195 protein-coding genes, 1 tRNA gene and 2 pseudogenes are annotated in these 226,290 nt (G+C 71.6%); 117 read left to right on the top strand and 81 right to left on the bottom strand.

Annotation, left to right across the window (positions count from 1 at the left end; translation table 11 throughout):
- Positions 1–6: 6 nt before the first annotated feature.
- From CLV70_RS20985 to CLV70_RS20965, 5 genes are all read left to right on the top strand, one after another.
- Entirely contained in the window at positions 7–951 is a 945-nt protein-coding gene (locus CLV70_RS20985; RefSeq protein ID WP_281260480.1) for a peptide ABC transporter substrate-binding protein, read from the top strand.
- A 139-nt stretch (positions 952–1,090) separates the two neighbouring features.
- On the top strand, positions 1,091–2,017 hold the full coding sequence (locus CLV70_RS20980; protein WP_106128214.1) for an ABC transporter permease: 927 nt from the start codon (positions 1,091–1,093) through the stop codon (positions 2,015–2,017).
- Positions 2,010–2,984 carry an ABC transporter permease gene (locus CLV70_RS20975; RefSeq protein ID WP_106128213.1) on the top strand — a complete coding sequence of 325 codons (975 nt, stop codon included), beginning with the start codon at positions 2,010–2,012 and terminating at the stop codon, positions 2,982–2,984. Before CLV70_RS20980 ends, CLV70_RS20975 begins: the two co-directional genes overlap by 8 nt.
- Positions 2,985–2,993: 9 nt before the next feature.
- Entirely contained in the window at positions 2,994–4,031 is a 1,038-nt protein-coding gene (locus CLV70_RS20970) for an ABC transporter ATP-binding protein (protein ID WP_211303825.1), read from the top strand.
- Positions 4,024–5,046, top strand: coding sequence for an ABC transporter ATP-binding protein (locus CLV70_RS20965; protein WP_106128212.1), 1,023 nt, complete (start codon positions 4,024–4,026; stop codon positions 5,044–5,046). The genes CLV70_RS20970 and CLV70_RS20965 overlap by 8 nt, the downstream gene beginning before the upstream one ends.
- Positions 5,047–5,196: 150 nt before the next feature.
- Here CLV70_RS20965 and CLV70_RS20960 read toward each other — a convergent pair whose 3' ends face one another.
- Positions 5,197–5,487, bottom strand: coding sequence for a chorismate mutase (locus tag CLV70_RS20960; RefSeq protein WP_106128211.1), 291 nt, complete (start codon positions 5,485–5,487; stop codon positions 5,197–5,199).
- Positions 5,488–5,722: 235 nt separating this feature from the next.
- A complete protein-coding gene (locus CLV70_RS20955) occupies positions 5,723–7,573 on the bottom strand; it encodes a bifunctional metallophosphatase/5'-nucleotidase (RefSeq protein ID WP_106128210.1) in 1,851 nt (616 codons plus the stop codon).
- 194 nt (positions 7,574–7,767) lie between these two features.
- Between CLV70_RS20955 and pcrA the strand changes: the two genes are divergently transcribed.
- Positions 7,768–10,191 (top strand): DNA helicase PcrA, encoded by a 2,424-nt coding sequence (pcrA, locus tag CLV70_RS20950; RefSeq protein ID WP_245908358.1) that lies wholly within the window; start codon positions 7,768–7,770, stop codon positions 10,189–10,191.
- Here the strand turns inward: pcrA and CLV70_RS41160 are convergent.
- The gene (locus CLV70_RS41160) at positions 10,188–11,066 is read right to left on the bottom strand and encodes a M23 family metallopeptidase (RefSeq protein ID WP_245908357.1); all 879 of its coding nucleotides are present in this window, start codon (positions 11,064–11,066) and stop codon (positions 10,188–10,190) included. The two genes, pcrA and CLV70_RS41160, sit on opposite strands and share 4 nt — an antisense overlap.
- A 504-nt stretch (positions 11,067–11,570) precedes the next feature.
- Positions 11,571–12,308 carry a M23 family metallopeptidase gene (locus CLV70_RS20940; RefSeq protein WP_106128252.1) on the bottom strand — a complete coding sequence of 246 codons (738 nt, stop codon included), beginning with the start codon at positions 12,306–12,308 and terminating at the stop codon, positions 11,571–11,573.
- Between the two features lie 414 nt (positions 12,309–12,722).
- Between CLV70_RS20940 and icmB the strand changes: the two genes are divergently transcribed.
- The 4 genes from icmB to CLV70_RS20920 all read left to right on the top strand — a co-directional run bounded on the left by icmB (position 12,723) and on the right by CLV70_RS20920 (position 18,375).
- Positions 12,723–13,127, top strand: coding sequence for a coenzyme B12-dependent isobutyryl CoA mutase small subunit (gene icmB / locus CLV70_RS20935; RefSeq protein ID WP_106128208.1), 405 nt, complete (start codon positions 12,723–12,725; stop codon positions 13,125–13,127).
- A gap of 937 nt (positions 13,128–14,064) precedes the next feature.
- Positions 14,065–15,243, top strand: coding sequence for an ADP-forming succinate--CoA ligase subunit beta (sucC, locus tag CLV70_RS20930; RefSeq protein WP_106128207.1), 1,179 nt, complete (start codon positions 14,065–14,067; stop codon positions 15,241–15,243).
- A gap of 4 nt (positions 15,244–15,247) precedes the next feature.
- Positions 15,248–16,129, top strand: coding sequence for a succinate--CoA ligase subunit alpha (gene sucD / locus CLV70_RS20925; RefSeq protein WP_106128251.1), 882 nt, complete (start codon positions 15,248–15,250; stop codon positions 16,127–16,129).
- A 959-nt stretch (positions 16,130–17,088) separates the two neighbouring features.
- Positions 17,089–18,375: a cell division protein PerM gene (locus tag CLV70_RS20920; RefSeq protein WP_245908356.1), complete on the top strand. Its 1,287-nt coding sequence runs from the start codon at positions 17,089–17,091 to the stop codon at positions 18,373–18,375.
- A 136-nt stretch (positions 18,376–18,511) separates the two neighbouring features.
- Here the strand turns inward: CLV70_RS20920 and CLV70_RS20915 are convergent, their stop codons facing one another.
- On the bottom strand, positions 18,512–18,805 hold the full coding sequence (locus tag CLV70_RS20915; RefSeq protein WP_106128206.1) for a hypothetical protein: 294 nt from the start codon (positions 18,803–18,805) through the stop codon (positions 18,512–18,514).
- A gap of 125 nt (positions 18,806–18,930) precedes the next feature.
- On the opposite strand from CLV70_RS20915, the gene purN reads away from it, so the two are divergent.
- The 4 genes from purN (at position 18,931) to mdh (ending at position 22,865) form a co-directional block, all read left to right on the top strand.
- A complete protein-coding gene (gene purN / locus CLV70_RS20910) occupies positions 18,931–19,548 on the top strand; it encodes a phosphoribosylglycinamide formyltransferase (protein ID WP_106128205.1) in 618 nt (205 codons plus the stop codon).
- A complete protein-coding gene (gene purH, locus CLV70_RS20905) occupies positions 19,545–21,101 on the top strand; it encodes a bifunctional phosphoribosylaminoimidazolecarboxamide formyltransferase/IMP cyclohydrolase (protein WP_106128204.1) in 1,557 nt (518 codons plus the stop codon). The genes purN and purH overlap by 4 nt, the downstream gene beginning before the upstream one ends.
- A gap of 1 nt (position 21,102) precedes the next feature.
- Positions 21,103–21,702 carry a pentapeptide repeat-containing protein gene (locus CLV70_RS20900; protein ID WP_106128203.1) on the top strand — a complete coding sequence of 200 codons (600 nt, stop codon included), beginning with the start codon at positions 21,103–21,105 and terminating at the stop codon, positions 21,700–21,702.
- Between the two features lie 212 nt (positions 21,703–21,914).
- Positions 21,915–22,865 carry a malate dehydrogenase gene (gene mdh / locus CLV70_RS20895; protein WP_106128202.1) on the top strand — a complete coding sequence of 317 codons (951 nt, stop codon included), beginning with the start codon at positions 21,915–21,917 and terminating at the stop codon, positions 22,863–22,865.
- 38 nt (positions 22,866–22,903) lie between these two features.
- On the opposite strand, the gene CLV70_RS20890 is transcribed toward mdh, so the two are convergent.
- Both CLV70_RS20890 and CLV70_RS20885 read right to left on the bottom strand, forming a co-directional pair.
- Entirely contained in the window at positions 22,904–23,758 is an 855-nt protein-coding gene (locus tag CLV70_RS20890; protein ID WP_106128201.1) for an MBL fold metallo-hydrolase, read from the bottom strand.
- Between the two features lie 281 nt (positions 23,759–24,039).
- Complete coding sequence (locus CLV70_RS20885) at positions 24,040–24,294, bottom strand: hypothetical protein (protein WP_106128200.1); 255 nt, start codon at positions 24,292–24,294, stop codon at positions 24,040–24,042.
- Between the two features lie 111 nt (positions 24,295–24,405).
- Here CLV70_RS20885 and CLV70_RS20880 point away from each other — a divergent pair, with 111 nt between their 5' ends.
- The gene (locus CLV70_RS20880) at positions 24,406–25,620 is read left to right on the top strand and encodes an NADP-dependent isocitrate dehydrogenase (RefSeq protein ID WP_106128199.1); all 1,215 of its coding nucleotides are present in this window, start codon (positions 24,406–24,408) and stop codon (positions 25,618–25,620) included.
- A 497-nt stretch (positions 25,621–26,117) separates the two neighbouring features.
- Entirely contained in the window at positions 26,118–29,048 is a 2,931-nt protein-coding gene (gene adhE, locus CLV70_RS20875; protein WP_281260478.1) for a bifunctional acetaldehyde-CoA/alcohol dehydrogenase, read from the top strand.
- Positions 29,049–29,415: 367 nt separating this feature from the next.
- Here the strand turns inward: adhE and galT are convergent, their stop codons facing one another.
- From galT to CLV70_RS20855, 4 genes are all read right to left on the bottom strand, one after another.
- Positions 29,416–30,507, bottom strand: a complete 1,092-nt coding sequence (galT, locus tag CLV70_RS20870) for a galactose-1-phosphate uridylyltransferase (RefSeq protein WP_106128198.1) — start codon at positions 30,505–30,507, stop codon at positions 29,416–29,418.
- Positions 30,504–31,280 (bottom strand): DeoR/GlpR family DNA-binding transcription regulator, encoded by a 777-nt coding sequence (locus CLV70_RS20865; protein WP_106128197.1) that lies wholly within the window; start codon positions 31,278–31,280, stop codon positions 30,504–30,506. Before CLV70_RS20865 ends, galT begins: the two co-directional genes overlap by 4 nt.
- A gap of 81 nt (positions 31,281–31,361) precedes the next feature.
- The gene (locus CLV70_RS20860; RefSeq protein WP_106128196.1) at positions 31,362–32,276 is read right to left on the bottom strand and encodes a glycosyltransferase family 2 protein; all 915 of its coding nucleotides are present in this window, start codon (positions 32,274–32,276) and stop codon (positions 31,362–31,364) included.
- Complete coding sequence (locus CLV70_RS20855; RefSeq protein WP_106128195.1) at positions 32,276–33,223, bottom strand: sulfotransferase family protein; 948 nt, start codon at positions 33,221–33,223, stop codon at positions 32,276–32,278. Before CLV70_RS20855 ends, CLV70_RS20860 begins: the two co-directional genes overlap by 1 nt.
- Positions 33,224–33,286: 63 nt before the next feature.
- On the opposite strand from CLV70_RS20855, the gene CLV70_RS20850 reads away from it, so the two are divergent.
- Entirely contained in the window at positions 33,287–34,066 is a 780-nt protein-coding gene (locus tag CLV70_RS20850; protein ID WP_106128248.1) for a WecB/TagA/CpsF family glycosyltransferase, read from the top strand.
- Here CLV70_RS20850 and CLV70_RS20845 read toward each other — a convergent pair.
- From CLV70_RS20845 to cysC, 8 genes are all read right to left on the bottom strand, one after another.
- Complete coding sequence (locus tag CLV70_RS20845) at positions 34,035–35,051, bottom strand: glycoside hydrolase family 26 protein (protein WP_245908355.1); 1,017 nt, start codon at positions 35,049–35,051, stop codon at positions 34,035–34,037. The two genes, CLV70_RS20850 and CLV70_RS20845, sit on opposite strands and share 32 nt — an antisense overlap.
- 5 nt (positions 35,052–35,056) lie before the next feature.
- Positions 35,057–35,788, bottom strand: a complete 732-nt coding sequence (locus tag CLV70_RS20840; RefSeq protein ID WP_106128194.1) for a class I SAM-dependent methyltransferase — start codon at positions 35,786–35,788, stop codon at positions 35,057–35,059.
- The gene (locus CLV70_RS20835; RefSeq protein ID WP_245908354.1) at positions 35,785–37,344 is read right to left on the bottom strand and encodes an MATE family efflux transporter; all 1,560 of its coding nucleotides are present in this window, start codon (positions 37,342–37,344) and stop codon (positions 35,785–35,787) included. Before CLV70_RS20835 ends, CLV70_RS20840 begins: the two co-directional genes overlap by 4 nt.
- Positions 37,341–38,219, bottom strand: a complete 879-nt coding sequence (locus CLV70_RS20830) for a sulfotransferase family protein (protein WP_106128193.1) — start codon at positions 38,217–38,219, stop codon at positions 37,341–37,343. Before CLV70_RS20830 ends, CLV70_RS20835 begins: the two co-directional genes overlap by 4 nt.
- Positions 38,219–39,445 carry a hypothetical protein gene (locus CLV70_RS20825; protein WP_106128192.1) on the bottom strand — a complete coding sequence of 409 codons (1,227 nt, stop codon included), beginning with the start codon at positions 39,443–39,445 and terminating at the stop codon, positions 38,219–38,221. The genes CLV70_RS20830 and CLV70_RS20825 overlap by 1 nt, the downstream gene beginning before the upstream one ends.
- A complete protein-coding gene (locus tag CLV70_RS20820) occupies positions 39,435–40,811 on the bottom strand; it encodes an O-antigen ligase family protein (protein WP_106128191.1) in 1,377 nt (458 codons plus the stop codon). The genes CLV70_RS20825 and CLV70_RS20820 overlap by 11 nt, the downstream gene beginning before the upstream one ends.
- On the bottom strand, positions 40,808–42,550 hold the full coding sequence (locus CLV70_RS20815; protein WP_106128190.1) for a tyrosine-protein kinase domain-containing protein: 1,743 nt from the start codon (positions 42,548–42,550) through the stop codon (positions 40,808–40,810). Before CLV70_RS20815 ends, CLV70_RS20820 begins: the two co-directional genes overlap by 4 nt.
- Positions 42,551–42,661: 111 nt before the next feature.
- The gene (cysC, locus tag CLV70_RS20810) at positions 42,662–44,185 is read right to left on the bottom strand and encodes an adenylyl-sulfate kinase (RefSeq protein ID WP_106128189.1); all 1,524 of its coding nucleotides are present in this window, start codon (positions 44,183–44,185) and stop codon (positions 42,662–42,664) included.
- Positions 44,186–44,342: 157 nt separating this feature from the next.
- Between cysC and CLV70_RS20805 the strand changes: the two genes are divergently transcribed.
- The 3 genes from CLV70_RS20805 (at position 44,343) to CLV70_RS41755 (ending at position 49,331) form a co-directional block, all read left to right on the top strand.
- On the top strand, positions 44,343–45,629 hold the full coding sequence (locus CLV70_RS20805; RefSeq protein WP_245908353.1) for a glycoside hydrolase family 26 protein: 1,287 nt from the start codon (positions 44,343–44,345) through the stop codon (positions 45,627–45,629).
- A gap of 76 nt (positions 45,630–45,705) precedes the next feature.
- Entirely contained in the window at positions 45,706–49,083 is a 3,378-nt protein-coding gene (locus CLV70_RS20800) for a tetratricopeptide repeat protein (RefSeq protein ID WP_106128188.1), read from the top strand.
- A 113-nt stretch (positions 49,084–49,196) separates the two neighbouring features.
- Positions 49,197–49,331, top strand: coding sequence for a hypothetical protein (locus CLV70_RS41755; RefSeq protein WP_281260477.1), 135 nt, complete (start codon positions 49,197–49,199; stop codon positions 49,329–49,331).
- 43 nt (positions 49,332–49,374) lie between these two features.
- On the opposite strand, the gene CLV70_RS20795 is transcribed toward CLV70_RS41755, so the two are convergent.
- The 6 genes from CLV70_RS20795 to CLV70_RS20770 form a co-directional block, all read right to left on the bottom strand.
- Positions 49,375–50,085, bottom strand: coding sequence for an ABC transporter permease (locus tag CLV70_RS20795; RefSeq protein WP_106128187.1), 711 nt, complete (start codon positions 50,083–50,085; stop codon positions 49,375–49,377).
- 1 nt (position 50,086) lies between these two features.
- Positions 50,087–50,998 (bottom strand): ABC transporter ATP-binding protein, encoded by a 912-nt coding sequence (locus CLV70_RS20790; RefSeq protein WP_211303824.1) that lies wholly within the window; start codon positions 50,996–50,998, stop codon positions 50,087–50,089.
- Positions 50,995–51,858 carry an ABC transporter permease gene (locus CLV70_RS20785; RefSeq protein ID WP_106128186.1) on the bottom strand — a complete coding sequence of 288 codons (864 nt, stop codon included), beginning with the start codon at positions 51,856–51,858 and terminating at the stop codon, positions 50,995–50,997. The genes CLV70_RS20790 and CLV70_RS20785 overlap by 4 nt, the downstream gene beginning before the upstream one ends.
- Positions 51,851–52,765 (bottom strand): ABC transporter ATP-binding protein, encoded by a 915-nt coding sequence (locus tag CLV70_RS20780; protein WP_106128185.1) that lies wholly within the window; start codon positions 52,763–52,765, stop codon positions 51,851–51,853. Before CLV70_RS20780 ends, CLV70_RS20785 begins: the two co-directional genes overlap by 8 nt.
- 90 nt (positions 52,766–52,855) lie before the next feature.
- Positions 52,856–53,263: a RidA family protein gene (locus CLV70_RS20775; protein WP_106128184.1), complete on the bottom strand. Its 408-nt coding sequence runs from the start codon at positions 53,261–53,263 to the stop codon at positions 52,856–52,858.
- Between the two features lie 111 nt (positions 53,264–53,374).
- Entirely contained in the window at positions 53,375–54,520 is a 1,146-nt protein-coding gene (locus CLV70_RS20770; RefSeq protein ID WP_106128183.1) for a hypothetical protein, read from the bottom strand.
- Positions 54,521–54,599: 79 nt separating this feature from the next.
- Here CLV70_RS20770 and CLV70_RS20765 point away from each other — a divergent pair, with 79 nt between their 5' ends.
- On the top strand, positions 54,600–55,172 hold the full coding sequence (locus CLV70_RS20765; protein ID WP_245908352.1) for an RNA polymerase sigma factor: 573 nt from the start codon (positions 54,600–54,602) through the stop codon (positions 55,170–55,172).
- Positions 55,165–55,890 (top strand): hypothetical protein, encoded by a 726-nt coding sequence (locus CLV70_RS20760; RefSeq protein ID WP_106128182.1) that lies wholly within the window; start codon positions 55,165–55,167, stop codon positions 55,888–55,890. The genes CLV70_RS20765 and CLV70_RS20760 overlap by 8 nt, the downstream gene beginning before the upstream one ends.
- 48 nt (positions 55,891–55,938) lie before the next feature.
- Here the strand turns inward: CLV70_RS20760 and ppc are convergent, their stop codons facing one another.
- Complete coding sequence (ppc, locus tag CLV70_RS20755; protein ID WP_106128181.1) at positions 55,939–58,734, bottom strand: phosphoenolpyruvate carboxylase; 2,796 nt, start codon at positions 58,732–58,734, stop codon at positions 55,939–55,941.
- A gap of 249 nt (positions 58,735–58,983) precedes the next feature.
- Between ppc and CLV70_RS20750 the strand changes: the two genes are divergently transcribed.
- Positions 58,984–60,483 (top strand): lysyl oxidase family protein, encoded by a 1,500-nt coding sequence (locus tag CLV70_RS20750; RefSeq protein WP_106128180.1) that lies wholly within the window; start codon positions 58,984–58,986, stop codon positions 60,481–60,483.
- Between the two features lie 4 nt (positions 60,484–60,487).
- Here the strand turns inward: CLV70_RS20750 and CLV70_RS20745 are convergent, their stop codons facing one another.
- The 4 genes from CLV70_RS20745 to CLV70_RS20730 form a co-directional block, all read right to left on the bottom strand.
- Positions 60,488–61,528, bottom strand: a complete 1,041-nt coding sequence (locus CLV70_RS20745) for a glycoside hydrolase family 6 protein (RefSeq protein ID WP_106128179.1) — start codon at positions 61,526–61,528, stop codon at positions 60,488–60,490.
- A complete protein-coding gene (gene glxA, locus CLV70_RS20740; RefSeq protein WP_106128178.1) occupies positions 61,528–63,477 on the bottom strand; it encodes a radical copper oxidase GlxA in 1,950 nt (649 codons plus the stop codon). The genes CLV70_RS20745 and glxA overlap by 1 nt, the downstream gene beginning before the upstream one ends.
- Positions 63,474–65,291, bottom strand: a complete 1,818-nt coding sequence (locus CLV70_RS20735) for a glycosyltransferase family 2 protein (protein ID WP_245908351.1) — start codon at positions 65,289–65,291, stop codon at positions 63,474–63,476. The genes glxA and CLV70_RS20735 overlap by 4 nt, the downstream gene beginning before the upstream one ends.
- A gap of 99 nt (positions 65,292–65,390) precedes the next feature.
- Positions 65,391–67,175 (bottom strand): hydrogenase maturation protein, encoded by a 1,785-nt coding sequence (locus tag CLV70_RS20730; RefSeq protein WP_106128177.1) that lies wholly within the window; start codon positions 67,173–67,175, stop codon positions 65,391–65,393.
- A 192-nt stretch (positions 67,176–67,367) separates the two neighbouring features.
- On the opposite strand from CLV70_RS20730, the gene mfd reads away from it, so the two are divergent.
- The 6 genes from mfd to CLV70_RS20700 are packed head-to-tail and all read left to right on the top strand — an operon-like array spanning position 67,368 to position 75,536.
- Positions 67,368–71,006, top strand: coding sequence for a transcription-repair coupling factor (gene mfd / locus CLV70_RS20725; RefSeq protein ID WP_106128176.1), 3,639 nt, complete (start codon positions 67,368–67,370; stop codon positions 71,004–71,006).
- Between the two features lie 13 nt (positions 71,007–71,019).
- The gene (locus tag CLV70_RS20720; RefSeq protein WP_106128175.1) at positions 71,020–71,811 is read left to right on the top strand and encodes a hypothetical protein; all 792 of its coding nucleotides are present in this window, start codon (positions 71,020–71,022) and stop codon (positions 71,809–71,811) included.
- Complete coding sequence (locus tag CLV70_RS20715; RefSeq protein ID WP_106128174.1) at positions 71,811–72,770, top strand: nucleoside triphosphate pyrophosphohydrolase; 960 nt, start codon at positions 71,811–71,813, stop codon at positions 72,768–72,770. Before CLV70_RS20720 ends, CLV70_RS20715 begins: the two co-directional genes overlap by 1 nt.
- A gap of 10 nt (positions 72,771–72,780) precedes the next feature.
- Positions 72,781–74,397 carry a DUF885 domain-containing protein gene (locus CLV70_RS20710; RefSeq protein WP_106128173.1) on the top strand — a complete coding sequence of 539 codons (1,617 nt, stop codon included), beginning with the start codon at positions 72,781–72,783 and terminating at the stop codon, positions 74,395–74,397.
- A gap of 51 nt (positions 74,398–74,448) precedes the next feature.
- Positions 74,449–75,291: a RelA/SpoT domain-containing protein gene (locus tag CLV70_RS20705; protein WP_106128172.1), complete on the top strand. Its 843-nt coding sequence runs from the start codon at positions 74,449–74,451 to the stop codon at positions 75,289–75,291.
- On the top strand, positions 75,288–75,536 hold the full coding sequence (locus tag CLV70_RS20700) for a hypothetical protein (RefSeq protein ID WP_106128171.1): 249 nt from the start codon (positions 75,288–75,290) through the stop codon (positions 75,534–75,536). The genes CLV70_RS20705 and CLV70_RS20700 overlap by 4 nt, the downstream gene beginning before the upstream one ends.
- Positions 75,537–75,647: 111 nt before the next feature.
- Here CLV70_RS20700 and CLV70_RS20695 read toward each other — a convergent pair whose 3' ends face one another.
- A complete protein-coding gene (locus CLV70_RS20695) occupies positions 75,648–76,349 on the bottom strand; it encodes a hypothetical protein (protein ID WP_106128170.1) in 702 nt (233 codons plus the stop codon).
- A 69-nt stretch (positions 76,350–76,418) separates the two neighbouring features.
- On the bottom strand, positions 76,419–77,036 hold the full coding sequence (locus tag CLV70_RS20690) for a hypothetical protein (RefSeq protein ID WP_106128242.1): 618 nt from the start codon (positions 77,034–77,036) through the stop codon (positions 76,419–76,421).
- Positions 77,037–77,208: 172 nt separating this feature from the next.
- On the opposite strand from CLV70_RS20690, the gene eno reads away from it, so the two are divergent.
- The 5 genes from eno to CLV70_RS20665 all read left to right on the top strand — a co-directional run bounded on the left by eno (position 77,209) and on the right by CLV70_RS20665 (position 81,149).
- On the top strand, positions 77,209–78,492 hold the full coding sequence (gene eno, locus CLV70_RS20685) for a phosphopyruvate hydratase (RefSeq protein WP_106128169.1): 1,284 nt from the start codon (positions 77,209–77,211) through the stop codon (positions 78,490–78,492).
- 109 nt (positions 78,493–78,601) lie between these two features.
- Positions 78,602–79,225 carry an FtsB family cell division protein gene (locus CLV70_RS20680; RefSeq protein ID WP_106128168.1) on the top strand — a complete coding sequence of 208 codons (624 nt, stop codon included), beginning with the start codon at positions 78,602–78,604 and terminating at the stop codon, positions 79,223–79,225.
- Positions 79,226–79,726 (top strand): DUF501 domain-containing protein, encoded by a 501-nt coding sequence (locus CLV70_RS20675; RefSeq protein ID WP_106128167.1) that lies wholly within the window; start codon positions 79,226–79,228, stop codon positions 79,724–79,726.
- 4 nt (positions 79,727–79,730) lie between these two features.
- Positions 79,731–80,234, top strand: coding sequence for an amino-acid N-acetyltransferase (locus CLV70_RS20670; RefSeq protein ID WP_106128166.1), 504 nt, complete (start codon positions 79,731–79,733; stop codon positions 80,232–80,234).
- A gap of 9 nt (positions 80,235–80,243) precedes the next feature.
- Complete coding sequence (locus CLV70_RS20665; RefSeq protein WP_106128165.1) at positions 80,244–81,149, top strand: Ppx/GppA phosphatase family protein; 906 nt, start codon at positions 80,244–80,246, stop codon at positions 81,147–81,149.
- On the opposite strand, the gene CLV70_RS20660 is transcribed toward CLV70_RS20665, so the two are convergent.
- A complete protein-coding gene (locus tag CLV70_RS20660; protein WP_245908350.1) occupies positions 81,146–81,562 on the bottom strand; it encodes a MarR family winged helix-turn-helix transcriptional regulator in 417 nt (138 codons plus the stop codon). The genes CLV70_RS20665 and CLV70_RS20660 overlap by 4 nt on opposite strands.
- A 54-nt stretch (positions 81,563–81,616) precedes the next feature.
- Here CLV70_RS20660 and CLV70_RS20655 point away from each other — a divergent pair, with 54 nt between their 5' ends.
- The 17 genes from CLV70_RS20655 to CLV70_RS20575 all read left to right on the top strand — a co-directional run bounded on the left by CLV70_RS20655 (position 81,617) and on the right by CLV70_RS20575 (position 102,925).
- Positions 81,617–82,357, top strand: coding sequence for an alpha/beta fold hydrolase (locus CLV70_RS20655; protein ID WP_106128164.1), 741 nt, complete (start codon positions 81,617–81,619; stop codon positions 82,355–82,357).
- A gap of 82 nt (positions 82,358–82,439) precedes the next feature.
- On the top strand, positions 82,440–85,352 hold the full coding sequence (locus CLV70_RS20650) for a LamG-like jellyroll fold domain-containing protein (protein ID WP_106128163.1): 2,913 nt from the start codon (positions 82,440–82,442) through the stop codon (positions 85,350–85,352).
- Between the two features lie 31 nt (positions 85,353–85,383).
- The gene (locus CLV70_RS20645; protein WP_106128162.1) at positions 85,384–92,079 is read left to right on the top strand and encodes an RHS repeat-associated core domain-containing protein; all 6,696 of its coding nucleotides are present in this window, start codon (positions 85,384–85,386) and stop codon (positions 92,077–92,079) included.
- Complete coding sequence (locus tag CLV70_RS20640; protein ID WP_106128161.1) at positions 92,076–92,432, top strand: hypothetical protein; 357 nt, start codon at positions 92,076–92,078, stop codon at positions 92,430–92,432. The genes CLV70_RS20645 and CLV70_RS20640 overlap by 4 nt, the downstream gene beginning before the upstream one ends.
- 820 nt (positions 92,433–93,252) lie before the next feature.
- Entirely contained in the window at positions 93,253–93,717 is a 465-nt protein-coding gene (locus tag CLV70_RS39180; protein WP_146164111.1) for a hypothetical protein, read from the top strand.
- Between the two features lie 237 nt (positions 93,718–93,954).
- A complete protein-coding gene (locus tag CLV70_RS20630) occupies positions 93,955–94,338 on the top strand; it encodes a hypothetical protein (protein WP_106128159.1) in 384 nt (127 codons plus the stop codon).
- A 46-nt stretch (positions 94,339–94,384) separates the two neighbouring features.
- Positions 94,385–94,714 carry a PadR family transcriptional regulator gene (locus tag CLV70_RS20625; protein WP_106128240.1) on the top strand — a complete coding sequence of 110 codons (330 nt, stop codon included), beginning with the start codon at positions 94,385–94,387 and terminating at the stop codon, positions 94,712–94,714.
- Complete coding sequence (locus tag CLV70_RS20620) at positions 94,711–95,697, top strand: HAAS signaling domain-containing protein (RefSeq protein ID WP_106128158.1); 987 nt, start codon at positions 94,711–94,713, stop codon at positions 95,695–95,697. The genes CLV70_RS20625 and CLV70_RS20620 overlap by 4 nt, the downstream gene beginning before the upstream one ends.
- A gap of 32 nt (positions 95,698–95,729) precedes the next feature.
- Positions 95,730–96,068 (top strand): LppU/SCO3897 family protein, encoded by a 339-nt coding sequence (locus tag CLV70_RS20615; protein WP_106128157.1) that lies wholly within the window; start codon positions 95,730–95,732, stop codon positions 96,066–96,068.
- A gap of 14 nt (positions 96,069–96,082) precedes the next feature.
- Positions 96,083–96,820 (top strand): uracil-DNA glycosylase, encoded by a 738-nt coding sequence (locus tag CLV70_RS20610; protein WP_106128156.1) that lies wholly within the window; start codon positions 96,083–96,085, stop codon positions 96,818–96,820.
- 48 nt (positions 96,821–96,868) lie between these two features.
- Positions 96,869–97,573: a DUF4129 domain-containing protein gene (locus CLV70_RS20605; protein ID WP_106128155.1), complete on the top strand. Its 705-nt coding sequence runs from the start codon at positions 96,869–96,871 to the stop codon at positions 97,571–97,573.
- Positions 97,570–98,175, top strand: coding sequence for a hypothetical protein (locus CLV70_RS20600; RefSeq protein ID WP_106128154.1), 606 nt, complete (start codon positions 97,570–97,572; stop codon positions 98,173–98,175). The genes CLV70_RS20605 and CLV70_RS20600 overlap by 4 nt, the downstream gene beginning before the upstream one ends.
- Before the next feature lie 37 nt (positions 98,176–98,212).
- Complete coding sequence (locus tag CLV70_RS20595) at positions 98,213–99,199, top strand: AAA family ATPase (RefSeq protein WP_106128239.1); 987 nt, start codon at positions 98,213–98,215, stop codon at positions 99,197–99,199.
- 20 nt (positions 99,200–99,219) lie between these two features.
- Positions 99,220–100,563, top strand: coding sequence for a DUF58 domain-containing protein (locus CLV70_RS20590; RefSeq protein WP_425440191.1), 1,344 nt, complete (start codon positions 99,220–99,222; stop codon positions 100,561–100,563).
- Between the two features lies 1 nt (position 100,564).
- Entirely contained in the window at positions 100,565–101,128 is a 564-nt protein-coding gene (locus CLV70_RS20585; RefSeq protein WP_106128153.1) for a hypothetical protein, read from the top strand.
- Positions 101,129–101,238: 110 nt separating this feature from the next.
- Positions 101,239–102,594: an NAD(P)/FAD-dependent oxidoreductase gene (locus CLV70_RS20580; RefSeq protein WP_106128152.1), complete on the top strand. Its 1,356-nt coding sequence runs from the start codon at positions 101,239–101,241 to the stop codon at positions 102,592–102,594.
- A 249-nt stretch (positions 102,595–102,843) separates the two neighbouring features.
- Positions 102,844–102,925 (top strand) — tRNA-Leu (locus tag CLV70_RS20575).
- 207 nt (positions 102,926–103,132) lie between these two features.
- Here CLV70_RS20575 and CLV70_RS20570 read toward each other — a convergent pair.
- The 3 genes from CLV70_RS20570 to CLV70_RS20560 form a co-directional block, all read right to left on the bottom strand.
- Positions 103,133–103,459 (bottom strand): MmpS family transport accessory protein, encoded by a 327-nt coding sequence (locus tag CLV70_RS20570; RefSeq protein WP_106128151.1) that lies wholly within the window; start codon positions 103,457–103,459, stop codon positions 103,133–103,135.
- 378 nt (positions 103,460–103,837) lie between these two features.
- Complete coding sequence (locus tag CLV70_RS20565; protein ID WP_106128150.1) at positions 103,838–104,404, bottom strand: hypothetical protein; 567 nt, start codon at positions 104,402–104,404, stop codon at positions 103,838–103,840.
- Positions 104,405–104,535: 131 nt separating this feature from the next.
- Positions 104,536–105,015: a MarR family winged helix-turn-helix transcriptional regulator gene (locus tag CLV70_RS20560; RefSeq protein WP_106128149.1), complete on the bottom strand. Its 480-nt coding sequence runs from the start codon at positions 105,013–105,015 to the stop codon at positions 104,536–104,538.
- Positions 105,016–105,112: 97 nt separating this feature from the next.
- Between CLV70_RS20560 and CLV70_RS20555 the strand changes: the two genes are divergently transcribed.
- The 8 genes from CLV70_RS20555 (at position 105,113) to CLV70_RS39745 (ending at position 113,665) form a co-directional block, all read left to right on the top strand.
- Positions 105,113–106,117, top strand: coding sequence for a quinone oxidoreductase family protein (locus CLV70_RS20555; RefSeq protein ID WP_106128148.1), 1,005 nt, complete (start codon positions 105,113–105,115; stop codon positions 106,115–106,117).
- Between the two features lie 158 nt (positions 106,118–106,275).
- Positions 106,276–107,094 carry a hypothetical protein gene (locus tag CLV70_RS20550; RefSeq protein ID WP_106128147.1) on the top strand — a complete coding sequence of 273 codons (819 nt, stop codon included), beginning with the start codon at positions 106,276–106,278 and terminating at the stop codon, positions 107,092–107,094.
- A gap of 94 nt (positions 107,095–107,188) precedes the next feature.
- Positions 107,189–108,334, top strand: coding sequence for a PucR family transcriptional regulator (locus CLV70_RS20545; RefSeq protein ID WP_106128146.1), 1,146 nt, complete (start codon positions 107,189–107,191; stop codon positions 108,332–108,334).
- 70 nt (positions 108,335–108,404) lie between these two features.
- Positions 108,405–109,175, top strand: a complete 771-nt coding sequence (locus CLV70_RS20540; protein WP_146164110.1) for a hypothetical protein — start codon at positions 108,405–108,407, stop codon at positions 109,173–109,175.
- A 61-nt stretch (positions 109,176–109,236) separates the two neighbouring features.
- A complete protein-coding gene (locus CLV70_RS20535) occupies positions 109,237–111,504 on the top strand; it encodes a sensor histidine kinase (protein WP_146164109.1) in 2,268 nt (755 codons plus the stop codon).
- Positions 111,501–112,142 (top strand): DNA-binding response regulator, encoded by a 642-nt coding sequence (locus CLV70_RS20530; RefSeq protein WP_211303823.1) that lies wholly within the window; start codon positions 111,501–111,503, stop codon positions 112,140–112,142. The genes CLV70_RS20535 and CLV70_RS20530 overlap by 4 nt, the downstream gene beginning before the upstream one ends.
- 77 nt (positions 112,143–112,219) lie before the next feature.
- Entirely contained in the window at positions 112,220–113,053 is an 834-nt protein-coding gene (locus tag CLV70_RS20525; protein WP_158277790.1) for a S1C family serine protease, read from the top strand.
- A 9-nt stretch (positions 113,054–113,062) separates the two neighbouring features.
- Positions 113,063–113,665, top strand: a complete 603-nt coding sequence (locus CLV70_RS39745) for a hypothetical protein (protein ID WP_158277789.1) — start codon at positions 113,063–113,065, stop codon at positions 113,663–113,665.
- An 808-nt stretch (positions 113,666–114,473) separates the two neighbouring features.
- Here CLV70_RS39745 and CLV70_RS20515 read toward each other — a convergent pair.
- The gene (locus tag CLV70_RS20515) at positions 114,474–115,109 is read right to left on the bottom strand and encodes a TetR/AcrR family transcriptional regulator (RefSeq protein WP_106128142.1); all 636 of its coding nucleotides are present in this window, start codon (positions 115,107–115,109) and stop codon (positions 114,474–114,476) included.
- 55 nt (positions 115,110–115,164) lie between these two features.
- On the opposite strand from CLV70_RS20515, the gene CLV70_RS20510 reads away from it, so the two are divergent.
- The 3 genes from CLV70_RS20510 to CLV70_RS20500 all read left to right on the top strand — a co-directional run bounded on the left by CLV70_RS20510 (position 115,165) and on the right by CLV70_RS20500 (position 117,667).
- Entirely contained in the window at positions 115,165–116,124 is a 960-nt protein-coding gene (locus tag CLV70_RS20510; RefSeq protein ID WP_106128141.1) for an NADP-dependent oxidoreductase, read from the top strand.
- A gap of 136 nt (positions 116,125–116,260) precedes the next feature.
- Positions 116,261–117,085, top strand: coding sequence for a Bax inhibitor-1/YccA family protein (locus CLV70_RS20505; protein WP_106128140.1), 825 nt, complete (start codon positions 116,261–116,263; stop codon positions 117,083–117,085).
- A 264-nt stretch (positions 117,086–117,349) separates the two neighbouring features.
- Positions 117,350–117,667 carry a hypothetical protein gene (locus CLV70_RS20500; protein WP_106128139.1) on the top strand — a complete coding sequence of 106 codons (318 nt, stop codon included), beginning with the start codon at positions 117,350–117,352 and terminating at the stop codon, positions 117,665–117,667.
- A 469-nt stretch (positions 117,668–118,136) separates the two neighbouring features.
- Here the strand turns inward: CLV70_RS20500 and CLV70_RS20495 are convergent, their stop codons facing one another.
- The 3 genes from CLV70_RS20495 to CLV70_RS20485 all read right to left on the bottom strand — a co-directional run bounded on the left by CLV70_RS20495 (position 118,137) and on the right by CLV70_RS20485 (position 121,439).
- On the bottom strand, positions 118,137–119,381 hold the full coding sequence (locus CLV70_RS20495) for an acetyl-CoA C-acetyltransferase (RefSeq protein WP_106128138.1): 1,245 nt from the start codon (positions 119,379–119,381) through the stop codon (positions 118,137–118,139).
- Positions 119,382–119,450: 69 nt separating this feature from the next.
- The gene (locus tag CLV70_RS20490) at positions 119,451–120,257 is read right to left on the bottom strand and encodes an SGNH/GDSL hydrolase family protein (RefSeq protein WP_106128137.1); all 807 of its coding nucleotides are present in this window, start codon (positions 120,255–120,257) and stop codon (positions 119,451–119,453) included.
- Positions 120,258–120,293: 36 nt separating this feature from the next.
- Positions 120,294–121,439 (bottom strand): SGNH/GDSL hydrolase family protein, encoded by a 1,146-nt coding sequence (locus CLV70_RS20485; protein ID WP_425440190.1) that lies wholly within the window; start codon positions 121,437–121,439, stop codon positions 120,294–120,296.
- Positions 121,440–121,625: 186 nt separating this feature from the next.
- Between CLV70_RS20485 and CLV70_RS20480 the strand changes: the two genes are divergently transcribed.
- Together CLV70_RS20480 and CLV70_RS20475 are read left to right on the top strand one after the other, a co-directional pair.
- Positions 121,626–121,982 carry a YkvA family protein gene (locus CLV70_RS20480; protein WP_106128135.1) on the top strand — a complete coding sequence of 119 codons (357 nt, stop codon included), beginning with the start codon at positions 121,626–121,628 and terminating at the stop codon, positions 121,980–121,982.
- A gap of 53 nt (positions 121,983–122,035) precedes the next feature.
- A complete protein-coding gene (locus CLV70_RS20475; protein ID WP_106128134.1) occupies positions 122,036–123,394 on the top strand; it encodes a cystathionine beta-synthase in 1,359 nt (452 codons plus the stop codon).
- Between the two features lie 209 nt (positions 123,395–123,603).
- Here the strand turns inward: CLV70_RS20475 and CLV70_RS20470 are convergent, their stop codons facing one another.
- Positions 123,604–124,491 (bottom strand): S1C family serine protease, encoded by an 888-nt coding sequence (locus tag CLV70_RS20470; protein ID WP_245908349.1) that lies wholly within the window; start codon positions 124,489–124,491, stop codon positions 123,604–123,606.
- Positions 124,492–124,679: 188 nt separating this feature from the next.
- Between CLV70_RS20470 and CLV70_RS20465 the strand changes: the two genes are divergently transcribed.
- Complete coding sequence (locus CLV70_RS20465) at positions 124,680–125,039, top strand: hypothetical protein (RefSeq protein ID WP_245908348.1); 360 nt, start codon at positions 124,680–124,682, stop codon at positions 125,037–125,039.
- Positions 125,040–125,464: 425 nt separating this feature from the next.
- On the opposite strand, the gene CLV70_RS41150 is transcribed toward CLV70_RS20465, so the two are convergent.
- The 7 genes from CLV70_RS41150 to CLV70_RS20425 form a co-directional block, all read right to left on the bottom strand.
- A complete protein-coding gene (locus CLV70_RS41150) occupies positions 125,465–126,145 on the bottom strand; it encodes a GNAT family N-acetyltransferase (protein WP_245908347.1) in 681 nt (226 codons plus the stop codon).
- Entirely contained in the window at positions 126,117–127,046 is a 930-nt protein-coding gene (locus tag CLV70_RS20450) for a ribonuclease Z (protein ID WP_106128132.1), read from the bottom strand. The genes CLV70_RS41150 and CLV70_RS20450 overlap by 29 nt, the downstream gene beginning before the upstream one ends.
- 290 nt (positions 127,047–127,336) lie before the next feature.
- The gene (gene ppk2 / locus CLV70_RS20445) at positions 127,337–128,329 is read right to left on the bottom strand and encodes a polyphosphate kinase 2 (protein WP_245908365.1); all 993 of its coding nucleotides are present in this window, start codon (positions 128,327–128,329) and stop codon (positions 127,337–127,339) included.
- A gap of 51 nt (positions 128,330–128,380) precedes the next feature.
- Positions 128,381–129,808: a CYTH and CHAD domain-containing protein gene (locus tag CLV70_RS20440; RefSeq protein ID WP_106128131.1), complete on the bottom strand. Its 1,428-nt coding sequence runs from the start codon at positions 129,806–129,808 to the stop codon at positions 128,381–128,383.
- A gap of 203 nt (positions 129,809–130,011) precedes the next feature.
- A complete protein-coding gene (locus CLV70_RS20435) occupies positions 130,012–130,335 on the bottom strand; it encodes a hypothetical protein (RefSeq protein ID WP_106128130.1) in 324 nt (107 codons plus the stop codon).
- 227 nt (positions 130,336–130,562) lie between these two features.
- Positions 130,563–131,300, bottom strand: a complete 738-nt coding sequence (locus CLV70_RS20430; protein ID WP_106128129.1) for an NYN domain-containing protein — start codon at positions 131,298–131,300, stop codon at positions 130,563–130,565.
- 211 nt (positions 131,301–131,511) lie between these two features.
- Positions 131,512–132,081 carry a DUF2510 domain-containing protein gene (locus tag CLV70_RS20425; RefSeq protein ID WP_106128128.1) on the bottom strand — a complete coding sequence of 190 codons (570 nt, stop codon included), beginning with the start codon at positions 132,079–132,081 and terminating at the stop codon, positions 131,512–131,514.
- 389 nt (positions 132,082–132,470) lie between these two features.
- On the opposite strand from CLV70_RS20425, the gene CLV70_RS20420 reads away from it, so the two are divergent.
- Entirely contained in the window at positions 132,471–133,424 is a 954-nt protein-coding gene (locus CLV70_RS20420) for a toll/interleukin-1 receptor domain-containing protein (protein WP_106128127.1), read from the top strand.
- A 28-nt stretch (positions 133,425–133,452) separates the two neighbouring features.
- On the opposite strand, the gene CLV70_RS39175 is transcribed toward CLV70_RS20420, so the two are convergent.
- The gene (locus CLV70_RS39175; RefSeq protein ID WP_146164108.1) at positions 133,453–133,908 is read right to left on the bottom strand and encodes a hypothetical protein; all 456 of its coding nucleotides are present in this window, start codon (positions 133,906–133,908) and stop codon (positions 133,453–133,455) included.
- Between the two features lie 217 nt (positions 133,909–134,125).
- Here CLV70_RS39175 and CLV70_RS20415 point away from each other — a divergent pair, with 217 nt between their 5' ends.
- Positions 134,126–135,541 (top strand): recombinase family protein, encoded by a 1,416-nt coding sequence (locus tag CLV70_RS20415; RefSeq protein ID WP_106128126.1) that lies wholly within the window; start codon positions 134,126–134,128, stop codon positions 135,539–135,541.
- Positions 135,542–135,642: 101 nt separating this feature from the next.
- On the opposite strand, the gene CLV70_RS20410 is transcribed toward CLV70_RS20415, so the two are convergent.
- Positions 135,643–136,191 carry a cysteine hydrolase family protein gene (locus CLV70_RS20410; protein ID WP_106128125.1) on the bottom strand — a complete coding sequence of 183 codons (549 nt, stop codon included), beginning with the start codon at positions 136,189–136,191 and terminating at the stop codon, positions 135,643–135,645.
- A 3-nt stretch (positions 136,192–136,194) separates the two neighbouring features.
- Positions 136,195–137,169: a hypothetical protein gene (locus tag CLV70_RS20405; protein ID WP_245908346.1), complete on the bottom strand. Its 975-nt coding sequence runs from the start codon at positions 137,167–137,169 to the stop codon at positions 136,195–136,197.
- A gap of 638 nt (positions 137,170–137,807) precedes the next feature.
- Between CLV70_RS20405 and CLV70_RS20400 the strand changes: the two genes are divergently transcribed.
- The 9 genes from CLV70_RS20400 (at position 137,808) to CLV70_RS20360 (ending at position 145,290) form a co-directional block, all read left to right on the top strand.
- Positions 137,808–138,053: a DUF6284 family protein gene (locus CLV70_RS20400; RefSeq protein ID WP_106128123.1), complete on the top strand. Its 246-nt coding sequence runs from the start codon at positions 137,808–137,810 to the stop codon at positions 138,051–138,053.
- The gene (locus tag CLV70_RS20395) at positions 138,053–138,784 is read left to right on the top strand and encodes a hypothetical protein (protein WP_106128122.1); all 732 of its coding nucleotides are present in this window, start codon (positions 138,053–138,055) and stop codon (positions 138,782–138,784) included. The genes CLV70_RS20400 and CLV70_RS20395 overlap by 1 nt, the downstream gene beginning before the upstream one ends.
- Before the next feature lie 90 nt (positions 138,785–138,874).
- Positions 138,875–139,318: a DUF3307 domain-containing protein gene (locus tag CLV70_RS20390; protein ID WP_106128121.1), complete on the top strand. Its 444-nt coding sequence runs from the start codon at positions 138,875–138,877 to the stop codon at positions 139,316–139,318.
- Between the two features lie 22 nt (positions 139,319–139,340).
- A complete protein-coding gene (locus tag CLV70_RS20385) occupies positions 139,341–141,476 on the top strand; it encodes a cell division protein FtsK (RefSeq protein ID WP_106128120.1) in 2,136 nt (711 codons plus the stop codon).
- 173 nt (positions 141,477–141,649) lie between these two features.
- Complete coding sequence (locus CLV70_RS20380) at positions 141,650–141,883, top strand: hypothetical protein (RefSeq protein ID WP_245908345.1); 234 nt, start codon at positions 141,650–141,652, stop codon at positions 141,881–141,883.
- A 137-nt stretch (positions 141,884–142,020) separates the two neighbouring features.
- Positions 142,021–142,221, top strand: a complete 201-nt coding sequence (locus tag CLV70_RS41145; protein ID WP_245908344.1) for a hypothetical protein — start codon at positions 142,021–142,023, stop codon at positions 142,219–142,221.
- Positions 142,221–142,925 (top strand): DNA methylase, encoded by a 705-nt coding sequence (locus CLV70_RS20370; RefSeq protein ID WP_106128117.1) that lies wholly within the window; start codon positions 142,221–142,223, stop codon positions 142,923–142,925. The genes CLV70_RS41145 and CLV70_RS20370 overlap by 1 nt, the downstream gene beginning before the upstream one ends.
- Positions 142,925–144,181, top strand: a complete 1,257-nt coding sequence (locus tag CLV70_RS20365; RefSeq protein ID WP_106128116.1) for a bifunctional DNA primase/polymerase — start codon at positions 142,925–142,927, stop codon at positions 144,179–144,181. The genes CLV70_RS20370 and CLV70_RS20365 overlap by 1 nt, the downstream gene beginning before the upstream one ends.
- Complete coding sequence (locus tag CLV70_RS20360) at positions 144,178–145,290, top strand: AAA family ATPase (protein ID WP_425440189.1); 1,113 nt, start codon at positions 144,178–144,180, stop codon at positions 145,288–145,290. The genes CLV70_RS20365 and CLV70_RS20360 overlap by 4 nt, the downstream gene beginning before the upstream one ends.
- A 517-nt stretch (positions 145,291–145,807) precedes the next feature.
- Here the strand turns inward: CLV70_RS20360 and msrA are convergent.
- Both msrA and CLV70_RS20350 read right to left on the bottom strand, forming a co-directional pair.
- Positions 145,808–146,476, bottom strand: a complete 669-nt coding sequence (msrA, locus tag CLV70_RS20355) for a peptide-methionine (S)-S-oxide reductase MsrA (RefSeq protein WP_106128232.1) — start codon at positions 146,474–146,476, stop codon at positions 145,808–145,810.
- Between the two features lie 48 nt (positions 146,477–146,524).
- Entirely contained in the window at positions 146,525–146,938 is a 414-nt protein-coding gene (locus CLV70_RS20350) for an HIT family protein (RefSeq protein WP_106128115.1), read from the bottom strand.
- A 39-nt stretch (positions 146,939–146,977) separates the two neighbouring features.
- On the opposite strand from CLV70_RS20350, the gene CLV70_RS20345 reads away from it, so the two are divergent.
- From CLV70_RS20345 to ilvA, 3 genes are read left to right on the top strand one after another with little or no spacing between them, the layout of a single operon-like run.
- Complete coding sequence (locus tag CLV70_RS20345) at positions 146,978–148,129, top strand: cystathionine gamma-synthase (RefSeq protein WP_106128231.1); 1,152 nt, start codon at positions 146,978–146,980, stop codon at positions 148,127–148,129.
- Between the two features lie 27 nt (positions 148,130–148,156).
- Complete coding sequence (locus CLV70_RS20340; protein WP_106128114.1) at positions 148,157–149,524, top strand: amidase; 1,368 nt, start codon at positions 148,157–148,159, stop codon at positions 149,522–149,524.
- Positions 149,525–149,553: 29 nt separating this feature from the next.
- Positions 149,554–150,777: a threonine ammonia-lyase gene (gene ilvA / locus CLV70_RS20335; protein ID WP_106128113.1), complete on the top strand. Its 1,224-nt coding sequence runs from the start codon at positions 149,554–149,556 to the stop codon at positions 150,775–150,777.
- Positions 150,778–151,103: 326 nt separating this feature from the next.
- Here ilvA and greA read toward each other — a convergent pair whose 3' ends face one another.
- Both greA and CLV70_RS20325 read right to left on the bottom strand, forming a co-directional pair.
- The gene (gene greA, locus CLV70_RS20330; RefSeq protein ID WP_106128112.1) at positions 151,104–151,598 is read right to left on the bottom strand and encodes a transcription elongation factor GreA; all 495 of its coding nucleotides are present in this window, start codon (positions 151,596–151,598) and stop codon (positions 151,104–151,106) included.
- A gap of 198 nt (positions 151,599–151,796) precedes the next feature.
- Entirely contained in the window at positions 151,797–152,216 is a 420-nt protein-coding gene (locus CLV70_RS20325; protein WP_106128111.1) for a DUF4307 domain-containing protein, read from the bottom strand.
- A gap of 110 nt (positions 152,217–152,326) precedes the next feature.
- On the opposite strand from CLV70_RS20325, the gene mca reads away from it, so the two are divergent.
- The 4 genes from mca (at position 152,327) to CLV70_RS20305 (ending at position 158,740) form a co-directional block, all read left to right on the top strand.
- Entirely contained in the window at positions 152,327–153,208 is an 882-nt protein-coding gene (gene mca / locus CLV70_RS20320; RefSeq protein ID WP_106128110.1) for a mycothiol conjugate amidase Mca, read from the top strand.
- A 609-nt stretch (positions 153,209–153,817) separates the two neighbouring features.
- Positions 153,818–154,105, top strand: a complete 288-nt coding sequence (locus CLV70_RS20315; protein WP_245908364.1) for a hypothetical protein — start codon at positions 153,818–153,820, stop codon at positions 154,103–154,105.
- Positions 154,106–154,991: 886 nt separating this feature from the next.
- Positions 154,992–157,565, top strand: coding sequence for a bifunctional diguanylate cyclase/phosphodiesterase (locus CLV70_RS20310; RefSeq protein WP_170148642.1), 2,574 nt, complete (start codon positions 154,992–154,994; stop codon positions 157,563–157,565).
- 35 nt (positions 157,566–157,600) lie between these two features.
- Positions 157,601–158,740 (top strand): Fic family protein, encoded by a 1,140-nt coding sequence (locus CLV70_RS20305; protein ID WP_106128108.1) that lies wholly within the window; start codon positions 157,601–157,603, stop codon positions 158,738–158,740.
- Positions 158,741–158,787: 47 nt separating this feature from the next.
- Here the strand turns inward: CLV70_RS20305 and CLV70_RS20300 are convergent, their stop codons facing one another.
- Both CLV70_RS20300 and CLV70_RS20295 read right to left on the bottom strand, forming a co-directional pair.
- On the bottom strand, positions 158,788–159,465 hold the full coding sequence (locus CLV70_RS20300) for an Abi family protein (protein WP_211303821.1): 678 nt from the start codon (positions 159,463–159,465) through the stop codon (positions 158,788–158,790).
- Between the two features lie 219 nt (positions 159,466–159,684).
- Positions 159,685–160,119 carry a restriction system modified-DNA reader domain-containing protein gene (locus CLV70_RS20295; RefSeq protein ID WP_106128107.1) on the bottom strand — a complete coding sequence of 145 codons (435 nt, stop codon included), beginning with the start codon at positions 160,117–160,119 and terminating at the stop codon, positions 159,685–159,687.
- A gap of 112 nt (positions 160,120–160,231) precedes the next feature.
- Here CLV70_RS20295 and CLV70_RS20290 point away from each other — a divergent pair, with 112 nt between their 5' ends.
- The 3 genes from CLV70_RS20290 (at position 160,232) to purE (ending at position 163,988) form a co-directional block, all read left to right on the top strand.
- Positions 160,232–162,223, top strand: a complete 1,992-nt coding sequence (locus CLV70_RS20290) for a thioredoxin domain-containing protein (protein WP_106128106.1) — start codon at positions 160,232–160,234, stop codon at positions 162,221–162,223.
- A gap of 119 nt (positions 162,224–162,342) precedes the next feature.
- Entirely contained in the window at positions 162,343–163,491 is a 1,149-nt protein-coding gene (locus CLV70_RS20285) for a 5-(carboxyamino)imidazole ribonucleotide synthase (RefSeq protein ID WP_106128105.1), read from the top strand.
- The gene (purE, locus tag CLV70_RS20280; protein ID WP_106128104.1) at positions 163,491–163,988 is read left to right on the top strand and encodes a 5-(carboxyamino)imidazole ribonucleotide mutase; all 498 of its coding nucleotides are present in this window, start codon (positions 163,491–163,493) and stop codon (positions 163,986–163,988) included. The genes CLV70_RS20285 and purE overlap by 1 nt, the downstream gene beginning before the upstream one ends.
- A 16-nt stretch (positions 163,989–164,004) precedes the next feature.
- Here purE and CLV70_RS20275 read toward each other — a convergent pair whose 3' ends face one another.
- The 3 genes from CLV70_RS20275 to CLV70_RS20265 all read right to left on the bottom strand — a co-directional run bounded on the left by CLV70_RS20275 (position 164,005) and on the right by CLV70_RS20265 (position 171,309).
- Positions 164,005–164,559: a DUF6082 family protein gene (locus CLV70_RS20275; RefSeq protein WP_106128103.1), complete on the bottom strand. Its 555-nt coding sequence runs from the start codon at positions 164,557–164,559 to the stop codon at positions 164,005–164,007.
- A 34-nt stretch (positions 164,560–164,593) separates the two neighbouring features.
- A complete protein-coding gene (locus tag CLV70_RS20270; protein WP_106128102.1) occupies positions 164,594–169,735 on the bottom strand; it encodes an SCO7613 C-terminal domain-containing membrane protein in 5,142 nt (1,713 codons plus the stop codon).
- A gap of 134 nt (positions 169,736–169,869) precedes the next feature.
- Positions 169,870–171,309 (bottom strand): UDP-glucose dehydrogenase family protein, encoded by a 1,440-nt coding sequence (locus CLV70_RS20265; protein WP_106128101.1) that lies wholly within the window; start codon positions 171,307–171,309, stop codon positions 169,870–169,872.
- Between the two features lie 177 nt (positions 171,310–171,486).
- On the opposite strand from CLV70_RS20265, the gene CLV70_RS20260 reads away from it, so the two are divergent.
- Positions 171,487–172,641, top strand: a complete 1,155-nt coding sequence (locus CLV70_RS20260) for an acyl-CoA dehydrogenase family protein (protein WP_106128100.1) — start codon at positions 171,487–171,489, stop codon at positions 172,639–172,641.
- Between the two features lie 10 nt (positions 172,642–172,651).
- A complete protein-coding gene (locus tag CLV70_RS20255) occupies positions 172,652–172,843 on the top strand; it encodes a hypothetical protein (protein ID WP_245908342.1) in 192 nt (63 codons plus the stop codon).
- Positions 172,844–172,888: 45 nt separating this feature from the next.
- On the opposite strand, the pseudogene CLV70_RS42125 reads toward CLV70_RS20255, so the two are convergent.
- The 5 genes and pseudogenes from CLV70_RS42125 to CLV70_RS20230 form a co-directional block, all read right to left on the bottom strand.
- Positions 172,889–173,095, bottom strand: a pseudogene (locus CLV70_RS42125) (ATP-binding protein); the annotation flags it as partial.
- A 55-nt stretch (positions 173,096–173,150) separates the two neighbouring features.
- Positions 173,151–174,122 (bottom strand): nucleotidyl transferase AbiEii/AbiGii toxin family protein, encoded by a 972-nt coding sequence (locus CLV70_RS20245; protein WP_158277788.1) that lies wholly within the window; start codon positions 174,120–174,122, stop codon positions 173,151–173,153.
- Complete coding sequence (locus CLV70_RS20240; protein WP_106128097.1) at positions 174,119–174,916, bottom strand: type IV toxin-antitoxin system AbiEi family antitoxin; 798 nt, start codon at positions 174,914–174,916, stop codon at positions 174,119–174,121. Before CLV70_RS20240 ends, CLV70_RS20245 begins: the two co-directional genes overlap by 4 nt.
- Before the next feature lie 124 nt (positions 174,917–175,040).
- Positions 175,041–175,490, bottom strand: coding sequence for a SitI3 family protein (locus CLV70_RS20235; protein WP_106128096.1), 450 nt, complete (start codon positions 175,488–175,490; stop codon positions 175,041–175,043).
- 4 nt (positions 175,491–175,494) lie between these two features.
- Entirely contained in the window at positions 175,495–175,869 is a 375-nt protein-coding gene (locus CLV70_RS20230; protein ID WP_245908341.1) for a CdiA C-terminal domain-containing protein, read from the bottom strand.
- Positions 175,870–176,255: 386 nt separating this feature from the next.
- On the opposite strand from CLV70_RS20230, the gene CLV70_RS20220 reads away from it, so the two are divergent.
- Complete coding sequence (locus CLV70_RS20220) at positions 176,256–176,816, top strand: Uma2 family endonuclease (RefSeq protein WP_106128093.1); 561 nt, start codon at positions 176,256–176,258, stop codon at positions 176,814–176,816.
- 143 nt (positions 176,817–176,959) lie between these two features.
- Here CLV70_RS20220 and CLV70_RS20215 read toward each other — a convergent pair whose 3' ends face one another.
- The 4 genes from CLV70_RS20215 to CLV70_RS20200 form a co-directional block, all read right to left on the bottom strand.
- Positions 176,960–178,720, bottom strand: coding sequence for an ATP-binding protein (locus CLV70_RS20215; RefSeq protein ID WP_106128092.1), 1,761 nt, complete (start codon positions 178,718–178,720; stop codon positions 176,960–176,962).
- 157 nt (positions 178,721–178,877) lie between these two features.
- The gene (locus CLV70_RS20210; protein WP_106128091.1) at positions 178,878–179,327 is read right to left on the bottom strand and encodes a SitI3 family protein; all 450 of its coding nucleotides are present in this window, start codon (positions 179,325–179,327) and stop codon (positions 178,878–178,880) included.
- A 9-nt stretch (positions 179,328–179,336) separates the two neighbouring features.
- Entirely contained in the window at positions 179,337–179,768 is a 432-nt protein-coding gene (locus CLV70_RS20205) for a CdiA C-terminal domain-containing protein (protein WP_106128228.1), read from the bottom strand.
- A 264-nt stretch (positions 179,769–180,032) separates the two neighbouring features.
- Positions 180,033–181,061 carry a hypothetical protein gene (locus CLV70_RS20200; RefSeq protein ID WP_106128090.1) on the bottom strand — a complete coding sequence of 343 codons (1,029 nt, stop codon included), beginning with the start codon at positions 181,059–181,061 and terminating at the stop codon, positions 180,033–180,035.
- Positions 181,062–181,111: 50 nt separating this feature from the next.
- Between CLV70_RS20200 and CLV70_RS20195 the strand changes: the two genes are divergently transcribed.
- The 3 genes from CLV70_RS20195 to CLV70_RS20185 all read left to right on the top strand — a co-directional run bounded on the left by CLV70_RS20195 (position 181,112) and on the right by CLV70_RS20185 (position 183,939).
- Positions 181,112–181,624, top strand: coding sequence for an acyl-CoA thioesterase (locus CLV70_RS20195; protein WP_106128089.1), 513 nt, complete (start codon positions 181,112–181,114; stop codon positions 181,622–181,624).
- A 9-nt stretch (positions 181,625–181,633) separates the two neighbouring features.
- Positions 181,634–183,550, top strand: a complete 1,917-nt coding sequence (locus CLV70_RS20190) for an acetoacetate--CoA ligase (protein WP_106128088.1) — start codon at positions 181,634–181,636, stop codon at positions 183,548–183,550.
- Between the two features lie 62 nt (positions 183,551–183,612).
- Positions 183,613–183,939, top strand: a complete 327-nt coding sequence (locus CLV70_RS20185) for a hypothetical protein (RefSeq protein ID WP_106128087.1) — start codon at positions 183,613–183,615, stop codon at positions 183,937–183,939.
- A 6-nt stretch (positions 183,940–183,945) separates the two neighbouring features.
- Here the strand turns inward: CLV70_RS20185 and CLV70_RS20180 are convergent, their stop codons facing one another.
- On the bottom strand, positions 183,946–184,665 hold the full coding sequence (locus CLV70_RS20180) for a TIGR03089 family protein (RefSeq protein ID WP_106128086.1): 720 nt from the start codon (positions 184,663–184,665) through the stop codon (positions 183,946–183,948).
- A 170-nt stretch (positions 184,666–184,835) separates the two neighbouring features.
- On the opposite strand from CLV70_RS20180, the gene CLV70_RS20175 reads away from it, so the two are divergent.
- The gene (locus CLV70_RS20175) at positions 184,836–185,981 is read left to right on the top strand and encodes a glycosyltransferase family 4 protein (protein WP_106128085.1); all 1,146 of its coding nucleotides are present in this window, start codon (positions 184,836–184,838) and stop codon (positions 185,979–185,981) included.
- Positions 185,982–186,002: 21 nt separating this feature from the next.
- A complete protein-coding gene (locus CLV70_RS20170) occupies positions 186,003–187,118 on the top strand; it encodes a mannose-1-phosphate guanylyltransferase (protein WP_106128084.1) in 1,116 nt (371 codons plus the stop codon).
- Here the strand turns inward: CLV70_RS20170 and CLV70_RS20165 are convergent.
- The 3 genes from CLV70_RS20165 to cofD are packed head-to-tail and all read right to left on the bottom strand — an operon-like array spanning position 187,109 to position 189,638.
- Positions 187,109–187,669, bottom strand: coding sequence for an NUDIX hydrolase (locus CLV70_RS20165; protein WP_106128083.1), 561 nt, complete (start codon positions 187,667–187,669; stop codon positions 187,109–187,111). The two genes, CLV70_RS20170 and CLV70_RS20165, sit on opposite strands and share 10 nt — an antisense overlap.
- On the bottom strand, positions 187,666–188,682 hold the full coding sequence (locus CLV70_RS20160) for a coenzyme F420-0:L-glutamate ligase (protein ID WP_106128082.1): 1,017 nt from the start codon (positions 188,680–188,682) through the stop codon (positions 187,666–187,668). Before CLV70_RS20160 ends, CLV70_RS20165 begins: the two co-directional genes overlap by 4 nt.
- Positions 188,682–189,638 (bottom strand): 2-phospho-L-lactate transferase, encoded by a 957-nt coding sequence (gene cofD / locus CLV70_RS20155; protein ID WP_106128081.1) that lies wholly within the window; start codon positions 189,636–189,638, stop codon positions 188,682–188,684. Before cofD ends, CLV70_RS20160 begins: the two co-directional genes overlap by 1 nt.
- A gap of 131 nt (positions 189,639–189,769) precedes the next feature.
- Between cofD and CLV70_RS40445 the strand changes: the two genes are divergently transcribed.
- From CLV70_RS40445 to CLV70_RS20140, 3 genes are all read left to right on the top strand, one after another.
- Positions 189,770–190,816 carry a hypothetical protein gene (locus CLV70_RS40445; RefSeq protein ID WP_245908340.1) on the top strand — a complete coding sequence of 349 codons (1,047 nt, stop codon included), beginning with the start codon at positions 189,770–189,772 and terminating at the stop codon, positions 190,814–190,816.
- Positions 190,817–190,896: 80 nt separating this feature from the next.
- The gene (locus CLV70_RS20145) at positions 190,897–193,395 is read left to right on the top strand and encodes a bifunctional FO biosynthesis protein CofGH (protein WP_106128080.1); all 2,499 of its coding nucleotides are present in this window, start codon (positions 190,897–190,899) and stop codon (positions 193,393–193,395) included.
- Between the two features lie 514 nt (positions 193,396–193,909).
- Positions 193,910–194,167, top strand: a complete 258-nt coding sequence (locus CLV70_RS20140; protein ID WP_043522029.1) for a WhiB family transcriptional regulator — start codon at positions 193,910–193,912, stop codon at positions 194,165–194,167.
- Between the two features lie 33 nt (positions 194,168–194,200).
- On the opposite strand, the gene CLV70_RS20135 is transcribed toward CLV70_RS20140, so the two are convergent.
- Positions 194,201–194,686 carry a metallopeptidase family protein gene (locus CLV70_RS20135; protein WP_106128079.1) on the bottom strand — a complete coding sequence of 162 codons (486 nt, stop codon included), beginning with the start codon at positions 194,684–194,686 and terminating at the stop codon, positions 194,201–194,203.
- Between the two features lie 186 nt (positions 194,687–194,872).
- Between CLV70_RS20135 and CLV70_RS20130 the strand changes: the two genes are divergently transcribed.
- Complete coding sequence (locus CLV70_RS20130) at positions 194,873–195,238, top strand: DUF3499 domain-containing protein (RefSeq protein ID WP_023358955.1); 366 nt, start codon at positions 194,873–194,875, stop codon at positions 195,236–195,238.
- Between the two features lie 163 nt (positions 195,239–195,401).
- Here the strand turns inward: CLV70_RS20130 and CLV70_RS20125 are convergent, their stop codons facing one another.
- Positions 195,402–196,265: a polysaccharide deacetylase family protein gene (locus tag CLV70_RS20125; RefSeq protein ID WP_106128078.1), complete on the bottom strand. Its 864-nt coding sequence runs from the start codon at positions 196,263–196,265 to the stop codon at positions 195,402–195,404.
- A 160-nt stretch (positions 196,266–196,425) separates the two neighbouring features.
- Between CLV70_RS20125 and CLV70_RS20120 the strand changes: the two genes are divergently transcribed.
- Positions 196,426–196,941 (top strand): GNAT family N-acetyltransferase, encoded by a 516-nt coding sequence (locus CLV70_RS20120; RefSeq protein ID WP_106128077.1) that lies wholly within the window; start codon positions 196,426–196,428, stop codon positions 196,939–196,941.
- Positions 196,935–197,684 carry a class I SAM-dependent methyltransferase gene (locus CLV70_RS20115; protein ID WP_106128076.1) on the top strand — a complete coding sequence of 250 codons (750 nt, stop codon included), beginning with the start codon at positions 196,935–196,937 and terminating at the stop codon, positions 197,682–197,684. The genes CLV70_RS20120 and CLV70_RS20115 overlap by 7 nt, the downstream gene beginning before the upstream one ends.
- Here the strand turns inward: CLV70_RS20115 and CLV70_RS20110 are convergent.
- The 3 genes from CLV70_RS20110 to CLV70_RS20100 are packed head-to-tail and all read right to left on the bottom strand — an operon-like array spanning position 197,653 to position 200,866.
- On the bottom strand, positions 197,653–198,024 hold the full coding sequence (locus CLV70_RS20110; RefSeq protein ID WP_106128075.1) for a DUF779 domain-containing protein: 372 nt from the start codon (positions 198,022–198,024) through the stop codon (positions 197,653–197,655). The two genes, CLV70_RS20115 and CLV70_RS20110, sit on opposite strands and share 32 nt — an antisense overlap.
- The gene (adh, locus tag CLV70_RS20105) at positions 198,024–199,547 is read right to left on the bottom strand and encodes an aldehyde dehydrogenase (RefSeq protein ID WP_106128074.1); all 1,524 of its coding nucleotides are present in this window, start codon (positions 199,545–199,547) and stop codon (positions 198,024–198,026) included. Before adh ends, CLV70_RS20110 begins: the two co-directional genes overlap by 1 nt.
- Before the next feature lie 38 nt (positions 199,548–199,585).
- Positions 199,586–200,866 carry a GAF domain-containing protein gene (locus CLV70_RS20100; RefSeq protein ID WP_106128073.1) on the bottom strand — a complete coding sequence of 427 codons (1,281 nt, stop codon included), beginning with the start codon at positions 200,864–200,866 and terminating at the stop codon, positions 199,586–199,588.
- 107 nt (positions 200,867–200,973) lie between these two features.
- On the opposite strand from CLV70_RS20100, the gene nfi reads away from it, so the two are divergent.
- The 16 genes and pseudogenes from nfi (at position 200,974) to hpf (ending at position 219,388) form a co-directional block, all read left to right on the top strand.
- Positions 200,974–201,630 (top strand): deoxyribonuclease V, encoded by a 657-nt coding sequence (gene nfi, locus CLV70_RS20095; RefSeq protein WP_106128072.1) that lies wholly within the window; start codon positions 200,974–200,976, stop codon positions 201,628–201,630.
- Between the two features lie 95 nt (positions 201,631–201,725).
- Positions 201,726–203,105, top strand: coding sequence for a phosphomannomutase/phosphoglucomutase (locus CLV70_RS20090; RefSeq protein WP_106128071.1), 1,380 nt, complete (start codon positions 201,726–201,728; stop codon positions 203,103–203,105).
- Between the two features lie 49 nt (positions 203,106–203,154).
- Positions 203,155–203,337, top strand: coding sequence for a Trm112 family protein (locus CLV70_RS20085; protein WP_106128070.1), 183 nt, complete (start codon positions 203,155–203,157; stop codon positions 203,335–203,337).
- 187 nt (positions 203,338–203,524) lie between these two features.
- On the top strand, positions 203,525–204,751 hold the full coding sequence (locus tag CLV70_RS20080) for an SIS domain-containing protein (protein WP_106128069.1): 1,227 nt from the start codon (positions 203,525–203,527) through the stop codon (positions 204,749–204,751).
- Entirely contained in the window at positions 204,748–205,707 is a 960-nt protein-coding gene (locus tag CLV70_RS20075) for a cation diffusion facilitator family transporter (protein WP_106128068.1), read from the top strand. Before CLV70_RS20080 ends, CLV70_RS20075 begins: the two co-directional genes overlap by 4 nt.
- A gap of 40 nt (positions 205,708–205,747) precedes the next feature.
- A complete protein-coding gene (gene manA, locus CLV70_RS20070) occupies positions 205,748–206,911 on the top strand; it encodes a mannose-6-phosphate isomerase, class I (protein WP_106128067.1) in 1,164 nt (387 codons plus the stop codon).
- A 1,066-nt stretch (positions 206,912–207,977) separates the two neighbouring features.
- Positions 207,978–208,823 carry a helix-turn-helix domain-containing protein gene (locus CLV70_RS20065; RefSeq protein WP_245908339.1) on the top strand — a complete coding sequence of 282 codons (846 nt, stop codon included), beginning with the start codon at positions 207,978–207,980 and terminating at the stop codon, positions 208,821–208,823.
- A 44-nt stretch (positions 208,824–208,867) separates the two neighbouring features.
- A complete protein-coding gene (locus CLV70_RS20060; RefSeq protein ID WP_106128065.1) occupies positions 208,868–209,068 on the top strand; it encodes a DUF397 domain-containing protein in 201 nt (66 codons plus the stop codon).
- A gap of 148 nt (positions 209,069–209,216) precedes the next feature.
- A complete protein-coding gene (gene efeU, locus CLV70_RS20055) occupies positions 209,217–210,077 on the top strand; it encodes an iron uptake transporter permease EfeU (RefSeq protein ID WP_106128064.1) in 861 nt (286 codons plus the stop codon).
- A 12-nt stretch (positions 210,078–210,089) separates the two neighbouring features.
- Positions 210,090–211,232, top strand: coding sequence for an iron uptake system protein EfeO (efeO, locus tag CLV70_RS20050; RefSeq protein WP_106128063.1), 1,143 nt, complete (start codon positions 210,090–210,092; stop codon positions 211,230–211,232).
- Between the two features lie 9 nt (positions 211,233–211,241).
- Positions 211,242–212,492 (top strand): iron uptake transporter deferrochelatase/peroxidase subunit, encoded by a 1,251-nt coding sequence (efeB, locus tag CLV70_RS20045; RefSeq protein ID WP_106128062.1) that lies wholly within the window; start codon positions 211,242–211,244, stop codon positions 212,490–212,492.
- 75 nt (positions 212,493–212,567) lie between these two features.
- Positions 212,568–213,257, top strand: a complete 690-nt coding sequence (mtrA, locus tag CLV70_RS20040; protein ID WP_071802806.1) for an MtrAB system response regulator MtrA — start codon at positions 212,568–212,570, stop codon at positions 213,255–213,257.
- Positions 213,258–213,426: 169 nt separating this feature from the next.
- Positions 213,427–215,142 (top strand): annotated as a pseudogene (mtrB, locus tag CLV70_RS20035) (MtrAB system histidine kinase MtrB); the annotation flags it as partial.
- Between the two features lie 419 nt (positions 215,143–215,561).
- Positions 215,562–217,418, top strand: coding sequence for an LpqB family beta-propeller domain-containing protein (locus CLV70_RS20030; protein ID WP_106128061.1), 1,857 nt, complete (start codon positions 215,562–215,564; stop codon positions 217,416–217,418).
- Between the two features lie 368 nt (positions 217,419–217,786).
- A complete protein-coding gene (locus tag CLV70_RS20025) occupies positions 217,787–218,584 on the top strand; it encodes a ComF family protein (RefSeq protein WP_146164107.1) in 798 nt (265 codons plus the stop codon).
- 192 nt (positions 218,585–218,776) lie between these two features.
- Positions 218,777–219,388, top strand: coding sequence for a ribosome hibernation-promoting factor, HPF/YfiA family (gene hpf, locus CLV70_RS20020; RefSeq protein WP_106128060.1), 612 nt, complete (start codon positions 218,777–218,779; stop codon positions 219,386–219,388).
- 164 nt (positions 219,389–219,552) lie between these two features.
- Here hpf and CLV70_RS20015 read toward each other — a convergent pair whose 3' ends face one another.
- Both CLV70_RS20015 and CLV70_RS20010 read right to left on the bottom strand, forming a co-directional pair.
- Positions 219,553–220,686 carry a GNAT family N-acetyltransferase gene (locus CLV70_RS20015; RefSeq protein ID WP_106128059.1) on the bottom strand — a complete coding sequence of 378 codons (1,134 nt, stop codon included), beginning with the start codon at positions 220,684–220,686 and terminating at the stop codon, positions 219,553–219,555.
- Positions 220,683–221,789 (bottom strand): GNAT family N-acetyltransferase, encoded by a 1,107-nt coding sequence (locus CLV70_RS20010; protein WP_106128058.1) that lies wholly within the window; start codon positions 221,787–221,789, stop codon positions 220,683–220,685. The genes CLV70_RS20015 and CLV70_RS20010 overlap by 4 nt, the downstream gene beginning before the upstream one ends.
- Before the next feature lie 180 nt (positions 221,790–221,969).
- Between CLV70_RS20010 and secA the strand changes: the two genes are divergently transcribed.
- The gene (secA, locus tag CLV70_RS20005; RefSeq protein ID WP_106128057.1) at positions 221,970–224,864 is read left to right on the top strand and encodes a preprotein translocase subunit SecA; all 2,895 of its coding nucleotides are present in this window, start codon (positions 221,970–221,972) and stop codon (positions 224,862–224,864) included.
- A gap of 358 nt (positions 224,865–225,222) precedes the next feature.
- Here secA and CLV70_RS41140 read toward each other — a convergent pair whose 3' ends face one another.
- Positions 225,223–225,894, bottom strand: a complete 672-nt coding sequence (locus CLV70_RS41140; protein WP_245908362.1) for an Rv3235 family protein — start codon at positions 225,892–225,894, stop codon at positions 225,223–225,225.
- Between the last annotated feature and the right edge of the window lie 396 nt (positions 225,895–226,290).

Below are 226,290 nucleotides of genomic sequence, written 5' to 3'. Positions count from 1 at the left end.
GCCGTGATGCGGGGAAAGCTCGCACGTCCGGTTCGGGGAGGAGTCGCGCGGAAACGGCCCCCACAAGGGGCACCGCGCCGCGCGGCTTACTCCACGGAGGACACCGCGGCGTACAACGACCTGGTGTCCGGCACGCTGGACTTCCAGCAGCAGGTCCCGGTCTCCTCGCTGGCCGGCGACAAGTGGAAGGCCGACCTGGGCGACCGCGCCATCGAGGCGCAGATCCCGGTGATGCAGATCCTCGGCATCCCCTTCTACGACAAGCGCTTCACCAACGTGAACCTGCGCAAGGCCATCTCGCTGTCGATCAACCGCGCCGAGATCGCCGAGAAGATCTTCTTCAACACGCGTAAGCCGGCCACCAGCTGGTCGAGCCCGCTCGCGCCGGGTCACACCGACAACGACTGCACGGTCTGCAAGTTCGACCCGGCCGCCGCCAAGGCCGCGCTGCAGGAGGCCGGTGGCTTCACCGGCGAGCTGGTGCTCTACTACAACGCCGACGCCAGCCACAAGGAGTGGATGGAGGCGACCGCGCAGAGCATCAAGACCAACCTGGGCATCAACGCCCGGGCCGAGGGCATGCCCACCTTCGCGGTCTTCCGCCAGCAGATCAACGACCACAGGATGACCGGCATCTACCGTGCCGGTTGGCAGCAGGACTACCCGGACGTCGAGAACTGGATCGGCCCGCTGTACGTGACCGGCGGTTCCTCGAACGACGGCCTGTTCACCAACGCGGACGTCGACAAGAACTACAAGGACGGCACCGCGGCGCCTTCCGTCGAGGCGGCGCACGCCAAGTTCGCCGAGGCCACCAAGGTCATCGACCAGCAGGTTCCGGCGATCCCGATGTTCGAGGTCACCCAGCAGTCGGGTGTCTCGGACCGCGTGACCGGCGTGAAGACGACCAACGTCGGTGAGATCGACCTCTCCTCGGTCCAGCTCAAGTAAGGCGAGATACTCAGGTCCGGTCTACCCTGCATGGGGTGGGCCGGACCTGAGTTCTACCCCCCGCCGGAGTCGCGCCGACCCCGTGCGACTCCGGACTCGTCATGGGCGTCACCCACGCCCTTTCTAGGAGAAACATCCCATGGGCCGATACGTGCTGAGGCGGCTGCTCCAGCTGATCCCCGTCTTCTTCGGGACCACGTTCCTCATTTATTACCTGGTCTGGGCCGTCCCCGGTGACCCCTTCGCCGGCAAGTGCGGCGAGCGCCCGTGCCCCCAGTCGTACGTCGACTTCATGACCGAGAAGTTCAACCTCGACAAGCCGGTCATCGTGCAGTACGGCACGTACATGAAGAACCTGCTCCAGGGCGACTTCGGGCAGACCTTCGGCGGCCGGCAGATCGGTGACCTGATCTCGGCCGCGTACCCGAACACCATCAAGCTCGCGGTCGTCGCGCTGATCATCGAGGCCGTCATCGGCCTGTCCGCGGGCGTGCTCACCGGCCTGCGCCGCAACGGCTTCCTGGACAACCTGGTCCTGGTCTCGACGCTGTTCATGATCGCGCTGCCGATCTTCGTCCTCGGCTTCCTGCTGCAGAAGTGGCTCGGCGTCGACCTCGGCATCGTCAAGCCCACGGTGTCCAATCCGCCCAGCTTCACCGAACTGATCATGCCCGGCTTCGTCCTCGGCAGCGCGTCCATGGCGTACATCGCCCGACTGGCGCGCACGAGCATCGCGGAGAACAGGCGGTCCGACTACGTTCGTACGGCCATCGCCAAGGGCCTGCCGATGAAGCGCGTGGTGGGTGTTCACCTGCTGCGCAACTCCCTCATCCCGGTCGTCACGTACCTGGGAACCGACCTGGGCGCCCTGATGGGCGGCGCCATCGTGACCGAGGGCATCTTCAACATCAACGGCATTGGCCGCGAGGTCTATCGTGCGATCGTGACGAAGGAGGGCGCGACCGTCGTGTCGATCGTCGTCATCCTCGTTCTGGTCTACCTGATCTCGAACCTGGTCGTCGACCTCCTGTACGCCGCGCTCGACCCGAGGATCCGCTATGAATGAGCCGCTGCCCAGCTCGCTGGTCACCTCGCCGCCGTCCGCCGACCCGACCGTCGGCAACACGATCGAGCCCGGTGCCGATGCGAAGCAGAAGAAGGACAGGCCCCGCGGTCTGCTCAGCGACGCCTGGCGCGACCTGCGCCGCAAGCCGCTGTTCTGGATCTCCGCCGGGCTGATCCTGCTCTTCCTGGTGATGGCCGCCGCGCCGTCGCTCTTCACGTCCGCCAGCGCCACCGAGGGCGTGCTCGCCCGGAGCCGGGTCGGGCCGTCGGCCGACGCCTGGTTCGGGTACGACGTGCAGGGCCGTGACGTCTTCGCGCGGGCCATCTACGGCGCCCGGGCCTCGATCGTCGTCTCGCTGGCCTCCACGCTCGGCACGGTGCTGTTCGGCGGCATGATGGGCGTCATCGCGGGCTACCGCGGCGGCTGGCTCGACGGGCTGGTGTCCCGCCTCGGCGAGGTCTTCTCCGGCATCCCGTTCGTGCTCGGCGCCATCGTCATCCTGTTCACCTTCAACGGCCCGGGCTCCAACCGCGGACCGTGGGCGATCATGGGCATCGTCGTGGTGTCGCTGGTGGTGCTGACCTGGCCGGTGTCGATGCGCATCATGCGCTCGTCGGTGCTGGCGGTGCGCGACGCCGACTACATCGTGGCGGCGCGGGCGATGGGTGCCGGCCCCGGCCGGATCATCTTCAAGCACCTCATCCCCAACTGCCTGGCCCCCCTGCTGGTGTACTCGACGATCCTCATCGGCTCGTTCGTCGGCGCGGAAGCCACCCTCTCCTTCCTCGGTGTCGGCCTGCGGACCCCGGTGGTGTCCTGGGGCATCATGATCAACGAGGCGCAGAACTACATCCGGGTGTCGCCGTACCTTCTCTTCTTCCCGTCGGCCTTCCTGGTCACGGCGGTTCTGGCCTTCGTGATGCTGGGCGAGGCCGTCCGCGAGGCCCTCGACCCGAAACTCCGGTAGGAGCACCCCTTGTCCGAAGTTGTCATCACCGACCCCCAGTACGCCAAGGCGGGCAAACCTTCCGGCCGGCTGCTCGAGGTCGAGGACCTGCGCGTCGAGTTCCGCACCCGGGACGGCGTCGCGAAGGTCATCAACGGCGTCACCTACCACGTCAACGCCGGGGAGACGCTCGCGGTCCTCGGCGAGTCGGGCTCCGGCAAGAGCGTGACCGCCCAGACCATCATGGGCATCCTCGACACACCGCCCGGCTTCGTCACCGGCGGCAAGATCCGGTTCCACGGCGACGACATGCTCGCGATGACCTCCGAGCAGCGCCGCCGGATCCGGGGCAACGGCATCGCGATGGTGTTCCAGGACGCGCTGTCCGCGCTCAACCCGGTCTTCACCGTGGGCTTCCAGATCGCCGAGCAGTTCCGCATCCGCCAGGGGCTGAGCCGCAAGGACGCCAAGAAGCGCGCGATCGAGATGCTCGACCAGGTCAAGATTCCGTACGCGAAGCAGCGGGTCAACGAGTACCCGCACCAGTTCTCCGGCGGTATGCGCCAGCGCGTGATGATCGCGATGTCGCTGGCGCTCGACCCGGAGGTGCTGATCGCCGACGAGCCCACCACGGCGCTCGACGTGACGGTGCAGGCCCAGATCATGGACCTGCTCAGCGAGCTGCAGCGCGAACGGCAGATGGGCCTGATCCTCATCACCCACGACCTCGGTGTCGTGGCCGACGTCGCGGACCGCATCGCGGTGATGTACGCCGGCCGCATCGTCGAGGAGGCGACGGTCTACGAGCTGTACGCCAAGCCGGCTCACCCGTACACGATCGGGCTGCTGCAGTCGATTCCCCGGCTCGACGAGAAGGGCCAGGAGCTGCGCACCATCAAGGGGCTGCCGCCGAACCTCATGGCGATCCCGTCCGGGTGCCCGTTCCACCCCCGCTGCCCCATGCGGGTGGACGACATCTGCATCCCGAACGTGCCGCCGCTCCTCAAGGTCGGTGCCACCCGGGCCAGCGCCTGCCACTTCGCCGAGGAACTGGTGAACCGTGACTGAGACCATCCTGAAAGTCGACAACCTGGTCAAGTACTACCCGGTGACCCGGGGTGTGGTGTTCCGCCGCACCATCGGCCAGGTCCGGGCGGTGGACGGGGTGTCCTTCGACCTGAAGGCCGGCGAGACCCTGGGCGTGGTCGGCGAGTCGGGCTGCGGCAAGTCGACCCTGTCGCGGGTGCTGATGAACCTCGAGAAGCCCACGAGCGGCTCGGTGGAGTACCGCGGCGAGAAGGTGTCCGGCCTCAAGGGCCCGGCGCTGAAGCGGATGCGCCGCCAGATCCAGCTGGTGATGCAGGACCCGTACACGTCGCTCGACCCGCGCATGACCGTCGGCGACCTGATCGGCGAGCCGTTCGAGATCCACCCTGAGGTCGCGCCCAAGGGCAGCCGGCGGCGCAAGGTGCAGGAGCTGCTCGAGGTGGTCGGGCTCAACCCCGAGCACATCAACCGCTACCCGCACCAGTTCTCCGGCGGCCAGCGGCAGCGCATCGGCATCGCCCGCGCGCTCGCCCTGCGGCCGGAGATCATCGTCTGCGACGAGCCGGTCAGCGCGCTCGACGTGTCCATCCAGGCCCAGGTGATGAACCTGCTGGACCAGCTGCAGAGCGAGTTCGGGCTGGCGTACGTGTTCATCGCGCACGACCTGTCGGTGGTCCGGCACCTGTCGGACCGGGTGGCGGTCATGTACCTCGGCAAGATCGTCGAGATCGGCTCCGAGGACGAGATCTACGAGCGTCCGACCCACCCGTACACCCAGGCCCTGCTCTCGGCGGTGCCGGTGCCGGACCCGACGGTCCGGCACACCAAGCAGATCATCCGCCTGACCGGCGACGTCCCCAGCCCGGTCAACCCGCCGTCCGGCTGTCGATTCCGTACGCGGTGCTGGAAGGCCCAGGACATCTGCGCGACCGAGGTGCCGGAGCTGACCGAACGGCGCGGCAGCGACCACCCGAGCGCCTGCCACTTCGCGGAGAAGCGCGAGATCGTGGTGACCCACGAGGCCGGCTCGATCTGACCGTCTCGTCCCACCGGCCCGCCCGCCCCTGGGGGTGCGCGGGCCGGTTCCGTCTCCGGCGCCGCCCGCGGCGGACGCGTGGGCCCGGGCCGTGCCGGCTACAGCGGGCGGCGTCCGGCGCGGCGAGTGTCGTGGCCCGGGTCGGGCGGGCTACAGGGGGCCGCGGCCGGCGCGGAGGATCATGAGGGCGACCTGGGTGCCGTCGGCGCCGAGGGCCTCGCGGAAGCGTTCCACGATCTCGCGTTCGCGGGACAGCACCAGGCGGGTGCCGCCCGAGGCCATCCGGGTCTTGCCGACCTGCTGGGAGAGCCGGGCGCGTTCCAGCCACAGGTCGATGATGGCCTGATCGATCTCGTCGATCCGCTCGCGCATCGCCTTGATCTCGTCGGCGGCCAGGGTCTCGCCGGCGCCGGTCGGCTGGTCGATCACATCGGCGGTCATGGTGTGCTCCTCGGGTGCTGGCGCCTCGGTCGGTCCGGCCCGGGCAGCATCAAGCCCCGGGCTCGGAAGCCCGGGGCTTGGTGTAGGCCTGTCGTTCAGACGCTTCCTACGGCCGGGTTTCCGGTGCCGTAGAAGTAAAATCGCGCGTCCTGAATCACGAAGCGAGTATGCCCCCGCTCCGGGCCGCCCCGCAAGGAAACGGCCCGAACCGTGGGACGGCGCGTGTCGCGCCTGCTCAGCCCGCCTTGGTGATGCGGTCCGCCGGGCCCGGTGCGACCGGCGTGCCGGCGCCCAGGTAGCCGACCAGGGCGTCGACGTCGAAGCCCGGGGCGGTCGTACGGTTGGTGCCCGCCGTCAGGTTGGTGAAGCCGTCGCCGCCGTTGGCCAGGAAGTCGTTCGTGGTCACCCGGTAGCTGGCCGCCGGGTCGATCGGGGTGCCGTTGAGGGCCAGGGCGGACACCTTCGAGCCGGGCGCCGCCGTGCTGGTCCAGGTGTACGTCAGACCCTTCGACACCTGCAGGATGCGCTGGGTGGTCTGCCCGCCGAAGCCGACGAACTGCTGCTCCAGCACGTTCTTGAGCTGCGCGCCGGTGAAGGTCTGCGTCACCACGAGGTTGTTGAACGGCTGAACGGTGAACGCCTCGCCGTACGTGACCTTGCCGTCGGGCTCGCCGCCCGCGGACGCCTCGGCGTCGAAGTCGGCCCGGATGCCACCCGGGTTCATCAGGGCGAGCTGGGCGTTGTCGGTCCTGGTCCAGGCCAGCTGGGCGTCCGCGATGACGTCGCCGAGCGGGGACTCGCCGTTGCTGCCCGCCGTACGGACGATGTCGCCCGTGATGGTGCCGACCACGCGGTTGGCGATCGGCGCTACCGCCGTACGGTATTTGTCGGCGACCTTCTTGGCCCTGGGGTCCACGGTGTCGGGGTTCTTCAGGAAGACGCCGGCGGCGTCCTTCTTCCAGCCGCCGTTGCCGTCCGGCACGCCGTTCTCGACCACCACGTTCTTCGCCGAGATCGCGGCGAACCGGCCGGTGCGCCGGTCGACGCTGTAGTCGATGTCCGTGATCAGCTGGCCGTTCGTGCCGGCGCTGGTGACCACCGAGGTGCCCTTCGAGTTGGGCAGCGAGCAGGAGTAGAACCGGTGCGTGTGACCCGAGACGACCAGGCCGAACTCCGGGTTGAGCCCCTTGACGATGTCCACGATCGGGCCGCTGAACGCGTTGCAGTCCGAGACGCCGGGCACCGGCACCTGCTCGGAGACGTTCTGCTGGCCGCCCTGGTGCACGAGCAGCACCTGCGCCTTGACGCCGAACAGCTTGAGCACGCTGCCCCACTTGTTCGCCGTCTCGACCTCGTCGGCGAACCGTACCTCCTTGATGCCGGCCGGGTTGACGATCCCGGCGGTGCCCTCCAGGGTCAGGCCGACGAAGCCCACCGGCTGGCCGTTGACGAACTTGATGTCGATCGGCGGCAGGATCGGCAGCCCGGTCTTCTTGTTGATCGTGTTGGCGGCGAGGTAGGTGAACTTCGCGCCCTTGAAGCCGTCGCCGTCCTGGCAGCCGTCGACCGGGTGACAGCCGCCGCGCTGCATGCGGAGCAGCTCGGTGACGCCCTCGTCGAACTCGTGGTTGCCGACCGAGGAGACCTGGAGGCCGACCTCGTTCATCAGCTCGATCGTCGGCTCGTCGTGGAAGGCGGCGCTGACCAGCGGGGTCGCGCCGATCAGGTCGCCGGCGCCGACGGTCAGGGTCTTGCGGCCCTCCGCGGCCGCGTCGGCGCGCAGCTTCCGCAGGTACGTGGCCAGATATTCGACGCCGCCCGCGGGCGTGCCGTTGACGGTGGCACCGGAACCGCCGGGCGGGTCGATGGCACCGTGGAAGTCGTTGTAGCTGAGGAACTGGCCCTTCACGGCCGGCCCGGACAGCCCGTAGGAGACGCTGACCGGCGCCATCCCGGGCTGGTGGGCGGGGGCGGCCTGGGCCTGCGGTGAACGTGTCATCGGCAGGGTGGCGACGACGGCCAGTGCGAGGGCGGGTACGGCGAGCTGACGCAGTACGGCCCGGCCGCGACGGCGGGGGTGGTCCATAGTCTTCGGTCTCCCGGTCGGGTAACGGTGCAACCAACCCCGACAGCCTGGTGTATCGATGCTGGTCAGCGCTACTGGTTCCGGATGACAGCTTGGTTGCGCGCGACCGTTCGGCGGTGGAATGCCGGGGTTTTCCACCGGGGCGCGGAGCCCGGAGAACATTGTCGGACCCCAGGCATAGACTTGTCCGCGCGATGCGAGCCCTTCCAGAAAACTCCCAGCCCCTGTTCGCCGTGCCTCCGGTCCAGCAGGATGCCGCGCGGCGGCCGGCGCCGCGCCGTCCCGACCCCGAGGCGCTGCTGACCGGCCTCAACGGGCCGCAGCGCGACGCCGTCACCCACTCCGGTTCCCCGCTGCTGATCGTCGCCGGCGCCGGCTCCGGCAAGACCCGCGTGCTGACCCACCGGATCGCGTACCTGCTGGCCGAGCGCGACGTGCACCCCGGGCAGATCATCGCCATCACCTTCACCAACAAGGCGGCGGGGGAGATGAAGGAGCGCGTCGCGGCGATCGTCGGCGGGCGTGCCCGGCTGATGTGGGTCTCGACGTTCCACTCGGCGTGCGTGCGCATCCTGCGCGCCGAGCACGAGCACGCCGGCCTGAAGAGCACCTTCTCCATCTACGACGCGGACGACTCGCGGCGGCTGATGCAGCTCGTCGCCCGGGAGCTCGACCTCGACCCCAAGCGCTACACCGCGCGGGGCCTCGCCGCCCAGGTCTCCAACCTGAAGAACGAACTGGTCGACCCCGCGGAGTTCAAGGAGAAGGCCAAGGGGCCCAACGAGCGGGCCGTGGCGGAGGCGTACGAGCTGTATCAGCGCCGCCTGCTCGAGGCGCACGCGCTCGACTTCGACGACATCATCATGGCGACCGTGCACCTGTTCCAGTCGCACCCGCACGTCGCGGAGGCGTACCGGCGGCGCTTCCGGCACGTGCTCGTCGACGAATACCAGGACACCAACCACGCGCAGTACATGCTGGTCAAGGAGCTGGTCGGGACGGCCGGCGGCGAGGTCTCCCCGGCCGAGCTGTGCGTGGTGGGCGATGCCGACCAGTCCATCTACGCGTTCCGGGGCGCGACGATCCGCAACATCCTCGAGTTCGAGCGCGACTACCCCGACGCCCGGACCATCCTGCTGGAACAGAACTACCGTTCCACCCAGACCATCCTCTCCGCGGCCAACGCGGTCATCGACCGCAACACCAGCCGCAAGCCCAAGCGGCTCTGGAGCGACCAGGGCGCCGGCGAGCAGATCGTCGGCTACGTCGCCGACACCGAGCACGCCGAGGCCGACTGGGTCGCCCGCGAGATCGACCGGCTGGGGGACAACCACGAGGTCCGGCCGGGGGACGTCGCGGTCTTTTACCGTACGAACGCGCAGTCCCGGGTTTTCGAAGAGGTCTTCATCCGCGTCGGCCTGCCCTACAAGGTCGTCGGCGGCGTGCGCTTCTACGAGCGCAAGGAGGTCCGCGACGCGCTGGCCTACCTGCGCGCGGTGGTCAACGACGACGACACGGTGAGCATCCGGCGGGTGCTCAACACGCCGAAGCGCGGCATCGGCGACCGCGCGGAAGCGTGCATCGAGGCACTGTCCACGCGCGACCGCATCTCGTTCGGCCAGGCCCTGCGCCACGCGAAGGACGCGCCGGGCATCTCCACCCGCGCGGTCAACAGCATCGGCGACTTCGTGCAGCTCCTCGACGACCTGCGCGACCTGTCCCGCACCGCCCCGCCCGAGGAGGTGCTGGAGGCGGTGCTCCAGCGGTCCGGCCTGCTGTCCGAGTTGGAGGAGAGCCTCGACCCGCAGGACCAGGGCCGCGTCGAGAACCTCCAGGAGCTCGTCAGCGTCGCCCGCGAATACACCGAACGCGTCGAGGCGCAGGCGGAGGAGGACGACGACGCCCAGGCCGCGACCCTCGCCGGCTTCCTCGAGCAGGTGGCCCTCGTCGCCGACGCCGACCAGATCCCCAGCGACGACCCCGACCACCAGGGCGTCGTCACCCTGATGACGCTGCACACCGCGAAGGGCCTCGAGTTCCCGGTCGTCTTCCTGACCGGTCTCGAGGACGGCGTCTTCCCGCACATGCGCGCCCTCGGCGACAACACCGAGCTGGAGGAGGAGCGCCGCCTCGCGTATGTGGGCATCACGCGCGCCCGCCAGCGGCTCTACCTGTCCCGCGCCGTGACGCGTTCGGCGTGGGGGCAGCCGCAGTACAACCCGCCGTCCCGGTTCACCGACGAGCTGCCGGGAGAGCTGGTGCGCTGGGAGCGTACGGCCGGGTCGTACACGTCCTGGTCCGGCACGGGCGGCGGCGTGGGCGGCCGGGGCGGCACGGGTGGCCGCGACTACGGGCGCGGCGGCGGCTTCGCCGGCGGCACACCGAAGGCGCAACGGCTCGCGGAACGCCTCGGCGTGGACGCCAGCAAGCTGACCACGGCCAGCGAGATGAAACAGCCGCCCAAGGTCTCCGCCGGCGACCGGGTCAACCACCAGCGGTACGGCCTCGGCCGCGTGGTCACGGTCGACGGCCAGGGCCCGGGCGCGCGGGCCCAGATCGACTTCGGCGACCAGGTGATGTGGCTGGTCCTGCGGCACGCCCCGATCGAGAAGATCTAGGCGGTGCAGCCGGGGATGTCGACGCCGCGGTCGCGCATCCACCGGGTCGGCTCGATCGGGTTCTGGTACGAGCCCTTGTGCACCTCGAAGTGCAGGTGCGGCCCGGTCGAGTGGCCGGTCGAGCCCTCCTCGCCGATCTGGTCGCCGGCCCGCACGCGCTGACCGAGCTTGGCCGTGATCACCGACATGTGCCCGTAGTGGGTGAGGTACCCGTTGCCGTGGTCGATGAGCACCGCGTTGCCGTAGCCCTCGGCCGGCCCGGCCGCCACGACGATGCCCTTGCCGGCCGCGACGATCGGGGTGCCGGAGGCGGCGGCGAGATCCACGCCGGCGTGCAGGCGACCCCAGCGCTGACCGAAGCACGAGGTGACGGAGCCCTGCGGCATGGGGTTCACCCAGAGCGGCAGGGGCTTGACCTTGCGGCGCTGAGCCACTGAGGAGATGTCGGCCGGGTCCGCCGTGCCGGTGCCCTGGGTGTTCGCCTCGCCTGCGGCGGTCGCTGTGGCGCCTGCCTCGGCCGGCTGGCTTGCGGTGGGGTCGGCGCCCGTCCGGTCCGCGGGACCGGTCGTGACCGCCGGCGTGCCGGGTCCGGTGGTCGTGGGGGTGCCCGCGAGGGCTTCCGAGGGTGCCGGGGCGGCCGCGGTCGCCGGGAGGGCCTGGGCGGCGATCTGCGTGCGGGGCGTCGACACGCCGCCGGCCTGGGCGGTGCCGTCACTCGCGGCGGTGACGCCGGTGACACCCACGCCGGCCACGAGGGCCGCGGCCACGGCGTAGCGGCCCTTCTCGGCGATCGGCTCACGCGGGGCACGGTGGCTGTGCAGCGGTTCCGTCCTGCGGTGCCGGCCGGGCGTGTTCCGGGGGGCGCGATGCTGCACGGTGGGTTGACCCTCCTGGTCCCGACGTCGGTCCGACCTCTGCTTGTCGGCACCGCCCGGGTGACCTTGAGGTGAGGCGACGACGTGCTACCTCCCCGGTTGCCGGCCGGTTGCGGCGGCGGCCGGGGTGGGGCCGCTGAGCCGGGAGGGACGGGGCAGGCCCGGCGGACGGTCAGGTGAGCCGGAAGGGAAGGGCAGGCCCGGCGGACGGTCAGGTGAGCCGGGAGGGGAAGGGTAGGCCCGGCGGACGGTCAGGGATGGCAGCGGGTGGCCGTGACCGGTCGGGCGGCGAGCGAGAGGGCACGAGAGCCGCCGGGCGCGGCGGTGGAGAAGGCCTGGCGCAGGTGGCACGAACCGCTCGGCTCGCAAAGGAAGCCGGGCGCGCAGCAAGTGAGGAGAGGCGGGCAGCAAGGAAGGAGAGGCGGGCGCCGGAAGCGGTGCGGGCGCCGGAAGCGGTGCGGGCGCCGGACAACAGCGGCCGGGCCGGGGGCGGCTTGGGGGCCGTCAGGAAGCGGCGAGGGCTCCGAGGACGGACTCGATCTTCAGCTTGATGTCGACGCCGTGGGCGCGGAGGAAGACGATCGGGTCGGTGGGGGAGCCGTTGACGTGGACCTCGACGTGGAGGTGGGTGCCGTACGAGTAGCCGGTGTTGCCGACCTCGCCGAGCAGCTGGCCCGCCTTCACCTTGTCGCCGGCCTGCACGAGGAGGCGGCGGGAGTGGGCGTAGATGATCTCGGTGCCGTCGTCCTGCTTGACGGTGACCGCGTAGCCGTAGCCACCCATGTAGCCGGCCGAGGTGACCGTGCCCGCGTGGATGGACTTGTACGGGGTGCCCTCCGGGGCGGCGAGGTCGATGCCGGCGTGGAGCTTGCCGAAGCGGACGCCGTAGGCCGACGTGAACTCGTAGTCGTCGAGCGGCAGCAGCCAGGCCTCGGCGGCGGCCTGTTCCTCGCTGAGCTTGGTGGTGGCGGCGCCACGCTCTTCGCCGCGGGAGGCGCGATCGCCGTCGTCGGCGGAGCGGTCGGCGAGCGCGTCCTGGGCGGCCGACACCTCGCCGAGGTTCTGCAGGACCGTCGGGTTGACGGCCTTGGCGTCGGGGAGCTGCGAGGCCGCCCCGATGGCCACCACGCCGGCGCCGACGAAGGCGGACGTGACGACCGCGGCATAACGGCTGCGCGGAGGGGTAGGAACACGGCGACGGCCGCGATAGCGGTCGGGCTCAGACGACAAGCGCTGACGCACGAACAACCCTCCGTCGGTGACAAAGAACGGCAGCCACCGGTGGGGGAACACGTGCTGAACGGTGGTTTGCCGGGCCGCCGGTCCGGCGTTAACCGGTTGACAGCCGGGAGCCACGGTAACGAAACGCAACGCCGGTCACAAGTCGCACCGCCAATTCCCTGACAGTTCCCTCTGGGCATTCGGGGGCGAATGTCCGACTTGGTCATCTTTTCGGAGGAGCCGCAGGGTTGCCTCTCTGTAATTGCGTTACTAACGCAACGTCATGTGACGTGGAATACGGTAAACGGTGCTTGCACTTGCCCGCCGGGACGCTCCCGTGCCCGCCGGTAGTACGGGGCGTCGGCTACCAAGGTTCAACCGGGGCGGGTTACCGTTCGTTAAGGTCTGACTCGACGCGCGCCGAAGGGGTCGCACATGGAAGCACGGATCAGGGTCGTCGTGGCCAAACCCGGGCTCGACGGGCACGACAGGGGCGCCAAGGTGGTCGCCCGCGCCCTGCGCGACGCCGGCATGGAGGTCGTCTACACCGGGCTGCACCAGACGCCCGAGCAGATCGTCGAGACGGCCATCCAGGAGGACGCCGACGCGATCGGCCTGTCCGTGCTCTCCGGCGCCCACATGACGCTCTTCCGCCGGGTCCTGGAACTGCTCGCCGAGCGTGACGCGGCCGACATCGTGGTATTCGGCGGTGGCATCATTCCGGCCGACGACATCGCCGAACTGGAGAAACTCGGCGTCGCCCACATATTCACCCCGGGCGCGACCACCGCATCCATCATCGAATGGGTACGCGCCAATGTGGCAACGCCCGTTTCCTAACGGATAAGTCACCAAAGAACTGCGAAGAGTTAAGGGGAGAGGCCGGACGCACCCCTCACACGTCCGGCCTCTCATGCACGATGCCCCGCCGCCACCCCTCGACCGACAGGGCATCGGCCGCTTTCGTCGTCGCTCAGCGCTCCGACATCACACTCAACGACGCCCTCAGTGGGGGGTTACGCGGCGCCCGCCGAAAAATCAAAGGCGGTTTCTCCGGTACGCGGACACGGCCCGGACAGACGCAACACCCCCCGGCCCCGCCTCCGGCGGCTCCCGCAGCAAGCCCGCGACCACTCCCGGCCGTCCACCCCTTCCGGCCGGGCGTGCCTCCGGCCGCGGGGGTGGTCCAGGGATGCCTGGGGCCGGGTGCCGGGTGGAGGCGGGCTGGGGCGGGGTGGCCGTGTCTGGGGCCGGGTGCGGGTGGAGGCGGGCTGGGGCAGGGTGGCCGTGCCTGGGGCCGGGCGCCGGTGGAGGCGGGCTGGGGCGGGGTGGCCGTGCCTCGGGCCGCGCGGAGTGAGGCGGGCTGGCGGGTGAGGGCGGAGACGCCTGTGCGGCTGGGGCTGGTCGCTGTGCGGGCGTGTTCGGCCCGGGTGTGCGGGTCGTGGGCGGCTGCCCCACCCGGCCGGGGTGGGGGACGGCCTGGAGTGGCTGCGGGCCGGGCGCGGTAGCCGCCGGAGGCGGGGTCGGCCGGTGATGCTCTTGGCGGCTCCGTCCGGCGTACTGAAGAAAGGTCTGCCGGGGTGTGCAAGACGGCACAGCGTGCAACCCAGCGGCCCCCTCGCCGGGCCCGTGTGGCTAGGCTGCGAATCGAGGTCTCACTACCACCGGGGCCGACATTTCTCTCACGCTGGCGGCGACGCAACGACGCGCCGCGCACACAGGTCGGGACGCAGGTACGCGGCTTGCCGGGGCAAGCGTCGCGAGCGAAAGGAGACACGTGGACCTGTTCGAGTATCAGGGGCGCGACCTGTTCGAACGGCACGGGCTGCCCGTGCTGGGCGGCGGCGTCGCCGAGACCCCGCAGGAGGCGCGCGCGATCGCCGAGCGTCTCGGCGGCAAGGTCGTCGTCAAGGCGCAGGTCAAGGTCGGCGGCCGGGGCAAGGCCGGCGGCGTCAAGCTGGCCGATGGCGCCGACGAGGCCGAGGCCCGGGCGACCGACATCCTGGGCATGGACATCAAGGGTCACACGGTTCACAAGGTGATGCTGGCCGAGACCGCCGACATCAAGGAGGAGTACTACTTCTCCTACCTGCTCGACCGGGCCAACCGCACGTTCCTCTGCATCGCCAGCGTCGCCGGCGGCATGGAGATCGAGACGGTCGCCGAGGAGCAGCCGGACAAGGTCGCCAAGATCGCGATCGACGCCGTGAAGGGCGTGGACGAGGCGGTCGCGCGCGAGATCGTCACCGCGGCGCAGTTCCCGGCCGAGGTGTCCGAGCAGATCGTCGAGATCGCGCAGAAGCTCTGGCAGGCCTTCGTGGCCGAGGACGCCACCCTCGTCGAGGTCAACCCGTTGGCCAAGGTCGGCGACGGCCGGGTACTGCTGCTCGACGCCAAGATCACGCTGGACGAGAACGCCGGGTTCCGCCACCCCGACCACGAGGCGCTGGTGGACCAGTCCGCCGTCGACCCGCTGGAGCAGGCGGCCAAGGAGAAGAACCTCAACTACGTCAAGCTCGACGGCGAGGTCGGCATCATCGGTAACGGCGCCGGCCTGGTCATGTCGACGCTGGACGTCGTCGCGTACGCCGGCGAGGCGCACGGCGGCGTCAAGCCGGCCAACTTCCTCGACATCGGCGGTGGCGCCAGCGCCCAGGTGATGGCGAACGGCCTCGAGATCGTGCTCGGCGATCCGTCGGTGAAGTCGGTGTTCGTCAACGTCTTCGGCGGCATCACCGCGTGCGACGAGGTCGCCAACGGCATCATCCAGGCACTCGCCCTGCTCGGTGAGCGCGGCGAGACCGTCAGCAAGCCGCTCGTGGTCCGCCTCGACGGCAACAACGCCGAAGCCGGGCGCGCGATCCTGGACTCGGCGAACAACCCGCTCGTCGAGCGGGTGGACACGATGGACGGTGCGGCCGAGCGTGCCGCCGAGCTCGCGGCTGCGGGGAAGTGACGACATGGCTATCTGGCTCACCAAGGACTCCAAGGTCATCGTCCAGGGCATGACCGGCTCGGAGGGTTCGAAGCACACCCGCCGCATGCTGGCCGCGGGCACGAACGTGGTCGGCGGCGTGAACCCGCGCAAGGCCGGCACGACCGTGGACTTCGACGGCACGGCGCTGCCCGTGTTCGCCTCCGTCGCCGAGGCCATCAAGGAGACCGGCGCCGACGTGTCGGTCATCTTCGTGCCGCCGGCGTTCACCAAGGCCGCCGTGCTCGAGGCCATCGACGCCGAGATCCCGCTGGCCGTGGTCATCACCGAGGGCGTACCGGTGCAGGACTCGGCCGCCTTCTGGGCGCACAACATCGCCCAGGGCGAGAAGACCCGGATCATCGGCCCGAACTGCCCCGGCATCGCGTCCCCGGGCGCGTCGAACGCGGGCATCATCCCGGCCGACATCACCCCGGCCGGCCGCATCGGCCTGGTCTCCAAGAGCGGCACGCTGACCTACCAGCTCATGTACGAGCTGCGCGACTTCGGCTTCTCGACGTGCGTGGGCATCGGCGGCGACCCGATCATCGGCACCACCCACATCGACGCCCTCAAGGCGTTCCAGGACGACCCGGACACCGACGCGATCGTCATGATCGGCGAGATCGGTGGCGACGCCGAGGAGCGGGCGGCCGAGTTCATCAAGGCCAACGTGACCAAGCCGGTCGTCGGCTACATCGCGGGCTTCACCGCGCCCCCCGGCAAGACCATGGGCCACGCGGGCGCGATCATCTCGGGCTCGGCGGGCACCGCGGACGCGAAGAAGGAAGCGCTCGAGGCCGCCGGCGTCAAGGTCGGCAAGACCCCGAGCGAGACCGCGCGGCTCATGCGCGAGGTCATGAGCTGACTTTGGTACGGCCACAGGCGCGCCGTCGTACGGACCACACCGGCCCGTACGGCGGCGCGCTTTCCCGTTCCGGGCCTCGGGGTTCCGGCGCTGGACAGGCCGGGCGGCCTCGGGGTTTCGGTGGGGGACAGTCCGCTCGGCCTCTGGGGTTCGGCGGGGGCCGGGTCGGGCGGCCTGGGGGGTTCGGTGGAGGCTGGGTCGGGCGGCCTCGGGGTTTCGGTGGGGGCTGGTTCGGTTCCTGGCTTTTCGGCGGCGGCGGATTCGCGTTTTGGCTGGGTGGATGCGGCGAGTCGCCGTTTTCGCGTCGCCGCGTGCCGCGCGGCGTGCCAAAGTAGGCGACGATGCCGATCACACCCGACCGTCCCGACGGTCGAGCCGCCGGCTCGGGGGACCCGCTCGAGGCCACCGAGGCCACCGACGATGCTGCCCGCAGCACGCCCGGCCGCTCGGCCTCCGCGCCCGCCCCCGCGCAGGGCCGGGGTTCCTCGTCCGACTCGCTGGACGACGCGTTCGACATCATCCGCGACACGATCTCCGCCGGGGTGCGGCCGGCGGCGCCCGACCACAGCACCGTCCGGGTCGGCCCCGCCCCGTCCTCCCGGCCCGCCGCGGACCCCGAGGGCGGCGGCTCGCATCCCGAGCGCGGTGCGGGCTCCGAGGGCGACGCAGGCTCTGAGCGTGGCGCTGGCTCTGAGTGTGGCGCTGGCTCTGAGTGTGGCGCTGGCTCTGAGTGTGGCGCTGGCTCTGAGCGTGGTGCTGGCTCTGAGCGTGGTGCTGGCTCTGAGCGTGGTGCTGGCTCTGAGCGTGGTGCTGGCTCTGAGCGCGGTGCGGGCTCTGAGCGTGGCGGCGCTGGCTCCGAGCGCGGCCGTGCGGGTTCGGGGCGTGGCGTGGGTTCGGGGCGTGGCGGCGCCGGCCGTGATCGGGACACCGTCACGGTCGATCCGCGGAACCACCCGACCGTGCCCGTCGACACCGGCCGGCACCCCACCGTCAAGCTTCCCGGTCAGCGCCGGCCCGGCGGGTCACGTCGCCGCGCGCCGCTGCCGGTGGCCGCCGCCTTCGCGACCCTGTGGGCGGCGCTGCTCTCGTACCTGCCGGTCACCGCGGTCATCGGGCTCGCCCGCACGCTCGAGGGCCAGGGCGGGCTGGGCGGGGCCGCGCATGCCGGGCTCGCCGGGTGGCTGCTCGGGCACGGCGTACCCATCGGCACCTCGATCGGCCCGCTCGGGCTGGCTCCGCTGCTGCTGACGCTGCTCGCCGGGTGGCGGCTCAACCGGGCCGGGCTGCACGTCACCCGCGCCATCGGGGCCCGGCGCAGCGCCTCGCCGCGGGCCGCGCTGCTGGTGGCGGCCACGATCGGGGTCGCGTACGGAATGCTCGGTCTGCTCGCGGCCCTCGTGGTCGACGGCCGCGGCACGGACGTCTCGCCCGCGCGGGCCGCGTTCCACCTGTTCCTGGCCGGGCTGGCGTTCTCGCTGATCGGATCGCTGCGCGGCACCGACGCGCTGGTCGTGGTCGCCCGCAAGATCCCGCCGCCGCTGCGCCACGGCCTGCGCGCCGGGGTGGTGGCGGCGCTGCTCATCCTCGCCGCGGGCGCCGCTTTCGCCGGACTCTCGGTCGCGGTGGGCGGTGGGCAGGCCGCCGACATGATCGCGGCCTACCGGACCGGGGTGGCCGGCCAGGCGGGCATCACCCTGGTGAGTCTCGCGTACGGGGCCAACGGCGCGGTGTGGGCCGCCGCCTACCTGCTCGGCCCCGGCTTCCTGCTGGGCACGGACTCGGCCGTACGCCTGACCGAACTGACCGTGGGTCCGCTGCCCACCCTGCCGCTGCTGGCCGGCCTGCCCAACGGCCCGATGGGCGCGAGCGGCGCGGCGCTGCTGGCGGTGCCGGTGCTCGCGGCGATGGCCGCGGGCTGGCTGCTGACCCGGCGGCTGATGGGCGTGCACCACGTCGTCGAGGGCCACCTGCGGGACAACCGCCACACCGTACGCCCGGGAGACCCGGTGCCCGCGGAGCCGGCGTGGTCGCTGGTGCTCGGCTCGGGGCTGCTGGCGGGCCCGGTGGCGGGCCTGGTGCTGGGGCTGCTGTCCTGGCTGTCGGGCGGGCCGCTGGGCGACGGGCGGCTGGCGGAGATCGGCCCGGTGCCGTGGCACGTCGCGTTGATCGCGACGGTGGTGGTCGGCGTGTCGTGCTGCATCGGGGCGGCGGCGGGGCGGGCGTTCCGCGCCCCGGTGCACAAGTAGGCCCGCGGTTGCTGGTAGGCCCGCTGTTACTGGTAGGCCCGCGGTTGCCGGTAGACCTGCGCGGGCGGGGTTTTGGGTGGGGAGCGGCGACGGGCGCCCCGGCCGAAGCCGGAGCGCCCGTCGCGGATGCGGGGCGTCAGCGCGAGAAGCCGCCGGACGCGAAGTAGATGATGTTGCCGATCAGGCCCAGCGCCGCGACGCCGAAGGCGACGTAGGCCAGGATCGGCTGCTTGCCGACCTTGCGGGCCTCGAGCAGGCTGAGGATCGCGAACACGATCGCGAGCGGCGTGCAGCAGAGAGCGAAGACGATGCCGAGGACCCCCCAGAGCGTCGTCTTGTCGTTGCCCGCGGCAGCCGGGGGCTGCTGTCCGTAGTAAGGCGGTGGCGTCACGGTCGAATCCTCCAGATAACTCCGCACTGCGGCGGTCATGTGCAGATCGTGCGCACGCGGACCATCGCGTGAGCGGCCCGCAGCCTAACCGATGATCAGCGGTTTCGCTGTCCATCGAGCCACCCGTCTGCGGTGTCGGACGGGCCCGGCGATAGGGTGCTCGCGTGACAGACCCCGCGCCCGCCCGCCTGGTCGTCCTCGTCTCCGGCTCCGGCAGCAACCTGCAGGCCCTTCTGGACGCCGCTGCGGATCCCGCGTACGGCGCCACGGTGGTCGCCGTGGGCGCGGACCGGGACGGCATCGCCGGCCTGGATCGTGCCGCCGCCGCGGGAGTTCCCACGTTCGTGGACTCCGTGAAGGCCTATCCGACCCGGGACGACTGGGACGCCGCCCTCACCGCGCACGTCGCCGAGCACAAGCCGGACCTGATCATCTCGGCCGGCTTCCTCAAGCTCGTCGGGAAACGGTTCCTGACCTCGTTCGGCGACCGCTACGTCAACACCCACAACGCGCTGCTGCCGGCGTTCCCGGGCATCCACGGCCCGCGCGACGCCCTGGCGTACGGCGTGAAGATCGCCGGCGCGACCCTCTTCTTCGTCGACGCCGGAGTCGACACCGGACCCATCATCGCCCAGGTCAGCGTGCCCGTGCTCGACGACGACACGGAGGAGACGCTGACCGAGCGGATCAAGGAAGCCGAGCGCCGGCAGCTCGTCGAGTACGTCGGCAGGCTGGTCCGCGACGGCTGGACCATCACGGACAGGAAGGTCTCCATCCCATGAGTTCCGACGGCCGCCGCCCGATCAAGCGGGCGCTGCTGAGCGTGTACGACAAGAGCGGCCTCGTCGAGCTCGCCCGGGCCCTCCACGCCGCCGGGGTGCAGATCGTCTCCACCGGCTCGACCGCCTCGACGGTCGAGGGTGCCGGCGTGCCGGTGACCCGCGTCGAGGAGCTGACCGGCTTCCCGGAGTGCCTCGACGGCCGGGTCAAGACGCTGCACCCGCGGGTGCACGCGGGCCTGCTCGCCGACCTGCGTCTGCCGGCTCACGAGCAGCAGCTCGCCGAGCTCGAGGTGCAGCCCTTCGACCTGCTGGTCAGCAACCTGTACCCGTTCACCGAGACGGTGGCCTCGGGCGCGACCGTGGACGAGTGCGTCGAGCAGATCGACATCGGCGGTCCGGCCATGGTGCGGGCGGCGGCGAAGAACCACCCGTCGGTCGCGGTGGTGACGGCGGTGGCGGCGTACCCGCTGATCCTCGACGCCCTGCGCGACGGCGGTTTCACGCTGACGCAGCGCAAACTGCTCGCCGCTCGCGCGTTCGCCGACATCGCCGAGTACGACGTCGCGGTCGCCAACTGGTGCGCGACCACGCTGGCGCCCGCCGAGTGGCCGGAGTTCGCCGGGCTCGCCCTCAAGCGCGACAACGCCCTGCGCTACGGCGAGAACCCGCACCAGCAGGCGGCCCTGTACACCGACCCGAACGCGCCCGCCGGCCTCGCCCAGGCGCAGCAGTTGCACGGCAAGGAGATGTCGTACAACAACTACGTCGACGCGGACGCGGCCTGGCGCAGCGCCAACGACTTCGCCGACCCGTGCGTGGCGATCATCAAGCACGCCAACCCGTGCGGCATCGCGATCGGCGCGGACGTGGCCGAGGCGCACCGCAAGGCCCACGCCTGCGACCCGGTGTCGGCGTTCGGCGGCGTCATCGCCGTCAACCGCGAGGTGACCGTGGAGCTGGCGAAGCAGCTCGACGGCATCTTCACCGAGGTCATCGTCGCGCCGTCGTTCGCACCCGACGCGCTGGCCGTCTTCCAGGAGAAGAAGAACCTGCGCGTGCTGGCCGCCCCGGCCTGGAACCCCCCGCCGGCGGAGATCAAGCAGATCGGCGGCGGCGTGCTCGTGCAGCTCGCCGACCGCATCGACGCCGAGGGCGACGACCCGGCCAACTGGACGCTGGCGACGGGCGAGGCGGCCTCCCCGGAGGACCTGCGCGACCTCGCCTTCGCCTGGCGCGCCATCCGCTCGGTGAAGAGCAACGCCATCCTGCTCGCCCACGACGGCGCCACGGTCGGCGTCGGCATGGGCCAGGTCAACCGGGTCGACTCGGCCCACCTCGCGGTCAACCGGGCCGGCGCCGACCGCGCCAAGGGCAGCGTGGCCGCGTCGGACGCGTTCTTCCCGTTCCCCGACGGCCTCGAGGTCCTGATCGCGGCGGGCGTCAAGGCCGTGGTCCAGCCCGGCGGCTCGATCCGCGACAACCTCGTGATCGAGGCGGCCGAGAAGGCGGGCCTCACCGTCTACCTGACCGGCACGCGGCACTTCTACCACTGACGTGGCGGAGCCCGAGGTCGTCCGCAACCAGACCTTCTCCGGCAAGGACTGGGCACTGGCGGAGCTGGAACGCGCGGTCTACGAGGACTGCGCGTTCCACGACGTCGACTGGTCGGAGGCGCGGCTGACCGGCTGCACCTTCGCCCACTGCGAGTTCGGCAACGTCCGCTTCAACGCGGCCGAACTCGCCACCTGCGCGATCCTCCAATCAACCCTGCGCAAGTGCAACTTCTTCGACGCGACGCTGACCGACTGCAAACTCACCGGCACCCAGTTCCTCGACTGTGGACTGCGCCCCCTGACGATCGACGGCGGCGATTGGGGCTTCGTGTCGCTGCGAGGCCAGAACCTGACGGCCGCGAAGCTCGGCGGACTCCGGCTGCGCGAGGCGGACCTGGAGGGCGCCGACCTGACCCGGGCAGACCTGCGGGGGGCCGATCTCTCGTACGCCCGGCTGAAGGACACGGTGCTGAAGGGCGCGGACCTGCGCGGAGCGGAGCTGGACGGGGTGGCGCTGCGAGGGGTCGACCTGAGCGGAGCCAAGATCGATATCGCGCAGGCCGGGCTGTTCGCGCGGGCCCATGGCGCGATCATTGGCTGAGCCCGGCCCGGCCCGCCTGGCCTGGCCCGCCTGGCCTGGCCCGGCTGGCCTGGCTCGGCTGGCCTGGCCCGGCTCGGGCTTGGGTTCGGGTGCGGTTGGCGGGGTGGAGGTCGGCTGAGTGGTTTAGCTCGCCCGATCAGGCCCGCCCGGTAATGCGCCGTTAACCGACTGATACGGTCCGGAAAACCGTCCCGCGGACTGGGAGTGAGAGCATGGGCAAGAAGGTCACCGTCGTAGGCGCCGGTTTCTACGGGTCCACGACCGCACTGCGTCTGGCCGAGTACGACATCTTCGAGACCGTGGTGCTCACCGACATCGTCGAGGGCAAGCCGGAGGGCCTCGCGCTCGACCTCAACCAGTCGCGCCCGGTCGAGGGCTTCGAGACCAAGGTCATCGGCGCCACCACCGGCCCGAACGGCGAGGGCTACGAGGCCATCGAGGGCTCCGACGTCGTCGTGATCACCGCCGGCCTGCCCCGCAAGCCCGGCATGAGCCGCATGGACCTGCTCGGCGTCAACGCCAAGATCGTCCGCCAGGTGGCCGAGAACGTCGCGAAGTACGCCCCGAACGCCGTCGTGATCGTCGTCTCGAACCCGCTCGACGAGATGACCGCGCTCGCCCAGATCGCCACCCAGTTCCCGAAGAACCGGGTCCTCGGCCAGGCCGGGATGCTCGACTCGGCGCGCTTCACCAACTTCGTGGCCGAGGAGCTCAAGGTCCCGGTCGCCAGCGTCAAGACCCTCACGCTCGGCTCGCACGGCGACACGATGGTGCCCGTACCGTCGAAGTCCACGGTCAACGGCAAGCCGCTGGCCGAGCTGCTGCCCGCCGACAAGGTCGAGGAGCTGGTCACCCGCACCCGCAACGGCGGCGCGGAGGTCGTGGCCCTGCTCAAGACCGGCTCGGCGTACTACGCGCCGTCGGCCGCCGCGGCCCGCATGGCGAAGGCCGTCGCCGAGGACTCCGGCGCGGTCATGCCGGTCTGCGCCTGGGTCGACGGCGAGTACGGCATCTCGGGCGTCTACCTGGGCGTCGAGGCCGAGATCGGCGCCACCGGCGTCAAGCGGGTCGTCGAGACCGACCTCACCGAGGCCGAGCTCGCGGGCCTCAAGGAGGCCGCCGAGGCCGTCCGCGCCAAGCAGGCGGACGTCGCGGATCTCTGAACCCCGTCGTGGAAGGCCGGGCCGTCGCGGTCCGGCCTTCACCCTTTTCTCCGGTCCGGGTCCGCGGCACCCCAGCTGCGGCCCGCGCTCGTACGGCTCCACGCCGTCCCCAGATGCGACACCCCCAGCAACGAGCCACGGGAAGCAGCACCCTCCAGCGCGGCCATCCGTGACCGGCGCGCCAGCTCCGCATCCATGTCATGGCCATACGCCAGCTCGGGCCGCACCAACTGCACCGCGTGCACCAGGAGATCCCCGGTGACGAGCAGCGAGTCGTCCCCCGACTCGACGAGCACCGACTGGTGGCCGGGCGTGTGCCCCGGAGTGGAGACGATCCGCACCTCCGGAGACAGCCGCACGTCGCCCTCGACCACTTCCAGCCGGCCCTGCTCCCTGAGCGGCTTGAGCAGCACCTCGTCCTGCACAGCGGAGGGCGCCGCCCGCTCGTACGCCGTCACGTCCGCCCGCTGCACCACCACCCGCGCGTTGCGCAGCGGCGAGTCGCCGGGCACCGCCCAGCCGATGTGATCGGTGTGCAGGTGCGTCAGCACGATGGTCGACACCTCCTCGGCGCCGATCCCGGCCTCGGCGAGCGCCTCGGGCAGCCGCCCCGGCACCGGTGCCCAGTCCGCGGCGGGTGACCCGGCCGGCCCGATCCCGGCGTCGACGAGCACGACCGGCCCGCCGTCGCCGTGCCGCACGGCGAAGCTCCGGAACCGCAGCCACCACCTGCCATCGGCGGTGAGCGAGCCGGGGTCGAGCGCGTCGGCGGCGGCCCAGTCCTCGGGCGTCGCATCCGGGAACGCGTCCTCCCGCAGGTCGAAGTGCGGGCCCTCGGCGTCGTCGAGGGCGATGACGGTGACGGGCCCGAACCGGGTGGTGGCAGCAGTCATGGGCGGAACCCTATCGACGCGGGAGGGCGGTCCGAGGGTTATCCACAACGCGTGGTTGTCCACAGGCCCGGAGCGCCGGCGGGCCGTTCCGCCGATACTCGAAGGGGTCCAAGGCGGGCCGTTCCGCCGATCTTCGAAGAGGTCCAAGGCGGGCCGCAGCGCCGGTGCGGCCACGCCGGTGACCGCGGAGAGACAGGGAGGCTCGGCCGTGGTGGCCGGGTGCGATTCGCGAGAGGAGGTTGGTGAGCGGGCCGCGGAGCAGCGGCCGGATACCGGGCGGATCAGGAGTGCGCCACGCCCAGGCCGATTAGGATCAGGCTCGCGGCGGCGGCCAGGATCGCGGCCGTGGAGGTGGCGGCGAGTTCCGGGGACTGCTCGCGGAGGACGTAGGCCGCGACCGGGATCACCGACGCGCCGACCAGCCAGAGGCTGTTCATCGTGACGGCGAGCAGCAGTGCGGCCAGGGCGGTCACGATCAGGATCATCCTGGTCCGGGGCCGATCGGGCCGTTCGTCACGGTGCTCGGTGCGGTTCATCGCAAGAAAGCGTAGAACCCTCGCGCCAGGCCGGGCCCGGCGGCGGTCGTCAACCAGAAGGCAGTACGCTCGTACTGCTAAGCATGTGTCCCGGGAGAGGAGCGCCGGCCGATGGCGAAAATCAAGGTCAACAACCCGGTCGTGGAGCTCGACGGCGACGAGATGACCCGGATCATCTGGAAGCAGATCCGTGAGCAGCTGATCCTGCCCTACCTCGACGTCAACCTCGAGTACTACGACCTGTCGATCCAGTACCGCGACGAGACCGACGACCAGGTGACCATCGACGCGGCCAACGCCATCAAGCGGCACGGCGTCGGCGTGAAGTGCGCGACGATCACGCCGGACGAGGCTCGCGTCGAGGAGTTCGGCCTGAAGAAGATGTGGCGGTCGCCGAACGGCACGATCCGCAACATCCTCGGCGGCGTCGTCTTCCGCGAGCCCATCATCATGTCGAACGTGCCCCGGCTCGTGCCCGGCTGGACCAAGCCGATCATCATCGGCCGCCACGCCCACGGCGACCAGTACAAGGCGACCGACTTCGTGGCGCCCGGCCCCGGCAAGCTGACGCTGACCTTCACGCCGGAGGACGGCTCGCAGCCGATGGAGTTCCTGGTCACCGACTTCCCGGCCGGCGGCGTCGCCATGGGCATGTACAACTACGACGAGTCGATCCGCGACTTCGCCCGGGCGTCGTTCCGCTACGGCCTGGCGCGTAACTACCCGGTCTACCTGTCGACCAAGAACACGATCCTGAAGGCGTACGACGGACGGTTCAAGGACCTGTTCGCGGAGATCTTCGAGACCGAGTTCGCGGAGGACTTCCGCAAGGCCGGGCTGACGTACGAGCACCGCCTCATCGACGACATGGTCGCCGCCGCGCTCAAGTGGGAGGGCGGCTACGTCTGGGCGTGCAAGAACTACGACGGTGACGTGCAGTCCGACACCGTGGCGCAGGGCTTCGGCTCGCTCGGCCTGATGACCTCCGTGCTGATGACGCCGGACGGCCGCACCGTCGAGGCGGAGGCCGCCCACGGCACGGTCACCCGCCACTACCGCCAGTGGCAGAAGGGCGAGAAGACGTCGACGAACCCGATCGCGTCGATCTTCGCCTGGACCGGCGGCCTCAAGCACCGCGGCCTGCTCGACGAGACCCCGGCGGTCACCCAGTTCGCCGAGACGCTGGAGAAGGTCTGCGTCGAGACGGTCGAGGGTGGCCAGATGACCAAGGACCTGGCGCTGCTCATCGGCCGGGACGCCCCGTGGCTGACCACCGACGAGTTCATGAACGCCCTCGACGAGAACCTGGCCCGCAAGCTGGCCTGACGCCCGCGACGCCCGCGACGCCCACGACGCCATGGCGGGCCCGCAGGCGCCGCGCCCGCGACGCCGTGAGGGGCCCGCCGGCGCCGGGCCCGCGACGCACCGGGAGGGCCCCGCCGGCGGCACGTCCGCGACGCACCGGGAGGGGCCCGTCGGTGCCGCGCGCCCCGACGCCCTGAGGGTTCGGCGGTGCCGCGCGCCCCGACGCCCTGAGGGTCCGCCGGTGCCGGGCCCGCGACGCACCGGGAGGGCCCGCCGGCGGCACGTCCGCGACGCATACGAAGGCCCGCCGGCGGATGCCGGCGGGCCTTCGTGCGTGCGGGGAGGTGCGGGTGGGAGCGACGGAGGTCAACAGGACCTTCGGCCCGGGGCGCCGTTACTTTGTCCCGCAGTCCGGGTGGGTGGCCGCGGGCAAGGATGAAACCGGCGGGGGACACCGCCGGTGCGGGCCGGGGCCGAGCTTTCGGCGTCCGCACCTTGGGAGCGGCCGAGGGGCGAAGATGACGCAGACGCAGGCGACGCAGGCAGGAGTTCCGCGGGAGGTGACGGCGGAGACGCCGGTCACCGGTGCGCGGGCCGAGGCGCCGGTGGAGACGTCGGCGGGGAAGCGGGCCAAGAAGCCGGCCGAGAAGCCGCCCGCCAAGAAGACCGAGACGCAGGAAGCCAAGGCCGCCGAGAAGCCGGCCGCCGAGAAGCCGGCCGCCGAGAAGCCGGCCGGCAAGAAGGCCGAGAAGCCGGTCGCTGAGAAGCCGGCCGGGAAGAAGGCCGAGGCGCCGGAAGCCGAGCCGGCCGGGAAGACCGCCGGGCAGGTGGACGGGAAGCCGGCCGGCACGGCCGTGGATGCGGCCGTGGACGCTCTGGTCGTCGCCGCCGAGAAGGCTCTGGTGGATTTCGGGGCGTACACGCAGGAGCAGGTCGACCACATCGTCGCGAAGGCGTCGGTTGCCGCTCTCAACCGGCACGGTGCTCTCGCTCAGCTTGCCGTCGACGAGACCGGGCGCGGGGTGTTCGAGGACAAAGCGGTCAAGAACATGTTTGCCGCGGAGCATGTCACGCACCACATGACCGGGCTCAAGACGGTCGGGGTCATCGGGCGGGACGAGGTCGAGGGGATCGTGGAGATCGCCGACCCGGTCGGGGTGCTGTGCGGGCTGACGCCGGTCACGAACCCTACGTCGACGGTGATCTTCAAGGCGTTGCTGGCGCTGAAGACTCGTAATCCGATTATTTTCGCCTTCCACCCGAACGCCCAGCGGTGCAGTGCCGAGGCGGCGCGGGTCGTCCGGGACGCCGCGGTGACGGCCGGGGCGCCCGAGAACTGCGTGCAGTGGGTCGAGCAGCCGTCGCTCGAGGCGACGCGGGCGCTCATGCACCACGACGGGGTCTCGGTCATCCTCGCTACCGGCGGCAACGCCATGGTCCGGGCCGCCTACTCCGCCGGGAAGCCCGCGCTGGGCGTTGGAGCCGGCAACGTTCCCGCGTACGTGCACGCCACCGCGGACGTCGGGCGGGCCGTCCACGACATCGTGCTCTCCAAGACGTTCGACAACGGCATGATCTGCGCCTCCGAGCAGGCCGTCATCCTCGACGAGAGCATCGCCGACGAGGCGCTCGGCGGGTTCCGGCGGCTGCACGCGTACCTGGCCACGCCGGAGGAGAAGGAGCTGCTCGAGCGGTTCATCTTCCCGCCGGACGGCGCCGGCAAGGACTGCGTGGGCGCCAAGCTGAACAGCTCCGTCGTGGGCCGGTCGGCGGAGTGGATCGCCGCGCAGGCCGGCTTCACCGTCCCGCCCGACACGTCGGTCCTGCTCGCCGAGATCGGCTCCGTCGGCCCGGCCGAGCCGCTGAGCCGGGAAAAGCTCTGCCCGGTCCTGGCCGTCCTGCGCGCCGGCACCGAAGAGCAGGGATTCCGGTACGCCGAACAGATGGTCGAGTTCCACGGCCTCGGCCACAGCGCCGTCATCCACGCCCGGGACGCCGCCGTGTCGGAGGAGTACGGGCTGCGCGTCAAGGCCGTACGCGTCATCTGGAACGCACCGGCCTCACAGGGCGGCATCGGCAACATCTACAACGCGTATCTGCCGTCCCTGACCCTCGGTTGCGGAAGCTACGGCCGTACGTCCGTCTCGAACAATGTCTCGGCGGTGAACCTCCTGAACATCAAGCGCATCGCGCGCCGGACGAACAACCTGCAGTGGTTCAAGGTGCCGTCGAAGACGTTCTTCGAGCCGCACGCCATCCGCTACCTGCGGGACATGCCGGACGTGCAGCGGGTGACCATCGTGGCCGACCCGACGATGACCCGCCTCGGCTACGTCGACCGGGTCAGCCGCGTCCTCCGCGAGCGCCCCGGCCCGGTGACGATCCAGGTCATCGACGATGTCGAACCCGAACCGAGCATCGGTACGGTGCAGCGCGGCGCCGCCGTCATGCGGAGCTTCCGGCCGGACACCATCATCGCCCTCGGCGGCGGCTCGCCCATCGACGCGGCGAAGGTGATGTGGCTGCTGTACGAGCACCCGGACGTCGACTTCGCGGACATGCGCGAGAAGTTCTTCGACGTACGGAAGCGGGCGTTCCGGTTCCCCACCCTCGGCAAGCTCGCCCACCTGGTCTGCATCCCGACCACCTCCGGTACGGGCGCCGAGGTGACCCCGTTCGCGGTCATCACCGACACCGCGACCGGCCAGAAGTACCCGCTCGCCGACTACGCGCTGACGCCCAGCGTCGCCATCGTCGACCCGGAGCTGACCGCCGACCTGCCGCCGGCCGTGACCGCGGACAGCGGCTTCGACGCGCTCACCCACGCCACCGAGGCGTACGTGTCGGTCTACGCCAACGACTACACCGACGGCCTGGCGCTGCACGCCATCAGGCTGATCTTCGGCAACCTGGAGAACGCCGTACGCAACGGTGCGGCCGACCCGGTCGCGCGGGAGAAGATGCACAACGCCGGCACCATCGCCGGCATGGCCTTCGGCAACGCGTTCCTCGGCATCGTCCACGCCATGGCGCACACCCTCGGGGCGACGTTCCACATCGCGCACGGCCGGACCAACGCGATCCTGCTGCCGCACGTCATCCGCCACAACGGTACGGTGCCGGCGAAGCTGACCGCCTGGCCCAAGTACGAACGGTACGTGGCCCCGGAACGGTTCCAGGACATCGCCCGGATGCTCGGCCTCCCCGCGGACACCCCGCAGCAGGGCGTCGAATCGTACGCGGCGGCCGTCGAACGCCTCCGGACGGCGGTAGGCATCGAGCCCTCGTTCGAGGCGCTGGGCATCGAACGCGACACGTTCCTCAGCGCGGTGCCGCAGCAGGCGATGAACGCCTACCTCGACCAGTGCGCGCCGGCAAACCCCCGCATGCCGATGCTCACCGACCTGGAGCGGCTGATGAAGGCGGCGTATTTCGGCGAAAGCCGCTGATCACTCAAATGTGATGTTTAGGATGCGTAACCAAGGGGTACGCGGCTCGTTTTCTCTAACAGAACGGATGACGGTCGCGTCGCACGAGGAGTCGCCCGCCGGTCCGGCATGCCTTGTCCCGGGCGCCGACCGGTTTCCTCGGGCGGAGAGCGGCTGGTAGGTGATCGCCTGCCGTCCCTTCCCTGCGGGGGGCCTTGTCCCGGGCCCCCCGCTGTTACATGGCCTCGCTTCGCTCGGCGGGCACTGCGCCCCTGGGAGCCTGTGTCGAGGACGCCAAAACACACCACGGCAGAGGGCGCCTTGTGTGTTTTGGCGCCCTCGACACAGGCGGGCGCAGTGCGGCTTTGGGGGCGGTTAGGGCTTAGGGCTAGAGGGCTTCGCGGAGTTGTTGGGCGGCTTTTTCGGGGATTATGTCGTTGATGAAGGCGCCCATGGCTGATTCGGAGCCGGCCAGGAACTTCAGTTTGTCTGCGGCTCGGCGGATGCTGAAGAGCTGGAGGTGGAGGTAGCCGAGGTGGCGGTCGGCGCCGGTCACGGCCTGGTGCCAGGCGGCTATGTAGGGCATCGGCTTGGCGAAGAGGGCGTCGAAGCGGCGCAGGATGTCCAGGTACAGCGGTGCGAAGGCGTCGCGTTCCGCGGGGGTCAGGGCCGGGATGTCGAGGACGTGGCGGTTCGGGGCCAGTTGCACCTCGAAGGGCCAGCGGGCCGCTGCCGGGACGTACGCGGTCCAGTGGTCGTTGGCGCCGACGATGCGGACCTCCGCCTTCTGCTCCGCGGCCAGGATGTCCGCGTAGAGGTTGCGGCCGCCGGTGGAGTCGGCGTGGCGGCGGGCCGCGGCGAGCATGGCCTTCGTCCGCGGGGTGATCATCGGGTACGCGTAGATCTGGCCGTGCGGGTGGCTCAGGGTCACGCCGATCTCGATGCCCCGGTTCTCGAACGGGAAGACCTGCTCGACGCCCGGCAGGGCCGACATCTCGGTGGTGCGGTCCGCGAGGACGTCGATGACCGTGCGGACGCGTTCGGGCGTGAGCGCGCCGAAGGAGCTGTTGTGGTCGCTGGTGAAGCAGACCACCTCGGCGCGGCCGACGCCCGGCCGGACCGGGACCATGTCGGTCAGCTCGGTGATCTCGCCGGCCTTGACCCGGTCGCTGAACGACGGGAACTGGTTCTCGAAGACCACGACGTCGTAGTCCGGCGCCGGGATCTCGCTGGCGAAGTCCGGAGTGGACGGGCACAGCGGGCACTTGTCCGACGGCGGCAGGAACGTCCGCGTCTGCCGATGCGCCGCCACCGCCACCCACTCGTCGACCAGCGGGTCGTAGCGCAGCTGCGAGGTCGGCGGCGGGGGCGGCAGCTCGCGGGTGTCCGGCCACGCGGTGCGGTCCTCCGCCGGCGTCTCGTCGAAGTAGATCAGCTCCCGGCCGTCCGTCAGCCTGATCGCCGTCCGCTTCTCGATCACTGAGCGCTCACCACCATGAGTTCTTCGACCTGTTCCGCGAGGATGGTGCGGGCGGCCTCGTCCAGGCCCTCGTCGGTGACGACCACGTCCGCGCGGTTGAGGGCGACGATGGACGAGATGCCGACGGTGCCCCACTTGGTGTGGTCGGCGAGCACCACGAGCCGTTCCGCCGCCTCGACCAGGGCGCGGTTGACGTCCGCCTCCATGAGGTTCGGCGTGGTGTAGCCGGCCCGTTCGCTCATGCCGTGCACGCCCATGAAGAGCATGTCGAGGTGCAGGGTGCCGATCGCGGCGACCGCCACCGGACCGACCAGGGCGTCGGAGGGCGTCCGGGTGCCGCCGGTCAGCACCACGGTCTGGTCGGGGCGCCCGGCGCGGTAGAAGATGTCCGCCACCGGGATGGAGTTGGTGACCACGGTCAGCGCCGGCACGTCGACGAGCCGCTGGGCGAGGCCCGCGGTCGTGGTGCCGGCGGACAGCGCGATCGCGTCGCCCGGGGAGACGAGGGCGGCGGCGCGCATGGCCATGGCCGCCTTCTCGGAGCGCTGGCGTACGGATTTCGCCGCGAAGCCCGGCTCGTGCGTGGAACCGGGGCTCACGGTGGTCGCCCCGCCATGTACCTTCGCGAGGAGGCCCCGGTCCGCGAGGGATTCCAGGTCACGGCGGATGGTCATGTCGCTGACGCCGTACTCGGAGGCCAGTTCGCTGACCCGGACGCCGCCGGCCGCACGGACCCGGTCGAGGATCGCAGCTTGCCGCTGCTGGGCGAGCATCAGCCACCCGCCGAAGTGAACCGCACTATTTCGAACACGTGCGAACACTACCTGCCGATCGGGTGTGCGCAAAAGAGTGTGTTAGATACCTCGTCCGCGTTTGTGCAGGGCGGAGAGAACGTTCTCCACCTTCACGGCGCCGGTCATGGCCGCCAGCGCGATGGCCGTACGCGGTTCCTTCCAGTTCGCGCGGACCGCCTCCTTGCTGAACTGCCAGGCCTGCGAGCGGTTCCCGGTGGCCGCGGACCAGCAGGCGAGCTGGCCGTACACGCGGGCGGCGCCGGGCCGGCAGCCGCTGATCTCGGGGTGGCGCTGCATCATCCAGCGCAGCGAGGAGATCTTCGTGGCGTACTCGTACGCGTAGTGCGACGTCCGGCCCCACAGCACCCGCACCAGCGGCTCGTCGAGGTGCACGATCGGCGCCCGCCGGGCCGCCCGCAGCAGCAGGTCCCAGTCCTCGTTCTGGCTTCCCGGCGCGTCCTCGGCGACCAGGCCGATGGCGTCCTCGCCCAGCGCCTCCCGGCGGACCAGGAACGACGAGGAGTGCAGCATCGCCATCCGCGAGCGGGCCAGCTCCTCGACGGTGACCCGGCTGCGCCCGGCGAGCCGAGGGGTGCACTTGCCCTCGTACTCGACCTCGATCGCACACGTCGCGAACTCGGCGTCGGCCTCCGCGACCAGGGCGGCCACCTGGCGGCGCAGCTTGTCGGGGACCCAGCGGTCGTCGTCGTCGCAGAACGCCACGAGCTCGGTGTCCAGCGCGAGGATGCCGGTGTTGCGCGCGCCGGCCAGCCCGGAGGTGCGCCAGTTCGTGAGGACCAGGACCTCGATGCCCTCGGTGGAGGCGAGCAGGTAGTCGGGCTCCGTCTGGTCGTACACGACAACGATCTTGATCTCGCCCGGATAGCGCTGCTCGCGGACCGCGGCGATCGCCTTGCGCACCAGTTCGGGGCGGTTGCGGGTGGGGATCACGACGCCGACGGACGGCCAGTTCATCACGCCTCCTGGGGTGCTTGGGGGTTGAGCGGGTAGCCGTACGCGCGCAGCATCGGGGCGCAGACCGCACCGACGAGCCGCCGCTGGTTGCCGGGCAGGGCGCGGACCCAGGCGTCGTCGCGGCGCAGCGGCAGGCGCCCGACGGTGAAGCGCATGGGGTTGCCGGCCGCGCTGTGGCCGACGCGCAGGTCGGCGTACCCGTCGCCGAGGAAGGCCAGGTCGGCGTCGGTGACCGGGACCCCGGCGTACGCGGCGAGTTCGCGCAGCGCCGTCCGCGGGTCGGCGAGGAACTGCTCGTAGCGGATCCGGCGTACCGGGACGCCGCGCCGGGCGAGCAGCCCGAAGGCCGCGTTGTGCGCGTTCCAGAGCAGGGCCGAGCGGCCGGGGGAGTAGCGGGTCATCTCGTCGCTGCCGTCCGTCTCGGGCCGGGAGACGGTCTTGGTCCACGAGTACGCGACCCCGCGCGCGTCCCGCACCACGTGCACCACCCGCAGGTCCATGCCGTCCGCCCAGCGCAGCACGTGGGCGAGCGCGCTGTGCTTCGACGAGTCGACGACGACCTCGGCGCCGGAGACCTCGGCGGCGGCCGCGTAGACGCGCGCGTAGAAGCTCGCGTACTCGCGGACGTCGGCGAGCTGGGCGGCGGGCAGGTGGGCGGCGGCGAGGCGAGGGATGAAGCGGGTGCGTTCCACGGTGTCGCGCAGCGCGTGCACCCGGCCGACGTCGACGTTGTGCCAGCCGCCGTACGCCCGCTCGCCGACCCGCTTCCAGAACGTGCAGGTCGCGAAGCGTGCGCCGCAGCCGCACCGCTCGTTGTCCCGGATGTCGCGCTGCCACAGGTGCACGATCTCGCCGAGCGAGCAGACCGAGGGCAGTTCACCGAGGAGGCGTTCGACGAGCGTGGTTCCGCTTCGCCCTAGTCCGCCCAGATAAACAACGCGTGCCACTTCTGCCCACCTTCGCTCGTTTCGCTCCTATAACGAGCGAACGAGCGTGAAGGAGGCGTGGAGTTGTCAGTCGAGGCTTTCGACCGGGTCCGGCTCGACGGAACCGGGTTCGATCCGGTCACCGAGGGCGAGGTGGTCGCCCTCGTGCGGGAGGCGATCTCGGCCGGGCGCGGCGGCCGGATCCTCACCCCGAACATCGACATCCTGCGGCAGTCGCGGGAGGACGCCGAGGTGCGGACGTACCTCGACGACGCCGACCTCGTCGTGGCCGACGGCATGCCGCTCGTCTGGGCCAGCAGGCTGAGCGGCACGCCCCTGCCCGAGCGGGTGGCGGGCAGCAGCCTGATCTGGTCGCTGTCGCGCGGCCTGGGCCACGACAACCGGTCCGTCTTCGTCGTCGGCGGCACCCCGGCGGCGGACGGCGTCAAGGACGGTGCCACGCGCGCCGCGGACCGGCTCGCCGCCGCCTGCGCGGGACTGCGGATCGCCGGCACGCTCTGCCCCGACTACGGCTTCGAGCGGGACGTCCAGGCGTACGCGGACTTCTGCGCCAAGGTCGCCGGCGCCGAGCCGGACCTGGTCTTCGTCGGCCTGGGCTTCCCGAAGCAGGAGGCGGTCATCACCCGGCTGCGCGCCGCCATGCCGCGGGCGTGGTTCGTCGGCTGCGGCGCCGCGGTCAACTTCGTCGCCGGTGACATCGAGCGGGCGCCGCGCTGGATGCAGCGCACCGGCCTGGAATGGGCGCACCGGCTCGGCACCGAGCCGCGCCGGCTGGCCGGGCGCTACCTCAAGCACGACGCCCCGTACGCGCTCAGGCTCCTCGCCCAGGCCCGCCGCCGTTGAAGTACGGATCCTTCGTCAGCCGGGTGAAGGCCTTGAAGGCGGGCTTGTCGCCGGCGAGCTGGAACTGCTGGTTCGGCCCGTTGCCCTCCGGATCGGACTCGAAGTAGACGACCGCCTTGATCTGCGGGTTCGCCTTGAAGGTGCGCCGGGCGTCCTGCAACCAGGCCGCCCGGCCCGCCGAGCCCCACGCCTTCGCCACGCCGAACTCGCCGATCACGATCGGCTTGGGGCGCTGCGCGGCCCAGGTCAGGAACGGGCCCATGAGCTGCCCGATCGGCTGGAAGAGGTTGCCGGCGTACACGTCGACGCAGGTCCAGTCGACCAGGTCGTCGCCCGGGTAGAAGGCCGGCGCGTCGCCGCGGATGAAGCCCTCGGCGGTCGGGCAGAACACCCAGGAGACGTTCTTGACCCGCTCCTCGGCGAAGATCCCGCGGATGCGCTTGTACGCGGCGATGTAGTCCTCGCCGGACCACATCGTGGCACGCAGGTTCGGCCGGTCCATCTCCCACCGGATGCGCAGCAGCACCGGCCGCTTCACCTTGCGGATGGCCCGGGCCTGCCGACGGATCAACCGGTCGTGCTCGCCGGCGGTGATCGAGCGGTTGTCCCCGGTCGCCCAGCTCACCATCAGCGTGGCGCCGCGGTCGAGGAACTCGGCGTCGGACTCGGTGCCGACCATCTGGTCGAAACGGCGGTACGTGTTGACGATGTCCAGCGGCCGGCCGAGATCCTCCTCCAGCTCACCCACCGCCTCGACCCGTCCGGCGTGGGTGAGGGCCTCCGGCTTGATCCAGGCGCCGAGGTAGGCGCCCTCCGCAGGCGGCGCGAACGGTCCCGCCTCGAACGGGCCCGGGTTCACCGCGACCGCGACCGGCGGGCTGGTCAGGTCGGGGGACGGCACCGGCTCGGGCTCGGCCCGCCGGTGCGAGGTGCAGCCGGCGAGCACGAGCACGATCAGCCCCGTCAGGGCGGTAACGCGACGCACGGCGGCTACTTCTTCCGGCGGGCCGTGTACAGCACGTTGACCGCGAAACCGTCCGTGCCGGGCAGCGCGCGCGCCGCCGCGTCCGCGGCCCGGGCCAGCGGGTTCCTGTTCAGCGACTCGGTGAGCATCGAGAAGCCGCGCCGGTCGATGATCTCGAAGCCGTGCCGGCCGAGGAGCTGCTCCACGTCGGCGTGCGACAGCTCGGCGAACCAGCGCTGGCCGGCGCGCCGGCGTGCCCGCAGGTGCCGCAGCGAGCCGGCGTTGCCGTGGTTCTCCACCACCAGCAGGCCGGCATCCGGGGTCGGCAGCGCCTTCGCCGCGAACGCGATGGCCCGCTCGCGGACCTGTTCGTCCACGTTGAGCAGCAGCCGGAACATGGTGACGATCGCCGGGTGCCCGGCCGCGACCGGGTTCGGCACCGGGCCGTCCGCCGGGATCTGGTGCCACTGCGCCCGGGAGCCGACCTCCTCGGCCTTCGCCATCATCTCGGCCGAGGTGTCGTAGCCGTGCGCCTCGCGGACCAGGCCGTGCAGGGTCCGGATGGCCCGCCCGGTCCCGCAGGCGAAGTCGTGCTGGACGGGCAGCTTCGCGCCGAACTCGCGCTGCACCAGCCGGCGCAGGTACGCCTGCTGCCGCTCGTTGATCTGCGAGGCGTAGCTGTCCGGCGCGTACGTGACGTGCTCGTACTTGGCGACGGCGTCGGCGTCCTGGAACACCTCGGTGTAGTCGGTGGTCAACCGGTCCTCCTTGACATGAGCTTGCGAGGCTTGAAGGCGTCGAGCGCGAGGTGGCCGCGCAGCAGCCAGGCGCCGGCGGCGAACGCGGCCACGGCCGGGACCGTCGCGAGCACCAGGCCGGTCGTGCCGGTCCCGGTCACCGCGGTCACGAGCCTCGGGAGTACGCCGAAGCACGCGACCGACAGCGCGCCGGCGGCGAGCGTCCCGCGCCCGAACGGGTGCAGCCGCGCCGCCCGCGCCACCTGGACCAGCGGCAGCAGGTTGTTGACGACCAGCGCGCAGGCCAGCCCGATCGCGGCGCCGAGCGCGCCGTACCGGGGGATCAGCAGGACGTCGAGGCCGGCGGTGACGACCAGCGCGAGCAGGACGTTGTACAGGTTCCACGAGGTGCGGCCGGCCATCGCCAGCACCATGTCGACCATGCCGCAGCCGGTGGCGACGAGCATCGCGCAGGCGAGGACCACGACCACCGGCGTACCCGTGCGGTAGTGGGCCCCGAAGAGTCCGAGATAGAGCGGCGCGAAGAGGATGACCAGCAGGTTGATCGGCCAGGTGACCAGCACCAGCCAGCCGGTCGCGGTCCGGTAGAGGTGATTGGCGGTGTCCCGGTCGCCGACGGCGAGCGCCTCGGCGAGCCGGGGCTGCACCGACTGGGAGATGCCCTGGTTGGCGAACTGGATCAGCACCACGAACCGGCCGGCGACCGCGTACACCGCGGCGGGGGCCAGCCCGCCCAGCGCCGCGACCAGCAGCACGTCCACCCGTTGCAGGGCCAGCTGCGCGACGCTGGCCAGGGCGCGCGGGCCGGTGAAGCGCCAGAAGTCGCGGCGCAGGTCGAGGCGCTCGCTGCGCCGCGAGCGGAACCGTTCCGGCTTGCCGGCCAGGTAGATCCGGCGCAGCGAGACCGCGGCCAGAATCGCCACCGGCAGGTACGGCACCGCCCACGCGAACGCGAACGCCGGCAGCGACGCCCCGGTCCACAGGGCGGCCACCCCGGCCGCGCCGACGCACAGCAACTGCAGCGTGCTGCGCAGGATGCGGTCCAGGGTGACCGTCGGCCGCATGGCCCGGTAGCCGCGGGTGGCGGTGAGCAGGGCGTCGGTCAGCGCCTGCAGCGGCAGGAACACGGCCAGGATCCGCAGGCCGGTGGTGTGCTCGGCGAGCACGTGCGGCGAGTCGGCGGCGGTCAGGCGCGCGATCGGGGCGGCCGCGAGGAACAGCGCCGCCCCCAGCAGGACGGCCACCACCAGCACCGGCACGAGGGCGGTCCGCAGGCACGGGCCGAGCAGATGGTCGCGGCCGGTCGCCCGGAGCCGGGCCGGCCAGTAGACCAGACCGGTCTGGGTGCCGAGCTTGGCCAGCCCGCCGACGAGGACGAAGGCCGCGGTGGCCGCGAAGAACGCGCCGGCCTGCTCGGCGCCGAGCGTGCGGGCCACCACCCAGGTGACCACCACGCCGGTGCCGCCGGCCAGCGCCGAGCCGGCCATGTTGGCCAGCCCGCCGCGGGCCACCCCCCGGGTGCCCCTCGTCGCGGGGGCCTCCGCGACCGTCGTCACGCCTCGCGCCAGACCGGTACGCGGCCCAGCCACGTCATCAGCGCCTCGTCGTGCGAGGCGTAGTGGCTGGCCAGCTCCCGCCGGATGCCCGGGTCCATGTCGGACTTCCGGGGCCGGGCGTTGTGCCGCTCGAACGGCGGGTGGCCGAGGTTGATCGGCAGCCCGAGGAACGCGCACACCTCGTCGTAGACCTGCTCCGGCCGGCTGAAGAACCGCTCACTCTCGACCACGTGGATGCGCTCGCGGCCGACGTGCTGCGCCATGACGCTCAGGTAGCGGGCGTACTCGCCCCGGGCCCGGTACGCCTGGTGCTGATGGGCGAACGAGTAGTACGCCGGATCCGCCGCGAGCCGGTCCTCCTGGCGGTGCAGCCGGGCCGGTTCCAGCGCCAGCGCGTTGCCGAAGTCGCGTTCCGGCTCGAAGCCCCGCGCCACCTCGTGGTGGTGCTGCGAGTACGCCCGCTCCACCGGGTCCCGGACCAGCACCACGAGCTTCGCGCCGGGCAGGTCCGCGGCGATCCGGGCGGCCGCCTGCGGGTGGTACATGTAGTACGGGCTCGACTCGAAGGTCTGCGCGGGTACGCCGTACCGCTCCCGCACCTTGTCGGCCTGGCGCTGGAGCGGGAAGTGCGCCTTGTACCAGGACATGCCACGGTCGTACGAGACGTCGAAGTAGTGCACGCCCTTGTGCAGCACGGCCTTGAGCACCGCCGGATGCGCGGAGAGCGCCCGGTAGAGCGACGTGGTGCCGCAGCGCTGGCCGCCGCAGATGAGGAACGAGGGCGTCATCCGGCCGGGGGCGGTCAGCCGGCCGTACGACCTCGTGCCGAGGTGCACGACCCGCTTGACCGGAGCCGGAACCTTGCGAACATCCATCACAGCTCCTCCACCCTGCGGATCAGTACGGGCAGCAGCCACGTACCGAGCACCCCCAGCCGGGCACCGGCCTCGGCCTGGCGGTCGGTCAGGTACCGGGCGGCCAGGTCGACCAGGTACAGCAGGGCGGTCAGCTCCCGGGCCTCCGGGGCGACGCCGAACGGCTGGAGCAGCTCGTCGCTGCGGCGCACGGTGGCCTCCACCGCCCCGGCCGCGTCCCCGCTGGTCTGGATCCGGCGCTGGAGCTCGTGGTGCACGGCGTCGAACCCGACCGGTACGCCCTTCGCGAAGCGCTCCCAGTCCCACACCAGCAGCGCGTCGGCGAGGTTCGCCATGTTCCACGGCGCCCAGTCGCCGTGCCAGGCGCCGTACCGGAGGGTGGTGGCGCCGGCGTGGGTGGCGAGCAGCTCGGCGGCCGACGTCAGCGCGCCCCCCTCGGGCCGGTCCGCCACCGCGGTGAGCCGCCCGCGCAGCTCGGCCCAGTACGCGCTCCCGGCCAGCGTCCCGCTCGCGTAGCCGCAGCACCCGGCGATGTCGAGCATCGCGGCGGTGAGCCGGCGCGGGGTCAGCGGCGCGCGGGGCAGCCACACCGGCAGCGCCGACTGGATGAGCACCTGGGAATTCCGCCACTGGCCGGCGTGCAGCACCGTGGGCACGGTCAGCTTGGTCAGCCCGATCGTGCCCAGCGCGGTGAGCGCCGCGGTCTCGGCCTTGACCAGGCGCTGGGTCAGCGGGCCGGTGCCGAGCTTGCCGAAGCCGAACGTCTCGCCGTCCGGGCTGATCAGTTGCAGGACGGGCTTGCGGTTCGCCCGCGCGGGCCCGATGTGGATGCTGACCGACAGGTCGCGGCCGAGCGCCTCGCGCAGGTGCCCGTCGATGCTCCCGGCCGCCGGGCCGGTCACCCGGATCCGGTCGCGCAGCAGCACGCTGGACGCGCCGGTGCGCAGGGCGGCTACCACGGCGTCGCGCTTGAGGCGGGCGGCCCGGGACTGCGGCTCGGCGTACCGGCGGACGGCGGCCGCGGCGACCCGGCGCGAGGTCGTCGGCACGAGCAGCCGGGGGCGCCGGGCGTCCGGGACGACGAGGTACTCGGCGACGGTCTCGCCACGCCGCTCCCCGGTCGAGCAGGGCTCCGGGTAGAGCAGGGCCAGCACCTCCGCCAGGTACTGCGCGCGCAGCGCCGAGTCGCCGGCGGTCAGCTCCGCCGGCGCGGTCTTAACGGGCATGTGCGTCCCCCTCGAGGTGGTTGCGCCACAGCAGCGCGTAGGCCAGGAACATGAACGCCAGCGGGGTGGGGGTCGCGTTGTACCAGAGCATCGCGGAGAACGAGCTCACGATCGCGGCGCTCCCGGCGATGCCGACGGCCGTCCGGTCGCGCCGGAAGCGCCACAGGCCGTAGCCGAAGAAGCCGAGGTAGGCGACGGTGCCGACGGTGCCGTGGGCGTACATCAGCTGCCAGAGCTGGCCGTTGCCGCCGACCGTGAAGTTGCCGCAGCGCCGGCACTCGGAGCTCTCCCCGACGGCGATCGAGTTGCGCCCGCCGATGGTGTTGCGGGTGGAGCCGTACCCGATGATCGGCGACTCGGCGAAGCCGTCCACGGCGCGTTCGATGAGGAACGACCGGACGCCGTTGCTCTTGCCGTTGTCCAGCCGTGCGTTCACCAGGTCGCCCAGCGGGGTGGCGGACAGCGCGACGACCAGGCCGGCGGCGGCCAGCGCCACCGCGCCGATGATCCACAGGCGGCCCATCAGCACGTGCCGGACGGCGACGTAGAGGACGACGACGCCGATGCCGATCCACAGGCCGCGGTTGAGCGACACCACCGCCGGGACGATCGCGACGCCCAGGCAGAGGACCGCGAGCAGCTTCGGGCCGGCCCGGCGGGTGCCCCACGCGGCCACCACGATCCAGCCCATCAGCAGGCAGAAGTTGTTGCCCCAGGTGTTGGTGTAGCCCCACGGTGCGGCCGGCCGGGGCTTCTCGCCGCCGACCAGGTCCATGATCTGCGCCGCGTACGGGTGCACCAGCGACTGCACGAAGCCCATGCTCCGGATGTCGCCGGGCAGCAGCAGCTCGACCGGCGAGGTGAACTCGAACCGGCCCGCGACCATGCCGAGCAGGCCGCCGGCCACGGTCACCACGAACAGCCAGGCGAGCAGCTTCACCAGGCGGCGGCGGGGGAGCTCCGCCTCGGTCAGGTTGCCGGTGTAGACGAGCAGGACGGTCAGGGCGGCGTACGTGCCCAGCCGGTAGACGACCGCGAGCAGGCGGTCCGTCGCGTGCTCGACCACCGTGCCGGCCGGGTCGGCGCCCAGCGCCACGATGCTGATCAGCACGGCCGCGAGGAACAGTGCCCACCAGCCGAAGCCGGGCGGCAGCCGCAGCGGGCGCCCGGCCGCGCGCCGGCGCAGCAGCAGGACCAGCATCGGCACGGCCATGATCGGGAAGATCAGCACGCCGAGGCCGAGCGCCCACCACAGCGGATAGAGGGCGAGGATGCTCGCGACCGGCCACGCCGGCAGCCAGGTGGGTCGTTCCGGTGCCGTGCTGTGTGCCGCCCGCTGCGTCGCGCCGGGGACGACCAGCGTCACTTCTGGTCGCCCGCCTTGGTGGCCTGCGCGCCGCCGGAGGGCTTGGCCGCGGACGTCAGGTCGATGATCGCGGTGACCTCCTCGGTGCCGTCACCCTGCCGCGGCGGCCGGGCGCCGCCCTGCGGCAGGCGCAGCTGCTGGGTCCGGTCCTCGTCGAGGACCGCGGTCTCGTCCGGCCGCTGCGCGGTCAGCGCCACCGCCGGGAGGTTGTCCGTGGGTGAGGTGCGCGGCAGGCCGCTGAGCGACGGCAGGACCACCGCACCGAGCAGCGGGGTGCCGACCCGGCTCAGCTGTTCCGCGGCGTCGAGCAGGGCCGGGCGCTTGGCGCGGCGCAGCTCGACCGCGAGGATCGCCGCGTCGGCGAGGCTGGCCAGGCTCTGGGCGTCGGCGCTGCTGCTGGTGGACGGCGCCTCGATGACCACGTAGCCGGTCTGCCGGCGCAGCGCCTCGAGCGTGTCGCGCAGCCGCTGCGACTGCATCAGGCCGGCCGCGGTCGCCGCGCCGCCGGTCGTGATGACCCGCAGCGACGGGATCCGCGGGGTGCGCTGGAGCGCCTTGGCGAGGCCGATCCGCCCGGCGAGCAGGTCGGACAGGCCGGGCATGGCGGAGACCCCGAGCATCCGCGCCAGCGGCGCGGCATCGACGACGCTGTCCGGCAGGTGCGCCCCGATCAACACCACATCGCTTCCGGTACGAGCGAGCGACGCGGCCAGGTTCGCGGCGACCAGCGTGGTGGACGAGCCCCGGCTGGCCCCGGTGACGACGATGATCTGGTCGCCGGTGTTCAGGCTGGCCAGGATCTCGTTGCGGAGCCGGTTGAAGACCCGCCCGCCCGGCCCGTACGGCTGCAGCACGTCGTCGAAGTGCGGGGTGGTCCGCTCGTCCAGGGCGGCGAGCACCGGGATGCGGGCGCGGTCGCGGACGTCCGCGGCGGTCCGCAGCCGGCGGTCGAACCGTTCCCGGACGAACGCGAGGCCCAGCCCGGCGAGGAGGCCGACCATCGTGCCGCCGGCGATGTTGAGCATCGCGTTGGGGCTGGTGGGCTCCTCGGGCAGGCGGGCGTCGCTGATGATGCTGCCCGCGCCGACGGTCGAGGTGGTCAACACGTTGAGCCGGCCGGTCAGGTTGTTCAGCTGGTTCTGCGAGTTGCTGCGCAGGCTCTCCAGGTTGCTGCGCTCGGAGCTGCCCCGGGGCGCCTTCGCCAGCCGGTTGTTGACGCTGGTCAGGTTGGTGGTGAGCTGCTTGACCTTGAGGTTCAGGGTCTTGATCTGCTGGTCCAGCACCGAGCGCGCGGCCTCTTCGCGGTTGCGCAGGTACGCCTCGGCGAACGCGTGCGAGCCGGCCTGGGCGTCCTTCGGGTTGTCCGCCTCGAACCGGATCACCAGGACGGTGGTGTTCGCCGGCACCTCGACCGACACGTCGCGGGCCAGCTCGACCGGCGCGACGGGCGAGCGCAGCAGCGCCGCGGCCTTGGCGGCGACCGCGCCGGACGGCACCAGCTGGGCCTCGGTGTCCAGGTTGATCGCGCCCTTGGTGCGACCGCCGGACGCGTTGGCGTCCTGGTCGACGGGGGACACGAGCACGGACGTGGACGACTCGTAGACCTTGGGCAGGGCCTGGGTGACGGCGGCCCCGACGGCCAGGCCGGCGCCGGTGGCGGTCAGCACGAGCCACCAGTGCCGGCGGAACACGCCCAGGTAGTGCGAGAGGTCGGCGGACACCGGGCGAGTCGCTTCCATCGGTACGGCGGCCCTTTCGCAGGCGGAGTAGGAGTTGTCGGCAATCGGGCGTTTCGCCCCCGAGGGGTAAACGGCCCGTGCGCCGATGCGTAACTACTCCGCCGCCACCGGTTACTTCATCTCGGGCTCCACCCAGCCGCTGTCGACGAGGTACGCGAGCACGGAATCGACGGCTTCGGGCACCGTCATGTCGGTGGTGTCGATGGTCAGCTCGGCGTCGGTGGGGGTCTCGTACGGGTCGTCCACGCCGGTCATGCCGCGCAGCTGGCCGGCGCGGGCGCGGGCGTACAGGCCCTTGCGGTCGCGCTGCTCGCAGACCTCCAGCGGGGTGGCCACGTGCACGAGGAGGAAGCCGGCCCCGGCCTCGACGGCCATCCGGCGCACGGCGGCGCGGGCCTGCGCGTACGGGGCGATCGGGCAGGCGATGGCCATGCCGTGGTGGCGCGCGACCTCGGCCGCCACCCAGCCGATCCGCCGCACGTTGCGGTCCCGGTCGGCGCGGCTGAAGCCCAGACCGGCGGAGAGCTCGCGGCGCACCACGTCGCCGTCGAGGAAGGTGATCGTCCGCTCGCCGCTCTCCCGCAGCGTGTCGGCCAGCCCGCGGGCGATCGTGGACTTGCCGGAGCCGGAGAAGCCGGTGAAGAACACGACCAGGCCGCGGTGCCGGCGCGGCGGGCGGACCCGGGCCAGCTCCTTGGCGACGGCCGGCGGGGTGTGCCACTCGGGCAGCGGGAAGCCCCGGTCCAGCAGGTCGTTGATCTCGGAGGCGGTCATCGCGAGGCGGCGGTTGCGGGGCGGGATGTCGTCGCGCCAGCGCCACTGGCCGTCCCGGTTGTCGTACGCCAGCTCGCGCGGCACCAGCACGCGCAGGCCGGCGCCGGAGAGCATGTCGCCGGTGGACAGCACGTGGGTCACTCCGTACGCGGTGACCACCCGGGCCCGCAGCAGGGCGTCGCGCATCTCGTCGCCGCGGGTCATCAGCGGGACCGCGACGATGGTCGCGGGGGGCATCCGGTCGCGGGCCGCGAAGACCGCGCGGACCAGCGCCTCGGGCGGCAACCCGTCCGGGCCGGGGCCGGTGACCGGAATGAAGATCAGCAGGTGCGCGGCGAGCGTGCGGGCGGCGTGCGCGATCTGCGCCAGCTGCGGGCGGTGCAGCGGGCGGTCGGCGATGACCCCGAGCACGCGCCCCGGCGGCAGCAGCGCCTTGACCTCCTCGGGGGTCCGGCGCAGCCGCTGGAACGGCCCGTGCCCGCCGTCGCCCATCCGGCGCACGGTGCCGCCGGCCGCGTAGCGCCCCTCGGTGGTCGGCCACGCGTCGGTGATCTCGATCGCGGCCACCGGCGCGCCCTCGGGGTCGGTGAGCACCACCGTGCGCCGCAGCGGGTCGTCGAGGTCCAGGCCGGTGGCGAGCTCGGCCGGGATCTCGAGGGTCACCGCGACCGGCCACGGCGTGCCGTCGGCGAGCTTGCCGCGCCGGCGCAACGCCTGCAGGTCGGCGCGGCCGAGGAAGCCGGTCAGCGGGGCGTACGCGCCGGCCAGCAGCAACTCCAGATCGGCCAGTTCGTGCGCGCGCGGCGTGTAGGACGGCGCGTCGCGCAACACGTCCTCGGGCAGCACAGAACCGTCGTTCACCTAAGACTCCCCCTGCAGTGACTTGAGGGACAGTTTCTCAGTCGGACCGGCCGGGGTCGAGCGCGGCTCCGAAGTCGGTCCGTTCTCGACTGTGGCGATCCGACTGACTGCGTCGGGTAGTCGACAAAACGGACTTTAGATCCGATACTGGGCCATCGTGAGACGTCGACCGCGCCGCATCCTCTTCCTGCACCTCACCGCCATCACGGCCGTCTTCAGCATCTCGGCCGTCGCCACGCTCTCCTGGGCGTGGACGGGCGGGGTGGACCAGCTCGGCCTCCCGTACGGGCCGGACCCCGTCCTGGTGCCGGGGCCGGCCGCGACCTCGCTGCCCGGCGCGCCGCGGGACCTGCCGTCACCGGCCGAGCCCGGCGTGCCGCTCCGCACCGGGGAACCGGCCGCCTCCACCGCCGCGCGACCGTCCACTGCGGGACCCGCCGCGTCCGGCAAGGGCCGCACGGAACCCGGCGCCCCGGCGCCGGCCGGCTCGTGCCGTACGGGAAAGAAGCTCGTCCCGACCTGCGGGGTGCTGTGGGGCGTGGCGCCCGGGGCGTTCACGGACGCCCGGGGCCGGCGGGCGCTCGTGGCCTTCGAGGAGAAGACCGGCCGGCACCAGGACATCTACCACGCCTACCACCGGGGCAACGGCCAGCTCTTCCCGACGAAGGAGGAGATCGCCATCGCCCGGGAGCGGGGCAAGGAGCGGCTGCTGTTCCTCAACTGGAAGCCGCGCGGCGCCTCCTGGGCCAAGATCGCCAAGGGTGACCGGGCGACGGACAAGTTCCTCGACAAGCTCGCCGCGCACATCAACGAGGACTTCCCCGAGCAGTTCTTCTTCACCGTGCACCACGAGGCCGAGGACAACATCCGGGAGAAGGCCGGCTCGGGCTACACCGCCAGGGACTACGCCGCCATGTACCGGTACGTCGTCCGGCGGCTGCGCGCGCACGGCGTGGACAACCTGGTCACGGTGCTGGTGCACATGGCGTACGTGCCGCACACCAGCAAGAAGTGGTTCGGCGACATGTACCCGGGCAACGACGTCGTCGACTGGATCGGCTTCGACACGTACGCGTACAGCGACCCCGGATACGGCCACGGCGACTTCGCCGAGCTGCTGAACCGGCAGTCGTCGGCGCGGCCGAACTGGCCCGGCTTCTACAACTGGGCCACCGCCGAGCACCCGGACAAGCCGCTGATGGTCGCCGAGTGGGGCGTCTGGTCGTCGAAGCGGAACCCGCGCCACAAGGCCGAGTTCTACCGGGAGGTGGGCCGGCAGATCCGCAAGTTCCCGCGGATCCGGGCCATGGTCCACTTCGACACGCCGCACAACCAGGAGGGGCGCGAGTCCTCGGTGGACGCGACGCCGGAGTCGCTGGCCGCGTACCGGCGGCTCGGCAGACTGCCGGTGTTCCAGGTCGAGGTGGCACCGGCGCTGCCGTGACGGCGGGCGGCGGGGGACTATCCTGACGGGAGCCTCGCGCCACCCCGCCGCAACCGGCCCGAACAGGGATGATCGGATGAGCGCTCCGGACGGTCCACCGCCCGGGGAGGTCCGGACGCCGGATGATCTTCGCCGGGCGCTCGTCGCGCTCAAGAAGAGCCGGGGCCTCACGTACGACCGCATCCGCCGGCCGGCGCGGCTGCCCAAGAGCACCATCAGCGACGCCTTCACCGGCAAGTCGGTGCCGACCCGCGAGACGCTGACCGCGCTGCTGCTCGCGTGCGGCGTCGACCGGGCGAGCCTCGGGCCGTGGCTGGCGGCCCGGGAACGGGTGGCCGGGCGCCCCGCCGGGCCCGGGCCGGAGGCGGTCGCCCTGCGCAACCCGCGCGACCTGGGCGTGCACGCGGCCATCGAGGTGGACGGCGCGCCCGGTGCGCTGCCGGCGTACGTGAGCCGGGACGCCGACCCGCAGCTGCGGGCCGCGCTGCGGGCCGGCGGCTTCATCCTGCTCGTCGGCGCCTCGTCGGTCGGCAAGACCCGGTCGGCGTACGAGGCGGCGCGCGGCGAGCTGCCCGACTGGACGCTGGTGCAGCCCGGCTCCCTCGCGGACCTCGACCGGATCGCCGGGGAGCCGCCGGCCGACACCGTGGTGTGGCTGGACGAGATCCACGGCTTCATCGCGGACGGGCTGGACGCCCCGCTGGTCCGGCGGCTCACCTCGGCCGGGCGCCGGACCGTGCTGATCGGCACGCTGTGGCCGGAGCACTACCTGACCTATGTCGCCTTCGCCGATCCGCGGACGCCCGACGGCGATCCGTACAAGCGCGAGCGGGAGCTGCTCCGGCACGCCCACGTCGTCGACATCGGGCCGCGGCTGTCCGGCGCCGAGACCGCGCGGGCGCGGGAGAAGGCGGCCGTCGACCCGCGGATCGCCATCGCCCTGGACTCGGACGCCGGCCTCATCCAGACCCTCGCGGCCGGCCCCGAGCTGGTGCGCCGGTGGCAGAACGCGCCCTCGCCGTACGCGCACGCCCTCATCACCGCCGCGATCGACGCCCGCCGCCTGGGCGTCGCCGAGCCGTCCGCCGCGCTGCTCGCCGACGCCGTGCCGGGTTACCTGTCGCGGCCGCTGCGGGGCGACGCACCCCCCGACTGGTTCGCGGCGTCCCTCGCGTACGCAACCACCCGCGTGCACGGTGCCACCTCGCCGCTGGGTCCGGTGGGCCGGGAGATGGGCCGCGTCGACGGCTACCGGGTGGCCGACTATCTGCAGCACCACGCCCTGCGGACGCGCGCCGGCCAGGTGCTGCCGCCGAGCCTCTGGCGGGCCTGCCTCGCGCACGCGGCCGACCGGCGGGAACTGCTCGCGGTGGGCTGCGCCGCGTACGACCGGGCGATGCCGCGGACGGCCGGCGACTTCTTCCGCGCCGCGGTGCGGGCCGGCTCCGCCGCGGCGCTCTACACCCTGATCAGCCTCCTCTCCGAGCAGGGGCGCGGCGACGCGATCGAGGAGGCCTGGCGGCTGGGCGCCGCCCGCGGCCTCCCGCACGCCCGGGAGCGCCTGGCGGCCCTGCTGGAGGGCGAGGGCCGGATCGCCGACGCCGAGGCGGTCTGGCGCGAGGCCGCGGTGGAGCCCGGTACGGCCGCAGAACCGCTGGTCGGGCTGCTGCTGCGGGCCGGCCGGCTGGACGACGCCTGGGCCGAGGCCGCTGAGCATCCCGGCGACCTCACCTCGGCGGCGTGGTCGCAGCTCGCCGAGGAGTCCGCGGCGGCCGGGAGGCTGGAGGACGCGGCGCGGGCCTGGGGCGCGGCCTCGGACCGGCCCGACGCCCCGAGCCGCCGCGCCCGGATCCTGCGGGAACTGGGCGACCCGGACGCCGCGGTCGCCGTGCTGGAGGAGTCGATCGCGCGGGGCAACTGGCAGTCCCGGGAGACCCTGGTCGGGCTGCTCGACGGCCTGGACCGCACCGCCGAGGCGGTCCGGGTGCTGGAGGAGGGGGCGGCGGCGGGCGAGTTCAACTGCCGGCATCAGCTCGCCGCGTACCTGATCCACCACGGGCGCGAGGCGGAGGCCGTGGAGCTCTGGACGCGTGCGCTGCGCCGCCGCCCCGACGCCGAGTCGTGGGCGACGGTGATCTCCCTGCTGGAGGCGCTGGAGGACGACGCGGCCCTCGAACGGATCCTCCGGTGGGGACGCACGCGCCGGCTGCCCGGTGCCGGGCAGGCCCTGGAGGAGTTGCTCCGGCGTACGGGCCGGGAGGCGGAGGTGATCGCCGAGTGCCGTGCGGCGGTGGCGGCCGGCGACCCGTTCGCCTGGAGCCGGCTGTGCCGCCTGCACCAGGAGGCGAAGCGCTACGGCGAGGCCCTGGAGATCGCCGAGGAGGCCGTCCGGGCCGGGGCGCGGATCTCGGTGGAATGGCCGGCCGGGCTGGACCCGGACGTGCTCCCGGCGGAGGCGGTCGAGCGGGTGTGGCGGCTCGCGGCCGGCGCCGGCAACACCGGCGCCCGGTCCCGGATGGCCGAGCTGCTGCGGCGGCAGGGCCGCGACGAGGACGCGGTGGAGGTCTGGCGCGCCGGGTATGCCGCCGGCGAGGTGAGCGCGCAGCTGAACCTCGTGCAGATCCTGTGCAGCCTCGGCCGCCGCGGCGAGGCCATCGAGATCATGAAGCGCGACGCGGAGGAGCGCGCCGAGGCCGTGACCGGCCTGGTGAACCTCCTCGTCGAGGACGGCGCGGTGGACGAGGCGCTGGGATACCTGCGCGCGGCCGCCCGGGCCGGGGACGTGCTGGCCTGGCGGCGGTCCGCCGAGCTGCTGGTGGGGCGGGAGCGCGGCGAGGAGGCGCTGGAGGTCTGGCGGGAGGCGCTCGACGCCGGGATCCCGGGGGCCAGGCGGGCGCTGAGCGACCTGCTCGGCGAGCTCGGCCGCGACGAGGAGGCGGCCCGGGTGTGGCGGGACGCCCTGGCGGCCGGGGTGCTGGGTGCGCGCCGGGCGCTGGCCGATCTGCTCGTCGCCCAGGGCGACATCGAGGGCGCGACCGAGCTGTGGCGCGAGGCCGTCCGCGAGGGCAAGCCGCCGGCCCGCCGGGAGCTCGCCCAGCTGCTGCACCGCACCGGGCGGGTCCGGGAGGCCCAGCACGAGTGGTACGCGGCCATCACGGCGGGGGATCCGTACGCCCGCCACGGGCTGTACCGCCTGCTGCGGGAGGAGGGCCTGCACGACCGCGCCGTCGATCTCCTCCGCAACGGCGTGCGGCACCCGCTGGACGACCGCCTCGGCCTCGAACCCGGCGCCGAGCGGCCCGCGGCTGTCGAAGAAGCGGCCTTCGAAGAAGCGGCCCTCGGAGGAGCGGTCTTCAGCGAGCCGGCGGCGGCCCTGGGGGCTCGCAGCCGCGTGCCGAACCCCCGCCGGACCGCGCCGGACCGCCTCCGGACCCGGGCCGACGGCCGAGCCTGACGGCGTCGACGGTTCGGACCGGTCCGGAGCCGCTGCCGGACCGGCCCGGCGGCCCGCACCCTGGCATCACCGGCCGGACAGCGGCCGGCCAGGCGATCCGGGGAGGAAATGGGATGGTCCGCAGGCGACGCGAGCGCGCTGAAGGCTCGGCGGGACGGCGATCGCTGGCCGAGACGGCCGTCGGGGCGGTGCTCGCGGGAGCGAGCCGAGCCCTCGTCGAGGGGCTGCTCCGCTGGCTGGGAACGTGAGGGCCGGGTGCCCGGGCCGGAGCGGCCCGGGCACCCGCGGCGGTCAGCTCGTCTCGCCGGCCATCGAGAAGGAGCGCAGCCGGTCGACCGAGTAGATCGCGCAGCCCACCACGAAGATGCCGCCCATCACCACCGCGACCGGCAGGGAGACCTTGGACTCCAGCAGCGCCGTCGGGGTGATCTTGTCGGCGATGGTGATGACGTACTGCTCGATGGAGAGCACCCGGGTGCCGCTCACGAAGCGGCCCAGCAGGCCCTCCCACACCAGGATGTAGACCAGGCCGAGCAGGACCGGCCGCCGGGTCAGCAGGCTGAGCAGCAGGAACAGCGACGAGTACGCGAACGCGCCGACGACCGAGGCCACCGCGAGGGCGAGGCCGAGCCCCACCGAGTCGGCCAGCCAGCCCGCCAGGAACAGCGGGACCGCCGCCGTCACGGCGCTCACGCCGACCGCCACGCCGAGCTTCGCCAGGATGATGTCCCGGCGGGGCAGCGGCTTCGTCAGGATGTGCACGATCGTGCCGTCGTCCACCTCGGAGCCGAGCACGCCGGTGCCCACGATCAGGGACACCACCGGCAGCAGCACCGCGAGACCGAGCCCCACCAGCACCGGGGTGCCCCAGTCCGAGGGCCTGACGTCGTACGCCCGGCACAGCCCCGCCAGGCCGACCAGCAGCAGCGGCAGGGGCAGCAGGAGAAGCGCCCGCCGGCGGCCGAAGAGGCCCCGGGCGGTGATCCACGCGACCGTCGACATGTCAGGCCTCCAGCAGGTAGGAGAAGACGCTCTCCAGGGATTCGTCGGACGGGATCAGCTTGCGCAGGCGGATGCCCTGGTCCAGGGCGATCCGCGGCAGCGCGCGGGTGAAGCTGCCGTAGTCGCCGGCCCGTACGGTCATCCCGGTGGCCTCGATCTCCACGCCGGTGACCGACTTCTCGCCGATCAGCGCGACGGCCAGGCGGCGGTCGTCGGACGACTGCACCGCGAAGACGTGCGGGCGGTTCGTCATCAACCGGCGGATCTTGCGGTAGTCGCCGGACGCCGCGAGCCGGCCCGCCACGATCACCTGGACCGTGCCGGAGACCTGCTCGACCTCCTCGAGGATGTGCGAGCTGAACAGGATCGTGTGGCCGCGGTCGCCGAGCTCGTGCAGCAGCCCCATCATGTGCATGCGCTGCCGCGGGTCCATGCCGTTGAACGGCTCGTCGAGCAGCAGCACCTGCGGGTTGTGCACGAGCGCCGCCGCGACCCGGGTGCGCTGGCGCATGCCCTTCGAGTACGTCTCGATGCGGCGGTCCGCGGCCGGTGCCATCTCGACCATGTTCAGCGCCCACTCGGTGGCCGCCTTCGGGTCGGGCAGCTTCTGCATCTTCGCCGACGCGTGCACGAACTCGCGGGCGGTCAGGAAGCCGTGCACCGCCTCGCGCTCGGCGACCAGGCCGAGCTGCCGGTAGACCGCCGGGTTGCGCCAGGTGGGCGTGCCGTCGACGGTCACCGTGCCCCGGGACGGCGCGAGGAAGCCCGCCATCATGTGCAGGACCGTGGTCTTGCCCGCCCCGTTCGGGCCGAGCAGGCCGGTCACCCCGGGGTCCAGGGTCATGCTGATGTCGTTGACGGCGACGACGTTGCCGTACCAGCGCGAGACGTTCTGCAGGTCCACCGTGGTCACAGCGCGGCCACCCTCCGGTAGCGGGCGAGTAGGAGCAGCAGGCAGGCCGCGATCAGGGTGGCCGCCTCGATGGCGTACACCGGACCGAAGTTGCCGATCATGAGGCCGGTGTTCGCGGACGGCACCAGCCACTGGCCCACGCCGCTGACCAGGGTCATCGGGCTGGCCAGGCCGGCCATCTCCTGCGCGTCGGTGGACGGCAGGATGGACAGCACGCCGACCACCGGGGTGGTCATCAGGAACACCGCGACGATGCCGCCGGCCGCGAACGCGCGCTTGCCGGTGAGCGAGGCGATGAGCAGGCCGATGCCGGTGAACAGCAACGCCCACAGCAGGCTGTAGCCCCAGCCGGGCAGCAGGTCGCCGAGCTCGTGCCAGACGTCGGACATGCCCTTCTTGGTGGTGAAGGCCGCCCCGAGGAACATGATGAGCTGGGGCACGGCGAGCAGCCCCCACACGGCCGCCACCATGGCGGCGACCTTCGCGCCGATGTAGTCCGCGGCCCGCAGCGGGCGGCTGAAGTACAGCGGCAGGACGCCGGCCCGCAGGTCCCGGGAGACCAGCTCGGGCGCGACGATCGCCACGAAGAAGATGATCAGCCAGCTCATCGCGTCGGCGAACTGGATGTAGTTGAGCGGCACCACGCCGGTCTGGGACCGGACGGCGGCGAGGATCACCGCGACCAGGGTGACGATGCCGACCACCAGCCACGGGAAGATCTTGGCCTTCGCCGAGCGGCCGAGACCGTACGCGGCCCGCAGCCCGTGCACGAAGATCGCACCGAACACCGCGCCCCGGCCCAGCCGCGGGCCGGTGTAGCGCTGGTACCCGATGTCATGGATGACGCTGGCCTCAGACATCGGCGGTCTCCCTCGGGGCGAAGAGCTCGGCCACCCGGTGGCGGCGCTGGTCGAGACGGTGCAGCGGCAGGTCGAGATCGGCGACCGCGCGCAGGATCCGGTCGTACGTGTCGTCGTGGTCCAGCGGCACGAGCAGCAGCCGCCCGTCCACCTGCGGAGTCAGGCCCAGACCGGTGAGCGCGGCGGCCAGTTCCTCCGTACCCTCGGAGACCTCGACCGCGAGCACGTCGCTGACCTCGGTCATCGCCGAGATCCGGTCGGCGCGCAGCAGCCGGCCGCCCTCGATCGCGATCAGCGAGTCGCAGATCCGCTCGACCTCGCCGAGCAGGTGCGAGCAGACCACCACGGAGATGCCGAACTCGGTGCCGATGCGGTGCACCAGGGCGAGCATGGCGTCGCGGCCGGCCGGGTCGAGGCCGTTGGTCGGCTCGTCGAGCAGCAGCAGGTCGGGGTCGTGCACGAGCGCCTGGGCCAGCTTGACCCGCTGCTTCATGCCGGTGGAGTAGCCGCCGATCTGCCGGTAGCGCTCCTCGTAGAGCCCGACGTGCCGCAGCGCCTCGGAGGCGCGCTCGCGGGCGGCGGTGCGCGGCAGGCCGCTGATCCGGCCGAGGTGGGTGACGAACTCGGCCGCGGACACGTCCGGCGGCAGGGCGTCGTGCTCGGGCATGTACCCGACCTTGGCCCGGACCCGGTCCGGGTCGACCGTCGGGTCGATGCCGAAGACCCGGACCTGCCCGCCCGAGGGCGGGATCAGGCCCAGCAGGATCTTGATGAGGGTGGACTTGCCGGCGCCGTTCGCGCCGACCAGGCCGATGATCCCGGGCTCGACGGAGACGCTGAGGTCGTGCAGGGCGGTCACCCGCCCGCCGTACGTCTTGGTCAACCCTTGGGTTTCGATGAGGCTCACGGGTGCCAGCCTAGGAACAGTTGTCACCTGCGCGGATCAGGTGATGCCCCGGACTCGCCCCTGAGTCGCGTCTCTATCGAAGGGCGGAGCTCAGTCGAGCACCGCGACGGCCTCGACCTCGACCAGGTGCTCGGGTACGTCCAGCGCCGCGACCCCGATCAGGGTGGCCGGCGCCATCGGGGTGGTGCCGAGCTTGGCGCTCGCGCGGGCGATCCCGTCCATGAGGAGGGGCATCTTGTCGGGGGTCCAGCCGACGACGTAGGCGGTCAGCTTCGCCACGTCGTCGAAGGTGGCCCCGGCGCCGGCCAGCGCGGTGCCGACGTTGAGGTAGCACTGCTCCACCTGCGCGACGAGGTCGCCCTCGCCCACGTTGGTGCCCTCCGCGTCCCAGGCGACCTGCCCGGCGAGAAAGACGAGCCGCGTCCCGGACGCGATCGCCACCTGGCGGTACACGGGGATCTCCGGCAGGCCGGCGGGGTTCGTCAGGGTGATGGCCATGGTTGCTTCTCCTCGGTTTCCAGTGGGTACTGAGAAACCGTAAGAGAGCGATCGTGAGCTGGGAAGAGCGCACTTATTGGTGACTCAGTAACCTTCCGGGAACCCAGCAGGTCAGTCCCGTGGGACGACGTGGCGCAGGACGGTCAGCCCGGGGACGCGCACCCGGTCGCGCTGCTCGCCGGACGCCGTGCCGAGCCACGTGACGCCGTCCGGGCCGCCCAGGTAGAGCAGGCTCCCGTCCCGGTTCAGCGCCAGACCCCGGACCTGCGACGCGGTCGTCCAGCGGGTGACGGCGCCGCCGTCGAGGACGGTCACGGTGGTGCCGGAGCCCGCGTACGTGCGCCCGCCGGCCGCCAGGGCCAGCGCGGCGGTGCCCTGCGTGTTCGGCACGGATTCGACCCGCTCGACCGTCAGGTTGGCGGTACTGGCGTATGCCAGCGACCCCGAGGACACGTCCACCACGCCGAGCCGCCCGCCGGTGGGGTCGACGGCGATGGCGTGCGACTCGGCCGGCCCCTCGCCGAACGGGTGCGGGAGATCCAGGCAGTACGCCCACCGCTGCTCGAGGTGGAGCACGTGGACGAAGGCGTGCACGTTCCCCCGCCGGCCGGCGACGAGGTCGCGGGTGTGCCGGTGGCCGGGCTGGTGCGTGTAGAGCGTGTAGAGCACCTGCCGGTCGGGGGAGAGCACCGCCTGGCGGCCCTGCCCGCGCATCTCCTCCTCGGCGCCCGCCGGCACCGGCACCTTCGCCCGGGTCAGCAGCGGCCGGAGCGCGCCGGTCGCCAGATCCATCAGCCGCACCCGGTAGCGCTCGGGGTCCTCCGGCGGCAGCCACTCCAGCACGAACAGGCCGGTGTTGTCGGCGGTGAACGCGTCCGGCTGGACCGTCTCCGGCGCGTCGTACCGGCGCTGCCCGCCCCCGCGGGCGACCAGGAGCGAGCCGCCCCGCCGCAGGACGCAGGCGGTGCCGTCGGGGGACACCACCTGAGGTGCCCAGCCGGCCTCGAGCGGTACGGCCGCCGCCGGGCCGACCAGGGTGTCCGCCTCGACCGCGTACCGGAACCTGCCGTCCGGGCTGGCCGCCGCCAGCCTGCCGAGCGGCCGGACCCGCGTGCCGTCGAGCACCGCCAGGCCCTCGGTGGTCTCCGCGACCAGCACGTCCGGTACGGCCACCGCCGGGCGGCGGCGAGGGGGATCGCAGGCGGACACGGCTACCGCCGAGCCCGCCATGATGAGGAAGGTGCGCCGGGTCGTCATGACCTGCCGACACCGCCGCGCGGGGAAAAGTTCCCGGGCCGGGAACCGATCCGCCCCGGGCGGTGTCGGCACAGCGGAGGTGTCGAGGCTGAACAGGGTCGGCGAACTCGATGACGCGACCGCCGCCGGGCGGGCCCGCGACGGTGACCTGGACGCGTACGAGGTCCTGGTCGCCCGCTGGACCGCGCCCGCGCACCGGTTCGCGGTGCTGCTCGGCGCCGGGGTGGACGCCGACGACGTGGTGCAGGAGGCGTTCGTGAAGGCGTACCGGCAGCTCGGGCGGTATCGCGGCGAGTCCGGTTTCCGGCCGTGGCTGTTCTCCACCGTCGCCAACGAGACGCGCAACCTGCACCGCTCCCGCAAGCGCCGGGACGGGCTGGCCCTGCGCGCCGCGGCCCGCGAGGAGGCCGAGCCGCTGAGTCCGGATCCGGCCGACCTGACGCTGGCCGTCGAACGCCGCCGGCAGCTCGTCGACCAGGTACGCCTGCTCGACTTCCGCGAGCGCGAGGTGCTGGTGTGCCGCTACTTCCTCGACCTGTCCGAGGCGGAGACGGCGGAGGCGCTGGACATCCCGAAGGGCACGGTGAAGTCGCGGACGTCCCGGGCGCTGGCCCGGCTGCGCGACCGGCTGGGGGAGGTGGCCGGTGCCTGAGGACGACGCCCTGATCGCCGAGCTCCGCGCCCTGGAACCCTGGCTCGACACCGGCGAACCCGCCGACCGGCGCGCCGCGGTCCGGGCCCGGCTCGTAGCCCGCCCCGCCCGCATCCGGCACCGGAAGCGTTGGATCGCCGCCGCCGTGGCGGCCCTCGCCGGCGCGGTGATCGCCGTGTCCCCGGCGCGGGCCGCGGTGGTCGACGCCGTCGACGGCGTGCTGCGGATCGTCGGCATCGAGGTGCGCGCCGGCGGCCCCGGGGAGCTGCCGCCGCGGCCGGACCCGCTGCCGTCCCGGGGCCCGGTCACGCTCGCCCAGGCCCGGGCGGCCGCGCAGTTCCCGGTGGTGGTGCCGGCGGCTCTGGGCGTACCGGACAGGGTGGAGCTGGCCGACCCGGATGCCGGCGGCGCGCCGCGGGTCGTGACCATGACCTTCCGCGGCGGTGCCGTGCGCTTCGATCAGTTCGACGGGAGCGTGTCGCCCGCCTTCCTGAAGTCCTCCGGGGAGGCGCGCTGGACCGAGGTCGGCGGCAGCACCGCGATCTGGCTGCCCGGCCCGCACGCGGTCACGTACGTCGACCGCGCCGGCCAGGAACGCACCGCGACGGGCCGGCTGGCCGCGCCTACCCTGATCTGGTCGACCGGGACGGTGACCTACCGGCTGGAGGGCATCGCCACGCTGGCCGGGGCCACGGCCGTCGCCGGCGACCTGAAATGAGCCGGGCCGGGCACCACGGGGGTGCCCGGCCCGGCTCGTCCGTGCGGGTCAGCCGGTGTTGCGCATGCCGGCGGCGATGCCGTTCACCGTGGTCAGCAGCGCTCGCTCCAGGGCCGTCGAGTCCGACGGCGCGCGGCGCGCACCCGGCGCGGTGGGCAGCTGGCGGTCGCCGTCGCCGAGGTCGCGGTACTGCCGGAGCAGGGCGACCTGGAGGTGGTGCAGCGGCTCCAGGTACGTGTCGCGGACGCCGAGCGTGCGGGACAGCTCCGGCTGCGCGGAGAGCAACTGCTCGCTGCCGGTGATCGCGAGGATCTCCTGGACCGTCTTCTCGTACTCCTGCTCGATGGTCGCGAAGATCGGCTGCAGGCCGGCCGGCACCAGCGTCTCGACGTAGCGCCGGGCGATGGTCAGGTCCGTCTTCGTCAGCATCATCTCCACGTTGGAGATGAAGGTGCGGAAGAACTGCCAGTCGGCGAACATCTCGTGCAGCGCCTCGCCCTGGCCGGCCTCGCGGACCGCGGCCAGGCCGGTGCCGACGCCGAACCAGCCGGGCACGATCTGCCGGGTCTGGGTCCAGCCGAAGACCCACGGGATGGCGCGCAGGCCGCCCAGGCCGGCGTCCGTGTTGGGCCGCTTCGCCGGGCGGGAGCCGATGTTCAGCGCGCCGAGCAGCTCGGTGGGGGTCGCCGCCCAGAAGTACGCCGGCAGGTCCGGGTTCTCCACCAGCTCCCGGTAGCGCCGGTATGCCGCCGCCGAGGCGGTGTCCATCGCCGCGTCCCAGCGCTTCAGCGACTCGAGCTCCACCGACGGCTCGGTGTGCAGCAGGGTGGCCTGGAGCACCGCCGCCACGGTCAGCTCGAGGTTCTCCCGCGCCAGGGCGGGCAGCGTGTACTTGTCGGAGATGACCTCGCCCTGCTCGGTCACCTTGATCGCGCCGTCGAGGGTGCCGTACGGCTGGGCCAGGATCGCCTCGTGGGTGGGGCCGCCGCCCCGGCCGACCGTGCCGCCGCGGCCGTGGAACAGCCGGAGCCGTACGCCGTGCCGGGCGGCCACGTCGCGCAGCGCCCGCTGGGCCTTGTGGATCGACCACTGGCTGGTGGTGATGCCGGCTTCCTTGTTGCTGTCGGAGTAGCCGAGCATGACCTCCTGGAGGTCGCCGCGGGCCCGGACGATCTCCCGGTACGCCGGCAGGGACAGCATCTCGTCCAGCAGCTCGCCGCCCGCGTCCAGCTCGGCCGGGGTCTCCAGCAGCGGGACGATGCCGATCCGCGCCCGCCCGCTGTGGATGTCGACCAGGCCGGCCTCGCGCGCCAGCACCGCGGCGGCCAGGACGTCGTCGACGCCCAGGGTCATCGAGATGATGTACGACTCCACCACCTCCGCGCCGAAGCGGTCCTGCGCCTCGCGGATGGTGTTGAAGACGTCGAAGGTCTTGCGGGCCGACTCGGTCAGCGGGGTGTCCGCCGACGACAGCGGCCGGCGACCGGTCAACTCGGCGGCCAGCACCTTGGTGCGGTCCTCGCGGCTCAGCGCGGTGTAGTCGTCCACCTCGCCGACCTGCGTGTACATCTGGGCGAGCACCTCGTGGTGCTTCTCCGCGTGCTCGCGGACGTCGAGGGTGGCGAGCTGCAGACCGAAGGCGGACACCGTACGGATGGCCGACGCGACCGTGCCCACCGCGGTCAGCTGCCCGGAGTTGCGGGCCAGCGACGCGCGGATGAGCTCGAGGTCGCCGATGAGCTGGTCGCTGCCCAGGTAGTCGCGGCCCGGCACGTGCGCGGTGCCCTGCCGCAGCCGCTGCCGGGTGTTGGCCAGTTTCGCCTTCACGCAGCGCACCTTGAGCCGGTAGGGCTCCTCGGCGTTCACGCGGCGGAACCGGGGCGCCACCTCGGGAAGGGCGTCGAGGTCGGCGGCCAGGCTCGCGGACAGGTCCAGCGACACCCCGCGCAGCCGCCGGGACACCGACAGCTCGTCGATCAGGGCGTCCATTGCCGCCTCGGTGGCCTGGATGCCGTGCTCGTGCTGGATGATCAGCACGTCGCGGGTGACGGCCGGGGTGACGAACGGGTTGCCGTCGCGGTCGCCGCCGATCCACGAGCCGAAGGTCAGCGGCCGGGAGGTCGGTGCGGTCTCCACGCCGAGCTGGCGCAGCGTCTCCGCGAGGTCGTCGAGGACCTGGGGCGCGGCCTCGGCGTACAGGTCCTTGAGGTAGTAGACGGCGTTGCGGGCCTCGTCGGTCGGGTCCGGCCGGTCCAGGCGCAGCTCGTCGGTCTGCCAGAGCAGGTCGATCAGCTCGGCGAAGCGGCGGGTCGAGGCGGTGGTGTCGGAGGCGCCGTACAGCACCGCGGCGGAGGCCTCGGCGTCCAGCGAGTCGGCCAGCTGGCGCAGTTTGGACAGGATCGACCGGCGGGCGGCCTCGGTGGGGTGCGCGGTGAAGACCGGGCGGACGGCGAGCCGGCGCGCGGCGGCGGCGATCTCGTCGGCCGGTACGCCCTTCTCCGCGATCCGCTTGGCGGCCTGGTCCAGCCAGCCGCCGTCGCGGGCGCGGCGGCGCTGCAGGTCGCGGGCGCGGTGCACCTGCTCGGTGATGTTCGCGAGGTGGAAGTAGGTGGAGAACGCCCGGGCCAGCTTGGTGCCGGTCGTGACGTCCATCGCGGCGAGGCGCTCCGCGGCGGCGGGGGCGTCCGCGCGGACCAGCGCACGGACCTCCTCGACCAGGTCGAGGAGCGGCTTGCCCTCCTGCCGGGCGAGGGTCTGGCCGAGCAGCGTGCCGATGCGGCGGATGTCCGCGCGCAGGGCGGCGTCGGGGCCGTCGGGGTCGAGCTGGCCGTGCTGGTCTGTCACCGGGGCGCTCCTTTGCATCATCACGTGCGGAGGACAGCGCTGTCCCGACTTCCGCGATCGTATCGGTGCGGTGCCCTGGCTGCGTGGTTTGAGGTAAGTCTCATAGCGGCTTACGTCTGCTTCACACCTTTCCGGTTTACCTGTGCGACACAAACCCCCTCGGAAGGAAAAAGCATGACAAGCAGGACTCGGTTGCTCACTGCCGGTGCGGTTACCGCAGCGGTGGCACTCGCGGGGGCGGGTGTCGGAGTGGCCTCAGCGGCTGCTGACCCGCCGCCGCTCGCCTTCACCTCGGCCGCGCCCGACGTGATCGCGGAGCGCTACACGTGGGACGAGGGCGCGCACCTCTACCTCGATCTCGGCATCAACGTGATCGCGGGCAAGGACCCGTTCGAGATCCGGGCCACCCGGAAGTCGTACGCCGACCCGATCGACGCCCAGCAGTACGTCGTGAAGAACGGCAAGCGCAAGGCGGTGAGCCTGCCGGCCGGGATGGTCACCGACTGGTACGGCCTCAAGGACTTCACCACCGTCTCGATCACGAACGAGGCCGGCACGGAGGTGGCGAACTACCAGACCGACTTCTGCCCGAACTCGTACAACTCGGCGCGGACCCGGCGGGACGCCCCGGCGGAGACCCCGTACCCGCAGGGGTGCAACGGCGGCAACCCGTTCACCCTCGGCGCGGTCTGGGGCATCCAGGCCGGCTGGAACGGCGAGGTCGACAGCATGCCCCGCCGCCAGGAGCTGGACCTGCCCGACGGCAAGTACAAGGCGACGGTCACCCTGAACCAGCGGTACCGGGACTACTTCAAGATCGCGGCGGACGACTCCGCGATCACGGTCGGCGTCACCGTCACCACGGCCGAGCGCGACAAGCGCGGCGCCGCGGTCGCCGAGGCTCGCATCAAGGCCGCGCGGGCCGGCGAGGACACCTCCGAGCAGGCCGCCGTCGCGGAGCACGGCGAGCACGCCGGCCAGGGTGACCCGAAGCTCCAGATCTCGGCGTACAAGCCCGGCTTCCGGCCGCCGGCCAAGGCGCCGAAGGCGGTCAAGGCCTCGTCGATCGCCAAGGGCCCGCGTCCCGACCTGCGCTCGCTGCCCGCCTGGGGCATCTCGCTGTCGCAGGAGGACGAGAAGTGGTTCGTCAACTTCGGCGCCACCGTGTGGAACGCCGGCACGTCGCCGCTGCTGGTCGACGGCTTCCGGCGGACCGGCACCGAGCTGATGGACGCGTACCAGTACTTCTTCGACGCCAAGGGCAAGGAGGTCGGGTCGGTCGAGGCCGGCACGATGGAGTGGGACGCCCGGGAGGGTCACCGGCACTGGCACTTCACCGACTTCGCGCAGTACAACCTGCTCGGCTCGGACCAGAAGCTGGCCGTGCGCAGCGGCAAGGAGGCGTTCTGCCTCGCCAACACGGACGCGGTCGACTACACGATCCCGAGCGCCAAGTGGCGGCCGGACAACACCGACCTCTCCAGCTCCTGCGGGCAGAACACCGCGGTGGCGGTGCGCGAGGTGCTCGACATCGGCAACGGTGACACGTACACGCAGGAGCGGCCGGGCCAGTCCTTCGAGATCACCGATCTGCCGAACGGCACGTACTACATCGAGGTCAAGGCCAACCCGGCCGACAAGCTGACCGAGCTCAGCACGGCGAACAACACCGCGCTGCGCGAGATCAGGCTGGGCGGCACCCCCGACGCCCGCACCCTCGAGGTGCCGTCGGTGCACGGGCTGGACTGAGCCCTCACCGGGCGAGTTCGACGGCGTACGCGGCCCACCAGAGGCCGGCCGGGGGAGCATCGTCCCCGCACGCGCCGTCGGACTCGCCCGGCCGTTTCACCCACAGGTACGCGTCCACCAGCGGCACCCCGGTCCGCAGGGTCGGCGGCTCGCCCAGCGCGCGGCCGGGCGGATTGCACCAGTGCTGATTCCCCGCGCCCTTCTGCGCCGGCCCGTTGCCGTTGCGGCTGGTGTCCACGACGAAGTGCGCGCCGCCGAGCAGTGCGGACAGCCGGGTCCCGTACGCGATGTTGTCGGCGGTCGTCTCGAAGTTCGCCACGTTGAGCGAGAACCCGGTGGCCTGCCGGATGCCGGACCGGCGCAGCGCCGAGAGCATCCGCCCCGGCTCGGTGATCCAGGTCGGGTTGCCCGCGTCGAGGTACACGAGCACGCCGGGGATCGCCCGCAGCGCGCCGACCGCCTCGGCGAGCAGCCGGTACCGCTCGGCGGTGTCCTCGTCGTCGAGGCAGCCCTCGACCGCCTGCGGGATCGCGTCCGGCTCCAGCACGATGAGGGCGCGGTGGCCGTGCAGGGAGGCGGCTATGTCGCGTACCCATCGCCGGTAGGTCTCCGCGTCGGCCGCGCCGCCCGCCGACTGGCCCGAGCAGTCCCGGTCCGGGATGTTGTAGAGCGTGAGCACCGGGAGCCGGCCCGTCTGCGACGCCGCGGCGACCAACTGCCGGACCCGGTCGGCGTAGCCGGGGGAGTCGTCGGCGAACCAGGTGGCCACCGGGCGGTCCGCGATCCGGCGCACCAGCGCGGCGTCGGCGTGCCGGCCCTCCGCCTCCCAGTCCCGCACCTGCGCCGCGGCGGCCCCGTTCGGGTCGACGTAGAGCTCGGGCGGGCCCGGCGGTGCCGAGGTCCGCGCCGCGGGCGGACCGGCGACGACCGGCCAGTCCGCGCCGCGCAGCGAGAGCACGACGATGGCGGTGAGGACGAGGGCCAGCGCCAGCCCGGTGGCCGCCAGGGGCCACCGGGCACGGGCCGGCCGGGCGTGCCGGGACATCAGCGCACCTGGATCCAGCGGCCCACCGACGGCACGCCCCTGTCGTCGACGAGGAAGAGCATGTACCAGCCGGACGGCACCAACCCCCGGGCCTTCGGTACGGACAGCGCGAGCCCCCCGGTAGCCGGGCTGATGTCCAGCGCCACCGAGCGCTGGTCCACGTCGGTCACGTGGGTGACCGCGCTGGGCCGCATCAGCCGGGCCGCCCGGATGCGTCCGGCGTCGCGCGTGGCGATCGCGAACGTGGTGCCGCGCTGCACGGCGGCGGGACCCTTGCCGGCCACCGGACGCCGGCCCTTGAACAGGTACGGCGGGGAGTACACCTCGACCCGCTGCTCGAACGTGCCGGGGTTGCGCCCGCTGGGGTCGTACAGGGGATCGGAGCCGAGGGTGATGACCCGGCCGTCGGGCAGCAGCAGCGCCTCGGAGTGGTAGTTGCGCCCGACCGTGGACTCGGCGGCGGTCTCGAACCGGTCGGTCGCCGGGCGGTAGATCTGCGCGTTGAACAGGTCGCTGCGGGTCTTCCGGCCGTACCGGCCGCCGCGGTAGCCGGACGAGCCGCCGGTGGTCAGCACGGTGTCGTCGGGCAGCAGCACGGTGCTGAGGTAGCGGGCCGGGTTCGGCAGGTCGGGCCCGCGCCGGTAGGCGGGCGCCGGCTCGTCGAGGTCGGCGATCGCGGTGCGGGCCGTGGAGACCGGGGACTCGCCGACCTCGCCGCCCCCGAAGATCATCACCTGCTGGTTCTGGGCCGGCGGCAGCAGCACCGAGGAACTCGTCTCGGTCATCCGCGGGTCGGGCAGCCCGGGCACCGTGCGGAAGGTGTTGTTCTTGACGTTCCACAGCCCTGGGGTGCGCCCCTCGGTGTCGGAGCCGTAGCCCGCGTTCGAGCCGGAGAAGAACAGCTTCCCGTCCTTCAGCAGGTGCAGCGCCGGGTACGTCGGGAACACCCGCTTCAGCTCGGGCGCGTCCACCCAGCGCTTCTGGTCCTTGACGTAGCGCTCGTTGTCGCCGGGCAGCATCCGGCCGAACTCGTCCAGGCCGGACACGGCGAGCACGTCGCCGCCGGGCAGCTCGGCCAGCGTCGGGTACCACCGGTGCTCGACCATGTCGCCGGTGCGGATGTACCGCTCGGTGCGCGGGTCGAACTCGTACGACGTCTTGTCGCCGCCGTACTCCTGCTTCTCGCGGGTGATCTTGTCGGCCAGCCCGTACACGTTCTGCTTGTCCTTGCCGGTCAGCCCGGCGACCCGGTACTGCGCCGGGTGGTCGACGACCGGCGCGTCGCCCTCCTCGACGGCGTCCACCCAGACCTCGGCCTCGCCGGCGTGGGTCATCACCGTGCCGCCGTGGTTCATGGCCCTGGCGGGCGGCACGGTCAGCTTGTCGCGCGTGCGGTAGGCGGTGCCGTCCGCGGCGAGCAGCGTGGTGCCCTTCGGGAACTCCCGCGGGCCGCCGGCCGGCGACTCGTTCTTGATCTTCATGACGCCGGCCGCGTGGGTGATGTTCTTCTCCAGCACCTCGTACGACTTCGTCCCGCCGGCGATCAGCAGGTTGCCGCTGGGCAGGAAGGTGTGCCCGGCGCAGAACACGTCGGTCGGCGTCGGCACCTCCGAGAACGAGTCCTTCGCGGGGTCGTACAGCACCGTGCGGAAGGTGCCCGCCTCGAAGTTGTCCCGGTTGTTGCCGCTGCCGGCGACGATCAGGACCTTGCCGGTGCTCAGCAGCGCGGCGTGGATCGCGTTGACCCGGAAGCCGTGCGGCACCGGCAGCCGCGACCAGTGGCCGTACTTCTCCTTGTAGGACTGCCGGTTGATGGTGAAGTCGTGGTACGCCTCGGCGCCGAAGGCGACCATGGGGCGGTTCACGAACACGATGGCGCTCAGCACCAGCAGGGCGATGCCGGCGCTCAGCAGGCGGCGGGGCGTCGACGGGCGGGGACGGGGCTTCATGCGTACGACTCCACGGGTGTTTCGGTCTCCTTGTTGACGGCGGGCGGCGCGGGCGGTGGCTGCCGCCGGGCCGCCCTGCGGCGCTGGAATTCCTGGCCGGCCCAGATCGCCGGGGGGCTCAGGCAGACCAGGAGGTTGAGGCCGGGCCACAGCCACATCGCGCCGTCGACGTGGCCGCCGATCGGCGCGGCGATCAGCAGCGCGACGTAGAAGGCGGCCCAGCGCAGGCTCTGCTGGAACGTCAGCAGCCGGTCCGGGCTGGCCGAGTCGCCCTTGGGCGTCACCACGAAGCCGGCGCTGCGGCGCAGCAGGGCGCCCACGTACGAGGACACGTAGATCGGCGTGGACAGCGTCGAGATGACCATGCCGGCCAGCCCGGACGACCCGGCCTCCTCGTGCGGGCTGGTGTTGTGCCGCCGGTTCCACAGGTAGAGCCCGACCTGGAACAGCGCGGCGTCGACGTAGAGCATCAGCCACACCTGCGGCGGCACCTGGACGCCCTTCGCGCCCAGCACCAGGTAGCAGACCGCGTTGCCGGCGCCCAGCAGCCACGCCAGCGCGGTCAGCGGGTAGTACGACATCAGCAGCGCGTAGTGCAGCCCGCGCCGGAAGCCGAGGCGCCACGCGAACCGCGCGAAGGAGCGGAGCACGACCTCGTCGGTGCCGCGCGACCACCGGTGCTGCTGGGTGAAGTAGTCGGTCCAGGACGACGGCCCCTCGCCGACCGCCAGCACGTCCGGCGTGTAGACCGAGCGCCAGCGCTCACCCGACTCCGGGTTGCGTCCGCTGTGCACGACCAGGCTCGTCGCCATGTCCTCGGTGATGGAGTCCTGGAGGCCGCCGATGGCGCGCAGCGCGGCGATGCGTACGGCGTTGTTGGTGCCGACCAGCATCGAGATGCCCAGCCGGTTGCCCGCCCGCTGGAGCAGCGAATGGAACAGGTACTGCTGCGACTCGGCCCAGCGGGTCACGATGTTGTCGTAGTTGCCGTAGATCTGCGGGCCGACGACGAACGCGACGTCGGGGTCGCGGAAGTAGCCGAGCAGCCGTTCGCAGAAGTTCGGCATCGGCACGTGGTCGGGGTCCACCGAGACGAAGACGTCGTAGTTGTTGCCCTGCGCGTCGACCCACGAGTTGTAGTTGCCGTGCTTCGTCTTCGCCTTGTACGCGCCGGCCTCCGTGTTCCACCGCGCGACGCCCTTGCGGCTGAAGTGCCGTACGCCGGCCCGCTCGCACATCGCCTTGACCGCGTCGTCGTCGCCCTCGTCCAGCAGCCACACGTCGTACGGCCCCGCGTGCCGGATCGCCGTCGCCGCGCGCAGGGTGCGCTCGACCATCTCGATCGGCTCCTTGCCCGGCACGATCGTGGTGAGGAACGCGACCCGCAGGGCGGCGTCCGGCACCATCGGCACCGGATCCCGCGCCCACAGCGTGGCCAGGCACAGGGTCACCACATTGACGAGGCGGAACAGCTCGATCAGCGCGGTGGCCGCGATCATCGCGATGGTGGCGGCGTACAGCCACAGGTGCATGCCGGGGTCGGGCACCTCGATCGAGGAGAGCAGCCAGGCGAAGAACGTGCTCTCGAACGCGAAGGCGAACAGCGTGATGAGCACGGTCAGCACCGGCCGGCGGCGGGCGAGCGGGCGCATCCGCACCCGCTGCGGGCCGTCGCCGGGGACCTCGGCGGGGCCGGCCAGCACGCTGTAGCCGCTGTACTCGTACCGTCCGGGCAGCACCATCGTGGGCGCGCTGAGCGCCCGCACGAGCGCCGGATCGGCCGGCGTACGCGGTGCGGGTATCTCGTCGGTCATGGTGTCCTCTCGCAGGGGCCGCGCAGCAAGCGACGAGCACGGCGGAATACCGCCGTGCCGCGTCGCCGGGGGTGGTTGCGCTGGGTCCGGTGTGGACTGTCAGGCGGACATGGGTACGGCGGACCGCACGCGAAGCTGGCCCTCGGCGGACGCCGCGGCACCGCGGGTCCGGGGAAGCTGGCGCGGACGCGCGCGGTCCGGCGCAACGGCCGGCAGCAGGCGTGCGGGGGTGGCCGTGGGCTTCGCCTTGGTGACGAACGCGTGGCGGGCGGCCGCGAAGCCGGAGCGGTCACCGAACATGTCGCTGCTCATCTCGGCGAGCTCGCGCGCCTCGTACACGTCCAGCGGGATCCGCTCCCCGGCGAGCCGCCGTGCCTTGTCCGACTGCGTCCTGCGGGCGGTGCGCGCGTCCGCGTGGCGCAGGGCGAGCTCGGTCAGCCACTCCGCGTACGCCTCGGGGTGGCGCGGGCCCAGCTCGTCGACCAGCCCCAGCGCGCGGGCCCGCGGGGCGCTCACCGGGAGCTTGTCGTCGATCAGCCGCTGGGCGGTCTCCGGGCCGACGCGCCGCGGCAGCGTGTACGTGTGCAGCTCGGAGCCGTACAGGCCCATGTCGTAGTACGGGTTGAGCACGATGCCCTCGCGGGCCGCCACGACGTCCGCGCCGAGGCCGAGCATGGCGCCGCCGGCTCCGGCGCTGCCCGCGTACGCCGCCACGACGACCTGCCGGGTGCACCGGATCAGCTCGGTGCAGACGGCGTTGATCGCGTTGATGTTGACCCACGCCGCGGCGGCCGGGTCGGCGGCGGCCTCGACCACGTTGAGGTGGATGCCGTTGCTGAACGCGTCGGTGCCGCTGCGCAGCACGAGCACCCGGGTGTCCTGGGCGGCGGCGTGGCGGAACGCGTCGAGCAGCCGGCGGCAGTGGCCCGCGGACATCGCGCCGTTGTAGAAGTCGAACGCCAGCCAGCCGACCGGCCCGGTACGCCGGTACCGGATCTGCCGGTACGACGGCGCCTCGGGCTCCACGCCGGCGGCCAGCGGCGACTGCGGTACGCCCCGCAGCCGCTTGCCGAGCAGGGTGGTGGCGGGCAGCTTGATCCGCCTGGGGTCCGCCGCGTCGCGCAGGTGGCCCAGCCAGACGCTGCCGTCGCCGGTGCCGACCAGCACCGCGCCCTGCCGGCGTCCGACGATCGTCCCCGGCCGTACGCCCCGGGCCAGCCCGGCGTGGGCGTCGTAGGCGAAGACCTCCAGGCCGGCCAGCTCGGTGCGGACGCCCGGCGCCCCGTCCGCGGCCCGGATCCGGCGGATGATCTGCTCGGCCGGCGCCGACCAGTCGAAGGCCCGGTCGGCCTGGGTCATCGCGGGCCGGGGCCGGGCACCCTGCACCTCGACGGTGAGCTCGGTGGCCGGGGTGGGCTCGAAGGCGGGGTCGGCCGCCTTGGCCAGCACCTCGAAGGCGCACTCCAGCGCGGCGTCGGCGACCGGGCCGTTGTAGAGCGAGGACTTGCGAACAGTGGCCGGCATGGGGAACGTCCGGGCGGCCCAGATCGGGCCGGCGTCCATCTCCTCGACCGCTTGCAGCGCCGTGACGCCCCAGGTCGGGGTGCCATCGGCGATGGCCCAGTCGAGCGACGACGGCCCCCGGTCGCCGACCGGGCCGGGGTGCAGGATCACGGTGCGGACGTGCTGCCAGACCTGGGCGGGGACGCGGTCCTTGAGGAACGGGCAGAGGATCAGCTCCGGCCGGGCGGCGCGTACCCCGTCGATGATGTTCTGCGGGCCGGTCGCCAGCAGGACGCCGACGTCGTGGCCGGCCTCGCGCAGGGCACACCACACCCGCTGACTGAGCCCGTTGAACGCGGACACCAGAAGAAGAACCCGCACATTGCCTCCCCAGACAACAGCCCCCACCGTCGAACGGGCAGTCTCGACCGCCTGTTTGCCGCTATGTCGGACATGTTGTCCGATAGTGGTCCGTCACACCGGGGACGCCGGGTGGCGGACTAAGCTTGGGGGCATACCCCCCGTCCAACTGGCGTCGGGGTTTTTCGATGTGCCTTGGAGAGAGCTTTTTTCATGCAACTCAGTGGCCTCGTCCCGGCCGCCCTGCGTGACCGCGGGCTGGCCCGGGCCCGCGACCTGGCCCGCAAGGGCGGGGTCGACTCCGACGCTCTCGACCTGACCGCGCCCGCCTCGCTGCGCCCGTTCGTCGTCGCCGCGGTGGCCGGCCCGGCCGGGATCGGCGGAGCCGGCAGGCCCGTGCTCGCCGTGACCGCCACCAGCCGGGAGGCCGACGACCTCGCCGACGCGCTGGGCTGCCTGATCTCGGCGGACGGCGTCGCCGTCTACCCGTCCTGGGAGACGCTGCCGCACGAGCGCCTGTCCCCGCGCTCGGACACGGTCGGGCGCCGCCTCGCCGTGCTGCGCCGCCTCGCCCATCCCGCCGAGGCGGGCTCCGCGCCGCTGCAGGTCGTCGTCGCGCCGGTCCGGTCGCTGCTCCAGCCGCAGCTCAAGGGGCTGGGCGACCTCGAGCCGGTCGAGCTGCGGCCGGGCGGGGCGGCGGAGCTCGAGCAGGTCGCGCGGCGGCTGTCCGACATGGCGTACGCCCGCGTCGACCTGGTCACCAAGCGCGGGGAGTTCGCCGTGCGCGGTGGCATCCTCGACGTCTTCCCGCCGACCGACGAGCACCCGTCCCGGGTCGAGTTCTGGGGCGACGAGGTGGAGGAGATCCGCACCTTCGCCGTCGCCGACCAGCGCACGATCGACCCCGCCGAGCGGCTCTGGGCGCCGCCGTGCCGCGAGCTGCTGCTCACCCCGCAGGTGCGGGCCCGCGCCGCGGAGCTGTCCGAGCAGCACCCCGAGCTCGCCGAGATCCTCGACAAGCTCGCCGAGGGCATCCCGGTCGAGGGCATGGAGTCGCTGGCTCCGGCCCTGTTGCAGGGCACGGACAGCATGGAGCTGCTGATCGACTGCATGCCGGCCGGCACCCACGTGCTGCTCTGCGACCCGGAACGGATCCGCACCCGGGCGCACGACCTCACCCGGACGTCCGACGAGTTCCTCGAGGCCGGCTGGGCCGCCGCGGCCGTGGGCGGCCAGGCGCCGATCGACGTCGGCGCCGCCGCGTTCCGGACCCTCGGCGACGTCCGCGCCCACGCGGCGACGCTGCACCAGCCGTGGTGGACGGTCTCGCCGTTCGGCCTGGCCGACGCCGACGAGCAGCCCGACGCCGGCCTGCCCTGGCTGGAGACGCCGTCGGTCGAGGTCAGCCCCGACGCCGGCGACGCCGTCTCGCTGAAGGCCCAGCCGGTGCCGCTCTACCACGGCGACACCGCCCGGCTCGCCGCCGACCTGCGGCAGTGGACCGGCGACCGGTGGGCCGTCGCGCTCGTCTTCGAGGGCCACGGCACCGCCCAGCGCGCCACCGAGCTGCTGCGCGACGCCGGCCTCGGCGTCACCCCGGTCGACTCCATCGCCACCGCGGTCGAGCCCGGCCAGCTGCTCGTCACCTGCGGCGGCCTCAACCACGGCTTCGTCGACGAGGTCTCCCGGCTCGCCGTCATCACCGGCAACGACATCAGCGGCGGACGCGGCGCGTCCACCAAGGACATGCGCAAGATGCCGAGCCGGCGCCGCAACACGATCGACCCGCTGGAGCTCAAGCCCGGCGACTTCGTGGTGCACGAGCAGCACGGCATCGGCCGCTACGTCGAGCTGGTGCAGCGCACGGTCAACGGCGCCGACCGCGAATACCTGGTGATCGAGTACGCCCCCAGCAAGCGCGGCCAGCCCGGCGACCGGCTCTTCGTCCCCACCGACCAGCTCGACCAGCTCTCCCGCTACGTCGGCGGAGAGTCGCCCACCCTGCACAAGATGGGCGGCTCCGACTGGCAGAAGAGCAAGGCCCGGGCCCGCAAGGCCGTCCGGGAGATCGCCGCCCAGCTCATCCAGCTGTACGCGGCGCGCCAGGCGTCCCAGGGTCACGCGTTCGGGCCGGACACGCCGTGGCAGCGCGAGCTCGAGGACGCGTTCCCGTACACCGAGACGCCCGACCAGCTGGCGGCGATCCACGAGGTCAAGCACGACATGGAGCTGGCCGTACCGATGGACCGCCTGATCTGCGGCGACGTCGGCTACGGCAAGACCGAGATCGCCGTCCGGGCCGCCTTCAAGGCGGTCCAGGACGGCAAGCAGGTGGCCATTTTGGTGCCCACCACGCTGCTCGTCCAGCAGCACTACAACACGTTCGCCGAGCGGATGAGCCAGTTCCCGGTCAACATCAAGCAGCTGTCCCGCTTCCAGACGCCCAAGGAGGCGGCGCTGGCGCTGGAGCAGGCCGCCGACGGGACCGCCGACATCGTCATCGGCACCCACCGGCTGCTCGCCAACTCGACCCGCTTCAAGAACCTCGGCCTGATCATCGTGGACGAGGAGCAGCGCTTCGGCGTCGAGCACAAGGAGCAGCTCAAGGCCCTGCGCGCCTCGGTCGACGTGCTGACCATGTCCGCCACGCCGATCCCGCGCACCCTGGAGATGGCGATCACCGGCATCCGCGAGATGTCGACCATCGCCACCCCGCCGGAGGAGCGGCACCCGGTGCTCACCTTCGTCGGTGCCCAGGACGACAAGCAGGTGGCCGCGGCCATCCACCGCGAGCTGCTGCGCGACGGCCAGGTCTTCTACCTGCACAACCGGGTCGAGTCGATCGACCGGGCCGCCCGCAAGCTCCGCGAGCTGGTGCCGGAGGCGCGGATCGCGGTCGCGCACGGGCAGATGAGCGAGGAACAGCTCGAGAAGGTGATGGTCGGCTTCTGGGAGAAGGAGTTCGACGTCCTGGTCTGCACGACCATCGTCGAGTCCGGCATCGACATCGCCAACGCGAACACCCTCATCGTCGAGCGAGCCGACCTGCTCGGCCTCTCCCAGCTGCACCAGATCCGCGGCCGGGTCGGGCGGGGCCGCGAGCGGGCGTACGCCTACTTCCTCTACCCGCGCGAGAAGCCGCTGACCGAGCAGGCCCACGAGCGGCTCGCCACCATCGCCCAGCACACCGAGCTCGGCGCCGGCATGTACGTGGCGATGAAGGACCTCGAGATCCGCGGCGCCGGCAACCTGCTCGGCGGCGAGCAGTCCGGCCACATCGAGGGCGTCGGCTTCGACCTGTACGTCCGCATGGTCGGCGAGGCGGTGCAGGCGTTCAAGGGCGAGCGGCCCGAGGAGGAGCCGGAGGTCAAGGTCGACCTGCCGATCGACGCGCACCTGCCGACCGACTACATCGCGGTGGAGCGGCTGCGCCTCGAGATGTACCGCAAGCTGGCCGAGGCCCGCGACGGCGTACGCCTCGACGAGGTCGTCGCCGAGATGACCGACCGGTACGGCGAACCCCCGGAGCAGGTGGTGAACCTCATCGCGGTCGCACGCTTCCGGTTGGTGGCGCGCGCGTACGGCCTCACCGACGTCTCGATGCAGGGCAAGCACCTGCGGTTCTCGCCGCTGCCGCTGCCCGACTCGAAGCAGCTGCGGCTCAAGCGCTACCACCCGGACTCCGTCTACAAGACGACCAACGACCAGGTCAGCGTGCCGCGGCCGGCCACCCGCCGGGTGGGTGGCGAGCCGCTGCGCGATCAGGCGCTGCTGCAGTGGTGCACGCAGCTGCTCAAGGACGTATTGGGTGACATTCCGGCCCCCGTGCCGGGGGTCGCATCCGGAGCGTGAGAGAGTCTTGACCATGCAGCGTGCCCGCCGACTCGCATCCACCGCCGTCGTCGCCGTCCTCGCCGTGACCGGCCTGTCCGCCTGCCGGCAGTCGCCGGACGTCGCGGCGTACATCGCCGGCGGGACGATCACCGAGAAGCGGATCCAGGGGATCTACGACCAGGTGCGCGACGAGCTGACCGCGGCCCGGGAGCAGGCCCAGCAGCAGGCCGGGGCGAAGGGCCCCTCCGCCGAGCCGCTGCCGCCGCTCACCATGCCGATCAAGCAGCAGGACGTGCTCAACACCCTGCTGAGCGTCGACATCCTGCGCAAGTCGGCGCAGGCGCACGGCGTGCAGCCGGCCGCGTCGCCGACCGTCGAGCAGGTGGCCCAGGCCCGCAACTACTCGCCCCAGTGGGAATACACGCAGCTCTACGCCGAGACGTACAGGCTGCGCACCTCCCTGCAGAGCGCGGTGGCGCCGGCCACGCTGACCGACGACGACCTGCGCGACGTCCACCAGCGGCTGGTCAAGGGCGGCGCCGCCGACCCGGGCACCTCGTTCGACCAGTTCAAGAGCACCCTCTCGGCGGAGAACAAGACGCTGCTGCAGACGTACGTGGCGATGCGCACCGAGCTCGAGAAGATCGTGGCGGACGACAAGGTCAAGCTCAATCCCCGGTACGGCGCCCAGCAGGTCACGCTGCTGTCCGCGCAGTCCGCGGACGGCAAGGACGTGCCGCTGGTGGTGCTCACCCTCTCCGGCGGCGACAGCTCCCAGGGCGCGTACGTCACCGATGTCTCCGCCGTGACCACCCTGGCCTGATGCCCGCCCGGATCGTCCTGCTGGTCACCTCGCCCCGGCTGCCGGCCGGGCTGCTCACGGCCGCCGCGTGGGACCTGGTCCGCGCCTGGCCGGTCCTGGCCGCCGCCGACAGCGAGCAGGCCACGGCGCTGCGGGCGGCCGGCGTGACCGTCACGATCGTCGAGCCCGACCCGGAACGCCTGATCGGCGAGCTGGCCACCCACTCCACGGTCGTCTGGCTCGCCGGTGCGGCCGGCGACGAGGACTTCGCCCGGCGGCTGGGGCTGCGGCTGGCCCGGGAGCCCTCGCTGGCCGAGCTCGAGCTCTGCTACGGCTCCTGGGACCCGCCCGGCGCCCGGCTGCTCGACGCGGTCGCGGTGATGGACCGGCTCGCGTCGCCCGGCGGCGACCCGTGGAAGCGGCAGCAGACGCACGAGAGCCTGGCGCCGTACCTGCTGGAGGAGAGCTACGAGGCGTACGACGCCATCGTCGCGCACGATCTGGCCGCCCTGCGCGAGGAACTGGGCGACGTGCTGCTCCAGGTCGTGCTGCACGCCCGCCTCGCCGAGGACCTGCCCGAGGACGAGCGCTGGACGGTCGACGACGTGGCCGGCGACCTCGTCGACAAGATGATCCGCCGCAACCCGCACGTCTTCGCCGGGGAGGTCGTCGACGGCATCGAGGCGATCACCGAGAACTGGGAGCGGATCAAGCGGCAGGAGAAGACACGGGACTCGGTCCTCGAGGGGATCGCGCTCAGCCAGCCGGCGCTGTCGCTCGCCGCGAAGATCCTGCACCGGGCGGAACGCGCGGGGGTGGACGTACCGTTGCCCGAGGGTCCGGATCTGGGGTCCTCGCTCCTGCGGCTGGTGGCCGCCGCCCGGGCGGACGGCCTCGACCCCGAGGCGCTGCTGCGGCGGGCCGCGCTCGACCACGCGGACGCGGTGCGACAACGCGAGAATGTCGGACCCGCCGAGTAGATTTCGGTCCATGCCGGAGTTCGTGCCGCTCGCCGAGCGCATCGTCGACGCCATTCTCGACAGTGACCCCGCCCTGGCGTCCTACGCCGGGGACCACCGCAGCGACGACCGGCTGCCCGACCGCTCGGTCGGCGCGGTGGCCGAGCGGGTCACCATGCTGCGCGACGCGGCCGACGCCCTGGCCGGCATCGACCCGGACGCCCTCGACCCACAGGACCAGGTCGACCACGCCATCCTCGCCGCCGTCGTCGAGCGCGGCATCTTCGAGCTGGCCGACGTGCGCGAGCACGAGTGGAACCCGCTCGTCCACAACCCCGGCCCGCTGCTGCACTCGCTGATCGCCCGCCCGTTCGCGCCGGTCGAGGAGCGGCTGACGGCCCTCGGCGGCCGGCTCGCCGCGGTCCCCGACGCCCTCGCCACCGCCCGCGCGGTGCTTCGCGACGTGCCCCGCCTGCACGCCGAGGTCGCGGCCGGCCAGTTCGCGGGCACGGCGGCGCTGATCCGCGACCAGCTGCCGACCCTGCTCAAGGAGGCGCCCGGCCTCGGCCCGGTCCTCGAGCCGATCGCCGCGGCGGCGCTGGACGCCTTCGCCGAGTTCGACGGCTGGCTCCGGACCACCCTGGAGAGCGGCGAACCGGGCCGCGACCCCCGCCTGGGCCGCCCGCTCTGGGAGGCGAGGCTCTGGCACACGCTCGACACCGAGCTGCCCGCCGCCGAGGTCCTCGCCCGCGCCCGGCAGAGCCTCGAGACCGCCGGCGCCCAGCTCCGCGAGGCCGCGGCCGAGCTGACCGGCGGCCCGGCCACCGACGAGACCGTGCGCCGCGCCCTCGGTGCCCTCGCCGCCGAGCACCCGGACGACACCACGATCGTCGACCTGGCCAAGGTGACGATGGCCGAGGCCACCGCGTTCGTCCGCGACCACGACCTGATGACCCTGATCGACGACCCCTGCCTGATCGAGGAGATGCCCGAGTTCGCCCGCGGCGTGGCGGTCGCCTACTGCGATCCGCCGGGCCCCCTCGAAACGGCGGACGTCCCCACGTTCTACTGCATCGCCCCGGCCCCGGCCGACTGGCCACCGGCCCGCATCGAATCCTTCTACCGCGAGTACAACGACCACATGCTCCGCAACCTCACGGTCCACGAGGCGATGCCGGGCCACTTCCTCCAGCTGGCCCACTCCCGCCGCTTCCGAGCCGCCACCCGCGTCCGCGCCCTCGGCTTCTCCGGCCCCTTCGTCGAAGGCTGGGCCGTGTACGCGGAGGAGCTGATGGCCACCCTCGGCTTCGGCGGCCTCCCGGTCCGCCTCCAGCAACTCAAGATGCAACTCCGCATGAGCCTCAACGCGGTCATCGACCAGCTCGTCCACTGCGAAGACCTCCCGGAGTCCGAGGCCATGCACCTGATGACGGCCCAGGGCTTCCAGGAGGAAGGCGAGGCCGCCGGCAAATGGAAGCGAGCCCTCCTCACCTCGACCCAGCTCTCGACCTACTTCGTCGGCTACACGGAAATGTCGGCGATCGCCGCGGCCCGCCCCTTCGGCGCCACCCCCAAAGCCTGGCACGACGCCATGCTCGCCCACGGCTCCCCACCACCCCGCCACCTCCGCTTCCTCCTCGGCGTCTGACCCCACTTTCCCCACGCTCGCGGCCGGGTGGGCCAAGAGTAAGGTAGTTACGTGCCTACATTACCCGTCAGCAAGAAGCAGCTGGACAGGCTGGGTGATCGGCTCCGGGATGCCAGCACGCCCTCCGCCGGGGATTCCGAGCTGCTCGAGGCTGTGCTCGGTGCCTACGACGAGGCGCTCCAAGCTGTGCGAGGCCGGCTGCGGCAGCTCGGCTTCGACCCGACGGTGCGCCTCAAGACGACCGGCACGATCATCGACAAGCTGAGGCGGGATCGAAGCTCCAGTTTGAAGACGATCCACGATCTCGCGGGGGCGCGCATCGTGCTGTCCGGGACCTTGCGCGACCAGGACGCTGCAGTCCGTGCTGTGGTTACAGCCTTCACCGACGGCACGGCGGTGCCGTCGGTGATCGACCGCCGGGCGGATCCTCGATCGGGATACCGTGCCGTGCACGTCATCCTGAGAATCGACGGTTTACCCGTGGAGGTGCAGTTCCGCACGGAACTCCAGGACCTCTGGGCCCAATTGTTCGAACGGCTGGCTGACGTGTGGGGACGGCAGATCAGATACGGCGGGCCTCCGGATGACGTCGGCCTGTCTTCCCGGACGGCAGAGGCTCGCCGGACGATCGTTGAGCTTCTGCTGAGCAGCAGCAAAGCCATGGGGGAGCACGAGGGGCGGAGCGCCCGGTTCGTCGACCTCGGCATTCCGGCGTTGTTGCGCAACGCCGGGGTGGACGTCTCGACCAGGAACGAGGACGTCCCGGCGGAGGTGCGCGAGGTACATTTCACATACCTTCACTATGTGCGATCCGAGGCGCTTGCCGAAGAAGCACTGCGGAACATGCTGACGAAGGTGGCCGAGGCGGTTGAGGGGGAGGTGATCGACGGATGAAGCACTACCTGCTGATCTTCGACCGTGTGCGGGGCGAAGTACTCCGCGAGGAAGAATTCCTCGACCGCGCCACCGCGCTGAAGGCGCGCTTCAAGGCTGAGCGAGCGGGGAATCTCTCGAAGGACATCGAGGTGGTCATTCTGGGCGCCGACTCCGCCGATGCGCTCCGGCGCACCCACGCCCGCTACTTCCGGACGGCGGGCGAGCTGGCGCGGACCGATCTGGCGGGCCTGACCGGAGCCTGAGCGCGGCCCCCGCGCGGGCGAAGGGCTCAGGTGCCGCTCTGGCCGCAGCGATCCGCCGTACGGCCACTATCTCCGGGCGGTCTGGCCCGCGTGAGTGGCGGACAGCGCCGCTCAGGTGCCGCGGCGGTCGATGAGTTTGGCGGCTTTCGGGGTGCGGAAGCGGTCGTCCGGGACCGAGTCCGCGTAGTGGGTCATCGCCACCTCGATGCGGCCCTGGCCGAGGACGCCGGTGAAGCTGCCCAGGACGCCCTCGTTGGTGATGCAGGTGGCGAAGTCGCGGGCTGCGGCGCCGTCGACGCCGGTCAGGTCGACGCAGGTGGCGTGGCGGCCCGCGATGGTCGTGTCGTGCTGGTCGACCTCGAGGTCCGGGTCCAGGATCGCCTTGTTCAGCAGGGTCAGGACCGTGGCGGGGGTGATCATGCCGCTGGCGTCGGCGCCGCGGAAGACCGAGGGTGGGGGTGGGCTGGTGGGGGTTGCCGGTGCCGTCATGGTGCAGGTGGCCGGTTTCGCCGTCGTGCGGCATTCGGTGGTGGCGTCGTTCGTCACCAGGACCTGGCCGCCGGGGTAGACGTACGCGCGGCGGGCCGGCTTCTGGGCCTGGGCGATCGTCGCCGTGGCGCCGCCGGTGAGCTGGTACGTCGCCTCGTACGTGAGGTCCGTCGCCCCGGCGAGCTGGGCTGCCAGGTCCGCCACCAGGTCGTTGCGGGAGAGCCCGGCGCCCGACCCGTCGACCGGGTCCGAGCAGCCGGCCGTGGCGGCCAGCAGGATGAGGGCGGCCGCCGCCAGGCGGGGACGGGGAGTCGGCAGGGGCACGTGACCACCTTTGCCGATGGCCGCAACCCGGCGCAAACCAGTAAACAAGCGATTACCCGGAGCGGCCCGTCAGGCGCGCGTACGGCTGAGCAACTGCTGGCGCATCACGTACCGGCGGATGATCCGGGCGAGCGACTCCTCGGTGGCGAAGATGGCGACGATCTCCACCGACATGGGGCCGGGCGGCACCTGCTGGGGCAGCATCGCCACGCGGGACGCGACCGCGGGGATGTCGACGATCTCGCTGCCCAGCTGGATCCAGAGTTGCAGGTCCTCGCCCTCGACGACGTTGGTGCCCTCGAAGTGGGCGCGCATGCTGTTCTCGCTGATGTCCCGGATCCAGCCGTGCGCGTCGCGCCAGCCGGGGCGGCGCATGATGATCTGCTCGCCGCCTCCGCCGCGGACGAAGTGGCGCTGCTGCTCCACGACCGCCTCGCCGGCCGGGTGGACCTCCACCCGGTTCTCCTCGACCTCCACCACGGCGCAGGGCAGGGCGTACCTGCCGCGCGGTGCGGCCGACCAGCGCAGCGTGACGGACGTGCCCACCCGGGGCACGGCGGCCAGCGGCGCCGACAGGGTCAGGCCCGCGCCCTCGGCGTGGACGACGCGGACACGGGCGGCCTGCTCGTCGGAGGCGGTCATCTCGACGTACGAGCCGGCATCGGGGAGCTGCGCGGGAGTAGTCATGGCAACCCCGGTGATCGGCAGCCGGGGCACCGGCATGAGACATGTGACGGCCGAAGTTCACCGGCCGCCGCCACGCCCGGCATCGCGGCTCGATACGCTCAGGGTCGTGGTCGGCCGCAGGGTCGCGGTCTGAGGAATCCATCCGTACGCACACACTGAGGAGCCACGACAGATGGCCACCATTGAAGCGATCGTCGCCCGGGAGATCCTCGACTCGCGGGGCAACCCGACCGTCGAGGTCGAGGTCGGTCTGGACGACGGCACGATCGGCCGCGCGGCCGTCCCGTCCGGCGCGTCCACCGGCGCGTTCGAGGCGATCGAGCTGCGCGACGGCGACAAGGGCCGTTACCTCGGCAAGGGCGTCGAGAAGGCGGTCAGCAACGTCGAGGACAAGATCGCCGACGAACTGCTCGGGTACGAGGCCAGCGAGCAGCGCCTGATCGACGAGAAGATGCTCGACATCGACGGCAGCTCCGACAAGTCCGAGCTGGGCGCCAACGCCATCCTGGGCGTCTCGCTCGCCGTTGCCAAGGCCGCCGCGCAGAGCGCCGAGCTGCCGCTGTTCCGCTACCTGGGCGGTCCGAACGCGCACCTGCTGCCGGTGCCGATGATGAACATCCTCAACGGTGGCGCGCACGCCGACTCGAACGTCGACGTGCAGGAGTTCATGATCGCCCCGATCGGCGCGCCGTCGTTTCGTGAGGCGCTGCGCACCGGCGCGGAGGTCTACCACGCGCTCAAGTCCGTACTGAAGAAGAAGGGCCTGTCGACCGGCCTGGGTGACGAGGGCGGCTTCGCCCCGAGCCTGCCGTCGAACGCCTCGGCGCTGGACCTGATCGCGGAGGCCGTGCAGGCCGCCGGCTTCGCCCTCGGCACCGACATCGTGCTCGCCATGGACGTCGCCGCGACGGAGTTCCACAAGGACGGCGCGTACGTCTTCGAGGGTTCGCCGAAGTCGACCGAGGAGATGATCAACTACTACGCGAAGCTCGCCGAGACGTACCCGATCGTCTCGATCGAGGACCCGCTGTCGGAGGAGGACTGGGCCGGCTGGTCCGCCATGACCGCGCAGCTGGGCTCGAAGATCCAGATCGTGGGCGACGACCTGTTCGTGACGAACCCCACCCGGATCGGCCGGGGCATCGCGGAGAGTGCCGCGAACGCGGTTCTCGTGAAGGTCAACCAGATCGGTTCGCTGACCGAGACCCTGGACGCCGTGGACCTGGCGCACCGGTCCGGCTTCCGCACGATGATGAGCCACCGGTCCGGCGAGACCGAGGATGTCACCATCGCCGACCTGGCCGTCGCCGTCGGCAGCGGGCAGATCAAGACCGGCGCACCGGCCCGTTCGGACCGGGTCGCGAAGTACAACCAGCTGCTGCGCATCGAAGAGGAGCTCGGTAGCGCCGCCCGGTACGCCGGAGCGGGCGCGTTCCCGCGTTACCGCACCGCGTAACCCTGCGTCGAAGATCATGGAGTTGTGGCTCCCGGTTTCGTGGGCATAGTGTCCAGGAGCAGGTGCCGCAACTCCATGGTCTTTGGGCGAGTGCCGGGGGAGGGCAGGGATGACGCAGCGCCGCACACCGAGTGGGCAGGGTCCGTCCCGTCGTTCCACCGGCTATGCGGGGCGTCCGGGGGTCCGTGGTGGCGCCCGACCCACCCGTGCCCGCGACACCGGGGCGACCCGGATCGAGCCGCGCCGCACCCCCGCCGCCCGCACGACCGGCAACATCGGCCGTTCCGGCAGCAGGCCGGCGGCCGCGCGCCGGGCAGCCGCCGCCGGGGCCACCAAACGCACAGTAGCGACCCGCCCCCGGGCGTTCACGGGGCGTGCCACCGTCCTGATCGTCGTGCTGGTCGCGCTGGCCCTCGCGTACACCTATCCGGTCCGCGTCTACCTCGCCCAGGAGTCCGAGATCGCGCAGATGCAGGCCGATCAGGCCGCGCAGCAGGCGCGGATCAAGGGCCTCCAGGAGGAGGTCGACAAGTGGAAGGACCAGGAGTACGTCCGCATCCAGGCCCGTGACCGGCTGTTCTACGTGCGGCCGGGCGAGGTGCCGCTGCTGGTGCTGAACGATCCGGCCGGCGCGGCCAGGGACGCGGGCCGCACCGCGGCGGGCAGCCCCGACCGGTGGTACGACACACTGTGGGGAAGCGTCGCCGCCGCCAACGCAGAATCCCGAAAGTAGATGACGACTCCTTCCGAGACCGATCTCGAGATCGTCGCCGAGCAGCTCGGCCGCCGCCCCCGCGGCACCCGCGCCGTCGCGCACCGTTGCCCCTGCGGCAATCCCGACGTGGTGGAGACCGAGCCGCGCCTGGACGACGGCACCCCGTTCCCGACGATGTTCTATCTGACGTGTCCCCGCGCGACGGCCGCGTGCAGCCGGCTGGAGTCGGCCGGCGTGATGCGGGAGATGCAGGAGCGTCTCGCCGCCGATCCCGAGCTGGCGGAGCGCTACCGGTCCGCGCACGAGGACTATCTGGCCCGCCGCGAGGCGGTGCAGCACGTGCCCGAGATCGAGAAGGTCTCCGCCGGCGGCATGCCCGACCGGGTCAAGTGCCTGCACGTGCACCTCGGCCACGCGCTGGCGGCCGGTCCGGGCGTCAACCCGTTCGGCGACGAGGTGCGCGCGGCCGTCGAGCCGTGGTGGGCCGGCGGTCCCTGCGTGACTCCCGAGGCGGGGTGACGCGGTGTCCGTCGAGATCCGCCGGGCCCGGACGGCCGACGTCAAGGCGATCCGGGCGCTCGTGGACACGTACACGGCTGACCGGCGGCTGCTCAGCAAGGCGACGGTCACCCTGTACGAGAGCGTGCAGGAGTTCTGGGTCGCCGTGGACAGTGACTCCGGCCGGATCGTCGGCTGCGGCGCGCTGCACGTGATGTGGGAGGACCTGGCGGAGATCCGTACGGTCGCCGTCGATCCCGCGTACCGGGGCCGGAAGATCGGCCACCGCATCGTCGCCGAACTGCTCGGCGCCGCCCGGGAGCTGGGCGTGGCCCGGGTGTTCTGCCTCACCTTCGAGACCCGCTTCTTCGGCTCGTTCGGCTTCGCGGAGATCGACGGTGCGCCCGTGCCGCACGCCGTCTACGAGCAGCTGCTGCGCTCGTACGACGAGGGCGTTGCCGAGTTCCTCGACCTCGAACGGGTGAAGCCGAATACGCTCGGCAACAAGAGGATGTTGCTGCATCTCTAGGAGCCCCGTGTGAGAGTCGCCGCCATCGACTGTGGCACCAACTCGATCCGCCTGCTGATCGCAGACGTGTCCGGCGGCTCGCTGACCGACGTGGCCCGCCGCATGGAGATCGTCCGCCTCGGCGAGGGCGTCGACAGCACCGGCCGCCTCGCCCCCGAGGCCATCGAACGCACCCGCCAGGCCCTGCTCGGGTACGCCGCGGAGATCGCCGAACTGGGGGTGGACCGGGTCCGCATGTGCGCCACGTCCGCCTCCCGCGATGCCTCGAACGCGGAGGACTTCCGGTCGATGGTCCGCTCGGTGCTCGGCGTCGATCCCGAGGTGATCACGGGCGAGGAGGAGGCCCGGCTGTCGTTCACCGGGGCGGTGCACGGGCTCAACGCGGAGCCGCCGTACCTGGTCGTCGACATCGGCGGCGGGTCCACCGAGTTCGTCGTCGGCTTCGAGAAGGTGGACCACGCCGTCTCCGTCGACATCGGGTGCGTCCGGATGACCGAGCGGCACCTGCGCGGCGACCCGCCGTCCCCGGCCGAGGTGGCGGCGGCCGAGCAGGACATCACCCGGGCGGTCGACGGCGCGCTGCGCAAGGTGTCGGGCCACGGCACCATGACCCTGATCGGCCTGGCCGGCTCGGTCACCACCGTCGCGGCCCTGGCCCTGCATCTGCCGAAGTACGACTCGGGCCGGATCCATCACGCCCGGATCGCGTACGACGACGTGGCCACGGTGACCGCCGACCTTCTCGGCGCGACGGTGGCGGACCGGCGCGACCTCGCGGTGATGCACCCGGGCCGGGCCGACGTGATCGCGGCGGGGGCCCTCATCCTGCGGATCATCATGCAGCGGGCCGGCAAGGCGTCGGTGATCGCGAGCGAGCACGACATCCTCGACGGGATCGCCTTCTCGCTGGCCTAGGGCTTCTCGGCGAGGAGCCGGGCGAGCAGGCCGCCGAAGGTCTGTAGTTCCTCCTCGGACAGGGCGGCGAAGGAGTCGGTCAGCGCCGCCCGGACGATCTCGCGGCCCCGTTCGCGGAGGTCCTCGCCCTTGTCCGTGAGCCGGTGACGCACGGCCCGGCCCGGTCCGGGCACGCGCTCGATGAGGCCGCGCTCGATCATCCGGGCGGCCAGGGTGCCGAACGACTGGTCCCGCTGGAAGGTGAGCTGCGCCAGGTCGTGCAGCGACGCCTCGGGGTTCTCGTGCAGGTGGCGCAGGGCGTCCCACTGCACGATCGACAGGCCCAGCGGGGCGAGCCGTTCGTTGATGGTCCGGTGCTGCCGCATCTGGAGCCGCTTGACGGACAGACCGATCTCACCGATGTCTCGAGGCACGAGGGTCACATTACCAGGTTGCTTATATCAGCATGCTGATCTAAGGTTCCTGACATGGACGTCACTTTCACGGAAAGCGGCCGGGGCCGCCCGTTCCTTCTGCTCCACGGCGGCGGCGGCCCGCAGACCGTCATCGGCTTCGCCGACCGCCTGGCCGCGGAGCACCCGGCGCGGGTCATCACCCCGACCCACCCCGGCTTCGGTGGCACGGACCGCCCGGCGGAGCTCACCACGATCGCCGGCCTCGCCGAGCTGTACGTCGCCCTTCTCGACCGGCTGGACCTGCGCGAGGTCGCGGTCGTGGGCAACTCGATCGGCGGCTGGATCGCCGCCGAGATGGCCCTGCTCGACACCGCCCGGATCGCGAGCGTCACCCTGGTCGACGCGGTCGGCATCGAGGTGCCGGGCCACCCGGTGGTCGACTTCTTCGCGCTGACCTTCCCCGAGATCGCGCAGCGCAGCTATTACGAGCCGGCCAGGTTCCTCATCGACCCGGGCGCGATGACGCCGCAGCAGCAGGCGGTCCTGGCCGGCAACCGGGAGGCGCTCGCCGTCTACGCCGGGAAGACGTCCATGATGGACCCGACGCTGGCGCCGAGGCTGTCCGGCGTGACTGTGCCCGTACGCGTCATCTGGGGTGACCACGACCGCATCGCCGACCCGGACTACGGCCGCGCCTACGCGGAGGCCATCCCGGGCGCGGAGTTCGTGCTGCTGCCCGAGACGGGCCACCTTCCGCAGCTGGAGTCCCCGGAGCGCCTGATCCCGCTCGTGTGGGACGCGTCACATAGATGATCTTCGGGGCAGCGCGCGCCCGCCACGCCGAGTTACCGTCTCCTCGCTCGATCGACGTCGAGCGTTTCACGGGGAGAAATCTGTGCTCAAACGTCGTGCGCCGCACCCTGCCCTTTTCCCGGCGGTCCTGGTTCCCGCCCTGATCGCCGGCCTCGCCGTCGGCTCGCCCGCCGCCGCGTCCCGGACCGTGCCGCGGGCCGAACCGGCCACCGCGCCGGTGACCGCCGACGCCGCCTCCCGGGAGGCGCAGGCGACCGGCCTGCCGGTCGAGGTCGTTGCCGAACGCGCCGAGGACGAGCTGCTCTGGGCCAACCCCGACGGGTCCTTCACGTCGGAGATCACCGCCGGTCCGCAGCGGGTCCAGCGGGCGGACGGTACCTGGTCGGACCTCGACACCACGCTGGAACGCCGGCCCGACGGCTCGATCGGCCCGAAGGCCGCCGCCGTCGACCTCACGTTCTCCGGCGGGCACGACGACGACCTGATCCGGATCGCCGACGACGGCAAGGCGCTGGCGTACGGCTGGCCCAAGAACCTGCCGGAACCGACGCTGTCCGGCGACACGGCCACGTACTCCGAGGTCCTCCCCGGCGTCGACCTGAAGCTCACCGCGTCGAGCGTCGGCTACTCGTACGTGATGGTGGTCAAGTCCGCGGACGCCGCCGACAACGCGACGGTGGCGAACCTCGCGCTGACCGTCCGGGGCGAGGGCGTCGACATCCGCCGGTCGGAGTCGGGTGGGATCGCCGCCGTGGACGCCGCCGGCGAGGTCGTCTTCGAGGGCGCCCAGCCGTCCATGTGGGACTCGGCCGGCGACGTCGCGCCGCAGGGCGCCTCGAAGTCCCGGGCCGCGGCGGCGGAGCCGGCGGCCACCGCGCAGCGCGGCCCCGAGGCCGTGGACGAGTCCGTCGCGCCGACCGTCGGCGACCGCGTGGCCGACGTGGACGTCCGGCTCTCCGCCGGGACGCTGACCCTGGTGCCCGACGCGGACCTGCTCGCCGACCCGGCGACCGTCTACCCGGTCTACATCGACCCGGACGAGACCGTGAAGCGCACCGACTGGATGTACGTCAGCAGCGCCCACGCGAGCACGGAGTACTACAAGTTCAAGGACGACGAGGGCGTGGGCCGCTGCTCGAACTGGGGCGGCTACCTGTGCAGCAGCAGCCCGTTCACGAACCGGATGTACTTCAAGTTCACGCCGGTCAAGGCCGACTGGGCGGACCGGGTGGTCAGCAAGGCCGTCTTCCGCGTGTACGAGACGTGGTCGTTCTCCTGCACGGCGAGCTGGGTGAACCTCAACCTCGTCGACGCGGGCAAGGTCAATTCCGGCACCAACTGGAACAACAAGCCGGACGACGGCGACCTCATGGTCGACCGGAAGGTGGCCTACGGCCGGGGCAAGTCGTGCGACCCCGACGCGCCCGCGTCCTGGGTCGAGTTCTCCGACAACAAGGAAGAGACCAACGAGAACCTGACCCCGACCGTACGCACGAAGCTCGCGAACGGCTCGCCGATCGCCTTCTCGCTGAACGCCAAGGACGAGGGCGACGGCAACAGCTGGAAGCGTTTCCGCGGTGACAACGCGGCCCTGTCCGTCACGTTCAACACCCGGCCCGGCAAGCCGTACAACGAGAAGACGACGAGCCCGTCGACCGGCTGCGTCACCGGCTCCGGCCGCCCGTTCGTCCGCGACGCCACCCCGCAGTTGCAGGTGACCGCCGCCGACGACGAGAAGAGCCAGAACCTCAAGGTGACCTTCGAGGTGTGGGACCTGGCCAACACCGCCAAGGCCGTCTACAGCGTGGCCGTGGACCCGCAGAACCAGCAGGGCGACTTCTTCGCCGGGGTGCCCGCGGGCAAGATGGTGCACGGCCACACGTACCGCTGGCGGGCCAAGAGCAACGACGGGTCCGTGGACAGCATCTCCTGGTCCGACTGGTGCGAGATGTCGGTCGACCTCGAGGAGCCGAGCGTGCCGCCGGTGGTCACCTCCGGCGACTTCCCGGCCGAGGGGCGCGGCAAGCCGGTGGGGCAGAGCGGCGTGTTCACCTTCGGCTCCGGTGCGAACAAGGACTCCGCGTACGGCAACGACATCGACTACTACAAGTGGTCGCTGACCACCGACGTGCCGACCAACACGGTGAACAACGGCACGCTCGGCGGCGAGGGCACCACGCCGCCGGTCACCCCCACCAGCTTCGGCCCCAACGTGCTCTACGTGCAGAGCTACGACCGGGCCGGCAACGCCAGTGACCTGTTCCGGTACGTCTTCCGGCCCACCCGGGCCTGCGAGGACCCGGCCGCCGACAGCTGCGCCGCCGGCGTGTGGCTGCTGGACGAGACCACCGGCACCGCCGCGGCCGACACCTCCGGCAAGGAACACCCGCTGACCGTCTCCGGCGCCGCCCGGGTCGCCGGCCAGCTCGGCGCCGCCGACCCCGCCGACGGGGCGTTGCGCCTCGACGGCACGGCCGGCTACGCCTCCGGTGCCGCGGTGGTCGACTCCCGCCAGGGCGTCACGGTGTCCGCCTGGGTCCGGCCCGCGGACTTCACCCACAACGGCACGGTGGTCAGCCAGTCCGGCACGTACGGGAACGGCTTCTCGCTCGGCTATTCCTCCGCCGCGAAGCGGTGGGTCTTCGGCCGGCACAAGGCCGACAAGGCGAACCTCGCGGCCGGCGACCTGGTGCAGGTGACGGCGGCGTCCACGGAGGCGCCCGAGCTGAACCGGTGGACGTACCTGACGGGCGTCTTCGACCCGGCGGACAACATGATGCGGATCTTCGTGGACGGCAAGGAGCAGGGCGCCGCCAAGTACACCGGCACGATCTGGAACGGCGCGAGCAGCCTGCAGCTCGGCCGCGCCCGGCTGAACGACAAGTGGGTGGACCAGTTCGCCGGGGACGTCGACGACGTACGCGTCTTCGCCGGCGTCCTCGACCCCGCCGACATCGACGGCCTCTGGTTCGCCAGCCGGCCGCCGGTCGCCTGAGCCCCTTCTCGGTATGCGGAAGGAAACATCGATGCGTGCGATCACCAACCGTCGCCGTGCGGCGCTCGTCGGGCTTGCCGGTCTCCTGCTGACCACGTTCGCGGCCGTACCGGCCCGGGCCGACGAGCCGGTCGACGAGGCCGCCCGGGAGGCGCGCCGCCCGAAGACCCAGGAGTCCGTCTCCATCGAGGTCGGCGAGGAGGGCATGCAGCCGTCCCTGCCGACGGGCGACGACCCGGCCGGAGCCGCCGACGTGCGGTGGCCCACCGCGGCGTCGGCCACCGTGCCGGTCGCGGACGCCACCGCCACCGCGGGCGGGTTGCCGGTCACCGTGGGAACACCCGCCGACGGCCCCGCCGCCGGGGCGGTGCGGGTCGAGGTGCTGGGCCAGGACGCCGCCGCCCGCGCGGGCGTGCAGGGCGTGCTGCTGTCGGTCTCGCGGACCGACGGCAGGGCGAACCCGGCGGAGGTCAGCCTGGGCGTGGACTACAGCGGCTTCGCCCACGCGTACGGCGGTGACTGGGCGGCGCGGCTGCGTCTGGCCAGCCTGCCGGCGTGCGCGGTGTCCACTCCGGACGTACCGGAATGCCGGGTCGCCACGCCGCTCGACACCCGCAACGATCAGGAACGGGAGCGCGTCGTCGCGGACGTGCCGGCGCCGGCGGCGCCGGGCACGGGCAAGCAGCGGGCGGCGGCCGCGAACGCCGCGAGCGCCGGCCTGCTCGCCCTGTCCAGCGGTGCGAGCGGTGCGACGGGCAGCTACGCGGCGACCTCGCTGGCGCCCTCCGGCAGCTGGCAGAACTCCGGCAACACCGGCGGCTTCAACTGGCAGTACCCGCTGCGGGTGCCGCCGGCCCTGGCCGGCCCCTCGCCGCAGCTCGCGCTCGGCTACTCCTCGGCGAGCGTCGACGGCCGCGTCGGCTCGACCAACAACCAGCCCTCCTGGATCGGCGAGGGCTTCGACATGGCGGTCGGCTACATCGAGCGCTCCTACCGCTCGTGCACCGACGACGGCCACGACGAGCGGGGCGAGGAGAAGTTCGACCTCTGCTGGCACTCCGACAACGCGACCATGTCGTTCGCCGGCCGCAACGGCGAGCTGGTCAAGAAGTCCGGCGACGAGTGGCGGCTCAAGTCCGACGACGGCACGCGGATCACCAAGGAGACCGGCGCCTCGCACGACGGCCACGGCAAGGAGTACTGGGTCGTCACCACCACCGACGGCACCCGCTACTACTTCGGCAAGGGCAAGCGCAGCGCCGACGACAGCGAGAACACCAACTCGGCCTGGCAGGTGCCGGTCTACGGCGACGACGCCGACGAGCCGTGCCACGACGACAAGTTCGCCGATTCCCGCTGCCAGCAGACCTGGCGCTGGAACCTCGACTACGTCATCGACGCGCACGGCAACACGATGACCTACTACTGGGGCATCGAGACGAACCGCTACGGCGCGAACCGGGACGACAAGTCCGTCGAGTACGACCGTGGCGGCTACCTCAAGCGCATCGAGTACGGCGAGCGCGCCGGCAGCGAGAACGACACCACCGCGCCGATGCGCGTGGTCTTCTCGGTGGGCGAGCGCTGCAAGGGCGACGACGCCGACTGCGAGCCCGGTGACCTCAAGAAGGACACCGCGACCCGCTGGCCCGACGTGCCCTTCGACCAGATCTGCACCGACGACGAGAGCTGCGAGGAGCAGTGGTCGCCGACGTTCTTCACGCGCAAGCGGCTGAAGTCGGTCACCACCCAGGTCCACAAGGGCGGCGCGTACAGCGACGTCGACGTCTGGCAGCTCGACCAGTCGTACCCGGACCCGGCCGACGCCTCGACCGCGGCGCTGTGGCTCGACTCGATCACCCACATCGGCAAGGGCGCCGGCGCCGACATCACCCTGCCGAGGACCACCTTCACCAGGGTGCCGCTCGACAACCGGGTGGACCGCGACGGCGACGACCGGCTGCCGTTCCGCAAGTTCCGGATCGGCGCGATCCAGTCCGAGTCCGGCGGGCTGATCTCGGTCAACTACGCCAAGCCCGACTGCAAGCCCGGCGACCTGCCGACGCCCGAGACCAACACCCGCCGGTGCTACCCGTCCTTCTGGTCGAAGGAGGGCCAGATCGGCGAGGACACCGACTGGTTCCACAAGCACGTCGTGGAATCGGTCGTGGAGAACGGGCGTACGGGCAACAGCGTCGCCAAGGTCACCAGCTACGAGTACCTCGGCGGGGCCGCCTGGCACTACGACGACAGCGAGCTCACCAAGGCGAAGAACAAGACCTGGGGGCAGTTCCGGGGCTTCAGGACCGTACGCACGATCGTCGGCGGCACCGGCACGGCCGACCGGCTGCGCACCGAGGCCACGTTCCTGCGGGGCATGGACGGCGACCGCAAGGAGAAGGACGGCGGCCGCAAGTCCGAGTCGGTCACGGCGAGTGACGGCACCACGGTCACGGACAACGATCGCTATCAGGGCTTCCTGCTCGAGCAGCGCACGTTCGACGGTGTCTCCGGCGGCGAGATCAGCGGACTGGTCAACACGCCGTGGTTGTCCGAGCCGACCGCGACCGAGGGCAAGGACGAGGCCCGGCTGCTCGCGATCCGCAAGGCGGCCACGCGGACCACGCTGGACGGCGGCAAGGTCCGGCGCACCTCGGTCGTGCACGAATACGACGGCTACGGGATGCTCGAGAGCTCCGACGACGCCGGGGACCTCGACGTCGCCGGTGACGAGTCGTGCACCCGCAACTGGTACAACCGCAACCCCGACAAGCGGCTCCTGACCCTGGTCAGCCGGGTTCGTACGGTCTCGGTGCCGTGCGGGGACACCCCGACCTTCCCGGACGACGCGGTCTCCGACGTGCGCACCTCCTACAGCGGCGGCGCCTGGGACGACGTGCCCGCCAACGGCGACGTGACCCGCACCGAGCAGGCCGAGTCGTACGCCGACGGCCAGCCGAAGTACGTCACGGTGGCGCGCTCCACCTACGACAGGTACGGCCGGCTGCGCTACTCGTACGACGCCGAGGACAACGAGACCGAGACGAAGTACTTCCCGGCCGACGGCGGCCCCGTCACGGGCATGTCCGTCATCAACCCGCTGAAGCAGGCGACCACCTCGACGGTCGAGCCGGGCTGGGGCCTCGTCACCGAGACGAAGGACCCCAACGACCAGCGCACCGCGCTGCGCTACGACGCCCTCGGCCGGCTCGTGAAGGTCTGGCTGGCCGGCCGCACGGTCGACACGGACGTGCCGGACATCGAATACGTGTACTCCATCCGTACGGATGCCCCGGTCTCCGTCACGACGAAGACGCTGCTGCCCAACGGCGGCGTCAAGACCTCCTACGCCCTGTACGACGGCCTGCTGCGGCCGCGGCAGACGCAGGACCCGTCGCCGAACGTCGGCCGGATCATCACCGACACCCAGTACGACTCGCGCGGCCTCGAGGTGGAGAAGGCCGGGCCGTTCTACAACAAGGACGCGCCGGGCACGACCCTCGTCGACACGTCGAAGGCCGAGGGCAAGCTGCCGCTGACCCAGACCGTGTACGACGCCGTCGGCCGGGCCAAGGAGTCCATCTTCAAGGTCGGGCAGACGGAGCGGTGGCGGACGTCGACGACCTACCACGGCGATCACACCGACGTGACGCCGCCGAAGGGACAGACGCCGACCACCACGTACACGAACGCCCAGGGCCTGACCACCCGCCTGCTGGAGTATCAGGGCGCGAAGGCGGAGGGCGCCGCCGACACCACGATCTACAGCTACGACAAGGCGGACCGCCTCAAGCAGGTGCAGGACCCGGCCGGCAACCTCTGGAAGTACGGCTACGACCTGCTCGGCCGGCAGACCTCCGCGAGCGACCCCGACAACGGGGACACCTCGACCAGCTACAACAGGCTGGACCAGGTCACCTCCACCACCGACGCGCGCAAGCGCAAGCTCGCCTACAAGTACGACGATCTCGGCCGTCCGGAGCTGCTCGAGGAGGTGCCCGCCGACCCGGCGGCCGCCCGCATCAAGCTGGCGACCTGGACGTACGACTCGGCGAAGCTGGGCAAGGGCCGCGCCGCGAGCTCCACCCGCTACATCGGCGCCAACGCCTACACGTCCTCGATCTCCGAGTACGACGTGGCGGGCCGGCCGAAGAGCACGTCGGTCACGATCCCGGCGTCGGAGGGGGCGCTGGCCGGCACGTACTCGGCCTCGGCCACGTACAACGTCGACGGCAGCCCGGAGACGGTCACCGGCCCGGCCGCCGGCGACCTGGCCGCGGAGACCCTGCGCTACGGCTACAACTCCCGCGGCCTGCCGACGTTCGTCACCGGTACGTCCGGCTACGTGCGGGACACGACGTACTCGGACTTCGGCGAGGCCTTGCAGTACACCCTGGGCACCAGCACGGCGACCAAGTACACCTGGCTGACCCAGTCGTACGAGGAGGGCACCCGCCGCCTGCTCAACGCCCGGGTGGACCGCGAGGCCGTGTCCGGCACCGACGCGGACGCCACGTACTCGTACGACCCCGCCGGCAACATCCTCAGCATCGCCGACAAGCCCAGCCAGAGCGGCACCAAACCCGACATCCAGTGCTTCCAGTACGACTACCTGCGCCGGCTGAAGGAAGCGTGGTCGCAGGCGACGACCTGCGCGGCGACGCCGTCCGAGACGGTCCTGGGCGGCGCGGCGCCGTACTGGCAGAGCTTCACGTACGACGTGGCGGGCAACCGCACCCAGGAGCTCACCCACCGGACCACGTCGGCGGGCACGGACGTCAAGAAGGTCTACACCCCGTACGGCGTGGGGGCGAAGCCGGCGCACGCGGTCAAGCGCACCGACATCACCAGCACGACCGCCGGCAAGGTCGTCACCACGGCCGACACGTACGAGTACGACCCGTCCGGCAACACGACCAAGCGCAACCTCTCCGGCAAGCCGGGGGAGGAGTACCGCTGGGACGCCGAGGGCCGCGTCTCCGAGGTCCTGAAGAACGGTACGGTCGTCGCCTCGTTCGTCTACGACGCGGCCGGCCGGCGCCTGCTGCGCCGCGACCTGGCGGGCAAGGCGACCACCCTCTACCTCGGCGGTCTCGAACTCAAGCTGGACACGGCCACCCAGGCGAAGACGGCGACCCGCTACTACACCTTCGGCGGCCGCACCGTCGCCATGCGCACCAAGGCGGCGGTCACCTGGCTGGCCGGCGGCCAGAACGGCACGGCGGAGATCTCCGTCAACGCGGCCGACTCGAAGGTGACCCAGCGCCGCACCCTGCCGTTCGGCGGCGTCCGCGGCAGCACCGGCACCTGGCCCGGCGAGAAGGGCTTCGTCGGCGGCACCAACGACGCGGTCACCGGCCTGACCCACCTCGGCGCCCGCGAGTACGACCCGGCCACCGGCAGATTCCTGTCGGTCGACCCGGTCGTCGACTTCACGGACCCGCAACAGCTCAACGCGTACGCGTACGGCCGCAACAACCCGCTCGCGTTCCCCGACCCGACGGGCCTCTGGTGGGGCTGGAGCAACGTCGGCCACCTCGCCCTCGACGTGGTCGGCCTGGTCCCGGTCGTCGGCGAGGTCGCGGACGTGGCCAACGGCATCTGGTACGCCGCCGAGGGCAACTACGTCGACTCGGCCCTCTCGTTCGCCTCGGCCATCCCGGTCGCGGGCTACGGCGCCACGGCAGCCAAGGGCGCCCGCTACGCCGACGAGGCAATCGACGCGGTCGACGTGGTGGTCGACACGGCGAAGACGGCGAACAAGGCCGAGGACGCGGCGAAGGTCGCGGACAACGTGGTCCCGCCGGCGGCCCCGAAGGCGGCGACCCCGCCGAAGCCGGCCCCACCGGCCAAGCCGAAGGACGCCCCTTCCGGCGCGAAGGACACGTCCCCGAAGAAGGCCGACGGCGACAACCCGAGCGGCGGCAAGGCCAAGGACAGCTGCGAGACGAACAGCTTCGTGCCGGGGACGAAGGTGTTCCTGGCGGACGGTTCGGCCAAGCCGATCGAGGATCTGCAGGTCGGCGACGAGGTGCTCGCCACCGACCCGGAGACGGGCGAGACCGCGGCCAAGCCGGTCGAGGCGACCATCCTCGGCACGGGCCTCAAAGACCTGGTCGAGATCACCGTCGGTCCCGGCGACCGGATCACGGCGACCGCGGGTCACCCGTTCTGGGTGGAGTCGCTGCACCGATGGGTGCCCGCGTCGAAGTTGACTGAGACGGACGACATTCGGATCTCCGGTGGCAAAGACGTCCGGATCAAGAAGCTGAAGCGATTCCTCACATTCGGTCAGCGGGTGCACAACCTGACGGTCACCGACATCCATACGTACTACGTTCTGACCGGTCGTACTGCCACTGCCGTCCTCGTGCACAATTGTGGTGAACGGACCTACAAGCCGGGAGGCAAACACGGGAGCGAGTCTCGGAGCACTTCCCGTGGCGAGAACAGTGCCGAACCGAAGGACGGGCAGGGTGCGTTGGACAACTCGGTGCAGGTCAAGCCCACATCCGAGCGCCGCGTCGGCATCGACCCCTCCAATGGTGACGTTGTCATCCTGGATCAGACCCTCAAGGAGCCCTGTGGATGCACGACTCCGGACGGGTACAACGAGGTCTTCCACGGGCATGTGCGAACGGACTTGGATACGGACAAGGGCATGGCCAAGGCACGTACGGCACTCAGGAACGCGATCAAGGCCGGCTTGATCGAGTTGCCGTCGTGACCGAGGACCCGCCTCTCGACCAGCGGCGTGCCGAGTGGGCCGAGGACTTGACCAACTCGGACGTCGCGGTCTCGACGCGGGCGCTGCTGGCGCTCACCTATGAGGATCCGGACCGCAGGCGAGTCGAACAGATCCTGCTCGATTGCCTGCGGCCCGCCGTCGACCCCCAGCTGAGGGCGCTGGCGGTCACCTGCATGGGCCATGTCGGCCGTCTGCACGGCGCCGTCAGCCCCGACATCGTGACCCGGCTGCGTGGCCTTCTCAGTGATCCGGCCCTAGGAGGGCGCGCCGAAGACGCCCTCGACGACATCGCCTCTTTCGTTGGCCTGAAGGGCGATGCCGAGCCTGGCTGAGCTCCCGCGCGAGGCCCGAGCATGCGAGGGTGCCCTGATGAGCGGATTCCAGTAGTTCTCGCCGAGCTGCCCGCCCGCGTTGTACCGCACTTGCAGGTTGCCGTTGTGCGGGTTCACCAGCACCGACGACTGGGTCAGCGTGGTCTCGCCCGCGGCGTCGCCCAACTGGACGTCGAAGTAGTCGGAGTCCACGTTGATCCGATAACCGCCGTGTTCGTCGTGGTGGCCGCCGCGGTACTGGTGACAACGGTGAGCTCGTCTTCACCGAGAACAGTGGATATTACGGCCGTCGCTGGACCGATGATTTGCGTCAGCAGTTTCAGGGATTCTTGAGTGATAAGGGTCTCGACTTCGAGTGCAGGCCGTGGGGATGATCGCAAAATGGAGGCCCGTCATCTACCGGGGTGACGGGGCATGGATCGGCCTGCTGGCGAGCGGAGAGCTCGGCGTAGGAACGCAGTCCGAAGAACGAGCGAGCTTGGAAGCCGCAGGGATGAGGCCGATGTGGCCCTTCATGGAGAAAAGTTTGCCGGAATGCCGTGATCAGTTCGACAGCCACTGGAGTGAGTTGCGAACTCCCGCCTTCCCCGCGATTGACTCATTGTTTTCTGTCACGATCTCAACGGCATGGAATTCGGGCAGTCAATATTGGATGCTTCGGGCTGCGAATTGGCTCGTTGAATTTGCGCGAACACCGGGATTTGAGCATTCGATCCTGACTGAAGTCCGAGATGAGATGCTCATGTCAGACCTCGTGGGCGATGAGCTGCGGTCGAGGATTTGGTAATCGCTTTCGGAGCGGAGCGGAGCGGAGCGGGGCTTGGCGCTGGATCGCGTGCCGCCCCAGGTGGTAGCCGAGTTGCCAGGAGATGATGCAGTGGGAGAAATTCGATTTCCACTTCAATTCGACAGGCGTTTTCAGCTCTGGTCCTTCCATGTCAGCCACGGTGTGTTGCTTCTTCGGAGCAACAGTCGTCCTGGCTTGCCCGGGCGGGTGGACGTGATGTTCCGAGGCGTAACTGCGCTCCGGGTGCGAAATGAGTATGCGAATTTGTTGCTGGATCGCGTGCCGCTCGAGGAAGCAGCGAAAGTCGTCGGCGGCGACATCGATGCGGTGGAGCGGGATACGCATGTCTTCTCCCTCGGCGCCGCCGGCGGGCCGCCGGGCTTCGTCGTGGCGGGAAGTGCTCACTTCTCCGAAGACGATCTGGAATATGGCGAGCCGAGTTCGATCGATCACCCGCAGCTCTCGGCGCACATACTTCGATCCGGAGATTTCGGCTAGTCTCTCGGTGCCCTTTCCGGGTCGCGACCACCCAGGGCTCCAGAAGCTGGCTGGATAGCTGCAACTGAAAGATTGAACCTGCCGGTACCACGGCTGGGAGTGAGGTGCGAGGCAGCGGTGGATCTTTCGGCGTTCGGCGGGGCAGTGACTGGAATGATGCGCATCGGGTGCGTCGGGATTGCGCGATCTGTTCAGCAACCCGCTGCTCTGCGGTGTGGTGCGGTCGGAGCGGGCGGCATGACAACTTACCGATACCGGCTGCTGCTCGGCTCGTGGGGCATCAGCATCGATTTTGTGGCTGAGGCACGGCCGGCTGAGCACGGCGTACAGGTGACGTGGGACTTCGACGGGCCCGCGCTCGACGAGGAGCAGATGGCCGCGATCTCGGCCGGGATCGCCTTGCGGTCCGCCGAGATTCTGGCTGCCACGGGTGGCAGGCCGGTCGATGTGGTCGTGCGGTCGGTCCGCTACCCGGAGACGGACTACCAGGTGGAGGGCTTGACCGCGGCCGCCGCGGGTTGGGCCGTCGAGCATTTCTGCCTGCCGCCCGGGCCGCCGGCCGTGAGCTTCGATCGTTCGCGCAACCGGTACGTCTTCGAGTGGCCGGAGCCGGGCCGCTGACGCATCGATTGGACACTACTGCGCGAACCGCACTACTGTGCTGCCCGTGGATACGACCCAGCTGCTCAAGGGAGTGCTGGATCTCGCCGTTCTCGCCGTCCTGCGCGACGAGGACGGCTACGGCTACGACATCCTCCGCCGGCTGCGTACCTCCGGGCTCACCGAGGTCGGCGACGCCAGTGTCTACGGGACCCTGCGGCGGTTGTTCAACGCCGGGTTGCTGAGCACGTACGTCGTGCCCAGCGTCGAGGGGCCGCACCGCAAGTATTACGCGCTCAACGCCGCCGGGCGGGGGGAGTTGCAGCGGTCGGGCAAGATCTGGCAGGACTTCGCATCAACGATGGACGATCTGCTTCGCGAGCGGGAGACGGCGTGAAACCCACGGCTCAGGACGAGATCACCGCGTACGTGTTCGCGGTCCGCGCGGCCCTCGGCGATCTGCCCGAGGCGGTGCGGGAGGAGATGCTCCAGGACCTTACCGAGCATCTCACCGAGGTCATGGCGGACGGCGAGGGTTCGCTGGTCGACCGGCTCGGCAGCCCCGAGGTGTACGCCGCCGAGCTGCGGAACTCGACCCCCTTCGTGGGCGGTTTCCCGGACCCGCCGCCGGCCCGGCACAAGCCCTTCGTCGGCCTGCGCGACCAGGTGACGCCGAGCCTGAGCGAGAACCTGCAGAAGGTTCGCGAGCAGATCCTGCCGCCGCTGCGGGTGGCCGACGTGCGCCTGGGCAAGGTGATGGGCTACGAGCGGGCCAGCGACTTCTTCGCCCTGCTGCGCCCGGCCTGGTGGGTGCTGCGCGGCTATCTGGTGGCCATGATCCTCGCCGCCGCCCTCGACGACGGGGGGCAGCCGATCGGCCTGCTGCCGCGGATCGGCGGGAGCGACGCCGTGGCCCTGATGCTGCTGGCCGCCGCGGTGCTGGCGTCGATCTGGTTCGGGCGGCGGGTCACCCGGCTGCCGCGCTGGCCGCGCTTCGGGCTGTACGCGGGTTCCGCCGTTCTCGCGATGGTGGCGCTGGCGGGCTTCTTCGACGCGGACAGCACCAAGCGGGACTCGTACTATTCAGACGTCAACTATGACAACCCGTACAGCTCGGTGGAGGACGTCTTCGTCTACGACGCCGAGGGGCGGCTCGTCACCGGCGCCCGGCTGTTCGACCAGGAGGGGCAGCCGATCCACCTCGGCAACGCGTACTGCCACGACGAGCAGGGCACCTACGTCGACGCGGAGAGCGACGTCTATCCGTACTGTCCCAGCAAGGCGCCGTTCCTGATGCCGGGCGTGCGGCCCTCGGAGAGCTCCGAGCCCAGCGCGTCCAAGAGCGCGCGGGCCAAGCCGAGCGCGACGCCGTCGAGGTGAGCCCGGGCGGCTCGTGAGTCGTTGAAGGCTGCGTGAGACATCCGCGCCGCCTGGCCGCCGCCGTCGCCGCGGGCCTGGTCCTGACCGTCTGGGCCCTCTCCGGCGGCGGGGACGATGCCGAGGACGCCGCCGTCGGCGACTGCCTTGCCGCCACCACCGGCGTACGGATGGACGAGGACGCGGAGGCCGACGCGAGCGTCGTGGGCTGCTCCCAGCCGGCCGCGGCGTACGCCGTCGTCGGCCGGATCGACGGCGAGAACGACTCCCGCAGCCGATCGTGCGAGACCTTCTTCGCCGCGGACGAGGAGTATTTCGTCTACCGCGGCACGGCCGGCGACGGGTACCTGCTGTGCCTGCGGCGTACCGGCTGAGCGATGCTGGACGGGTGCTCAGCCGTACCCGTGAGGACGTCGCCGCCCACGCGGCCGCGGCGCCCGGACTCACCGTGCTCGACGCCGGCATCGCGGATTGTTTCGCCTGCCCCCGGCTGGTCGCGTGGCGTGAGGAGGTCGCCGTCACGAAGCGTGCCGCCTTCCGGGACGAGACCTACTGGGGGCGACCGATCCCGGGGTTCGGCCCGGAGGACGCCACCATCGCCGTGCTGGGGCTCGCCCCGGCCGCGCACGGCGGCAACCGCACCGGCCGGATCTTCACCGGCGACCGCTCCGGCGACGTGCTCTTCGCCGCGCTGCACCGGGCCGGCCTCGCGAACCAGCCGACCAGCGTCTCCGCCGACGACGGCCTCGCGCTGCGGCACACCCGGATCTTCTCGGCGGTCCGCTGCGCCCCGCCGGACAACAAGCCGCTGCCGGTCGAGCGGGACACCTGTGCGCCCTGGCTGCACCGCGAGGTGTCGCTGATCAGGCCCACGCTGCGGGTGGTGGTCGCGCTGGGCGGGTTCGCCTGGGCCGCGTGGTGGCCGGTCCTGACCAGCGTGTACGGCCTGAAGCCGCCCGTTCCGAGGCCCGCGTTCGGCCACGGCGCCCGGGTGTCCGTGGCCGGGGCGCCGGAGCTGGTCGGCTGCTACCACGTGTCGCAGCAGAACACCTTCACCGGCCGGCTCACCCCCGCCATGCTCGACGATGTGTTCGGCAGTGCGAAACGGCTCGCGGGCCTGGCATGATTCGTGTCCTGCCGATTTTCCCGCCGATCATGGATCAGGGCCTGAGCATTGGATCTCGCCGCACTGCGTCGCTGGTGGCCGCTGGCCGCCGTCCTCGCGCTGCTCTTCCTCGCCTCGCTGGCCGCCACCCGGTCGGCGCCGCAGCTCGAGCGCTTCAACCCGGACGCCGGGGCGGAGGCCGAGGTCAGCGCCGCGCCGCTGCTGCCGCCGAGCCCCGAGGCGATCGAGTCGTCCACCCCTGAGCCGGTCGAGGCGGCGCGCGGCCTGCCCGGCTGGGTCGGCACCGCGGCCTGGATCGTGATCGGCATCGCCGCCCTCATCGTGCTCGTGCTGGTCGTCTGGGCGGTGCTGCGCGAACAGCGCAAGCGCCGGGGCCGGCGCACGGGCCGCCGGGCCGGGCCGCGGGCGGAGGCGCGGACGGCCGAGGACCTGGTCGCGGCCCTCGACGCCGGCCTCCAGGAGCTGTCGGACACCGACCGCGACCCGCGCCGCGCCGTGATCGCCTGCTGGGTGCGCCTCGAGCAGGCCGCCGCCGCGGCCGGCACGCCCCGGCACGCCGGGGACAGCCCCACCGACCTGGTCGCGCGCCTCCTCGCCGAGCAGCGGGTCGAGGCGGCCGTGCTGACCCCGTTCGCCGGCGTCTACCGCCAGGCGCGCTACGCGACCCACACCGTGGACGACCAGATGCGCCGCCAGGCGGTGTCGGCGCTGGAACGGCTGCGCGCCGACCTCGGTGCGGGGGTGCCGTCGTGAGCCGCGATCCCGACGGCGGGCTCGAGGACCTCTTCGGCGGCGTCGCCGAGCAGCCCGCCCCGGCGGAGGAGGCCCCCGCCGCCGAGCAGAAGCCGCGCTCGCGGGTCGGCTGGGTGCTGCGCAACCTGCTGCTGGTCGCGGTGGCCACCGCGGTCACCGTCGCGGTGCTGCGCTCGCAGGGCATCAAGGTCTCCGTGCTCCTGGTGGTGGCGGCGTTCGTCGCGTTGCGGCTGCTCATGCTCGCGGTGTCGGAGGTGGCCCCGCCGCCGCTGCCGCGCCCGCAGAACAGGCGCGGCGAGGAGTCCGGCGACTACCGCTGGGCCGGCAATGACACGCTGCGGGTGGCCGTACGCCGCTGGGAGCAGCAACTGGACTGGTCGCGGGAGGACGGCGAGCGCTTCTCGCGTATCGTCCAGCCGGCGCTGGCGGAACTCGCCGACGAGCGCCTGCGGCTGCGGCACGGCATCACCCGCGCGTCGGATCCTCCGCGGGCGCGGGAACTGCTCGGCGAGCCGCTGTGGCAGATGCTCAACGAGCCGGGGCGGCGACCGCCGAAGACCCGGGAGCTGTCGGCGTACGTCGATGCGCTCGAGAAGATCTGAGAAGGGTGGATCGGTGACGGACGCGAGCGTGGAGGCCATGCCGCCCTATGAGGTGGGCCGGCTGGCCGGCGCGGTCCTCGAGTCGGTCGGCAGCGTGGTGGTCGGCAAGCGGGACGCCCTCGAGTTGGTGCTGGCCGGCATCCTGGCCGGCGGGCACGTGCTCCTGGAGGACCTGCCCGGGCTGGGCAAGACCCTGACCGCCCGCTGCTTCGCCCAGGCCCTCGGCCTGGACTTCCGCCGGCTGCAGTTCACCCCGGACCTGCTGCCGGCCGACGTGACCGGTTCCTTCCTGTACGACCAGCGCAAGGGCGACTTCGCCTTCCGGGCCGGCCCGGTGTTCACGAACATGCTGCTCGCCGACGAGATCAACCGGACGCCGCCGAAGACCCAGGCCGCCCTGCTGGAGGCGATGCAGGAGAAGCAGGTGTCGGTCGAGGGCGTCACCTACCGGCTCGACCCGCCCTTCCACGTGCTGGCCACCGCCAACCCGATCGAGTACGAGGGCACGTACCCGCTGCCCGAGGCCCAGCTGGACCGCTTCATGCTGCGCGTCTCGTTCGGCTATCCGACGCAGGACGAGGAGTGGGACGTGCTGCGCCGGCGCATGTCCCGCCGCCAGGAGGAGGCGCAGCTCGCGCCCGTGGTCAACGCCCGCACCCTGATGTCGATGCAGGCCGCGCTGGAGTCGGTGGCGGTCGAGGACTCGATCGGCCGCTACATCGTGGCGCTGACCGCCGCCACCCGCGAGCACGCCTCGGCGCTGGTCGGCTCGTCGCCGCGGGGCTCGCTGGCCCTGCTGCTGCTCGCCCGGGCCCGCGCGGCCCTGGCCGGCCGCGACTACGTGGTGCCCGAGGACGTCAAGGACGTGGCGGTGCCGGCGCTCGCGCACCGGATCACCCTGCGGCCGGAGATGTGGCTGCGCCGGGTCGACCCGTCGTTCGTGGTCCAGGAGGTGCTGCAGAACGTGCCGGCGCCGGCCAGTGGCGCGCTTCCGACGTACGCCGGCGGGTACGCCGAGCAGTGACCGTCTCCGAAGCGCCGCACCTGCGGGCCGCAGTGCCTCCGAACGAGGTCGCGGCCGAGGAGGGCTGGGCGCCGCCGGTGTGGGTGCCCACCCGGGCGCTGGGCCGTACGGTGCTGCTCACCGGCCTGTTGCTGGTGCTCGGCGTCGCGCTGGGCCGGGTCGACCTGGTGCTGCTGGCTGCCCCCTTCGCGATCGGCGCGGCGGTCGGGCTGCGCCGGATGCCGCGGTCGGCCCCCGAGCTGCGGATCGACGCGGACGAGGATCACATCGTCGAGGGCGGCGAGGTCGAGGCGTCGGTCACGGTCACCAACCCGGACGTCATCAACTACGACCTGGTGGTGGTGCGTACCCGCACGTCGCCGTGGCTGCGGCTGGAGGACGCCGACCGGCCCTTCGCGATCAGCGTGACCCCGGACGGCTGGACGGCCGTCGAGTTGCCCGGCACGGCGGTGCGCTGGGGCCGGCACGCCGTCGGCCCGGCCGCTGCCCGGGTGGCGGCGTGCGGCGGCCTGCTGGCCTGCCGCCCGGTGGTGGTGCCGGCCCGCGGCGTGCGGGTCTACCCGGAGACCGAGCCGTTCGCCGCCACCGAGGCGATGCCCGCGGCGGCCGGTCTGGTCGGCAACCACCGGTCGCGGCGGCCCGGCGAGGGCGGCGAGCTGGCCGGCGTACGCCCGTTCGCGCCCGGCGACCGGCTGCGCCGCATCGACTGGCGGGTGTCGCTGCGCACCCGCGACCTGCACGTGGCCTCGACGCTGTCGGACCGGGACGCCGAGGTGCTGCTGCTGCTCGACGTTCTCGGCGAGGCGGGCGCGTCCGGCGGGGTGAAGGGCAAGGCGTCGGTGCTGGACACGACCGTCCGCGCGGCCGCCGCCATCGCCGAGCACTACCTCCAGCGCGGCGACCGGGTCTCGCTCGCCGAGTACGGCTCGACCGCCCGTCGCCTGCGCCCCGCCACCGGCCGCCGGCAGTACCTCACGGTCCTCGAGTGGCTCCTGGACGTGCGGGCCGACACCACCGACCGGGAGCCGCACGAGCACGTCTTCGGCGCCCACAACGTGTCCTCGGACGCGCTGGTGGTGGTGCTGACCCCGTTGGTCGACCCGCGCGCCGCGGACATGCTGGCCGGCCTCGTGCAGACGGGCCGGTACACGGTCGCGGTGGACACGCTGCCGGAGGGCGCCGCGCCGCCGCAGCGCAGCGAGTGGACGCCGCTCGCCACCCGGCTGTGGCGGATGGAGCGGGAGAACGTGCTGGGCCGCCTGCGCGAGCACGGCGTGCCGGTGGTGACCTGGGCCGGGGCGGGCAGCCTGGACCTGGTCCTGCGGGACGTGGCGCGGCTGGCTTCCGCCCCGAGGGGACGCTGACATGCTGAACGGGATCGCGGGGCGGATCGACCGTACGCGGACGGCAGTGGCCCGGGCGACGCTCCTGCCCCTGCTGGTGCGGGCCGGCATCGGTCTCGCGTTCCTGGCGGCGATGCTGGTGGCGTGGCCGGCCACCCTGGTGGTGAGCCGTTACGTCGTCCTGCTCGCGGTCGCCGCGGTCTATCCGGCGTTCGCGCCGCGCGGCCGGGGCGTGACCCTGACCGTGCTGGCCGTCGTCGGCGGCTGGATCGTCGACACCACCTGGTACGACGCTCGCATCGCGCTCTGGCGGCTGCTGGTGATCGCGACCATGCTCTACGCCGGGCACTCGCTGGCGGCGCTCGCGGCGGTGCTGCCGTACGACGCGCTCGTCAACCCGGACGTGATCTCGTCCTGGCTGGTGCGCGCGGGCGTGGTGATCCTCGGCTCGGCCGTGCTGACCGTGGTGGCGCTGGGCCTGACCGCGGAACTGGCCGGTGGCGCGTTCGTCCTGGCGACCCTCGTGGGCCTCGCGGCGGCCGTCGGGGTGACCCTTCTGCTCGCCCGGCTGCTCCGGCGCCCATGACGTTCTCAGCGAAATGAAACCGAAATACCGGCGTTACGACCCTTGACTTCTGGACTTGTCCTTGGTCACAGAACCGGGCGCCGGGCCGCTCCGCGCAGGACAATGAATGCGTGAACCCGCAACGCATCGTGGTGGTAGGCGCAGGACACGTCGGTCTCTACGCGGCCCTTCGCCTGTCGAAGAAGCTCAACGCCCGCCGTGCCGAAGTGATCGTCATCGATCCCCAGCCGCACATGACGTACCAGCCGTTCCTGCCGGAGGCGGCGGCCGGCAACATCTCGCCGCGCCACTCGGTGGTGCCGCTGCGCCGCGAGCTGAAGCGGTGCCACATCGTCTCCGGTGAGGTCACGAAGATCGAGCACGCCCGCCGGACGGTGACCGTGCAGCCGATCGAGGGACCCATCAAGGAGATCGCATACGACCACATCATCGTCGCGCCGGGCTCGGTCTCCCGGGTGCTGCCCATCCCCGGCCTGCGCGACCGCGGCATCGGCTTCAAAACCATCGGCGAGGCCATCTACCTGCGCAACCACATCCTGGACCGGCTCGACGTCGCCGCCGCGACGCCCGACCCCGAGGTGCGCAGGGCGTCCCTGGCGTTCGTCTTCGTGGGCGGCGGCTACGCGGGCGTCGAGGCGCTGGCCGAGATGGAGGACGTGGTCCGCGACGGCCTCAAGTACTACCCGGAGCTGAAGCAGGAGGAGGTCCGGTTCGTCCTCGTGGAGGCGTCCAACCGGATCCTGCCCGAGGTCGGCCCGGAGATGGGCGCGTACGCGGCCCGCCAGCTCCAGAAGCGCGGCATCGACATTCGCCTCGAGACCCGCATGGAGTCCTGCGTCGACGGCGAGGTGCACCTCTCCGACGGCGAGGTCTTCCACGCCGAGACGATCGTCTGGACCGCGGGCGTCAAGCCGTCCCCGATGCTGGACCAGACCGACCTGCCCCGCGGCCCGCGCGGCCACCTCACCTGCCTGCCGACGCTCCAGATCGCCGACGGCGACAAGGTCCTCGACGGCGCCTGGGCGGCGGGCGACTGCGCCCAGGTCCCCGACCTGACCAACCCGGGCGCCTGGTGCTCGCCGAGCGCCCAGCACGCCGTCCGCCAGGCCACGGTCCTCGCCGACAACATCCGCCAGGTCGTCTACGGCGGCACCCCGAAGAACTACCGCCACAAGTACGCCGGCAGCGTCGCCAGCCTCGGCCTCTACAAGGGCGTAGCAAAGATCTACGGCGTCAAGCTCAGGGGCTTCCCGGCCTGGCTGATGCACCGCACGTACCACATGAGCCGCATCCCGTCGTTCAACCGCAAGGCCCGCGTGCTCGTCGACTGGACGCTGGCCTTCGTCCTGAGGCGGGAAGTCATCTCGCTGGGCCAGCTGCACCAGCCCCGCCAGGAGTTCACCCACGTCACCCCCCAGGTGACCGAGGACCGCACCCCGGAGCCGGTCGGAGCCGCCACCCGCTGACCCCCACGAACCCGGCGCCGGAGCCGGCGGCGGTGATCTCCGGGCCGGGTGCGCCGCTGACCGGGGCGATGCCGGCCCGGCCCGCCCGGTGGTTCACCGAGCGGGCCACTTGCCGTCCCACCCACCCCCGCCCAGCCCGCTTTGTCCCACCCCGTCCCGCCCGGCCTTCTTCGGCGCGCTGACCGCAACGAGACCATCCGCCATCGTGCCGAGTGGGCCCGACCCGATACGGTGGGCACCAGCGCCCCGGCCCGGGTGGTGGAACGGCAGACACGGCCGCCTTAAAAGCGGCTGCCCAAAAGGCGTGCGGGTTCGAGACCCGCCCCGGGCACCCTGAGCCTCCGCACGGAGGCCATCGGCCGTCGGTGGGGTCCGTTGCGTGCCCCACTGGAGGGACGCAACGAATCCGCAACGCCCTCCGAAGCGAGGATCTCGCGCACGGTGGCGCCGAGCATGGTCGCCGACGCGGAGGAGCCGCGATCTCCTTGGCGAGCGCCGCCGCACGTTCCTCGACGTCGTGGCGGAATCCGGGCCCGCTCTAGTGCTGCTCGGCCTTGGCCTTCAGCGCACGCTGCACGGTGGTCCAGCAACGCGGGCCGGTGGAACTCGGCCCGTCCTGCTCGACGACGAGCCCGTCGACCGTAATGCGGCAGCTCAAACTTCCATGGGGGTCGGAAACACCCGCCGCATATGCCGGAGCATTCACGTAGAGCACCCCCTCAACCGCACTGATCTCCACCGTCTTGGACCAGGGCAGCGTTCCCGACGACACAGGGTCGGTCGTGTCACCGTCAGGGGTTCGCCAGAGTATGGACCGAAGCGTGGTAGACGAACCGATCACCTCGAAGGTGACCGTCGTCGTCACGGGACCGCCCCTGAACCTCCGGCTTCATCGGTCCGGCCGGCCGGCACAACCGGAATCCGGTCGGCAAGATCCGCCGGCGTCGGAACGAGACCCTTTGGGGCGTGGCCCACGTCGAACTCGAATCACCACACCGCCGGTCCCGGTCAATGAGGCCGTCCAGCAGGACGCCGTCGTCGCCGAGCCTGATCGTCAGCAGCGCCACCCAGGGGTGCGACTCCGTGCCAGTTCAGCGACATTGATCAATGCGCAATCAAGGGTATGGCGGTGGCAATCCGGGAGCGGGTGCCCTGAGTGGACAGCCGAAGCGGGGCCGACACGACACCAGGTCCTTGCGCAGTGGATAGGCGTAGCTGCAATTGTAGGACTGCGCCGGCGTGCTCAATCCGAGACGGTGCCGCGGTTGAACTGCCGTTGAATGGCCGGGAAGTCTTTGCGGCGGTCCTTCAGACCCCAGAGGGAGACTCGTCCGACGCTTCCCGGCTCCGCCCAGTAGCAGTCGGTGCGGATCAGCGGACGCTCCTCACGATTCACGCTGCAGGTGCCGACGCCACCCTCGATCTCTGCGTCCTGCCATTCACCGGTCAGGTTGCCGGTGATAAGGCGAAGCTGGCTCGCCGGGTCGGCCACCTCACCAGCGACGGCGCTCAGCTCGACACCCTCGGCAGGGTCGCTGGTGTCGACGTACACCGCGGTCAGGGTGTCGAGCGGGCGCAAGATGTTTCGTTTGAGGGAGCGGGTGGCGCTCTGCGCGACCTTGGTCCACTTCGCGGTCGTGGTCTGCGGAAGCCCGTCAATCTCGGCGGGGACGGTAAACCTGAACGCCGGCGACGAGGCGGACGGCGCAGCGGGCGGTTCGGCCTGCGGCTCCGGCGAGGCGGAGCACCCGGCCAGGAGCAGGGCGCCACCGGCGAGCACGACGGAGCGGCGCAGGATTTCGGTGCGCATACGTTCCTTTCAATCTGAAGGGAGCGCATAAGGTACCCGACTTCGGAACGGTTCGCGGACACGATGCCCGTCGCTGCGTGCAGCCGGTGAATGAGGAGCGTCGACGCCCTCTTGGCTGCGCTTGTGTGGTGTCAGCTCTTGCGGCGCGCCGCGGTCAGTGAGCGTTCCAGGCTTTCCAGCGCCGGGACAAGGCTGTCCTGCCCGCTGTGGCCGAGTGCCGAGACCGTCAGCTCCTCGAGCTGTTCCCAGATCTGGGCGAGGCGGGGTTGGAGGGCCCGGCCGGCCGGGGTGAGGGAGACGATCATCGCGCGCCTGTCGCGGTCGTCCGGGCGGCGGGTCACCAGACCCGCGTCCTGCATGCGGCGGATGCTGCGGGACAGGGTGGAGTGGTCCAGCCCGATCGACTGCTGCAGCGTCGTCTGGATCTGGTCGTCGCGGTCGTAGAGGCGCATCAGGATCAGCTCCTGCCCGGGGTAGAGGCCGAGCGTCAGGAGTTGCTCGGCGACCAGCCCGTGCAGCGTCCGGGACAGGGCGAGCAGGCTCAAGGTCAGCGGTGCCTGGTGCAGCAGGCTGGGCTTGTTCGTCAGCAGCCTCGCCAAATCCTCGGACACGGGCCCTCCTCGATCTCGTGTGACCACCAACACCTTGAGTTATGTGGCTAGCCAACAAATACTGTGTCCAGCCACATAACTCTGAGAAAGGTACCTCATGAAGGCGATCCAGATGAGCGCGACCGGCGGCCCCGACGTCCTGGAGCAGGTCGATCTGCCGACTCCGCGGCCCGGCGAAGGCGCGGTGCTGATCCGCGTGGAAGCCGCCGGGGTCAACTTCATGGACCTCATGCGACGCAAGGGAATGCCGTTCGACATCCCCACGCCGCTGCCGTTCGTCCCGGGTGCCGAGGTCGCCGGGACCGTCATCGAGCTGGGTGACGGCGTGGAGAACGTCGCGGTGGGTGACCGGGTCTTCGGGGTGTCCGGAGACCTGGCCAACGGCGGCTGGGCCGAGCTGACGACGGCCGGCGCCGCCGGGCTGTTCCCGATCCCGCCGGGTCTGAGCGCGCAGCGCGCGGCCGGGCTGACCGTGGTCGGCGTGGCCGCCGCCGTCATGCTGATCGAGGCGGCCAAGGTCACCGAGGGGGAGACGGTGTTCGTGCCGGCTGCCGCGGGTGGGCTCGGTGGCTTCGCGGTGCAGATCGCCAAGGCGCTCGGTGCCACCGTCATCGCCGGAGCGGGCACCGAGGAGAAGCGCCGGATCGCCCTCGAGCTGGGTGCCGACCACGCGGTGGACTACCACGGGGACGGCTGGCCGCTGGCGGTCAAGGAGCTCACCGGCGGCACGGGGGTCGACGTGGCGCTGGAGGCCGTCGGGCCGCGGCACCTGGGGGAGACGATCTCGATCCTGGCCCCGTTCGGCCGGCTGATCTCGTACGGCAGCCTCGCCGGCTACGACGACACCGTCGACCCGGCGGCCCTGGCGAGCGTGCTCTACAACCCCGCCCCGGCGCAGACCCTGACCGGGTTCAACGTCACGTACTGGCTCACCCACCGCCCCCAGGCGGCGTACGCCGCGGCCGGGCGGCTGCTGACCTGGCTCGCCGACGGCACGGTGACCGGGCCCCGCATCACCAGCCTGCCGCTCGCCGAGGCGGCCGAGGCCCTGTCCCTGCTGGAGAACGGCAAGAACATCGGCAAGGTCGTGCTGGTCCCCTGAACGGCGGCGAGGAGGCCGGCCTGTCAGATGTGACAACCCGGCCGGGGTGACGGGCGCCCGCCTTGTCATCGGCGACGAAGACACCGATGTCGATGCCCTGCCAGCCTGTGCTCGGCGGGCGACGGCCGTCCGCCGAGCATCGGAGAGGAGGTGTCGCCATGCGTACGAAACTGCTCCGGGGGATCGCCGCGGGCGCCCTGGCGGTCACCCTCGGCCTCGTCGGAACCGCCCAACCGGCGGCCGCCGAGCCCCCGCAGGCGGCCCGCGGCGCCGTCAGTGCCCTGGCTTTCGACTGGGTCAGCGCGATCGTGGCGGTGGCCGGTGCGGCGCTCAACAGCGGCGGCTCGTCGTCCAGTCTGGACGCCGCGGTCCGGCAGATCATCGCCGCGGTCGAGGCGTCCGAGCAGAACATCCTGAACCAGATCGACCAGCTCGCCAGCGCCGAGGTCAAGGCCTGCGCCCGTACCCACACGATCGAGTTCAGCGACATCGAGAGCATGAGCCGGACGGTGCTGCAGCTCTGGGCGCAGAGCGCCACGAGCTGCGCGGCGATGGCCAACGAGTACGTCGGCGCCGTGCAGACCAAGGCGCACGTCGACGCGATCGGCTTCGCCATCACCCAGATCTCGGCGATCGCCATCGCCGCCCGCGCCAAGGCCGGCCTGATCAACGGCATCGACCTGCTCGTACGCGACCAGATCCGCAGCTACGAGACGCTGGTGACGAAGCTTCAGCCGTCCTGCGACGAGCGGCGGTGGACCGAGTACGACGACCGCGGCCGCCCGGTGGTCACCGAGATCCACTACACCTGTACGGCCTACAACGGCGACGTCGCGACCGACTACGAGCAGTACTATCTCCTCACGATGGTCCACGGCCCGCTCAACCGCGCCGCGGTGGACGCCGACGCGACGCGCAACACCAGCCGCCGGGTCGCGATGGACGCGCTGCCGCAACTGCGCACCCTGCCGGTCTAGTCACCGGGAAGCAACAGCCCCGAAATCCGCCGGGTCGCGGCCATCCGGCACCGTCATCGCTCCGAAGTGGACGTGACGGGGAGGGGTCGCATCAATGGATGTGTTGTTCAACGCGCTGCGCGAGCGGGTCGAGGCCAACGCGCGGCACGCGGTCGAGACGTTCACCCACGAGGTCACCGAGTACCAGACGATGCCGACCGGCGCCGGAAGCCCGCTGGACATGTACGACTTCGCGGTCTCCATCCGGCGCCGGTCGCTCGATCTCGCCGCGGCCGAGCGGCCGCTCACCGAGAAGGATCTGGCCGGCATCGCCGCGGTCGGCCGGCAGCGCGCCGAGGCGGGGTTGTCGGTGTCCTCGCAGCAGCACGTGCTCGGCCTGCACACCGCGATGATGGTGCGCGAGGTGCAGGATCTGGCCCGCCCGGCCGACGTCAACAGCCTGCTGCGGATCGTCGGCTGGCTGGGCACCCAGGGCCTGCGCGCCCGCACCGCCTACCTGCACGGCTACACCCACGGCGGCGGTGCCGCGCGGGTGCTGCCGACCCGGCTGGAACTCCTGGCCCGGGCCCTGCTCGCGGACGAGCCGGTGGAGCCGTTCGTGGCCGACCTGCACCGGTGCGGGCGGTATCACGTCACCGTGCTGCGTACGGGCCGTCCGGTGTCGCCGGAGATCCGGGGCGAGGTCGTCGCGGTCCTGGCCGCCGACCGGGTCCCGGTGACCTGGCTCGCCGGCGACGAGCTCGCCGTCCTGTCGCCGGCCACCGACCAGCCGGCGGCCGTCATGGACCGGGCCCGCCGGGCCGCGGCGCTGATCGGTCAGCCCTGCGGCCTGGGCGCCGCCGAAGGGCCGGCGGGCGGGCTGGCCGAGGCCTTCGCCCGGGCCCGGGGCGTGAGCCGGGTCGCGCCGCCGCAGGATCGCCCGGACCGGCTGCCCGGCATCGCCGACCTCTTCGTCGAGATGGCTCTCACGCACACGCCGGCGATCGACGGATGGCTGCGCACGTACGCGAGGGCTCTCGCCTCCGGCCCGGACCTGGTGATGACCCTGCACGCGTACTACACGAACGACATGAACCGCGTCACGACCGCCGCCGCGCTGCACATCCACCCGCGCACGCTGGACTACCGGCTGCGCCGCGTGCGCGACGTCACGGGCGTCGACCCGGGCTCCACCGCCGGCGTCCGCCTGCTGAGCGCGGCGGTGGCACGGACACTCGCCGAGGAGCACTACGCCGATTGACAAACCTCGCTGCCCGATTGCGTTCCGCTCACGAAGACGCGCCCCAGGCGGCACCGCGAGACTCCGGACCATGCGAAGACTACGACAGGGCGTCGCGGCCGTGATCCTGGCGGCCACGATGCTCCTCACCGGCACCGCACAACCCGCCCGGGCCGCCGACGGAGCCGCCGACAAGGTCGTCGACCTGGCGCTGCTCGCCTGGAACGTCTACAAGGCCGGGGCGATCACCCCCGAACAGGCCGTGCAGTTCGTACGCCTGCTGACCGGCGCGATCTCCGAGACCGAGAACGCCGTGATCTCTCACATCGACAGCATCGAGGCCCGCGAGGTAATGGGCCACCTGCGCTCCATCTCGTACGGCATGGCCGACTACGAGGCCATCCGCGAGAACGAGGTCTGGCTGGCGGAGTACGTACGCCAGACGCTCTCCGGCTATGCGGGCAACGCCTTCGAGAAGTACCGCGGGGTGAGCAGCGTCAAGGCCAAGGACCAGATCGCCCTGGCCGCGCAGAGCATCTACCCGACCCTGCTGACGGTGGCGACCGATGCCGGCATGCCCGCGGCGCTGGCCCGGGCCGAGGCCGACTATCGCGAGCTCATGGGCGACATCGTGAAGGACCTGGAGCCCAGATGCACGTACGTCCAGGTGCACGGCTCGAACCCGCCGCATTATCTGCACGAGTGCACGGCGGTCAACGGGGAGAAGAGTTCCAAGGTCTTCGACACCACCCAACCGAGCGCCGCCGACCTGTACGACCTCAAGGCCAAGGCCGCCAAGGACTCGGCCTGGCTGGCGGCCCGGCGCACCCTCGACGGGGTGGGACCGGGCAATGGTCCGTAATCCGTCTGAACCCGCGTCGTCGCGCCGCTCCACGGGCGTCCCGACACGGTTAATCTGAGGCGTGCACGGTGCCGGACAGGTCAATGTGGACGATCGCCGGCCGCCGATGGGCGCGGTCGAGGAAAGCCTGCTGCGCCAGGGCCTGCGCTACGCCCTCGGTCTGCGCCTGATCGTCGTGGCGCTGTCCAGCACCGCCTCGCTCCTGCTGACCGAGGCGCCGCGGCAGGGCGTGACCGTGGCCGTCGTGGCCGGGCTCAACGGCTGGAACCTCTGGTACGCCCGCGAGCTGCTCCGCGGCACCCGTACGGCCGGGTGGATCGTGGCCGACATCGCCGTCATGTGCGCGGTGTGCCTGACCCAGCTCTGGACGGTGCGCTCCGATCCCCGTGGCGGCGGGACCTGGGTGCTCATCGCCATGGTGATCACCGTCGTCACGTACGCCTGGCAGATGCCCTGGCCGGCTCTCGCCGCCGGCACGTCCGCGATCATCGCCGCGCACTACGCCGGGGCGATGATCGCGGACCCCGGCGGGTGGCTGGTCAGCGAGGCAGTGGTGGCGTGGACCGCGGCGGAGGTCGCGCTCTCCTGGGCGCTGTACAGGTTCGTGCGGCGCAGTGCGCGTACGGCGGACCGCACGATCGAGAGGGGGCAGGAGATGCGCCGCACCGCGGCCGTCGCGACCGCGCGTCGCGCCGACGAGCGGGAGTATCTCGCCGCCCTGCACGACACCGCCTCGGTCACCCTGCTGATGATCGGCAACGGCGTCCTGACGGAACGGGAGGCCTGGCTCGCCGAGCAGGCACGGCGGGACCTGCGCGAGATCGGCCGGTCGGACGCCGGGCACCACGGCGAGCTCGACCTGATCGGGCTGCTGCGCGAGGTGGCCGCCCAGACGCCGTTACGGGTCTCATGGCGTACCCCCGAATCCCTTGCCCTGCCGGCGGTCGACGCCGTCTCGCTCAGCCGGGGTGTCCGCGAGGCCCTGACCAACGTGGTCCGGCACGCGGGGGTCGACCATGCCGAGATCTCGGTGCGCCGCGACGCCGCCGGGGTGACGGTCGACATCGCCGACGAGGGCGCCGGATTCGACCCCGGCCTGGTGGCACCGGACCGCCACGGCGTGACCCGGTCGCTGCGGGAACGGATGGCCCGCCGCGGCGGCGAGGCGCGCATCGTCAGCAGCCCCGGCGGCGGCACCACCGTCACGCTCCGGTGCCCGCTGTCCGAGCCGGAGGTCCCCGGCGACGAGGGCCTCATCGCCGCCGGCTTCCAGCGCGGCCTGCGCTGGGCCGTCGTGCTGGTGAGCCTGGCCATCCTGGTCCTGCTCGACCTGCCGCACCTGCTGACCGGGCGGGAGGCGTACACCCAGCTCGGTGCGCAGTTCGCCGCCTGGGCCGGGCTGCTCGGCACGACCCTCGTGGCGGCCGTCGCGACCTGGCGCGACCGGCCGGTCAAGCGGTGGCCGCTGCTCGCCGTGGTGCTGGTCTGCTCGGTCGTCGCCACCGCCACGGTCCGGCCCGAATACCGGCTCGGGCCGGCGCACTGGTCGGAGGGCGACGCCGGCTGGCAGGTGGTGCTGATCCTGCTGGACAGCCGGGTGGCGGTCCTCGCCGCGGTCCTCGGTGCGCAGTATCTCCTCACCTTCGCCCAGGCCGCGGCGGACGGGCAGGCGGCGCTGAGCGTCGCGGGCGTGGTCAACGCGACGTGGCTGGTGCTCGCGTTCCAGCTCGCCGTCGGGATGATCGCCGCGGTGCTGCGCGGGCTGGCCGTCTCCTCCGCCCAGGTCGTGCGCGCCGCCGAACAACTGCGGACCTCCGAGGAGGTCGCCCGCCAGCTGCACCGCGACCGGGAACGCCGGTACGCCGACCTCGCCACGACGGCCGTCCCGTTGCTGGAGGGCCTGGCCGACGGGAAGCTCGACCCGGCGGAGCAGGCGGTACGCGAGGAGTGCGCGGCGGAGGCGGCCCGGATGCGGCGGCTCCTCACCGAATACTCGACGGTCCCCGACCCGCTGGTGAGCGAGCTGCGGGCCTGCATCGAGCGGGCCGAGCGGCGGGGGACCCCGGTCTCCTTCGCCGAGTACGGCACCCGCCCGGAACTGCCTCCCCGGGCCCTGCGGCGGCTGACCGAACCGGCCGTCGAGGCGCTCGCCACGGCCCGCGGCAAGGTGCGGCTGACCATCGCGGGCACCGGGGACGCGGTGACCGTCAGCGTCATCGCGAGGTGCGCGCCGCCGCCCGAGGTCCCCGACGGGGACGGGGTACGCCGCTCCACCGTGCTCGACGGCGACCGTTGGTGGATCCAGTCGGTCTGGCGGGAGGCGCCGTGATCAGCGTTGTCGTGGTGGACGACCACCCGGTGGTGCACGCGGGCGTACGGGCCTGGTGCGCGCTCGCCGACCCGCCGATCGAGGTGGTCGCCTGGGGAACCGATGTGTCGGTCGCGTGGCTACCGCCGGGCGCCGGTGCCGACGTGGTGGTGCTCGATCTGCAGCTCGACGTCACCGGCCCGGCGTACGGGAACCTCAAACGCCTGGTCGACGCGGGCCGCCAGGTCATCGTCTACAGCATGCGCGCCGACCGGGAGACCGTGCTGACGTGCCTGGACATCGGCGCGTTCACGTACCTCACGAAGGTCGAGGGCGAGGAGCATCTGGTCGGGGCGATCACGGCGGCGGTGGCGGCTGCTCCGTACACGCCGCCGGCGCTCTCCGGCGCTTTCGGCACCGACGACCGGCCCCACCGCCCGCGGTTGTCGCCCCGCGAGACCGAGGTCCTGCTCGAATGGTTCCACTGTGAATCGAAGGAGATGGTCGCGCGCCGCCTGCACCTCACGGTGCATCGGGTCAACTCCTGCCTCGAACGGGTACGCGTGAAGTACGCCAACGTCGGCCGTGAGGCCCCCACCAAGGCGGCCCTCGTCGCCCGGGCCCTCCAGGATGGACTGATCACGACCGACGAGCTCTGACATGGGGGTCGAACGACCACCACCACGCATCATCGCCGCTCGATATTTTCCTTGAAGGGGAAAGAATCGGGGGCAAGGTGCGGTACCTGTCGACGCAAGGTTCGTGGCGCACCGCGTTGCGCTGGGCCGCCGCCGGTACGGTGGCAGCGCTCCTCGCCGTGCTCGCCGTGGTCGCGGCCGGCCAGCACCGGCGGATCGACCGGCTCGAGCGGGAGGCGGCCGAGTCCCGCCGCGCCGCTGCCGCCGGCGCCGCCGCCGTCGACCAGCGGCTGATCGCGCTCGACCAGCGGGCGAAGACGCTCGACACCCGGCTGGCCGCGCTGGACGAGCACAACCAGCAGGCCTTCGACCCGCGCGCGGTCGCCGCCTCGGCCCTGCCCAGCGTCTTCCAGGTGATCGCCGGCGACTTCTCCGGCAGCGCCTTCGCCGTGGGCCGGCCGCGACCCGGGCGCACCTCGATCCTGACCGCGTACCACGTGATCAAGCCGGTCTGGGCGGGCGGCGGGTCGACCGTACGGCTGGAGCGCGACGGCAAGAGCTACCGGGCCACCATCGTCGACGTCAGCCCGACCCACGACCTCGCCCTGCTCACCGTCACCGCCAAGATCAACGGTTTGACGCCGGCCCGCGCGAAGCCGACCCCCGGCGAGCAGATCCTGGTGGTCGGCGCCCCGCTCGGGCTCACCGACACCATCACCACCGGGGTGGTCAGCGCGGTCCGGGCGCGGGTCGGCGGCCCCGGAACGATGGTCCAGATCGACGCGCCGGTGAACCCCGGGAACTCCGGCGGGCCGGTCATCAACACCCGCAAGGAGGTCGTCGGCATCGCCGACGCCAAAGCCCAGGACGCGGAAGGCATCGGCCTCGCCGTCCCGATCCAGACCGCGTGCAAAGTCTTCGACGTCTGCTGAGGAGGAGCAATGTCCTACCCGCCCCCGGAGGGTTTCCCGTCCCCGGCCAACCCGCCCACCGTGCCCCAGCCCACGGTTCCGCAATCCACGGTTCCGCAGCCCACGGTGCAGTATCCGCCTCAGCCGCCGGCGCCCGCGGCACCGGCGTACGCGCCGCAGATCTCGGGCACCCCGTACGGTGCCGCCGAGGCCCGCCGGCCGCCCACCGTGCTGGTCCTGGCGATCGCCGCCGCGGTGCTGCTGGTCTTCAGCGGCCTGATGCTCGGGCTCTACGTCAACGAACGCGGCACCGTCGGCGACACGAAGGCCAGCCTGCAGTCCACCCGGGCCGACCTCACCGCGCAGCTGAACGAGCAGAAGACCATCGTCACCCAGCAGCAGGAGAAGCTGGCCCAGGCGGAGAAGCGCGCCAACGACCTCAACACTCAGCTCGGCACGTCCAAGACCAAGCTCACCGACGTGACGTCCCAGCGCGATGTCCTGGTGCCCTGCATGCGGCGCATCCAGGACGTCTTCGACTCGGCCGCCAACGGCGACTCGCCGGGCATCAGCCGCGCGCTGCGCCAGGCCCGCACGGCGTGCGACAAGGCCGAGATCAAGGTCGACTCCTGACCGTACGCCGGACCGCCGCGCCGGAGCAGCACCCGATCCGGCGCCGGCGGCCCTCGGCGCCGCCCGCGTCGCGAAGGGACGTGCTGTGCAGCGGCTGGTGATCACGGCGATGCTCCTTGCGGGCGTCACCGCCTGCTCCTCGCCCTCCCCGGAGGAACCCGAACCGACGCCCTCCGTATCCGTGTCCACCGTGCCGCTGAAGTCGCAGGCCGGCTGGTGCTACGCGCGCAACCGCAAGCCCGCCGGCACGTACCGGAAGATCGAGTGCACCGACCCGGACGCCGTGGCGAAGGTCGTCCAGATCAACATCGCCGAACCCACGACGCCGGGCCGCGAATACCAGTACGACTGCACCGTCGACGGGATCGACTTCTACCTCGACCTGGACGCCAAGCCGCCGATCGAGGAGGCGTACTCCGGCAAGGGCCGGCAGTACGCCTGCATGGAGGCCACGAAGGGCCCGCACGCGGACGAGCCGGGCGGCGGCAAACCCCCGACCGTGGCCGGCGACTGCGTGCACCCGGGCAGCCCGGTCACACAGGGCCCGTTCGAGACGCGGTTCGTCGGCGAGATCCGGTGCGCCCAGGCGGACGTCTTCCCGCCGGCCTACAAGGTCACCTCGATCGGCGCGAGCGTGGGCTGTCCGTCCGGCACCGACCTGACGTTCGTCATCAGGCCGCTGGGGCTCCACGAGCGGCGAGAAGGCCTGCGCCTACAAGCTCTGACCGGCCTCAGCCCCGCTCCTCGGCCTTGCCCTGCTCTCGGCCTTGCCCTGCTCCGGGCCTCAGCCCCGGTCCCGGCCGCGGCCTCAGCCTCGGCCTTGACCCGCGCGTTGACCAGGGCCCCCGGCCTCGACTCCGGCTTTGGCCGCGGCCGGTCGGGCCGTCCAGGCCGCTTCGATCATGTGGAAGATCTCGTCGACCGCGGCCTCGGGGTCGGCCGCCTCGCGGGCCAGGGTGTAGGCGTCGACGACGAACTTCGCGAGCGTCCGGCAGGCCGTGGTGACCCCGGGCAGGCCGAGGTCGTCCGCGATCGCGGCGGCCAGCGTGGTCGCGTGGCGGCGCTTCATCGCCTCCTCGTACCCCCGCAGGGCCGGCGACTCGTCGATCACGCGCCAGGTCTCTGCCGCCTCGTCGACCACGCAGTGACGCACCAGGGCGAGGATCTCGCGGCGCAGGGCGGGGATCAGCGGCTCGTCCGGCGCCCGGCCGGTGGCCGCCCGCAGGAGGCGCTCCTCGAAGTCGTCCTCCCGCTCGAACACCAGCGCCTCCTTCGAGGCGAAGTGCGAGAAGACCGTGGTGACGGCCACGTCGGCGGCGGCCGCGACGTCCCGGATGCCCACCGCCTCGAAGCCGCGCTCGACGAACAGCCGCAGGGCCGTGTCGGCGATCTTCTGGCGGGTCGCGGCCTTCTTGCGCTCGCGGCGCCCGGTCGTCGCGCTCATCACATCACGCTATCAAAGTTCAAAAAGCTAACGTGTTAGTGCTAGGTTCGCCGGCATGAAGAAGGTGACTTTCGCCGAGTTCGGCGGCCCGGACGTGCTGCGTCTCGTCGATGCTGCGGAGCCGCACGCCGGTCCCGGCCAGGTGCGCATCGCCGTACGGGCAGCGGGCGTGAACCCGGCCGACTGGAGAGCCCGCGAGGGCCAGTTCGGCCCGGTGACCTTCCCCGCCGAGGTGGGGCTGGACGCCGCCGGGGTGATCGACGAGGTCGGCGCGGGCGTCGAGGACGTCGAGGCCGGCGACCGGGTGTTCGGCTTCGGCACGGGCACCTACGCCGAGTTCGCCGTGCTGACCGCATGGGCCCGCATGCCCGAGGGACTGACGTTCGGGGAGGCGGCCGGATACCCGTCCGTGGTCGAGACCGCGTTGCGCATCCTCCGGCAGGTCGGCGTACGGTCCGGAGAGACGCTGCTGGTCAGCGGGGCGGCCGGGGGAGTGGGCTCGGCGGTCCTGCAGATCGCCCGCGACCGCGGCATCGCCGTGATCGGCACGGCGAGCGCCGCGAACCAGGACTACCTGCGCAGCCTCGGAGCCGTCCCCACGACGTACGGCGAAGGCTGGGCCGAGCGGGTCCGCCACCTGGCCACCGCCGCCTCCGGTCGCCGCCTCGACGCCGGCTCGGGTCGTGGGTTCGACGCCGCTTCCGGTCGTCGGCCGGTCGCGGTCGACGCCGCCCTCGATCTGGCCGGTGCGGGGGTGCTCCGCGAGCTCGTCGAGCTGACCGGCGACCCGCACAAGGTGATCTCCATCGCAGATATGGGCCCGCCGGAGCTCGGTGTCCGGTTCTCCGGCGAGGCCGAGAACAAGCCGGAGGCCCTCGCCGAGGCGGCCCGCCTCATCGCGCAGGGCAAACTCCGCATCCCGGTCGATAAGTCGTATCCGCTGGCCGACGCCGCGACGGCACAGATCGACAGCCGGGCGGGACACACGCGCGGCCGGCGGGTGCTCCTGGTCTGAACGGGCCCGGATGTCCCGGTCGTGCGGGGTTTTCAGGTCGTTCACAGCTTTGCCAGGCGGCTTTGAGCTGGTGGTGCGCTTACTCTTGAGGGGCACGACCCCTACGTGCCTCGACCTCAAAGGGAGGCTGGACGCAGTGAAGACCTCGAACCCGGTGCTCTCACGGCTCGGCCAGGCGGCCGAACGCGAGCGCACGGCCGGATACGGACCGTACGGACCGCCCGCCGGTCAGCCGGGTTACGGCCAGCCGTACCCGTCGGCCTCGGGCTACCCCGCAGCGCCGCCCGCGGTGCAACCCATGACCATCGACGACGTCGTCGTCAAGACCGTGACCCTGCTGGGCATCACCGGCGTCTCCGCCGTCGCGGCCTGGAACCTCATCCCCGACAGCATGATCCGGCCCGCCTGGATCGGCGCGGCGATCGTCGGCCTGGTGCTCGGCTTCGTCATCTCGTTCAGCCGGATGGCAAACCCGGCCCTGGTCGTCGCGTATGCGGTGATCGAGGGCGCCTTCGTCGGCCTGGTCAGCAAGTTCTTCCAGGTCATCGCCGGCTACCAGGGCGTGGTCCTCCAGGCGGTGGTCGCCACCTTCGGCGTCTTCTTCCTGATGGCCTTCCTCTACAAGGCCCGAGTGATCCGCGCGACCCCGAAGTTCGCCCGCGGCATGATCGCCGTCATGACCGGCCTCTTCGCCGTCATGCTGATCAACTTCGTGTTGTCGCTCTTCGACGTCAACACGGGCCTGCGCGACAACGGCCCCCTCGGCATCATCTTCAGCCTGGTCTGCATCGTGGTCGCGTCCCTGAGCTTCATCCTCAGCTTCAACGAGGTGGAGGAGGGGGTCCGCATGGGCCTCCCGCAGCGCTACTCCTGGACCGCGGCCTTCGGCATCCTGGTCAGCCTGATCTGGCTCTACATCGAAATCCTCCGCCTCCTGAGCTTCCTCCAAGGCGACGACTAACCCGCCGCCCCGCCCAGCACCCAACGCCCGGTCCGCCTCCCGCGGACCGGGCGTTCCCATCCCCGGCCGAGCCCCACTCTCCCGCAGGCCCACCGCGGCCAGCGTCGTTCCGGCCGGCCTAACACAGCCCGCGTCGTTCGGTCGGCTCGGCACGGCCCGCGTCGTTCCGGCCGGCCCGGCACAGCCCCATCGTCCCGTGCGGCCCATGGGCCGGGGAGTCGCCTCGTGAGGGCCGGGCGCTTTCCTCTTGGGTAGGGTCACCGCGTGCCTGCCGAAGATTTCCGCGCCGCGGTCCAGCGCCTGCTCGCCCAGGTCGGGCACTGGGAAACCGGCCGGTGGTCGGCCCTGGCCACGGGCACGCCCGGCACCCGCGGCGACCTCGTCCACGCCCTGGTTCAGCGCCTCGCCGACCTGGCCGCCGACGCGGAGAGCCGCCCTCGCCGCCCGGTACCCCGCGAACCCGACACGACCCTGCCCGACCAGCTACGCGTGATGACCGGCGACCTCCTCGCCGCCGACGCCCCCACCGCCGCCCTGGATCGCGCCACGGCCGACATCCTCGACACCCGCCGCCACCTGTGAGCTGACCCACCCGCCGCCGGGTTGAGCTCCGCCGGGCCCGACGCCCTGAACGGCAGCCGAGCCCGGCGGAAGACCTACGGCGCTGCCCAGTTCACCGGTCCAGCGTCGCCCTGCCCGATTGAGCTCCGCCGGGCCCGGCGCCCTGAACGGCAGCCGGACCCAGCGGAAGACCTACGGCGTGCGACCCCGCCCGGTCACCCGAGCGCCACGCCAACGGGTGCGCCACGAGATCCCGCCGCGCACGCGGTCCGCGCCGCCCAGCGAAAGAAAGCTGGCGCCGAACCGCGCTGGCGCCGAGCCGCGCTGGCGCCGAGCCGCGCTGGCGCCGAGCCGCGCTGGCGCCGAGCCGCGCTGGCGCAGGATCATCGCCGCGACCCGCGACCCGCGACCCGCGACCCGCGACCCGCGACCCGCGACCCGCGACCCGCGACCCGCGACCCGCGACCCGGCCGGGCCGGGCCGGGAGAGGTCAGCTGAGCCGCTCCAGAACCATTGCCATGCCCTGACCGCCGCCCACGCACATCGTCTCGAGGCCGATCGACTTGTCGTGCCACTCCAGGGAGTTCAGCAGCGTGCCGGTGATGCGGGCGCCCGTCATGCCGAAGGGGTGGCCGACCGCGATCGCGCCGCCGTTGACGTTGAGTTTCTCGAGGGGGATGTTCAGTTCGCGGTAGGAGGGGATGACCTGGGCCGCGAAGGCCTCGTTGATCTCGACCAGGTCGATGTCGTCGATGGTCATTCCGGCGCGCTTGAGGGCCTGGCGGGACGCCTCGACCGGGCCGAGGCCCATGATCTCGGGGGAGAGGGCGGTCACGCCGGTCGACACGATGCGGGCGAGCGGGGTGATGCCGAGCTCGCGGGCCTTGGTGTCGCTCATGATGACCACGGCGGCGGCGCCGTCGTTGAGGGGGCAGCAGTTGCCGGCGGTGATGCGGCCGTCGGGGCGGAAGACCGGCTTGAGCCCGGCGACGCCCTCGAGGGTCACGCCCGGGCGGGGGCCGTCGTCGGCGGCGACCACGGTGCCGTCCGGCGTGGTGACCGGGGTGATCTCCCGCTGCCAGAAGCCGTCGGCGATGGCCTTCTCCGCGAGGTTCTGGCTGCGTACGCCGAACTCGTCCATGTCCTGCCGGCTCACGTCGTACGCCTGGGCCAGGTTTTCCGCGGTGTAGCCCATGCCGAGGTAGATGTCGGGGAGCGCGCCGTCCTCACGCGGGTCGTGCCAGACGCCGCCGTTCTTCGCCGCGTCGGTCGTGCGTACGCGGGCCTCGGCGAACTTGGGGTTCTCCCAGCCGCCGCCGACGAGCTCCTGGGCGTCCGGCGGCAGGCCGTCGGAGTTGCCGCGGTGGAAGCGGGAGACGGTCTCCACGCCGGCCGAGACGAAGATGTCGCCCTCGCCGGCCTTGATCGCGTGGAAGGCCATCCGGGTGGTCTGCAGCGAGCTGGAGCAGTAGCGGGTGACGGTCGCGCCCGGCAGCCCGTCGAGGCCGAGCAGGGTGGCGACCACGCGGGCCATGTTGAAGCCCTGCTCGCCGCCGGGGAGTCCGCAGCCGAGGTAGAGGTCCTCGATGAGGGTCCGGTCGAGCTGGGGCACCTTGCTGAGCGCGGCGTCGACGATGGTGGCGGCGAGGTCGTCGGGGCGCAGGTCCTTCAGCGAACCCTTCACGGCGCGGCCGATCGGGGAGCGGGCGGTGGCGACGATGACAGCTTCCGGCATGCAGCCAACGTTAACGCGCCGGTAACTTACGGCGGAAGCACCAGTTCGTCACATCTCCGGGAGCGAGACCTACTCCTGGATCGTGCGCCGCCCGGCCGCCTGCGCCGCGTCCAGCACCGCGGGGTAGAGCGCGTGCGCCCACACCCGGTAACCGTCGGCGGAGGGGTGGAAGCCGTCGTAGCAGAGCGTGCCGGCGTCGGCGCGGAACACCGCGCCGGTCTCGTCGGCCAGGTCGACGACCACGCCGCCGGCCGCGGTGACCGCCGCGGCCTGCGCGCGGGCCACCCGGCGGCCGAGCCAGCCGGTCACCTGCCGCAGCGGCGGGGCGATGGAGCGTACGGCGCCGAGGTCGGGGCAGGTGCCGACGACGACCTGCACGCCCGCGTCGCGGAGCCGGCGCACGGCGGTGCCGAGGTGCTGGGCGGACTCCTCGGGCCCGCGCAGCCCGGTGGCGTCGTGCGAGCCGATCAGCACGACCGCGACGTCGGGGCGGTCGCCGAGCAGGGCGCGGGCCACCTGGGTGGTCAGGTCCGCCGAGCGGGAGCCGGCCACGCCGACGCTGGAGAGCAGCACGTGCCGCCGTCCCGTCTCCGGGGTGCCGTCGGCGAGAAGCCGGGCGAGCTGGCCGCCGACCGTCTCCGACAGCCATTCCACGCCCACGCCGATCGCCGCCGAGTCGCCGAGCAGCACCAGGCGCAGGGCCGGCGCCGCGGACGGGCCCATCGACGTCCGCAGGGCGAGGCCCATGGTCGGCTTGGCGTACCGCCGGGTCTTGGCGGCGATGGCCTCGCCCGCGAGCAGGGCGACGCCGCCCACGGCCGAGGCGAACAGCGTCGTCGCCGCCGCCCTGCCCATCCGTCCCGTCAGGCCCGTCATGTCGCCTCCCTGCCGCGTGGGTGCTTCCGTGCCGCCTCAGTCGACGGTCGCTTGATGATCCTCCGGTGTCCAGCCTACGGCGCCGCCGGCCGAGCGGCTTGATCCACGGCCAACGCGGGCGCCGGCCCGGTGCACCCCGGCGCGGACGGCCCCGGCGACGCTGCCGGAGGTGAAGGCCGGACCGCCCGAGATCGGCGAGAGCGAGGCCCACGCCGTCGCCCGCCGGCCGAACCAGATGCGCGGCTCGCCGAACCACGGGTGCCGGCGCAGCTGCGCCCAGCGGCCCGCCGGCCCGCGCTCGCGCCCGTCGACCCGCGCCGGGCTGACCTCGGTGCCCGCCGCGCGGACGGCCTCGTGCGCGGCCTGCGGGAGGCTGCGCACCCCGTCCGGCCCGGCGGCCGGGGCGCGGTCGTCCTCGCCCAGCATCGCCATCAGCGTCGGCATGATGACCGCGGCGGCGCGGGCGTACCCCTCGACCGACGGGTGGAAGCGGTCGGCGCCGAACATGCGTACCGGATCGGCTTCGAAGGTGGGGCCGAGCAGGTCGCCGAGCGAGACCGTCCGCCCGCCGGCCTCCACCACCGCCACCGTCTGCAGCGCGGCGAGCTGCCGGCTCCAGCGGCGGGCCAGCCAGCGCAGCGGCGGCTTGATCGGCTGGATGGCGCCGATGTCGGGGCACGTGCCGACGACGACCTTGCAGCCCACCGCGCGCAGCCGCCGGACCGCGTCGCCGAGGTGCCGCACGGCCACCGACCGGCCGGACGCGTGGGTCACGTCGTTGCCGCCGATGATGATCACCGCGACCTCGGGCTCGTACTCGAGGGCGGCGTCCACCTGGTACGGAAGCCCGGCCGACGTGGCACCCACCACCGCCACCCGGTGCAGCCGGACCGGGCGCCGCAGCCGGCGCGACACACCCGTGGCCAGCAGCGCGCCCGGCGTCTCCCGGGGCCGGTGCACGCCGTAGCCGGCCGCCGAGGAGTCGCCGAGCACGACCATGTTCAGCGGTTTGCCCGGGAACTTCGGGCCGTACACCCCGTCGCCGCGCGGCGGCGGCGCCTCGGCCATCGGGATGATCCGGCGGGCGTCGGCCGCCTGCCGGAGCAGCACCCCCGCCGAGAGCAGCGTGACTCCCGCCGCGGCGCCCGTGAGGCCCCCCGCGACCTGGCCGGCCAGCTTGATCCGGCGGCGATCCGCGTCTGTCCAGTTGCGCACCTTCTGCACGCTATCCCTCGCTCTCGCTCGTGCTTCCGGCGATGGTGGGGTCTTCGAGGCTAACGCGAGCGTGCGACATAGGCCTGAACTCCGCGCCGAGCGGGCACAACTAGCGGATGGACGTCATGCTGGGACCAGCGAAAGGGGACGACCATGGCTAGAACGTTGCGCCGGACCGCCGCGTTCACCGCGCTCGCGAAGGCTCTGATGAGGGGCAACCGCGGGGGCGCCTCGATCGGCAAGCGGCTGGCCGCGTTGCCCAGGATGATGAGAGCGACCGCGCGCGGCGAGTACGACGGCGGCCTGCGGGTGGCGCTGATGGCCGCCGCGACCGCCTACGTGATCTCCCCGATCGACGTCATCCCCGAGGCCGCCCTGCTGGTCTTCGGGCTGGTCGACGACGCCGCGATGATCGCGTGGCTGGCCGGCACGGTGCTGAGCGAGACCGACCGCTTCCTGGAGTGGGAACGGCAACGTGCCGCCGTCCTGCCCGGTCAGGTCGTGCCCTGAGCCGTAGGCTGGGCTGACAAGTCACTGGTCAGCACCGAGAAGGGCACAAAGACGTGCGGTACTACGACAACGTCGTCGAGATCATCGGGGATACCCCCCTCGTCCGGCTGCGTAGCGTCACCGACGGCATCGCGGCGACCGTCCTCGCCAAGGTGGAGTACTTCAACCCCGGCGGGTCGGTGAAGGACCGGATCGCGGTCCGGATGGTCGACGACGCCGAGAAGGCCGGCCTGCTCAAGGAGGGCGGCACGATCGTCGAGCCGACCAGCGGCAACACGGGCGTGGGGCTGGCCCTCGTCGCCCAGCTGCGCGGCTACCGGTGCGTCTTCGTCTGCCCCGACAAGGTCAGCGAGGACAAGCAGAACGTGCTGCGGGCGTACGGTGCCGAGGTGGTGGTCTGCCCCACCGCCGTCGCCCCCGAGGATCCGCGCTCGTACTACAACGTCTCGGACCGGCTGGCCCGCGAGATCCCGGGCGCGTGGAAGCCCGACCAGTACAGCAACCCGGCGAACCCGCGCTCGCACTACGAGGAGACCGGCCCGGAGATCTGGAAGCAGACCGAGGGCCGGATCACCCACTTCGTCGCCGGCGTCGGCACCGGCGGCACGATCAGCGGCGTCGGGCGCTACCTCAAGGAGCAGGGCGGGGTCCGGATCGTCGGCGCCGACCCGGAGGGCTCGGTCTACTCCGGCGGCACCGGCCGGCCGTACCTGGTGGAGGGCGTCGGCGAGGACTTCTGGCCCGGGACGTACGACCGCGACATCTGCGACGAGGTCATCGAGGTGTCCGACTCGGACTCGTTCGAGATGACCCGCCGGCTCGCCCGCGAGGAGGGCCTGCTGGTCGGCGGCAGCTGCGGCATGGCGGTCGTGGCGGCCCTCGACGCCGCCCGCCGCGCCGGCCCGGACGACGTGATCGTGGTGCTGCTCCCGGACGGCGGCCGCGGCTACCTCTCCAAGATCTTCAACGACACCTGGATGGCCCGGTACGGCTTCCTGGCCACCGGCGACGGCTCCCCGACGGTGGCCACGGCCCTGGCGGCCAAGAGCGGCGCCATGCCCCCGCTGGTGCACGTCCACCCGACCGAGACGGTCCGCGACGCGATCGACTACATGCGCGAGTACGGCGTCAGCCAGCTCCCGGTGCTCAAGGCCGAGCCGCCGGTCGTGACCGGCGAGGTGGCCGGCTCCATCGCCGAGAAGGCGCTGCTGGACGCCCTGTTCACCGGCCAGGCCCACCTGCACGACACCATCGAGCGGCACATGGGGGAGTCGCTCCCGATGATCGGCGGCGGCCAGCCGGTCAGCGAGGCGGTCGCGCTCCTCGAGAAGGCGGACGCCGCGATGGTCCTCATCGACGGCAAGCCCGCCGGCGTCCTCACCCGTCAGGACCTGCTCGCCCACCTCAGCTAAATCAAGATCAAGAGACGGAGGTCGTAGCGGGGTGGTGGGCCCGGACCGCTGCTCACGCCGAGGGCCGGGCGCGGGAATCCATTCGCTGGCGCTCATGACCGGATTCCCGCCCCCGGCGACGTGCGTGAGTGGTCGCGCCCGGAAAATCCGCAGACCCTCCGCCTCGCTCCGGCGGGCACCGCGACCGCGGTCTCGCCGCCGGCCCCGTTTCAGGTGAGTTCCGCGGGGACGGTGACGACGTCCACCAGGGCGTTCTTGCGGAGCACCGTGATCGGCAGGTTCTTGCCGATCGCGGGGCCGAGCATGAGCCGCTGCAGGGCCTGGACGGTCTGCACCTTCTCGCCGCCGGCGGTGATGAGGATGTCGCCCAGGTAGACGCCCGCGGTGCCGGCCGGGCTGCCCGGCACGACCTCCACCACCCGCAGGCCGAGCTTCTGGCCGAGGCGCTCGGCCAGCGGCGGCGGCAGGGGGACCGGGACGCCGGCGACGCCCAGCCAGGCGCGGCGGACGCGTCCCGTGGCGACCAGCTCGCCGATGATCTGGCGGGTGGTCCGGTTGACGGGCACGGCGAGGCCCAGACCGTACCCGGCGACCGCGGTGTTGACCCCCACCACCGTGCCGGTCGAATCGGCGAGCGCGCCCCCGGAGTTGCCCGGGTTGAGGGCCGCGTCGGTCTGGATGACGTTGTCGATGATGCGGACCCGCCGCCCGTCGCGGGCGGGCAGGGAACGGCCGAGGCCGGAGACGACGCCCGCCGTCACCGAGCCGGCCAGCCCCATCGGGTTGCCGACCGCGACCACGAGCTGGCCGATGCGCAGCCGGTCGGCGTCGCCGAGCGGGGCCGCGGGCGCGCCGGGGCTGTGCACCCGCACGATGGCGAGGTCGGAGAGGGCGTCGGCGCCCACCACGTCGAACCGGGTCTCGGTGCCGTCGGCGAACTCGGCGGTGCCGCCGTTCGCGCCGGCGACCACGTGGGCGTTGGTGATCAGGAATCCGTCGTCGGTGAAGGTCACCGCCGAGCCGGCGCCGGCCCCGCGCGGGGTGCGGACGCTCAGGGCGGCGACGGAGGGCAGAAGGCCGGCGGCGACGCCGGTCACGACACTGCTGTAGGCATCAAGTGCCTCTGTTTCGACACCCGTGTGCTCGGTATCCATGAAACCCGCAACGCCCCGCCCGCCGGCATCGATGTCCGTCCCCCGTCCGCCCACGGCGAACACGGCCTCATGACACACAGTTGCGAAGGTCGCACAGTCAGTCCGATCGGCCGGTGGGGCCCGGGGGTTGTATGGGGTACGACAACGCCGCGTTCCCGGACGGAGGTTCCTACACCATGGTCATCGTCGACCAGGCCGCACCGGCCGGCATCGTGGACCGGCTCCTCTGGCAGGACGCCCAGCGGATGCTCGGGCGCCACACCGAGGCGGGCCACGACGGCAACTGCGTCTGGTGCGGATGGCGGTGGCCCTGCGCCCCCCGGCGCATCGCCGAACGCGCGGACGCCGCCTCCCGGCGCCCGTGGCGCGAGGCGTGGACCTTGCGCCACGACCTGAACAGCCTGCGCGACCTCCCCGGCGTGTTCGACGACAACCGGATACGCCCGGAGACGCGCAAGACCGACGACCTCAACCGAGGCCGCTTCGACTGACCCGACCAGGCGTCCACCGGGAACTTGACCGTCCCCCGGCAAGAAACCGACTCTCCTCGGCCCGGACCGACGCCCACCGCGGTGACACCGCCGTAGCCCCGCCAGCACGAGCGATGTCCCGCACCCGGACCCGCCCCACCGATCGACCGGCACGCCTCCGCCGGTCGGCGCCTCCGGCCAGGCGCAACCCCGGTAGGGGCGGGCGCGGTAGGCGGGAGTGCGTGACCACAGGTTCCCCCGCATTCACTCGGTCACGCGCTCCCGCCCTCCCTCCGCAACCCAGCGCAAGCACCGGCTCTCCTCGCCCGCGGTCCGGCCAGCACGAATGAGCCGGCTCGCGATGCCGCCCAGGTCCGCCGCGCCCAGCGCCCGCCGGCTTGAGATTCGGCGGCCGGGGTTCGATCGGTGGGCCGCGTGCCGGGCTCTCAGCTGTCGGTGGGGGAGACCGCTCGGGCGTAGCGGAGGTGGCGCACCGGCTCGTTGCCGAGCGTGTCCATGCGGGTCACGCCGTCCGCGGTCCAGCCGCCGCGCTCGTAGAAGCGCCGGGCCCGCGCGTTGCCCTCCAGCACCCACAGCACCGCCCGCGGCGCGATGCGGGCCAGCGCCGGCAGGGCGTCCAGCATCATCGCGCGCCCGACGCCCGTGCCGACGAACGCCGGGTCGGCGTGGATCGCGCTCAGCTCGGCGACCCCGTCGTCCTCGCCCGGCCCCAGATACGTGAAACCGACCAGCCGCTCACCGGGCGCGCCGCCCAGCCCCGGCCCGTGGGACGACTCGCCGCCCGGCCGCCCGCCCGGCTCCGGCTCATGGGACGGCGCGCCGGCCAGCCGCGGCTCGTCGGACGGTGCGCCGCTCAGCGGGTCGCCCGGCCGGGGCGTACCGGTCTGCGAAGGGCCGGCTTGGGCGGTGACTGCCACCGTCAGGCGGTGGGTGTCGCGTTCCCATTTCCAGCGCTCCGCCCACCACTCGCCCAGCGCGGCCGGGCTGCCGAACGTCAGCGCCGCCGGCGACACCAGGCCCGCATACGCCGACGCGCGTGAGCGGTAGTGCAGGTCGCCGACGGCGGGGAGGTCGGGGTCAGCCGCGGGGCGTAGCCGCACGTTCATGCGACGAATGTAGCCGCGGCGGGAGGGGAACCCGCATCAGGTCCTCGGCGAGGATGATGTCGCCGTCGAACTCCGTGCGGGCCTCGTCGAGGAAGCGGGTGCTGTCGCCGTACCGTTGGGAGAAGTGGGTCAGGACGACCGTGCGCGCCCCCGATTGCCGGGCCACCGACGCGGCCTGGCCCGCGGTCAGGTGGCCGACCTGGGCGGCCATCGCGGCGTCCTCGGCCAGGAACGTCGACTCGATCACGAGCAGGTCGGCGCCCTCGGCCAGCGCGAAGACGTTGTCGCACAGGCCGGTGTCCATGACGAAGGCGAACTTCTGCCCGGGCCGCGGCGCGCTCACGTCGTCGAGGGTGACCGTTCCCGCGCGGCCCGTGCGTTGCAGTTCCCCGACCGCGGGACCGGTTATTCCGTACGCGGCGAGCAGCGCCGGCACCATCCGGCGGCCGTCCCGCTCGGCGAGGCGGTAACCGTACGTTTCGATGGAATGCCGCAGCGGCAGCGCCGTGAGCGTCCCGCCGGTGGTCTCGGCGCGGAAGCCGTCCGCGACCGGCTCCGGGACCAGGTCGGCGACGTCGTAGAAGCTGGTGGCGTGCCGGAGCCGGTCGAAGTAGTCACGGCCGCCGGCGGGGAAGTGCACCCGCACCGGGTGCGGCACCTTGTCGAGGGAGATCCGCTGGATGATGCCCGGCAGCCCCAGCGAGTGGTCGCCGTGGAAGTGCGTGATGCAGATGCGGGTCAGCGGGGTCACGGCGAGGCCGGCCATCAGCATCTGGCGCTGGGTGCCCTCGCCCGGGTCGAAGAGCAGCACCTCGTCGTCCCAGCGCAGCTGGTAGCCGTTGTGGTTCCGGTGCCGGGTGGGCACCTGACTGGCCGTGCCGAGGATCGTCAGCTCGCGCATCGTGGGTTCCCGGAAATAAGCGACCCCCGGGGACTTCCGCGCGCCTGGTGGAGCACGGTCCGGTCGGACAAGGCCGGATCCCCGGGGGTCGGGTGGCTGTCTGGTATTCGCCGCACCGCTGCCACACGGTCTCGACGTTATTGCAGAGAACTTTCTCGAAGCTGTCGAGGACAGCGGCTAGCGGACAGCCACCTCACGAGTCCCGTTGCTATACAACTTCGGACCACCTCCCTTCACGTGTACGGCCACGTTATCCACCGGAACGCCGCGCGACAACGCCTTTCTTGTCACTACAGCCGCGGGAATACTCGGGGGGACAATTCGGTACCTTCCACCGCCAGGGAGGCGGGGCCGACAATCTGCGGGTCCGGGGTGCCTACCACCTCCGGGTCCTTGTCGTCGTAGTTGAAGCGGTTGAGCACGTAGCGCATGGCCTCGAGCCGGGCCCGCTTCTTGTCGTTGCTCTTCACCACGGTCCACGGGGCGTCGGCGGTGTCGGTGTAGAAGAACATCGCCTCCTTGGCCTCGGTGTAGTCGTCCCACTTGTCCAGCGACTCGAGATCCATCTTCGAGAGCTTCCACTGGCGTACGGGATCGACCTGCCGGATCGCGAACCGGGTGCGCTGCTCGCCCTGGGAGACGGAGAACCAGAATTTGACCAGGTGGATGCCGGAGCGGACGAGCATCCGTTCCAGGTCGGGGGCCTGGCGCATGAACTCGAGGTATTCGGCGCGGGTGCAGAAGCCCATGACCCGTTCGACGCCGGCCCGGTTGTACCAGGATCGGTCGAACATGACGATCTCGCCGGCCGCCGGCAGGTGCTTGATGTAGCGCTGGAAGTACCACTGGGTGCTCTCGCGCTCGTTCGGCTTCTCCAGCGCCACCACCGACGCGCCGCGCGGGTTCAGGTGCTCCATGAAGCGCTTGATCGTGCCGCCCTTGCCCGCGGCGTCGCGCCCCTCGAAGAGGATGACCAGGCGTTCGCCGGTGGCCTTGCACCAGTTCTGCAGCTTGAGCAGCTCGATCTGGAGCAGCCGCTTGTCGTGGTCGTAGTCGGGCCGGGCCAGCCGCTGGTCGTACGGGTATTCCTCGCGCCACGTGTCGACCGGGCTGCCGTCGGCGTTCAGCAGCACCGGGTCGTCGTCATCGTCGTCGGCCACCCGATACCCGCCGAGCTCCGTGACCGGCCCCCGGTACGGGGGAGTCGTCACGTCGTCGGTCGTTTCGTCGCGGTCGGGTCGCTGGTCCTGGTCCTGCTCCTCGGCCTCCATGCCCAGGGTCATACCCACCGCCGGCGACGTACCAACTCACGGAAGGTGAACGGCGTGTGCCGATCAGCCGAGCCAGGCGCGCAGCCGCTTCTTCCGCGACGCCGTGACCGCCGGCGGCAGCTCGTGGAACGTCTCCTCGCCCACCCGCTCCTGCCGGGCGTGCAGGACGCCGTAGTCGAACGCGTCCGGCGCCGTACGCGCGACCTCCCGCAGCACCTCCCGCGCCACCACCGAATCCTGATGCGCGCCGAGCACGTCCTGCAGCGACGTCAGCGCGGAGACGAGCTTCCTGCCCGGCTTGCCGGCGGCCGGCGCGAACACCTCGACGGCGTACCGCGCCTGCTTGTACTTCTTGCGGGCCTCGTGCAGCTCGGCGTCGACGCCGTCGGCCACCGCCTCGTCGAGCAGCGCGTCCGCCCGGCGCAGCACCTTGCGGGCCCGGCGCAGCGCGCCCCCGTCGTCCGGCCGCCCCTCGTCGACCAGGGCGTCGATCGCGTCGAGCAGTCCCAGGTAGCGGTCGCTGTCGAGCGCCTCGACCAGCGCGTCGCGGCCCCGCGTGACGTCGTCGTCCAGCTTCTCCCGGATGCGCGCGGCCACCTCCGGGAACCCTTCGGCCGCGGCGGCCAGCTTGTGCGACAGCACCTGACCGTCGCGGACCGCGCCGAGGCGGTCCGCCAGCCACTTCAGCTCACCCTTGAGGGACTCCGCGCGCTCCGGATCGAACGCGTCCCGGAAGGTCTTCAGCGTGCTGCGCAGGCGCCGGGTCGCCACCCGCATCTTGTGTACGCCCTCAGCATCGCCGGCCCGCACCGACGGGTCCTGTGCCTCGATGGCGTCGCGCTGCTCCCGAGCGTACCGGATAACGGGGTCGGTCCTGCGCTTCTTGCCGACGCGCGGCGCGCTGAGGCGATCGCCCAGCGCACGGGCGAGCTTCGACGGCCCGGCGGCGGGAGTCGCGCCGGCCGCCAGCAGCAGGCCCTCCACGGCGTCGAGAACCTCGGGCCCGCCGTCCACCAGCTCGACCTCGAGCTCCTGCCAGCGCTGAACGTCCCCGCCGGTCTCCGCCTCGACCTCGTCCTGAGCGATCAGCGCGAGCGTCCGCCCCTCCGCGTCGCGGAGCGGCGTCTCGATCCGGCGCGTCCGCAGCGTGGCGACGGGCTTCACCTCCCGGGTACGCACGATCAGCCGCACGACGTCGGCCAGCTCGCCGGGCACCGCGTCGCCGTCGGTCAACGGCACCCGATGCTCGGTACGGCTGGACCCGTCCCCCGGCGTCTTGAGATGCCACCCGGCGTCGTTGCCCCCGGTACGCCGCCGCAGCGTGCGCTTGTTGCGCGCGAGCCGGAGATCCTCGGTGTCGAAGTACGTGGCGTCGAGCTCGTGGGTCTCGGCGTCGCCCAGCCCGCGAGCCCCGCCGGCCCCGTCGAGCGAGGGCAGCCCGAACCCGGCCGGTACGTCGTACTTGCGCTCGGTCTCCGTCGCCATCTGCATGCGTCCAGTCTCGCCGATAGCGGGCGGCTCAGCGAGATGTCACAGCTGATCCGGGGCGTCCGTACAGCGGTTTCTCAGCCGGCCCTCGCACACTGGATCAAGACCCCTGGAGGGTCCGGCGCTCGTCCCCCGTGCGAGCGGCAGGCTCTCCAGGCAGACAGAAGCGCCGCTCCGCCCGCCGCCCCGGTCGGAGCGGCGCTTCCTCACACCCGGGCCCCGCCCCGGCTCCGCAGATACTGCGCCCGCGAGTAATGCGCGGCGGCGGCGCCGTAATACATGGTCGCCAGCGAAACATGGAAACTGTTGTCGGTGAGGGCGTTCTTCGCGTACGCGGTCTCGGACCACCGGATCTCCGCATCCGACTCACTGATCCCCCGCCGAGCACACCGCACCCGATTCAACTCCTTACCGATCCGCCAGGTCTCCAGAGCACTCTCGGCCTGCCGCATCATGGTCAGAGCCTTGGCGATGAGCGCCTCGGCAAGAACCCAGGCACCCTGCTCGTCATCGTTGTGGAAACTGGGCACGGTGGCACCTCCCGAGGGCTACCTCCTGAATTGTCGGTCCATTCAGTGTGTGAGACCCCTTCGGCACTTGTCGATCTTCTACACCCGCACGAGGTACCCCGCCCCACGCCCCGGCGGTTCGTCCTGCCTGAGCCCGGGGAAAAAGAAAACCCGGCTCCGCGAGGGAACCGGGTGGTGTATGCGTCAACGGTACCAGAGCCGGCTCCGATCGGAACCGGCGCCGGGTGTCACCAGCCAGGCGGGCGGGAGTAGTTGCCGGCCGGGTCGGGCAGCTGATGATCAGTGACGTCCTGAGCGGTGAGCTGCCGCCACCAGTGGCGTCCGACTCCGTCCCCGGCCGTGCCGCGCAGGGCGCCGGCGAGGTGGTTCCGGGACGGATTGATCACCCCCACCGGCACCCGGGTTCGGGCGTATTGGACGGGAAAGCGGAGGTCGCTGTCGTTGGAGATCACGACCGCCGCGTCGACCTGGCCGGTCAGAACGTCGACCAGCAGATGGGAGGCCACGTTCACGTCGGAGCCCTTCTCCTCGCGGTGGGCGTAGGAGACCATGAACGTCGCGCCGTGCACCGCGTTGCCCTGCGAGTCCTGGACCATGACGGGCCAGTTGGCCTGGACGACCTGTGGCACACCGGCCGGACCGGGAGACCGCACGGCGAGCGGGGCCTGTTTGACCCTCGCCATGTAATACCCGAGTTCCACATGATCGACGCTGGTATAGCCGTTCAGCGCCTTGATGTAGACGTCCTGATCCGCGTACCCCGAGGGATTGGTGGCCGCGTCGATCAGGGCCGTGCAATAGACGACCCGGTGAATCGTGGCTCCCTGCCAATTGGTGCGAGCGGCCACGAGCGAGGTCGACAGTGCGCGAATGTCGAGCCATCGCCACCCGGGCATTCCGCGACCACAAAGCCCTCGCGCGCCGTAATAAAGGTTGTAGCCGTCGACATAGACACCCACCCGCACGCCGAGGACCCTAGCAATCCGCGAGCTTCGGGCCGCGCCGATCGTGTGACGGCTTGACGACAGCGGCGCTGGATCCAGCCGGACTTCGGTCTTGGCGACGCCGACCGGGCAAGTCATGCCGTGGGAACAGCGCTCAACATGCGATGTGTAGTGGCACCTGCTCGATCAGCCACGTTAGGGCCGTGACGTGCTCAAGCGGCCAGGCCGGAGCTCAGGAGCGGAACCATGCCCGAGCAGACTCCGGCGTCGCGAGCAGCAGAACCACGGCTGCGGCCAACGCGGCGCCCAGCGGGTCGCCCATCACCAGACGGCTCACGATTCCCAGCGTCCCGAAAACCAGCGTCACGACCCACGCCCCACGTCGCCCCTTCCACAGCAGGTACGCCACGAGTGCCACCAGCACCGAGCCGACCATCCCGCCTGCCTGGTACGCACCGAAGCCGTTGGCAAGCAGCCGCAGCAGGGAGGACAGAACGGCGTACAGGCCCACCACCGCCACCGCCACTATCACGGGCCAGGGCGGTAGTCGGGTTCCGGCCGGACGGCCCGCTTGGCCGGCATGCAGTGAATACGCCGAACGAGGCTCGTGCTGGGAAACGTAGGTAGCGGCTGTCGAGGCGAGAAGCGGCGCGTCCGCCGAACCGGCGAAGGCCGGAACAGGGGGCGTGACGAGCTGCATGTGCGAGGTCCACTGGGTGCCGTCCCACCAGCGCTGCGCCGCGGCGTTGTGCGGGTCGGCGTACCAGCCGGCAGGCGCCACGGTGGGTGGTATGTAGGTCATAGAAGTCCCCGTCGGGTGCGGCAGCGTCGTATCGGGTGCCTCGATCGGCCCGGATTCCGGCAACTTGAGCGTTACGGCGCTTAGCGGCGGCCCCGGCGGAGGCGCGATCCCCTGAGGGTGGATCGACGGCCGACGGGATGGCCAGGCAAAACGAACTGAGCCCGCACCCGCCGAAGCGAGCGCGAACTCAGAGGTAGCTAGCGTCAGTTCGTGCGGGCGACACCAACCGGGCAAGACAAGCCGTTGGGAACGAGGCCGCACCAATGTGACCCGTCCTCAGGACGTGTCCCGAGCGTGCACACTGGGTGCTTGGTTGGCTACACTACCCAACCTCTCGCGGTTGCGACACGTCAGAATCTACCGCGTCAATTTGCCACAGGAGCACCAACATGGATGTCTTTATTTCTTGGAGCGGTGAACCGAGCAGAACGGTCGCTAAAGCTCTAAACAGTTGGTTGAGCATGGTGGTGCAGCATGTCGATCCGTGGATGTCAGATGAGGAGATACGTAGCGGCGCGCGATGGAACGAGACTATCGCACAATCGCTAGATAAATGCGACTTTGGGATCGTGTGTGTGACGCGATCAAACCAGGAGGCGGCTTGGCTGATGTTCGAGGCCGGAGCGCTCGCAAAAAGGCTGGAAGTATCGCGCCTAATACCTTTATGTATTGACCTAATGCCGTCCGATATCACATCTCCTCTCCAGGCATTTCAGGGGCGTCATCTTGACGAAGTCGGAATGAGGGATATTGTAATCGACTTGAACGATCTCGCTCCACAACCCAAGCGTCGAGACGCTATTGAACGACTCTTCGACAGAATGTGGCCCGACCTCGAAGGCGTAGTTGAAGAGGCGAGGAGGGCACCAGTCCAGCCCGGCAAGGAATCACACCGTTCTGTCCAGGATATGTTGGGTGAGTTGGTCACGCGTGTGCGGGGGCTTGAACGTGAGCCTGACGCTGCGGGGCTAAGAGGATTGAGGATCTCGCGTAATGACGTAGTGAACATGATGAACGTAGCGGAATCGCTGCGTCAATCGGCCCAAAGGCTAAGCTGGCTAGAAAGTGCAATAAATAACCTGGATTTGTCCGCTAAAGTCATGGGTGTAGAGGATGATCCGTTCCTCTTAGCAGCGTTTCCTGTTGGGTCACTCATTAGGCACCCGCACTTCGGGGTGGGTCGGATCATGGAAATTGAAAGAGGGGAGCAGGGCGCAATCGCCACGGTGATCTTTAGTAAGAGCAAGCGGCGTTTGCGTGCGCCGTTAAGGCAAATCGCGGCGCAGCATCAAGCGGAAGATAGTAGCGCTAAAGACGGAGCGGACGACGATATTCCGTTCTAGGGTGAGAGCCGACCGGGGTGATCGCCACTTAAAGACGGGCAAGGATTACCGCGGTTAGTGATGCTCCGGTAATTGAAACGCCTGTGTGTAAAGCGAGCCACAAGCGATGTAGTGGAACTTTGTGGATCCGAGGGTGCTCGGCTACCTGCTTCGACCAAGCATCCTCGAAAAGATTCCTGACACTGCCGGATGGAATCAGCTCGTCCAGTCTGCTTCGAATAGCGTTTGCTTCGTTTAAGTGAAGCCTGAAGCGCTCGTAGTACTTGATGGATAGTAGTGCGCCAAAGGCGCCCAGAATTAGAATGCCTATCGTGACTATAAGCATTCCAGCTATCAAGCCTTTCTGAACAATGAAACCGATGCCGGCTGCATTCAAGACCAGCAGCATATTGGTTGCCGTAGCTCGTTGGCTTTCAGAGTGCCGTATCTGATCCCAGCGGCTCAACCACATCTGCACTAGAACGTCAACTTCGCCCGTAGCCATGATGGTCAGCCTCCCAATAGTGCCTGAGCCGCTCGACGGCGCTTGGTTCCTAGCGTAGAGAACCGGTCGGCTGTACCGACGTCGGGGACTGAGCCTGTGAGGGTCAATAGCGGGGCGCTCCAGGGGAGAACCCGCAAAGGCCGCGTTTGAGAGGAGGGCACCTACAGTCCGTGGGGCAGGGCTCAAGCTATGTGACCCATCGGCGTACGGTCGATGTATGCGTGCTGCGATCTACTGCCGGATCAGCCAAGACCGAGCCGGAGCAGGGCTAGGCGTTGCCCGCCAGGAAGAGGACTGCCGCGCCCTCTGCGAGGGCAGGGGATGGGTGGTCGTCGAGGTCTATCCCGACAACGACGTCAGCGCCTACTCGGGCGCACCGCGGCCGGCATGGGCACGTTTGCTGGCCGACGTCCGGGCGGGCACCGTAGACGCGATCGTGGGGTGGCATGTCGACCGGCTCACCAGATCGCCGCGGGAGCTGGAAGACGTGATCGACCTCGCCGACAAGTACGGCGTCGAGCTGGCGACGGTCACCGGAGACGTTGACCTCAGCACGCCCACGGGCCGCCTCGTGGCCCGGATGCTCGGCGCTGCCGCCCGGCACGAAGCCGAGCACAAGGCGGAGCGGCAGAAGCGCCAGCGTCGCCAGGCGGCCGAGGCCGGGAGGGTCGCCGGCGGCGGGCACCGGCCGTTCGGCTACGAAGCCGACCGGGTGACGATCGTTCCGGAGGAAGCCGAGATCATTCGGGAGTGCGTTCGCCGCGTGCTGGCGATGGAGTCGTTGGCGAGCATCGTCCGCGACCTCACGCAGCGCGGCATCACGACGACCGCGGGGAACAGCTTCAAGGTCACAAGCCTGCGACAGCTCCTCTGCCGAGCGAGGATCAGCGGTCGCCGCGAGCACACACCGCGGAGCAACTGGGAGACGACGCGCCCGATCATCGGTGACATCGTGGCCGATGCAGTCTGGCCCGGGATCATCACCGCGGACGAGTCCGACCGCGTACGCGCGATCCTCACAGACCCCGACCGGCAGACCCGCCAACCGGGCCAGCGCATGAACAGCTACCTCCTGACCGGCCTACTCGTGTGCCACTGCGGCGCGCGTCTCGTCGGCCGGCCGCGATCGGGTGTGCCTCGCTACGTGTGCTCCAACGCCCCCGGCTACGACTCATGCGGCAAGACCGCCACGAACACGGCACGGACCGATGATCACGTCCGCGACCTGGTCATCGTGGCGTTAGACTCACCCGAGTTCATCGAGCGGCTACGGTCCCGACAGGCCCTCGGATCCGAGGCATCCGACGCGGTAAAGGACGACGAACTACAGCTCGAAGCGCTGGCCCAGCAGTGGGCTCGCAAAGAGATCACTCGCCGAGAGTGGATGGCCGCCCGCGTGGTCGTCGAGCAGCGGCTAGAGCGCAACCGGGCCGCCGCGGCACGGGAGTCTCGCCGGCATGTGCTTCGCGGATTCGTCGGTACGTTGCAGGAGATGTACCAGCGCTGGGAGCGCATGAACGTCTCGCAGCGACGCGCGGTTCTCAGCGCCACCCTGCACTCAATCACGGTCAATCCCGCAGACCCGCGGAAGCGCTGGGATCCGGACCGGTTCGTCCCCGAGTGGATCGCTTAGTTGAGAGAGAGTGACAGCCCGGCGCACGGACTGTCACCGGCGTTTCCGCAGCTTAAACGGTCCTCAGTGACACCGGTGACAGCGGTGACACCCGTGACAGGCTAGACGACGGCGCTGTCCGAGAGCGGCACGTCCGACACTCGGATGATCTGTCCCTCGCCGATGAAGCGACGGATTACCAGCATTCCCGCGTCGTGCGCTTCCTGGCCGGCGTGGCTGGCGGATGCGTCCGATAGCACCCATGGAGTCAGGTTCAGCTCAAACGCATCTACTGCCGTCTTCAAGACGCAGCTTTCTGTTGCAATTCCGCAGATGTAAAGGTCGCTCCACCCTTTCTCTCGCACCAACCTGATCCCCTCAGGGGAAAATAGGCTGTATATCCGCTTGTCCAGCGTAATGGACTTATCGGCCAACTGCGCGAGGTCAGGAACGATATCGATCTCGGGAGAGTCTTGAAGCTTCTGCCAATGAATCATGCGCTCGAAGGGGCTGCCGGGGTAATTGAGGTAGCGGGTAAATACAACAGCACCGCCCTCCTGTTGCCATCGCTTTACTAAGCCAGCGATTACGGGAACCACGGGCGCGGATGGCGGCCGGATGAATCCGTTCTGGACGTCGACCACTACTAGAACCGAGGTGCTGGGAATCACGGCCTAACCTCCGGCGCTGTCGCGAAGTGTTTCAATGGCTTGCGCAAGGTTGCTTTCAAGGTCGCAGGTAGCAAGGATCGCATTCCTCATTGAGCGATGTTGTTCGGTTTCTCGCGGCCTAGCGTTGGTAATTCTTGACCGCGCTCCCCGGACGAAGCGCCAACCATACTCGTCCGGGACAACCGGATCGGATCCGCGCTCGATCATTCTGTTGAGATGGTCTGAGTATGCCCACAGCGACTGTACCGCTAGCTCACAGTGCACCAAATCATCCTCGGCCAACGATCGCTGTTCCGCAATGGGGTAGTACACCACCCCTGACCAGGATGCGTAGCCCATCGAGATTCCCTTGATGCCAAACGGGATCATGTCGGGATGCTCGAAGCCCTCGGCGAGTAGAGACCTTTCTACCAATTCTGCCCGGTGGAGCGAATGCGCAGGCTCAATATCCCGTTCAAGAAGCACTTTCGGAATAGCGAGGATGCGCAAGGCCGTGTCGAGCGTGTCACCCTCCCATGGAGCCTCGTTTACCCAGTACGAGCTCAGGACGTAGGCGGCCTCAGTGCTTTCGCTGGCCCCGAGATCACGGATCCTCCGCGTCGCCCACGCCATGTTGTCCTTGTACGACTGGACTCGCCAGACACTAAGTGCCGCGACATTGGGTAGTGCCAATTCCTCAACGAGGTGGAAAATGGCCACGCCAAATGGCCACACGTGGAGATCGCATTTCCCGTTGATGACATCGACCGGCGCGACGCGACAATCCAACCAATGTTCGACGCCGGGCATGAAATCCGGACGCTCCCTAAGGTGGGCGGCCCGCTCAACGCCGACGAAAACCGGAATGAATTTGTGGGATGTCACGACAAGGCGACTAGCACTTCCTGTGTCCGTCTCGACAGAACCGAAAAGCTCCTGCGGCGTGGCATCATAGGCGAGGCAATACAACTTCCGATAGGCGTCATCCCGGACCTGCACCCGCCCAGTCTCGTGTCTATACAGGGCTTTTTCAAGCGACTCAATGTCTGGGCATCCCGGTAGATTGGCCTGCCAAATCCGGTGTAACTCCCGCGCTGCCCGCCGGCGAGATGTCCAGCCGCGCGCTTCGCGCTTCGTGGTCAGTACAAGGTTGGGCTGGAGCTGCCGTCCAGCCGTTGCCCTGTCCGTGGACATGTCCCTTGTCCCCCTGTGTCCCTGTCTGTCATCTGCCGCCAAGGTCGCTTCGCCGCCATGGTTGAGGCATGACCAAGACGACGTGCAAGTCTCAGGTGGTGACCGCTCGCTTCGGCCCTGGCGCAGCGGGCGGAATGCCGTTCTCACGCGCCAGTTTCCGAACGTAGGCCGCGGTGAACGGCGACAGCCGCTCCACCTCAGACGGCCCGATCCCTGCCCGCAAAGCCGCTAGCACTGCCTCGATCGCGTCGCGTCGAGCCTCCTCGTGAGCGTTCTCTGTTCGTTCGTAGCGCCGCGTTGCCGCAGCTAGAGCGCTTCGTTCATCGGCCATAACAAACACTTTACCGCCACTCTATTGCGCAACTGGTCGGCGTATCGCTACCGTGAAGCGCATCAGAGAAGCGCTTCGTAGGCGCCCTCTACAACCGTTCTGGAGGAACCTGATGGGTAAGCAACCGGCCGACATGTTCGGCCCCCGCCCCGTCGACCTGGAAGGCATCGAGGCCGAATGGCCGCTGATCGAGGCTGAGCTTTCAGTGTTGGACGCCGAGATCGCCAACATCTACGCCGCCGACCACGGCGGCCCGTCGCCGCTGGACTGGCGTCGGCTGCGCAGGGCCGAGGCCCGGGTGACCCGTGTCGCCGCCGAGCTGGCTGCCCGCCCCGTCGTGTTGAAGGCGGTGGCGTGATGCGTAAGCCGACCATCAGCGGCCGTGGTTGGGCCTACATCGGTGCCGCCCTTGGCGGCACGGTGTCGATCGCGGCGAATGTCGCTCACTCCTACGTCCCGCCCGCCGGTGCGCCGGCCGACTGGTCGCCGCCGACCGGCGCGGTCGTTGGGTCGGTGTTCTGGCCGGTCGCTCTGTTCGTGGCCACCGAGATCCTGGCCCGGGTCGCGTGGCCGGTCGGCCGCCGCTGGACGGCGCTGCGGTTCCTGGGACTGCTGCCGGTTGCCCTGGTCGCCGCGATCGTGTCGTACAAGCACGGTTCCGGGCTGCTGCGGTTTTACGGCGAGGATTTCCTGACTGCGCACCTCGGCCCACTCGCGGTTGACGGTCTGATGGTCATGGCCTCGGCCGCCCTGCTCGCCACTGCCCACCGCGCCACGGCGCTCGCCGCCCCGGCCGCCGAGGTGGTGGCAGTGCCGGAACCGGTCGCTGAGCCGGTCATCGCCGAGCAGCCCGCACCGGTTCCGGCGGTCAAGAAGACGCCCGCCAAGCGCGTCATGCCGCGTCCCGCGTCGGCGGAGAAGGTCGCCAAGGTCGCCGCGAAGATGCCCGGCGCGTCAGCCGCGCAGATTGCCGCCAAGGCCGGTGTATCGGCGTCGACTGCCCGGCGTCACCTCGCCGCGCTGAGCGCCACCGACGCGTCACCATCTGCCCCGGTTCCTGCGGAAACGCCCACCCTCACCGTTGCCTGACTTCGCCCGGTGACGCGGCCCCTACCGCCAAGCAAGCGCCGCGTCACCGGCCCTCCCGCCAGCCATCACAGACCAGGAGAGACACCCATCATGCATGCCTCGTTCGCCGCTGTCTTCGTCGCCCTGTTCGTCGCTCACCAGGTCGCCGACCACTGGATCCAAACCCAGCACCAGGCCGACTGCAAGGGCCGCCCCGGCTGGCCTGGCCGCATCGCCTGCGCCGCTCACGTCACCACCTACACCCTCACCGCGCTGGTCGCGCTCGCCTCGATGGCGCTGACCCTCGGCCTGCCGTTGCACCTCGGTCAGGTCGCCGCCGGGCTCACGGTCAGCGCGGTCACGCACTACATCGCCGACCGGCGAACCCCGCTCAAGCGCCTCGCCGCTGCCCTCGGCGCGGGCCGGTTCTACGCCCTCGGCGTCCCGCGTGCCGGCCATGACGACAACCCGTCGCTCGGCACCGGCTCGTACGCCCTGGACCAGTCCTTCCACTACCTGTTCCTGTTCGTCGCCGCCCTCGTGATCGCCGCCTGAGAGCCCCGGGAGGACACCCACCATGAGCACCCCCAACCCGCACCCCGACAACTTCGACTGGACCGCCGCCGAGGCCGATGTCGCTGAGGTGGTCGACCTGGACGCCGCCCGGACCCGCCGCGCGGGAGCGGAGTCCGCCACGCACTTCGAGGTGGCTCTGGACGAGACGCCGACTCGGGGCGGGATGCCGGTCGACGCGCCGCCGGTCGGGCCGTCCGGGCGACGCCCGATCGTGCCGGCCAACTGGTCGACGTGGCCGAACATCCGGCACAGCCTCAAGCAGGCCGCAGAGCTGACCGCCTACCGCGCCGGGTTCCACGCCCTGCGCTCACCCTGGTACGCCTTGCTGGCCTCGTTCTGGGCGGTGGTGGGCCTGTTCCGGCTGATCGGCCGCCAGCTCACGTGGTGGTGGGTGACGGAGCAGTACGGCCTACGGCAGGCCGCCGCGGACGCCAACGACCCGCAGATGTGGCTGAAGCTGCACCGAGAGGTCAAGGCCACCCGCGCGTGGCGGGCCGTCGTCCTGGTGGCCGAGCTGCTCGCCGTGGCCATCGGCGGCCCGGTCCTCTACGCCGCCGCGCCGCTGTGGGCGTTCGCCCTCGTGGTTGCCGGTGCCGTGATCCTGCTGGCGCACCTCGGCCGCCCCGAGGATCGGCGCATCATCACCCCGGCCACCGTGGCCGGCCGTTTCCGCCGGGTCAACCCGGACATCATCCTGCGCGCCTACTACGCCGCTGGGCTCGGCCACCCCGACAAGCCCCACCAGCAGATCAGTTTCGGGTCCACGATGGCCCGGGACGCCTCCGGTACCGGTTCGCAGGTGTCGATCGATCTGCCCTACGGCAAGACGTTCGACGACGCGGTGAAGGCGCGCGGCGCGGTCGCGTCCGGGCTCGACGTCGCGGTGTCGCAGGTGTTCATCACCCGTGACCCGTCCTCGCACCGGCGGCACGTGCTGTGGGTCGCCGACCGCGACCCCCTCGCCCAGGGCGCGGGCCGGACGCCGCTGCTGCGCTGCAAGCCCACCGACATCTGGCAGCCTGCGCCGTTCGGGCTGGACGAGCGCGGCAACAAGGTCGCCGTCGACTTGATGTGGAACAGCATCCTGATCGGAGCACAGCCTCGGCAGGGCAAGACGTTCGCCGCCCGCGCCCTGGCCCTGTACGCCGCTCTGGACCCGTACGTGAAGCTGACCGTTCTGGACGGTGGCGGCAAGCCGGACTGGCGCAAGTTCTCCCTGGTCGCCGACCGGTACGCGTTCGGGCTGGCGATGACCCGCGATGGCGACCCCGCCGAGATCGCCCTCGAAGCGCTGCGCGAGATCAAGGCCGATGTGCAGGACCGTTACGAGCGGCTGTCGAAGCTGCCCGTCGACATCTGCCCTGAGGGCAAGCTGACCCGCGAGATCGCCCGTGACCCGCAGTACCGCATGCCGGTGCGGCTGGTCGTGCTGGACGAGTTCCAGGAGTACTTCGACCTCGGCGACATCAGCAAGGAAATCGCGTCGCTGCTGGTCTACTTGGTCAAGGTCGCCCCGGCCGCCGGGGTCGGGTTCGTCGACGCCACCCAGCGCCCGTCCGGGGTCGGCGGTGGGCAGGTCGCCACCCAGTTCATCAGCTTCCGCGACAACCACCAGGTCCGGTTCAGTCTGCGTACCGGCTCGTGGAACGTCTCCGACCTGGTCCTCGGCGCGGGAGCCAACAGCGAGGGCTACGACTCGTCGTCGCTGCTGCCGTCCTACAAGGGTGTCGGCATCCTGCGCGGCGCGTCGGATGCCACCCCGACCGTGCGGACCTACCTCGCCGACGCCGACGACGCGGAGAAGATCCTCATAGCCGCGCGCAAGCTGCGTGAGGAAGCCGGAACTCTGTCCGGCATGGCCGCCGGGGAGGACGTCGCCCGCGAGATCCGCGACGTGCTCGCCGACGTGCGGTCCGTCATCGAACACGGCGAGACCGGCGCGCAGTGGGACGAGATCGCCACCCGGCTCGCTGCCCGGCTGCCCGAGGCGTACGCCGACGTCACCGCCGAGTCGATCTCCGCTCAGGTCCGCTCGTTCGGTGTACGCAGCGTAGACGTCAAGCGGGCCGGCAAAGCCCTCAAGGGAGCCAAGGCCGACGACATCGACGCCGCGATCGGCCGCCGCAAGGCCGCCTGACGGTCGCGGCTCACCCGCGACCGGTCGCGCCCACGCGACCCGACCCGCGACCGGCCTGGTCAGCACCAACACCGACCGGTCGCGGGTCGCGCCGCCAGCCCTTCACGCCCAAAAACGCCCTCTGGAGGCTTCCTGTGCCTGCCCTCGCCGCGACCGCGACCCCCGAAACGACCTTGACCGGTCTTCTCTGCCTCGCCCTCGTCCTGATCACCCTCGGTTACGCCCTCGGCTGCTGGATCTGGCCGTTCAGCGCCTGCCGACGCTGCCACGGCACCGGCAAACGCCGTAGCCCGTTCGGCCGCGCGTTCGGGCTGTGCCGACGCTGCCACGGCGACGGCCGCCGCCTGCGGATCGGTCGGCGCGTCATCAACAGCCTGCGCGAGCTGCACGACAAGGGCACCCGCTGATGGTCGCCCGGACGATGGCCCGACTCACCCGCACCGCAACCCCGCACACCGCATGGTGCGTCCAGAACCACACCTGCGGCATCGACCAGCACCGCGCCCGACCCGTCATCACGGCCCGAGGAAGCGGGAGGGCCGTCATGACCCGTACCCGGGCCGCCGACGTCGAGTACGCCGAGGTGGTCATCCGGATCCCGCTGCACCGCAACGACAACACCGCCCGCCGGCAGCTCGCCATCCTCGTGCGGCTGCTCGGTGACCTGCTGGACGCCGTCGTCATCCGGCCGCGCTCGCTGCCCGGCCACGGTGAGCGGCCCGCGATCGGACGGAGGGCCGCCTGATGCGCCCGCTGCTGCTGGACCTGTTCTGCTGCGCCGGCGGGGCCGCCGCCGGCTACCGCGCCGCAGGGTTCGACGTGCTCGGCGTGGACCTCGCCGACCGGCCGCGCTACCCGTTCCGGTTCGTGCGCGCTGAGGCCCTGTCCTACCTCGACCGGCTGATCACCGGGGGCGGGATCCGGGCGTTCTCCCTGATCCACAGCTCCCCGCCGTGTCAGGAGGGGTGCGCGTTGACCCAGGGCACGAACCGGGCGATGGGCTGGGGCCGCGACCACGTCCAACTCATCCCCGACCTGCGCGACCTGCTGGACCTGTCCGGGGTGCCGTACGTGATCGAGCAACCCAACGGTAAGGCCCCGGTCCGCAAGGACGTGACCCTGTGCGGGGAGATGTTCGGGCTCGGCGTGATCCGGCACCGCAACTTTGAGCTGGGCGGTTGGACCGCGGCCCGGCCGGTACACCTGCGGCACCGCGGCCGGGTTCGCGGGTGGCGGCACGGCGTCTACCACGACGGGCCCTACGTCGCCGCCTACGGCGACGGCGGCGGCAAAGCCACCGTGGCCGAGATGCAGACCGCGATGGGCATCGACTGGACCGACGTCCGCGAAGAACTGACCGAGGCCATCCCACCCGCCTACGCGGCATGGCTCGGCCGCACGTTCCTCGCCACCGCCGGCCGCACGGTCGACCTGGGCAGGGCCGCCTGATGTCCCGCATCCGCGCCGTGTTCCACGACCCGGACGGCGACCGATACGGCCTGCCCACCTACTGGTGGCGCGGCGCACCGGAGGGCTACGCCACCCGCCGCCAGCTCCGCGGCCGCCTGGTCCCGACGACCGAACCGTACCCGCACCTCTGCGCCCGCACCGTCGCGGCCGAGGACACCGCATCCGGTCGACCCCTGACCGTCGCCCGGTGGGAGCGGGAGCGCTACTGCGCCGCCTGCGCCCACGACAAGCACCTCCGCGAACACCCGTCCGCACCTACCGCCAGGAGGCCGCAACCCATGCACAGCAACGGATCCCCGCTCGACGTGGCGCTGTCGGCCGCCGCGCGCGGCTGGCACGTCTTCCCGCTGCGCCCGGACGACAAGCGGCCCGCGTTCCCCGACCACCCGGCCGCCGCCTGCACCGGCCGCGACCCGCGCTGCCGCGACGGGCACACCGGCTGGGAAGCCCGCGCCACCACCGACCCCGACCGCATCCGACGGGGCTGGGCCACCACCGGCTACGGCGTCGGCGTCGCCTGTGGCCCGTCCGGGCTGGTCGTGATCGACCTCGACACCCCGAAGGACGGGCAAACCCCGCCCGCCGAATGGTCCGACCCCCTGTGCCGCAACGGATCTGACGTCTTCGGGCTGCTGTGCGCCCAGCATGACCAGGACGGCGCACCCGAGGTGTGGAGCACCTATACCGTCACCACCGGCCGAGGCGGCACCCACCTCTACTACCGCCACCCGGACAGCGGCCCGGCGCTGCGCAACACCGCCGGGGACCGCGGCAACGGCCTCGGCTGGCTGATCGACACCCGCGCCCACGGCGGCTACGTCGTCGCCGCCGGAACCACCGTCGCCGGACGCCCGTACACCGCCGCCCGCGACACCGAGGTCGCCGCGCTGCCCGCCTGGCTCGCCGAACGGCTGCGACCCTCACCGCTACCCGCACAGCAGCCGGTCACCGTCGACCTGCCGACCGGACGGACCGGCGCCTACGTCACGGCCGCGATCGGCCGCCAGCTCGACCACCTCCGGCGGGCCGCCGAGGGGCAGCGCAACCACACGCTGTACGTGTCCGCCGTCGCCCTCGGCCAGCTCGCCGCCGGGGGAGCGCTACCCGTCGAGCAGGCCGAGGCGCTGCTGATCGAGGCCGCGCTGTCGATCGGGCTGACCCGCTTCGAGACCTTACGTACCGTCCGGTCCGGGCTCTCCGCCGGAGCGAAGCGGCCCCGGACGGTGGCGGCGTGAGCCGCGTGCCGGCCGAACGGCCGGACCGCCCCGCCCTGCACGTCGCCGGACCGGACGACGCGGCCGAGGTGCTGTCTGCCGAGCAGGCGCGGCCCGCGCGGATCCGCACCTCGTGGTCGGCGGTCGACATCATGGCGATGCAGTTCGCCCCGCCCAAGTGGGCCGTTCCCGGGGTGCTGTCCGAGGGCGTGAACCTGCTCTGCGGGCCACCCAAGGTCGGCAAGTCCTGGATGTCGCTCGGCCTCGGCGTGGACGTCGCGGCCGGCGGCAAGGCGTTCGGGTCCATCGCGGTCGAACCCGGGCCGGTGCTCTACCTCGCCCTGGAGGACACCGCCCGGCGGCTACAGAACCGCCTCGGCAAGGTCCTCGCCAACCGGCCCGCCCCGGCCGGACTCACCCTCGCCACCGAGTGCCCGCCGCTGCCGCAAGGCGGAGACCAGGCCATCGCCGCATGGCTCGACCGCAACCCGGACGCGCGCATGGTCATCATCGATGTGTTCGCCAAGCTGCGCGGCAACTCCGCACCCGGCGCATCCGCCTACGACGCGGACTACGCCGCCGTCGGCCGGGCGAAGAAAGTCGCCGACGACTACGGCGTGGCGTTCGTGCTGGTCCACCACGTCCGCAAAGCCGGATCAGACGACTTCCTCACCGAGGTCTCCGGCACCAACGGCCTCGCCGGTGCCGCCGACGCCACGTTGGTCCTCAAGCGGGCACGCAACCAGGGCGACGGGGTGCTCCACGTGACCGGCCGCGACGTCGACGAAGCCGAGTACGCCCTGACCTTCAACGCCGACGCGGGAGCCTGGCAGATGCTCGATGGCCCGGCCGAGGACCACCAGATCGGCGAGACCCGCGCCGTCATCCTGCGCTTCCTGCGGACCGCGCCAGGCAGCACCCCGACGATCGTCGCTAACGCGGTCGGCCTTAAGGCGGCCACCGTGCGGCAGACCTGCACTCGGATGCTTGCCGATGGGCAGCTCGCTGCTGAACCGGGCGGCCGGTATCGAGTGCCGGGTGTCACGGGTGTCACCCCCGTCACTGGTGTCACCCAACCCGCTTTGAGCTGCGGAAACAAGGGCGACGATATAGAAGGTGAGACACCGTGACTGACTGGCTGAAACAGAGGGACATTCGGCCCCTCGCGGGTGTATGCCCCAAAACCCCTCGGATGCCGGAAATCTTGGCTCAGTGTGGCTCTCCACGGCACGCGCAAATGGCCGCAGAGAGACCGGATGCCGTACGCCCATTGACAATCACAGAGGGACCGCCAGCATGCATCTGAGGGCCGTTGAAGGTGCCGAACCGACCGTCGAGTACTCCGCCCCGGCCTGTTTCAGCAAAGAACCGGCACGGCTCGCGCTGGTGAATCAAGGTCAGGCGAACCGGACCCCAGTTCTAACTCACCTCGAAGAGATCCGAGTGATGGTGACGCGATCGAGGGCAGAGCAGGGGTTGCCCCCGACGATTCAAGACACCGAGGTTCTCGAACGGGTGGCCGCAGTGTTCCGGTTGGCTGTGGAACCGGCGCGGGCCGCGGTGCCTAGCCGAAACCCAACCCGGAAGGCTGCCTAGCTGCGACAACAGCGGAACGCCCCGGCCAGTTGGCCGGGGCGTTCGTCGTTGTCAGGACGTACTGTCCAGCCCCAGAGAAGGGGCACAGTAGTTGAGCCCTGTAGGGCCGTGGTTGCAGTAGCCGCCCGGGTTCTTGCTGTCCGAGAGGTACTGCTGGTGGTAGTCCTCCGCGTAGTAGTACGCGTCCAGCGGCTTGATCTCCGTCGTGATGGTGCCGTGGCCGGCGGCCGTCACGATGGGCTGGAAGGCCGCTCGGGAGGCCTCGGCGAGCTTGGCCTGCTCCGGTGTCGTCGTGTAGATGGCCGAGCGGTACTGGGTGCCGACGTCGTTGCCCTGGCGCATGCCCTGGGTCGGGTCGTGGTTCTCCCAGAAGGCCTTCAGCAGGTCCTCGTAGTTGATTGTGGCCGGGTCGTAGACGACCTGGACGGCCTCGGTGTGGCCGGTCGTTCCGGAGCAGGTCTCCTCGTACGTCGGGTTGCGGGTGAAACCGCCCGCGTAGCCGACCGACGTCGAGTAGACGCCCGGCAGGCGCCAGAAGATGCGCTCGGCGCCCCAGAAGCAGCCCATGCCGAACACCGCCGTCTCCAGGCCGGCCGGCCAGGGGCCCTTCATCGGGGTCCCGAGCACCGTGTGCGTGTCGGCCACCGGCATCTCGATCAGGCGACCGGGTACGGCCTGGTCGGGGGTGGGCAGCTCGAGCTTCTTGTACCGCAGGAACACGGTGTCTCCCTTCATCCGCTGGGTGTAACACCACCCACCCGGGGTTCCTTACCCGAGCGCGCCGGCGATCGCGGAAGCGTAGGTTGCCGCCTCGTCGTCGGAGTCGTACTTGTGGCGGGGCCAGAAGAAGCCGCGGAGGCCGTCGCCCTTCGTCCGGGGTACGACGTGGGCGTGCAGGTGCGGCACCGACTGGGACACGATGTTGTTCATCGCGACGAACGTCCCTTTTGCGCCCGTTGCCGCGGGGACGGCCGCGGCCACCCGCTGCACCAGCGTGAAGAAGCCGGGCAGAAGATCCGGATCAAGGGCGGTGAGCTCCGGTACGTGCGGACGCGGCACCACCAGCACGTGCCCCTTGAACACCGGCCGGATGTCGAGGAAGCCGATGCCGTCGGGGGTGTCCACGACCTTGAACGCGGGAACCGTACCCGCCACGATCCCGCAGAAGAGGCAGTCGACCATCAGCGCAGACTAGCCTTGCCCCTCATGACGGGTAACGAGATGACGGGCAACGGGTACGGCTTCGACACTCTGGCCATCCACGCCGGGCAGGACCCCGATCCGCGGACGGGTGCGGTGGTGCCGCCCATCTACCAGACGAGCACGTACGCGCAGGACGCCGTCGGTTCGCCCCGGCTGGGGTACGAGTACAGCCGCTCCGGCAACCCGACCCGCGACGCCCTGCAGGAATGCCTGGCCGCGATCGAGGGCGGGCGCCGGGGTCTCGCGTTCGCCAGCGGGCTCGCCGCCGAGGACACGCTGCTGCGTACGGTGTGCCGTCCCGGCGACCACGTGGTCATCCCCGACGACGCGTACGGCGGCACGTATCGGCTCTTCAGCAAGGTCGCCGAGAACTGGGGTCTCGACTGGACGGCGGTGCCGCTCCACGACCTCGACGCGGTCCGCGCGGCGTTCCGGCCCGGCCACACCCGGCTGATCTGGGCCGAGACGCCGACCAACCCGCTGCTGAACATCGCCGACGTCCCCGCGCTGGCGACGCTGGCGCACGAGTACGACGCCATGCTCGCCGTGGACAACACGTTCGCGTCGCCGTACCTGCAGCAGCCGATCGGTCTCGGCGCCGACGTGGTCATCCACTCCACGACCAAATACCTGGGCGGGCACTCCGACGTGGTCGGCGGCGCGCTGGTGGCGGCCGACGAGGGCCTCGGCGACCAGCTCGCGTTCCACCAGAACGCCATGGGAGCGGTCAACGGGCCCTTCGACGCGTGGCTCACTCTGCGCGGCATCAAGACTCTGGGCGTACGGATGGATCGGCATTGTGACAACGCCGAGCGGATCGTGGCCTATCTGGAAGGTCACAAGAAGGTGGCCCGGGTCCTGTACCCCGGCCTGGAGTCGCATCCCGGACACGAGACCGCCGCCAAGCAGATGTCGCGGTTCGGCGGAATGATCTCCTTCCGCACCAAGGGTGGCGCTGAGCAGGCCATCGACGTCTGCAACCGGACCAAGCTGTTCGTCCTCGCGGAGTCGCTCGGCGGCGTGGAGTCGCTCATCGAGCACCCCGGCCAGATGACACACCTCAGCGCCGCGGGCTCACCGCTTGAAGTCCCCGCCGATCTCGTGCGACTGTCTGTCGGCATCGAGACCGTTGACGATCTGCTCGCCGATCTGGAGCGGGCGCTCGGCTGAGGTTCCTCAAGACAAGCGGAGACGGCCATGGACAACCTGGCGACCACGTGGGTGGGTGCCACGGCGAAGCAGATCTCCCGGGCGGTGCGGCGCGGCGACACGACCGCCACCCAGGTGGTCGCCGATCACCTCGAGCAGATCGCGATCTCCGACCCGGCGCTCACCGCGTTCCGCGTGGTGCGCGGCGGCGAGGCGATCGTCGAGGCCGAGAAGGTCGACGACCAGGAGGATCTCGCCAACCTTCCGCTCGCCGGCGTGCCGGTGGCGGTGAAGGAGAACACCGCGGTCGCGGGCCTGCCGACCTGGCACGGCTCCGCGGCGGCGCGCACCGCGGTGGCCGAGGAGGACCACGAGGTGGTCCGCCGGCTGCGCGGCGCGGGCGCGGTCGTCGTCGGCGTGACCCGGATGCCCGAGATGGGGCTCTGGGCCACCACCGACGGCGCCGACGGCCCCACCCGTAACCCGTGGTCGCTGGACCGCACCCCGGGCGGCTCGTCGGGCGGTTCGGCCGCGGCCGTCGCGGCGGGGCTGGTGCCGATCGCGCAGGGCAACGACGGCCTCGGCTCGATCCGCATTCCCGCCGCCTGCTGCGGGCTCGTCGGTCTCAAACCCGGCCGCGACGTGATCCCCTGCGACCTGGGCGTCGACAACTGGCTCGGCCTGGCCGAGAACGGCATCCTCGCGACCACGGTCGCGGACGCGGCGCTCGGCTTCAGCGTCCTCGCGGGCCGATCGCCGGCGAAGCTCACCCCGCCGGACAGGCTGCGGGTCGGCGTCGCGTTGCGCTCCCCGGTCCAGGGGGTACGCGCGGACGAGCCGAACCGCGACGCCGTGGCGACCGCCGCGAAGCTCCTCGGCCAGGCGGGGCACGACACCGTCACGGCCGAGCCGCCGTACACCACGGGCGTACGCATCGCCGGCCTGCTGACCTGGTTCGCCGCCGCGTACCGGGAGGCGCAGGCGTCGGGGCTGGACCTCAAGACGCTGCAACCGCGTACCCGAAGGCATGTCCGGCTCGGGAAAATGGCGTGGAACCGCGGCTGGGTGCGCCAGGAGCAGCGCGACGCGTGGCGGGCGAAGAGCCTCGCGTTCTTCGAGGAGAAGAACATCGACGTGCTGCTGACGCCGGCGCTGGCGACCACTCCGCCGCCCGCCGACGGCCACTCCGGCGGCAGCTGGCGGCACAACCTGATCGAGAACATTCGGTACGCCCCGTACGCGGGACCCTGGAACATCGCGGGGCTGCCGGCGATCGTGGTGCCGATCGGCCTCCGCCCGGACGGGCTTCCGGTGGGGGTGCAGTTCGTCGGGAAGCCGGACTCGGAGCTGCTGCTGCTGTCGATCGCCGGGGTGCTCGAGGTCGCCAACCCGTGGACGCGGCACGCCTTCGTCTAGCGTTTTTCCGCGGGTGGCACGATCTCCCCATGAGTGACCTGCTTTCGCTCGCCGACGTCGAAGCCGCGCGGGCGGTGCTGACCGGGGTCGTCAAGACCACCCCGCTCGAACACTCGATGCCGCTGTCCCGCGCGCTGGGCGTCCCGGCCTGGCTCAAGTGCGAGAACCAGCAGCGGGCCGGCTCGTACAAGGTGCGCGGCGCGTACCACCGGATCTCGCGCCTGTCGGACGCCGAGCGGGCCCGCGGCGTCGTGGCGGCCAGCGCCGGCAACCACGCCCAGGGGGTGGCCCTGGCCGCCGGCATGCTCGGCGCGAAGGCCACGGTGTTCATGCCGCAGAACGCGCCCCTGCCCAAGGTCACGGCCACCAAGGGCTACGGCGCCGCCATCGAGTACGCGGGCACCACCGTCGACGATTCGCTGCGGGCGGCCCGCGCCTTCGCCGAGGAGACGGGCGCGATCCTCATCCACCCGTTCGACCACCCGGACGTGATCGCCGGCCAGGGCACGGTCGGCCTCGAGATCCTCGAACAATGCCCCGACGTCGGCACGATCATCACCGCGGTGGGCGGCGGCGGCCTGATCTCCGGCGTCGCCGTCGCGGCAAAAGCCCTCAAACCAGACGTACGCATCATCGGCGTGCAGGCCGCGGGCGCGGCGGCCTACCCGGTGTCCCTGGCAGCCGGCACCCCGGTGACCCTGACCGAGTCGGCGACGATCGCGGACGGCATCGCCGTGATGCGCCCGGGAGACCTGACGTTCGCCCACGTCAGCGAACTCGTGGACGACATGGTCACGGTCACGGACGAGGACCTGTCGGCGGCCCTGCTCATGCTCCTGGAACGCCACAAAATGGTGGTCGAACCGGCCGGCGGCGCCGCGGTGGCGGCCCTGCTGACCGGCAAGGTGCAGGTCACCCCACCGGTCGTGGCGATCCTCTCGGGCGGCAACATCGACCCGATGCTGCTCATGCGCGTGATCGAGCACGGCCTGGCCTCAGCGGGCCGCTTCCTGCGCCTCTCGGTCCAGACCGAGGACCAGCCGGGCGAACTGGCCCGCCTCCTCACCCAGATCGCGGAACACCGGGCGAACATCGTGGACGTGCTGCACTCCCGGCACAACCCCCGGCTCAGCTTCGGCGAGGTCGAGGTGCAGCTCTCGGTGGAAACCCGGGGCCCGGACCACTCGACGGCGCTGATCGGCGCACTGCGCGGCTCGGGCTACGCGGTGACGCTCCTGTCCGGAACCCCCTGAGACCGGACAGCCCCGCGCCGAGCCGGCGCCGGATGCCCTGGTCAGCCAGCGAGCGAGTCGTCGGCTGACCATGGCATCGATGCGGGGTGTCAGCCCGCCGGTGCCGAGTCCGGAAATGCGCAGCCCGGCACTGGCCGGCCCCGGTCCTCGGTCCGACCCGACCCCGGCCCCGGCCCGGTGCCGGTGCCGCCTGGCCCCGGCCCGGTGCCGACGCGATTTGGCCCCGGACGCGACTTGGCCCCGGCCCGGTGTCGACGCGACCTGGCCCCGGCGCGACCTGGCCCCCGCGCGACCTGGCCCCGGCCCGGGGGGAGCGGGTGCGGTGGTCAGGCGCCGAAGGGGGCGAAGTCGACGACTGTGACCTTGATGTCGGCGCCGCTCGGGGCGGTGTAGGTGACCGTCTGGTTCTTGCTCGCGCCGAGGATGGCGGTGCCGAGGGCGGACTCCGGGCTGTACACCGTCAGGTCGGTCGTGGCGGCGATCTCGCGGGAGCCGAGCAGGAACTTCTCGGTGTCGGTCTTGTCGTCGTCGAAGTAGATGGTGACGACCATGCCGGGGGAGACCTTGTCGGCCGTCGGGGCCTCGCCGACCTCCGCGTTGCGCAGGAACTCCTTCAAGTACAGGATGCGGCCCTCCTGCTTGCCCTGCTCCTCGCGGGCGGCGTGGTAGCCCCCGTTCTCCCGCAGATCGCCCTCCTCGCGGCGGGCGTTGATCTCGGCGGCGATGGCCGGCCGGGCTGCGATCAACTCGTCGAGCTCGGCCTGCAGCCGGTCGTAAGCGTCCTGGGAGAGCCAGGTCTTCGACGCTTCTGAACTGGTCACAGACTCTTCTCCTTGGGGCGGGACAGGCGTACGGAGCGAATCACCTAGCTTACCAGCGGTGGCCACAGGGCCTGCTCCGCGCGACCGCAGGGTGGAACGGGCGGTGCCGCCGGCTCATCCCCGTCGGCTCATCCTTTGTATCGCGAGGGTCCGACACTTTTCCGTACGCCGGGTGGGCGGGTGGCCGTCCGGACCGGGTCAGGCAGGTGCCCGGCAGCTGAGGACCTCGCCGACGAAGGCCTTGGCGGTGGTGGTCACCGGCTCCGACGCCTGGATCGTCCGGCTGCCGGGGGCGGCCCGTACCGTTACTGTCCGGGTTCCGACCACGTTGCCGTCGTAGTCGCGCGCCCGGAGGCCGCAGGTGGCGGATTCGCCTGCTGGCACCCGTACGGTGAAATCGATCGTGATCCGGGTTTCGGTCACGCCGGTCCATCGGACGATCTGGGCGTCGTAGTTCGGATCCCCGTATTGGCTGTAGAGGCGCACCGCCAGGGCGATCGCCGCCACCAGGACCACCGCCGCGACGATGACCGGCCCGAGGAGCCTGCGGCGGCCGTCCCGTCGCCTGCCGTAACGACCCGGCGGGAATACCGGAGCTGTGGCGCGCGTCTCGCTCACCAGGGACCCTCTCCCGCGAAAAGTGTCGGTGCCATCGGCCAGAATGGCCCTGTCCATCTTCGCAGCCGGAGCCGGGCCCACCGAATGTGGTCCGGTCGAGGGAGAATTCAGTGGCTGAGCAGTTGCGTCTGATGACGGTGCACGCGCACCCCGACGACGAGTCCAGCAAGGGTGCCGCCGCCATGGCGCGCTATGTCGCCGAGGGCGTGGACGTGCTGGTCGCGACGTGTACGGGCGGCGAGCGCGGCAGCGTGCTGAACCCGAAGATGGACCGGCCCGAGGTGCTCGAGAACATCGCCGAGATCCGCCGCAAGGAGATGGATCTCGCGCGGGAGATCCTCGGCGTCAAGCAGGCCTGGCTGGGGTTCGTCGACTCCGGGCTGCCGGAGGGTGACCCGCTGCCGCCGCTGCCCGACGGGTGCTTCGGCCTCGTCGACCCGGTCGAGGGCGCGCTGCCGCTGATCAAGCTGATCCGGGAGTTCAAGCCGCACGTCATGACGACGTACGACGAGAACGGCGGCTACCCGCACCCCGACCACATCATGTGCCACAAGATCTCGGTGGTGGCGTTCGAGGCCGCCGGCGACCCGGAGAAGTACCCGGAGCTCGGCGAGCCGTGGCAGCCGCTGAAGCTGTACTACAACTCCGGCTGGACCCGGGCCCGGATGCTCGCCCTGCACGAGGGCATGCTCGCGGCGGGCCTGGAGTCGCCGTACACGGAGTGGCTCGAGAGGCAGCGGGATCGCGAGGACCGCGGCGACAAGATCACCACGCGCGTGGAGTGCGGGGAGTATTTCGAGGTCCGCGACAACGCCCTGCGGGCCCACGCGACCCAGGTGGATCCGGACGGGTTCTGGTTCCACGTGCCGCTGGAGCTGCAGCAGAAGGTGTGGCCCACCGAGGACTTCGAGCTGGCGCGATCTCTGGTCGACAGCCCGCTGCCGGAGTCGGACCTGTTCGCGGGAATCCGGGAGTCGGTCGAGGCCTGCTGACCGGGGCCCGTTCGGAGGGCGGGGCTCGATTGTCGGGCACAGGTCGGGGCCTGCTGGCGGGGCCCGTCGCGGTGTGCGCGCAGGTCGAAGCTGCTGACGGGGGCCGTTTGCTGGGTGCGCGTTGGTCGAGGCTTGCTGACGGCGGGCGGTTGCTGTTCGCGCGCAGGTTGAGGTGGCTGTCGACCGAGCTGGGTCTTTGGCGGCTTATCGGGTTTTTGGCCGGTGGTAGGTGATTTTGCCTGGTTTCGGGGTGGTTGGTGTGAGGGGCGGCCGCGCTGGCCGGCTTCTGGCCGCGCGGCGGTTCGCCGTCTCCGCCGCCGAGGCCCCTGGCGTTCTGGCTGGGGGCGTCTTGGGCGGGGGCGTCCGGGCTGAGGACGTCTTGGGCTGGGGGCGTCCGGGCTGAGGGCGTCCTGGACTGAGGGCGTCCTGGACTGAGGACGTCTTGGGCTGAGGACGTCTTGGGCTGAGGGAGTTCTGGGGGCGTCCTTGGGGTGGGGTGCGGGATCCCGTGGCTGGGCGGGGCGGGTGTGGGCGTACCTTTGACGGGTGAACTTCGACGTGGCGGTCAACAACTTCGGCGACACCCGGTCCGGGGGTCTGGCTGGGCCGATGGGGCTTTTCATCATCGTGTTGATGTCGGTCGCCACGGTTCTGCTTATTCGCAATATGAACAAGCGCTTGCGTCGGCTTCCTGACAGTTTTATGGACGGGGCGGCTCCGGGGCGTGAGGCGGAGACTGCCAGGCCGGACGCGGATCTTGCGCGCAGTGATGCCGCGGCGGGGGTCCGGGGGTCGGCCGCCGGCGAGTCCGATGTCGACGGTCGTGCTGATGGGGACGGGGTCGGCGGGGTTCGCGCCGAGGGCGATGACCTTGGGCGGGATGAGCGCGCTCAGTAATCGTGGGCTGGGGTCCACTTTGTCAAGTCGTCTTGTGACGGCGTTCGTGGATGGGGTCACCGTCCGAACATCGACAGTGCTCCTCCGTCAACCCCTGTTGCGTTCCGCCGGATTGCCTTAGCCTTCCGCCGGGGGGCTTTGACGTCCCTCGACCCTGCGCGGAAAGGGGGCCGTCGATGACCATCATCCGACCCCCGCATTCTCCACTGCAGATGCACGTGCATCCTCCTGTGCCGCTGGTCAGCGCCGTGTGGTGTGACCTCGGACAAGATCGCGAAGAGGCCTCTCCGGCGGTGCCCGGCGGAGGGCTCCGGGAGGGGCGCGGCGGGCGTTCCGGGCTTGATCGAATCGCTTTCGGACGGCTTTCGGGGCCTCGTTCGGGGCACTCGCGTGGTGACCGTGCGGGCTCCTCGGGGGGCGGATTCGGCGGTGCGTGTGCAGATTTTGCACATTCGGGCATCTGCGCCGGGACGCGTCGCGGGGCGGTCCGGGAAGCCGTCACCCAGCGTTCCGGGTCGCGCTTGCTCATCGACGGGTCTGGCTGGGAGCGTGCCCAGGTAGGGACGGGCCGAGCCATGAGTCCGGCGGGCGACCGTCCTGGGGCCCGGCGGGCGAGTGGCCGGCGGGGGACTGTTCAGGACGCGGGTAGCCGGCGGGGGACTGGTCCGGGCGCGGGTGGCCGGTGCGGGGCTGGTCTGAGCGCGGGTGGCCGGCGCGGGGCTGGTCAGGGAGCGGGCGGCCGGCGGGCGAGGGACCGGCTGGTGGCGGTGCGGTGGATCGGGGAGGTGGCGGCGTGACTTCCCCTGCCGCTGTCTCCTCGCTGGCTCGTCCTGACGCCGGGGAGCGGGCCGCTGCTTCTGGCCGGCGGACTGCCGGCGTACGTGTCATGACCGGGTCTGTTCTTGGTCTTGCTCTTGTGGTGTCCGTGCTGGCGGCGTTGCTGCCGTGGCGGCGGCCCGAGGTGTTGACGCATCCGGCCGCCGTCGGGGTGGGGGCCGCTGTTCTTCTCGCCGCCTTCGCGCAGCTTGCGCGGCTCCGGTTCCGGGTCGGGCGGGGGACCGTCAGCGTTTCGTGGGGTGAGACCGCCTTCATTCTCGGGTTCGCGCTCGCGCCGCCGGGGTGGTTGCCCGCTGCCACGCTGGTGGGGGCCGCCGCGGCGTGGTTCTTCATCACGTGGATCAACGGGCAGCGGGCCGTCGCCGATGTGATCCATCTCGGCGCCTCGCTGAGCCTCGGCGCCGCCGGGGCGACCGCGGTGGCGTACGCGATCGTCGGGCCGGAGGCTCCCGCCGGCATCACGCGTACGCAGGTCGGGCTGATCGCCGGCGCGGCGACGTACCTGATGATCACGCTTGGTCTTGCGGTGCTGACCATGGCGCTGCACCGGGATGCCACACCCGTGCAGATCGCCGCGCGGGCCCTGCACGCCAAGTTGCCGATGTTCGTGGGAAACGTGCTGGTCGGCCTCTCGGCGCTCTACGCGCTGGCCAACGAGCCGTGGTGGCTCATCGCCTTCCCGCCCGTGCTGTGGCTGCTGCAGCGCACCTATCGGTACCACCTGCGCGCGGAGGAGGAGCGGCGCGTGTGGGAGGCGTTCGCGCGGGCCACGCGGGCGCTCGGCGGCCCGACCGAGGCCGCCGTCGTGCAGGCCGGGCTCCGGGGTGCGCTCGACGTCTTCGGGGCGCGGCGGGTCGAGATCGAGGTGACGCTGCCGGCCGGCCCGCTGCACGTCGTGGCCGGCTCGCCGGAGAACGGTCCGGTGGCCGACGCCCCGCCGCCGCGTCTCACCGAACCCCTGGCGCGGCCGCAGGTCCTGATCGAGGCCGATGCGACGCGCAACGGCCGGCGCTATGTGGACGACGCGCCGCAGGATCCGCTGCCCGGCGCCGCGCCCGGCCCGGTCGTCACGCGGACCATGACGGTCGGCGAGACGGTCGTCGGGGAGATCACCGTGTGGCTGGCGGAGCCGACGCTGCCCGCGGCCCGCGACGAGCTCGCGGTGTCCGCGTACGCCGATGCGCTGGCCGGGGCGCTGCATGATGCCGCCGCGCACGAGCGGCTGGTGGTGCTGGACGCGCAGGTCGCGTACGAGGGCATCCATGACCAGCTCACCGGGCTGGCCAACCGGCGCGCGCTGCTGCACCACGGCGAGGCCCTGTTGCAGTCGCAGCACCGCGACCAGCCGGTCGCGGTGCTGCTTCTCGACCTTGACAACTTCCGGGAGGTCAACGGCACGCTGGGGCATCGGGCCGGCGACGACGTCCTGCGTACGGTCGCAGCCCGGCTCACCGATCTCGCCCGGGAACAGGAGCTGGTCGCCCGCCTCGGCGACGACGAGTTCGCGCTGCTCCTGCCCACCGTGGCGACGCTGACCGACTCCGCGACGCCGCTGCACGACGTGCCCAGCCCGCTGCCGCAGGCCGTACGGCGGGCGCGGGAGCTGGTCGACACCATCGGGCAGCCCGTGGACATCGGCGGCGTACGGCTGGCCATCGAGGTCGCCGTCGGCGTGGTGGTGGAGAAGGCCGGCCACGCGGACCTCGGCGAGCTCATCCGGCGGGCGAGCATCGCGCTCGACCATGCCAAGGAACAGCGCCTCGGCGTGGCCGCGTACGACAGCGCCCGCGACGCCAGCAGCACCGACCACCTGGCCCTCCCCGCCGAGCTGCAGGAGGCCCTCGCCGCGGACGACCAGCTCGTGCTGATGCTGCAGCCCGAGGTCGACCTCGAGAGCGGCGCGCCGACCGGCGTCGAGGCGCTCATCCGCTGGAACCACCCGCGGCGCGGGATGCTGACGCCCAACATCTTCGTGAGCACGATCGAGAACGGGGAGTTGCTGGCCCCGTTCACCCGATATGTCCTCGATCGGGCGCTCACCGCCGCCGCGGGGTGGGCGGCGGCCGGCATCGACGTACCCGTATCGGTGAACGTTTCCGCCCGCAGCCTGCTCGACGCGACCTTCCCGGCCCAGGTCGCCGACGCCCTGCGCCGGCACCGGATGGTCCCCGCCCAGCTCGTCCTGGAGATCACCGAGTCGATGGCGGTGAGCGACGAGGGCGTTGTGGACGAGGTCCTGGCCGCCCTCCGCGAGCTACAGGTCCAGATCTCCGTGGACGATTTCGGTACGGGCTACTCCTCGCTCGCGTTCGTCACGCGGGTCCGGGTCGACGAGCTCAAGGTGGACCGCTCGTTCGTCACCGAGATGACCGAATCACCCGCCGCCGCGGCCGTCGTGCGCGGCGCGGTCGAGCTGGGTGCGCGGCTCGGCGCCCGGGTGGTCGCGGAGGGCGTCGAAACCGCCGACCAGCGGGCGGCCCTGCTGGCCCTCGGCTGTACGGCGGCCCAGGGCTACCACTTCAGCCGGCCCCTGCCCGCGGACAAGATCGTCCCGGCCCTCCGCCAACTCGCGGACGCGGCGCCCCCCAAGATCGTCCCCCTCCGAGCCGACGGCGCTTCGTAGGGCCGCGGGCGCTACGATTGTCGTAGCATTGTCGCATGTTGTACGCGACGCCACCCCTGACCGCCGACGATCAGCGGGTCCTGGCCGAAATCGACGAGTTCTACGCCGACTTCGAGCGTTCGACCGGTGGTTCCAAGGCGAGTGAGTGGTTGGGCGGTGTCCGCAAGCGGCTCGTCGCCGGGGCGATTCGGGGCTCGAACACGATCGAGGGCTACACGGTCGACTTGAGCACAGCGTCGGCGATCGTGGCCGGAGCGCCGGTTCCGGCCAGCGTTCCGGAAGAGTCCAGGGAAGCCGTGATCGGCTACCGGGACGCGCTGACCTGGGTCATGCAGACCCCTGACATGGACTTCTTCGCACACGGCGAAACCGTGCTGTCGGCGCTGCACTTCATGATGACCCGGTTCTGGAAGGAGAAGTCTCCGGGGCGGTACCGCCGAAAAGGCATTGCCGTCACCGGCACGGACCCGCTCGCGCCGGCGTACGTCGGACCCGGCGCCGAGGAGGTACCCCCTCTCATGCGCGAGCTGGTTGAATGGCTCGACGCCGGCGACCTGGACACCCACTTGCTGGTACGGGCCGCGATGGCGCACCTCAATCTCGTCGCCATCCATCCGTGGCGCGACGGGAACGGGCGGATGTCGCGATGCGTGCAGACTCTGGTCATCGCGCGGGGCGGCCGGGTGTACCCGGAATTCTGCTCGATCGAGGAATGGCTGGGACATGACGTCAACACGCTCGACTACTATCGCGTGCTTCGCGAGACGAACCGGGGCACCTACCAGCCGCAACTGAGCGCGAGTGGATGGGTGCGGTTCTGCCTGCGCGCCCACCACCTCCAGGCCCAGGTGGTCGGCAAGAGGCTGAAGCTCGGACGAGACGTGTGGACAGCGGCCGAGGAGATGGCCGGCCGGCTCGGGCTGAACGATCGGACGGTGGCCGCGCTCTATGCCGCCGCCACCGGTCAATTGTGGCGGGATGTCTACCAGGAAGAGGAGATGCTGTCCCGGGATCAGTCGATCCGCGATATCCGGCGGCTTGAGCAGGCGGGACTCGTGAAGGGAGTCGGATACGGCACCACTCTGCATTACGTGGCCGTTGGCGACCTCAAACGCGCTCATGACGAGATCAGTGCGGCGGTGACCGCACCGCCTGTCGAGCCCTACCCGGCCTGAGGCGTGGCCGCCCCTCACCGGCCAATCACTTCACGCCGGTTGTGAGATCAAGCGTGAAGCGAAGTGTTGGGCGGTCGCGCAGCGAGCGCGGTGCTGACCGAGCTGCACTGCTCGATCCAGCGCCGGGTCGTAGGACAGATCCATTCCGCTACCTGTAGCGAATCCTGATACAGGACGGCCAACGGTCGGTTGAACATCGGTTCGTGGTGGGCCATGCGATTGCGCGCTTGGTGTAGCCGGCTGACCGCGTCGAAGACGGAATCGCGTCTCTGCCGGGAAAATGCCCTGTGCAGGCACGGAACCCACAGCCCTCGGTCGTACCGACGAGCCAGGAGGAACCGCCAGAAGCCGAGATTGAGTTCTGCGACGACACGTCCGGGCGTTTCCGGCCTTCCGTCACGTAGGGCGCGAGTCCGCGCCTTGGCGATGTCTTCACGAGCCTCGACGAAGAGGAACCCGTTCGGCCGCGATCGTGACGAGGGGTTGAGGTACCAGCGGGGCTCTCCGAAGCTTCGGTCGGACCAGGCCTCGAGCTCTTGATGGAGTGCGTTTCGCAACGTCACCTCCACGTGGCCGATGGTCGACCCGAGCGCCGCTGTGATCTCAGCGTTCCACCGATACAGCGCAAACGCCTCTTCGAGGCTGCCGCCGCATGCACTCTTGTACGGGCCGAGGCGCTCAGGTGAGAGACGCTGCTGGAGCACCGTCAGTTCGGCCGCCTGCACGTCCGGCTCCCTCTTGTCGTTTGAGCACGCTATGATTCGTGCTGAAGACCCCGGTTCGCCTCTGCTCCGCAAGAGCATGCTGCCGGGGTTTTGCATGTGTCGGTCAAGAGCTTGCTCGGAGCCAGGGCATCCGTTCGCTGACCTGATCGAGCCGATGTCCATGTCGGCAAGGCGGCTCGGCGCTCCCAATCGTAGAGATTGGAGATTGGGAGCGCAAGTTCAGTCGCGCTTCACCCGAGCGCGAAGTTGGAGGAGCGAGCGGCCGGAAGGCACATGCACGTAGATCCAGCCGTTGATCGTGGTGCCGGTCTGCTCAGCGAGTGCCCGCGACGGCGTGGAGAACTGGCGGCCGTCCGTCAGCTTCAACCAGCCCCGACTGGTGACAGTCGCCTCGTGAACCATGTGCCGCCGCGGTTGCTCGTGCCGCAGAAGGTCGCCAGCAGCAATGAGGCCGGCTTCGAGCAGGGGCATGAGGGCCCCGGGTCGTCGTAACCGCCGTTTCCCGGGAAGCGCAGCGTTCTCCGAGGGCTCCACCTGTTGTCCGCTGAGGAGGAGTCGACGTAGTACGTCGTTCGGAGTGTCGACCAAGGGTTCGCAGTGTTGCTGCAAGAAGGCGAACACCTCCTCGTCGACCTCAATCGTCCGGCTCGTCATCACGTACTCACTTCTCCCAATCGTCAGTCCTGCTCAGGCTACACGGAGATTGGGAGACTGCAGAGCTGCGTATGCGGATCGTCGAGAAGCCGCGATGTGGCAAGGTTGGCCCATGAACCGGCTGGGCAGCGCGACTTCGCCGTATCTCCTCCAACACGCCAGCAACCCGGTGGACTGGTGGCCGTGGTGCGAAGAAGCGTTCGAGGAAGCGCGGCGGCGAGATGTCCCAATCTTGGTGTCGGTGGGCTATGCCGCCTGTCACTGGTGTCATGTCATGGCGCACGAGTCGTTCGAGGACGAGGGCATTGCCCGGCAGGTCAATGACAACTTCGTGGCGATCAAGGTGGACCGCGAGGAGCGGCCGGATGTCGATGCCGTCTATATGACCGCGACGCAGGCGATGACCGGGCAGGGTGGGTGGCCCATGACGGTTTTCGCCACGCCCGGCGGTGAGCCGTTCTTCTGCGGCACGTACTTTCCGCGGCCGGCCTTCTCCCGGCTGCTCGACTCGGTCACCGCCGCGTGGCGCGATCAGCGCGACGACGTCATCAAGCAGGGTTCCGCGGTGGTCCAGGCGATCGGCGGTGCCCAGCTCGTCGGCGGGCCGACCGCGCCGATCTCGGCGACGCTGCTCGACACCGCGGCCGCGGAGCTGGCGAAGGAGCACGACCAGGGGTACGGCGGGTTCGGCGGGGCGCCGAAGTTCCCTCCGCACATGAACCTGCTCTTCCTCCTGCGGCACCACCAGCGCACCGGGGACGGTGAGGGTCTCGAGATCGTCCGCCACACCGCCGAGCAGATGGCCCGGGGCGGCATCTACGACCAGCTCGCCGGCGGGTTCGCGCGGTATGCCGTGGACAACACGTGGACGGTGCCGCACTTCGAGAAGATGCTCTACGACAACGCGCTGCTGCTCCGCGTCTACACGCATCTGTGGCGGCTCACCGGGGATCCGCTCGCCCGCCGCATCGCGGACGAGACCGCCGCCTTCCTCCTGCGCGACCTCGCCACGCCCGCCGGGGGCCTCGCGTCGGCGCTCGATGCGGACACCGAGGGCACCGAAGGGCTGACGTACGCGTGGACGCCCGCCCAGCTCATCGCGGCGCTGGGCGAGGACGACGGCACCTGGGCGGCGGACCTGTTCCGGGTCACCACCGAAGGTACGTTCGAGCACGGCAGCAGCGTGCTGGTCCTCGCGCGCGACATCGACGCCGCCGCGGACGAGGTGGTGGCGCGCTGGCGTGACGTGCGGGGCCGGCTGCTCGCCGTACGGGCCGACCGCCCCCAGCCCGCCCGCGACGACAAGGTCGTGGCCTCCTGGAACGGGCTGGCGATCACCGCGCTGGCCGAGCACGCGGTGCTGCTGGACGCCCCCTCGTCCCGTGCGGCGGCCGTGGCGCTCGCCGGTGTCCTCGCCGACCGCCACCTCGTCGACGACCGGCTGCGCCGCGTCTCCCGCGACGGTGTCGTCGGTGAACCGGCCGGGGTGCTCGAGGACTACGGCGCGGTGGCGGAGGCGTTCTGCGCGGTGCACCAGCTCACCGGGGAGGGCCGCTGGCTCACGCTGGCCGGGTCGCTGCTGGACGTGGCGCTGGCGCACTTCGGCACCGGCGGGGGCGGGTTCTACGACACCGCCGACGACGCCGAACGCCTCGTGACCCGCCCGGCCGACCCGACCGACAACGCCACGCCGTCCGGCCTCGCGGCGGTGTGCGCCGGGCTGGTGGCGTACTCGGCGCTGACCGGGCGGACGTCCTACCGGGAGGCGGCCGACGCGGCCCTCGAAACGGTGGCGCCCCTGATCGGCAGCCACCCGCGCTTCGCCGGCTACTCGGCAACGGTGGCCGAGGCGGCGCTGGCCGGCCCGTACGAGATCGCCGTCGCCACCCGGAACCCGGACGGCGATGCGCTCCTCGCGGCCGCCCACCGGTACGCGCTCCCGGGCACGGTGATCGTCGCCGGCGCACCGGACACGCCGGGGGTGCCGCTGCTGGCCGACCGGCCGTTGATCGGCGGCGGCTCTACGGCGTACGTGTGCCGCGGTTTTGTCTGCGACCGCCCGGTCACGACGGCGGCGGAGCTGGAGGCCCGCTTGAAGGCCTGACCGGTCAGCGGTGAAAGCGGGCCGCGAAGAGGTCGGCGCCCCTGAGCCGGTGGGTCGGAGCGCCCGGCGGACGCACCCCCTCAGCAGCCGGACAACCGGGTGGATAGGCTGGCCCGGCGATGGATACTCGAACCGGTCTTCCTGTTGTCGGCATGGTGGGCGGCGGGCAGCTGGCCCGGATGACCCACCAGGCCGCTATTGCACTGGGTCAGTCGCTGCGGGTCCTCTCGGTCTCGCCCGACGACAGTGCCGCCCTGGTCGCCGCCGACGTGCGGATCGGCACGCACACCGATCTGGCAGCCCTGCGGGAGTTCGCCAAGGGCTGCGACGCCGTCACCTTCGACCACGAGCACGTGCCCACCGCGCATATCGCCGCGCTGGCCGCCGAGGGCGTGAAGATCTACCCCGGGGCGGACACGATCGTGTACGCCCAGGACAAGCAGCGGATGCGGGAGCGGCTGTCCGAGTTGGGGGCCCCGGTGCCGCGGTGGCGGCCGGTCGCCGAGGCCGGCGAGATCGCCGGGTTCGCCGCGGAGGCCGGCGGCTGGCCCGTCGTGGCCAAGGCCGTGCGCGGCGGGTACGACGGCCGGGGCGTGTGGATGCTCGCCGACGCTGCCGCCGCCGAGGAACTCGTCCGGACCGGGACGCCGCTGATCGTCGAGGAGCGGGTCCCGCTCGTACGGGAGCTGGCCGCGCTCGTCGCCCGGTCGCCGTTCGGGCAGGTCGCCGCCTATCCGGTCGTCGAGACCGTGCAGCGGGACGGAATCTGTGTCGAGGTGCTCGCCCCGGCGCCCGGGCTGCCCGAGGAGCGCGCTCTCGAGGCTCAGCAGCTGGCCATCGACCTGGCGAACGCGCTCGGAGTCGTCGGGCTGCTGGCCGTCGAGCTGTTCGAGACCGCGGACGGCCTCGTCGTCAACGAGCTGGCGATGCGCCCGCACAACTCGGGACACTGGACCATCGAGGGCGCCCGGACGTCGCAGTTCGAGCAGCACCTGCGGGCCGTGCTCGACTACCCGATGGGGGAGACGTCGCTGGCCGCGCCCGCGGTGGTGATGGCCAACGTCCTCGGCGGGCCCGACGGCGGCATGTCCATCGACGAGCACCTGCACCACCTGTTCGCCGCCGACCCCGGCGTCCGGGTCCATCTGTACGGCAAACAGGTGCGCCCCGGCCGCAAGATCGGCCACGTCACCGTCCTCGGCGACGACATGACCTCGGTACGCGCCCGGGCGGCCCGCGCCGCCCGCCGGCTCCAGGAAGGCGAATGATGGCACCCTCGGTCGGCGTGATCATGGGCAGCGACTCGGACTGGTCCACGATGGAGGCGGCGGCCCTGGCCCTCGCCGAATTCGAGGTACCTTTCGAGGTCGGAGTCGTCTCGGCCCACCGCACGGTGCAGAAAATGGTCGACTACGCCACCTCGGCAGCCGACCGCGGCCTCAAGGTCATCATCACCGGCGCCGGCGGAGCGGCCCACCTCCCCGGCATGGTCGCGGCGCTCACCCCCCTCCCGGTCATCGGCGTCCCGGTGCCCCTCAAATACCTCGACGGCATGGACTCCCTGCTCTCGATCGTCCAGATGCCGGCCGGCGTACCGGTCGCGACGGTCTCGATCGGCGGCGCCCGCAACGCCGGCCTGCTCGCGGTCCGCATCCTGGCGGCGTCGGACCCGGTCCTGCTGAAGCGCATGCAGGCCTTCCAGACCAACCTCGAACAGATCGTGGCCGAGAAGGACGAGGCCCTCCGCCAGCGACTGCTGGGCTAGCTAGGGCGAGGCAACGTCAGGGCCGGCCGGGATGTTGCGCCTGCCGGCCGAGGTTCTGCCGCTTCTGTAGGAACACCGCGATCCCCGCGCCGATCGCCAGCCCGGACAGACCCACCCAAGCGAACTGTCTGAGAGCGGGTTGTTTCCGCACGGGCGCGATCTCGGCGGCGGGGTCCGACGCGAGGCCGGGTTCCGCCCTGGCCCACTGCTCGTCCACGATCCGCAGGAAACGACGCCGGCGGCGCCCTTTGACGGTGATCCAGGTGGTGTGGACCTCGTCCCACCATTGCCAGGCCGTGGGATTCCGGAACATTCGGGCGATGAGGCCTCGAAGCACACCCTCGCCGATCTCGCCTAACCCGCAGAGGGCTGCCCCGGAGAGCAGGGCCGACGCGCCGCCGTAGGCCTGGCCGACGTCCGCCAGGTTCTTCCACGGCCAGGATGTGCCGAGCAGCCGGTAGAGGAGCAGCGGTGAGTAGATGACCGTGGCGGTGCCGGCGGCTATGGCCGATGTCAGGGCGGCGAGTCGCCAGCGGGAGAGGGCTGCGGTGGCGTGGCGGCGGAATGTCATCGGCTTCGGCCCTGCCTGGCGGTGACGTCTGCTGTCAGCGCATGCGGACGAGGGCGCCTCTCAGGCGTTCCTGGGTGCGGCGGCGGTTTTCGTTGGTTGCTCCCAGGAAGAGGAGGATCACGCCGACTGGGACCAGGACCAGCCAGGGGCCGACCAGGGTGGTGGCGAAGTGGATCGTTGCCACCGCGGTGGCCGCGGCGCCGATCACGACCGGGGCCTGTTGCTGGAGGCGGGAGCCGACGATCAGGGTGGCGACGGCGCCGAGGAGGAGGAGCAGTTCGCGCAGGTCGCCCGCTTCCGTGGCGATGACCAGGCCCGTCGTCGGGACGAAGGCTGCCAGGAGGGCCGGGCCGTACGCGGCCCAGCTGCTCAGGTCGGGGCGCTGGCGGGCCTCGAGGACGCCGACCAGCAGGGCCAGGGCCGCGAACGGCAGGGTGTACGCCTCCGGCAGGGCCACGTCCGCGAGGGCCACGAAGAGCCAGATGCCGATGATCTCGAAGCCGACCGCCAGCCAGAACAGGTTGCGGCGCTGCTGGGGCGTACGGCCGGGGCGGGTGGCGGCCAGGCCGAGGACCGCGCCCCACGCCGCCAGCAGGGCCGCGAGGTGCGCCGGGGAGTTGTAGGCGAGGGCGCCCGCGAGCAGCGCGGATGCGTACCCGCTCCATTCGACCGTGGTCGCTTCCAGGCGGTACTCGGGCAGGCCGAGGCGGGGGAGCGCGGCTTCGAGGACGAGCAGCGCCGCCCCGACCGCGAGGACGCCGAACGCCGCCCATTCCGGGGTGAGGCCGGCGACCAGGGCGACCGTGAGGACGAAGAACTGGCCCATCACCGCGGTGAAGAGCCAGCCCAGGATGCGGGCGTGGCGGCTCTTGCCGGCGACCGCCGCGACCAGGCCGACGCCGATGGCGCTGCCCAGGGTGAACAGCGTCAGCTGCTGGGTGGCGAGGCTGCCGGCGAGGCCCGCGTTGCCGGCGAGCAGGCCGATGATGAACACGATGGTGCGGGTGTAGCGCAGCAGCGTCGCCCGGGTCGCGACCGGCGGCGGGGTCAGCGCCAGGCCGAGCATGGCGATCGTGAACACCACCAGCGCTGCCGACGTCGACGCGGGCCAGCGGGCGTCCAGCGCGATGGGCGCGATCAGCAGGGTGATCGCAAGACCGGGCAGGATGACGGGTACGGCCTCAGCCGGCTTGCCGCCGAACCCGAGGGCGGCGAGCGCGGCGGCCACCGTCAGCAGCACCGTGGCGAGCACGCTGGTGCCGTCGACGCTGCCGGAGGCCGGGTGGGTCAGCGCCTCGACGGGCCCGTCCCAGATCGCGCGCAACTGGTTCATCGGGTCGAACAGGGCCGCGCGCAGGGCCGGGGCGATGGAGACCAGCGCCAGGACCGTGGGCAGGGCCGCGACGACGACCGCGCCGGTGGCCGGGTCGACCAGCCAGCGTCCGCGGAGGCCGCTCGGGCGCAGCCGGGACCGGCGCTGGCCGGTGAAGCGCGGCTCCCGCCAGGTGTGCGGGGGCGCGAGCGTCAGCCCCGGCGCCGGGATCGCGCCGCGCAGCAGCTCCGCGACCACCCCCAGCAACGCGGCCGCGGCGGCGTACAGGGCGGTCGGGTAGTCGCTGGGCACGGACGCCAGAGCGGTGATCGTGGCGCCGCCGACCAGGCCGACCGTGGCCCACGGCAGGTACTGCGGCACCGCACGGCCGGCCACCGCGAGCAGCGCCAGCATGAGGCTCGAGCCGGCCAGCGCGGCGGTCAGCACCACCTGCGCCGTACGGCCCTGGTCGGCGGCGATCGCGGCGAGCACGCCGGGGGCGGCGAGCAGGGCGGCCATGGTCGCCGCGCCACCGATCTGGGCGCGGTGCCGGGGCATCCCCGTGTCGTCCAGGGCGTACGCGACGACCTCGTCGGTCTCCGCGCGCTCGGCCCAGCCCTCGCGGACGGCCGGGGTGAGGTCGGCGCGGGCCAGCCAGGCCACCAGGACGCCGGTCAGCACGATCAGGCCCAGCGCGAGCGCCGTCGACCAGGGGCGGACCAGGCCCGCGCCGGCCGCGTGCAGCGCCACCACGGCGGCCACGCCGGCGCGGGACAGGGCGGCGCGCGGGTCGGTGGCGGCGACGGCGGCGATGCCGTACCCGAGGGTGACCGCGCCCCCGATCAGCAGGGGCGACCACCAGGGCAGGCCGAAGGCGGCCGGCGCCCCGATCGTGGCCAGCGCGACGCAGATCGCGCTCACGTCGTACTTCGCCGGGCGGGGCAGGGCCGCGGACGCGGCGACGGCGATGATGAGCAGGGCGAACGGGGCCTGCCAGCCGCCGGGCGGGGCGGTGGACGGGTAGCCGCTGACGTCCGACGCCCAGATCGGGCCCGGGGCGGCGACGATGCGGGCGGCGTACACCAGGGCCTGCCAACCGGCGATGCCGCCGACGACCAGGCCGGCCAGGCCCACGCCGCGGACCGGGCCGCGGCGCCAGTCCTCGGGCAGCGACCGTACGCCGAACGCCACGATCAGCACCACGATCGCCCCCACGGCGAGCGGCGCCTCCGGGAAGGCGAGCGCGGCGACCCGGGCCAGCGCGCCGCAGACCGCCACGGTGGCCGCGGCGGCGGCGATGTCCGGCCCGTCGAGCATCCGGTCGGCGCGGCGGCCGTTGTCCAGCGACTTGGCGAAGAACAGCAGGCCGGCGGCGACGAGCAGGAGCGCGCCGACCCAGATGTCCGCCGCGGTGGCACCGGGGGAGAGCAGGGCGGCGAGCGCCAGCGCGATCGCGCCGAGCCCGGCCCCGGCCGTCATCGGCAGGCTCACCTCGCGGCGCGCCACCTGGAAGACCGCCGCGTACGTGAGGGTGCCGGCCACGGCGAGGAAGCCCAGCGCCAGCGCCGGAACCGTGACGTCCTCGGTCGGCGGGGGACCGCCGCCCGGGTCGTTGACGGCCAGCATCGCGGTCACCACGGCACCCGGGATGGCGAGGGCGGCCGCCCCGGAGGCCCAGTCGCCGATCAGCCAGGCGTACAGGCGTACCGGAATCTGCCGGGCCGCGACCGCGACCATCACGCCCGCGCCGGCCAGCGCGGTCAGGACCGCGGCCGTCAGCCACGACGCGCTGAGCGCGGCGCCGAAGCCGAACAGGCCGACCACCCCGGCCGCGGCGAGGTGCGCGATCGCGACCCGCCGGGTCGGCGCCATCAGGCCCGCCGCGCCGATGCCGATCGCCGCGACGACCAGCGGCCAGGGCGCCTCCGACCAGGGCAGACCCAGGGAGGCGGGCACGGCCAGCGCGGTCAGGGCGACGCCGGTGACGGCACCCTCGCGGCGGTACTCGGCGGGCAGGGCGAGCGCCGCGGCGACGGTCAGCAGCAGCGCGCTCAGGGCCAGCAGCCAGCCGGAGCCGCCCGCGGCGGCCGAGATCCTGCCCGCGTACGCGGCGGTGTCGGCGTTCCAGATCGGGCGCGCGGCCTGCACCGGGGCGAGCGCCGCACGCAGGGCGTCGACCGCCACGAACAGGCCGATGAGGGTGAGCGCCGCGGCCGACGCGTACTGCGGGCCCCGGCGCACCTCGTCGGGCAGGGACAGCACGGCGGCGCCGGTGACCGCGACGGCGGCGGCCGCGGCGGCGAGGGTCCAGGACGGCGAGGCGACGTCGGCGATGCGGGCGCACGCGCCGATGACCGCGAGCGTCAGCACGGCCCCGGCGATGTTGCGCGCCGGGATCTGGTCGACCAGCCGGGCGGCGGCCGAGGCGGTCAGGGCCGCCACGATCAAAATCAGACCCGACCGTACGGCGTCAGCCATCGCGTCCGCGCCGATCAGGCCGGCTCCCGCGTACACCAGGGCCCCGGCCGCGGCCAGGCACAGCAGGCCGAAGGTCAGCTGCCGCAGCCAGCCCGCGGACGGCGGGGTGGCGGGCGGCGCGAGCGGCACCGAGCCCGCGGGCGGCGCGCCGGCCGGGCGCGGGCCGGGGAAGATGCGGGTCGGCAGCCAGCGCCAGCGGCGGCGGCCGGTCAGCCCGTCGATGATCAGGTCGGGTTCCTCGGGCCGGGACTCGGGGCGGTCCGGCAGGCCGTACGCGGCGTCGGCGGCGGCCGGGTCGGCCGGGTCCGCGAGCGCGGCCGGGTCGTAGGACCCCGGATCGGCGGGATCGTGGCGGGTCTCGAAGTCGCGGGCGCCGATGTCGCGGGCGTCCGCCTCGGCCAGCGACTCCCGGTCGCCGGCCACGGGCCGCCCCGCCGGCCAGCGCGGCAGCAGCCGGCCCTGGCGGATCACCGTGGTGAGCAGCAGCAGGTCGATCACGGCCACGGCGGTCAGCGCGACCGCCCATCCGGCCGGGCTCTCGATCATCGGGTACGCGAGCAGCGGCGGCACCGGCTGCACGGCGACGACGGTGCCGTACCGGGGCGCGGCCAGCTTCGTCATGCCCGCGTACACGAACGACGCGGCGGCGGAGATGAGCAGCGTGACGCCGAGGAAGACCGGCGCCGGGACGGACGTGCCGCCGAGCGCGGGGCTGCCGTGCAGCGCGTACAGGGTCATCGGCAGCAGCACGAGGCCGACGGCGGCGAGCGTCTCACCCGTCGAGGTCAGGCCCCGGCGGGCGATCGCGGGCGCCGCCCCCAGCGCCACCAGGGTGGCGAGGGCCAGGATGAAGGCCCGGCCGATCGCGTTGCTGGCGGCGCCGGCGAACACGACCGCCGCCACGCCGAGGACCAGGGCGCTGAGCCCCAGCAGGATGTTCTGCACCGACTGCGAGGACGTCTCGGGGGCGTGCGGCGGTGGCTCCTCCGGCGGCAGCGGCGCGACCCTGCGCCGCGGCGGCAGCGGCGGGGGCGCCGGGTCCTCGGTCGGCGGCGGATCGTCGACGAGCAGCGTGGCACCGTCGGACGCCACGCCGGGCGTCCCCGTGTACGGGCTGCCGGGCGGAGACCACGACGGCCGTCCCTCGGCGGGCGCGGCCGTCTCCGCGGGCCGCCGGCGCACCCGGCGCACCTTCGCGGCGGCACGTTTCCGCTGCTGGTTGGCGTGCGCCAGGATGTCGCGCTGGAACTGCGCGGCCTGGATGGCACTGGCGATGTTCCCGCGTTCCTTCGCCGCCGCCATGTCACGGATCTTCAGTTCCGCGATCGACGCGTCGATGCGGGCCAACTCCTCGTCGTAGCTGTCCGGCTGCTCAGCCTGCGCCACGGCACCTCCTAGACCCGCCCTACCGAAGCATGCCCTCCCGACACCTCATTAGAACAGTCCCAAGCGGGTCGAGATCAATGGAAACGGCCGCGAACCCGGCAGGTTCGCGGCCGCGGCCGGAAAACGGTCAAGCTTTAGAGGGCTGGTGCGGGGCGGCCCATGCCGCGATACTGCCAGCCGGCGCGGGCCCAGAGGACCGGGTCCAGGCAGTTCTTGCCGTCGATGACGCGCTTGCCGGCGGCGAGTTCGCCGAGCGCCTGCGGGTCCGCGTTGCGGAATTCCGCCCATTCTGTGAGTACGCACACCAGTTCGGCGCCAGCGACCGCGTCCGTCATGGAGGTCTCGTACGCGAGCCCCGGCTGGACCGCCCGCGCGTTCTCCATGCCCTGCGGGTCGTACACGCGTACGTCCGCACCGGCCTTGGCCAGCCCCGCCGCGACCGCGAGCGCGGGCGCGTCGCGTACGTCATCGGAATTGGGCTTGAAGGCGGCGCCGAGCACGGCGATCCGGGTGCCGGACAGGTCCGGGCCGGCCGGGCCGGAACGGCGGCCGAGCAGCTCGGCCGCGAGCTGGAGCACCTTGGTGCGGCGCCGGTGGTTGATCAGGTCGACCTCGTGCAGGAAGCGCAGCGCCTCCCCGGCGCCGAGCTCCTGCGCCCGGGCCTGGAACGCGCGGATGTCCTTGGGCAGGCAGCCGCCGCCGAACCCGACGCCGGCCTGGAGGAAGCGGTTGCCGATCCGCGGGTCGTAGCCGATCGCCTTGGCCAGCTGGGTGACGTCGCCGCCGGCCACCTCGCACACCTCGGCCATCGCGTTGATGAAGCTGATCTTGGTGGCGAGGAACGCGTTCGCGGCGACCTTCACCAGCTCGGCGGTGGCGAAGTCGGTCACCACCAGCGGCACCTCGCGCTCCTCGGTGGCGGCGAGGTCGAAGACGCCCTTGTGGGCCGCGTACAGCATGCCGTTCGCCCACTCGGTCTTGACGCCGACGACGATGCGGTTGGGGCGCAGCACGTCCTCGACGGCGAAGCCCTCCTGGAGGAACTCCGGCGACCAGGCCACCTCGACGCCCAGCGCGGGATCGGTGTGCTTCGCCACCAACTGCTCGACCCATTCGGCCGTACCGACCGGGACCGTGGACTTGCCGACGATCAGGGCGCGGCGCTTCAGGTGCCGGGCGAGATTCGTCACCGAGGCTTCCACGTACGCGAGGTCGGCGCCCATGCCGTCGGCGCGCTGCGGGGTGCCGACGCAGATGAAATGCACGTCGGCGAAGTCGGCGACCTGCTCGTACGAGGTCGTGAACCGCAGCCGCCCGGACGCCAGGTTCGCCCGCAGCAGCTCGTCCAGCCCGGGCTCGTGGAACGGCACCTGGCCGGCCGCCAGCTTGGCGATCTTCGGCTCGTCGATGTCGAAGCCCAGAACCTCGTAGCCGAGCTCGGCGAAACAGATGGCGTACGTCGCACCGAGGTAGCCCGTGCCCAGGAACGCCAGCCGCGGCCGCGGGGCGCCCGAAGGCACCTCGACCTCGGGAAACGCGGGCACGGTCTGGGTGGTCGGGTACGGGATGGTCACGCTGTGAACTCCAGTCACACGGGGCGCAGGGAGGGGGACCTGGCGCCGGGAACGTGTCAGACACCTTCTCACGGCGTCGCACATCCGGTCCGACCGCCGTCCGGGGCGAGGATAGTGCGCGTACCCTACGCGCCGGTAACATGTGCCCGGGAGCCGCACGAAGAAGGGGCCACAGCCATGTCTGATTTCGACGTCTACCAGCTGCCGGAGGACCACGAGACGATCCGTGCGGCCGTACGCGAGGTCTGCGAGGCGCGGGTGGCGCCGCACGCGGCCGAGGCGGACGAGTCCGGCGAGTTCCCGAAGGCGTCGTACGACGCCCTCCGCTCGTCCGACTTCCACGCACCGCACATCCCGGCCGAGTACGGCGGCGCCGGCGCGGACGCCCTCGCCACCGCCATCGTGATCGAGGAGGTGGCCCGCGTGTGCGCCAGCTCGTCGCTGATCCCGGCGGTCAACAAGCTCGGCACGATGCCCCTGATCCTGTCCGGCTCCGAGGAACTCAAGCAGCGCTACCTCCCGCCGGTCGCGGCGGGCGAGGCGATGTTCTCGTACTGTTTGTCGGAGCCGGAAGCGGGCAGCGACGCCGCCTCGATGACCACCCGCGCGGTCCGCGACGGCGACTACTGGGTCCTCAACGGCGTCAAGCGCTGGATCACCAACGCCGGCGTCTCGGAGTACTACACGGTCTTCGCGGTCACCGACCCGGCGGCCCGCTCCCGCGGCATCTCCGCCTTCGTGGTCGAGAAGTCCGACGAGGGCGTCACCTTCGGCGCGCCGGAGAAGAAACTCGGCATCAAGGGCAGCCCCACCCGAGAGGTCTACTTCGACAACGTACGGCTCCCCCTCGACCGCATGATCGGCGCGGAGGGCACGGGCTTCGCCACCGCCATGAAGACCCTCGACCACACCCGCGTGACGATCGCGGCGCAGGCCGTCGGCATCGCCCAGGGCGCCCTCGACTACGCCCTCGGCTACGCCAAGGACCGCAAGCAGTTCGGCAAGCCCATCGCCGACTTCCAGGGCCTCCAGTTCATGCTCGCCGACATGGGCATGAAACTCGAAGCGGCCCGCCAACTCACCTACGTGGCAGCCGGCAAGAGCGAACGCGGCGACGCGGACCTGACCTACTTCGGCGCGGCCGCAAAATGCTTCGCCTCGGACGCGGCAATGGAAATCACCACGGACGCGGTCCAGGTCCTGGGCGGCTACGGCTACACCCGCGACTACCCGGTCGAACGCATGATGCGCGACGCCAAAATCACCCAGATCTACGAGGGTACGAACCAGGTCCAGCGCATCGTGATGGCAAGGCAGCTCCTGAAGGGCTGAGCGTCGTGGCGTGCGGCGGCGTAGCTCCACGCCGCCGCGGAACGCCGCCGGCATCCCGCAGTACTGGACGGTCGGACGCGATCCCGCACTGACTGTGACGTTGCATCGGCTCAGCGCCGACGGAGCGTACGAGCGGGCGGCGCAGATGCCGTTGGGGTGGCTGTTGCAGACCTCGCCGGGGGACCACCTGCCGCAGTACTGACCTCTCGCGAGAGGCGGCGGGGCTGGTCTTCGTCGTGCGGGAGGTTCAGTGGCTTGTGTCAGGGCTGAGCAGCTCCGACCGCGCCATGGTGACCATGAAGCTGGCGATGGAGCTGCGAAAGCTGGGCCGGGGGAGACCGCGACTGCGCGCTACTGCGAGCATCGCGGGGATGCCGGAGGACCGATTCTCGGCGACCAGCTCGTTCGACGAGGGGAGGTAGGTGTCGGCGAGGAGGCTGGCCAGCACCGCATTGCGCGGTGCATCAGCGCATCGGCGAGTGCCTCACGGACGGCCTCCAGCGGATCGATCAGTACAGGCCGGCGTCAGCCAGTCGGCCGCCGGGCAACGCCGCCAATGCGCGTAGGGCGAGAGGCCGATCTTGTTCTCGGGCCTGGGCGAGGAGCCGTTCGTCGTTGTCGAGGTCGGCGAGGAACCGGAAATGGGTGCGGAGTGCTTCGGAAAGCTCGCTTGCGGTAGGGACGGGGACGGCGAGCGCTCCGATGTCCTGTTCGTCGAACTCGCCTGCGCTGCGGTCACGGAGCCATCTCTCGGGGCTGAAGGCGGGGCCTTCGTGGCCCGGCTTCCAGAAAGTGTCGCCGGCGTGTAAGCCGTTGGCATCGACCCAGATTTTGAGGACGGCGAGACGGCGCACGAGGGCGTGATCCAGTTTGCCGGTGATGGGGGCATTGGTCATTGCCCAGCGCAGGTCGTACATGTCGCGTGCGGGCGTGGCCCGGTTCAGGCGTGCGATCTTTTCGGCGATGTTCTCCTCGAGGCGGATCACCTGTAGTTGTGGCAGGGCGGGTGGCCCGTACCGGGCGTGGATGGGCATGGGCTGCCACCCGCGTCGTACCGGCGGAAGCCAAGGGGGCGGGTTGAGGTCGAGTTTGCTGTGCAGGGCGCCGGTGTCGCCGCCGAAGGCGTGTTCGTAGGTGAGTGTCCACTTGCCGCGTCGTTCGATGACGCCGTAGGCGAACGGGCCGACCTTGAGGCCGTCGACGGCGGCGATCAGGTCGGTGAGGGCGTCGTCGGGATCGGCGCCGATGTGGGTGCTGGAGAAGTCCAGGTCAAGGGAGAAGCGACCGGCGTTGCCCGCGTACAGCTTGCGCAGCGCGGTGCCGCCCTTGAACGTCAGCGCGTCGAGGGTGCCCGTCCCGTGGAGGTGGCGCAGCAGCAGATCCTGGGCGATGTCGACGATTGCGGCGTCCCGTCCTTGAGCGCCGGCTCCGTGCGGTGTGTGTCGTGCGATGTGGCCGATGGTGATGACGATGTCGTTCATGAAGTGGCTCGCAGGGTGCGGGGATCGAAGGGAAGGCTGGTGTCGGCGATCTGCCAGGCGTTGTCGTGGCGCAGGAGGTGTCCTCGGGGGCCGAACCAGGTCTTGCCGCCCAGGGCGCCGAGGTGGCGGATCGCGGTTGCGAGGTCGGGTCGCATTGCCTGGAGCAGGTAGCCGGTGCGGGCGCGGGTGGCGGCGGGCCGGTCGGTCAGTTCCAGGGCCAGCGGCTGCCAGGACAGCTCGCTGGTGAGTTCCGGGAGCCATTCGAGTGCGCTCGTCCAGGAGCGCACGGCGCCGGGTTTCGTCGTCATATGGACGAGGACGCTCTCCACGGCCAGCACGGGTACGCCGCGCAGCTCGCGGTAGGGGAGGCGGGGGGTGAACACGGAGACCGAGACGCGTGAGGGCAGCTGACGGGCCAACTCGGTGGTGCCGGCTGCGATCTCGATGTGGGCCGGCACGCGATCGGCGAAGCCGTGCGCCCAAGCGGCGGTCTGGAATGCCAGAGCGCACCGCGCGGTCGGCCGCTGGGCCAGGAACGCTCGCAGGGGCGTGAGCGGGTCGTTGCGAGAGTAGGCGCCGGCGGTGGCGGCTGGCGCGAACTCCCACACGCCGCGTTGCCCGGTCGGCAGTAGCCAACCCCGCTCGCGCAGTCGCGCGGCAACGATCCGGGTCGGCGTGCGCAGCCCATGGCGTTCGACGAGCTGGGCGAGTTGCTCGATGGTGACGAGTGTGGGCTGCTCAAGCTCCAGATCTTCGAGTACGCCACCCATCGAAGGGGGGATGGTCCGTGTCATCGACCGAATCTCTGTATCAGATATAGTTACCAACTACGTCAGGATGACACCGTTGGATGATGGTGTCAACATGGCCAACAAGTAACCGTACTGGTTACCTCTCGTCACTTCTGACACCTCGGCGTCAGCCGGGAAGGATCGAATCGGCGGCGGTGTAGCTCGACCACCAGCTTTCACGCCGGTGCTTCACGAGCTTGCCGCCGAACCTCTTGAGTAGTACGTAGTCGCCATTGAGGACGAGGACGGCATCCTCGGGGCCGGTCGCCAGCACCCGGCGGACGATCGTGATCATGTTCGTGACCTTCCACTGCGGGTCGGCCTCCTTGTCCATGCGGAAGGTCACCGACACGTGGAGTTCCGGCTCCCACTCCCACGGCCCGTCGTCCGACTCGACGTCGAAGTACCCGTCGCGCCCCGCCGAAACGAAGACAGCGAACCCCAGCCGGTCGTCCAGGTTCACCGAGAGCGGCGACTCCGTGCCGGCGGGCCGCTCGTCCGGGTCGGGCAGCGCACGCTCGGCCAGTCGCTCGACGGGTGTGGAGCCGGCCAGGGTCAGTCGATACTCGATCGCCATGCTGTCAGTCGTTTCCTCGGTTGACGGGAATCTGGACGATATCGCCGCCGGGCGTGATCACCTTGACCTCCTTGAGGCCGGCGATCGGCCAGTCGGCGAACTGCCTGCGCAAGGCGGAGAGATCACCACGCCAGTCGGCGAGATTCACCACCACCCGCTGGGTCTGCTGCCGCTCGACGACCTTGTCGTGCACCTCGCCCCAGATCCCTCGCACATTCTTGGTCGGCCTGGTCGGGGAGTAGCAGTCGAACACCCGGCCCTCGACCAGGTAATCCGGCTTCGAGGTCGGCTTCCCCGTGTCGCCGGTGTCCAGGCGTGCCTGAGCGACCTCGGCTGAGGTCGGATTCTGCCGGACGTGGTAGCCGCTGCCGGCCAGCAAGGTGGCTGTCGTGTTCTCCTGCTCGATCGAGCGGCGAGTCTCGAGATCGTCGTCCGGGTTGATCCGGGTCGGGCGTCCGTCGGGGGTGCCGCCGGGGTGGCCTGTGTTCGGGGTGATCAGGGGGTTGGGACGCGGGGCTCGGGCGGCGCGGCCGGCCTGGGCTTCGGCGGCGGTTGTTTCGTGGGCCTCGTGGATGCTGGCCGGGGTGGGGGTTCCGCGGGGGGCGGGAGGGTGAGTGGCCCGGTGGGTCGCCGCCGTCGCCGGGGCTGCGGCCTCTTCCAGGCACGGACTCCCCCTTCGCCGAGTTGATTGAACGCTATCAATAGGCCGCGAACCTGGCCGTCGCGTCCGGGGGCCGGCGGGGGTTGGGCCAGTAGCATGACGGTATGAGCGCGGAGGCTGTCGGCCGGTACATGCCTGCCGTCATCACGCTCGATGACCTTGCCGCCATGATCTCCGCCGATACGCATGGCAGGCGCTACGAGACCAGCCCCGAGGGAGTGCTCTCCGTCGTGCCGCCCCCTGACAGTGAGCGCGTCGTCATCGCTACTCGGCTGATGGCGTGGTTGATCACCGCGGGGGTGCCGGTCGACCAGGTGATGCAGGTCGCGGGGATCCGGATTCCCGGCCCCGACGGCGACGGAGGGCGGATTCCCGACCTCACGGTCTGGTCGAAGCCGCAGGAGCGGGCGGTCTGGCTGGGCGTCACCGACCTGCTGCTGGTGGTCGAGATCGTTTCGCGGGGTTCCGAGGCGATCGACCAGGTGACCAAGGTGGGCGAGTACGCCGCCGCCGGCATCCCGCAGTACTGGACGGTCGGACGCGATCCCGCACTGACCGTGACGTTGCATCGGCTCAGCGCCGACGGAGCGTACGAGCAGACGGCGCAGATGCCGTTAGGGTGGCTGTTGCAGACCTCGCCCGGGGACCACCTGCCGCAGTACTGAGCCTCTCGCGAGAGGCGGCGGGTCTGGTCTTCGTCGTGGGGGAGGTTCAGGGGGCGGGTGTCGTCCGCGGCCTTGTCGGCGGTGCGGACAGCAGAGCCGACTTCGGCAGCCGGCTCTGCTGTCCACCCCGGATCGGTGCTGACTCAGTGGTTCTTCGACGTCGAGCGGGGTTCGCCGCCGGCGGGTGACTCGGATTGCCCGATCCACCGGTAGCGGCGCTTAGGGCTTTGAGCCGGACCGATTGCCTCTACGGTTCCCGCTTCCACCATGCTGCGCAGATGGTTCAGGACCGCCCGTCGGGACAGTCCGGCAACTTCGGCCAGTTCGGTGGCGGTCGCCTCGCCCCTTGCCTGGAGTGCCATTCCTACATCAGGCGCGAGTTCGCCGGGTAGCGCAGAAAAGAGGTCGGGAGCCTTCTTCCGTCCGGAAATTGCGGGGTCGAGGACGTATCGCGCGTAGCGGCGACCGCCTTCCTTGAGGGCCAAGCCTTGCTCGACGAGGTCTCGCAGAACCTGGCCGGCGGTAACGCGGTCCACACCCCATTGTCTGAGCATTTCGTTGGTCAGGTAGTCCTCGCGCAACATCGCTACGGCGATCTGATGTGCGGGTGTGGGCAGGTGCGCGCCGAGCCCTGCGATCCAGTGGCGTGTGTCAGGGCTGAGCAGCTCCGACCGCGCCATGGTGACCATGAAGCTGGCGATGGAGCTGCGAAAGCTGGGCCGGGGGAGACCGCGACTGCGCGCTACTGCGAGCATCGCGGGGATGCCGGAGGACCGATTCTCGGCGACCAGCTCGTTCGACGAGGGGAGGTAGGTGTCGGCGAGGAGGCTGGCCAGCACCGCATTGCGTGAGGAAGAGATTCCCGCTTCGCCGAGTTCGTCGATGGTGACTCCACCGTAAAGGCCGCCCGGGCTGCGAATGACGAGCCGGTCGGGAAACAGCTCGACCTGGACCTGCGTGCCGCGGGTCACGGGGCTGTAGTCGCGGTGCATCAGCGCATTGACGAGTGCCTCACGGACGGCCTCCAGCGGATACTCGACCTCGTCGACGCGCGAGCCGCGATCACTGATGACCGCTCGGACGGCGAGGTTTCGCCGGAGCATGGACAGCGACGTCTCGATCATCTCGGGAATCGAGCCGCGTACGGTCTGGTTGTCCAGGAATCTCGTGCTTGAGTCGCGATCCGGGCTGTGCACGACGACCGAGACCATCAGTTGGGGGAAGTATTGCTGCGGGAACTGTCCGTAGGTCAAGAGCCCTGCAAGCGTCAACGGGGCGTCGACCGAGCGATCAGCGGTGATCCCCAGCCGGAAAAGGATGGTCGCATCGTCCGATTGGGCGAGCTTGGGGAACCCGGACCGGACCCTGCGGAACGTGCGGCGTAAAGCTTCGTCGTCGAGATCCTGTACGGTCGTCCCGTCGACAGCTTCCCGGTCGTACAAGGGCTGCGTCCGTGCGGCCATGACCAGCGCGATCTCGGCTTCGGTCATATGCCGATCACCGTCGCCGCCGCGCAGGTAGGAACCTCCCGAGATCCCCTGTGCAGTGACGTATACAGGGCGCCGGTCCGCCGGCGCCGGAGGTACTTCGGCGACGACCAGCCACCGGTTCTCGACTTCGGCTACCTCCACGCTGATCTGTAGCGGTGGCGTGATGTCGTCCCGCGACATCTGCACCAGCGCGTCGCGAAGCGCCGAAGGGTCAGCCAGTTCCACGAGGCTGAAACCGCTCGCCTCGTCGACGCCGAGCAGAATCGTCCCGCCCTCCGTGTTCGAGAATGCGGAAAGCGTCTCCCGGACGGACTTCGGCATCCCGCCGGCGGCACGTTTGGCTTCCACCTGTGTCGGCTCGCCGCCCACCCTGCGCAGCACAGCAAGGATCTCCTCGACAGTTTCAGCACCCACGGACCCATCCCACCACTCGACTTCGCACTCTGACAAGCGAGGTGCGAAGTAAGTGCGAAGTAAGTGCGAAGCTGGTGCGAAGTTGGTGGGCAGTGGAGCCGGACGTTCTGTACGCGGGTGGCGCGAGCAGAGGCCGGCTCGCCGGGGTGGCCGACCCTTACCCGGCAATGATCGAATCGGCGGAGGCGTAGCTCGACCACCAACTCTCACGCCGGTGCTTCACGAGCTCGCCGCCGAACCGGGCGAACAGCAGCACGTCGCCGTTGAGGGTGAACGTGCTGTCCTCCGGGCCGCTGTCCAGCACCCGGCGGACGATCGTCAGCATCTCGGTCACCTCGCGGTCGAGGTCCGCGAACTTGTCCAGGCGGAAGCTCAGCGACACGTAGGCGCCGGGCTCCCACTCCCACATGCCGCTGTCCGCTCCGGCCGACACGTAGCCGTCCTGCCCGGCGAGGACGGTGACCATGAAGCCGTAGCGGTCCCAGAGGGCCGCCGAGAGCAGGGGCGGTGTCCCGGTCGGACGCTCTTCGGGGTCGGGCAGCGCGCGCTCCGCCAGAACCTCGACCGGCGTGGTGCCCGCCAGGGTCAACTCGTACTCAAGCGCCATGGCGGGCCCTCAGTTCCTGTCGGGGTTCGGGACGAGTTGGATGATCTCACCGTCGGGGCCGATGGCTTTGACCTCCTTGAGCCGGTCGACCGGCCAGTCGTCGAATTGCCGCCGCAGGGCCGTCAGGTCGCCGGGCCAGTCCTGCAGGTTCACCACCACGCGCTGCGTCTGCTCCTTGTCGATCTTCTTCTTCACCTCGAACCAGATACCGCGCACGGGCTTGTCGGCCGCCGGCGAGTAACAGTCGAAGACCCTTCCCTCGAGCAGGTAGTCGGGCTTCGACCCCACCTTGCCCGTGTCGCCGGTCTCCTGCCGCGCTCGGGCGATCTCGTCGAGCGAAGGGTTCTGCTGGATGCGATAGCCCCGGTCCGCCAGGATCGCGGCGCCCGAGTTCTCGCGGTCGAGGGAACGGCGGACGTCCTCGTCCTGGGACGTCTTGATGGGGGTCGGGCGTCCGTCGGGGGTGGCGCCGGGGTGGCCGGTGCTCGGGGTGATCAGGGGGTTGGGGCGCGGGGCTCCGGTGGCACGGCCTGCCTGGGCTTCGGCGGCGGTTGTTTCGTGGGCTTCGTGGATGCTGGCCGGGGTGGGGGCTCCGCGGGGCCGGGAGGAGTGGCCCGGTGGGTCGCCGCCGTCGGCGGGGCTGCGGCCTCTTCCTGGCACGGGCTCAGCCTTTCCCGGGCGCCTTCAGGGATCGATGGCAGGCTATCAAGGGAGGCGGCGGGTCTGGTCTTCGTCGTGGGGGAGGTTCAGGGGGCGGGTGTCGTCCGCGGCCTCGTCGGCGGGGCGTTCCTGGTGGGTGGCTGTTGTGGTGGGGCGGGTGGTCGCCTCGCCCGGGGGCTTCGGGGGGACCGGGGTGAGGCGGGTGGTCGGGTCCTGGGCCGGGTCGGGGCGTTCCTCTCCCGTTATCGACATCGGCCTGGTGGCCTCGTCGCCGGGGTCGGGCTCGGCGGCGCTGTCGGCGAGGGCTGGGCGGATCACCTGAGTCTTGTCGCCGTCCGAAGCCGACGGGGCCGACGGAGCCGACGAGGCCGGGGCCGACGGAGCCGACGGGGCCGGGGCCGGCGGGACAGACGCCGGCGGGATGGGGAGGGCGGCGGTGGGCAGGGCCGTTGTGGCCTCCGAGGATTCCGCCACGTCGACCGTTCGCTCGGACGAGGGTGCGGGTTCGAACAGGCCCGCCAGCAGCGTCGTTTTCTCCTCGTCGTCGATCGGGCGGCGCTGGTGCGGGACGGCCGCCGGGAAGGCCGTTGTCGGTTCTGCCGCGATCGGGGTGCCCGGGGCGCGGGCCTCGCCGCGGGCTCTGCCCAGTACGCCCAGCCATACCACCCGGGGTGGTTCGTAGCCTGCCCAGCGGCGGGCGCTCAGGGCCGTGCAGATCAGCGGGACCGCGAGCAGGACCGTCAGGCCGTACCCGGGGGTGCTGATGTTGAAGCCTTCCTTGGTGACCTCGGCCGGCCAGATGCTCGCGTAGGAGTCCGGGACGAAGCGGGCCCAGGTGCCGATGGCGATGAAGGTCGCGCCGGCCAGGAGGGGGCCGGCGGGGGAGATCGGGGCGAAGAGCAGGATTCCGTACGCCGCGCCGGCCAGGAAGAGCAGGAGGAGGCCGCCCAGCGACTCGATGCCGCCGTTGTCGCGGGCCCGGCCCGTCAGGTTCTCGTCGAGGCCCACGCCGCACAGGATCCAGGCCGACGGGGCGAGCACGGAGACGTACAGGATCGACCGGAGATGGCGCACGCGTGGACCGTACCCGGGGGCGGCAACCGGGAGGAATTAACGTAACGGGCATGAGCGATCAGCCGGTGGGGCGGCCCACCTCGCACTCGCGCGTCACGTTGAGCCGGATCATGAGCGCGATCGACGTCAACCTGTACGGGACCGTGCACGGCGGCGTCCTCATGAAGTTCGTCGACGACGTGGCCGGTGCGGCGGCGGCGCGGCACAGCGGCGGTACGGCGGTCACGGCCGCCATCGACGAGATCGTGTTCGTCGAGCCGGTGCACACCGGTGACCTGGTGCACGCGTACGCGCAGGTGAACTGGGCCGGGAGCACCTCGATGGAGGTCGGCGTACGGCTGACCGCGGAGCGGTGGGACACGGCCGGCGGCGATCCGATCACCGTGGCCACCGCCTACCTGGTGTTCGTCGGTGTCGATGTGTCGGGTCATCCGCGGCCGGTGCCGCCGGTCCTGCCGGAGACGGCGGAGGACGAGCGGCGCTTCCGGGAGGCGCTCATCCGGCGCGAACACCGCCTGGCCCGCAGGAAAGCGATCCAGGACGCGCGGCTGAGCGACCGTTAGGGTGGCGGCATGAGTGCGGGCGCGGTGCTGTGGAATCCTCCGGCGGACGTCATCGAAACCTCCCGGATGGGGCGGTTTCTGACCTGGGTGCGCGCCGAGCGGGGCGTCGAGGTCGACGACTACGCCGGGCTGTGGGAGTGGTCGGTCACCGACCTGTCCGGTTTCTGGCGGGCGATCTGGGACTACTTCGAGGTCATCGCCCACACCGAGCCGGCGTCGACCCTCGACGGGGCCGTCATGCCCGGTGCCCGGTGGTTCCCGGGTGCCACGCTCAACTATGCCGAGCACGTCCTGCGCATGCCCGGGCTGGGCGACGACGATCCGGTCGTCATCGCGTACTCGCAGACCCGGGAGCCGGTCACCCTCACCGCCCGGCAGCTGCGTGACCAGGTCCGGAGGGTCGCCGCCGGGCTGCGCCGGCTCGGCGTCGGCGACGGCGACCGGGTCGCGGCCTACGCCCCCAACATCCCCGAGACGTACGTGCTCATGCTGGCGACGGCGAGCCTCGGCGCGATCTTCTCCTCGTGCGCGCCCGAGTTCGGTTCCCGCAGCGTGATCGACCGCTGGACGCAGATCGAGCCGCGTGTGCTGGTGGCGGTCGACGGCTACCGGTACGGCGACAAGGCGATCGACCGGCGCGCCGAGGTGGCCGCGATCCGCGACGCCCTGCCCAGCGTCGAGCACCTGATCACGATCCCGTACCTGACCGGGGAGGGGGACTGGGACAGCCTCGACGGCGACGATCCGCTGACCTTCGCCGCGGTGCCGTTCGACCACCCGCTCTACGTGCTGTATTCGTCGGGCACCACCGGCCTGCCGAAGCCGATCGTGCACGGTCACGGCGGCATCCTGCTCGAGCACCTCAAGATGCTGGCCCTGCACCACGACCTGGGCCCCGGCGACCGCTTCCTCTGGTTCACCACGACCGGCTGGATGATGTGGAACTTCCTGGCGTCCGGGCCGGCGGTGGGCACCGCGATCGTGCTCTTCGACGGCAACCCCGGGCACCCCGACCTGGGCGAGCTGTGGCGGCTCGCCGCCGACGCCGGCGTCACCTTCTTCGGTACGTCCGCACCGTTCATCCTGGCCTGCCGCAAGGCCGGCGTACGCCCGCCCGCGAACGTGATCCGGGGCGTGGGCTCGACCGGTGCCCCGCTGCCGCCCGAGGGGTACCGCTGGATCTACGAGGTGCTGGGCGACCGCCCCCAGTTGCAGTCGCTGTCCGGCGGCACGGACGTCTGCACCGGCTTCGTGGGCGGCACGCCGCTGCTGCCGGTGGTCGAGGGCGTGATCTCCTGCCGGGCGCTCGGCGCGCGGGTGGAGGCGTACGACCCGGAGGGCAAGCCGGTCCTCGAGCAGCTGGGTGAGCTGGTCATCACGGCGCCGATGCCGAGCATGCCGGTCGGTTTCTGGAACGACCCGGACGGCCGGCGCTACTTCGAGGCGTACTTCGACGTGTTCCCGGGCGTGTGGCGGCACGGCGACTGGATCACCATCGGCGCCGACGGCACCTGCGTGATCACCGGCCGCTCCGACGCGACCCTGAACCGCGGCGGGGTCCGCCTGGGCACCGCCGAGTTCTACTCCGTGGTCGAGGGCATCCCCGAGATCGCCGACTCGGTCGTCGTCCACCTCGACGACCAGGACGAACTGCTGCTGTTCGTGGTGCTCGCCGACGGCCTGGAGCTGGACGAGGAGCTGCGCGGCCGGATCCGGCGCGAGCTGCGTGCCGCGCTCTCGCCGCGGCACGTCCCGGACGAGATCCATCAGGTACGCGCGGTGCCTCGCACGCTGTCCGCCAAGAAGCTCGAGGTGCCGGTGAAGCGCATCCTGACCGGCACCCCGGCGGATCGGGCGGCGGCGAAGGGCGCTCTGGCCAACCCCGAGTCGCTGACGGCGTTCGAGGAGTACGCCAAGCGCCGCTGACCATGTGCAATCCGTGACTGAGCGATTACCATCGGTCTATATTCGGCCGGAGGTGACGCGCCATGACCTGGTTTCCGCTCCTGATCGGTCTTGCCATCGCGGTGTGGCTCGGGGTTGCCCTGCCCGCCCTGTTCCGCGGTCCGCTCACGATAAAGCCCGCCCGGCGACCCGTTCCGGGCAGCGCGGCGGTCGTCGCCGTCCCGGCCGGGGGTCTGCGCACCGGGCGGCGGCGTCCGTCCGTTCCGGCCCGTCCCGGCCGCCCGAGGCCCAAGCCGCCGGCCGCTCCCACCGGGGACGCGACCCGCGAGTGGCGGGGAATGGACCGGGTCGAGATCGAGGTGCGGGGGATGGACCGGCCGGGGCGCTACTACGGCGGGCGGTCCCTGTGACCGACGTCACGCCAGCGTCAGGGTCACGTTCTCCGCGGCGACGCGTCGCTCGGTGACCGCCGGGTCGAGGGCGGCGCACAGCACGATGCTGGCCCCCGCGAACAGGGGCGTGAGCAGCCAGTCCGCCGGGTCCGGGTACGCGCGGGCGTCGATCAGGACGCGGGCGCCCGGCTCGATGCCGAGTTCGCGGGCGCGGGCCGCGGCCGTACCCGAGATCGTGCCGTGGTCCGTGCCGTTCAGGGCGGCGTCGCCGGGGCGGGCGGGCCGGCGGGAGGCGAAGTGGTCGCCGTAGCCGCGGACCTCGACGGTGTAGTCGACGTAGCCCGGCGGGACCGGCCGCAGCGGCATGGCGAGCGGCAGCAGCCCGGTGGCGTAGCTGTCCCCGGCGGACCAGGCGCCGGCCGCCTCCAGGGTGTCCGGCCAGGCGAACAGGGCGTCCACCGGCCGGGGGTCCGGGCCGGTGTACACCTCGAGGCCGGCCGCCCAGGTGCCGAGCAGGATCGCCGCCGTCTGCCAGTGCGGGGGCAGCAGGACCGCCGCCGAGTCGCCCGGACCCAGGCCCAGGCCGTCCACCAGCAGGTTGGCCGTCTTCGCCACCCAGTTGTCCATCGTGGCGCCCGACAGCTCCGTGCGGTCGCCGGTCGTGTCGTCGTACCAGGTGAGCAGGGGGGTCGTCGGGTCCTTGCGGACCGCCGCCGCGAGGGCCGCCGGGATCGTCTCGTTCATCGCCCTCGACGATAGTCGGATTACTGACAGTGATGGAGTGGTCTCGTTCCGATCGGGCGGGGAAAGAGCTAGTAACTAAGAGATGTCGGAGGGCGTCGCGGTCGACACGGGAGGCATCGAGCGGCGTACCCTTGCCAGTGGTCTGAGCCACAGATGTGAGGAGTTGCCACGTGACCGCCGGTCGCCCGCCCCGTGTCCTCGTCGACGCCACGAGCGTTCCCGCCGATCGAGGCGGGGTGGGGAGATACGTCGACGGGTTGCTCGGCGCCCTCGGCGCGGTCGGTCCCGAGCGTGCCGACCTCGTCGTGGTCGCGCAGCGTTCGGATGCGGAGCGTTACTCCCGCATGCTCACCGGGGCCGAGGTCATCGCCGGTCCCGCCGCCGTGGCGCACCGCCCCGCCCGCCTCGCCTGGGAGCAGACCGGCCTGCCGCTGCTCGCCCAGCAGGTCGGCGCCGGGGTGCTGCACTCGCCCTTCTACACCTGCCCGCTGCGGGCGGGTTGCCCGGTGACGGTCACCGTGCACGACGCGACCTTCTTCACCGAGCCGGAGCATTACGACAACACCAAGCGCACCTTCTTCCGCAGCGCGATCAAGACCTCGCTGCGCCGGGCCGCGCGGGTCATCGTGCCGAGCAAGGCCACCCGCGACGAGCTGATCCGGCTCCTCGACGCCGACCCCACGCACATCGACGTGGCGTACCACGGCGTCGACCAGACCGCCTTCCACGCGCCCAGCGACGAGGAGAAGGCCCGTGTCCGGGCCCGCCTCGGCCTCGGCGACTCCGGCTACGTCGCCTTCCTCGGCGCCAAGGAGCCGCGCAAGAACGTGCCCAACCTGATCCGCGGCTGGGCGCGTGCGGTCGCCGACTGGCCGCGCCCGCCGGCGCTGGTCATCGCCGGCGGCCAGGGCCACGACGACGACATCGACCGGGCGGTGGCCGAGGTGCCGTCGCACCTGCGGCTGCTGCGCCCAGGCTACCTGCGGTACGCCGACCTGCCCGGCTTCCTCGGCGGCGCGCTGGTCGCCTGCTACCCGTCCTTCGGCGAGGGCTTCGGCCTGCCGATCCTGGAGGCGATGGCCTGCGCCACCCCGGTGCTGACCACGCCCCGGCTGTCCCTGCCCGAGGTCGGGGGCGACGCGGTGGCGTACACGACGGAGGACCCGGACCGGATCGCCGCGGACCTGGCCGACCTGCTGCACGACGAGCCGCGCCGGCTCACCCTCGCCAAGGCCGGATTCGACCGGGCCAAGGAGTTCACCTGGGCCTCCAGCGCGGAGGTGCACGTGGCGACGTGGAGCCGCGTGGCCGCCTGACATTCGTTACAATGCGTGCGCATGAGTGAGAATCGGGGCGGGCTGTACGCCGTCATTCCCGCAGGTGGCAGTGGAACACGTCTATGGCCGCTGTCCCGCGCCGGTCACCCCAAGTTCCTGCACCCGCTGACCGGCACCGACGCCTCGCTGCTCCAGGCGACCGTGTCCCGGCTGCTTCCACTGGCCGACCCGGCCCAGGTGTTCGTCGTGACCGGGGTGGCCCACGCCGCCGCGGTGTCGCGCCAGCTCGCCGCCGTACCGGAGGAGAACATCCTCGTCGAGCCGTCGCCGCGCGACTCCTGCGCGGCCATCGCCCTGGCCGCGGCGGTGATCGCCCGGCACGACCCGGAGGCGGTCATGGGCGCGTTCGCGGCCGACCACCTCATCGCCGACGGCGAGCGCTTCATCGGGGTGATCGAGGAGGCCATGGCCGGCGCGCGCAAGGGCCTGCTGATGACGCTGGGCATCACCCCGACCCGGCCCGAGACCGGCTACGGCTACGTCCAGTGCGGCGGCCCGATCGGCCAGGGTTCGGCGCTCGCGGTCGAGGAATTCAAGGAGAAGCCCTCGTACGAGGTGGCCGAGGGCTACGTGAAGTCCGGCAACTACCTGTGGAACGCCGGCATGTTCGTGTGGCGCGTCGACGTGTTCCTCAGCGAGCTCGCCCGCCAGCAGCCGCAGCTGCACGCCGGCATCTCCCGCATCGCGCAGGCCTGGGACTCCTCGGCGCGTGAGGAGGTGCTCGGCGAGGTGTGGCCGCTGCTGCCGCGCATCTCGGTCGACTACGCGGTGATGGAGGGCGCGGCGGCGGTCGGCCGGGTCGGCACGGTCCCCGGCGACTTCGGCTGGAACGACGTCGGCGACTTCCACACGCTCGGCGAGGTGCTCGCCTCCGACTCGGCCGGCAACGTGGTCGTCGGCAAGGACGCCATGGCGACGCCGGGTGTCATCCTGCGCGACTCGGAGAACCTCGTCGTGGTGCCCAACTCGGGCCGCCTGGTCGCGGTGCTCGGCGTCCGCGACCTGATCGTGGTCGACACCCCCGACGCGGTGCTGGTCTGCCCCCGCGACCGCGCCCAGGAGGTCAAGTCGATCGTCGACGAGCTCAAGGAAAAGGGCGAGAACAGCTACATCTGAGGCACGCGGGCGAAGGCCGGGGCGAGCTGCTGCACCACGCCGCTCGCCAGCGGGGACGGCAGCGCGTCGGCGGTGAACCAGGCCAGGTCCGCCGACTCGTCGCTGATCCGCTCCACCGCGCCCGCCGGGCACACCGCCACGAACCGCACGTCGTAGTGCCAGGACTCCCCGGCCGGCTGACCGTCGGCCGGGGCGCACCGCACCGCGTGCACGTCCACATCGATCGGTACGGGGTCGAGCCGCAGTCCGTCGATCCCCGACTCCTCCGTCGCCTCGCGCAGGGCGGCCGCCGCCAGGGTCGCGTCGCCCGGCTCGCAGTGGCCGCCGACCTGCATCCACAGGCCCAGCCGGCCGTGCAGGCACAGCAGCACGCGGCGCCGCTCGTCGACGATCAGCGTGCTGGCGGTGACGTGCCCCGGCCGGTGCGCCCGGGTCATCGCGACCGGCCCGGCGCCGAGCAGCTCGACCGTACGCTTGCGCGCGACCGCGGCCGCCTCGGACGTGGGCTCCCAGCCGGACAGCACGGCGGTGGCGTCGTCGAAGAGGGTCACAGCGCCGCCCCGGACACCGCGATCGTCGCCCCGCCCTCGTCGTAGGCCACGGCGGACGCCAGCCCCTCCGCGGCCAGCGCGGCCCGAAGCCGCTGCACGTCGGCGCCGAAGCGCATCAGGCCCGCGGGACGGCTGTCCGTGACCGTGCAGCGCAGGGTCTGCGGCGAGGGCACGGCCACCGCACCCGCCAGCCCGGCCGTGGCGATCGCCCGCCGCACCGCCCCGGGGCTCGCCGGAGTGTCCGTCGCCGCCTCCGGAAGGGTGGCCGCCGTGCGCAGTCCCTCGGCGTGGGCTTCCGCCGTACCCAGGGAGAACATGTCGTCGGCAGCATCCCGGAGCAGAACGCCGGCGCCGGGGGTCTCGGCGCGCCCGGCGCCCGGGTAACCGCGCACCACCGCGACCGGCACCTGGTCGCACTTGCCCTTGACCAGCTCGCCGGCGGCGGCCAGCTCGTCGATCACCGCCATCTGGGTGAGCTGCAGCTCGTTGCCGTACGGATCGATCTCGCCGCGATGGTCGCGGAACGGCTCGATGCCGGCCGCGCCGAGCGCGACGTCGGTCAGGCCGTTGCGCCAGGTGCGGCCCATGGTGTCCGAGATGATCACGCCGACCCGCAGGCCGCGCGCCGCGAGCGCCGCCCGCAGCCGCCGGGCCGAGTCGTCGGGCGACTCCGGCAGCAGCACCAGGTGGGTCTTGTCGACGTTGGACGCGTCGATGCCCGCCGCCGCCATCACGAAGCCGTGGTGGGTCTGCACGATCGCGGTCGATCCGCGCCGGGCGACCACCCGGCGCGTCTCGGCGTCGAGCACCCGCTCCCGCGCCCGCTCCCGCTCGGGGCCGTCGGCGGGCACCTCGACCAGCCGGCCCTCGGCCTTCGACACGATCTTGCTGGTCACCACGAGCACGTCGCCGTCGCGCAGCCACGGCGCGTTGCGGCTGATCAGCTCGGCCAGGTCGTCGCCGGCCGTCACGTCGCCGATGCCGCGCACCGGCAGGATCTCCAGCCCGTCCATCACGCCACCCCCGCCAGCTCCAACGCGGCGGCGACCATCGCGGACGTCGCCTCCTCGTCGGTCATCCACAGCGGCACAGCCCTCGTGCGTACGCCGGGGACCTCCGCGCCGGCGTCCACGGTGTCGACCAGCCAGCCGTCGAGCAGGCCGTCGCCGCCGCGGGGGCCGTACAGCCCGCCCACACCGGCCGCGCTGACCTCGACGCCGACCGTGGCCAGGCAGCGGTCCGCCATGCCGCGCACGGGCGCCCCGCCGATGATCGGCGACACCCCGACGACCGGCGCCGGTCCGTCCGCCACGGCCTCCCTGAGCTGGGGTACGGCCAGAATCGGCGCGATCGAGACCACCGGGTTGGACGGCGCCACGAGCACCACGTCGGCGCCCGCCACCGCCTCCAGCACCCCGGCCGCGGGCTTCGCCGCCTCGGCCCCGACGAACACGAACCGGTGCGTCGGGACGTCGCCGCGGTAGCGCACCCACCACTCCTGGAAGTGGATCGCCTTGCGCTCGCCCTCGACGTCGGCGACCACGTGGGTCTCGAGCCGGTCGTCGGTGGCCGGGAGCATCGTGATGCCCGGCTGCCACCGGTCGCAGAGCGCCGCCGTCACCTGGGACAGCGGGAAGCCGGCGTTGAGCATGGTCGTCCGCACCAGGTGGGTGGCGGTGTCCTTGTCGCCGAGGCCGAACCAGGTGGGCTCGGCGCCGTACTTCGCCAGCTCCTCCTTGACCACCCAGCTCTCGCCGACCCGTCCCCAGCCGCGCTCGGGGTCGGCCGCGCCGCCCAGCGTGTACATGACGCTGTCGAGGTCGGGGCAGATCTGCAAGCCGTGCATCCGTACGTCGTCACCGACGTTCACCACCGCCGTGACCTCGGCTCCGATGCGCCGCGCCTGCGCGCGCACGCCCATCAGGAACCGGGCGCCGCCGATCCCCCCGGTCAGGACCACGATCCGCATCCGACCATCCTTGCGCACGCCCGGCCGATCCGCGGCCTCCGGGTCACCGGTGTGACGCGGATATCGGGAGGTGACCCATGCCCTAGCATGAGCCGACCAGCTCCCACCATCGGCCGATCAGGAGTCCCGCTGTGACCAGCCCCCCGCCGCCACAGCCCGAACCGGGACGGCCCGTGCTCCCGGTGCTGCGCCCGCTGCGCGATCTGACCGCGTACGCCTTCGTCGCGGCGCCCGCCGTCTGGCTGTTCGTGGCGATCATCCGGCTCATCCCGTCCGGGGTGGGGCAGGACTTCCTGACCCGGGTGCAGAACAGCTTCTACAGCTACGTCAACGTCGAGATCGTGCTGCTGCCCCTGGCGGCGGTGCTGCTGTCGACGCTGATCGAGCCCCGGCACCGCCAGGCCCGGCTGATCACCCTGGTGGCGCTGATCGAGTACGCGGTGGCCGGCGCGTTCGCGGTCCTCTTCGGCTTCCTCATCGGCATCGTGAAGATCGCCGGTTTCAGCATCCGGGTGGCGTTCGAGGAGCTCCTGGTCCGGGCGGCGTGGCTCGCGGTGTTCGCGGTGGCGGCGTACGCGGTCTTCGCGATCTGGCGCAGCCTCTACACCACGCCGCGCCCCAAGCCGCAGCCCCCCGGCACCTACGGACAGCCGCAGTGGGGCCAGCAGCCGTACGGCCAGCCGGGCTACCCGCAGCCGGGGCAGCCGCAGCCCGGCCAGCCGGGATTCCCTCCGGGGCAGCCCGGGTTCCCGCCCGGATATCCGCAGCCCGGTCAGCCTCACCCCGGTCAGCCTCAGTCGCAGCCGTGGGGTATGCCGCAGCCTCAGCAGCCCCCGGCCCCTCCCGCCTCCGCGCCTCCCGCTTCCGAGCCGCCCTCCTACGGGCCGCCGGCCTCCCCGCCCCAGGCCTCCCCGCCCCAGGCCTCCCCGCCCCAGGCCTCCCCGCCCCAGGCCTTCGCGCCGCCGGCCTCGGCGCCTCCCGCTCCTGGCACGCCGCCGGGGCCCTACGCGCCGGCTCCCGGGAATCCGCACGCTCCCGGCACCGCGCCCTCCTACGGCCCGCCGCCGGGCGGACCCGCTGCCCACGGCGGTCCGGCCGATCCGACGCAGGCGATCCCGGCCCGGACGGAGGACGACGACAGCACCCGGGTCCTCCGCGAGGAGCCACCCAAGGCGTGACCGCGGGGCGTGTCCCAGACCACTCCCGCTCCGGCGGTGCCCTGGGGGCAGGCGAGCTTTTTCCGGCCTAGGCTGCACGGGTGGCAGCCGAGGACATCCCGCCGACCGAAGCCAGCATCCGCCGCGCCCTCAAGCGTGCCGCCGACGGCAGGGCGATCGACGCCGGCGAGGCGACCGCCCTGTTGGCGGCCGAGGGCGCGCTGCTCGACGAGCTGCTCACGATCGCCGGCGGCGTGCGCGACGCGGGGCTGCGTGAGGCCGGGCGCCCGGGCGTCGTCACGTACTCGAAAAAGGTCTTCATCCCGCTGACCCGGCTCTGCCGCGACCGCTGCCACTACTGCACCTTCGCGACCGTGCCGCACCGGCTGCCGGCGGCGTTCCTCGAGCGCGACGAGGTGCTGGCCATCGCGCGCGAGGGCGCCGCGCAGGGCTGCAAGGAGGCGCTCTTCACGCTGGGGGACCGGCCCGAGGAGCGCTGGCCCGCCGCCCGGCAGTGGCTCGACGAGCGCGGCTACGACTCCACCCTCGACTACGTGCGCGCGTGCGCCATCGCCGTACTGGAGGAGACCGGCCTGCTGCCGCACCTCAACCCCGGGGTGCTCGGCTGGGCCGACCTGCAGCGGCTCAAGCCGGTCGCGCCCAGCATGGGGATGATGCTGGAGACCACCGCGACCCGGCTCTGGTCCGAGCCGGGCGGCCCGCACTACGGCTCGCCGGACAAGGAGCCCGCGGTCCGGCTGCGGGTCCTCGACGACGCCGGCCGGGTCGGCGTGCCGTTCACCACCGGCATCCTCATCGGCATCGGCGAGACCCGCGCCGAGCGCGCCGACGCCATCTTCGCGATGCGGCGCTCCGCCCGGGAGTACGGCCACATCCAGGAAGTCATCATCCAGAATTTCCGCGCCAAGCCCGACACGGCGATGCGCGGCATGCCCGACGCGGAGCTGCGCGAGCTGGCGGCGACGGTCGCGGTGGCCCGCGTCCTCATGGGCCCGCGCGCCCGGATCCAGGCCCCGCCCAACCTCATCGCCGGCGAGTACGACCTTCTCCTGCGCGCCGGCATCGACGACTGGGGCGGCGTCTCGCCGGTGACGCCGGACCACGTCAACCCCGAACGGCCGTGGCCGCAGATCGATCAGCTCCGCGAGATGTCCGCCCGGTCCGGCTTCGCGCTGCGCGAGCGGCTGACCATCTACCCCGAGTACGTCCGCCGCGGCGAGGGCTGGCTCGACCCGCGCCTCGCCGCGCACGTCGCGGCGCTCGCCGAGCCGTCCGGGCTGGCCCGGGAGGACGCGATGCCGGCGGGCCTGCCCTGGCAGGAACCGGACGACGGGTTCGCGGGCGGCCGCACCGATCTGTTCGCGACCATCGACACCGAGGGCCGCACCGCCGACCGCCGCGGCGACTTCGACTCCGTCTACGGCGACTGGACGGAGGTCGCGGCGCACATCACCACCGACGCGACCGAGCGGATCGAGACCGACGTCCTCGCCGGCCTGAAGCTCGCCGCCGAGAGCCCCGCGAAGCTGCTCCTGCCCGAGCACGAGGACAAGGCGATGGCCCTGTTCCACGCGGACGGCTCGGCGCTGGAGGAGCTCGCCCGCATCGCCGACGACCTGCGGCGCGACGTCAACGGCGACGACGTCACGTACGTGGTGAACCGCAACATCAACTTCTCCAACGTCTGCTACGTCGGGTGCCGCTTCTGCGCCTTCGCCCAGCGCGAGAAGGACGCGGACGCGTACCGCCTGTCGGTCGAGCAGGTCGCCGACCGGGCCGAGGAGGCGTGGCGGGACGGCGCCACCGAGGTCTGCATGCAGGGCGGCATCGACCCCAAAATGCCGATCACCGCGTACGCCGACCTGGTGCGGGCCGTGAAACAACGCGTGCCGGGCATGCACGTCCACGCGTTCTCGCCGATGGAGATCGTCACCGCCGCCGCGAAGGCGGGCGTCCCGGTGCGCGAGTGGCTGACCGAGCTGCGCGAAGCCGGCCTCGACACGATCCCGGGCACCGCCGCCGAGATCCTCGACGACGACGTCCGCTGGGTCCTCACCAAGGGCAAGCTCCCGGCCGCCGCCTGGATCGACGTGGTGACGACGGCCCACCAGGTCGGCATCCGCTCCAGCTCCACGATGATGTACGGCCACGTCGACCACCCCCGCCAGTGGCTCGGCCACTTCCGGGTCCTCGCCGGCGTGCAGGACGTGACCGGCGGCTTCACCGAATTCGTGGCGCTGCCGTTCATCCACACGAACGCCCCGATCTACCTGGCCGGCATCGCCCGCCCCGGCCCCACCCGGCGTGAGAACAGGGTCGTGCACGCCATGGCCCGCATCCTCCTGCACGGCCGCATCGACAACATCCAGTGCTCCTGGGTGAAACTCGGCGACGAGGGCACGATCGCGATGCTCAACGGCGGCTGCAACGACCTCGGCGGCACCCTGATGGAGGAGACCATCTCCCGGATGGCCGGCTCGGAACACGGCTCGGCGCGCACGGTGTCGGAGCTGAAGGAACTGGCGGCGGCAGCGGGCCGCCCGGCGGTCCAGCGCACCACCGTCTACGGCCGCCAGTAGCAGCGCCGGCGCGGCCCGGCGGTCGCTGCGGGCGGTCGCTGCGGCCGGGCGGTCGGTCGGGTGGGCGGTCGGGCGGTCGTTGCGGTCGGGCGGCCGGCGAGCCGAGTCCCCCTTCCCCGCGCGCCTCGTCGCGCGGGTGGGATCCGGGCGCCGGTTGGCCGCGGATCCGCTCTGCGTACCCGTGTCGGAGGTCCGGTTCGGTTGCGGGCTAGCCGACCCACTGGTCGCAAGATTACAAATGGGGGTAATTTGGACGCGACGCGCCGACTGTGCGTTACCTCTCGGCGGCTCTGAGAGATAGGGCTGGAACGGGACCGTGAGGTGACGTCGGCGCCTCGAGATAACGGGCCTATTTATCAGGTTCGGCTTGACGACGCACGTCTTACACGCGTGTAATTTCGGTGGGGTTGTGGGAAAGCGGCGCCGCGAACCGCGTATTTCCCGCAAGAAACACGCCGCGTGCGTGGGGGGTCAGCGCTGGCATCGCTGCCGGCGCGGAAAAGGAGGCACGCCGATGGAAGCGCAGGTAGAAGGAGTGGACCTGCTCGGGGACGCGCCCGAGTGGCAAGAACGGGCGCTGTGCTCGCAGACCGATCCTGAGGCATTCTTCCCGGAGAAGGGCGGTTCGACCCGCGAGGCCAAGCGCATCTGTGGCCGCTGCGACGTGAAGACGGAATGCCTCGAGTACGCGCTGGGTCACGACGAACGTTTCGGCATCTGGGGCGGCCTTTCCGAACGGGAACGCCGCAAGCTCAAGCGCCGGGTGGCGTGACCGCGGCTCTCGTGCGGACGCCGGGGGGCCGTCCTACGAGAGTTCGTCCGGATCGACGCCGAGCAGGTTGGCGACCTGCTCGATGATCACATCGTGCACGAGGTCGGCGAGGTCCTCGCGGTCCATCGCCCGGAATTCCAGCGGCCGCCGGTAGAGCACGATCCGCGGCGGCAGCTCCTGGCGACCGGGCCGGCCCGGCAGCAGGCGGGCCAGCGGCACCTCGCCGTCCTCGAGCACGTCGGAGTCGTAGACGTTGAGGTCCGGCGGCACGTCCTCGACCGCGAACTCCACGCCGGCGAGTTCCTTCGCATACCGGCGCTCGAGGCTCTCGACCGTGTCCAGCACGAGATCGTCGAAGATCTCCGCTTTGGTACGGGCGAGCGGCACGGTCGCCGGGACGAGCCGGCCGCGCAGCCCACGGCCGTGCCGGTCGCGGCGGGCGGGGCGGCCCGGGCCGGGATTGCGCGCGGGCCGGCCGGGGTCGGATCCGGCCCGGCGGCGGTCGGGACTGGTGGTCACGCGACCAGCCTAGCCCGCGAAGCCCGTCGTACGTGGTCAGGCTGTGTCGGCCGCGTTTCGTCACCGGGAATTCGCCCCATTGGGACGGCGTGTCGGAACGCCATGACGAAATCGTGATGCATGGTGGGTCGGCGTGTCGCGCGACCATCGGCCCCGCGCGAGCGCGCTTAGAGATAACGTGCCGCCGTGAGGTCCCCACGGCGCTGCTCCCGCAATGGCTGTCCCCGACAGGCGGTCGCCACCCTGACCTACGTCTACAGCGACTCGACGGCCGTGGTGGGCCCGCTGGCCGCCTTCGCCGAACCGCACACGTACGACCTCTGCGAACCTCACGCCCGCAGCCTCACCGCGCCCCGCGGCTGGGAACTCGTCCGGCACGACGGCGACTTCGCGCCCCCGCCGCCCACCACCGACGACCTCGTGGCCCTGGCCGACGCCGTCCGCGAGGCGGCCCGCCCGGCCCCGCCGCCACGCCCGGAGGAGCACGACAACCTCCCGGGCCACCAGACCGGCCGCCGCGGCCACCTCCGCGTCATCCCGCCCTCCCACTGACCCGCCGCCCGCCCCAGCGCCCGGCCCGCCCCGCCCCAGCCCGCTCGCCCCGGCCAGCGCCCGGCGCTCGCCCTGAGCGGCGCCCGTCCTGAGCGGCGCCCGTCCTGAGCGGCGCCCGTCCTGAGCGGCGCCCGTCCTGAGCGGCGCCCGTCCGGCCAGGCGGTCAGGGCAGGGCGATCAGCGTGTACCGCTGCTTGAGCCACGGGATCAGCTTCTCGTACGCCCGGATCGTGTCCGGCTGCCCGTAGTCGTGGGAGAGCACGATCGCCCCCTTGCCCACGTGCTTCTTCACCGCGCGGATCACCTTGGCCTCGTGCGCGCCGTCCGGCTCGCCCGGCCGGTGTTCCCAGTCGCGCGGGTCGACCTGCCAGTAGATCGAGGTCATGCCGAGCTTGCGGGCCTCGGCCACGAAGGCCGGGGTGAAGTTGCCGCCGGGCGCCCGCATGTACCCGATCGTCGCGCCCGGCACGGCGGCGCGGATGGCGTCGTTGGTGCGTTGCAGGTCGGCGCGGATCACCGAGGGCTTCTGCCGGCCGAGGGTCAGGCTGTGCCGCCAGCTGTGGTTGCAGAGGGTGTGGCCTTCGGCGGCGATGCGGCGTACGAGGTCCGGGTGTGCCGCCACGTTCTGACCGACCAGGCAGAAGGTCGCCTTGACGTGGGTCCGCGCGAGCAGGTCGAGCATCTTCGGGGTCTGCACCGGGTCGGGGCCGTCGTCGAAGGTCAGCGCGACGCCCGCCTGCCCGGTCTTCATGAGACTGTCCGCCGGCCCGTCCTGGTGCCGCTTCTTCTTGTGCGGCGCCCGCTCGGTCACGACGGAAGCCGGCACGTGCGACGGCGAGGCGGAGTGTGCGGGGGAGTGCGAAGGGGACTGGGAGACGACGACCTCGGGCGGGCGCGAGGCCGACGGCGACGGGGCTGCCGGTGCGGCGGCGACCCAGCTGGGCCGGCCCTCGGTGGCGACCGCGGTGCCGCAGCCGGCCAGTCCGAGGAGCCCGGCCAGGGCCACACCGATCATGAGGGTACGCATCGCGCCGACTCCGTCCGCCGTACGTCGAATCAGGACGGGGAGAAATATGCTGCCGTCACGCCGCGACGGGAGCGTCCCGGCGCAGGCGTGGCACGGTTCGGGGAGAAGGTGTAACTCTGGTGAGGTGACGCGGGCCGGGATCCTCGGCGAAGCTGGCGGGATGAGCATCGCGATGCGCCCGGTCGCCGAGAGCGACCTGCCCCTGTTCCGGCGGATGACCCACGACCGGGAACTGGTCTGCAACAACTGGTACGGCTTCCGCGACCCCACCGGCCCCGAGCGGCGCTTCGCCAAGGACGGCTATCTGGGCGCCGACGACAGCCGGGTCATGGTGCAGGCGGACGACGAGACGGCCGGGCTGCTGTCGTGGACCGCGGGCGAGTCCGGCCCCGGCGGACGCTACTGGGAGATCGGCATCCTGCTGCTGCCGGAGTGGCGCGGCCGGGGCATCGGGTGGCGCGCCCAGGCCATGCTCTGCGACTACCTGTTCGCGAACACCACGGTGCAGCGGATCCAGGCGGGCACCCAGCCCGAGAACATCGCCGAGCAGAAGTCCCTGACGAAGGCCGGCTTCACCTTCGAGGGTGCGATCCGCGCGTGCGAGTTCCGGGCGGCGCAGTGGCGCGACGTGCTGCTCTACAGCCGCCTGCGGACGGATCCGGCCGTGGCATGGTGACCGATCCCTGGTCCGAGGTGGCCGAGGAGTGGGCCTCGGCGTGGGGCGACTTCCCCGAGCCGGCGTGGCGGGCGGTCCTCGAGCACGGCGGCGTCGGGGCGGGCGCGCGTGTTCTCGACGTGGGCTGCGGCAGCGGCGAGTTCCTGGCCTTCTGCGACCGGCGGGGGCTGCGGACCGCGGGCATCGATCCGGCGCCGGGCATGGTGGCGCTGGCGCGCCGGCGCACCGGGGACGTACGGCTGGGCGGCGCCGAGAAGCTGCCCTGGGGCGACGCCACCTTCGACCTGGTGACCTCCTTCAACGCCCTGCAATTCGCCGAGGACACCGACGACGCCCTGGCCGAGATGGTGCGGGTGACGGTTCCGGGCGGCCGGGTCGCGGTGGCGAACTGGGCGGAGGCGGCCCGCAACGACCTGCGCGTCCTGGAGGAGGCGCTGGACGACGACCCGCCGCCGCCCGACGGGGAGCTGCGGTTGCCCGGCGGCCTGCGCGAGCTGCTCACGGACGGCGGCCTCGACGACGTCGTGGAGGGCCTGGTGGCCGTGCCGTGGCGGGCCGCCGGTGACGACGAGCTGGTCCGGGGCATCCTGCTGGGCGAGGACCCCGGCGCGGCCGGCGCGGTGCTCGCCGCTGCCCGGCCGTACCGGAATCGGGATGGGGGTTATCTGCTGGTGAACCACTTCCGTTGGGCGGTCGGCAGGAAGGGCCCGGTCAGGGAAGGGCCGCCAGCTCCTCCGGCGTGAGCACCCGGCTGCGGATGAGGAAGCGCACCCCCTCGGGCGCCTCCAGGCTGAAGCCGCTGCCGCGTCCCGGCACCACGTCCACGGTCAGGTGGGTGTGTTTCCAGGCCTCGAACTGGGCGGTGCTCATCCAGAACGACACCGGTTCCGCCACCCCGTCGATGCGGAGCTCCTCCAGCAGGACGTCGCTGGAGCCGGTGCGGAACTCGCCCTCCGGGTAGCACATCGGCGCGCTGCCGTCGCAGCAGCCGCCGGACTGGTGGAACATCAACGGCCCGTGCTGCCCCCGCAGCGAGCGGATCAGCTCCGCCGCCGCGGGGGTCACGTCCACCCGGGCACCCATCAGAAGAAGCCCATGGCCTTGGGGGAGTAGCTGACCAGCAGGTTCTTCGTCTGCTGATAGTGGTCCAGCATCATCTTGTGGTTCTCCCGGCCGATGCCGGACTGCTTGTACCCGCCGAACGCGGCGTGCGCCGGGTACAGGTGGTAGCAGTTCGTCCACACCCGACCGGCCTTGATGTCGCGGCCGGCCCGGTAGGCGAGGTTCATCTCCCGGGTCCAGACGCCGGCGCCCAGGCCGTACAGGGTGTCGTTGGCGATCTTGATGGCGTCGGCGTAGTCGGTGAAGGACGTCACCGACACGACCGGGCCGAAGATCTCCTCCTGGAAGATGCGCATCGAGTTCGCACCCTCGAAGATCGTCGGCTGGACGTAGTAGCCACCGGACAGATCCCCGCCGAGGTCTGCCCGGGCGCCACCGGTGAGCACCTTCGCGCCCTCCTGCCGTCCGATGTCGAAGTAGGACAGGATCTTCTCGAGCTGGTCGTTCGAGGCCTGGGCGCCGACCTGGGTGTCCGTGTCGAGCGGGTTGCCCTGCTTGATGTTCTCGACCCGCTTGACGCCGGCGGCCAGGAAGTCCGAGTAGTGGCCCTGCTGGATCAGCGCGCGCGACGGGCAGGTACACACCTCGCCCTGGTTGAGCGCGAACATCGCGAAGCCCTCGAGCGCCTTGTCCATGAAGTCGTCGTCCGCGCGGCTGACGTCGGCGAAGAAGATGTTCGGGCTCTTGCCGCCGAGCTCCAGGGTGACCGGGATGATGTTCTCGGAGGCGTACTGCATGATCAGGCGGCCGGTGGTGGTCTCACCGGTGAAGGCCACCTTCGCCACCCGCTTCGAGGACGCGAGCGGCTTGCCCGCCTCGACCCCGAAGCCGTTGACGATGTTGAGCACGCCCGGCGGCAGCAGGTCCGCGACGAGCGACATCCAGTAGTGGATCGACGCCGGCGTCTGCTCGGCCGGCTTGAGCACCACCGCGTTGCCGGCGGCCAGCGCGGGGGCGAGCTTCCAGACCGCCATCAGGATCGGGAAGTTCCACGGGATGATCTGCGCGACCACGCCGAGCGGCTCGTGGAAGTGGTACGCGACGGTGTCGTCGTCCAGCTCGCCGAGCGAACCCTCCTGCGCCCGCAGCGCCCCGGCGAAGTAGCGGAAGTGGTCGATCGCCAGCGGGATGTCGGCGGCCATCGTCTCGCGGACCGGCTTGCCGTTCTCCCACGTCTCCGCGACGGCCAGCTTCTCGAGGTTCGCCTCCATCCGGTCGGCGATCTTGTTGAGGATGTTCGCGCGCTCGGCGGGCGACGTGCGGCCCCACGCGCCGGCCGCGCCGTGCGCGGCGTCCAGCGCCCGCTCGACGTCCTCGGCGGTGCCCCGGGCGACCTCGCAGAAGTTCTGCCCGGTCACCGGCGACGGGTTCTGGAAGTACTGGCCCTTGACCGGCGGCACGTACTCGCCACCGATCCAGTGGTCGTACCGGGATTCGTAGGTGACGATCGCGCCGTCGGTACCGGGCGGGGAGTAGACAGACATGAAGCACGACCTCCGTATCCGTGGTGGATACGCGGACGCTAATGACGGGCACGTTGCACGAACGTTGCAAGCCCGTAATCGGCGGTGAGCTCGGAGATCCGCTCGGCGGCGAGGAGGCGGGCGGGGGAGGCGGCCGGCAGCGCGGCGGCGTAGACCTCCCACATCTGAAGGTCGTCGGCGCCCCAGGCGGTGGCGAGCCAGGTCTGGATCAGGCGGTGGTCGCCCGCCGCGAGGATCGCCGTGCGCAGGCGGGAGTCGAGCAGGCGGCGCAGCCGCACCACCCCGGGCGCGTCCGACGACGGCAGCAGCGGCCCCGGGTAGGCGGCCAGCGCCTCCCCGGGCCGGCCCTGCTCCAGCAGCCGGGTCACCTCGAGGAAGTCGGCCGAGACCTCGCCCCGCAACCGGTAGGGGCGGGAGTCCAGCAGCGAGGGCCCGAGGATGCGGCGCAGGCGGGACAGCTCAGCGCGTACGGTGACCGGATTTTGATCGTCGGCATAAAGATCGAAACCCAACTGATCTCCCGTACGCCCACCGGGGTGGACCAGAAGCAGGCAGAGGAGTTCCGAGTGCCGGCGGCCGAGCCGCAGGCGGCGGCCACCGACCGCCACGACGGCGTCTTCGCGCCCTAGCACCGACACCGTGGTGGTGTCCGGCGCCGGCCTCAGCCGGGTACCGAGATAGGCCTCGGCGGCGAGCGCGGTGGCCCGGACCAGCGCGAGGCTGTGCGGGTTGGCCAGGTGGTCGCCGCCGGTCACGTCGATCGCGCCGAGCAGCGCCCCGGTCGCCGGGTCGTGGATCGGCGCCGCCGCGCAGGTCCACCGCTGGACGCCCCGGCTGAAGTGCTCGGTGGCGAAGATCTGCAGCGGGTGGTCGACGGCGAGCGCGGTGCCGGGCGCGTTGGTGCCGGCGTGCGCCTCGTCCCACCGCGCGCCGGGCACGAAGTTCATCGACTCGGCGCTGCGCATCGCGGACGCGTGCCCCTCCACCCAGAGCAGGCGGCCGTGCGCGTCGCAGACCGCCATCAGGTGGTCGCCGTCGTCGGCCAGCCCGCCGAGCAGGTCCCGGAACATCGGCAGCACGCGGGCCAGCGGGTGCGCCGCCCGGTACGCCTCCAGCTCGCCGTCGCTGAGCTCGATGGGCGCCCGGCTGTCCGGGCTGAGCAGGGCGCCGGCCGAGCGCCGCCACGAGTCGGCCACCACGGATCGCACCTGGTCGACGGGGGTCTCCCCGGTCACGAAGAGCTCGTGCGCGCGGCCGACCTGGCTGATCCGCTCCGCGGGGTCGGTGCCGAGGTCGAGGGCGAGCCAGGGATTGGGCATGCGCGCACCTCCAGACCCCATCGTGACCCGCATCACGCTTTCGGACAACACCTGGGCGCTATCCACAGGTCCCGCTCAGCTCCGGCGTACCCGCATAGGCTGGCGGCGTGGATGCGACAGCTCTCTATGGCGAGCAGGAAGCCCTGGCCACCCAGGACGCCCTCCGGTCCCGGCTCATCCTCGGCAACGGCCCCACCGCCCCGGCCACCGTCGCGGGGCTGGACGTCGCCTACCACGAGGACGGCGTACGGCTGGCCGCGGCGGTGGTCGTCCTCGATGCCGCCGACCTGCGGGTGCGGGACACCGCCGTGGTGCGCGGCGAGGCGGCCTTCCCGTACGTGCCGGGCCTGTTCGCCTTCCGCGAGGTGCCGGCGCTGCTGGAGGCGCTCGGCAAGCTCACCGTCCGCCCCGACGTTCTCGTCTGCGACGGTCACGGCCTCGCCCACCCCCGCCGCTTCGGGCTCGCCTGCCATCTGGGGGTGCTCACCGGCCTGTCGTCGTACGGGGTGGGCAAGACGCCGCTGGTCGGCACGTGGGAGCAGCCGGACGACCGCCGGGGCGCGCGTGCCGACCTCGTGGACGCCGGCGAGACGGTGGGGGCGGTGCTGCGGACGCGCCAGGGGGTGAAACCGGTGTTCGTGTCCGTCGGACATCGGATGGACCTCGACGGCGCGTGCGCGTTGACTTTGCGGCTCGCATCGCGGTTCCGGCTGCCCGAGACGACCAGGCTCGCCGATCGGGCCTGCCGCGACGCGTTGCGGTAACCGCACCGAGATGGTGACGCCGCGCGAATGCGACCTGGCGGCTACCCGCGCTCCGTTAGTCTCGGCGGGACCAGATTTCTGCCGAGGGGTGCGCGTTGACTGATCTGTCCCAGCTCGTGAAGGCGTACGACGTGCGAGGCGTCGTGCCCGACCAGCTCAACGAGACCGTGGCCCGGGCCCTGGGCACCGCCTTCGTGGAGATGCTGCGGGAGTCCGGCGACGACGCCGAGAAGATCGTCATCGGTCACGACATGCGCGAGACCGGCCCGGCGCTGGCCACGGCGTTCGCCGAGGGCGCGAATTCCGCCGGTGCCGCCGTCGTGCACATCGGCCTGGCCTCCACCGACCAGCTGTACTACGCCTCCGGGTCGCTCGGGCTGCCCGGCGCCATGTTCACCGCCAGCCACAACCCGGCGCAGTACAACGGCATCAAGCTGTGCCGCGCCGGCGCCCGGCCGGTCGGCCAGGACAGCGGCCTCATCATCGTCCGGCTGCGGGCCGAGGAGCTGCTGGGCGACCTCGACGCCGTCGCCGGGATGCCCGAGCGGATCGAGCACCTCGACCTGCTCGAGGGGTACGCGAAGCATCTGCGCTCACTCGTCGACCTGAGCCGGATCCGCCCGCTCAAGGTGGTCGTCGACGCCGGCAACGGGATGGGCGGCCACACGGTCCCCGCCGTGCTGGGCGAGCAGCTGCTCCCGGCGCTGCCGCTCGAGATCGTGCCGCTGTACTTCGAGCTGGACGGCTCGTTCCCCAACCACGAGGCCAACCCGCTCGACCCGGCCAACCTCGTCGACCTCCAGGCGGCCGTCCGCGAGCACGGCGCCGACCTGGGCCTGGCGTTCGACGGCGACGCCGACCGCTGCTTCGTCGTGGACGAGAACGGTGACCCGGTGTCGCCGTCCGCGATCACCGGCCTGGTGGCGAAGCGGGAGCTGGCGAAGTTCCCCGGCGCCACCGTGATCCACAACCTGATCACGTCCGCGGCGGTGCCGGAGATCATCACGGAGAACGGCGGCAAGCCGGTGCGCAGCCGGGTCGGCCACTCCTTCATCAAGGCCGAGATGGCCCGCACCGACGCGGTGTTCGGCGGCGAGCACTCGGCGCACTACTACTTCCGCGAGTTCTGGTTCGCCGACACCGGCATGCTGGCCGCGATGCACGTGCTGGCCGCGCTCGGCGGCCAGGACGAACCGCTGTCGCACTTCGCGGCCGAGTTCGAGCGCTACTCCGCCTCCGGCGAGATCAACTCGACGGTCGCGGACGCCGCGGCGAAGATCCACGAGGTGCGCGCGGCGTTCCCGGACGCCACGTTCGACGAGCTCGACGGGATGACCGTGCACCTCGGTGACGGCTCGTGGTTCAACCTGCGCGCCTCCAACACCGAGCCGCTGCTGCGCCTGAACGTCGAGGCGCCGAAGCCGGACCGGATGGCGGTCCTGCGCGACGAGGTGCTCGCCATCGTCCGCGGGTAGCTAGGATCGCGGGGTCAGACTCGACCCCGCGTACCCAAGGAGCCGTTCGGTGGCCCTCGACCCGCACCTGCTGGACATCCTGGCCTGCCCGGACACGCACCACGCCCCGCTGGAGTACGACGCGGCGGGGCAGACGCTGACCTGCACCGAGTGCGGGCGCGTCTTCGAGGTGCGCGACGACATCCCGGTGCTGCTCCTCGACGAGGCCCGGCCCGGCTCCGGCCCCGCCTGACCCGCCGGCCGGGCCCGGTCGTACCGGGCGGGTCACACCGCCCGCCGCTGCGCGGTGCGCGACGGCGTCCACGGTTAGGATCACCTGGTCCCGTCCCGCGTACGTGAAGGAGCCGCTCGGTGGCCCTCGATCCGCAGTCGCCGGAGATCACGGCCCGCCCGGCCACGCCGCTCGGGGAGGTGTCCTGATGGCGAGCCCTGACGACGGCACGGCCGGGATCACCGGCCGTCGCGTCGCCGACGAGTCGCTGCTCGAGGACGAGAAGGCGATGCTCGCCAAGGACCCCGGCGGGATGCTGCGGGCCACCGCGTCCGCCGGCGCCCAGGTCCGTGAGTCGGCCGCGCTGGCCGCCGAGGCCAACCTGGGCCTGCTCGCCGATGATGGCCGCCCCCGCGCGGTCGTCGTCGCCGGCATCGGCACGGCCGGCCTGACCGGCAACATCCTGGCCACCGTCGCCGGGCCGCGCTGCCCGGTCCCGGTGATCGGGCACCGCAGCGCGGGCGTGCCGGGCTGGGTCGGCGCCGCCGACGTGGTGATCGCCGTGTCCGCGTCCGGCCGCAGCCCCGAGGCGCTGGCCGCCGCCGACGCCGCGGCCCGCCGAGGCGCCCGGCTCGTCGCGATCGGCAACCCCGACTCTGAGTTGCAGGCCGTCGCCGAGCGGGCCCGGGCGCCGTTCATCCCGGTGCCGCGGCGCGCGCCCGCCCGGGCCAGCCTGTGGGGCCTCGCGGTGCCGGTGCTGCTCGCCGCCCGCAGCCTCGGCCTGGTCAAGGTCAACGAGGCCGACCTCGCCGAGACCGCGTCGCGCCTCGACGCCGACGCCGAGCGCTGCCGTCCGGGCGCCGAGTCGTTCGTCAACCCGGCGAAGTCGCTCGCCCTCGACCTGGCCGGTTCGGTGCCGATCGTGTGGGGCTCGTCCCCGCTCGCCACGGTCGCCGCCCGCCGCTTCGCCGACACGCTCGCCGCGAACGCCCGCTACCCGGTGATGGCCGGCGCCCTGGGCGAGGCCGGCCGGGGCCGGGTCGGCCTGCTCGACGGCCCCTTCGGCGGCCTGGCCGAGTCGACCCGCGACATCTTCGCCGACCCCGGCGATGACGACGACGCTCCGACGACGCGTTTGCGCCTGGTCATCATGCGCGACGGCGGCCTCAACCCGGAGGAGGAGGCCGACGAGCCGATCGCGGTGGAGGAACGCCGCGCCGACGCCGTCCAGGTCCTCGCCGAGCGCCGCGGCGTGCGCTGCGACGTGGTGACCGCCGAGGGCGGCTCCGCGCTCGAGCGGCTCGCGTCGCTGACCGCCGTACCGGACTTCGCGTCCATCTACCTGGCCCTGGCCCACGGCCTCGACCCCATGGCCGTGCCGGCCATCAACGAGATGAAGGAACTGTCGAATCCCATGCCCGAGGCACTGCAGTGAGCGCCGGCGGAGGCACCAAGGCGATCGTCGCGGCGCTGGCCGCGAACCTGGGCATCGCCGTCACCAAGCTCGTCGCCTGGATCCTGACCGGCTCGTCGTCGATGCTGGCGGAGGCCATCCACTCGGTCGCCGACTCCGGCAATCAGGCGCTCCTGCTGCTCGGCGGCAAGCGGGCAACCCGCAAGGCCACCCCGGAACACCCTTTCGGGTACGGCCGGGAGCGCTACATCTACGCGTTCATCGTCTCCATCGTGCTGTTCAGCGTCGGCGGCCTGTTCGCGCTGTACGAGGCGTACCACAAGCTGCACGAGCGTGAGGGCATCCACGAGTGGCAGTGGGTGCCGGTCGCCGTGCTGGTGGTCGCCATCGGCCTGGAGAGCTTCTCGTTCCGTACGGCCATCCAGGAGTCGAACCACGTCCGCGGAAACACCTCCTGGGTGAACTTCGTGCGCCGCGCGAAGGCCCCGGAGCTGCCGGTCGTGCTCCTCGAGGACGCCGGCGCGCTGCTCGGCCTCATCTTCGCGCTGTTCGGCGTGGTGCTCACGCTGATCACCGGCGACGGCCTCTGGGACGCCGTCGGCACCGGGATGATCGGCCTGCTGCTCGTCGCGATCGCGGCCATCCTGGCGATCGAGACGAAGAGCCTGCTGCTGGGCGAGGGCGCCAACCCGGAGGACGTGGCGTCGATCGAGCGGGCCATCCTCCAGGGCGACGGCGTCGAGCGCATCATCCACATGAAGACCCTGCACCTCGGCCCCGAGGAGCTGCTGGTCGCGGCGAAGATCGCGGTCCCGGCCACGGAGAGCGCGGCGGAGGTGGCCCGGCACATCAACGAGACCGAGGCCCGCATCCGCGAGGCGCTGCCGATCGCCCGGGTCATCTACCTGGAGCCGGACATCTACCGCCCGGCCAAGGCGGCGCAGTCGTCCCCGGCGGACCCGGCCGTCGCCACCTGAGCGGCGTTCCTCCACGACACACGGAAACGGGGGCGGCCCGGTGGCTGCTGTACTACCGCTCACCGGCGTGATCAGGCCGTACGCCTGGGGTTCACGCACCTCGCTGGCCGAGCTCCAGGGCCGCCCGGCGCCGACCGGCGAGCCCGAGGCCGAGCTGTGGCTGGGCGCCCACCCCGGTGACCCGTCGACGGTCGCCGGGGACGAGGGGCCGGTCAGCCTCGCCGACCTGATCGCCGGCGACCCCGACGGCCAGCTCGGCGCCGGGACAGCCGCGGAGTTCGGGGCACGCCTGCCGTACCTGATGAAGGTCCTCGCGGCGGAGTCTCCGCTGTCGTTGCAGGCGCACCCGGACGCCGACTACGCCCGCGAGGCCTTCGCCGCCCAGGAGGCCGACCCGAACGCCCCGAGGAACTACACGGACGCGTACCACAAGCCGGAGATGCTGGTCGCGCTCACGCCGTTCGAGGCCCTGTGCGGCTTCCGCGACCCCCAGGAGTCGGCGGACGCCCTGGACGCGTTCGGCATCCCCCGCCTGAAGCCGGTCACCGACTCCCTGCGCCGGGGCGCGCCCGGCCTGCGCGACGCCGTGCACACGCTGCTCACGTGGCCGGCGGACGACCGCGAGGCGCTGATCGCCGAGGCCGTGGCGTCGGGGGCGTCGGCGCTGGCGTCGGCCCTGGCCACCCCGTACCCACGGGACCCGGGCGTGCTGGTCGCGCTCCTGCTCCACCACGTACGCCTCCAGCCCGGCGAAGCCATCTGGATGCCGGCGGGCAACCTGCACGCGTACCTGACCGGCACCGGCGTCGAGATCATGGCGGCGAGCGACAACGTCCTCCGCGGCGGCCTCACCCCGAAACGGGTGGACGTCGACGAACTCCTCAACGTGCTGCGCTTCGAGGTCCTGACCGACCCGATCCTGCCCCCGACCGCACTCGCCCCGGGCGTCACGACCTGGCAGGTCCCGGTCCGCGAGTTCGCCCTCTACCGGCTCGACCTGGGCCCGGCAACCCCGCCGCTGAGCCTGCCGGCCGAGGGCCCCCGCATCGTCCTCGGCACCCAGGGCGACGTGTACGTGGCGGAGGCGGTGGACGGCACCCCGGTCGAACTCACCCCGGGCACGGCCGCCTACCTCCCGGCCAAGACCGGCCCGGCCACGGCCGCGGGCGTAGGCCAGCTCTTCCTGGCCGCTCCCGCCCCATAACACCCGCGGCGGACGGCCTCCGGCCCCCTCGCCCGTGACCCGCGCAGCGAACGGAGCGGGGACTGCGGGTGTCGCGGTGCACGTGGCTTCCGGCGCCCGCTCGTGACACGCGCAGTGGACGCCCTCCGGCGCTCGCCCGTGACACGTGCATCAGGCGGCCCTCCGGCCCTCGCCCGTGACACGTGCATCAGGCGGCCCTCCGGCCCTCGCCCGTGACACGCGCAGTGGACGGCTTCCGGTGCTCGCCCCGTGACACGCGCAGCAGGCGGCCCTCCGGCGCTCGCCCGTGAGACGCGAGGCGGACGCGTTCCGGCGCCCGCCCGTAACACCCTCGACGGCCGCCCTCCGTCCTCGGCTTGAGGAGCGCCACCGACGAGCATCGGGCAACCGCCCAAGACAAAAACGGAAATTTCAGGATTTGCTTGACAGGTGCGTGTGCGCAGTGTGAAGCTATAACCACGCAGCGTCATTGGTGATCGGGGGGTCCCACGGACGCGCGCGGTACCAAACCGGGGGGATGAACGGGGCGGCAGGTCTTGACCTGCCGCCCCGTTCGCTGTCCGTCCTCGCCCGCGACCTGCTTCCGTGTCCGACGCTCGGGGCTCGGGCCGCGCTCGGGTCCGTCGTCCGAGGTTGCTGCCTGTGAGGCACTGTCCGGGATCTGTCAGCCGGGACCCGCGGCTGTCGCCGCACGCGCGTGCGGCTCGCGACCGGGCTTGCCGTCGAGGAGCGCGGGTCTTGCCGGGTCCGGCACGATCGGCGCGCCGCCGTCGGGCGGTCCGGAGTCTCGCTGGTCGCGTCCGCGTGGGGGCTGTGGGCCGGTGGTGCGGTCGGGGGCGCTGTGGCCGTACTGAAAAAATGGAAAAGCGAACCGGTGGTTGCCGCCGCCGGTCCGCTTTCCTGTTTGCGCGCCGCCCCCGCAGGCGATGCGCGAGGTGCCTGGTCCCCCGCCCGGCGACCTGCACCAAGTTCATACCTCTTTTCCTATTAGCACATGGTCACGGCCGATCTGCAAGTGCAATAAGTGTCATGCAAGTTGCACTGAGTAGCCGGTACGGTGGGGCGCGTGGCGAGACCGACATCGATGGCCGCGCGGCGGGAGCTGGGCGAGGAGCTTCGGCGGTTGCGGGGGGAGCGGCGGGGGGCGGAGGTGGCGGGGCTGCTCGGGTGGTCCGAGTCCAAGCTCAGCCGGATCGAGACCGCGCGGACCGGGATCAGCCAGGACGACCTGGAGCGGCTGCTCCGGGAGTTGGGTGTGCCGCCGGGGGAGTCGGCGCGGCTGCGCGAGCTGGCCGGGCGCGGGCGGGAGCGGGTGTGGTGGGCGCCGTACCGTTCGTCGGTCGCGAACCGCTACGACGAGTTCGTGGCGCTGGAGGCCGAGGCCGCCGGGATCTGCGAGTGGGAGGCCCAGGTGGTGCCGGGCCTGCTGCAGACCGACGAGTACGCCCATGCGGTCATCGAGGTGGGCGCCGACGTCACCGATCCCGAGGTCCTGCAGCGGCGGACCGCCCTGCGCATGGCGCGGCAGAGCGTGCTGACCCGGGAGCCGCCGCCGAGCCTGTGCGTGGTGCTCGACGAGTCGGCGTTGCACCGGCAGGTCGGCGGCCGGGCCGTCCTGCGCCGTCAGCTGCAGCGACTGTACGACGCCAGCCAGCGCCCGGGGATCGAGCTGCGGGTGCTGCCCTTCTCCGCCGGCGCGCACGCGGCGCTGGGGGAGGCGTTCGTCATCTTCGAGTTCGCCGAAGGGCAGGCGCCGGTGGTGCACAGCGAGGATCTGATGGGTGGTCAGTTGCGGACCAGGGACACCGACGTCGCCGTCTACCGGGACGCCTTCGCGGACCTCCGTTCGCGCGCGTTGTCGGTGGGGGCGACCCGCGAGCTCGTCGCCCGTACGGGTGACGGTCTTCGGTGAATCGAGTGTCGTTGAAGCGGTTGATTAACCATTCGTGAAGGGGTATGACCTTGCAAAACAACGCTCTGACCTGGCGGAAGAGCAGCCGTAGCGCCGCCGCCGGGCATTGTGTGGAGATCGCCTCGGCGGCCTCCGCGGTCTTCGTCCGGGACTCGAAGGACGTCTCGGGGCCGGTGCTGGAGTTCGGGGCGCTCGGATGGGCCGAGTTCATCGCCGGCGTCCGCGCCGGAGAGTTCGACCGCTGATCATCGGCGGGCGGGCGGCCCGCGCGGCCGCCCGCGTCGTTCTGGCGGCTGTGACCAGGCAGATAGTGGTCCAGCTTGACTGAACGGCCTCCGCCGTGGCTAAGGTATGCCGAGCCTTACTTAGGGATGCCTTAGCAGACGGAGTGCCATGCTCGCCACCTACCTCATCGGCCTGCGCGAGGGGTTGGAAGCCACGCTCGTGGTGAGCATCCTCGTCGCCTTCCTGGTGAAGGCCGGCCGCAAGGACCGCCTGGTGCAGGTCTGGGCCGGCGTCGGGCTGGCCGTGGCGCTCTCCGTCTTCTTCGGCTGGCTGCTCAGCTACACCTCGACCACGCTGCTGCAGAAGTACGAGCACCGCGAGCTCTTCGAGGCGGTCACCTCGATCCTCGCCGTCGCCTTCGTCACCTGGATGATCTTCTGGATGCGCCAGGCCGCCCGGTCCATCGCCGGTGAGCTGCGCAGCAAGCTCCAGGACGCGCTCGCGGTCGGCTCCATCGCGGTCGCCGTGATGGCCTTCCTCGCCGTGGTGCGCGAGGGCCTCGAGACCTCGCTGATCTTCTACTCGGCCGTCCAGGGCGCGTCGTCCAACACCGGGCCGTTGCTCTCCCTGCTCGGCGGCATCGCCTCGGCCGTCGTCATCGGCTGGATCATGTACGCGACAGCCGTACGCATCAACCTCTCCGTCTTCTTCACCTGGACCGGCGCCCTGCTGATCCTGGTCGCGGCCGGCATCCTCAAGTACGGCGTGCACGACTTCCAGGAGGCCAACGTCCTGCCGGGGCTCAACAGCCTCGCGTACGACGTCAGCGGCGTGCTGAACCCGGACGCCTGGTACACCGCCCTGCTCACCGGCATGTTCAACATCACCCCGACGGCGTCGGTGCTGGAGACCGTCGCCTGGGCCGCGTACGGGCTGCCCGTGCTCGCGATCTTCCTCTGGCCCGCGCGCAGGTCGGCGCCGGCGCCCGCACGTGAAACCCCCGCCCCGGCGCCCGCGCCTCAGCAGTAGGAGAACCGTTCCATGCGTACCACCCCCTTGCTCGCGCTGGCCGCTGCCGGTCTCCTCGGCGGCAGCCTGGTGGCCTGCGGCAGTGACGGCGACAGCTCCGCGAAGTCCGCGCCGGGCGGCGGCCCCATCACCGTGAAGGCCTCGGACACCGCCTGCGAGGTCGCCAAGAGCACGGTCGACGCGGGCACCAGCGTCTTCTCGATCACCAACGGCGGCAACAAGGTCACCGAGTTCTACGTGTACGCCCCCGGCGACCGGGTCATGGGCGAGGTGGAGAACATCGCCCCCGGGCTGTCCCGCGAACTGCACGTCGAGCTGCCCGCCGGCACGTACGAGACGGCCTGCAAGCCGGGGATGAGCGGCAAGGGCATCCGGGCGGCGTTCACCGTCTCCGGCTCGGCCGCGCCGCTGACCGACGACGCGAAGCTCGCCGACGCCACCGCGAGCTACTCCCGCTACGTCAAGAGCCAGACCGCCGCGCTGCTGCCCAAGACCGAGGAGTTCGTGGCCGCGGTCAAGGCCGGCGACGTGGCCAAGGCCAAGGCGCTGTTCCCCGTCACGCGCACGTACTGGGAGCGCATCGAGCCGGTCGCCGAGATCTTCGGCGACCTCGACCCGAAGATCGACGGGCGCGAGGAGGTCATCGAGGAGGGCATGCCGTTCACCGGCTTCCACCGCCTCGAGAAGGATCTGTGGGCCGCGAAGCCCGACCTCTCCAAGGACGGCCCGATCGCCGACCAGCTCCTCACCGACGTGAAGGAGATCGTCGCCCGGGCCAACGCCGAGAAGCTGTCCCCGTTGCAGCTCGCCAACGGCGCCAAGGAGCTCCTCGACGAGGTCGCCACCGGCAAGATCACCGGCGAGGAGGACCGCTACTCGCACACCGACCTGTGGGACTTCAACGCCAACGTCGAAGGCTCGAAGGCCGCCGTCGCCGCCCTGCGCCCGGTCCTCGAGGAGCGCGACCCGGCCCTGGTCAAGACCCTCGACACCGAGTTCGCGAACGTCGACGCCGCCCTCGGCAAGCACCGCGCCGGCGACGGATGGAAGCTGCACAACCAGCTGACCCAGGCCGACCTGAAGAGCCTGTCGGATGCGATCAACGCGCTCGCCGAGCCGATCTCCAAGGTCGCCGCGGTCGTCTCGAAGAAGTGAGTCGGGCCCATGACTGACAGCACCGTGTCGCGCCGGCGGGCCATCGCGCTCGCCGGCGTCGGCGTGGCCGGGATCGCCGGTGCCGCCGCGGTCGGCGGCGCCCTCGTCCGCGGCGAGACGGGCGACGACGACGCCGCGGGGGTGCACGGCGCCGTCCCCTTCACCGGGGAGCACCAGGCCGGCATCACCACGCCCGCCCAGGACCGTCTGCACTTCGTCGCCTTCGACGTCATCACCAAGGACCGCGAGCGCCTCGTCACGATGCTCAAGGAGTGGACGGCCGCCGCGGCCCGGATGACCGCCGGCCGCGACGCCGGCGAGATCGGCGCCGTCGGCGGCGTGCCGGAGGCCCCGCCGGACGACACGGGGGAGGCGCTCGGCCTGCCGCCGTCCGCGCTCACCATCACCGTCGGCTTCGGCCCCACCCTGTTCCGCGATGCCTCCGGCCGGGACCGCTTCGGCATCGCCGCGAAGCGCCCACCGGCCCTCGACGACCTGCCGCACTTCCCGGGCGACGTGCTCGACGCGTCGCTGTCCGGCGGCGACCTGTGCGTCCAGGCCTGCGCCAACGACCCGCAGGTGGCGGTGCACGCGATCCGCAACCTCGCCCGGATCGGCATGGGCGTGGTCAGCGTGCGGTGGTCGCAGCTGGGCTTCGGGCGTACGTCCTCGACGTCGCAGGCCCAGGCCACCCCGCGCAACCTCTTCGGCTTCAAGGACGGCACCGCCAACCTCAAGCTCGAAGAGACGGACCTGCTCAAGCAGCACCTCTGGGCCCAGCCGGGCGACGGCCCCGAATGGATGACGGGCGGCTCCTACCTGGTCACCCGCAAGATCCGGATGATCGTGGAGACCTGGGACCGCACGTCGCTGTCCGAGCAGGAGGCGATCGTCGGCCGGCACAAGGGCACCGGCGCGCCGCTGGGCCGCACCGAGGAGTTCGACGAGCCGGACGTGCACACGATGGCGCAGGGTGCGCACGTACGGCTGGCGCACCCGGATCTGAACGGCGGGGCCCGGCTGTTGCGCCGCGGGTACAACTTCGTGGACGGGTCGGACGGGCTGGGGCGGCTCAACGCGGGGCTGTTCTTCATGGCGTACCAGCGGGACCCGCGGAAGCAGTTCGTGCCGGTGCAGCTCAACCTGTCACGGCACGACGACATGAACGAGTATCTGAAGCCCGTGTCGCTCGCGTTGTTCGCCTGCCCGCCGGGCGTGACGGGCGCCGGCGACCACTGGGGCCGGGCGCTGTTCTCCTGATCAGGTCCCGGCTTTTCGGTCTTGATCGACGGGCGGTCACACGGGCTCGAAGGGGACAGTGCAATATTGGATCGCATGAGAGCCCGCGTACTCGTCGTCGACGACGACCCCGCTCTGGCGGAGATGCTCGGCATCGTCCTGCGCAGCGAAGGTTTCCTGCCCTCCTTCGTCGCCGACGGTGAGCGGGCCCTCGCCGCGTTCCGGGAGAACAGGCCCGACATCGTCCTGCTCGACCTGATGCTCCCCGGCATGAGCGGCATCGACGTGGCGCGGGCCATCCGCACCGAGTCGGGCATCCCGATCGTCATGCTCACCGCCAAGAGCGACACCGTCGACGTGGTCCTGGGCCTCGAGTCCGGCGCCGACGACTACGTGGTCAAGCCGTTCAAGCCCAAGGAGCTCGTGGCGCGGATGCGCGCCCGCCTGCGCCGGGGCGAGGACGCCGCGCCGGAGCTGCTCACCATCGGCCCGCCCGGCAACCAGATCACCATCGACGTGCCCGCGCACACCGTCACCCGCGACGGCGAAGAGGTGAAGCTGACCCCGCTCGAGTTCGACCTGCTGGTGGCGCTCGCCCGCAAGCCCCGCCAGGTGTTCACCCGCGAGGTGCTGCTCGAGCAGGTGTGGGGCTACCGCCACGCGGCCGACACCCGCCTGGTGAACGTGCACGTCCAGCGGCTGCGCGCCAAGATCGAACCCGACCCGGAACGACCGGAGATCATCCTGACCGTACGGGGAGTCGGCTACAAGGCCGGCACGGGCTGATCCCTCCACGGCCCGCCCGCCCCCGATCCCGCGCGGCCGGCTCCGGTCTCGCGGGGCGGGGACCGGGCGGCTTGGGTGAATCGTCAGGAGTCGGTAAGCCTTGCGGGGCGGGTGCGGGACCCCGGACGGGCTAACCTTGCCCCCGATGCGTGCTCCTGCCTGGCTCCCGATGCCGATCCGCCGCACCCTACGGGTGGTCCGGCGGTATTGGCGTGCGGCCGTGCGCCGCGGGATGCGGTTCTCCGCGCCCGCCCGCCGAGCCTGGCGGCGCTCCCTGCACCTGCGGGTCGTCACCCTCACCCTCGTCGCGTCCAGCCTTCTGGTCGGCGGCTTCGGCTGGTTCATCGCCGACCGCAGCACCAAGATCCTGCTCGAGCGGGCCGAGGACGAGGTCCGCTCGCAGATGGAGAGCAAGCTCGACTACGCGACCAAGCAGCTCACCGTGCACCGGCAGGTCCGCGACCCCGAGCTGCCGACGACGATCAACGACACGGTCACCCGCCTGGCCGACGGCGCCCCGGCGGAGGGCGGCGGCTCGATCGTCTCGCTGCGCGCCGGCAACTTCCCCGACCTCAAGCCGGTCACCTCCACCAAGGTCGACACCACCTCGCTGATCACCGACGAGCTGGTCCACGACGTCGCCCGCGAGAGCCTGGTGGCCCAGCAGATCCGCACGGCCGAGGTCGGCGGCGTCCGGACCAAATACCTGGTGTACGGGTCACCCGTGCCGACCAGCTTCGGCCACATGGAGCTCTACTACCTCGTACCGCTGACGACCGAGGACCGGGCGGCCAACCAGATCCGCACCACGGTCCTGGTGACCGGCATCGCGCTGGTGATCCTGCTGGGTGTCGTCGCCGGCCTGGTCACCCGCATGGTGGTCACCCCGGTCCGGGTCGCCGCCCGCACCGCCCAGCGCCTCTCGGCGGGGCTGCTCGACCAGCGGATGAAGGTCGACGGCGAGGACGACCTGGCCCTGCTCGCCGCCTCCTTCAACCAGATGGCGGCGAACCTCCAGCGCCAGATCGTGCGGCTCGAGGAGATGTCCCGGCTGCAGCGGCGGTTCACCTCCGACGTGTCGCACGAGCTGCGGACGCCGCTCACCACCGTACGGATGGCCGCGGACCTGATCTTCGCCGAGCGCGAGGATTTCGACCCGGCCGTGGCCCGCAGCGCCGAGCTGCTCCAGGCCGAGCTGGACCGCTTCGAGAGCCTGCTGACCGACCTGCTCGAGATCAGCCGCTTCGACGCCGGCTTCGCGGCCCTCGACGCCGAGCACTCCGACCTGGTCCCGATCGTGGAGCGGGTCGCCGAGCACCTCGAGGGCCTCGCGGAGCGCGTCGGCGTCACCATCGACCTGCGCCTGCCCGACACCCCGGTCATCGCGGAGGTCGACCCCCGCCGGGTCGAGCGCATCCTGCGCAACCTGGTCGGCAACGCGGTCGAGCACGGCGAACGCCGCCCGGTCGAGGTCACCCTGGCCACCGACGAGGCCGCGGTCGCCGTCACGGTCCGCGACCACGGCGTCGGCCTCAAACCGGGCGAGGAACGCCTCGTCTTCAACCGCTTCTGGCGCGCCGACCCCTCCCGCGCCCGCCAGACCGGCGGCACCGGCCTCGGCCTCTCCATCTCGGTCGAGGACGCCCGCCTGCACGGCGGCTGGCTCGAAGCCTGGGGCGAACCCGGCGGCGGCGCCCAATTCCGCCTGACCCTCCCGGTCCGCTCCGGCGACCGCCTGGTCGCGGCCCCCCTACCCCTGATCCCCCGAGACCGCGCCATCGACGACCCCCCAGCCGCCCGCCTGGCGCCCACCCCACCGTCACCGCCGGCCCCCGTGGCCCTTACGGCTACCGCGCCTCCCGCCCCGCCCGGACCCGTCGCGCCGCCAGCCCCGCCCGGACCCGTCGCACCTCCCGGGGCTACGCAGCCCAGCGCGCCTCCTGCTGCTCCGGGGTCCAGCGCGCTTCACGCTGCTCCGGGGTCCAGCGCGTCCGCCGTCGCCCCGGGGTCCAGCGCGTCCGCCGCCGCTCTCGGGCCCGGCGTGCCTCCCGCCGCTGTTGTGTCCACGGCCGCGCCGGCAACAGGATCCAGCTCCACGGGGCCGACCGCGGGGGCTCCGGCCGACCCGGAGCTTCTCGACGACGCTTCCCGTCGCGACCGGTCCGGCGGTGATGCCGCCCGCCCGGACCGGTCCGCAGATGCTGGCCGGCCCGATGACGCTTCCCGTCCCGACCGGTCCGGCGATGCAGGCCGGGCCCATGGGGCTGATGAGCGTGATACCGACGAGCCCGCGGAGGTGGGTCGATGAGGTTGATCCCTGTGCTGCCGGCCGCCTCGCGCCGCCGGGGCCTGCATCTGCTGTTCGCCGTCGTGCTGAGCGGTTCGTTGCTGCTGAGCGGCTGCGGCATCCCCGACAACACCGAGGTCGTCAAGGTGGGCCCGGGGCCCTCTCCCGGCTTCGCCTCGGGCGACGACGGCGCGCCGCCGCGGCACGAGCGGGAGTCGACGACCGACACCGCCGAGTTCGTGCAGTACTACCTCGAGGCCGCGGCCGGCGATCCGGACGGTGCGCTCGAACGGGTGCGGAGGTTCCTCGCGCCCGCCGTGGCGGCCACGTTCAAGGCGCCCAGCGACATCAGGGTCGTCCACCTCGCCGACACGCCGCTCGTCAACCCGGGCAGCGACAAGGTCACGCTCAAGGTGAAGACCCTCGGGGTGCTCGGCAACAACGGGAGCCTCGACTCGGAGGCGGACACCGGCATCCAGACGTACGAGCTGACCGTCTCGACGCTGAGCGGGCGGGAGGGGCTCTACATCACCAAGGCGCCTCCGGTGCTGTTGCTCAGCGACAGCGCCTTCACCACGTACTTCGAGCGCCGGACGATCTACTTCTGGAACCGTGACCACTCCGCGCTCGTGCCGGACGTACGGTATCTCTCCGCCGACATGCCCTCCGAGCAGGAGCCGCAGCAGATCATCAAGTGGCTGATCGACGGGCCGTCACGGTGGCTGGCCGACGCCGTGGAGCGGCTGCCGCAGGGCACCGCGCTGCTCGGCAACGTGCCGGCCGTGGACAACGACAAGTTGCAGATCAACCTCAGCGCCCAGGCGGTGCAGCCGGCCGACGATCCGACCGCGCTGGACTGGCTCCGCCGGCAGCTGATGTGGTCGCTCAAGCGGAACCTGTCGCGGGTTCTCGAGCTCAAGATCGGCAACGACGAGCCGAACGACTACGACGGCAACGACTACCTCACCAGCAACCCGTCGTATCGGCTGGCCGAGTCGCCCGAGCGCTTCCTGATCTACAACTCGCAGATCCGGCGGATGTCGCGTACGCCCGCGGCCACCGAGCCGATCCCGGTCATCCGGCCCGACGCCAACCACAAGGTGAAGGCCGCCGCGCTGGCGCAGAGCTCCACCAACCGCCGGTACGCCGCGCTCGTCACGACCGAAGGCAACCGTCAGGTGCTGCGCGTCGGTGGGGCGGCGATGGGGCAGCAGACGGACCTGCGCCGGGTCGCCCTGCCCGGGGGCTCCACCGGCCAGCCGGTGTGGGCGATCACATCCGACGATCCGCAGACCGGCGCCAACGGCCTGATCGTGGTCGGCGGCAAGCTGTACGGCTTCTCCGCCGACGGTGCCCCGGTGCGCCCGGTGACGTGGACGGGACCCTCGGGGCGGATCTCCGCCGTGGCCGTGGCGCCGGACGGGCAGCGGGTCGCCCTGGTCGTCGGCGACAAGCTCTACGTCGCCGTGATCACCGCCGACGGCGACGGCCCGCGGCTCGGCGCGCCCGAGCCGGTGCAGGTCCCGGCGCTGCGATCCGTCTCCGCCGTCGACTGGGCCACGGAGACGTCGGTGCTCGTGGCGGGAACCCGCGCCGACCGCGACCGCGTCGCCATCATCGACACCACGATCGACGGCACGGATTCCACCGAGCCGCAGCCGGACATCGGCGTGGAGACGGTCACGTATCTCGCGGCCTACCCGGTGAGCCCGGTCAGCGGCAAGTCGACCGCGGACGTGGTCCAGTACATGGCCAACGGCGCGTCCTTCGACGTCCTCTCCGGCCCGGTCCGCATCGGCGTCGGCGACCTCGCCGAACCGATGACCAACCCGCCGGCGGGCGTGGTGCCGACCGCACCCTTCTTCCTCCGCTGACCCCCATGAGCCGCCCCGCAGACCCCCACCCGCCGGCAGGTGCGCGGCGGGATCGACGCGGCCGGGTCGACCGCGATGTCCACGCGCGGGTGGGCTGCCCCGGGCCGACTCCCCGGGTGGCGCGGGTGAGACGGCCCGTCTCGCCCGCGTTGCTGACGCGGGCGAGACGGCTCGGTGCCGATCTGGCCGACCTTGTTCTGCCCGCCACGTGCGCCGGCTGCGGCGCCGACGCCACCCCAGGCGACGCCACCCCAGGCGATGCGACCCCAGGCGACACCATCCCAGGCGCTGGCACCCGAGGCGGCGGCGCTCCCGGCGCTGGCACCCGAGGCGCTGGCGCTCCAGGCGGCGGCACCCCAGGCGGCGGCATGGGCCACGGCAGCCGCACGGGCGCCGGCGGCACCACGGGCGCCGGCGGCACCACGCTTCACCACGGCGTCTGTGCGGCCTGTGTCGCCGTCCTGGAGGCGCTGCGGGCGTACCCGACGGCTCCCGACCCGTCCCCGCCCGGCATGCCTGCCTGCGTGGCCGTGGGGCCCTATGCCGGGCCGCTGCGGGGTGTGCTGCTGGCGTACAAGGAAAGGAGCCGGCACCGGCTCGCCCGGCCGTTGGGGGCGTTGCTGGCCGGCGCGGTCGCGGAGATGGCCGTGCGGGCCGGTGGGGACGGGCCGCTGATCGTCGTGCCGGTGCCGTCGACGGCCCGGGCGGCGCGGGAGCGGCATGGTGATCACATGGCGCGGCTTGCCCGGCACGCCGTGCGACGGTTGCGGCGGGCGGGGTGGGAGGCCGAGCTTCGGCGGCCGTTGCGGGCGCTGCCGCGTGCTGACTCCGCGTCACTGAACGTAGCCGAACGAGCGACGGCTGCTGAGAGTTCGCTGCGAATCAAGGGTGACGGGATCGGTATTCCGCGACGGCGGCGGGCTATCGGGGGCACCCTGATAGTGGTGGACGACATCGTCACCACCGGGGCCACGCTGGCCGCGGTGACAACCCGGCTGCGGGAGGTGGACATGCAGGTCGCGGGTGCTGCGGTGCTGGCGGCGACCCGGCTGCGCAAGGTCCGCGGGCCCGCGTCGCCCAGGGGTCGTGCCGCCGCCCTGCCAGGGTCGAAAGTCATCCGTTCCATTCCCCGAACGAGGGGTGACGGGCAGGCGTCGGCAGGTTAGCGTCTTGGTGACGAGGGTAAGCGACACGCCTTACCCGCCACCGGAGCGAAGTCGATCACGTCCGACCCGCCGCACCGGAAAGGAGCGTCCTCGTAAGCCGATTCGGTCACGAGCGCGGGATCGCTCCTTGATCCCCGTCGTCACCGACACCAGCACACCGCGTTGAAGTGCAAGCGTTGGGGGAGGTCACGAGTGGACATTGTCGTCAAGGGCCGCAACGTTGAGGTTCCTGATCACTATCGGGAACATGTCGCCGACAAACTTGCCAAGGTCGAACGCTACGACCAGAAGCTGATCAGAGTCGACGTGGAGCTCTTCCACGAACGCAACCCGCGGCAGTCGGACAACTGCCAGCGCGTGGAGATCACCGTCGTGACCCGCGGGCCTGTCATCCGGGCCGAAGCCTGTGCCAAGGATTTCTACGCCGCGCTGGACGCCGCGATCAACAAGCTCGACGGGCGTCTGCGCCGCGCAGCCGACCGGCGCCGCGTACACCGTGGACGGCACGCGCCGCTCTCCGTGGCCGCCGCCACCGCCGGGCTCCCGACCGACCTGCCGAGCCTCACGCCGCAGGTCGAAGAGACCTCCGACCTCGCCGAGCACGACGACAGCCAGCCGTGGCGGATCGTGCGCGAGAAGGAGCACCCCGCCGATCCGATGACCGTCGACGACGCCCTCTTCCAGATGGAACTGGTGGGGCACGACTTCTATCTCTTCCTCGACAAGGAGAGCGGCCGGCCCAGCGTCGTGTACCGGCGGCGCGGCTACGACTACGGCATTCTCAGCCTGGAGACGACGGCGTAACGCGATCAGCGGCTCCTCCGGGGCGGCGGGGATCCCGCCCCGGTGCGGGCTGAGCCGGCGACTCCGATCCGGGGCGGCGAACCCGCCCCGGCAAGGGGGCGCCTCCGGGAAGCGAACCGGCCGCGACCGGCTTACTGCCCGCAGGAGCCACCGGAGAACGAGCCTCAGCCGTCCAGCCGCGGCCCCTCGATCAGCAGGTCCTCCGCGAGCAGCGCGAACTGCACGTCGTCGTTGCGCCGCCCGTCCAGCCCCGGCAGCCGCGACCGCAGGTAGGCCTCGCGCTTGAACCCGGCCTTCTCCAGCACCCGCTGGGAGCCGAGGTTCTCCGGCAGCGCCCCCGCGATCAGACGGGCGATCCCCGTCTCCGCGAACGCCCACAGCGACAGCAGCTGCGCCGCGCGGGTCGGATAACCCCGGCCGCGCCAGGCCGGCATCATGCTGTAGCCGATCATCGCCTGGCCGGTGCGCGGCTCCTGGTAGTAGAGGTCGATCTCGCCGGCCGGCGTACCCGTCGCGGTGTCCACGATGATCAGGTCCGCGCGGTCGCCGGCCAGCCAGTGCGACGGGGCCCAGGCGCAGCGCCGGCGCACCTGCTCCGGGGTGGGCGGGATCGGCGGCACGCTGGTCGCGACGATGTCCTCCAGCGAGTGGAGTTCGGCGTAGAAGCCGGCGTCGGCCCCGGTCAGCGGGCGCAGGGTGACCACGCCGTCGGTGAGTTCACCGCCGGGCAGGTCGGGCAGGAGCCGCTCGACCGGGCCGGGCGGGTCGGTGGCGAGCCGGGCGTAGGCGAGCACGTCGTCGCGTTCGCCGTCGTGGCCGGGCAGGGCCGCCCGGCGTACACCCTCGGGCTGGAAGCCGGCGGCGAGCGCGACCCGCTGGCTCGGCACGTTCTCCCGCTGGGTGAGCAGTTCGAGGCGGGCGAGACCGGTGTGGAAGGCATGCTCGGAGAGGGCGCGCACGGCCGCGGTCGCCAATCCCCGCCCGCGCGCCCGTGCGGCGGTCCAGTATCCGATCTCCGCCTGGGCGCGTCCCGGCTGCACCCGGTCCAGCCCGATGCCGCCGAGCATCCGGTCGCTCACCGGATCGGTCACCGCGTAGAAGCCGCCGCCCGCGGCGAACAACCGCGGCGCCAGGTCCGTCACGTACTCCTCGGCGTGCGCCCGCGTGAACGGCGCCGGCAGCATCGGCATGAAGCGCCGCATCTCCGGGTCGTTGTAGCCGGCGACCAGCTCGTCCACGTCGTCGGCGCGCAGGCCGCGCAGCCGCACGCCGTCCCCGGCAATCGTGGGCACGATCACGCCATCTCACCTCTCAGCACCGACGCCGTCCAGCAGTCGCGCCGTTCCCCGTCGATCACCAGCGCCTGCCGCAGCAGACCTTCCATCGTGAAGCCCGCCTTCCGCGCGACGCGCCGCGACGCGTCGTTGCCGACCTCGGCGCGCCATCCGATGCGGGCGAGGCCGAGCGTCCCGAACGCCCAGTCGCACAGCGCCCGCACCGCCGCCACCGCATACCCCCGGCCGCGCACCTCGGGGGCGATCAGGAAACCCACCTCGCCCGCCGCCGGGTCCGTGCCGCTCAATCTCAGATCGACCAATCCTTTGTACGCGTCATCGGCGTCCACAACCGCAAATACGGCTTCTTCGCCTCCGGACCAGCGCCGGGGCACGTTGACCCGCACATGTCGCAGGGCGTCCGCCTCGGTGTACGGCAGCCGCACTCCGAACCACCGCACGACCGCGGGGTCGTTACGGCAGGCGACGATGGCCGGCACGTCCCGCTCGGCCGGCTTACGCAGTGTGAGTGTTCCCGCCGGGATCGCCGGGTGCTCCGCGCCGAAAACGCGCGCTGCCCGGCGTACGGAATCGGGCACGTCCGTCCCCGGAAGCGTGAGATCCTCGCCGGTCAGCGCGCCCAGCCACTTGGCCGGAGCGGGCCGCGTCCCGATCATGCGGAAGCCCAGCCGCAGCGCCGTCAGGCGCGAGGCGTGATTACCCACCGTGGCCTCCCAGTCGATTCTGGTCAGGCCTTCCTCCTCGAACGCCCATCGGAGTAACGCCCGGCCGGCACGCTCGGTCACTCGCCGGCCCCGCGCCCACGGCGCCGACCAGTAACCGAGGCCGCCCGTCCGTGACCGCCGGTCGATGCCGTTGAGCGCGACGCCGGCGACCAGACCCTGATCGTCGAAGACGCCCAGATGCACGGCCTGCCCGCCGCTCAGCTTGGCCGGTGCGGTCTTACCCACGAAGGTCCGGGCGTCCGCCATCCGGTACGGGTGGGGCAGTCCCGTCAGCCACCGGTGCAGGTCCGGGTCCTGACAGGCCCGGAAGACCTCCTCGGCGTCGCCGGGTGTCCACGGCCGGAGCCGCAACTCGTCCACGTGAAGATCGGGGGTGGGCATCGGGCCATCCTGCCCTCGCGTGCGGTTCCGTGGGGGTCGCGGCGGCCGCCGGGATGCGCTGTCAGCGAACTCTCAGCCCTGTTTCGTCCCCTTTGTGAGGTTAGTGGGAGGCTCGGGTCACGGCTTCCCCCGGAAGACGCCTACGATGGTTCGGCAGACCGTCTAGGGGAGCGTTGACCCGTGTCGATTTTGGAAAAAGTCCTACGCGCCGGCGAAGGCCGCATGGTGCGACGCCTCAAGGCGATCGCTAACGCGGTCAACTCGATCGAGGACGATTACACCGACCTCACCGACGACGAGTTGCGGGAGCAGACCGAGCAGTTCAAACAGCGGTATGCCGACGGCGAGTCGCTGGACAGCCTGCTGGTCGAGGCGTTCGCGGTCGCCCGCGAAGGCGCCCGGCGGGTGCTCGGGCAGCGTGCGTACGACGTCCAGCTCATGGGCGGCGCCGCGCTGCACTTCGGCAACATCCCGGAGATGAAGACCGGTGAGGGCAAGACGCTGACCGGTGTCTTCCCGGCGTACCTCAACGCGCTGAGCGGCGAGGGCGTGCACATCATCACGGTGAACGACTACCTCGCCCAGCGCGACGCCGAGTGGGTCGGCCGGGTGCACGTGTTCCTCGGCCTGACCGTGGGCGTGATCCTGCCCAACCGGCCCGCCGCCGAGCACCGCGCCGCGTACGAGTGCGACATCACGTACGGCACCAACAACGAGTTCGGCTTCGACTACCTGCGCGACAACATGGCGTGGTCGGCCTCCGAGCTCGTCCAGCGCGGCCACAACTTCGCCATCGTGGACGAGGTCGACTCGATCCTCATCGACGAGGCCCGTACCCCGCTGATCATCTCCGGCCCCGGCGAGCACTCCGCCCGGTGGTACGGCGAGTTCGCCGCCCTGGTCGGCCGCCTCCAGAAGGGCAAGGACGGCGAGGGCGACTACGAGGTCGACGAGGCCAAGCGCACGGTCGCCATCACCGAGCGCGGCGTCGCCCGCGTCGAGGACCGCCTCGGCATCGACAACCTGTACGAGTCGGTGAACACCCCGCTGGTGGGCTACCTGAACAACGCCATCAAGGCCAAGGAGCTCTACAAGCGCGACAAGGACTACATCGTCGACGAGAACGGCGAGGTCCTGATCGTCGACGAGTTCACCGGCCGCATCCTGCACGGCCGCCGCTACAACGAGGGCATGCACCAGGCCATCGAGGCGAAGGAGGGCGTGGAGGTCAAGCAGGAGAACCAGACCCTGGCGACCATCACGTTGCAGAACTACTTCCGCCTCTACAAGAAGCTCGGCGGCATGACCGGTACGGCACAGACCGAGGCCGGCGAGTTCAACCAGGTCTACAAGGTCGGCGTGGTCAGCATCCCCACGCACCGGCCGATGATCCGGATCGACCACCCGGACGTCATCTACAAGACCGAGAAGGCCAAGTTCAACGCGGTCATCGAGGACATCGCCGAGCGGCACGCCACCGGCCAGCCGGTGCTCGTCGGCACGGTCTCGGTCGAGAATTCCGAGATCCTGTCGCAGCTGCTGCGCCGCCGCGGCATCCCGCACAGCGTCCTCAACGCGAAGTTCCACGCCCAGGAGGCGCAGATCATCGCGCAGGCGGGGCGCAAGGGCGGGGTCACCGTCGCCACCAACATGGCGGGCCGCGGCACCGACATCCTGCTCGGCGGCAACCCGGAGTTCCTCGCGGCGGCCGAGCTGCACCAGCGCGGCCTCGATCCGGTGGAGAGCCCGGAGGAGTACGCGAAGGCCCTCGAAGAGGTCATGCCGTCCGTCAAGGAGGCGTGCGAGCGCGAGGCGGCCGAGGTCATCGCCGCCGGCGGCCTGTACGTGCTGGGCACCGAGCGCCACGACTCCCGCCGCATCGACAACCAGCTCCGTGGCCGCTCCGGCCGCCAGGGCGACCCGGGCGAGTCCCGGTTCTACCTGTCGCTGCAGGACGACCTGATGAAGCGGTTCCGCGCGGGCGCGGTCGAGGCGGTCATGGAGCGCTTCAACATCCCCGAGGACGTGCCCATCGAGTCGAAGATGGTCACCCGCCAGATCCGCAGCGCCCAGACCCAGATCGAGGGCCAGAACGCGGAGATCCGCAAGAACGTCCTCAAGTACGACGAGGTGCTCAACAAGCAGCGCCAGGTCATCTACGCCGAGCGTAAGCGCGTGCTCGACGGCGAGGACATGCACGACCAGGCCCAGCACATGATCGACGACGTGGTCACCGACTACGTCACCGCCGCCACCACCGAGGGGTACGCGGAGGACTGGGACCTCGAGCAGCTCTGGACGAACCTCCGGCGCCTGTTCCCGCTCAGCCGCACGATCGAGGACATCGTCGAGGAGGCGGGCGGCGAGCGCAGCAGCATCGACCAGGACTTCCTCGTCGCGCAGATCAAGCAGGACGCGCAGCGGGCGTACCAGGCCCGCGAGGACGAGCTGGGCGAGGAAGCCGTACGCGAGCTCGAGCGCCAGGTCCTGCTCGCCGTGATCGACCGCAAGTGGCGCGAGCACCTCTACGAGATGGACTACCTGCAGGAAGGCATCAGCCTGCGGGCGTACGCCCAGCGCGACCCGGTGGTCGAGTACCAGCGCGAGGGCTTCGACATGTTCAACCAGATGATGGAGGGCATCAAGGAGGAGGCGGTCGGCTTCCTCTTCAACCTTGAGGTCCAGGTCGAGGAGGCCCCCACGGTCACGGTCGACCCGACCCAGGCCCGCGCGATGCCCGCCACCGACCAGCAGGAGCAGCACGTCGAGGTCCGCGCCAAGGGCCTCGGCGGCACCCGCCGCCCCCAGAACCTGCAGTACACGGCCCCCGCCATCGACGGCGAGGCCGACGCCGGCGCCCCCCAGATCCAGCAGGCCCCGGAGCAGCAGGCCCCGGCCCTCGGCATCGGCTCGGCCCCGGTGGTCCCGCCCAGCCCGGCCCACACGGGCGCCCACCGCGCCGCCCGCACCTCCGGCCAGGCAGAAGCAAGCAACGGCCCGTCCCGCAACGCCCCCTGCTACTGCGGCTCGGGCAAGAAGTACAAGCGCTGCCACGGAGCCCCCGGCGCCGCGTAATCACCATCCGAAAGGCTGGCCCCCGCAAGCGCGTCGCGGGGGCCGGGCTTTTCTCGTCTCCGCCCGCCCCGCCACCTCGAAGCCCGCCGCCTGCGAGCCCGCCGCCTTGGAGCCCGCGGCTTGAGGGCTCGCGGCTTGGGGGCCCGTCGCTTGGAGGCCCGCCGGCTTTTGCTCGCCCGCGAAGCATCCCGCCGTCCGCCCCTGCCCGGTGCTGCCACGCTGCTCTCGGTGCCGTCGTCCACTTGCTCTCGGCGGCTGCCTCCCGGTTCTCGCGGTTCTGACGTGGTGAGGCCCAGGACGGCCGCCGCCTCCACTGCTCAGCGGACGCCCCGGGGGATGCCGTGGCCTTCGGAAATAGCTAGAGAAGACGCATGACCGTGGCCAGCCACGCGTCGTCGTGCTGTTCGAGTCGCAACGCCATCGCCCACGTCCGATCCCCGATCACCAGCACCACCGCGGCCTCGACGGCCCCGGGCCGCGGCTCACAGACACTCGACTTGACGACCGCCACCGGCGCCGGCCGCCGAAGCCGCACCGGCACCCCCGGCCCCCGCCGAGCCGCAGCAACCTTCCGAGCCCCGACCAACCCCTGAGCAACCACCGCGGCCGCCTCCCTCGGCTGCGAAAGCCGCCGAAGATGCGCCGCCGGCCGATACCCGTTGAGCACCTCGACACAGGAACTCACAAACCGCCGAACCGCGAGCTTGGCATCGGGCGAGGCCCCCGCAGCCGCCCACCTCCCCGACCCCGCCGCCCCGGAAGATCCCCACCGAGTGAATTCGACGCCGCCCGCCACCTTGCCTCGCCCACCGGCCCGAACCGTCTCGCCGGCCCGCACTCCGCTTCCGGCCCGCACTCCGCTTCCGGCCCGCACTCCGCTTCCGGCCCGCACTCCGCTTCCGGCCCGCACTCCGCTTCCGGCCCGCACCTGGCTTCCGGCCGGCACTTGGCTTCCGGAGCGCTCCTGCCTTCCAGCGCGTGCCTGGCCGCCCCCGTGTGCTTGGCCGCCCCCGTGTGCTTGGCCGCCCATGCGTGTCTGGTCGCCCTCGCGCGTCTGGTCGCCCATGCGTGTCTGGCCGCCTCCGCGCGTTTGGCCGCCCCCGCGCGCCTGGCTTCCGGAGCGTGCCTGGCCGGCGCTGACCCCGGGCCCGCTCGATTCCTCCGGCGCGCGGGAGCCCAGGAACCGGACATCCTTACCCGACCCCGATTCCCGCCCCGACCCCGATTCCCGCCCCGACCCCGGCCCCGAGCCCGAGCCGACGAGCGAGCCACCCGGCCCCTCCGAGCTCGCCGGACCGGAATGCCGGGGGTGAGTCGCCTCCGGAGACCATTCCAGCGTCAGCTGGTGCGGCGACGACCAGACCTCAGGCTCTCGTTCGTCGTCGTAGAGCGGGTCGGCACGGGGCGCCCGACGAAGCTTGATTGC

The organism is Pseudosporangium ferrugineum, assembly GCF_003002065.1.
Classification (GTDB): Bacteria; Actinomycetota; Actinomycetes; order Mycobacteriales; family Micromonosporaceae; genus Actinoplanes; species Actinoplanes ferrugineus_A.
Note: the sequence above shows the minus strand (reverse complement) of the source record. Positions and strands in the feature narration are given on the sequence as shown.

Coding starts and splice junctions, on each gene's coding strand:
- CLV70_RS20770 (WP_106128183.1), bottom strand. CDS start 54,520: ATGACGACCCGGCGCACCTTCCTCATCATGGCGGGCTCGGCGGTAGCC.
- CLV70_RS20115 (WP_106128076.1), top strand. CDS start 196,935: ATGGTGACCGATCCCTGGTCCGAGGTGGCCGAGGAGTGGGCCTCGGCG.
- CLV70_RS20540 (WP_146164110.1), top strand. CDS start 108,405: ATGCGAAGACTACGACAGGGCGTCGCGGCCGTGATCCTGGCGGCCACG.
- CLV70_RS20315 (WP_245908364.1), top strand. CDS start 153,818: ATGGGGCTTTTCATCATCGTGTTGATGTCGGTCGCCACGGTTCTGCTT.
- CLV70_RS20450 (WP_106128132.1), bottom strand. CDS start 127,046: ATGCGCGAGCTGACGATCCTCGGCACGGCCAGTCAGGTGCCCACCCGG.
- mfd (WP_106128176.1), top strand. CDS start 67,368: ATGCAACTCAGTGGCCTCGTCCCGGCCGCCCTGCGTGACCGCGGGCTG.
- CLV70_RS20550 (WP_106128147.1), top strand. CDS start 106,276: ATGCGTACGAAACTGCTCCGGGGGATCGCCGCGGGCGCCCTGGCGGTC.
- CLV70_RS20735 (WP_245908351.1), bottom strand. CDS start 65,291: ATGACCGACGAGATACCCGCACCGCGTACGCCGGCCGATCCGGCGCTC.
- CLV70_RS20975 (WP_106128213.1), top strand. CDS start 2,010: ATGAATGAGCCGCTGCCCAGCTCGCTGGTCACCTCGCCGCCGTCCGCC.
- CLV70_RS20645 (WP_106128162.1), top strand. CDS start 85,384: ATGCGTGCGATCACCAACCGTCGCCGTGCGGCGCTCGTCGGGCTTGCC.
- ppk2 (WP_245908365.1), bottom strand. CDS start 128,329: ATGACCCTGGGCATGGAGGCCGAGGAGCAGGACCAGGACCAGCGACCC.
- CLV70_RS20345 (WP_106128231.1), top strand. CDS start 146,978: ATGACGGGCAACGGGTACGGCTTCGACACTCTGGCCATCCACGCCGGG.
- adh (WP_106128074.1), bottom strand. CDS start 199,547: ATGTCTGTCTACTCCCCGCCCGGTACCGACGGCGCGATCGTCACCTAC.
- CLV70_RS20890 (WP_106128201.1), bottom strand. CDS start 23,758: ATGACTGCTGCCACCACCCGGTTCGGGCCCGTCACCGTCATCGCCCTC.
- mdh (WP_106128202.1), top strand. CDS start 21,915: ATGGGCAAGAAGGTCACCGTCGTAGGCGCCGGTTTCTACGGGTCCACG.
- CLV70_RS20710 (WP_106128173.1), top strand. CDS start 72,781: ATGCCGGAGTTCGTGCCGCTCGCCGAGCGCATCGTCGACGCCATTCTC.
- CLV70_RS20010 (WP_106128058.1), bottom strand. CDS start 221,789: ATGCCCACCCCCGATCTTCACGTGGACGAGTTGCGGCTCCGGCCGTGG.
- glxA (WP_106128178.1), bottom strand. CDS start 63,477: ATGAAGCCCCGTCCCCGCCCGTCGACGCCCCGCCGCCTGCTGAGCGCC.
- CLV70_RS20390 (WP_106128121.1), top strand. CDS start 138,875: ATGCATGCCTCGTTCGCCGCTGTCTTCGTCGCCCTGTTCGTCGCTCAC.
- ilvA (WP_106128113.1), top strand. CDS start 149,554: ATGAGTGACCTGCTTTCGCTCGCCGACGTCGAAGCCGCGCGGGCGGTG.
- CLV70_RS41145 (WP_245908344.1), top strand. CDS start 142,021: ATGACCCGTACCCGGGCCGCCGACGTCGAGTACGCCGAGGTGGTCATC.
- pcrA (WP_245908358.1), top strand. CDS start 7,768: ATGCGAGCCCTTCCAGAAAACTCCCAGCCCCTGTTCGCCGTGCCTCCG.
- CLV70_RS20425 (WP_106128128.1), bottom strand. CDS start 132,081: ATGACCTACATACCACCCACCGTGGCGCCTGCCGGCTGGTACGCCGAC.
- CLV70_RS20290 (WP_106128106.1), top strand. CDS start 160,232: ATGAACCGGCTGGGCAGCGCGACTTCGCCGTATCTCCTCCAACACGCC.
- adhE (WP_281260478.1), top strand. CDS start 26,118: ATGACGCAGACGCAGGCGACGCAGGCAGGAGTTCCGCGGGAGGTGACG.
- CLV70_RS41150 (WP_245908347.1), bottom strand. CDS start 126,145: ATGAACGTGCGGCTACGCCCCGCGGCTGACCCCGACCTCCCCGCCGTC.
- CLV70_RS20110 (WP_106128075.1), bottom strand. CDS start 198,024: ATGGGTGCCCGGGTGGACGTGACCCCCGCGGCGGCGGAGCTGATCCGC.
- purH (WP_106128204.1), top strand. CDS start 19,545: ATGAGTTCCGACGGCCGCCGCCCGATCAAGCGGGCGCTGCTGAGCGTG.
- CLV70_RS20190 (WP_106128088.1), top strand. CDS start 181,634: ATGAGTGCGGGCGCGGTGCTGTGGAATCCTCCGGCGGACGTCATCGAA.
- CLV70_RS20715 (WP_106128174.1), top strand. CDS start 71,811: ATGCCCGCCCGGATCGTCCTGCTGGTCACCTCGCCCCGGCTGCCGGCC.
- CLV70_RS20490 (WP_106128137.1), bottom strand. CDS start 120,257: ATGACGGGCCTGACGGGACGGATGGGCAGGGCGGCGGCGACGACGCTG.
- CLV70_RS20825 (WP_106128192.1), bottom strand. CDS start 39,445: ATGCCCGTTAAGACCGCGCCGGCGGAGCTGACCGCCGGCGACTCGGCG.
- CLV70_RS20185 (WP_106128087.1), top strand. CDS start 183,613: ATGACCTGGTTTCCGCTCCTGATCGGTCTTGCCATCGCGGTGTGGCTC.
- CLV70_RS20585 (WP_106128153.1), top strand. CDS start 100,565: ATGCTGAACGGGATCGCGGGGCGGATCGACCGTACGCGGACGGCAGTG.
- CLV70_RS20800 (WP_106128188.1), top strand. CDS start 45,706: ATGAGCGCTCCGGACGGTCCACCGCCCGGGGAGGTCCGGACGCCGGAT.
- CLV70_RS20340 (WP_106128114.1), top strand. CDS start 148,157: ATGGACAACCTGGCGACCACGTGGGTGGGTGCCACGGCGAAGCAGATC.
- CLV70_RS20295 (WP_106128107.1), bottom strand. CDS start 160,119: ATGACGAGCCGGACGATTGAGGTCGACGAGGAGGTGTTCGCCTTCTTG.
- CLV70_RS20370 (WP_106128117.1), top strand. CDS start 142,221: ATGCGCCCGCTGCTGCTGGACCTGTTCTGCTGCGCCGGCGGGGCCGCC.
- CLV70_RS20140 (WP_043522029.1), top strand. CDS start 193,910: ATGGAAGCGCAGGTAGAAGGAGTGGACCTGCTCGGGGACGCGCCCGAG.
- CLV70_RS20160 (WP_106128082.1), bottom strand. CDS start 188,682: ATGGACGGGCTGGAGATCCTGCCGGTGCGCGGCATCGGCGACGTGACG.
- CLV70_RS20305 (WP_106128108.1), top strand. CDS start 157,601: ATGTTGTACGCGACGCCACCCCTGACCGCCGACGATCAGCGGGTCCTG.
- CLV70_RS20420 (WP_106128127.1), top strand. CDS start 132,471: ATGGATGTCTTTATTTCTTGGAGCGGTGAACCGAGCAGAACGGTCGCT.
- CLV70_RS20480 (WP_106128135.1), top strand. CDS start 121,626: ATGGCTAGAACGTTGCGCCGGACCGCCGCGTTCACCGCGCTCGCGAAG.
- CLV70_RS20170 (WP_106128084.1), top strand. CDS start 186,003: ATGAGTGAGAATCGGGGCGGGCTGTACGCCGTCATTCCCGCAGGTGGC.
- CLV70_RS39745 (WP_158277789.1), top strand. CDS start 113,063: ATGTCCTACCCGCCCCCGGAGGGTTTCCCGTCCCCGGCCAACCCGCCC.
- CLV70_RS20915 (WP_106128206.1), bottom strand. CDS start 18,805: ATGACCGCCGCAGTGCGGAGTTATCTGGAGGATTCGACCGTGACGCCA.
- CLV70_RS20080 (WP_106128069.1), top strand. CDS start 203,525: ATGGCGAGCCCTGACGACGGCACGGCCGGGATCACCGGCCGTCGCGTC.
- CLV70_RS20860 (WP_106128196.1), bottom strand. CDS start 32,276: ATGAACTGGCCGTCCGTCGGCGTCGTGATCCCCACCCGCAACCGCCCC.
- CLV70_RS20960 (WP_106128211.1), bottom strand. CDS start 5,487: ATGACCGCCGATGTGATCGACCAGCCGACCGGCGCCGGCGAGACCCTG.
- CLV70_RS20275 (WP_106128103.1), bottom strand. CDS start 164,559: ATGACATTCCGCCGCCACGCCACCGCAGCCCTCTCCCGCTGGCGACTC.
- CLV70_RS20985 (WP_281260480.1), top strand. CDS start 7: ATGCGGGGAAAGCTCGCACGTCCGGTTCGGGGAGGAGTCGCGCGGAAA.
- CLV70_RS20385 (WP_106128120.1), top strand. CDS start 139,341: ATGAGCACCCCCAACCCGCACCCCGACAACTTCGACTGGACCGCCGCC.
- CLV70_RS20125 (WP_106128078.1), bottom strand. CDS start 196,265: ATGCGTACCCTCATGATCGGTGTGGCCCTGGCCGGGCTCCTCGGACTG.
- CLV70_RS20595 (WP_106128239.1), top strand. CDS start 98,213: ATGCCGCCCTATGAGGTGGGCCGGCTGGCCGGCGCGGTCCTCGAGTCG.
- CLV70_RS20365 (WP_106128116.1), top strand. CDS start 142,925: ATGTCCCGCATCCGCGCCGTGTTCCACGACCCGGACGGCGACCGATAC.
- CLV70_RS39175 (WP_146164108.1), bottom strand. CDS start 133,908: ATGGCTACGGGCGAAGTTGACGTTCTAGTGCAGATGTGGTTGAGCCGC.
- CLV70_RS41755 (WP_281260477.1), top strand. CDS start 49,197: ATGGTCCGCAGGCGACGCGAGCGCGCTGAAGGCTCGGCGGGACGGCGA.
- CLV70_RS20565 (WP_106128150.1), bottom strand. CDS start 104,404: ATGCGCACCGAAATCCTGCGCCGCTCCGTCGTGCTCGCCGGTGGCGCC.
- efeU (WP_106128064.1), top strand. CDS start 209,217: ATGCTCGCCACCTACCTCATCGGCCTGCGCGAGGGGTTGGAAGCCACG.
- CLV70_RS20655 (WP_106128164.1), top strand. CDS start 81,617: ATGGACGTCACTTTCACGGAAAGCGGCCGGGGCCGCCCGTTCCTTCTG.
- CLV70_RS20235 (WP_106128096.1), bottom strand. CDS start 175,490: ATGGCGATCGAGTATCGACTGACCCTGGCCGGCTCCACACCCGTCGAG.
- CLV70_RS20885 (WP_106128200.1), bottom strand. CDS start 24,294: ATGAACCGCACCGAGCACCGTGACGAACGGCCCGATCGGCCCCGGACC.
- CLV70_RS20515 (WP_106128142.1), bottom strand. CDS start 115,109: ATGAGCGCGACGACCGGGCGCCGCGAGCGCAAGAAGGCCGCGACCCGC.
- CLV70_RS20510 (WP_106128141.1), top strand. CDS start 115,165: ATGAAGAAGGTGACTTTCGCCGAGTTCGGCGGCCCGGACGTGCTGCGT.
- CLV70_RS20675 (WP_106128167.1), top strand. CDS start 79,226: ATGACGACTCCTTCCGAGACCGATCTCGAGATCGTCGCCGAGCAGCTC.
- CLV70_RS20495 (WP_106128138.1), bottom strand. CDS start 119,381: ATGCCGGAAGCTGTCATCGTCGCCACCGCCCGCTCCCCGATCGGCCGC.
- CLV70_RS20310 (WP_170148642.1), top strand. CDS start 154,992: ATGACCGGGTCTGTTCTTGGTCTTGCTCTTGTGGTGTCCGTGCTGGCG.
- CLV70_RS20415 (WP_106128126.1), top strand. CDS start 134,126: ATGCGTGCTGCGATCTACTGCCGGATCAGCCAAGACCGAGCCGGAGCA.
- mtrA (WP_071802806.1), top strand. CDS start 212,568: ATGAGAGCCCGCGTACTCGTCGTCGACGACGACCCCGCTCTGGCGGAG.
- CLV70_RS20745 (WP_106128179.1), bottom strand. CDS start 61,528: ATGTCCCGGCACGCCCGGCCGGCCCGTGCCCGGTGGCCCCTGGCGGCC.
- CLV70_RS20025 (WP_146164107.1), top strand. CDS start 217,787: ATGGGCCACGGCAGCCGCACGGGCGCCGGCGGCACCACGGGCGCCGGC.
- sucD (WP_106128251.1), top strand. CDS start 15,248: ATGGCTATCTGGCTCACCAAGGACTCCAAGGTCATCGTCCAGGGCATG.
- cofD (WP_106128081.1), bottom strand. CDS start 189,638: ATGCGGATCGTGGTCCTGACCGGGGGGATCGGCGGCGCCCGGTTCCTG.
- CLV70_RS20815 (WP_106128190.1), bottom strand. CDS start 42,550: ATGGAAGCGACTCGCCCGGTGTCCGCCGACCTCTCGCACTACCTGGGC.
- icmB (WP_106128208.1), top strand. CDS start 12,723: ATGGAAGCACGGATCAGGGTCGTCGTGGCCAAACCCGGGCTCGACGGG.
- CLV70_RS20785 (WP_106128186.1), bottom strand. CDS start 51,858: ATGTCTGAGGCCAGCGTCATCCATGACATCGGGTACCAGCGCTACACC.
- CLV70_RS20555 (WP_106128148.1), top strand. CDS start 105,113: ATGAAGGCGATCCAGATGAGCGCGACCGGCGGCCCCGACGTCCTGGAG.
- CLV70_RS20955 (WP_106128210.1), bottom strand. CDS start 7,573: ATGGACCACCCCCGCCGTCGCGGCCGGGCCGTACTGCGTCAGCTCGCC.
- CLV70_RS20830 (WP_106128193.1), bottom strand. CDS start 38,219: ATGGATGTTCGCAAGGTTCCGGCTCCGGTCAAGCGGGTCGTGCACCTC.
- CLV70_RS41140 (WP_245908362.1), bottom strand. CDS start 225,894: ATGGGCGGCCAAGCACACGGGGGCGGCCAAGCACACGGGGGCGGCCAG.
- CLV70_RS20630 (WP_106128159.1), top strand. CDS start 93,955: ATGACAACTTACCGATACCGGCTGCTGCTCGGCTCGTGGGGCATCAGC.
- efeB (WP_106128062.1), top strand. CDS start 211,242: ATGACTGACAGCACCGTGTCGCGCCGGCGGGCCATCGCGCTCGCCGGC.
- CLV70_RS20195 (WP_106128089.1), top strand. CDS start 181,112: ATGAGCGATCAGCCGGTGGGGCGGCCCACCTCGCACTCGCGCGTCACG.
- CLV70_RS20545 (WP_106128146.1), top strand. CDS start 107,189: ATGGATGTGTTGTTCAACGCGCTGCGCGAGCGGGTCGAGGCCAACGCG.
- CLV70_RS20700 (WP_106128171.1), top strand. CDS start 75,288: ATGAAGCACTACCTGCTGATCTTCGACCGTGTGCGGGGCGAAGTACTC.
- CLV70_RS20030 (WP_106128061.1), top strand. CDS start 215,562: ATGAGGTTGATCCCTGTGCTGCCGGCCGCCTCGCGCCGCCGGGGCCTG.
- CLV70_RS20245 (WP_158277788.1), bottom strand. CDS start 174,122: ATGAACGACATCGTCATCACCATCGGCCACATCGCACGACACACACCG.
- CLV70_RS20880 (WP_106128199.1), top strand. CDS start 24,406: ATGGCGAAAATCAAGGTCAACAACCCGGTCGTGGAGCTCGACGGCGAC.
- CLV70_RS20795 (WP_106128187.1), bottom strand. CDS start 50,085: ATGTCGACGGTCGCGTGGATCACCGCCCGGGGCCTCTTCGGCCGCCGG.
- CLV70_RS20120 (WP_106128077.1), top strand. CDS start 196,426: ATGAGCATCGCGATGCGCCCGGTCGCCGAGAGCGACCTGCCCCTGTTC.
- CLV70_RS20775 (WP_106128184.1), bottom strand. CDS start 53,263: ATGGCCATCACCCTGACGAACCCCGCCGGCCTGCCGGAGATCCCCGTG.
- purE (WP_106128104.1), top strand. CDS start 163,491: ATGGCACCCTCGGTCGGCGTGATCATGGGCAGCGACTCGGACTGGTCC.
- CLV70_RS20680 (WP_106128168.1), top strand. CDS start 78,602: ATGACGCAGCGCCGCACACCGAGTGGGCAGGGTCCGTCCCGTCGTTCC.
- CLV70_RS20395 (WP_106128122.1), top strand. CDS start 138,053: ATGCGTAAGCCGACCATCAGCGGCCGTGGTTGGGCCTACATCGGTGCC.
- CLV70_RS20240 (WP_106128097.1), bottom strand. CDS start 174,916: ATGACACGGACCATCCCCCCTTCGATGGGTGGCGTACTCGAAGATCTG.
- CLV70_RS20690 (WP_106128242.1), bottom strand. CDS start 77,036: ATGACTACTCCCGCGCAGCTCCCCGATGCCGGCTCGTACGTCGAGATG.
- CLV70_RS20180 (WP_106128086.1), bottom strand. CDS start 184,665: ATGAACGAGACGATCCCGGCGGCCCTCGCGGCGGCGGTCCGCAAGGAC.
- eno (WP_106128169.1), top strand. CDS start 77,209: ATGGCCACCATTGAAGCGATCGTCGCCCGGGAGATCCTCGACTCGCGG.
- CLV70_RS20720 (WP_106128175.1), top strand. CDS start 71,020: ATGCAGCGTGCCCGCCGACTCGCATCCACCGCCGTCGTCGCCGTCCTC.
- CLV70_RS20350 (WP_106128115.1), bottom strand. CDS start 146,938: ATGGTCGACTGCCTCTTCTGCGGGATCGTGGCGGGTACGGTTCCCGCG.
- CLV70_RS20865 (WP_106128197.1), bottom strand. CDS start 31,280: ATGCTCGCCCAGCAGCGGCAAGCTGCGATCCTCGACCGGGTCCGTGCG.
- CLV70_RS20980 (WP_106128214.1), top strand. CDS start 1,091: ATGGGCCGATACGTGCTGAGGCGGCTGCTCCAGCTGATCCCCGTCTTC.
- CLV70_RS20220 (WP_106128093.1), top strand. CDS start 176,256: ATGAGCGCGGAGGCTGTCGGCCGGTACATGCCTGCCGTCATCACGCTC.
- CLV70_RS20260 (WP_106128100.1), top strand. CDS start 171,487: ATGTCTGATTTCGACGTCTACCAGCTGCCGGAGGACCACGAGACGATC.
- CLV70_RS20465 (WP_245908348.1), top strand. CDS start 124,680: ATGGGGTACGACAACGCCGCGTTCCCGGACGGAGGTTCCTACACCATG.
- CLV70_RS20210 (WP_106128091.1), bottom strand. CDS start 179,327: ATGGCGCTTGAGTACGAGTTGACCCTGGCGGGCACCACGCCGGTCGAG.
- CLV70_RS20100 (WP_106128073.1), bottom strand. CDS start 200,866: ATGCCCAATCCCTGGCTCGCCCTCGACCTCGGCACCGACCCCGCGGAG.
- CLV70_RS20440 (WP_106128131.1), bottom strand. CDS start 129,808: ATGCAGATGGCGACGGAGACCGAGCGCAAGTACGACGTACCGGCCGGG.
- efeO (WP_106128063.1), top strand. CDS start 210,090: ATGCGTACCACCCCCTTGCTCGCGCTGGCCGCTGCCGGTCTCCTCGGC.
- CLV70_RS20060 (WP_106128065.1), top strand. CDS start 208,868: ATGACCTTGCAAAACAACGCTCTGACCTGGCGGAAGAGCAGCCGTAGC.
- CLV70_RS20285 (WP_106128105.1), top strand. CDS start 162,343: ATGGATACTCGAACCGGTCTTCCTGTTGTCGGCATGGTGGGCGGCGGG.
- CLV70_RS20400 (WP_106128123.1), top strand. CDS start 137,808: ATGGGTAAGCAACCGGCCGACATGTTCGGCCCCCGCCCCGTCGACCTG.